Source organism: Rhizobium ruizarguesonis, from assembly GCF_017357285.1.
Taxonomy (GTDB): Bacteria; Pseudomonadota; Alphaproteobacteria; order Rhizobiales; family Rhizobiaceae; genus Rhizobium; species Rhizobium ruizarguesonis.
The window spans coordinates 1-225,398 of record NZ_CP071680.1; the positions used below are offsets into that span (position 1 = coordinate 1).

The following is a 225,398-nucleotide window of genomic DNA, read 5'->3' on the forward strand; positions in this document are numbered from 1 at the left end:
TTGGGTGTTTTGGACAACATTAGCGTATCGACGACAGATGTACGGATCGAGCGGCATGCGAACCAGCTTTCGCGGCAACTGAAGCTCCTCCGCGACAAGCTGTTTCCGCCGCTCTCGCAAAAGACGCTACGAACATTCTCCTCCGGCGAGGCGGCCCAGATGATCGGCGTCTCGGACGGCTATCTTCGCCAGCTTTCGCTGGATGGCAAGGGACCGCAGCCGGATCTCGCCCAGAATGGCCGGCGTTCCTATACGCTCGGCCAGATCAATGAATTGCGCCAGTATATGGCCAAGCTCAAGCCGAAGGATGCGCTTTCCTATCAGCCGTGGCGTCGCCCTGGCGAAAAGCTGCAGACGGTTGCCGTCACCAATTTCAAGGGTGGCTCGGCCAAAACCACGACGACGCTCTATCTGGCGCAGTATCTGGCGCTGGCGGGTTACCGGGTGCTTGCCATCGATCTCGATCCGCAGGCTTCGCTCTCCTCCATGCTGGGCGTCCAGCCCGAATTCGATCTTTCCGAAGGCGATACGCTCTATGGCGCAATTCGCTATGATGAGGGCCGCAAGCCGCTGAAGGAGATCGTCCGCAAGACCTATTTCGACGGGCTGGATCTGGTGCCGGGCAATCTCGAACTGATGGAGTTCGAGCATGAGACGCCACGGGCACTGAACGACCGGCAGCGGCCCGCCGAGCTGTTCTTCCGTCGCGTTGGCGTTGCCATTGCCGAGGTCGAGGCCGACTACGACATCGTGGTGATCGACTGCCCGCCGCAGCTCGGTTACCTCACGCTTGGCGCCGTTTGTGCCGCCACATCGCTGCTCATCACCATCCATCCGCAGATGGTCGATGTCGCCTCCATGTCGCAGTTCCTGCTGATGACGTCGGATCTGCTTTCCGTCGTGCGCAAGGCCGGCGGCGACCTGCAGCACGATTTCATCAAATATGTCGTCACGCGTCACGAACCTTTCGATGCGCCGCAGTCGCAGATCGTCGCGCTGTTGCGCAGCCTCTTCAGTGACGACGTGTTGACGGCGACCATTCTCAAGTCGACGGCGATCGCCGATGTCGGCCTGACCAAGCAGACGCTCTACGAGATCGAGAAGGGGCAGGTGCGCCGCTCGACCTATGACCGGGCGCTGGAATCGGTCAATGCCGCCAACAGCGAGGTTCTCGCCGGTATTCACAAAGCCTGGGGTCGAGCATGAGCAGACGCGATCGCCTGAAAGGTCTTTTCGACGATACGGCGCAGGAGTTGGCCGCGGCCAACTACGAGGAACCATCTTCGCGCGGATCGGCCGGGCCGGTTCGCACGATGGCGCTGACCCTTGGCCGCATGGAGGAAGAGAGCAGGGCGATGCAGGAGGCTTTGCTCTCCGGTGAACGCATCGTCGAGCTCGATCCTGATCTGATCGATTCCTCCTTCGTCCGCGACCGCCTTGTCGACCAGCCGCTCGATATTGAGGACGAGTTGGTGCAGTCGATTGCCGAGAACGGCCAGGAAGTGCCGATCCTCGTTCGCCGCCATCCCAATGATGAGGATCGCTACCAGATCGCCTACGGCCATCGCCGTCTGCAGGCCGTCAAGCTGCTCGGTCTCAAGGTGCAGGCGATCGTCCGTAAGCTCGACGATACCGATGTCGTCATCGCGCAGGGCATCGAGAATTCGGCGCGTCGGAACCTTTCCTACATCGAGCGCGCGGTCTTTGCCCTCAATCTCGAGCTCAAGGGTTTTGAGCGCCCGGTGATCATGAAAGCGCTGTCGACGGACAAGACGGAGCTATCGAAGCTGATATCCGTTGCAAAAGCTATTCCCGCCGAGATCGTCAGGTCGGTCGGCGCCGCACCCGGCATCGGGCGACGCCGGTGGATGGCGCTAGCCCAGGATTGGAATGGGATGACGGCCGCCCGGCTTGCGAAGCTCATTGCCTCGGGAGGTTTCATGGCGGAAGAGAGCGACCGCCGTTTCGAGCTTTTGGTTGCCGAGCTCGCCAAGAAAGAGGCGAAGCCCGAAACCACGGAATTTGACTGGAAGCCGAAGAGCGGCGGCAAGATTGCCGGCCGAATCAAGAGCGCCGGCAATTCCTTCACGATCGCGTTGAAGACCGGCGATGCGCCGGATTTCGGCGCTTACATTTCACGCCGTCTCGATGAGCTTTATGAAGCCTATCGAGCCGGCAAGTTGCAAGCAGGAGAATAGGCCGCAAAAGAAAAAAGCCTCCGAACGTTGCCGCCGCGGAAGCCTTTCTCATATCTGGACAATCTGAGAATCGCACTTCCTCGAATCACTGTCAAGCGTCTTCGGCATCCTTTTGGGTGGTAGGTTTCTTTTGCCTTGAAAAAAGGTGAGGGACATGGAGCCTCAATATGTATCGACGCCCTTTGGGCGGCGATCGATGACGCTTGGCATGCTGGCAAGCCAGGAAAGCGCCAGCAAGGTCGATCCGGACGCATCGGTCGACAAGTGGAAGATCTTTCGTGCGCTGTGCGAAGCAAAGGACATGATCGGCGTATCCGACCGTGCCCTGGCAGTTCTCAACGCGCTGTTGACCTTCTACCCGAAGAACGAGATTGCCGAGGCCAACGGTTTCGTCGTCTTCCCATCGAATGAGCAGCTGTCGCTGCGCACGCATGGCATGGCCGGCACGACGCTGCGGCGAAACCTGGCGATGCTGGTGGAAGCCGGCCTGATCATCCGGCGGGATAGCCCGAACGGGAAACGTTTTGCCCGCCGCAATGGCGAGGGCGGGCTTGGTGAGGCCTTTGGCTTCAGCCTGGCGCCGCTCCTGGTGCGCGCTCGCGAGATCGAGGCGCAAGCGGCTCAGGCAATGGCCGCCAAACTCGAATGGAAGCGCCTGAGAGAGCGCCTGACACTTTGCCGGCGTGACATCACCAAGCTCATCGAGATCGCGCTGGAGGAGAAAATTGCCGGCGAATGGATCGAGATGCAGAAGCATTTCAATCTGCTTTCCGCAAGCCTGCCGCGCCGCCCGTCGACCGCCGAGATGGAAAGCCTGCTGGCGGATCTCGAAGCTTTCCGGGAATTGATCGTCAAGACGCTGCAATCGAAGTCGAAAACAGAAAAAACGGACGCCAATGATAACCAAAACGGTCGGCACATACATAATTCAAACCCACACCCAATATCTGAACTTGAACCAAGCTTCGAAACGAAGCAGGGCGCAAAGCCGGAGGAAGAACGGCAGCCGTGGCGGGAGCCGCCGAAATCCTTCCCCCTTGCCATGGTTCTGCAGTCCTGCCCGGAGATTGTCGCTTATGGCCCGGGCGGCGGCATTGGCAGCTGGCGGGATCTGATGGCCGCGGCCGTCATCGTCCGTTCCACGCTTGGCGTCAGCCCGAGCGCCTATCAGCTGGCCTGCGATGTCATGGGGCCGGAAAATGCCGCCACGGTGATCGCCTGCATTCTGGAAAGGGGCGGACATATCAACTCTGCCGGCGGCTACCTGCGTGACCTGACGCGGCGGGCCGAGCGTGGCGAATTCTCGCTCGGACCGATGCTGATGGCGCTGATGCGGGCAAATGGTCCGACGACGAGGAAAACCGGATGAACGGCTATGAAAAAGCTTCGCGCCAGCTGCGACGGTTAGAAGCATATGCGGCCGGGCGATCAGGCGTCTTGACGGCTTCCTTTCCCGCAGTTTTGTTGAAAAACACTGTTAACCATGTCATACATGGCGGAAGGAAACATTCGTTTTGCTTCCATTTGTGAAAAACTGTAAAGCTTAACAATGCGCTACGATATTGACGGTGCGATGCTTCAAACCTTACTTCCAGCCATTGCCGCGGCGGAGGATGCGGTGGCGCGGCTGGACGAACGTGTGTTGCGCTCGCCGGTCGGCGAGGGATTTGCCGAACGCAGCCATTTCTTCGACGCCGCCGGCGCGCTCTGGGTGGCCGGCGAACTCGTGCATGTCGAGGACCTCGTTTTGCATGATGCGCATATGGATAGCCGCGCTCCCACCCACGAACTGACGATCGCCCATTCCGTGCTGCGGGCACGTCGGCGCATCTGGACCGGCGAACCCTCCTGGGCACTCGGTGTCGCGGGTCTTGCGACGCTGACTGCGACCGGCGGGGAAGGGGAGGGGAAAGTGCCGGACGCGAAGAGCCTGGCAGTTCCGGTCGAGACCGACGAGGAGGGCGAGCATGAAGACGGGCCGCTCGTTGCGGAGATGGCCGAGATCGATGCGCTTCTTGCCCGCTCGCAGAAGCTGCTCGATATCCACACAGGGAAAACGCCGGCAAGCGAGACGACCGCCATTGTCCCGGCAAGGCGCAACGAAGATCCCCTCGGCTTGCTCGGTGACGACGAGTGGGACGAGGAACAGCGGCTTGCGGAGTGGCGGAGCGTCCAGCCGTTGGCCGACAGCTTGCCGCCGGTTCTCGGCGCCGTCATCCTCTTCGAAGCCTGGGAAAGGATCGAGCCATTGCGGCGTCAGCACTGGCTCGGCGGACTTCTGGTCGCAAGCCATCTACGCGCCCGCGGCAAGGTCGCCTCGCATCTCTTTTCTTTTTACGGCGGGCTGAAGCTGGTGCGCCATGAGCGCCGTCGGGCGCGCGATCGCGCCACGCGGCTGCAAGCCTTTCTGGAGGCGGTGCATCTGGGTGCTGTGGCCGGCCTCAAGGAAATCGATCGTTTGTCCTTGGCACGCACGCAGATGGAGCTGCGCTTTCGCGGCCGCCGTTCAAACAGCAGCCTGCCGGAACTTGCCGATTTCATTCTGTCGCGGCCAATGGTCTCGGCGGCGATGATCGCCCGTCATCTGCGCATCACACCGCGCGGAGCGCTGAACCTCGTCAATGAGATCGGCATTCGTGAAATCACCGGCCGAGGCCGCTATCGCGCCTGGGGCATCATCTAATGCATGTTGCCCAAAAGTGTGCAGCGGTTTTGGGACAACGACAGGCATAAAACAAAGGCTTAAAGCGCGTCGCATGATTCCGATTTGACGCGATGCGCTTTAAAAACGAAAACGGCCGGGCGTTGACCCGGCCGTCTCGTTTAGTTGAATACCCGATCTGCAATCCTGTCACAGATTGCAGACCGGGCGCTCTGCGCTTCCTTTGCCCCCAGAAGCGCGGTGCTATTCCCGCTCGCCCGTGAAGTTGAGCAGAAGCTGGAAGATGTTGACGAAGTTCAGGTAGAGCGAGAGCGCACCGAAGACGGCAAGCTTCTGGTTCGATTCCTGATCAAAGTTTTCCGAATACTGTTCCTTGATGTTCTGCGTGTCGTAAGCGGTCAGACCGACGAAGACGACGATGCCGATCACTGAGATCGCAAACTGCAGCGCGCTCGAGCCCAGGAAGATATTGACGACCGAGGCGATGATGACGCCGAAGAGGCCCATCATCAGGAACGAGCCCATGCGCGAGAGATCACGCTTCGTCGCATAGCCGTAGAGGCTGGTGGCGCCGAACATCGTCGCGGTGATGAAGAAGGTCCGCGCGATGCTCATCCCGGTGAAGACCAGGAAGACGGAAGCGAGCGACAGGCCCATCACGGCGCAGAAGGCCCAGAAGGTGATCTGAGCGGTGCTGGCCGACATCGTCTGGATCTTGAACGAGAAGAAGAAGACGAAGGCGAGCGGGGCAAGCATCACCACCCACTTCAGCGGCGAGCCGAAGATCGGGACGTAGAGTGCTGGAGTCGAGCCGACGACAAAGGCGACGAGGCCCGTTATGACGAGGCCGAGAGCCATATAGTTGTAGACGCGCAGCATATGCTGGCGCAGGCCTTCGTCGAAGAGGGCCTGGGGGCCGGCGACGGCGCCGTAGCGGGGATTGATCGGGTTCATGCTGATCTCCTCGGTTTGAATTAATAGAGCGAGCGGGCGAGCCGTTCGGCCGCCTGGTCGAGATTGAGACCGCTATCCTCTGCGATCAGCGCATAAGCGACCTCGCCGATCTGCCAATAGGCGGCTTCTGCTTTTTCCAGCGTGAGATGACTGACCGGCTTGACCTCGAAGGCGCCCGGACGGACGGCAAAAAGCGACAGTTGCTTTCCATCTGCTTGTTCGATCGCCATCTCGACGCTGGGGCCGAACTCGGACGGGAAGATCTGCACGTCGGCGACCTTCCAATCCCTGGGCAGTTCGGGCATCACGATCGCGGTGGCGGCGCGAATATCGTCGGCGCTATAGGTGGCCGGCGTTTGCGGAGGCATCGATTGGCGCAGAGCCGCCGTCTGATAGGCGCGGACGGCATCCTCGACATAGGCGGGTGCCGGAACGGATGCCGCCACCTCAGTCGCCGAAAAGGCGCCGAAGGAATTGTGCGCCACCCAACCTGCGGCGATCAGAATGCCGACGGCGGCAACGCGCTGCATGGAATGGAAGATGCGGCCATAGGAAAGGCCGCGTTCCAACCGGCGGGCGGCATCGCGGGTCTCGGGGCGGCCAAAGGCACTTTCGCCGGCCAGTGCCAGACGCAGTTCGCCCCTCACGCTGAGGTCGGCCATGACCTTGGCGGCAATCGCCGGATTCTCGGAAAGATAGGATTCCACCTGGATGCGACGGGCGACATCGAGCTCGCCATCCACATAGGCGTTAAGATCGGCATCGAGGATCGGATCAATTGCCTTCATTGCCGTTCCCTCCGATGATTCTCAGATGCGAAACCCGCGGCGTCTTCTCCTCGAATTCGCGCAGTTGCGCGCGCGCGCGGGAAATGCGCGACATCAGCGTCCCCACAGGAATGCCGAGCGCCTGGGCGGCTTCCTGGTAGGAAAGGTCTTCGATTGCGACGAGATGCAGCGCCTCGCGCTGTTCCTCCGGCAGGGCGAAGAAGGCGTCACGCACCTGCTGCAGGCGCACGGCATGTTCCTGGCCGGCCGGCAGCGATTGCTCGGATTCGACAGCCGCTTCATCGTGGCGGCGCGTCAGCGACCGGTTGCGGCGAAGACGATCGATATGGGCATTGTGCAGGATGGAGAGCAGCCAGGTGCGCAGGTTGCCGCCGTTGCGAAAGCTCTTTCGCTTCTCGAAGGCGCGCACCAACGCATCGTGCACCAGATCCTCCGCCTCGTCCGAATTACGCACCAGCGAGCGAGCGTAGCGCCTCAGCGCTGCAAGCTGTCCGATGACGTCGAAGGGGCGTTCTTTGCGTTCCATGATTGAGTATACGCGCGTGCGGCGGGTTTTATTCCCGACGGAACTAAAAAAAGTCAGGGCGGGAAGCCCGTCGCTGGATAGACGTCAAATCCTTCCCCGGCGGAGGAAAGCCTCAAATCCGCGATTGTTTATGACAATTACATGACAGATCATGACGCCGCTGATTTGGAGGGGAATAGAAAGAATGAAAGAAAAGAAGCGGGTCTACGAAGCGCTCGTAGACGGCGCCATGGAAGGGCTGACGGATGACGCGCTCTTTGATTTTGTCAGGGCGCGCTGTCCGAAGGCCACCAGCAAGAAGATCGTCCGGGCCTCGCTTCTCGCCCTGGGCGATCCTCATCTGAAGGACCGCAATATTCTCGACGTGATCTATGCGCTGGCGATCAAGCATCGGCTGGATGATGCCGTGCTCGACGACGGCGAAGACGAGGAGCCCGACGAGCGGGCTCAACCCTCGCAGGCAGCCAACCAGAACATGCCGCAGCTTTCCTGATGCAGGTCGCCTGAAGTGGTCAGCCGCCGTCCGAAAGCTCTTCGAGGATCGGACAGTCCGGCCTGTCGTTGCCGTGGCAGGCATGCACCAGGTGCTCCAGCGTCCGGCGCAGTTCCGTCAGTTCGCGGATCTTTCGGTCGATCTCGGCAAGCTTGGTCTGAGCGATATCCTTGACATCGATGCTCGCCCGGTCCTTGTCCTCATAGAGCGCCAGCAATTGCCGGCATTCCTCGACGGAAAAGCCGAGACCGCGCGAACGCTGCAGGAAGCGCAGCTTGTGGACGTCGGTTGCGGCATAGTCGCGATAGCCGTTTCCGCCCCTTTCGGGGCGGATGAGGCCGATATCCTCGTAGTAGCGGATGGTCTTCGAAGGCAGGCCGGTTCGTTCCGATGCTTCGCCGATATTCATCGCCATCTCCTATAGTTTTGCAAACCGCAGTCTCAGCGCATTTGATATCACCGAGACGGACGAGAGGCTCATCGCCGCCGCCGCGATCATCGGCGAAAGCAGCAGCCCGAAGATCGGGTAGAGTAGGCCGGCCGCGATCGGCACGCCGAGCGCATTGTAGCCGAAGGCGAAACCGAGATTCTGCCGGATATTTTGCATCGTCGCCTCCGCCAACCGTCGTGCCCTGACGATGCCGTTCAGGTCGCCCTTCACCAATGTGATGCCGGCGCTTTCCATGGCGACGTCGGCGCCGGTACCCATGGCGATGCCGACATCGGCGGCGGCGAGCGCCGGCGCGTCGTTGACGCCATCGCCGGCCATGGCAATGATCGCGCCCTTGGCCCGCAAATCGTCGATCAGCGCCTTCTTGCCTTCCGGGAGCACATCGGCGCGAACCTCGTCAATGCCGAGACTTTTTGCCACCGCCCGCGCCGTGTGCTCGTTGTCGCCGGTCGCCATGATGATCTTCAGACCGCTCTCGTGCAGTGCCTTGATGGCGGCTGCCGTTGTCGGCTTGATGCGGTCGGCAACGGCGACGAGACCGGCAAGTGCGCCGTCGAACACCACGAACATCACCGTCTTGCCGTCGCCGCGCAGGGCTTCGGTCTTCTCGGCAAGGACCGCTGGATCGATGCCGAGATCGGTAAGCATCGCCGCATTGCCGAGCGCCACCGTCGTGCCGCCGGCACGGCCCTGAACGCCCTTGCCGGTCTTTGCCTCGAAACCGGTGACCTCGACGAAGGGGACACCGCGCTCCTCGGCGCCGGAAACGATCGCTTCGGCCAGCGGATGTTCGGAGCCGCGCTCCAGGCTTGCCGCCAGCGACAGCAGCCGATTTTCCCCGACCCCGCCGAAGCTGACGATGTCGGTAAGCTTCGGCTTTCCCTCCGTCAGCGTACCGGTCTTGTCGACGATCAGCGTGTCGACTTTGGAAAAGCGCTCCAGGGCTTCGGCGTCCTTGATCAGCACACCTTCCTGCGCCCCGCGCCCCGTCGCGATCATGATCGACATCGGCGTCGCAAGGCCGAGCGCACAAGGGCAGGCGATGATCAGAACGGCAACGGCGGCAAGCAGACCATTCGCCATGCGCGGCTCCGGACCGATCGCGGCCCAGACGAGGAAGGCGAGGATGGCGGCGGCGACCACCGCCGGCACGAAGATGGCCGACACCCGGTCGACCGCGCCCTGGATCGGCGCCCGCGAGCGTTGCGCCTTGGCGACCATGTCGACGATACGCGACAGCACCGTGTCTGCGCCGACCTTCTCTGCGGTCATGACGAAGGTGCCGTTCTTGTTGATCGTGCCGCCGGTGAGCGGGTCGCCCTTCGACTTCTCCAGCGGCAGGGGCTCACCTGATATCATCGATTCATCGACCGTCGACTGGCCTTCGAGCACGGAGCCGTCCACCGGCACCCGCTCGCCGGGGCGAACGCGCAGCCGGTCACCAGGCTGGATATCGTCCACCGGCACGTCGCTCTCGCGATCACCGGCATCAATGCGCCTTGCCGTCTTCGGCGCAAGGTCGAGCAAGGCGCGGATTGCCGAGCCGGTGCGTTCGCGCGCTTTCAATTCCAGCACCTGACCGACGAAGACGAGCGCAACGATGACGGCCGCCGCCTCGAAATAGACAGGCACGGCCGCGCCATGGCCATGGAAGCTCATCGGGAAGATGCCTGGTAAAAGCGTGGCGACGACGCTGTAGACATAGGCGGTGCCGACGCCGAGACCGATCAGCGTCCACATATTCGGGCTGCGGTTGACGACAGACGCCCATGCGCGGCGGAAGAACGGCAGGGCCGCCCAGAGCACCACCGGCGTTGCCAGCAGCAGTTCGATGTAGGTCGCCTGCGGCTCGCCGATCGCTTCCCGGAGCGGCAGGCCGAGCATCGGCCCCATGCTGAGCGCCAGCAACGGTATGGCGAGAATGGCGCTGACCCAGAGCCGCCTGACGAAATCGACGAGTTCCGGGTTCGGGCCTTCGTCATCAGGCGGAATGCCCATCGGCTCCAGCGCCATGCCGCATTTCGGGCAGTCGCCCGGACGATCGCTGACGACCTCAGGGTGCATCGGGCAGGTATAGAGCGTGCCCTTTGGCGCCGGCTTTGCCGGCGGGCGGCTGCCGTCGCGATAGGCTGAGGGGTCGGCTTCGAACTTCGCTTGGCAAACGGCCGAGCAGAAGTAGAATTTTTCGCCCTCGTATTTCAGAAAGTGTTTCGCCGTCGAGCGATCGACGGTCATGCCGCAGACGGGGTCCTTCGCACTCAGGTAATCCTCAGGTGCCGCCGTAAACTTCGTCCGGCAGCCCTCGGAGCAGAAATGATAAATGCAGCCGTCATGATCGAGCGAGGGCTTGCCGGCCTGTGGATCGACAGTCATACCGCAGACAGGATCACGGATCATGGCGCTGACAGCCTTCTCCTGTTCATGGCCGCAATGGCAATGATCGTCGCCGTCGGGGTGGCCGTGATGGTGATCGTGTTCGTGCTTGATATCCATGACTATCTCCTGGTCCCGGGGGCCGTTGGATAGGCTTATCCACCTTCCAGCGACTGGAAGGTCAAGCATTATTTTCATGGATACGATCTTTGCGTCGGCTGATTTTCAGATCGGGGTGATCAGCCCGACCGGCTGGCTCCCGAGCAGGGTGGCGACCGAAATGCTGCCCCCGGGCTCCACCGTCTTTCCGGTCAGCAGATCGGCCTTCAGACCGTGGAGCGGGGAGGGGACGGCAATTGCCGTATCCTCCCAGAATTCCGGGCCGGCAAAGAGCACGCCGGGGTCAAGCCAGCCGAACATCAGCCGGGGCGCCGCGATGATTGCGAAGTCATCCTTATGCACCCGGGCAAAAGCAAGCACATGGTCGCGTCGGGCGCCCGTCACCTTCAGCGGCAGATAGTCGCCTCTGGCAAAGAGTTCCGCCTGCCGCTGACGCAGCTGCAGGCCGATCCCGACGAGGCGCTGCTTCAGCGCCGCCGCCTGCAGCTTGGCGATCGGCCCGGCTTCATCGAGCCAGGCCGTCAGCCGCTCATGATCGACCGGCCGGCGGTTGTCGGGATCGACGAGGCTGAAATCGAAACCCTCCGCACCTTGGTAGATATCGGGAATGCCGGGGGCCGTCAGCTTGAGCAGCGTCTGCGACAGGCTGTTGAGGTAACCCGCCGCGATGAAAGGCTGCAGCACCCTTTCGAAATCCTCGAGAAAGACGTCATTGTCAGGCGAGACCAGCGCCGCGGCATAGGTGGTGACCGCTTCCTCGTAGGCGGCATCCTGCTCTGTCCAATCGCTGCGCAGTTTCGCCTCTCGCACCGCCTTGAGCGCGTAATCGGTGAAGCGTTCGCGCAGTTCTTCCGTCTGTCCTCTGTCGAAATCCTCCGGCCAGATCCCGGCCAGCGCCTGATAGAGCATCCATTCGACATTTGGTTCCGGCGCGGCACCCTCCGGCAGATCCTTCACCCACGGCCGGTTCATCTCGCGCCAACGCTCGACCGCCTGTGCAAAAACATCCGCGCCCTCGCTCAGCGCATAAAGCCTTGCCCGCGCATCCTCGCCGCGTTTGGTGTCGTGGGTGGCGCTTGCCGAAAGCCCATGCGGCTGCAGCCGCGCCCGCTCGGCCATGCGGCGGTGGAATTCCTCCGGGCCGCCAGGCGCCTTGCCCGGTTCGCCGCCGACTTCGTTTGCGGCAAGCAGCCTGTTATAGCGATAAAACAGCGTATCCTCTGTCGCTTTCGCCATCACCGGCCCGCTCAATTGCTGGAAGCGGATACGGAACTCGTGGGCCGCGTCACCTTCGACCTTGCCTTCGAGAAGCTTCAGCACATGGTCGCAGGCACGCCGATCGTCGAGCCGCGCCATGGCTTGCGATGCCGTGACGGCAAGCACTGCTGAATCCTGCCAGGAAAGCAGGCCGCCGTCGCCATAGGTGCGGTAGACGGGAAAGGTGATCAGCAGTTCACCGAGGGCGGTGGCGATCTCGTCTCTTTTTAGCTCGGGAAAGATGCCTGCCGCGATCGACACCAGCCTGTCGGTCTCGCCGGCGAAATTGCGTTCGACCATCAGTCGCTTGGCAATTCGCCGGCCCTCCTCGAGATCACCCGTGTCGGCGGCGATGCTGCGATAGGCATCGTCCAATATGCGCAGGCCGCCGCCGTCGATGAACAGCTCGCTCAGGGCGGCGATGAATTCATATCCCGTGGTGCCGGCGATCGGCCAGCTCTCCGGCAGGACCTCACCGGCTCCCAGGATCTTTTCGACGACGATATAGGTGTCCGGTCCGGCCGCCTCCCGCAGCCTGTCGAGATAGGCCTTGGGTTCGGCGAGCCCGTCGACATGGTCGATGCGCAGGCCCTGGACCTTGCCATGGCGCACCAGCTCGATCACCAGCCGATGCATGTCCTCGAACACGGCGGGATCTTCGACGCGTGTGCCGACCAGTCCGGTCACCTCGAAAAAACGGCGATAGCTCAGATGTCGTGCCGCCGCCTTCCAGTGCGTCAGCCGCCAATGCTGTGCCTCATGCAGGCTTCTCATGAAATCGCGATCTGCCGAGACGTCATCGAGTTTTTGCTCAAGGACTGCCCGATCGCCGCCTTCGAAGAGGATGTCTCGCATCGCACGGTTGAAGTTGTCGCCGGAGGTCACGGCCGCCGCCTCCGCCATCCTCATTGCCACCGGATCGTCGAGCCGGTTGGCAATCGCTCCGTGACTCCCGGGTTTCAGCGGCAGCAGCGTCTCGAAATAACGGAACACGAAGTTGCCAAGCGTTTCGTCGAGTGCGATGCGCAGCTCGCCGTCGGCCAGCGCGCGATCGAAATCCTGGCCGAGCTGCGGCAGGGTCAGCGGCTCGCTCCAGTCGATGTCGAAGTGGCGGAAATAGGCGCTCTGCCGGCCGAATGTCAGCACGTCACGCCACCAGCCGTTTTCCGGCGAGGCTGCCATGTGGTTCGGCACGATGTCGAGGATCAGCCCCATGCCCGCCGAGGCAAGACTTTCCGTCAGCCGGTCGAATCCGGCCCGGCCGCCGAGCACCGGGTCGATTTCGTTGGCGTCGGTGACGTCATAGCCGTGGGTCGAGCCGCTGACGGCGGTGAAGATCGGCGAGGCATAGAGGTGGCTGATGCCGAGTGTCTTGAGATAGGGGACGAGCCCGCGGGCGCGATCAAAGGTCATGCCGTTGCGGAATTGTATCCGGTAGGTCGCTGTCGGAAGTGTCATGGGGCCTTCTGACGTTGGAAGGAGATTGTCCCCAACGGTTGCAGCGCGGCTTTTGTTCCCTTACTGCGCCCGCGTGTCTTTTCAGACGCGCAAAGAACGATGCTTCAGTCGATGAAAACGCCGACGCTTGCGGCGCGTCCGGCCGAGTCGATAACGGTCAGTTTCGAGTAGCCGCCGCCATCAGGCAGCCATTGCTGGATGCGCCGGCGGGAGAGGTCGGGCAGCGGCTTGCCGTTGGCAAGCCAGCGGAAGGGCGCGCGACCGCCCTGGAGCTTCAGCATCAGCGGTGACAGGTTGCCTTGCCCAGCGCCGAGATCGACATGCGCGCCCTCGGGCGGATAGATGATCTGCGGCGCGGCCTCGCGGCCGGAGGTGAGCAGGCCGCTGGCATTGAGGGCGAAACGCCGCTGGCTGATCGGCAGCTCGGACTGGGCGATGCGTACGGCGCCTGCAGGCGGGCGGGGCAGCGGCGTCGTCGCGATGCCTGACTTGGCGAACCCTTCAAAGAGGATGGGCGCGGCGGTACCATAGCCCGTCAATCCCGGCACGGCGCTATTGTCAGGTCGTCCGACCCAGACGCCGAGCACATAGCGCCCGTCATAGCCGACCGACCAGGCGTCGCGATAGCCATAGCTCGTGCCCGTCTTGTAGGCGATGCCGCGTTGCGGCGCGCCGGCGGGGGGAATGACGCCGGAGAGAATATCGGCGACGTTCCAGACCGCGACCGGCTCCAGCAGCGGTTCGCCGTCGAGCTTGCCCGGTGCGCCGGTGACGCCGTCGCCGAGCCTTGCCGGGTGGCCGCGATTGGCGAGCGCCGTATAGAGCTGCACCAGATCCTTCAGGGTGATGCCGACGCCGCCAAGCCCGATCGCAAGCCCCGGCGTCTCATTCGGCGGCAGGACCGGGCGTACCTCGGCGCGGCGGAAGCGCGCCATCAGCCGTGACGGCCCGACGGCATCGAGCAGCTTGACGGCCGGCACATTCAGCGAAAGCTGCAGCGCCTCGCGCACGGTGACGTCGCCCTGATAGCTCATGTCGAAATTGCGCGGCCGGTAGCCGAAGAAATCGGCGGGCCGGTCTTCGATGATCGTCTCCTGCGATACCAGGCCCTGCTCGAAGGCCAGCCCATAGATGAAGGGCTTCAGCGTCGAGCCCGGCGAGCGGTTGACGCGCGTCATGTCGATCCAGCCGGAGCGGCTGGCGTCGAAATAATCGGCCGAGCCGACCTCGCCGACGATCGCGCCCGTCTGCGCATCCGCCATCACCATGGCAAGCGAGAGCTTCGGCCCGAGCTTGAATGCCGCTGCCCGCGCAACCGCCTCCAGCCCCTGCTGCACCTGCTTCTTCAGTGTCGTCTGGTGCTTGAGGACCGTCGGCTCCTTGCGCAGTGCTGCTTCGGCGACATGGGCGGCAAGGGCCGGCAATTGCATGCGCTGGGGCGGGACCGCGACGCCTTCGGCCCGTTCCGCTTCGCCGTCACCAACGGCTCTGGCGACCGCCACCCGGTCGAGCACACGCTTGCGTGCGGCCTCGGCTGCCTTGAGATTGCGATCCGGCCGGCGCCGTTCCGGCAATTGCGGCAGGGCGACGAGCAGCGCTGCCTCGGCGACCGTCAGGCGCCGCGGTTCCTTGCCGAAATAGGCAAGGCTTGCGGCGCGCACGCCTTCCAGATTGCCGCCATAGGGCGCGTGCGTCAGATAGAGGTCGAGGATCTCTTCCTTCGACAGCCGGCGTTCGATCTGCACGGCGCGCACCAGTTGCAGCAGTTTTGCCGAAAGCGAGCGTCCTTCGCGCGGCTCGATCAGCCGCGCCACCTGCATCGAAAGCGTCGAGGCGCCGGAGACGATACGGCCGTTGCTGACCAGTTGCACGGCAGCGCGCCCGAGCGCCCAGAGGTCGACGCCGCCGTGTTCGTAGAAACGCTGGTCCTCATAGGCGATCAGCATGCGCAGGAATTGCGGATCGACGTCGGAGACCGCCGTCGTCAGCCGCCAGCGGCCTTCCGACGTCGCAAACGCGCGCAACAATTGTCCGTCGGCATCGAGCACCTCGGCGGAGACGGCATTCGCCCTGTCGAGCGGCGGCGGAAAGGCCCTGTCGGCGGCATCGAGCGCAAAGAGAGCCGCGCCGGCAAGAACGATGCCGGCTGCGGACCCGATCGCAAACTTGTGCCACCGCCTCATTATTGCGCCGTCACGACCTCCATCTTGCCAGTTGCCGTGCGGGCCGAAAGCTCCGGCCGGTACATGTCCTCGACGTTTGCGGCCGGATGGTCGTAGGTGCCGGGGGTAACCGCACGCACGACATAGGCGACGTTGAATTCGCGCTCGTCGCCTTCTGCGCGGTTGAAGGCGGCAACGAAGCGGTCGTAGCGGAATTCGGTATGGGCAGCGGAGATCTCTCCGATCCAGTCGAAATTCGTCATCTGCGCGCTGTCGACGAGGTTCGGATTGTCGATCTCGAAGCCGGCCGGCAGAAGATCGGTGATGACGATGCGCGAAGGCCAGGCGTTGGTTTCGCGCACATGAATGACGACGACGTAGCGCTCGTTCTGCTTCGCCTCGCTGACATTCGCCTCTTCGCCGTCGAGTGTGTAATAGGTGCGCTCGATGGTGAAGCCGTCGCCGCCGGCCGGCAACGGCACGGTGGGCGCGGCAACCGTGGTGACGACGGCCGAAACCGCGTCACCCGTCTGGTTGGTCAGCGTCAGCGGATGGTCGCTCAGCGCATCGCCGGATATCTTCGCCATATAGGCACCGGTATGCGGCGCGCCGTTGACATCGACCTTGAGGCCGTCGTCACCGCCCTGGATGGCGCGGGCGGCAAGCAGCATCCAGGCCTCTTCCTGGGTGCTCTTATATTTGCTGCGACCCCATTCCTTGGTGACGGCCTTGGCAAGCTCCGGGATGACAGGCGGCACCGGCCGGCTTTCGGCGGCGAGCGCCAGGATCGCCGCGCCGTCGCGCAGGATCGTGCCGTAGTCGGTGCGCGACAGGTTCACGCGTGACACCATCGACTGCTCCGACATCTGCAGCGCATCGAGGAAGATGGTCTTTGAACGCTGCGCATCGCCGTAGAGCGCCAGTGCGGCGGCGATATGCGCCTTGGCGAGCGGCGTCGGGAAGTCGTTGATCATCGTATCGGCATAGTAGCGCAGATCGCTGATTGCAGCCTTCTTGTTGCGGGCGAGCACGTAGACGGCATAGGCGATCTGGTCGCCCTGGCCCTTGATGTCGGTGGTGTAGGACAACGTGTTCTGCAGGTTTTCGAGCGCCTGCACGAAAGCCCTTTCCGGCACGTCGTATTTCATTTCGCGGGCCCGCGTCAGGAAATCGGTGACGTAGGAATCGAGCCAGACATCGCCCGAATCCGGTCCCCAGAGACCGAAGCTTCCGGCCGAGGCCTGATAGGAGAGTACGCGGTAGATCGCATCCTGGACGCGCTTCTTCACATCGTCGTCGTTTTCCATGCCCGCCTGCTTCGCCACTTCGGCGAGGTAGAGCAGCGGCAGCGCCCGGCTGGTGGTCTGCTCGGCGCAGCCGAAGGGATAGCGGTCGAGCGTCATCAGCAGGGCTGGGATATCGAAGGCAGCCGAACGGGTGACGTTGACGCTGATTGCGGCGCCGGGCAGCACGCTGTCGGCGAGCAGGTTCTTGTCGACGGTGAGCTTTGCCCCCGGCTTCAGCGCCAGCACCCTGCGTTCGGTAATCGGCAAGGAGGCCGGGCGCACCGGCACGTCGACCGTCTGGTCGAGCGAAAGACCGGAAGCGTCGGAGAGGTTGATCGAGACGCTGCCGGCGCCCGGCTGTTTGCCGATGAGCGAAAGCGTCAGCTCGGATTTCGCACCGGCCTCGAGACGGATCGTCTGCGAGGCGGAGGCTTCATCGATGCCGACCGCATCATTGCCGGTCAGCTGCAGTTTGTAATCGCCGGCCGGCGCATCGGTATTGGCGATGTCGAGGCGCAGATTGGCCTTGTCGCCGGGGGCGAGGAACTTCGGCAGGCTTGCGGTCACCACGACAGGATCGCGGATGATGACATCCTTGACGCCATGGCCGACGCCTGATTTCGACCAGGCGACCGCCATGACGCGCGCCGTGCCGTTGAACTGGGGAATGTCGAAGGAGACATTGGCCTTGCCTTCGGCGTCGAGCTTCACCGGCCCGGAGAAGAAGGCGACGAGCTTCTGCGTCGGCGGGCTTGCCTGCAGTGCCACGGCACCGCCATCGCCGCCGGTCCGGAGCTTGCCGGTGGCGCCGAGCGACCCGTCGATCAGGCGGCCATAGAGGTCGCGGATTTCAAGCCCGAGCTGGCGCTGGCCGAAATACCAGTCCTCCGGATTCGGCGGTTCGTAGCGCGTCAGGTTGAGAATGCCGACATCGACGGCAGCAACCGTTACATAGGCATCCTCGTTGGCGCCGGCGCCCGCCACCTGCAGGCCGATATTCAACGGTCCCCGCGACAGCATCTTTTCGGGTGTTGCGAGCGTCACCTGCAGCGCCCGCTGTTCAGGATCGACTTTCAGCCATTTGATTCCGATCGAGCGCATCGGCATGTGGCTGTCCTGCGCGTCGCCGGGGCGGAAGAGCGTGGCGGTCACGTAGGCACCGGCACCCCAGTCTGATGTAACGGGGATGTCGACCTCGCCGCCGGTCTCGCCGATCGTGGCGTTCTGTACGGCGACCAGCTTTTCGGTTCCGGCCGTCACCATCAGCTCGCCGCCATAGCGCGAGGTGACTTTGAGCTTGGCGGTTTCGCCGATCTTGTAGCTGTCCTTGTCGAGGGCGATTTCCAGCCCGTCGGGCGTTTCGGTCGAGGTCGAGGTGACGAACCAGCCGGCGTCGAATTCGACGCTGGAGGTCGGGCCGTCGGCATCGGCGCTTTCCACTTCGAGACGATAGCGGCCCCAGGTCACCGGCACGGAGATCTTGCCGCCGTCCATCGTCGCGTCGACACTGCCGTTGGAGACCTGCTCGGCGGTGTAAACAGGCTCGTATTTCCAGGCCGTTCCCTCGCGATACCACTGATATTCGCGGTTGAGGCTGTAGAATTTCCAGCGCAGGCCCTTCGTCTCCTGCTTCTGTCCATCGGCCTTGACGCTGATCACCGTGAAGTTGGCGATCGCGTTCTCCGGCAGATCGTCGGAAAATTCCGGCTTGATGCCGATCGAAGCGCCCTGGTTCTTCACCGGAATGGTCAAGGAGCGCTCGATGGCGCGGCCACCCGCCTCCTGCATGCGCATATAGACGGTGGCGTTGAGCAACTGTGTCGTTGCCGGCAGGTCGCTGATGGTCAGGTCGGTCGAGGCTTCGCCGTTCTCGTCGAGTTCCGGCAGGCCGTCGATCGGCAGGCGCGAATCCTCGCTCGCTTCTTCGTCGGCGAGGCCGAAGAGGAAGCCCTTGTAGGCCGCACTCTCGCGCGTCGGCTTGACGACGACGTCGCCTTCGAGCGTCAGGCCGGCGGCCGGGGCGCCGTAGAGATATTTGCCCGAAACCGTAATCGTCGCTGGCGTGTCCGGACCGACTTCCTTGGCCTCGGTCTTGATCTCCATGTCGGTGCGATCGGGGACGAAATCATCGACGAGGAAACTCTTGGTGGCGATCGCGCTGCCTTTGGGATCGGTATAGATGTTCATCGTCCAGGTGCCGCGCATGGCGTTTTCCTGGGTCGGGAAATCGATGGTATAGCCGCCGAGATTGCTGGTCTGGCTGACGATCCGACGGTCTTCGACACCATCTGGACGGCTGAAGATGAAGGTGAGCGGCAGGTTGTCGATGGCGTTGCCGTCGGTGTCGCGGGCAAGTGCCTGGGCATGCACCGTCTCGCCGGCGCGGTAGATGCCGCGTTCGGTAAACGTCAGCACGTCGATCGCGCCGGGTGCGGCACGGCCCGTCACGCCTCGGTCGGAGAGGTCGAAGCCGGCGCGCGTCATGTCGAGGAAGACATAGTCCGACGTGCCGTTTTTGGCGGTGATGACGGCCGGCGTCAGCGCCGCCGTGCCGCGGATCAGGCCGGCGGTGAAGGTGGCGCGGCCGTCAGCGTCGGTCGTCGCAGTGCCGAGCACCTCATTGTTCTTGGCGAGCAGCTGCAGTTCGACGCCTGATATCGGCTTTGCCGAGGCGAGCGAGCGAGTGAAGACGTTGAGCCCGTCCGTGCCGGCATAGGTGGTGACACCGATATCGGAGACCAGGAACCATTGCGTCGCCTGCGAATCCCAGTCCTGCGCGGGGCCGTTTGCCGCCGTTGCGGTCATCACGTAAATGCCGGGCTTGCGCTCGGGCAGCGCCTCATCGACCGGAAAACTGGTGACGATGTCCTTGTTGAGCTCGTTGGCGATCTCGATCGAGCCCTGCCAGACGAGTTCGCCGCTCTGGTCCTCAATGTTCTGGGCGCTGTAGCCGTCGAGCTGGGTCAGGAACTGCGAATTGGTCAGCAGCGGCGCGATGGCGCGATCGCCGATGCGGTAGAGTTTGAGGTTCGCCGACGTCATGTTGACGGAAACGATCGGGATGCCGCGGCGCGCCGTCGAGGGCAGCACGAAGCTGTCACCGGTGAACCGCACCATCTGGCTGCGGTCCTTGATGTAGACGTCGACGCTGACAGGCGCTTCCAGAACTTCATCGACGGCGGATGGCAGGCCGGTCCGGAAGGCGATCTTGTAGGTCTCGCCATGCGTCAGCCCCTCGACGCAGATCTGCTTGTCCTTGGTTTCGAGCGCCTTTGGTGCTTCGCCGTTCAGCGTCACGAAGGGCGTGTAGTCGGTGGTTTTGACCAGCGCCTCGGAGAAGGTGACGCAGGCACGCGGCGTGGCGCTGTCGGCATCGACAGTGTGTTCGGTGACGCGGAAGCCCTGCGTCGATTTCAGCTGCAGGTAGGCCGCCTGCACATCCTTGGCGCCGACAAGCGCCAGGCTCGCCTTATAGGCGTCGAGCGCCGGGCGGTAGTTGGCATTCCGCTCCAGCGCAGTGGCGAGCACGGCCAAGGCCTCGGCGCGTTTGGCGGTGGTGCGCGTCAGCTCGTAGCCGTTCAGCGCGTCGAGCACGGCCTGGCCGGTCGTGTTGCTTTCGGCGCTGCCAAGCGACGCTGCGGCGCGGGCGGTTTCGAGCCAGAGATCGGCATCGTCGGGCGTGATCGACAGCGCACCGTGGAAGGACTTCAGCGCGTCGGCCAGGTTGTTGGCAGTGAGGTCGATGCGGGCATTGGCCGTCAGGCTGTCGACGCCCTGGCCCTGCTGGTCGTCAGCGAGTTCGAGATTGTCCTTGAAATCATGGGCCTGCTGGATGAGGTCGCTGCTCAGGAAGGTGAGGCGCGGCGCAGCCCCGATATCCGGCTCCTGCTGGCCGGCCGTTTCGACGATCTTGCCGGCGATGGCGCCGGGGAAGGCGTTCATCGTCTTGAAATCGGATTTCAGGAAGCACCATTTCACCTTGGGATTGTAAGTGAAGGCCTTGCAGCTCTTGTCGCCGATGCAGGAGGTTTTGCACTGATCGAGCGAGACGTTCTGTTCGGTGCGAAGATCGAAGCCGAAGAAATCGGCGTCCTTGATCGTCTGGATGTCGCGCTTGGTGTCCGCAGCAACGGCGGGAAAGCTGATGGCGATCGTGGAAAATGCGATTGTCGCGAAAGCGAAGAACGAGCGCACGGACATAGGTTCCCCCCGGAAATGCTGGCTCTGACCGGCGGCACTCTCCTCACTCCTCGCGAGATTGTCAACTCAAGTTGAGCGCTGTTTCATGTTCGCACAGGCGCTTTCGTCTGGCTGTCACATCGGCGTGAGTGACCACCTTGTGATTTGCGACTTTTGTAAGGATGAGCAAGGATTTGGACCATCGCAGGAGGTAGCGCCATGTCCACGTCTTCCCACCGCAGGAGCCTTGCCGCGCTCCTTGCCGCCACCATTTTCTCGCTCGGCGTGTGTGCCGCAGGCGCGGCCGAGGATGCCGTCGTCATCCCGCCGCCGGCCGTTGACGAGGCCGCCGGGCCAGGCACCGAGACGGCCATTTTCGCCGGCGGCTGTTTCTGGGGCGTCCAGGGCGTCTTCCAGCACGTGAAGGGTGTCGAGAGTGCCGTCTCCGGTTATGCCGGCGGCGACGCCAAAACGGCGCAGTACGAAACCGTCAGCGCCGGCTCGACAGGTCACGCCGAATCCGTGCAGGTGAAGTTCGATCCGAAACAGGTGAGCTACGGCAAATTGCTGCAGATCTTCTTCTCGGTGGCACACAATCCGACCCAGCTGAATTTCCAGGGTCCGGACCGGGGAACGCAGTACCGTTCGGCGCTGTTCGTCTCGGATCCGCAACAGCGCAAGGTCGCCGAGAGCTATATCAGCCAGCTCGACAAGGCGCATGTCTTCTCGCAGCCAATCGTCACCAAGGTCTCTGATGCCACCGGCTTCTACCCTGCCGAGGCCTATCATCAGGACTTCCTGACGCTCAATCCGACCTATCCCTATATCGTCTACAACGACTTGCCGAAAATCGAGAACCTGAAGTCGCTGTTTCCGGTCGACTACCGCGGCAAACCGGTCCTCGTGCTGAAGGCCAAGGGCTGATTAATCCTCCCCGTCGTGCGTTATCAAGGCGGCCATGGTGCCGCCTTTTTGCTTCAGCTTTCGGCATTTTAAGAATTTATCAACGTTAACAATATCTTAAATACAAAAAATGGCGTTCCACCGCGGAACATATCGTTGAGTTGCCCGTTACCATCCTGAGTTTCGCGTGGGATAGGCTGCCGGAGCGGATCCCTCTTTAGAAGTATGGGCGTAACCAAGGGGACGTATCATGGCCACCAATGTCGTGCGGCGCTGGCAACGAGATGATCTCATGAAACAGAGAGTATTGATCGTCGAAGATGAATTCCTGATCGCGCTCGATCTCGAGGCGACGGTGGAAGGCATGGGCATGCAGGTCGCGGGCCTTGCGAATGATCGCGAACAGGCGCTGCGGCTGGCGCCGCTTGCCGATATCGCTTTCGTCGACGTCAATCTCGCCGACGGCCCGACCGGGCCTGAGATCGGCCGACAGCTGGCGGAAGAGCATGGCATTGCCGTCGTCTTCATGACCGGCAATCCCGAGGTGGTCGCCGATGGCGTCAAGGGCGCGGTCGGCGTGGTCCAGAAGCCGGTCATGCCTTCGGTTGTCGAGCAGCTGGTGAAATATCTGGCCGCGCGCCGCGTCGGCATGTTCGCGGTCGTGCCCGCACAGATGACGATCTTTGCCTGATCGGCCGGCCTGATCTGCCGGCTTTATCTGCCGGCTTTATCTGCCGGCTTTATCTGAAAGACCTGATCAGCCTGATATGGCTGCGAGCTGCGGCGGATGGCCGGCCTTTTCGGCCTCCGGACTGCCATAGGCCTTGAGGAAGGTACGCACGGCGTTGCGCGCCGCCTTTTCCAGTTCTTCATCGGTGGGTGTTGCGCCAAGAAGGATCATCATTTGCAGGTCGGCATTGCCAAGCGCCACGAATTGCCGGGCGGCGACGTCGAAATCGTCGATGACGAGCGCTTGCTTGTGGGCAAGCCGCGCAAAAAGTGCGGAAAGTGCCGTGGTCAGCTTGCCGGGCCCCTGCTGGCGCCAGCTTTCGAAGAGGTGCGGATATCGCTCGCCCTCGGTCTGCACCAGCTTGCGCAGGAATTTTCCGTCGTGGTTGCAGATGCAGTTCTTGTTGAGGCGCACGGCAAAGGCCGTCAGCTCGTCTTCCAGATCGTCGGCACGATCAGGAAAGGTCGACAGCACGGAGAACAGCATGGCGTTGGCGCGGTTCATGACGTCTTCGACGACGGCGACGAACAGCGTTTCCTTCTCCCGGTAGTGATTGTAGATCGTCTGGCGGGATACGCAGGCGACGGCGGCGATCTCGTCGATGCTGGCGCCGGCAAAACCCTGGCGGCAGAATACGTCGGCCGCCGCATCGAGGATCGACATGCGCTTGGCGCATTGTCCGCGCTGCGTATGCCCCGTCATCCGCGCTGCCGGTGTCATGCGATCTTTCATGAGAGCGAAGATAAGACGTCTTGACGTTTTAGACAATGGCGTCTAGTTTTACATCTGTGTCCAAATTTGTTGACACTCCTGGTTCCCGCTGAAGATATGAGCTCCCAACTTCGTCTTCGCGCGAACGATCATCATTGAACCCGCGCATCGGGCCGAAAATCGGAACCGATTTTCGGAAAGCACGATGCGAGATTGAAAGTGTTAGAGCGTCCTTTGTGCGTCCGAGAGGACGCACGGCGCTCTCAGAGCAATGCGGCGGAGCGACAATCCGGTGCCTCCGCTGCGCTTTTATGAAAGATCACCATTATGACGGCTCCCTTCTTTCGCATTGCCCTCATTCTCGGCCTTCTGTCGGCCATCGGGCCTTTCGCCATCGACATGTATCTGCCCGCGCTGCCGTCCATCGGCCAGGACATGCATGCCGATAACAACGTCACCCAGCTTACCCTTCTTGCTTTCTTCATCTCCTTTGCGCTCGCCCAGCTCGTCTACGGTCCGCTGTCGGATATGTGGGGCCGCAAGCTGCCGCTCTATCTCGGCATCGGCCTCTTCGCCGTGGCCTCGATCGGCTGTGCGCTGGCGACCGACATCGAAACGCTGATCGCCTTCCGTTTCGTTCAGGGTATCGGCGGTGCTGCCGGCATGGTCATTCCGCGCGCCATCGTTCGCGACATGCACACTGGCGTACAGGCCGCGCGCCTGATGTCGCTGCTGATGCTGGTCTTCTCGATCTCGCCGATCCTGGCGCCGCTGACAGGCAGCGCCGTCATCGAGTTCTACGGCTGGCGCGGCGTATTCTGGGCCGTGACGATCGCCGCCTTCATCGGCCTCGTCCTGCTCGCCACCCAGCTTGACGAAACCCGTTCGGCGAACGAACGCAGCGGCAGCGGTCTGAGCAGCGCCATGGCGGCTTACCGCCTTCTGCTGACCGACCGCAATTTCCTGACGCTGACTTTCATCGGCGGCCTCGGCATTTCGAGCTTCCTCGTCTATCTCGCCAACTCGCCCTTCGTGCTGATCCAGCATTACGGGCTGACGCCGACGCAATACAGCTTCGCCTTCTCGATCAACGCCGTGTCCTTCTTCGCGGTATCGCAGGCGACGGGCTGGCTCGGCGAGCGTTTCGGGCTGGTGCGCGTCATGCGGATTGCGGTCAGCGCTTACGCGCTTGCGATGGTCGTGATGGCGGTGGTGATGGCGTCCGGCTTCAACCAGCTGCCTGTCCTGGCGACCTTCCTGTTCATCGGCTACGGCTTCCTCGGCCTCGTCATCCCGACAAGCGCAGTGCTTGCGCTCGAGGATCACGGCGAGATCGCCGGTACCGCCTCGTCGCTGATGGGCACGCTGCATTTCGTGATCGCCGCCGTCGCCATGGTCATATCGAGCGTCTTCTTCGACGGCACAGCCGTTCCGATGGCCGCCGGCATTGCGCTCTGCGCCTTCTCAGCCTTCGCGCTGACGCAGCTAACGATCGGCCGCCGCGCCGCCGTCGCCGCTGCCGAATGATCTGAAGACTGGTCGCACCCGGTGTCCGGGTGCGACCTGATGATCCGTTCGCGGCCCCCGAGAAAATGCAACGCGCAATTGATTATCGGCAGGCCGCGCTATCTACGCCATGACGAAGCATGGTCATACCGGAGGATACTTATGGTCGACGAGAAGCGGCTGATCTCGAAAATCACCTGGAAGCTGATGCCGTTTCTCGGCATCCTTTATCTCATCGCCTATATCGACCGGCAGAACGTCAGCTTCGCCAAGCTGCAGATGGTCGATGCCCTCGCAATGAGCGAATATGCCTACGGCCTCGGCGCCTCGCTGTTCTTCATCGGCTATTTTCTCTTCGAGGTGCCAAGCAACCTCTTCCTCGACAGGCTCGGCGCCCGTGTCTGGTTCGCCCGCATTCTGGTCTCCTGGGGCATCGTCACCATCGCGCTCGCCTTCACGCAGAACGCGACGATGTTCTATATCCTGCGCTTCCTGCTCGGTGTCTGCGAAGCCGGCTTCTTTCCTGGCGTCCTCTATCTGCTGACGCTGTGGTTTCCCTCGGCCTATCGCGGCAGGATGGTCGGACTGTTCATGATCTTCAGTGCGATTGCCAATGCCGTCGGTGCGCCGCTCGGCGGCGTACTGCTCGATCTCGATGGTCTCTACGGCTTTGCCGGCTGGGAGTGGGTCTTCCTGGCGACCGGTGTTCCGGCTGTCATTGCCGGCATCGTCACCTTCTTCTATCTTCCCGGCCGGCCTGAAAGTGCAAGCTTTCTGAGCAGCGAGGAGAAGGACTGGCTCGAACGAAGGCTCGCCTCTGAAAATGCCGGCATGGGCGAGGATGCCGGAAACGGCTTCAAGGCGCTCATCGACCCGCGCGTCCTGCTGATGGCGCTGTGCTATGTCGCCTTTCCGCTTTCGGCCTATGGGCTGAGCTATTGGCTGCCGACGATCGTCAAGGCTTTCGGTGTCAGCAACACGGTGAACGGGTTCCTCAACATCATTCCCTGGGTGCTGGTCGCGATCGCGCTTTATGCCGTTCCCGCCATGGCCGACAAGGCGCAATCGAAGACGCCCTATATCGTCATTCCGGCTGTCATCGGCGCCGCCTGCCTGCTGCTCTCGGCGCTGATCCCGAACCACACTTTGCAATTCGCCTTCCTCTGCGTCGCCGCTGCCGGGATCTTCGCCCCCCAACCGGTGTTCTGGAGCCTGCCCTCCCGTTTCCTCAAGGGCGCGGGGGCTGCGGCGGGCCTTGCCGCCATCAATTCGGTCGGAAATCTCGGCGGCTTCGTCGCCCAGAACGTCGTGCCCTGGATCAAGGATGAGAGCGGCAGCACGATCGCGCCGATGTTCTTTCTCTCGGCCTGCCTTGCGGTCGGCGCCCTGCTGGTCTTCGTCGTCACGCGTCAGCTGTCGCACAGGGAGCATCCGGCGGCTCCAAGCCGGGTTTAGGCCGACAATGTTCCGCGTTGTGCGATCACGCTAGCTAGCCCTCGCCATGCGTGTTTCTTCCTCGCTCACATTGACTCGAAGCCGCCATCTGGAGTTAAAGCGACCGTCATCCGGCATCGTGGGATCGAGAAGATGATAGGTATCCGTTAATGCCGACCTAAGGCGCTGCATGTCTTCTTCATCACCCAGGTCGCACGACGCCATCAGGAACCCAGTTCTGTTGACGACGGCCTTGGTCTTGATCTGAAGGGCGTAGTCAACGAGCTTCTTGGTCTTCACTTTTTCCTTCACCATCCATGTTCCGGCGGCGATCTCGGAGAACCCGCCGCACAGGTCTGGCCGCCTTAGACAGTCGACGATCGTTCTCTCGACATCGCTGACCATGACGTATCCGTGCTCAAACCATTTTCGTCCAATTCCGAAAAACTGCGATATCGGAAGCCCGGTCACCCGAATCTCCGTTCTCTGAGCGAAAATGGTTTCTGGATACCGATCGGCCACGGTGATCGTGACCAGAATCTGCGGTTGCTGGATCATTCCATGTATCGCCATTGCCGTGCCGTGAGACAGGTAGCGTTGTTTGTCCTCGAAGAGCCTGTCGGCCACGACCCAAGGATCGCCCGCGTAGACGCTCTCCGAACCCAGCTCGAACGGCACGAGTATGTATGTGCCGCGCCTAAGTCGGGTTACGACGCCGCGCTGCTGCGCTTTGGACAGCAAGTTAGACACGGTTTTTTTCGTGCCGCCCAAAATCCGGACGGCGTCGTCCAAAGAGAAAATCGTTCTTCTCTCATCATGGAGCGCAGTAAGAAGCGAGGCAGTCGACCGCCCCAGAGTCTTCATACTTTTCATCATCTAATCCTCCTGTTGGGGGGATATGTCTGGCAAAAATCTAATCGCTCTTCATCTGGCCACGCAATGGAGGGTTATAAAATGCCGAGAAAAATCCCCCTAGCAGGAGGATTCTGGCAGGTATTTTATCCCCTGGTCGCGACGACTCGTTACAATGTTCTCGTTGCAATCCTCTTGCTGGGAGGATTTTCCGGCAAGAATTATCACCAAGATCGGCGGTGAGCTGGAGTGAAGGGCGTACCAAACCCATTCACTCCGTCCTCGAAAGCCCGCTCCGGTGGGCTTTTGTGTGTACCGCTCGGAAAGATGCCCAAATCAAATGCCCAAGTTTGGTTTGGAAGGCCTGAAAATCGCGTAATGATTTCGATGAATCAATCTGCAAATGATCGCGTAATCATCTGATAGCTCCAATCCGAACAGCGTTCTCAGCTTCGATGGGCAGTGTCCCCGCGGGTTCTATCCCCCCTGTGTTGCCTTTTTGGCAATTCATATAGCGAATAATTGTTCTTTATTAGAACGCCAAAATTCCCCATCCTCCCCAGGCACTCGGCAAATGAGCTTCGGTACACGACGATAAAGTCGGACCGGGGGAACAAATAGGGGAACTATTATGTCTCATTTCATGATGAACCGCCGTCGCTTCATATCCAAAGTCGCAACGGTGGGCGGCCTGGCCGCAGCACAGACCCTGATCGGCGTGCGTGCAGGCCTTGCCGAAGACGTCGCCCAGGTGAAAATGCAGCTGGGCTGGCTGGCCTCTAACGGCGTGATCGGTGAAGTGGCTGCGCAGAAGAAGGGTTTCTTCAAGGAGCAGGGCGTCGAGCTGGACATCGTTCCCGGCGGCCCGAATGTCGATGGCGTCGCCGGTGTCGCGGCGGGGCAATCGACGCTTGGCCAGATCTCTTCCAGCCCCTCGGTGATGCTGGCGCGCTCCGCCGGCATCCCCGTCAAAGCCTTCCTCGCCGGCTATCAGAAACATCCCTTCACCTATTTTTCGCTGAAGAAAGCGCCGATCCGCGAGCCGAAGGACATGATCGGCAAGACGATCGCCACGCAGCCGACGGCCTTTATCCTGCTTCGCGCCCTACTTGCCAAGAACGGCATCGCCGAGGATCAGGTGACGATGGTCAATATGGGATCGGACATGAACCAGCTTTTGACCGGTCAGGCCGACGCCGTCACCGGCTGGGTCACCAACATCAATGCCCTTTCGGTCCTGGGCGACGACCGCGTCGACATGATGCTCTGGGACGCCGGGCTGCAACTCTATGCCAATGTCTACTACACCACCGACGAACAGCTCGACAAACATGCCGACGTGCTGGTGCGTTTCACCACGGCAGCCGCAAAGGGCTGGGGCTATGTCCGCGACCATCCGGAAGAGGCGGTCGATATGCTGGTCGAGACCTATCCCAACCTCGATAAGGCAAGCGAACTCAAAGCCGTCGGTCCGATTGCGAAATTCTCCTTCGGCGACACCACAAAGCAATTCGGCTGGGGTGCGATGAACAGGGAAAACTGGGCAGCCCAGATCAAGGCCTATGCGGACCTCAAGCAGTTCACCGGGACGGTTCCGACCATCGATGACGTTGCGAGCTTCGCAATTCTCGATGCGACGGCCGATATCCGCAAGCAGGTCGGGTGAACGGCCATGACTGTCGCCGCCACCGTCAAACGGCCAGATCCGCTGCCAGCCGGATCGCCGCTCGCCGTATCCGTCGCCAATCTGGACATCCGTTTTGGCGACAGGGACAACGAGATCACCGCTCTTTCCAACGTGTCGGTGAATATTCCCGAAGGGGCGTTCGTGACGATGCTCGGCCCTTCAGGTTGTGGAAAGTCGACCCTGCTTCGCTGTATCGCCGATCTCGTGCACATCAACGGCGGTTCGGTCTCGGTGCTCGGGCGTTCGCCCCGCGAGGCACGGGAGGGCCGCGATTTCGCCTTCGTGTTCCAGGACGCCACTCTGTTGCCCTGGCGCAGCGTCATCGACAATGTCCGCCTGCCGATCGAGGTCGGCAAGCATGCGGCGGGTTCCTTCGCCGACCCGGCGGAGCTGCTGGCGATGGTCGGGCTCAAGGGGCGTGAAAACGCCTTGCCGCATGAGCTCTCCGGCGGCATGCGCCAGCGGGTCGCCATCGCCCGGGCGCTGGCCACACGCCCGCGCATCCTGCTGATGGACGAGCCCTTCGGTGCACTCGACGAGATCACCCGCGACAAGCTGAACGAGGAATTGCTGCGGCTCTGGCAGGAGACGGGCACGACAATCCTCTTTGTCACTCACTCCATCCCCGAGGCGGCCTTCCTTGGCCAGCATGTGCTGATGCTCCAGGCGCATCCAGGCCGTGTGAAGGAGTTCATGAAGGTCGATCTTCCCTATCCGCGTTCGCTCGCCATGAGAGACACGGTGGAATTCATTCAGGTGACGGCGCATCTGCGCGCTCTGCTGGAGGAATGCCTATGAGCAACGTGGTCTCTTCCGGAGCGCGCGCCGCGCCCGCATCCACGCCGCGCAAGGTCGCGATCCTCGACGCCACCCTTGGCACCCTGTCGAAAAATCTGCCGGCGATCCTGGCTGGAATCGGCCTCGTCGTGCTCTGGCAAGTGGTGATCTGGATCTTCAAGATCCCGACCTTCATGGCGCCGAGCCCCGCCGACGTCGTGCTCGCCTTTCGCGACAATGCCGCAACGCTGTGGCGAAATTTCCTGCCAACGCTGCTCGAGGCCACCCTCGGCTTCCTGTTCGGTAACCTCGTCGCCATCCTGCTGGCGGTCTGGTTCGTGCATAGCACGACGGCGGAAAAGGCATTTTACCCGATCGCCGTCTTCATCAAGGCGATCCCGATCATCGCGCTTGCGCCGATCCTCGTGCTGATCTTCGGCAACGGACTGGCGCCAAAGATCATCATCGCCGGTCTGATCTGCTTCTTTCCGACGCTGGTCAACATGGTCCAGGGGTTGCGGGCGGCAAGTCCCGCCATGCTCGACCTGATGCGGGTTCTGTCCGCCACCAATACGGAGATCCTCTGGAAAGTGCGGTTTCCGAGCTCGCTGCCTTTCCTGTTTGCCGCCCTGAAGATCGCCGCGACCAGCAGCGTCATGGGGGCGATCGTCGCAGAATGGATCGGTTCGAGTTTCGGTCTTGGCGCCCTGATCATCGAGGCCACCTATAATTTCCGCTCGCCGCTTCTCTACGCAACCGTTGTGATTGCAGCCCTTCTGGCGGTGGTCCTCTTCGCCCTGGTCTCGATCGTCGAGGCAAAGGTCGTGCGCTGGAAGCCAGCCGGATCGCATTGAGCACGCGCAACCAGGAGAAAACGACAATGATTGAGACAATCCATCAGCCTGCGCGCGACATCAAAGTGGTCGATCGTTCCGACGTCGTCGTGGTCGGTGGCGGCCCGGCCGGGATCTCGGCGGCAGTGTCGGCGGCCCGCAATGGCGCGAGCGTGACCTTGCTGGAGCGCTATCCTTATGTCGGCGGCCTCGCCGCCGGCGGCATGGTGCTGGTGCTCGACGATATGATCAACGAGCTCGAGATTACCGTGCGCGGCATCTGCATGGAAATGATCGAGCGCATGAAGCTCTGGGGTCTGTGCGTCACGCCGACGGACCGCGACCGTCTGATCGAATTCCGCGATACGCCGGAAGCCTGGCAGCGCTGGGCGCGCTGGGGACTGTTCGACTTTCACACGCAGTCCATGCCGCATCCGATATGCTTTTCCGCAGCCTTCGACCCCGACGCCTTCAAACGTGCCGCTTATGACATTCTGGCTCTTGCTGGCGTCAAGCTCAGAACCCATAGCTGGTTCTCCTCCGCGATCGTTGAAGGCAAGACGATCAGGGGTGTGATCTGCCAGACCAAGGCGGGCATGGAAGCAATCCTCGGTGATGTGGTCATCGATACCACGGGCGATCTTGATGTCGCCGCCAGTGCCGGTGCCTCGCATATCGAATCCAATTTTATCCTGACGACGGTTTCGCGTTGGGGCGGTATCGACACGGATGCGGCCGAGCGGTTCGAGCGTGAGGACCCGGAGGCCTTCAAGCTGGTCGATCATGAGGCCAAGCGCCTGATCGGCGGGTGCTGGTCCTTCTGGTGGCTGAAGACGCCGCTGCCCGGCATTGTCTGGCTCAACTGCCCGCATATGCCGAAACTGAGTGGCCTCAAGGTGGAGGATCTCACCCAGGCGGAGCTGGAAGGCCGCGCCCGCATCGCCCGTCTGCTGGATTTCGCGCGTGAAAAAATGCCGGGCTTTGAAAATGCCTATGTCGTCGATTTCGCCCCGCAGACCGGCGTCCGCCAGACCCGGCTCCTGGAAGGCGACTATGTCGTGACGAAGGACGATGTCATGAGCCGGCGGCACTTCGCCGATACGGTCTGCCGTGGCCGTGATTATTACACGCCGTATCGGGCAATGCTGCCGAAGGAGATCGACCAGTTGATCGTCGCCGGCCGTCATTATTCGGCGACGCCGCAGGCACAGAAGGCCAGCCGCGAAATTCCGCCCTGCATGGCCATGGGTGAGGCCGCAGGCGTTGCCGCTGTCGTCGCACTCAATGCCGGTACGACCGTGCGCAAGGCCGACATCAAGGCAATTCAGAAACAGATGCGGGCGCAGGGGGCCGATCCTGGCGACGTACCATCCGAAAACGCTACCTATCTGGAGGCCGCAGAATGACGACCCTTCCCCTCGACGGCATTCGCGTCATCGATTTCACGCAAGTCATGCTCGGTCCCTCCTGCACCCAGGTGTTGGCCGATTATGGCGCCGAAGTCATCAAGATCGAAAAGGTCCGTATCGGCGATCTCTCCCGTTGGTCGCTCGGCTCCGATCCGGATGGTCTGAACAACCCGGTCTTCTGCTCGTTGAACCGCAACAAGAAGAGCCTGGCACTCGACCTGAAGCAGCCCGAGGCGCGCGAAACCGTGCTCACATTGCTCGAGACGGCCGATGTCGTCGTCAACAACTTCCGTCCCGGTGTCATGGAGCGCATGGGCTTCGGCTTCGAGGACCTGAAGAAGATCAACAAGAAACTGATTTATGCGGTTGGCACCGGCTTCGGCCTGACCGGCCCTTACCAGCACAAGGGTGGACAGGACGTGCTGGCGCAGGCTGTATCGGGCGTCATGCGCCGCAAGTCGGACAGTAGCCACCCGACGTCGATCTATGCCACGCCGCTTGCCGATTATTCCGCCGGCATGCACCTGGTTCAGGGCATCCTCCTGGCGCTCCTGCAGCGCGACAAGACCGGCGAAGGCCAGCAGGTCGCCGTCAGCCTGTACAATTCCATGCTCGCCATGCAGATGCAGGAGGGGACGACGCATCTGATGCGTCAAAGAGACCTCAACTGGGGTGCCTTCCCGCTGACCGGGGTGTTCGAGACCACTGACGGTGCCATCGTCATGGTCGGCGCGTTCAAGCAGAACCCACTTCAGGACATCTGCAACGCACTTGAGATCGAGGATCTGTCGCAGTACCCGCATTACAAGGATTTCGACGCGCAGATGGCGCGGCGGCCGGAGCTGCAAACCATCTTCCGCGACAATTTCGCGAAAAACACCACGGCGCATTGGCTGCAGCGCCTGGAGGATGTCGACATCCTCTGCGCGCCTGTCCGCTCCCTGCCGGAAGCACTGAAGGACGAGCAGACGATCATCAACAAGATGATCCTGGAGGCCGGCGAGACGGCAGCCGGCCCGATCCGCCTCATCGGCTCGCCGATCGACATGTCGGCGGCTGAGGTCGCGGTGCGCATTCCGCCGCCGCAGCTCGGCCAGCACAATGACGAGATCCTCGGCTCTCTCGGCAGGTTGCAGGGAAATGCGGCATGAGTGTCGGGTTTTCCGTCGGAGATCGTGTCGCCCGCGTCACCCTGGATCGTGCTGACCGCATGAATGCGGTGGATGCCGCGACGGAGCAGGAGCTGGAGACGATCTGGCGCGAGATCGAAGCGCGCGACGACATCAGCTGCGTCGTGCTGACCGGAGCCGGGGAAAGAGCCTTTTGCGCCGGCGCCGATCTGAAGGGCGGGAGCGGTAGCTCCGGCCTCGATTATTGGGCGGCGAGCCGGGTGAATGGCTTCGGCGGGCTGGCGTTTCGCCGGTCTCTCGATGTCCCTGTCATCGCCCGCGTCAATGGCTTTGCACTCGGTGGCGGCTTCGAGATGGTGCTCGGTTGCGACATCGTCATTGCCGCGGAAACGGCGCGTTTCGGCCTGCCGGAAGCCCGCGTCGGGCGCATGCCGCTGGATGGCGGCATGGTGCTCTTGCAACGAAAGATCGCCTTCAACCGGGCGATGGCCGTCATGCTGACCGGCCGGCAGTTCAGCGCCGCCGAGATGGCGGGGTTCGGGGTTGTCAACGAGGTGGTTCCGGCGGCCGAGCTGGATGCGGCCGTCGATCGCTGGGTTGCCGATATCGTTGCCTGCGCGCCGCTGTCACTGCGCGCGATCAAGCAGACGGTGAACCGGACCGGTCATCTGAGCCCCGCAGAGGCGCAGGCCTTGCGCACGCCGGCGCTGGTCAAGGCGCTGCAAAGCGAGGATGCGCTGGAGGGTGTCGCCGCCTTCCAGCAGAAACGGGCGCCCGTTTGGCGGGGACGATGAGCATGGTATAGCTTCCGGCATATCGAGGGGCTCTCATGCACGCCAGTATCTTGAAATATTTCGCTGAAGTCGCGCGTTCAGGGTCGATCCGCAAGGCATCGGACGAACTGCATGTGGCGACTTCGGCCGTCAGTCGGCAGATCAAGAAGCTGGAGGACGAGCTTGGGGCACCGCTGTTTGAACGTTTCTCCGACGGCCTGCGACTGACGGCGGCCGGCGAGATCGTGCTGAAGCATGCCAAGGATACGCTGCTGAAATACGAGATCATGAAATCCGATCTCGGTGACCTCCAGGGCAAATGCGCCGGACGGGTCCATATCGCCTCCCTCGATAGTCTCGCCATCCAGTTCCTGCCGGAATTCGTGATGGGCTTTCACAGGTGGCATCCGGCGGTCGACTTTCGCATCCGCTATGACAACTACACCAGCATTTTCCATTTTCTCGCCGACGGCGATGTCGATATCGGCGTCACCTTCGATCTTGCCCGACCGCATGACATCAAGCTGGTCTACGGCGTTCCGATGCCGCTGATGGCGATGGTGTCGCGCAATCATCCGCTGGCGCGGCAGAAATCGGTGACGCTGCAGGAATGCGCACAGTTCAAGCTGCTGCTGCAGCTCGACAACGAGGTCATGAGCTCGATGATCGCCGTCGAGCTCGGTGCGCTCAACCGTGTCGGCCGTACGCTGGTGGCGACCAACAATCAGATGATGCTCAAACCGCTGATCCTGTCAGGCGAGGGTGTCGCCTTCTTCACGCCGCTTGGCCTTCTGGACGAGCTCGATGCCGGAGAGGTCGTTGCTCTGCACATCGCCGGCTCGCAATTGCACAATCTGCAGGTCGGCATCGTCGTGCCGCGTCAACGCCAGCTTACCCATGCAGCCGAGGTGGTGATCGAGTCGATGAGCGTCGAGCTGAAGAAGTTCAGCGACAAGATCCATGCCGTGATCCAGAGGTAGCGAAGATGACCCCATCAGCCCGGTTGCTGCTTCGCCCCGGCCATCAGTCTGCGGAGCGTTTTGATGGCGCCGCACGGTTTCCGGTCGCGCAAAGCGTGTTTGCCGCGCTCGGCCCGGGCGATCTGGTGATGCCGTCGCCCGTCAATGCCCATGACCACGGATATGGTATCCGCACGCTCGATTTCGGCGCCATCGACGATGCCCTCGAGGTCTGGATACCGGGCATGCGCCTGCGGCCGCGAACCGACGCCTATCTGGAAGCGCTGGTGGCGTTCGCGCGTCTGGCACAAACCGGTGTGGGCGCGACGATGCATTGCCACAACTCGCTGAATATCAATCGGCTCGGCCATGAAGCAGCCGCCGTCATCCGCGCCGCGGGCGACGTCGGCATTCGCCTGGGATTGTCCTGCCCGCTGCTCGATTTCGACCCTTGGGCCTATGGCGGCGGGCCGGAGAAGTTGAAGCCATTGCTGAGCGAGGACGACTGGCAGGCTCTGTCGCCGAGCATCCCGGCATATGCGCCGGTCGCCGAACAGATCGCCGCCGTCGACGCGGTGGCGGCGGCAAATTCCAATCCGATGGTCGATGTTCAATACGGGCCGGTCGGTCCACAATGGTGTTCCAACGCCCTGCTGGAGGCAATCGCCGAAGCATCTGCAGTCAACGGCCGGCGCATCCACATGCACCTTCTGGAAAGCCCCCGGCAGCGGCAATGGCTGGATCGCCGCTTTCCGCAAGGCATCGTCCGCTACCTCGATGAAATCGGTTTCCTGTCGTCGCGGCTGGCGGTTGCCCATGGCGTGCAGTTGCAGCCGGCGGAATGCGAGCTTCTGGCGGAAAGGGGTGTGCAGCTCGTCAGCAATCCCTCGGCCAATCTGCGTCTGCGCTCCGGCATTGCGCCGATTTCGCTCGTGGCAGAGAAAGGGCCGGCTCTTGCCATTGGCCTCGACGGGTCAGGCTTCGACGACGATCAGGATCTCTGGCGCGAAATGCGGCTTATCCACCTGCTGCATGGCGGACGCGAGCTCAATCGCCGGTTCACCGCCGCCCAGATTTTCGATGCCGCCATTCACATCGGCGCCAAGGTGCTCAACGCACCGGCCAGCCAGGATTTCGTGGTGATCGATTATGATGCCCTGACGGCTGACAGTCTGTTTGACGATATCGATGAGGCCGAGGTGCTGTTGACCCGCATGACATCAGCCCAGGCCAAGGGGCTATTCGTCGGCGGGCGCGAGATCATGAGGGACGGTCGCATGACCACCGTCGATTTTGATGGAGCGCGGCGCGAACTGCTCGAGCAGGCAAGGGCCGATTTGCCCCGCCTGCGGCGCGAACGGCAGCTTGCCGGGACTCTGTCGGCTGCAATCCGCAGCTACTACTCGCGGTGGTGAGAAGATCGGGTATCTAGCCTGCGCTCGCCAACTCGGCCGCGATCGTGTCCAGCGCGTCCAGGCTTGCCGCTTCAGCGATTTTCAGGTTCGGTGGCAATACATTGCCCCATACCGCATGCCCCGTCCGCTTGCCGACGAGATATTTGACCGCCGGAATGAGCGGGTGAGCGGCGATTGCCTGCCTGAGGTTTCTGACGCTGTCGAGCGTCGCCTGATCGCTCTGGCCCTTCCAAAGCCGTGCCGAGGATTGCGGGTCGATATTGACGGTTGCCGAAATACAGCCTGCGAAACTATCCTTTTCCGCCTCGGCAAGAGCTGCCTCGTTGCTCGGGAAGACGGCAAAGCCGGGAATTCGTGCGAGCTTGCGGGCATAGTCCAGATTGCCTGAGCTATCCTTTGCGCCGCAGATGCGCTCGGGAAACATTTGGATGAGTTTCGCTGCCAGGGCAGGGGAGAATTCGATGCCTGTCAACTGCGGGAAATTGTAGAGATAGAGGCCAATAGGTGTTTTGGCTGTCCCTCGAATGAGCTGATCGAACCAGGCAAAAAGCCCTTCATCCGGGACCGGCTTGTAGTAGTAAGTGGCAGGACGAGCGCGGCGGCATAACCCAGCTCGTAAGCCTGCCGTGTCAAGGCGATCGTCGTTTCAAGATCGGGCGTTCCGGTGCCCACCATCATCCTGCCGCCATCGAGGCCCTTTGCGGCGGCGGCCATGAGCGCGCTTCTTTGCACGGAGGAGAGCGCGTTGGCCTCGCCCGTCGTTCCCAGCACATTGAGAAGATCGCATCCTTCCGCCAGGCACCAGCGGCCGTGCTCAAGGAAAGCATCCACATCGACGGTTCTGTTTTCGGTGAAGGGGGTCGGTACGGCGGCGACGACGCCACCGATCTTTGCTGCTGTCATGTCGACTTCCGTTCTCGATTACGAGGCCTGTCTTGATCAGGCTCTTTCATAGGCGGCGACGAGCGGGTGATCGCGATTGGTCGTATGGTTTTTGTCCCATCCGCCGGGCGAGCCCCAGTTGGTGACGTCGGGGCCGAAAAAGTCCTGATTGACGGCTTTGAACTGAACTCGGCCCTGCGGAATTTCCTCGTCCCATGAAATTGCATCGACCGGACAGACCGACAGGCAGAGACCGCAATTGATGCACTCGCCTGGGTGTATGTAGAACATCCGTCCGCCTTCGTAGATGCAGTCCACGGGACAGGCGACCGTGCAATCGCCATCCTTAACGTCGATACAGGGATCGGTAATGACATAGGCCATCCGGCGGTACCTCACTCTTCGCTTGAGACGAATATGGCAAAGGACGGCGTTGCGAAAAAGCGCTGATTTTCGATGTTTTGATTGCCGAAAAGGCAACGCGCCCTGCGGCCGGTACCACACGCGCAGAAGCCGAAGGTCCCTTCGCAGCAAGCCGCAGCTGGGATGATGGCTAAGTATCTGGCGCAGGTAGCAGGATGCGACCCATCATTGGGATCTGGTAGGTGGCGCCGGTACTGATCATGCTTGACGGTTTTCGGGCGATATCATGCTCTGTTTGTTTGATTGAGCGTGAAAGCGTCGCTTTCGCCTGGAACGAGTTCCAGCGGCCAGATCCTGTTGCGGGCGCCCTGCGGATAATGATCGGCATAGGCCGGCATGGTGGCGAGCAGGGTTTCGCCGAGCTGCGCGCCGAGATCGCGCAGCGACATGCGGAAGGAGGTCAGCGTCGGCTGCAGGAAAAGCGTGCGCGGCTCCTCGCGGAAACCGACGACGGCGAGGTCACGGCCGGGCACGACGCCGGCCTCGGCAAGCCGGCGATAAAGCCCGATCGCCATCAGTTCGTGGATCAGGATGATCGCGGTCGGCCGCTCGTCGATCATCAGCAATTCATGGCCGGCCTGATAACCGCCCTGTTCGCTCGACTTGACACGGATGACGAGGGCCGGGTCGAAGGGGATGCCGTGCCGCTGCAGTGCCTGGCGGTAGGCGTCGAGGAAGAGGTAGCCGAGATTGATGTCGGAGGAGGGGACAGCCACGGCGATCCGCCGGTGGCCTTTGGCGACCAGCCGGTCGACGCCGCGCGTCGCCACGCCCTCGAAATCGAGATCCATCCAGGTGTAGCTGCCGCCCGACGCGCTGCGGCCGAGCGCCACAAAGGGGATGCGGGCCTTTTCCAGAAGCTCGATGCGCCTATCGGTGCGTCGTGTCGCAGAGATGATCAGCGCGTCGACAAGCCGGCGCGCCACCATGCGCTTCAGATATTCGTGCGGGTCCTCGTCATCGGGGCAGGGCAGCATGACGAGATCGAGCTTGTGGCGGGAAAAGACCCTCTGCAACCCGTCAGTGACGCCAAGGAAGAAATCGTCGCTGTTTTCGACCGTCTCGCGGCTCACCTCGAGCATGAGCCCGATGACGTTGGTCATGCCCTGGCGAAGGCTGCGGCCCGACTGGTTGGCGACGTAACCGAGTTCCTCGGCGGCGGCGAGCACACGCCGGCGCGTTTCGTCGTTGACGTCAGGCTTGCCGTTCAGCGCACGGGACACCGTTCCGATCGAAATGTCGAGATGCTCGGCGAGCTGGCGGATTCCCTTCATGTTCGACGATTTTCCTCCCCACCGGATCGCATCTATCCTTTCTGCCACAGGATGGCGCCTGCGGAAAGCCGGGGGAGGGATTAGGGTCTGAAGCTCTGGCGGATGACGAGCTGCGGAATGACGCGTTCGTAACCTGGAGGCGCATCAGGATTTTCAAGCCGCCGTTCCATCAGCGCGACGGCGCGCAGCGCCATGGTCAGCGGATCCTGGCGGAAGGTGGTCAGCCGGTAGCTCAGCCAGGAGGATTCCGGCACGTCGTCGAAGCCGATGACGGCGACATCCTCAGGGATGCGCAGCTGCATTTCCAGGCGCAAGACATCCATCAGCCCGAAGGCGATCTGGTCGTTGGCGCAGAAAACCGCGTCTGGATTTATTGCCTCCGAGAAGAGCGCGCGCCCGGCGGTAACCCCGCCATCATAGTCGGAATCGCTGCCGCGTCCGACGACGACGGATACACCGAGCGACTCGGCCGTCGACAAGAATGCGCTTTCGCGCTCGACGATGCTGGGCGTTCCGGTGTTGGAGCCGATGACCGCCAGCCGCCGTCTGCCGCTTTCGTAAAAGGCCGTCGCCGCCTTCCGGGAGGCCTCGGAGTTGCCCGCGCGCACATGGTCGGCGTCGGGTTCCGAACGGCCGATCACGACGAGCGGCTGGCCATTTCGCTGCGCGAGTTCGAAGAAACTCGCCGGCGGCGAGCCGGACAGGATGATGATCGCCTCGGCACGATGGCCGATCAGCATTTTCTGGGCGGCGAGCAGCTCGTCTTCCGTCTGGCCGGTATTGATGAGGATCGGGATGCTGCCGCGTTTGATCAGGCATTTGGCAAGCGCTGCCGCCAGATGCGCGCGAAAACCCACTTCCGGCCGGGTCGCGACGATACCGACCAGGCGGCTTTGATTGGCAAGCACGCCGCGCGCCAGGTCGTTGACGTGGTAGCCGAGTTCCTGCGCCGCCTGCAGCACCTTTTCGCGCGTTGCAGGCGCCACGCTGGCACCCGGCGTGAAGGTGCGCGACACGGCGGAGCGCGAAACCCCCGCCAATTGCGCCACCTGCTCGGCGCTGACGAAGCGCATGCGTTCTTTCTTTGGCGTCTTGCCGCCGTCTACTGGACCATCATTCATCGGCTTTCAGCTATTCATCGTCTTTGACAGCCGCATGACAGCGATCGCATGGCAATGAGATTTTTGCGATAGGAGGATAACCGCAGAATAAGCTGACATGGCGCTAAACGCCGCCAATGTTCATTGCAGGAAGTGCCGCGGCTGCGGACGAACCTCGGCTGGGGGGCGAATGCGAGCGGCGGCGACATATGATCAAGTCGCGCCGCCCGAGCCTCCTGGTGGCGGGTTTATGAGCCCGTTATTCGCAGACGCGTACAGTTTCGGCATGATAGCCGCCGTCATAGCGGTTGCGGACATCGCGGTCCTCATACCAGCATCTCGGCGCGGGTTGGACATAGCGAGGCTCATCGACGTAGCGAGGGCCGCCGTTATTGGCGATTGCGCCGCCAATTAACCCGCCGACAACACCTGCGGCAACGCCGCCGGCGATGATTCGACCGGTGTTGTCGTGATGATGGTGGTGGTCGCGTGCGGCAGCAGGCTGAATGGCCGATCCAACAAGGGCCGTTGCGATCAACAGGCTGCTAATAACTCTCTTCATAATATTCTCCTCAGTGGCACTTGCCCCAGATAAGAGGGAAATGCGGCAGCAAGTCGTTTGTTCGTTCAAACTTTGCGACAGGCATTAATGCACGCCCGAGATTGGAGCGCCGTGCGTCCTTTTGGACGCACAAAGGACGCTCTAACACTTTCAATCCTCGCATCGTGCTTTGCGAACATCGATTCCGATTTTTGGGTCGATGCGCTGGTGTCAGGACTCTTTCGCAAGGCGAAAGGCCGGCATTGGTGCATCTGCTACCACGAGAATTTCAATTCCGCTCGAAAGTAGTTGCTGTCACGGCCTCCGGCGTTGCGAAGCGCCGAGCCCACCTGGTAATGGACAGCCTCCAGCGACCCCGTGAGATTGGGATTGAAGCGGTAGTCCGCCTTGACCTGCCCATAAGCTCCGGTCCATGCCGGCCCGTTACCCGCCGTGCCAGCGACGGGAACGCTTGGCAGGGTGTAAACGGCGTCCTGTGTCGTCCGTCTCCAGAGCAGGCCGACCCCGGCCATCAGGATCAGGTCTTCTGTCGGCTGAACGGTAATCGACGGTTTGAGGTGGATGAGGTTGGCGTATCCGGTATGACCGCCGAGCGAGAAATAGAAACCGTTTGGAAACAGTGGATTGAAGGTGCCAAGCGTGCCGTCGCCTGCATGACGGTCGCCCGACGCCAGGTCGAACTGCAGACCGATCCGCGGCGACCAGGTGACATGCTCAAAGGTGTAGCCGGTCCTCGCACCCACGGCCCAGGCCAGAATGTCGGCTGAGCCGACCTCACCAACCTGTCCCATCGCTTCCGCATCCCAGTCGAAACCGGCATATTTGCCGGCCGATCGGATATCAAGCACGTGCCTGTCCTCCTCACCCGACGCGGTGAGAAAAGTGGCATCCTTGCGTTGATAAAGTGCGTAATAGGCGGATGCCTCGATCGTAGGCGAGAGCTGCCGCTCGACGCGGACCCCGCTGAACAGCACGTCGCCGCTTGATCGATCGTCGAAAGGGTGGCCATCCCGATACTGAACAGGCTGGCTGGCAAGACCGTAGAAGCGCCATGCATCCGTCTCCCACCCGGCCCAGACCGCATCGAAAGACTGGCGGACATTCGGCCCATCGCGCACCGATACGAACCGCTCCAGGTCGAACGCGAAGTCTTGGCGACCGACCCTTGCCCTGAACGTTCCCGCGTCAGTCTCCTGCGTGTAGCCGATGAATGCCAGCCGAAGGTCAAATCGGTTTGCGTCGTTGGGGCCGACCACCGTCTTGTCGAAAGCACGCACATCCTCGAACTGCGTGAACAGTTGCCAGTTTTCATTCAGGTGAGCGTCGATGTGGAACTGCGCGCGCTGTAACCAATAGGAATCTCTGGGGTTCGCCGGCACGGTTCCGAAAGCCGGCGCATCACTGACTTCGAAGATTTCGCGTAGATTGAGCCCTAACGAGATGTAGCTGTCGGGATTGGAGGGAAACAACGGAATGTATTTGAGACTATCCAGTGGCTGAGTCCGCAGTTTCGGATCCGCAAGAAGCGACCAGTCCTCCTGCGACCGGTCGGCTTTTATCGAGGGCCTCTCCTGCTCCAAGAGACAATCATCCGCTGCCAGGGCTGACCGGTCGTCCCATTGAGCAAAGGCAAGAGCGGCAAGCGAAAGCAGGAGTGACCGCGCCTTGGATACGGACCGAAGACTGAGCGCTATTGAAAGACGCGAGGTGACGCATCTTTGTCGGTCGATCATCTGCTTGCCATTCAGCCTTCGGCCCATAGCCACATCCTGTGTTATTTTTTTTCATGGGTGATCGCCGCCGTCCGCCACTGGCACGGCGAAGCACGAGGCGTTTGAGACGAGATGACGAGGCTGGAACCAACGTGGCTCTTCGAGATGCCTCGTCCGAGGTCTCATCAACCCTACTTTTAATCAGTGCGCGCTCGTGATCGTCGGCACTCGGGTGTTGAGCAGCTGCTGTTCCCACATATAGGCGATGGTGCTTCCGCCGCAGCAGGGTACGGCCAGGCGGCGAAACCGGAGTCCAACGGGCTTCTGCAACGAAGCTGTCGGGGAAAGCGGGGAGAACCTGTCAGCTTGGTTCATTTTTCCCCATGATAGCTGCCGAAGTATTTTACGGGTGACCAAGCCGGAAGGATCTCGGGCAGTTTTGGCGATAGAGCGCTATAGTCCTGCGCACCAAACACGACCTCTCCGTCCAAGATAGTGAGCACAGAAGAGATGGATTTGATCTGATCTTCCGACACGGTGAAGTAATCCCTGTCGAGCACAACAAAGTCCGCCAGGTATCCGGGGGCGATTACGCCCATTTCGGATTCTGTATTCATGAACCACGCTGCACCATTGGTAAAAAGTTTCAGCGCCTCGGTGCGGGATAGGCGATTGTCCTCGGCAAGAATTTCGGATCCGGCCACTGACTTGCCAGATACCATCCAACTTACAGCCACCCAAGGGTTGAACGTGGCCGCCCGGAAGGCGTCGGTGGTCATGGCCAGCGGCATGCCGCTATCGACGAGCATGCGCAGACGCGGCGTCTCCAACGCCTTCTCGCGGCCATATGTCCTGATGAAACCATCGCCGTGCAGCGCCATTTTGGCGTCCAGGGCAATTCCGCCACCCAGCTTTTTCACCCGAGCGATGTTCTGCGGACTAATGGTCTCAGCGTGCTCGAGACTCCATTTCAGGCCATCGAGCGGGGTCGTCTCGTTCACCTTCTCCAGAGCGTCGAGAAAGGGGGAGATGTTCTCGTTGTAGCTGACGTGCATGCGAAACGGGATATGCCGCTGGACCAGCTTCATCACATCCTGCTCGACGAAGCGCCGCATCTTCTCAGGCTCGATGATGACCGCCGGACGGTCGAAGTTCTCATGATCGTGCACTTCCCCGCTCAGAACCTCCCCGGCCCCTCGATATTCATGGCCATGTGCCAGGGTGGGGTGGAGGTTTTGCCCTGGACTCATCGGCGCCGTTTTCGTGATCGCCTCGATTTCCAGATCCACCATGTTTACCGGCCCGCCATCGCCGAGTTGCAAGTCCACAAACGGCATGCGCACATTGAGGCGGTTGTCTCGTGCAAGCACGTCTACCCTCGCCTGGGCCTTGGGGTAGGGCCACCTGCCGCCGTTATCGACGATCGAGGTCACGCCGAACCGGTTCAGACCGTGAATGCTATAGATCAACGAACTCACTTGTTCGTCGAACGTGGGCTGCGGCACCATGCTCTCGAGGGCGAGAAACAACCAAGTATAGCCGTGGACCACACCGGTGGGATTACCGTGGCTGTCCTTTTCGAATTCGGTGTCCGGCACCTTTGGGAACCGATCGGTACCCACGCCAAGCGCCTCCATCGCCTGCTTGTTCAAGAAGGCTTGGTTATAAGCATATTGCACGATCATGGGGCGATCGGGCACGGCGCTGCGCAATTCATCCAGCGTGGGGAAGCGGTTCTCCTCGAATTGGTAGGGTGACCAGCCTCCAATGACCTTGACCCATTGGCCCTTCGGCGTGCGTGCGGCCTGCTCGCTTAGCATGGCCAATGCGCGACGCAGCGTCGGCACACCATCCCATCGAACATTGTAGTTATAGGCCAAGTCGTTGAGGACATGTATGTGGGCATCGATGATGCCGGGGATGAGCCTGCGGCTGCGCGCATCAATCACCCTGGTCTCTGAATTTGTCAGACTGAGAATGTCCGCATCCAAGCCTACGGAATAAATGCGGCCTTCCTTGATGGCTAAAGCCGAAGCTTCGGGCTGAGCACGGTTGCCGGTAAAGATCTTTGCGTTGAAAACGATCAGATCAGCGCCGGGCTGCTCCTGCGTCGTTTGTGCCTGAACTGCAGAGAAAGAAAAACTTGTCACAAACGCGATGAATATTTTTCTGATCATTTTACCCTCGTTCGACTGATTTTTGCCAATTGCGGTCATGCGCAAGCCGGCGCTTACGGACGCGTGCGATGGACGAAGAAGTGAGTTGAAGCCGTTAGAAAGATTATGGAATAAATCCTATATTGGCGGTTCGTAGGCACGTTGCGAGGAGCCCTCGTGGGAGAGTCAGCCGCAGCGAAGGTGTCATCCTCTTCTTTGCCTTGGTAGTCCTCGGTCGTGTGAAGCCGTGTTGCAAAATAAGGAACGCTTTGTGGAACTTGAGGATCTAAGAATATTTGTCGAAGTTGCTGATGCCGGCGGAGTATCGTCTGCAGCGCTGCGACTGGGCATCTCCAAGTCGATGATCAGCCGGCGGATCACCAGGCTTGAGGCGGAACTCGGCGCACAGCTATTTGCAAGAACGACCCGTGGTATCGCGCTCACGGAAGCAGGTTGTACATTCAGGGATTACGCAGCACGGGTTTCTGCTGACTTGGATGTGGTGCGCGAAACGATCCTGCCCGCCGGCGAGGTTCGAGGCCGCATGCGCGTAGCCGCGCCACTGTCATTTGGCCCGACCTATTTTGCTCCCGTCCTCTCCCAGATGGCTTGCCGACACCCGCAACTACAAATCCTTTCTTCCTATACTGATCGCTTCGTAGATCTCGTCGGAGAGGGTTTTGATTGCGCAATTCGGCTGGGGCATCTGTCGGACTCGAACCTCGTCGCAAGACGTATCGGGCCGATCTTTGGCAAGCTGGTTGCGAGTCCTGCCTACATTGAGGCTCACGGTGCCCCCGAAACACCGGACGAGATTGTGAATCACCAAGTCGTTATGCGGGACGCCGAGAAGTGGCAGTTCATGGATGGCGACGAGATTGTCACGGTGCGTCCCCAGGGACGCTTCATAGCTGATAACGCAATGTCCCTCGTAGCCGCCGCTCTGGATGGAGTCGGGGTCGCCTATCTGCCAGAACCGCTCGTCGCGGACCATATTTGTTCGGGTGCACTGGTGCCAATCATGACGCGTCATCCGATTCCGCCAGCCGGCATCTTCGTCGTGAGGCCGCCCGGCCAGTATCCCTCTCGAAAAGTGCGAACCCTCACTGAGATGCTTATCGAACGATTTGGAACTCGTTAATCACAGCCAGAAGATGGCGGAAGCTGCGATGCAATCTGCTTTAGGCAATGCGTTGAGCACGATCCTTGCGCCCTTGTGGTCGCTCATCTGGCCTTCAGAGAGAAGCATGATGATCGGCCGGCCGTCACCATCGCAGACGGCATGGAGCTGCGAGTTCAGCCCGCACTTGGTTCGCCCGATACGACGGGGAACATGCCTTTTTTTAGAAGGCTTGCCGCGGTGCGTGGGCCTTCAGATGTGTTGGCGTCGATCATGATCCTGTCGAACACGCCGAGTGGGCTCCAGCGAATGAAGCGGTGGTGGAGCGTCGAAGAAAACGGAAATGCTCTATGTCGCCGAGTGGGCAGCCGTCGTCTCTTCCAGCACATCTTCGGGAATGTCGTCGAAGGACGCGTAGTTGAGATTATAGAGCTTCGAATAGAGCTTGCCATTCTTCATCAGCTGGTGGTGGTTGCCGCTTTCGATGATTTCGCCGTTCTGCAGCACGATGATGCGATCCGCCTCGCGGATCGTCGCGAGGCGATGGGCGATGACGAGGCCGGTGCGGTTTTCGAGCAGCTTCACCAGTGCCTTCTGGATCAGCATCTCGGTATAGCTGTCGATATTGGCCGTCGCTTCGTCGAGCACGAGGATCTTCGCATCCGCCACCAGCGCGCGAGCAAAGCTTAAAAGCTGGCGCTGGCCAAGCGAGAGATTGCCGCCGCGCTCGCCGAGAACGCTGTCGTAGCCCTCCGGCAGGCGCATGATGAACTCGTGCGCGCCAACGGCCTTCGCCGCCTCGATCACCTGTTCGCGCGTCGCCTCGTGCATGTGGTAGCGAATATTCTCGAAGACCGTTCCGGTGAAGAGGAAGGGTTCCTGCAGCACCATGGCGATCTGCGCTCCGAGCGAATCCTGCGTCAGATCACGCACATCATGGCCACCGACCAGCACCTGGCCCTGCTGCACATCGTAAAAGCGATGGATCAGCGACATGCAGCTCGATTTGCCGGACCCCGTCGGCCCGACCAGCGCCACCGTCTCGCCGGGATTGACCTTGAAGCTCACATGTTTCAGCACCGGATGTTTCGGATTGTAGCCGAAGACGACGTCCTTGAATTCCACCGAGCCGTCCATGTCGCGCGACAGCGCCGTGGCACCGGGTGCATCCTTGATGTCGACAGGCACGTCAAGCACCTCGGTCAGCCGTTGGCCGGACGCCATGGCGCGCTGCATCACCGAATATTGCAGGGTCAGAGAACGGATCGGGTCGAAGAAACGCTGGATATAAAACAGGAAGGCGACGAGCACGCCGACATCGAGCGCCTGATTGAGAACGCGGGCGCCACCGACGACGATGACGAGCGCCATCGCCACGCCCGTCAGGCTGTCGACGATCGGCACCATCACCTGCGCATAACGCGCCGCCGTCAAATGCGTCTCGAGGTTGGCATGCGCCTTGTCGTCGTAGAGCGTGAAGTTGACGCCCTGCCTGTCCATGCTCTGGACGGCGCGCACGCCGTGGATCGCCTCGGCAAGCGCGCCGGCGGCAACCGAATTGGTCTCGTGCGCGGCCATGAAGGACTTGCGCGCCAACGGCAACCAGAACAGCCGGACAATGAAGAGCACCGGCAACACCGAGAGCGTCAGCAGCCCCAGCTTGAAGTCGAGATAGAGCATCACGAAGACGATGCCGAAGAGCAGCAGGATGTCGCCGACGGAGAGCACCGAGGTTTCGAGGAATTCCTGCATCGAGTTGACGTCGCCCTGCAGGCGCGACATCAACCGTCCCACTTCGGTCTTGTCCATGAAGGAGAGCGAGACGCGCTGCAGATGCGAAAACATCGCCTTGCGGATATCGAAGAGCACGTCTTCCGCCACGCCGCCGACCAGCGTCTCCTGCGCGTAGCTCGCCGCATAGTTGATGAGGATGGCAATGGTGAAGGCGACGATCGACCAGATCAGCGCCGAAGGGTTGCCGCCCGGCGACATGCCGTGATCGATGGCATAGCGGATGATCAGCGGGATGGTGAGCTGCATCATCGTGAAGGTCAAAACGGCGACGACCGACCAGAGGACCTGCCGGCGATAGGGGCTGACGAAGACCCAGATGCGCTTGACGATGTTGCCGTCGAAGGCCTTGCCGAACATCTCCTCTTCGACGCGATGTGAACCGACGACCGCCCGTGGTGGGCGGCGTCCATCCTCGCGAACGTCGGGACGCTCGGTTTCCAGTTCCTCGGCCATGTCATTCCTCCCGCGGCCAACACTTCAGGCGGCCTGCATAGTCACTACCCGTTCCCCTCTCCCCACCCAGGGGAAGAGGGGGAATATGCTGTCTGCTAGGCGCTCAAAGCCTCGTCGCCCGGCCGCACCTGAAGGTCGTAGAGCGCCTTGTAACGCCCGCCGAGCGAAAGCAGCGCCGCATGCGTGCCGCGTTCGACGATCCGGCCGTCTTCGACGAACAGGATCTGGTCGGCATGCATCAGCGAGCTCAGGCGATGGGCGACGATGATCGTTACGCGGTCTGCGGCGTAGCGGCGCATGGCGCTGCGGATGCGCTGTTCGGTGGCGGCATCGATCGCCGCCGTCGAATCGTCGAATACCATCACCGCCGGTCTCAGCATCAGCGCGCGGGCGATCGAAAGTCGCTGCCGCTGGCCGCCGGAAAGCGAAACGCCGCGCTCGCCGACGACGGTGCCGTAACCTGTGGGCAGGCCGAGCACGTAATTGTGCAGCTGGGCGCTTTCGCTGGCGCGCTCGATGCGGCCTTCCTTTGCCCATGGGTCGCCATAGGCGATGTTGTTTTCGATCGTCGTCGTGAACAGGAAGGAATCCTGCTGCACGACGGCAACCGCCCTGCGCAGCGATTGCAGCGTCGCCTTGCGGATGTCCTGGCCGTCGATCGTGATTTTGCCGCCGCTGACGTCGTAGAAGCGGGGAATGAGATGGGCGATCGTCGACTTGCCGCTGCCCGGAGGCCCGACAATGCCGATCGTCTGGCCGCGGCGGGCTTCGAAGGAGACATCCTGGAGCACGGTGCGTTTTTCGGAACCCGGATAGGCGAAGCTGACATTCTCGAAGCGCAACACGCCGCCGGTGAGGCTCAGTTCCTTCGCATCCGGCGCATCCTTGATCGCGATGTCGAGGTCGAGAAGGGCAAAGAGACGCGAGCCGCAAGTGGAGGCGCGGGCAAAGGCGTTGACCATCAGGCCGAGCTGGCGCACCGGCATCTGCAGGATGGTCATGAAGGTCAGGAAGGAAGCCAGCGTGCCGACGGTGATCTCGCCCGACATCACCTTGCCGCCGCCGATCCAGAGCACCAGGCCCATCGCCGCGAAGAAGGAGAAGGTCATGGCGCTGGTATTGGTGACACGGATGCCGACGCGCTGATGTGCAAGCGCCAATGCGCTCTTCGACGCGGCCTCGAATTTCGAAATCTCGTGTTCGTGGGCGGCAAAAGCGCGCACGACGCGGATGCCGCCGAGATTCTCCTCCATGATGCGGGTCAGCACCGAAAGCCGCTCCTGCAGGTCGAGCCAGGTGGCACGTAGCCTGAGCTGCGTCACCGAGGAGCGCCAGCCAACGAAGGGCACGAAGCTCAGCGCCAGAAGGCCGAGCACGACATCGGTCGACAGCAGCATATAGGCGCCGATGCCGATCAGGATCGACAGCAGGATCATCCGGACGAGCGCTGTCGAGAAATACATGCGCACGCCTTCGAGATCGAGCAGGCCGACGGTGATCAGGTCGCCGGAATGCACGGTGTCGTGAAAGCTGAAAGAGAGACGCTGGATTTTCTCGTAGCAGGCCAGCCGCAGCTCGTAGCCGATGTGATGGCCGACGGCTTCGCTGTAATAGTTCTGCACCATGGTGAAGAGGCCGCGCAGCACACTGGCGCCGAGCAGCAGTAGCGCGGTCGTCAAAAGCGCGTCCTGTGCCGCCTGGCCCGCCGCACCGCCGCTCATCGCCATCTGCGTGTGGTCGACGGCCCGGCCGAGAAGGCGCGGGATCATCAGCTGGAAGGTGGAGGCAACAAGCGTGGCGCCGATCGCAAAGCCGGATTGCCAGGGGTGGCGGAAGGCCATCATGGTGATGCGCACCAATGTGAAGAGGCCTCGGCCCCAGCCTGCCGCAGTTGCAAGCGCCATCGAAGCCGAAGGCTTCGTCGCGCGTATTAACGCATCGCTGCTCACGGTATTTTTTCCAATAGATGTGTGGTCGGACGCTGGCCCGAAAAGACGGCAAATCCATGAAGGGATTGATAGCACCTTCACTTTTGCCGATTCCATTTGGGGGTTCAAGTAAAGAATTCACCAGTTGGTTATTTTTACGTGAGGTCTCCTCGCATCCGGGCTGGAACAATCTGTGCGCGACCGGGTTGCAGCAGGCGAATGCCAACCGCCGGAGAGACCCATGCCGCTCAAAGCTCTCGCCCTCAACGCCACGCTGAAGACCAGCGACGCCAAGGATGCGTCCTCGACCGACCGGATGATCGGTCTGATCGACAAGGCGATGTCTGCACATGGCGTTGAGACCGAAGTGCTTCGCCTTGCCGATTTCAACGTCAAGCCGGGCGTCACCTCAGACGAAGGTGCCGGCGATGACTGGCCGGATATTCGCGCCAAGGTGCTGGATGCCGATATCCTGCTGATGGCGACGCCGATCTGGCTCGGCCAGCCATCCAGCGTCTGCAAGCGGGCGCTGGAGCGCATGGACGCCTTCCTCGAGGAGACCGACGAAGAGGGCCGTATGGTCTCCTATGGCAAGGTCGCGGCTGTTGCCGTCGTCGGCAATGAGGACGGCGCCCATCATGTGTCGGCCGAGCTCTTCCAGGCGCTGAACGACGTCGGCTTCACCATTCCGGCGAATGCGGTCGCCTACTGGGTCGGCGAGGCAATGGGTTCCACCAATTTCGTCGATCTCGACAAGGTGCCGAAGGTCGTGACGAAAGCCGTCGACATGCTGGCGCGCAACACGGCGCATCTGGCGAGCCTGCTGAAGGCAAAACACTATCCGGGCGAGGGTAGCTAGGGTCGCTGTCGAACCGACGTTTTCAGCGATCAATTCGCAGTTCGGGTGCAAAACTCGGCCATACTTCCACGGGATACTTCAAAAATATGTTATATTTCAATAGCTTGAATTGATGGGGCAACAAAGCTCTTGCCACCCGCGCCATTTAGCGCTTTCATACACTACTAGTTTGATAGACTATGGACGGGCGTGGTTGCTCCCCTCGTTCTCTTGCGGGGCTGCTGGTTCGGACCCCGATGCCGCGGCAGGTGTTGTGAATGGCCGCATGAACCTCGTCAACGCATGAACCGCTGTTTTATGCGTTGAAACCTCAATCGACCCAGGGTGCGGATGAAGCCGCAAAGGAGTTGCGATGACGGTTCAGGGACTTTTTTCCGCGAGAGCCAATGCGGCGGCGCAGATATCAGCCGTACCACGCATTGCGATCGTCGGGCGCGGCTTTTCCGGCATGATGACGGCCATCGCGCTGATGAAGACGGTGCGCGCGCCCTTCCACCTGCAGCTGTTCGATCCGAATTCGTCGGTCAGCGGTGGGCAGGCGCTGGCCTCAGTCCGCTCCTCGACGATCCTCAACACCCGTGTGCGGGATCTCTCGGTCTCGGTCGGCGACAATGACGATTTCAACGACTGGCTCTGCAGCAACGCCGCCTTCCGCGCCGCCGTGCCGGCCGCCATTCCGGGATTCCGGCAGATCTTCGTGCCAAAGGAGATCTTCAGCGATTATGTCTATCAGCGCTTTTCGGAAGCGCTGGCCGCGCGCAGGGATATCACCGTCCAGGTCTGCAACGATCCGGTCGTGGCGATCCGTAGGAGCCACGGCAACCGCTTCCTGCTCGAAAGCGCCAATCCCGCCAATCCGCTGTTCGATACCGTGATCCTCGCCACCGGCTACGGCCTGACTGTGCCGGATGCGGGCGGTGAGGACGCTTCGCCGATCAGGGCCCAGCGCCTCGTCGCGCGGCCGCATGCAGTACTTCTTGGCAGCGGCATCCGCGTCGTCGACCAGCTGCTGCAGCTGCGCGATTCCGGTTACGCCGGCCAGGTGACGATTATTTCCCGGCGCGGCTTCCTGCCCCAGAGCCATACGCCGAATTCCGCCGATCCGGTCTTCCCGGCAGAGGCTCTGCCGCAGAGCCTGCCGGAGATCGTGCGCTTCATCCGTGAAGCCTGTCGCGAGGCGGAGGAGGCGGGGCGAAGCTGGCAATCGGTGATGAACGGCCTCAGAAAACATGCCCGCTCGCTCTGGCGCTCGCTGCCGGCCCGCGACAAGCATCAGTTCAACCGGCACCTCAGGGCCATCTACGACAGCCATCGCAACCGCCTGCCGGAAGCCATGCACCTGCGGCTGAAACGTGAGCTCGCCGAAGGCCGCACGGTGCTGCGCCGTGGCCGGGCCGGCCGCCGGGGCCTGAGCGGCCTGTTCTTCACGCCGGCCGGTTCCGCGGCCGAGGAGGTCATCCATGCCGAGCGCATCATCGATTGCCGCTGTCAGGCGCCGGATCTTTCAGCGCCGCTGATGCAAAGCCTGCTTTCTGCCGGCCTCGCCATGCAGGACGAGCTCTCGCTCGGCCTGGCGGTCAATGCGCGCGGCGAGCCCTTCCTCGAGGACGGTTCGACGGTCGCAGGGCTCTTTGCCGTCGGTCCCCTCGGCCTCGGCAGCCTGCCCGATATCGATCTTGTGCCGGAGATCGTCTCGCAAGCCTATGCCGCTGCCGAGCGTGTCGGCGAGCGGTTCTACCCGCAGGTCAAGGCCGTTTGAAATTCGGACTGCATCGGAACTATCCACCCCCTGCTGCGTTATAAAGCGCTGGTGACTCCGAGGGGCCGATGGAAGTATTGAATCGACATGACACGTCTCTTGACGAAGAGGGACGCTTTCGCCTTCTGGTCGATGCCATCACCGACTACGCCATCTATATGCTGAGCCCGGAAGGCATCATCACGAGCTGGAATACCGGCGCGCAGCGCTTCAAAGGTTACAGGCCTTCCGAAATTCTCGGCCAGCATTTTTCCCGTTTCTATTTGGAAGAGGACCGCGCCGCAGGAGTTCCGGCGCGTGCGCTCGCCACGGCTGAGAAGCACGGCCGGTTCGAGGGGGAAGGCTGGCGCCAGCGCAAGGATGGAACCTGCTTCTGGGCGCATGTGATCATCGATCCGATCCGCCGTCCTTCCGGCGAACTCATCGGCTATGCCAAGATCACCCGCGACCTGACCGAACGCCGGGCGGCCGAAAAGGCGATCCGCCAGAGCGAGGAACAGTTCCGCCGGCTCGTCCAGGGCGTCTCGGACTATGCGATCTACATGCTCGATCCCGACGGCAATGTCAGCAGTTGGAATTTCGGCGCCGAGCGTATCAAGGGCTATCGACCGCAAGAAATCATTGGTCGGCATTTCTCGACTTTCTATACCCCCGAGGACCGCGAAGCCGGCGTGCCGGAGACCGCGCTCCGGCTTGCCCGCGCCGAGGGTCGGTTCGAGCGGGAAGGCTGGCGCGTCCGCAAGGACGGCAGCCGTTTTTGGGCCAGCGTCGTCATCGACGTCATCCGCGACGACGAAGGCGATGTGCTCGGTTTTGCGAAGATCACCCGCGATATCACCGAGAAGATGGAGACCCAGCGGGCACTGGAACAGGCTCGAGAAGAGCTTTTCCAGTCGCAGAAGATGGAGGCGATCGGTCAATTGACCGGCGGTATTGCCCATGATTTCAACAATCTGCTGATGGCTGTCCTCGGCAGTCTCGAAATCCTGAAGAAACGCATGCCGAGAGATCTCTCTCTGACATCGCTGGTCGACAATGCCATGCAGGGCGCTCAGCGTGGTGCTGCGCTGACGCAGCGCATGCTTGCCTTTTCCCGCCGGCAGGAACTGCACATGGAGCCGATCGACGTCTCCGGCCTGGTGCGCGGCATGATGGATATGCTGAGCCGTTCGCTCGGCCCGCTCACCGTGATCGAGACCTCTTTCCCTGTCAGGCTGCCAACGATCCTGACCGATCCGAACCAGCTGGAGATGGCGATCTTGAACCTGGTCGTCAACGCCCGCGATGCCATGCCGTCCGGCGGCAGGATCGTGCTTCGCGCTTGCGAAGAGTCGCTGTCATCAGGCAATGGCCCGCTGTCGCCTGGCCGCTATGTCCGTATCGCGGTGATCGACGAAGGCGAGGGCATGGATGCAAAGACGCTGGAACAGGCAATCACCCCATTCTTCACCACCAAGGGTGTCGGCAAGGGCACCGGCCTCGGCCTTTCCATGGTGCAGGGCCTTGCGTCCCAGTCCGGCGGCCGCCTCATGATGAAGAGCAGCCTCGGCGAAGGTACGACGGCCGAATTATGGTTCCCGGTCGCAACGGTCGAACAGGGGACCGAGGCCGCTGCCGACCGGCCGCAACAGGAGGAAAATGCATCGCGCCGGCTGCGCATCGTCGCCGTTGATGACGACGGTCTGGTCCTGATGAATACGACGCTGATGCTCGAAGATCTCGGCCATACCGTATTCGAGGCGATGGGGGGTCCCGAGGCGCTCGACATCCTGCGCAAGCAGCAGGTCGACCTGGTGATTTGCGACCATGCCATGCCGCGCATGACGGGCGCGCAGCTCGCCGAGGCGATCCGCAGCGAATGGCCCGACATGCCGATCATCCTCGCAACCGGCTACGCCGAGATCCCTGAAGGAGCCGGCATCGTCGACCTGCCCCGTCTCGGCAAGCCCTTCTCGCAGGCGCAGCTCGCCGAGGCGATCAGCCGGATTGCTTCATAGGGGCGATCCGCTCCCTCTATCGCCGCGAAGAATGAACACCAGCAATACAAGCACCATCACCGCCAGCCCGTACCAGGTGATCGCGTAGACGAGATGGTTGTTGGGGAAGTCGATGATCGTGAGGCCGCCGACAGGCAGGCCGCCCGGATTGGCGGTGGCATCGGCGTCGATGAAATAGGGCGCGATCGCAGCGACGCCGCGCTTTTCAGCGATCGCTGCGACATCGCGCGAATACCAGCGGTCGGCCGGAACGTCATTGGATTGTAGCAGCGATCCCTTCGGCTCCGTCATCCGCATCAGCCCGGTGATCTCGACCGGGCCAGACAGTTCGCCTTCGCGGCGCGAGGCCGGGTCGCGCCTCTCGGTCGGCACGAAGCCGCGATTGATGAGGATTGATGTACCGTCGGCAAGCGTCAGCGGCGCCATTACCCAATAACCCGGACCGAGCGCGGTCGAGGCATAGATCAGCGTTTCCTTGTCGTTCGCCAGCGTCCCCACTGCGCTCACCCGCCGATATTCGTCATCGGTGGCGTTGACCTTGCTCCAGTCGGCGCGTGCCGGAGCCGGCACGGGTGGCGCATGCACACGCTGGTCGACGCGGGCGATGAGATCGCGTTTCCAGACCAGGCGCTCAACCTGCCAGGTGCCGAGGGCTGCGAGTGCTGCGGCAAGCAGTATCAGGCAGGCGGCGAAGATCGCGCGTTTGACCTGATAGTGCCGCCTTTGCGATTGTTCCGAGTAAGCCTTGCTCATGCCTGATTCGCTGTTGGCCTGACCCGCTGTTGGGCTGAACCGATGTGGGCGGCGCTGCCGCCGCCCCTTCGTTCCAATCACGGCATGTTCTTCATCATCTCGGGGCTCATCGGCATCATGTTGGTGTTGAGATGATGCATGACCCAGAGCGACCCGGAGAGCGCGATGGCGACGATGATGAGGGTGAAGATCAGTGCCATGATCGTCCAGCCGCCCTCGCTCCTGGTATTCATATGCAGGAAGAAGACCATGTGGACGACGATCTGGATCGCGCCGAGGCCCATCACCAGCACCGCCGTCACCGCCGGGCTTTCGAAGACGCCTGACATGACCAGCCAGAAGGGAATGGCGGTGAGGATGACGGAGAGCGCAAAGCCCGTCATGTAGCTGCGGAACGTTCCATGGCCGGCCTGATGGCCGTGGCTGTGGCCGTGATGAGCCTCGTGGGCGTCCTCATGTGCAGGTGCTTGCGAACTCATCCGAGAACTCCCAACAGGTAGACGAAGGAAAAGACGCCGATCCAGACGACGTCGAGGAAGTGCCAGAACATCGATAGGCACATCAGGCGGCGGCGGTTGGCCTCGATCAGGCCGTGCATCGACACCTGTACCATCAGCGTGATCAGCCAGACGATGCCGAAGGTGACGTGCAGCCCGTGGGTGCCGACCAGGGTGAAGAAGGAGGAGAGGAAGGCGCTGCGCGTCGGCCCGGCGCCCTCATGGATCAGGTGGACGAACTCGTAGAGTTCCAGCCCGATGAAAGCCGCGCCGAACAGGCCGGTCACAGCAAGCCAGAACAGCGTTTCCGCCTTTGCGTTCCGCTCCATCTGCAGCATCGCGAAGCCGTAGGTGATCGAGGAGAACAGCAGCATCGAGGTGTTGAGGGCAACGATCGGCAGATCGAAGAGATCGGCCGGCGACGGACCGGCGGCATAGTTGCGGCCGAGCACCCCGTGTGTTGCAAACAGCACCGCAAAGATCAGGCAGTCGCTCATCAGGTAGAGCCAGAAGCCGAGATTGGTGCTGTTTTCCGGATGATGGTCTTCCGTCAGGTAGAATTCAGGCTTTTCGGCCGTGTCGATAGTCTGATCGCTCATGGTCATCACACCTGCTCGGCAAGCAGCGCAGTTCGCTTGCCTTCCGTTTCGGTCACCTCTTCGGCGGGGATGTAGAAGTCGCGTCTGTAGTTGAAGGTATGGCCGATCGCCACAGCGAGCATGGCGACGAAGGAGACGACTACCAGCCACCACATGTACCAGATCAGGCCGAAGGCGAGTGCAACGCTGATAGCAGACAGGATCGCGCCGGTGCCGGTGTTCTTCGGCATATGGATCGGCCGGAAGCCTTCCAGCGGACGCGCATAACCGCGGTTCTTCATGTCGTACCAGCCGTCATGATCGTGCACGACAGGCGTCAGGGCGAAGTTGTATTCCGGCGGCGGCGAAGAGGTCGACCATTCCAGCGTGCGGCCGTCCCAGGGATCGCCGCTGTCGTCGCGCAATTCCTCGCGCTTCATGAAGCTGACGACGATCTGGATCAGGAAGGCGGCAATGCCAAGCGCGATCAGGCCGACGCCGAAGGCGGCGATGATGAACCAGATCTGTATCGACGGATCCTCGAACTGGCTCATGCGACGGGTGACGCCCATCAGGCCCAGCACATAGAGCGGCATGAAGGCGAACCAGAAGCCGATCTGCCAGAACCAGAAGCTCATCTTGCCCCAGAAGGGATCGAGCTTGAAGCCGAAGGCCTTCGGGAACCAGTAGTTCACGCCGGCGAACATGCCGAAGAGAACGCCGCCGATGATGACGTTGTGGAAATGGGCGATCAGGAACAGCGAATTGTGCAGCACGAAGTCGGCCGGCGGCACGGCCAGCATGACACCCGTCATGCCGCCGATGACGAAGGTCACCATGAAGCCGACAGTCCACAGCATCGGCACCTCATAGCGGATGCGGCCGCGATACATGGTGAAGAGCCAGTTGAACATCTTCGCCCCCGTCGGGATCGAAATGATCATCGTGGTGATGCCGAAGAAGGAATTGACGCTGGCGCCGGAGCCCATCGTGAAGAAGTGGTGCAGCCAGACGATGTAGGACAGGATCATGATCACGCAGGTCGCGTAGACCATCGAGGCGTAGCCGAAGAGGCGTTTGCCGGAGAAGGTGGCGACGACTTCCGAGAAGATGCCGAAGGCCGGCAGCACGAGGATGTAAACCTCCGGATGACCCCAGATCCAGATGAGGTTGATGTACATCATCGGATTGCCGCCGAGGTCGTTGGTGAAGAAATTCGTGCCGGCGTAGCGGTCGAGCGACAGCAGCGCGAGCGTTGCCGTCAGGATCGGGAAGGAGGCAACGATCAGCACGTTGGTGCAGAGTGCCGTCCAGGTGAAGACCGGCATCTTCATGAAGGTCATGCCCGGAGCACGCATCTTGACGATGGTGGCGATCAGGTTGATGCCCGAAAGCGTCGTTCCCACACCGGCTACCTGCAGGCCCCAGATATAATAATCGACGCCGACGCCCGGACTGTAGGCAGCGCCCGACAGCGGCGGGTAGGCGAGCCAGCCGGTCTGGGCGAATTCGCCGACGAACAGCGACAGCATGATGATGATCGCGCCGGCGGTGGTCATCCAGAACGAGAAGTTGTTGAGGAAGGGGAAGGAGACGTCGCGCGCGCCGATCTGCAGCGGCACCACGAAGTTCATCAAACCGGTAACGAAGGGCATCGCCACGAAGAAGATCATGATGACGCCGTGGGCGGTGAAGACCTGGTCGTAATGGTGCGGCGGCAGATAGCCCTCTGAGCCGTTGAAGGCGATCGCCTGCTGGACGCGCATCAGGATCGCGTCGGAGAAGCCGCGCAACAGCATGATGACGGCGAGGATCACATACATGATGCCGATCTTCTTGTGATCGACGCTGCAGATCCAGTCCCGCCAGAGCGGACCCCAGAACTTGAAATAGGTGATGATGCCGAGCACCGCGAGGGCGCCGATGACGACGCCGATGAAGGTCACGACCAGGATCGGCTCGTGATAGGGGATGGCATCGAGGGTCAACCGGCCGAAGACGAACTTCAGGAGGTCAGGATTGGAAAACATGGAACAACCCGTTCATTATGTCTTGCGACGCAAAGCGCCAGGTTAATTGTTGTTGTTGAGCTGCGCCGGCGCCGGATCGGCGCCATTGCTCATGCCGGGCATGGAATGACCCTCATGCTGCATGTCCATTCCAGGCGTGCTGGGCATGCCGGGCATGTCGTGCTGCATGCTGTTGCCGTCGCTCCGCTCGGCGGGTTCGCTTCGCGCCGGTGCCCCCGTCGCCGGCACGGTGGCGGCGGGCGCCACGATGCCTTCGTCGGCATGACGGTCGTCATATTGCAGCTTCTCGCGGTTCTCCGCACTTTCCTTGCCGCCCCCGCCCATCATGTCGATGTGCATCATCTCGTTCATGCACATCTTGCCTGGCGTGGCGCACATGTTGAGGATGGCGTTGTAAAGGTCGGCATCGGCGCCGGCATAATAACGCACCGGTTCCTTCTCGCTCGGCTTCTCGAGCTTCAGATAGGCGTCGCGGTTGAGCATCGTGCCCTGCTGCTTGACCTGCGCCACCCAGGCGTCAAACCCCTCCTGGGTAAGGCCGTGGAACTTGAAGCGCATGTGGGAGAAGCCTGCGCCGCTGTAATTGGCGGAGAAGCCCTCATATTCGCCTTCCCGGTTGATGACGGCGTGCAGCTTCGTTTCCATGCCCGGCATGGCATAGATCTGGCCGGCAAGGGCAGGGATGTAGAAGGAGTTCATCACCGAGGAGGCGGTGATCTTGAAATTGATCGGCCTGTCCACAGGGGCAGCGAGTTCGTTGACCGTGGCGATGCCGAGCTCGGGATAGAAGAACAACCATTTCCAGTCCAGCGCCACGACCTCGACGTTCAACGGCTTGGTATCGGCCGGAATGGCGCGCTCCGCATCGAGGCGGTCGAGCGGACGGTAGGGATCGAGCTTATGGGTGGAAATCCACGTCACGGCGCCAAGCGCGATGATGATTGCCAGCGGTGCTGCCCAGATCACGATTTCGAGACGGGTCGAGTGGTGCCATTCCGGCGCGTAGGTTGCCGCCGTATTGGAGCGGCGATAGCGCCAGGCGAAGAACAGCGTCAGGAAGATCACCGGTATGATGATCAAAAGCATCAGCACCGTCGAAATGACGATGAGATCGCGCTGTTGCATGGCGATGTCGCCGGAAGGCGCCATGACCACCATGTTGCATCCTGCCAGGAAAAGCAGCGGCAAGACGGATAGAAGGCGGGAAAACTTCGCGAGTTTTGGCACGTCTCTAAGCTCTTGTTGTTTCGTTTGTTCGCGACTAACGCACTGGACCCGATAGCGACATGAGGTGTTTGGTCGCAGTGCAGCAATCATGCCGCACTGCGGCAAGAATCATGTTGCACTACAGCTTTGAAATCCTGATGAAATCAAGAAGGATTCTTCCGCCGGCGCATGTTTCCAATCAATATATCCGCCAGAACCGAGCAGGCCAGCATCCCATCGGAAAATCGCGCTCCGGATCACGCTGTTTTTTCCGCCCACGCCTCATTTTGAGCCGCCATGATGAACTATTTACGTCTTACGGACTTGATAAGCCTGCAGGTTTGATCAAGATCAGGCTGAGGCGCCTTGCCGAAAGCGCTTCAACGAGGGAGGCGTTTCATGGCTACAACATCGCATTACGGACCGTCATCGTCGTCGCTGGAACGCGACGCGCGGCGCATTCACGACGACAAGCCGGTTTCGCCGGGCAGCATCGCCATCGGCGTGGTGATCGGCCGCATGTCGGAATTCTTCGATTTCTTCGTCTACGGCCTCGCCTCGGTCCTGGTCTTTCCACAGCTGATCTTCCCCTTCGCGCCGGACAGGCTGACGGGAACGCTCTATTCCTTCGCGATCTTCTCGCTGGCCTTCCTGGCCCGCCCGGTCGGCTCCGTCGTCTTCATGACGATCGACCGGCTGTATGGCCGCGGCACCAAGCTGACGATTGCGCTCTTCCTGCTCGGTGGCTCCACGGCCTCGATCGCCTTCCTTCCGGGTTACGACGAGATCGGCGTCTGGTCGATCGCGTTGCTGGCGCTCTTCCGTCTCGGCCAGGGCTTTGCGCTCGGCGGCGCCTGGGACGGCCTTGCCTCGCTGCTTGCGCTCAATGCGCCGGCCAAGCACCGCGGCTGGTATGCGATGATCCCGCAGCTCGGCGCGCCGATCGGCTTTGCGCTGGCGAGTACCCTGTTCGGCTATTTCGTCGCCAATCTTTCCAGTGAGGATTTCCTCTCCTGGGGCTGGCGTTATCCCTTCTTCGTCGCCTTCGCGATCAATGTCGTGGCGCTGTTTGCGCGTTTGCGCCTGGTCATGACCAAGGAATTCGGCACGCTGCTGGAACAGCACGAGCTGGAAGCCGCCCCCATCCTAGACGTGCTGCGCGTTCATGGCCGTGACATCCTGATCGGCGCCTTCGTGCCGCTGGCAAGTTTTGCCATGTTCCACCTCGTCACCATTTTCCCGCTCGGCTGGATGAGCCTTTACGGCAACCAGCCGATCGGCGCCTTCATGGTGGTGCAGGTGATCGGCGCCGCGGTCGGCATCCTCACCATCATCGCGTCGGGCTTGATTGCCGACCGTATCGGCCGGCGCGCCCAGCTTGCCATCTGCGCCGTCATCATCGCTGTCTTCAGCTTTATCGGGCCGAGCCTGATCGCATCCGGCAACAGCGGCCATGACGCTTTCGTCATCATCGGCTTCGGCGTGCTCGGCCTTTCCTTCGGCCAGGCGACGGGCTCGATCTCGTCGCGCTTCGGTCGCGGTTACCGCTATACGGGCGCCGCCTTCACTTCGGACCTCGCCTGGCTGATCGGCGCGGGTTTTGCGCCGCTGGTGGCGCTCAGCCTTTCCAGCCGCTTCGGCCTGACCTTCGTCGGCTACTACCTGCTGTCCGGCGCCATCTGCACGCTTGCGGCCCTCGCCTTCAGCAGGGCGCTGGAACAGCGCGAATAGACGGACTTGAACGCATGGGCCTGCATGGGAAACCATGCAGGCTGTCGTTTTCGGGCAGCGCAATTCCAATTATTGAATGCATGGCAATCTATAATTAAATCCTTGTCGGCCTGAACGAGGATATGCCATGACCGCGGAAACCATCGATCATTCGACCCTTTCCCGCCTTGTCGAAGCAGGAGCGGTCGAGGTGGTTCATGTCGTCGGCAGGCCCGGTGGCTGGTCGGTTGTCATCCGCTACGGCAAGGCCGAGCGCCCGCTCGCCGCCCAACGCAGCCGGCAGGTGCGCGTCTTCAAGCGCATGGATACCTTGGTGTCTTATCTCAAGGACGTCGGCATCTCTAAGTTCGATGTCGATGCAGTCGATTATGCTCCGGGGACGGCATCGCGGCCGGATCGGGCCGCAGCTCTGCGTCGTACCCATGAGGCGGCGGAATACGACACGTGGTTCCGCGAACAGGTCGAGGAAGCGATCCGGGAGGCCGATGATCCCAATACCGTCTGGATTCCTCACGAGGTCGTTGAGGAGGAGATGGCGCGTCAACGGGCAGAGCTCCTGGCGCGGCTTAAGGGCGAGGCCAAATAAAGCTCGTCTGGCGTGCGAAAGCTGAATCAGATCGCAAGAAAGCAATTCAGTTTATCACCGACCAGAACGTCGGCGCCGCAATAAGCCAGCTTGATGAGATCGAGCGTCAGACCGATTTGCTCATCGATCAGCCGGAGATCGACCGGCCCGGACGAATTGATGGAACGCGCGAACTGATCATTTCACGCACATCTTTTATCGTGATCTATCGGGTTCGCCAAAAAATCAAACAGGTGGAAATTTTGCGTCTCGTCCGCGGCGCACAGAAATGGCCGCCGAAATCCTGAAGCGAAATCCTACTGCGCCATCTGCGGCTGCTTCGCCGCCCGCGCAGCGGTCAGCTCCGCGGTGGTGTGGTTGAGGCGGTCGGCCAGCACCCGCATGATTTCCACGGCCATTTCAGGGAAATCGCTGAGCAGCTTCAGGAAGTGCTCCTTGCTGATGCGCAGCACCTCAAGCGGCGAGGTGGCGCGTACCGTTGCCGTGCGCGAGACATCGCAGAGGATGGCGATTTCGCCGACGATGGAATTGGGTTCGACGTCGGCGACCTTGATCTCGCCAGCCGGCGAGGAGACGACGATATCGGCGGTACCGGAGAGAATGACGTAGGCGGCATCACCGACATCGCCCTGAAGGAAGAGATTTTGCCCGGCTTTGTAGGTCATGCGATCTGAGGTAAAGGCCAAAAGCTTGAGCTTTGCTGGCGCGATTCTTGAAAAGATCGGCACCCTTCGCAGCATTTCGACTTCGTCTCTCAACAGCATGAGCGTTTCAATCCCCTGACGCAGGGTCCGCAGGACCAGGCATCTTCAAACTCCGAGGTGTTCCCCATCGAGAACACCCACCACCGCCGCCCCTATAGAATATTACGATAACAGTTCCTTGAACATCCCGTTTTTCTCGGAAAGTTCCGGATAGTTTCCGGCTTCCGCCAATCCTCCGCGGTCGAAGAGCAGAATCCGGTCGAACATTTCGGCCAGCCGGGCATTGGAGAGCACCCAGATGATCGCCGGCCGATGGCCCTCTTCATGCAGGCCTTCGATGATGTTGCGGGTGATCTGATCCTGAACGCGTTGGTCGAGCGCCGACAGTGGCCGGTTGAAGATGAAATAGTCCGAGCGCTTCAACAGCGCGCGGGCCAGGTTCAGCTTCTGCCGCTGCACCATGGTCAGTCGCTTGCCGCCGGAGCCGACGTCGAATTCGAGGCCGATCGACAGCACGTCGTCATAAAGGTCGAGCGCATCGAAGAGTTCGCCCATGATGCCGCGGATGCGGTCGGAGGCGTCGGCCTGCTGATAGGCGATACGGCCGAAGAGCACATTGTCCATCAGGCTTGCCGACGGGGTGAAACGCTCGGCGTCGTAGCGCTCGATCAGCTCGGCGAGATCGGCCGGAATATGCTCGTGGAACTGCTTGCGGGCGTTGACGATCTTCTCCATGAGTTCGTTCGTCAGCAAGCCGAAGCGGTGGCGCGGCTCGATATAGGCAAAACTCAGCCGGATGATGGCCGAACGTTCCTCTGGCGTGGCGTCCTCGAAGCGGCGGCTTTGCAGCTTCTGCAGCAGCGCCTGATAGGTCGGGATGTCGTCGGCCGTCATGAAGGTCAGCTGCTGGAAGAAAGGATGGTCCGGCGGCAGGTCGTGGAAGAGTTCCACCGCGTTCTCGGCGATCTCGAGGCCCATGTCGTAGAGATCGGTGCTGAGGCCGGTCTCACGGAAGAGCTGCTGGAAATAGGGATGCGCGGCAAGCCTGCGATTGGTCATCAAAGGCCGCTTCATCGTGCCGAAGAGCAGGTTCTCGCCAACCGTCGCCTGGGCATTATAGGCGTCGAAATCGAAAGGCACGACGATCGTGTCGAGCCCCTCGTCGCGCAGCCGGTCGCGCAGCGAGGCGCGTAGCGCGACGACATGGTCGCCGAGCGCCACATGCACGTCGGTGTTGACGGTCGAGCGCAGCGCCAGATCGAGGATGTCCTGCGAGATCAGGACCGCGTCGAGCACCGGGCGGATCGCTTTCAGAATGTCCTCGGGCCCGCTGGCGCCGGCGGCCTTGTAGTCCACCCAGTCGCTGTTCAAGTCGAGCGTCGGATTGCCGGCCTTCTCCGCCTCGGCGGAATGCCATTTATACTCCAGCGCTTCCCGCTCGTCGTAAACCGGATCGGTCATCGGCGCATGCTTCAGTCCGTAGAGCAGATTGCTGGCGAGCGTGCCGTGGAAGAAGAAGGTGTCGGACGAGGCATAGGAGATCCGCCGGCCGGTGATCGATTCCGGCATGTCGAGGAGATCGCGGCCGTCGATGGTGATGCGGCCGGAGTCCGGCCAGACCATGCGGCCGAGCGCTTCGGCGAAAGCTTCCGCGCCGCTGCCGTTCGGGCCGACGATCGCCACCGTCTCGTTCGGCTTGATCTCGACGGAGACGTGGTCGACGAGGCGGGCGCCGCTGTCGTCGGAGAGCGACAGGTTGGTGACGACGAACGCGCCCGTCAGCGCGCCGACCGGGGCGGTTGCCAGTTCCTGGATGCGGCTGTCGATCAGCGGCTCGACATTGAACTGCTCATAGACCTGCTGGTACTTCACCTGCACGTCCTGGCGCATCTGGTCCCAGTCGATCAGTTCCTTCAGCGGACCGGGCAGATCCTTGTAGGCTGATATGACGGCGACGAGCTGGCCGATGTCGAGCCGGCCCTGCAGCGCCAGGTAGCCGCCGATTGCGTAAAACAGGAACGGCGTGACCTGGGCGAGGAAGTTGTTGATGAACTTCACCAGGAACTTCCACTGGTAAAGGTCGTAGCGGATCGAGAAGATCCGGCCGAGCCGCGAGGCGATGTCGGCGCGTTCGAGGTTCGATGTATCGTTGCCGTGGATCGTGCCGATGCCGTCGACGATTTCGCCGACGCGGCCGGAGAGCTCGCGCGCCGTCAGCTGCCGCTGGCGGCCGAGATCCAGCAGGCGCTTGCGCATGCGGGGAATGACGATTGCCTGCACGCCGACGATGCCGGCGGCGATCATGCCGAGCCAAAAATTCTGCACGATGATGAAGGCGAGCGCCGTGATCGCCTGGCCGCCGAGAAGGGCAGGAGAGACGAAGGCATCACCGGTGAAGCCGCCCATCGGCTCCACCTCGTCCTTGATCATGGTGGCGATTTCGGCCGATTTTACCCGCTTGAAATGGATGGGCGGAAACCGCAGCACCCGGTCGATGAGCTCGAAGCGGATACGGCGCAGCATGCGTTCGCCGAGCCGGCCCTTATAGGTGTTGATATAGAACTTGAAGAGGCCGTTCAGCACCACCAGCGCCAGAAACACCAGGCTGAGGGCCATCAACATCTGGAAGCGGTTGAGCTGCAACCCTTGAAAGAATTCGACATGTCCGATCAGCGGAATGTCGTAGGCAATATGCATGAAGGTCTGCCTTGCGCCCGGACCTTCGAACCCGTCTCCCTGGATCGGTCCGTTGACGATCTGCTTCGGCAGGTCGAAGGACAGGAAATAGGGCACCATAGAGGCGGCGACGACAGCCAGAATCCACAGCTGCTGCAGCCGCGTGTTCTTCCAGATGTAGCGGGCGAGGCTTTTTTCCATGGCTAACCGTCAGCTTGCTGGGAAATTCCGGGGGCGCGAGCCGGGCGCCGGGACGGGGAGGAATTCTGAGATTAGGATCATGCAGCCGGACCGCCGATATCGCAATGAAAACAAGGCGAAGCGACCGGCTGCAAAGGTGCCGATTCTCGCCGGAACATTGCTTATACCACAGGAATTTTGGATTAGGCGAGGGATTCGGCAATCATGGAGCGAATGATGAGGGCGGTTTTCTCCGCCCCGTCGAGGTCGAGCAGGACCGATCCCCTTGGCTGTGCGGCGAGCGCCTTTTCGACGGCCTCTTTCACATGGCCCGACGTCAGTCCGTTTTCCGGCAGAATTTCGGCGAGGCCGAGCGCCTGCAGCCGTTCGGCGCGCACCGTCTGCTCGGTCTCGCCGCCGGCGACGAAGGGGATGAGGATCGCCCGGCACGCGGTGCGCAGGAGATCGCCGACCGTGTTGTAGCCCGCTTGCGAAATCGAAACCTTGGCGCCACGCAGCAGCGAGGGAAAATCCTTGCGGAAACGCACCAGCGTCACATTCGGGCCTGCGTCTTCAGACAGCGCGGCGAAATCTGCCTCCGGCAGGTTCGGGCCGGCGACCAGCAGCCAGCGAAGATCGGCGGGCAGCAGCGCTGCCGCCTCTTTCGCCGCGCCGATCAGCGCAGCGCCGACCGCACCGCCGCCCGCCGATGCGATGATGTCGAATGTCTCGGTCGGTTCCGGCGCCGGCGGGGCTGCGACGAGGCCGGTATAAAGCAGCCTGTCGGCGATCTCTGATGTCAGCGGGAAGGTGTCCTCAAGCCTGACGAAATCGGGATCGCCGTGGACGAGCACGGCATCGAAATGGTCCTTGACCAGCGTGACGGTCTCCGCGTCACGGCCGGACTTGCGGTTTTCCTGCAGGATGTCGCGCACCGAGCTCAGGAGTTTCGGCCGCGGTTCGGCCTTTTCGATCGCCTCGAGCAGGGGCAGGAGTTCGAAGCGCATCTGTCGCCGGCCGAAGGGGAAGGCTTCGATGATGACGACATTGGGCCTTGCGGCATCAAAGGCATCGAGCAGCAGCTGGCGGCGGGCATGGAGGAAATCCTCGCCGGCTGGCTGGCCATCGGCATCGGCGAGGCCGGAGAAACCGGCATTGCTGGCGACGACTGCCGGCAAGGCCACGGTCTTTATGCCTTCGCCCGGAAAGCCCGGCACCGGCAGGCCGCCGGTCACGACAGTCACGTCAAAACCGTCTTTCACCAATGCATTGGCGATGCGGCTGGCGCGGGCTATGTGGCCGATGCCGAGCAGATGCTGGACATAGAAGAAAATACGCGGTGCCGTCATGACGCCTTCTGCCATTCGGCCTCGAACAGGCCGGTGAGCTGTCGGATGCTGGAGTGATAGTCGAAATGTTCGCGCACCTGGTTTTCGGCGGCGTCGCCAAGGCGCTTGCGCAGTGCCGGGTCGCGGATCGCCGCCTCCAATGCCCTGGCCAGCAGCGCCGGGTCCTCCGGCGGGACGACGAGGCCGTTTTCACCGTTCTTCAGGAGCTCCGGCACGCCGGATACTTCGGTCGAGACGCAGACGAGCCGCTGGCTTGAGGCTTCGACGAGCACGTTCGGCAGGCCGTCGCGGTCGCCGTTGGCGGCGATCCGGCAGGCCAGCGCGAAGAGGTCGGCGCGGCGGTAATGATCGAGCACGTCTTCCTGCGCCATGGCACCCTTCCAGACGATGCGGCCGGAGATGCTAAGTTTGCTGGCCAGCGCCTTCAGCTTCGCAAGCTCCTCGCCGCCGCCGATATGGTCCATGCGCCAGTGGAGGTCGGCAGGCAGCAGCGCCAGCGCGCGCAGCAGCACGTCGTAACCCTTCTTCTCGACGGCGCGGCCGACGCTGAGGATGAAGGCCGGATCGCCGGGGTCGCTGCCGGTTCGGTTCGAACGCTCGCCGGCAAAATGGCCGAAGCGGGCGAGATCGAGACCGTGATAACTCAGGTGCACCGCATCCTTTCGGTGGGTCAACGCCCGCATGTGTTCGTAGCCCGTCCTGGTGCAGGTGACCGCCCAGCGGGCGCTGCCGAGTTTTTCCTGCAGCTCCCAGTCGGGTGACGTCCAGATGTCCTTGGCGTGCGCCGAACAGGTCCAGGGCGTGCCGGTCAGGATGCTCGCATATTCCGTCACCGAGGCCGGCGTGTGGATGAAATGGGCATGCAGCCATTCGCCCTCGTCCGGCCATTCGCGCCCCAGCACCAGCGCCTGGCCGAGACGGCGGAAGCGGTTGCGGGAGATGTCGCGCTTGAGGTCGGCGAGGAAGCGTTTCATCAGCGCCTTGAAGCCGGGTCTGGAGAAACCGACGATGAGGCCCTTCAGCACGCGGATCGGCTCCTCGTGCAGATATTCCGGCAGATAGACGACGCGCGCCCGGATCTCGTCATGCACGGGATGGCGCTTCTTGTCGGTCGGCCGGCGCATCGAAATCAGCGTGAGGTCGAAGCCGGCCTTTTCGAGGCCAAGCAGCTCCTGGGCTATGAAGGTTTCCGAAAGGCGGGGATAGCCTTTCAGCACGACGAGGATCTTGCGGCGTGGCGGCAAGGCTTTGCCCTATTCCGCGCCGACGAGGGAAAGGTGGCTGCCGCGGCCGTCGATCCACCGGCCGACGGTCTGCGAGATGTGGTCCAGCCCTTCGAGACGCATGTTGCCGCCGCTCTTTGACGGTGGCTGGCGGGAAGGCAGACGCTTCAGCGCCTCGGCCATGATGGTGGGGTCGACCGACTGTTCCGGCAGCAGCATGTCGACGAGGCCGAGTTCGCTTGCCCGCTTCGCGCGCAGCAGCTGTTCCTCGCGTGGCTTGACACGCGGCACGATGAGCGCCGGTTTGTCGAAGGAGAGGATCTCGCAATAGGTGTTGTAGCCGCCCATGGCGACGACGCCGGTGGCGCTGTCGATCAGCTCTTCCATGTGATTGTCGAACTCGATCACCTCGATATAGGGAATGGCTTCCCCCTTCTGCACCAGCTTGGCGCGCTCGGCGGCCGGCATATAGGGCCCGAGCACCACGAGCGCCTTCTGCGTCAGCGTCGGATCGGCCTCGTAGGCATTCATGACGTCGTGGACGAGATCGGAGCCGTCGCCGCCGCCGCCTGTCGTGACGAGGATGTAATTGTCCTTGCGGGCGTTGATCGAGGTCTTGCCCCTGGAGACGCTGCGCTGCAGGAAGCCGACGAAATCCATCTTCCGGCGCAGGCTGGCCGGCACGTCGAGGCCGATCAGCGGATCGTAGAAATCCGGCGGACCATAGACCCAGACGCTATCGTAATATTGGTCGATCTTCTGCATGATGCTGTTCTTCTTCCACTCGGCCTCGAGCAGATGCGGCGCGTCCATGATCTCGCGAAGCCCCAGCACCAGGACGGTGCCGCGAGCCTTGAGATAGGCGAGCGTATCCTCGACTTCGCCCTTCAGCCCCATCGGTTCCTTGTCGACGATGAAGATATCGGGCTGGAAGGTCTCGGCCGTGTGGCGAATGCTCGATTCGCGCATCTTCAGCGTCTCGTGCAGGTCGATATGGCTGGCAAGCGACGTATATTCGCCGTTGCGCAGCTTGATGACGCTCGGGATCTTCACGAAGTCGACGCGGGCGCGGTAGTCGAAGGCGCCGGCGATCGTGGCACCCGAAATGATCAGAATGTTGAGGCCGCGATAATCCTCGACCAGCGCGTGGGCGATGGCGCGACAGCGGCGCAGATGGCCGAGACCGAAGGTGTCGTGGCTGTACATGAGGATGCGCGCATCTTCGAGACGTCTGGACATGGGCATCCCTTCTGGGGTGAGCAACATACTTAGTACCCCCACCGTCCGGAGGCCAAGGGGTGGGAGCGGTGCCGCAATGGGCCGCCGCGTTTCCTGCTATTTGTAGGGATCTGCCGCATCACGCAAGCCGTCTCCCAGAAAGTTGAACGCCAAAATGACAAGAACAACAGGAATGATCGGATAGAGCAGCCACGGATAGAAGGCGATGACGCTGACGCTTTTTGCCTCGGTCAGCAGAATGCCCCAGCTGGTGATCGGCGGACGAAGGCCGAGGCCGAGGAAGGAGAGCGCGGTCTCTCCAAGGATCATGCCGGGGATTGAAATCGTCGCCGACGCAATGAGATGCGACATGAAGCCCGGCACCAGATGCCGGCCGATGATGCGCGGCGTGCTGGCGCCCATCAGCTGTGCGGCCTGGACATAATCCTCCTCGCGCAGCGCCAGGAGCTTGGAGCGCACGGCACGCGCCAGCCCCGTCCAGTCGATGATGCCGAGGATGACGGTGATGCCGAAATAGATGACGATCGGGCTCCAGGTCACCGGCATGATGGCGGCCAGCGCCATCCACAGCGGCAGGCTCGGCAGCGATTGCAGCACTTCGATCAGGCGCTGGACGATGAGATCGAAAATGCCGCCGCGATATCCGGCAAGGCCGCCGATGACGATGCCGAGCACGAAGCTGATCGAAATGCCGATCAGACCGATCGTCAGCGATATCCGCGCGCCGTAGAGGATGCGCGACAGCACGTCGCGGCCGAGCCGGTCGGTGCCGAGCAGGAACATCTGGCCGCCGATCGCCGGGCAGACGAGGTGATAGTTCGAGGCGACAACGCCCCAGAATTTATAGGCATCGCCGCGGCAGAAGAAACGGATCGGCTGCACGTCGTTCGTCTTGTCGGTATAGACGCGGTGCAGCGTGTCGATATCGAGCGTCATGCTGCGGCCGTAGACGAAGGGACCGACGAAGCTGCCCTTGTCGAAGAAGTGGATGGTTTGCGGCGGCGCGTGGATGAAATCGACATTGCGCGTGTGCAGGCCGTAGGGCGCCAGGAACTCGACGATCAGGATCATCAGGTAGACGGCGGCGAGAAAGATGCCGGAGATCAAGGCCAGCTTGTGCTGCTTGAACTTCCACCACATCAGCTGCTTCTGCGAGGCGAGATGGATGCGCGATTGCGCCGCCGTCATGCTTTCGGTCGCACGCGGATCGAAAGGCGCAGTCGAGACGTAATGTGGAAGCGGCGCGCCGGGTGCGGGAAGGGGCGACATTATTTGGTGCTCCTGCCTTGCAGACGGATGCGGGGATCGAGGAAGCCGAGCGCGATGTCGGAGATCAGCACGCCGATGACGTTGAGGAAGGCCAGGAACATCAGGAAGGAGCCGGCAAGATACATGTCCTGGCTCTGCAGCGCCTTGATGAGCATCGGCCCCGTCGTCTCGAGCGACAGCACGATCGCGACGATCTCGGCGCCCGAGATGATCGACGGCAGGATCGAGCCGATATCGGCGACGAAGAAGTTGAGCGCCATGCGCAGCGGGTATTTGACCAGCGCCTTGAGCGGCGGCAGGCCCTTGGCGCGGGCGGTGACGACATACTGCTTCTGCATCTCGTCGAGCAAATTGGCGCGCAGCCGCCGGATCATGCCGGCCGTGCCTGCCGTGCCGACGATGATGACGGGGATCCAGAGATGGGCGAGGATCGACTGCGCCTTCGCCCAGCTCATCGGCGCCGAGATATATTGCTGGTCCATCAGATGGCCGATCGAGATGCCGAACCAGATATTGGCGAAATACATCAGGATCAGCGCCAGCATGAAGTTCGGAATGGCGATGCCCATCAGGCCGAGGAAGGTCAGCCCGTAATCACCCCAGCTGTACTGGTGCGTGGCCGAATAGATGCCGATCGGAAAAGCGATCAGCCAGGTGAGCAGGATCGTCGTGAAGGAGACGAGCATCGTCAGCCACAGACGATCGCCGACCACGTCGGAGACCGGCAGCTGGTATTCGAAGGAATAGCCGAAATCGCCGTGCAGCATGCCGCCGACCCAGTAGAAATAGCGCACGATCTCCGGCTTGTCGAAGCCGTATTGCTGGCGCATCTCCTCGATTTCCTGGAGGTTGGCGGTCTCGCCGGAGGCGCGCAGCTCGGCGATCTGGCTCTCGAAGAAGTCGCCCGGCGGCAGCTCGATGATGGTGAAGACCAGCGCTGAAATGACGAAGAGCGTCGGCACCATGGCGGCGATGCGCCAGAGAATGTATCTGAACACGCCTCAGGCCTCCTTGTACCAGAATGCATCCGGCATATAGACGCCGAGATAGGAGGTGGGATCGAAGCCGTAGAGGGCTTTCTCCGGCAGGTTTTGCAGCTTGGCGGCGCGAAGGATCGGCTGCAGCGTGCTGTTGATGAGACCGATCGAGAACACCTGCTGCGTATAGAGCGACAGCATCTTGTGCCAGATCACCTGGCGCTCCTCGAATTTGGCCGTCGAGCCCCATTGGCTGAGCAGGTCGACCAGTTCGGCGGCCTCCGGCAGGTCGGGTGCGACGCCCTCCTGGCCGGCGGAGAGATAATGCATGCCCCAGAGCGGCCATTGCAGCTGATCGTCGAGTGTCGGTGCAAGGCCTGCGGGCGACATGTCGGCCGTCGGCACGCCATTGTCGAGGCCGTACCAGATCGACATCATGATCGAACCGCTCATGGCCCGGTTGCGGAAGACGTCGCGCTGCGAGGTGCGGGTATAGAGCGCCAGGCCGATATTGGCCCAGTGGTCGTGCACCAGCTCCAGCACGTCGGTGTCGAGATTGCTCTCGCCGGCGGTCTCGACGGTGATCTCGGCGCGCCGCCCGTCGGGCAGGAGCCGGATGCCGTCGTCGTCGCGTTTGGTCAAGCCGAGCTCGTCGAGCAGGCGGTTGGCCTCGTCGGGATCGAACTTCACGAAGGCGTCGGCATATTCCTGCTTGAAGAGCGGGCTGTCGGGCAGGACCGTATCGGCGCTTGGCGTACCGAGGCCGTAGAAGGCCACCATGTTGACCTCGTGCCGGTCGATCGCCAGCGACAGCGCCCGGCGCAGGCGCACGTCGCGGAAGAGGCCGCGCCACACCTCGTCGGCGCAGTTGAGGTTCGGCAGCAGCGTGATGCGCGAGCCGCGCGCGAGCTTCCAGAGATTGACCTTCACCGGGAAGCGTTTCTCGGCCTCCTTCAGGAAGGTGTAGTCGTTGAAATCGATGCCGGTCGCCTGCAGGTCGGCTTCGCCTGCACCCGCCTTGGCGGCGATGATCGACGAGGAGGAGACGTTGAGGATGAAACGGTCGAGATAGGGAAGCTGCCTGCCGGTCTCGTCGACGCGGTGGAAGAACGGGTTGCGCTCGAAGACGAACTGCTCGGACGGCAGAGGCGTCGTATTGCGCCAGGGATCGAGCGTCGGCAGGTTCGGATTTTCCGGACGATAGGAACGCGCCATCTTGATGTGCAGATCCTGCCATTTCTTGACGCGGTAGGTCTTCATCAGCTCGTCCATCTTCGCCTGGTCCGGCTGGAATTTCTTGTGGAACTGCTTGAGATAATGACCAGGGCCGAAGATGACGAGCGGCTGGGGGCCTGCCAATGTCGGCAGGAACATCGGGTTGGGTTTTTCCCAGGTGTAGCGCACGGTTAGCGCATCGAGCACCTCGAAGCGCGGCAGGCTGCCGTGCGGACGAAGCTCCAGCGCGCCGCCGCCGGGTGTCAGCTTGTCGTTTAAGATGACGTCTTCCCACCAGTAGCGGAAATCGTCGGCCGTGAACGGCTGGCCGTCAGACCATTTATGGCCCTCGCGCAGCGTGAAGGTGAAGACCGTGTCGTCCTCGGACTGGAAACCGGCCAGGATATCCGGCTGGAACTGCAGATGCTTGTTGTAGCCGACCAGGCGGGCATAGCCGTAGATCGTCATGAAGCGGATGTCGCGCTGGCTACCGATGATGGTGCGCACCGTGCCGCCATAGGCGCCGGGTTCCAGCCCCATCTCCTTCAGGTTGACGATGCGCGGGCGCAGCGGAATGCGCTCGGCCATCGGCGGCAGGCTGCCTGATGTCAGCCGTTCCTTCAGGAATTCCGGCTCGGCGGCGAGTTGCGCCCTCACCACCGCGGGCGCGATTGCCGCGCCGACGAGGCCGCCGAGAAACGTGCGACGCGTCACCATCAACGCAACTCCTTGGCATCGGCGCCCTTGCGGGCGCGCACCAGATGGCCGTCGCCGAGGTCGGCATAGGCAAGTTCGGAAGCGTCGTCATGTTCGGCGGTGAAGGTCACGCCCCAGTTCTGCTTGTCGGCAGCGCCGTTTTCCCTGAGCGCCTTGAAATCGAGCGGTCGGTCGAGATCGGGGAAAGGGACGGCGGCGAGCAGCGATTTCGTATAGGGATGCACCGGATCGCGCAGGATGATCTCGCGCGGCGCGATTTCGACGATGCGGCCCTTGCACATCACCGCGATGCGGTCGGCCATGTAATCGACGACGGCGAGATTGTGCGAAATGAAGAGATAGGTAAGCCCCAGCTCCTTCTGCAGGTCCTTCAACAGGTTGAGGATCTGTGCCTGCACGGAGACGTCGAGCGCCGAGACCGGCTCATCGAGGATGACAAGCTTCGGCCCGAGCGCGAGAGCCCGCGCAATACCGATGCGCTGGCGCTGGCCGCCCGAAAAACTGTGCGGGTAACGGCTGAGATAACGCTTGTCGAGGCCGATTGCCGCCATCAATCCCTCGACCTTGCGCCTGCGCTCGTCACTGTCGCCGCGGTCATGGATCTCGAGCGGTTCACTCAGGATGTTGCGCACCGTCATGCGCGGCGAAAGCGAGGAAACCGGATCCTGGAACACCATCTGGATCTTGGTTCGCATATCCTGCAGTTCGGCGCCTTTGACGGAGAGGACGTCGACGACCTCCTTGCCGTCGTTGAACACCACCGCGCCGCTGTCCGGCGTGATGGCGCGCATCAGGATCTTGCTGAGCGTCGTCTTGCCGCAGCCGGATTCCCCGACCAGGCCAAGACATTCGCCGCGGAAAATGTCGAAGCTGACATCGTCGACGGCACGCAGGACGGTGGCTTCGTGCTTGCCGAAGAAACTGCGCTTGCGCGTCTTGTAGGTCTTCGAGAGATTGGCGACGGACAGCAGGATGCCCGGCGTCTCTGCCTGGAGCGGCTTCTTCTTGCCGACGAGGGCTTCGAGATTGACCGTCACATCGCGCAGCGCTTTCAGCCTCTCGCCGGGTTTCATGTCGAAATGCGGAACGGCGGCCATCAGGCCCTTGAGATAGGGATGCTGCGGATTGCGGAAGATCGCCTCGACGGGTCCTGCTTCCATGATCTCGCCGTGATAGATGACGACCACCTCGTCGGCCATATTGGCGACGATGCCGAGATCGTGGGTGATGAGCAGCATCGCCATGCCGAGCTTGGCCTGCAGCTCGCGCAGCAGTTCCAGGATCTGCGCCTGGATCGTCACGTCGAGCGCCGTCGTCGGCTCGTCGGCGATCAACAGCGCCGGCTTGCAGATCAGCGCCATGGCGATCATCGCGCGCTGGCGCATGCCGCCCGACAGTTCGAACGGATACATGTCGTAGGTGCGATGTGGATTGGAAAAGCCGACCAGGCCGAGCATCTCCTCGGTCCTTTCACGGGCTTCCTGCTTGTCGGCCTCGGTATGGATCAGCAGCACTTCGCTGATCTGATTGCCGATCGTATGCAGCGGCGAGAGCGAGGTCATCGGCTCCTGGAAGATCGTCGCCATGCGCCGGCCGCGCAGGTCGCGCATTTCCTCGCTGTCGCGCGGAAAGGACAGGATATCGGTCGTGCTGCCGTCGAGCGGATCGGTAAAGAGAATACGGCCAGACGCCTTGGCCGGATTGGGCAGGATGCCCATGACCGACTGGCTGATCACCGATTTTCCGGAGCCGGATTCACCGACGAGTGCGGTGACCTTGCCCGGAAGGATACGAAGATTGGCTTCTTTTACGACGCGTAACCGGTCACCGAAAACCGAGAAGGAGACGTCGAGATTTTCAATACGCAACAGATCGGCTGCAGACGCCATACCAATGAAATTCCCCAGTCTTCTATGTTCCCGTTAAGGCACACTATCGTACCGCAAACGGGGTGTCTAGCTGATGACAATCATAGAAAAACCGCCGTCTCCCGCCGAAGTTCCCTCGGGCGAGACACGCAGATTATGGCAGGGGTTCTAAGCTGTTACTGGATGAATTTCTCCATGCTGGTGCGCTCCACCTGTTTCTTGGCGTCACGATGCAGGAGAATGACCTGCTCGGCTTCTGAAAGTCCGTTCTGCACGGCTTCGCGGAAGCTTTCGTCGACGTTGATTGCGGGTGCCGGCGCACGCGGCTGCAGCACCGTCACCTTCTGGCGGATGCCGCGCAGCTTTTCCTCGCCGAGCGTCGTCCATTCGCCGCCGCAATAACCGGCGAAGGCCTGGCTGGCCACGACCTCGCGGCCATATTTCTTGGTCAGGATCTGCAAACGTTGGACCTCGTTGACCGCCGAGCCGAAGGCGGAGAAGGTCAGGCGGTCCTTGAGGCCGACATTGCCGAACATCACGTTGCCGACATGCAGGCCGATGCCGTAGCCGACCCTGGTCAGGCCCTTCTGCTCGCGGTCCCTGTTGAGCTCGGCGACCCGCGCCTGCGCCTGATGCACGGCCGAAAGCGCCGCCTCGCAGGCAATTTTCGATGGGTCCTTGTGGCGTCCGCACGGATAGACGGCGAGGAAGCCATCGCCGAGGAAACTCAGGATCTCGCCGCCATTGCGGTTGAAGGGGGCGGCGATCGCGTCGAAGAACTGGTTCAGCGTGTCGATATAGGCCTGCCGGCCTTCCTTTTCGGCATACATGGTGGATTCGCGCATGTCTCCCATGACCAGCGCCGCCCGGATCGTCTCACCGTCGCCACGGCGGATCTGGCCGTTCAGCACCCGCTTGCCGGCGTCGCCACCGAGATAGGTGGTCAGCATGTTGTTGGCGAGCTTGCCGAGCACCGCCATCTTGGCAGCGACCGCCAGATGGTTCTGCATCCTCAGCAGCGCATCGATCATGTCGTCGGAAAAGCCGGTATTATGGTCCGTCGACCAGGAACCCATCATGCCCTGCACCGAGCCGTCGCCGAAGGGCTGCACGAAGGCCAGATAGTCGGTGATGCTGTCCTTGCGCAGGTCCTCGAAAATCGGAAATTCGTTCGGCCCATCCTGTAACAGCCGGCGGCGGATATGCTGCAGATTGTTGTCGAGCAGGTAATAATAAGGGCTCTGCAGGAAGCGGTCCGGCTTTTGCCCGGCAGGCATGCGGAAGCCCTCGATGGTGACGCCGCTGGCGCGCCGCCAGGTGAAGCTCAGCGCATCGTAGAGCGGGTGCAGCATCGAGAAGGAAAGATGCACCCGCGCAAGTGGCAGGCCCGCAGCAGTCAGCCTTTCGCAGAAACCGCGCACGATGTTTTCAAGCTCGTCTCCGGCCAGCGAAGAGTTCGTCAGCCATTCAGCGACCCGGTCCAACAGGATGGAGGACACGCTGGATTCGATCGTGCTCATTCTCGGTATGATCCTCATAAGGCACGCCATCCCCAAGAGCCAAAAGTCCCTCGGCCGGCACATTTTCATGCGCAGGTCACAAGGAAAACAGGATGTACGAGCGGTATTATTGTGTCAACGGATCTGCCGAAAGCCCGGCAGCGGCGCCCCTCAGCTCCCCATGTCGGGGGATCGGACGGGTTGTCCTTTCGCGGTGGTTCATTATCAAAAGTCAAAATAGGGATGCTGCAAATGCGAAACAATGGGAGTTTCAATTTTTTGTGCGCTCAAGTTGCATCAAAGGGCGCGGCCTGAGTCATTTCCGCCACACCCGGTTAAGGGATTTGGACGTCAATGCCACGCGACATCCCGGCCCAGGAGATCGGCGAGAAGGTTAGGCTGAGGGCAGCCATTAGAGCAAACCGGACGGCCGTGCCGCCGGAAAGACGAGGAAGATCGGCGCCCGGGTTTAATTTGGCTGGATCATGCATTAGATCAGCCTTCTCTTCCCCGTTTGAAAGATCCCGCCTTGGCCACCTCCACCTTCGATACGCTTTTGCAGAAGATCGAAACCCGCGCGGCCCGTGCCGGCATCATCGGCCTCGGCTATGTCGGCCTGCCGCTGGCGATGGCGGTGGCGCGCAGCGGCTTTGCGGTCACCGGCTTCGACATCGATCCGGGCAAGATGGTGGCTCTCGATGCCCGCCGCTCCTATATCGACGCGGTGAGCGACGAGGCGCTGTCTGCCGAGATCGATGCGGGCCGCTTCAAGGCGACGACCGATTTCGCCGGTCTCGACGAGTGTGACGTCATCATCATCTGCGTGCCGACGCCGCTCACCAAGCATCGCGATCCCGATCTTTCCTTCGTCGAGGCGACGTCGCGCTCGATCGCCGCGCATTTGCGCCCCGGTCAGCTCGTCGTGCTGGAATCGACCACCTATCCCGGCACGACCGATGACGTGGTGAAGGTCATTCTCGAAGGCACCGGGCTGAAATCCGGCTCGGACTTCTTCGTCGGCTTTTCGCCGGAGCGCGAGGATCCCGGCAACCAGCACTATCATACCGCCACCATCCCGAAGGTCGTCGCCGGCGACGGGTCTGAGGCGCTGGCGCTGATGAAGGCCTTCTATGGTGCGGCGGTATCATCTGTCGTTCCGGTCTCTTCGAATGCGACGGCTGAAGCCGTGAAGCTTACCGAAAACATCTTCCGCTCGGTCAACATCGCCCTCGTCAACGAGCTGAAGACCGTCTATGCGGCGATGGGCATCGACGTCTGGGAAGTGATCGACGCGGCCAAGACCAAGCCCTTCGGCTACATGCCCTTCTATCCCGGCCCCGGCCTCGGCGGCCATTGCATCCCGATCGATCCCTTCTACCTCACCTGGAAATCGCGCGAATACGAGCTGCCGACCCGCTTCATCGAGCTTGCCGGCGAGATCAATTCGGCCATGCCGCGTTATGTCGTCGGCAAGCTCGCCGAAGCGCTCGATATCCGCGCCGGCAAGGCGCTGAGCCGCAGCAGGGTGCTTGTGCTCGGGCTCGCCTACAAGAAGAACGTCGCCGATATTCGCGAAAGCCCGTCGCTGCGGCTGATCGAGATCATCGAGGAGCGTGGCGGACACGCAGATTACCATGATCCCTTCGTCGCCGAGATCCCGCCGACGCGCGAATACCAGGCGCTGAAGGGCCGCAAATCGGTGCCGCTGACGCCTGATACCATTGCCGGCTACGATGCGGTGCTGGTGGCGACCGATCACGACAGGGTGGATTATGCGGCGCTGTCGAAAAGTGCGGCGCTGATTATCGACACGCGCAACGTCTTCAACCGGCTCGGGCTTGCGGCCGAACACGTCATCAAGGCGTGACAGAAACGTCACTGCATAAGTCTGCTATTCGGCAGCGCCTCGCTGTTCCGGCCTGAGGGGTTTATCCACCCCACTAAGCTCGCAATCGATTCCCATCCAATTGGCCTGCTCGCAGCTGTCAAAATGGATGGGAACAACCAGCCATATATATGCAATTACAGGGCTACATACTCAACGACGGCATTGTTCCATCAGATTCTGGATGGTGTCTTCATGGAACTCAGCAATTGGAAAGGTGCTCCCAAAGCGGAGCGAAAAATACTGGAAGGGTCTTACGCGCGGCTAGAGCCGCTGAGCGCGGATCGGCATGCACAGACTTTGTTCGAGGCGGCGGCTGCACCCGGCGCGCAAGATCGATTCAAGTATCTTTTTGACGATGCCCCTTCCGATTTCAGCGGTCTGCGGGTCTGGGCCGAGAGGGCGGAAGCCAGCGCGGACCCTCTATTCTTTGCGGTCATCGACAAGGCGACCGGCCGTGCTGAAGGCCGCCAGGCTTTAATGCGCGTGGATACGGTCCACGGCGTAATCGAGGTCGGCAATATCCTGTGGGGACCGGCGATCACACGGACGCGGACCGCAACGGAAGCACTGTTTCTTTTCGCTGACTATGTGTTCTGCCTTGGATACCGCCGCTTCGAGTGGAAGTTAGACAACGGCAACGTTCCTTCCAAGCGAGCAGCCGAGCGCTTCGGATTCTGCTTCGAGGGCATTTTCCGACAGCACATGGTCGTCAAGGGCCTCAATCGCGATACCGCATGGTATTCCATCACCGACAGGGAATGGCCGCGTCTTCGCGCCGGTTATGAGCGCTGGTTGCAATCTGACAACTTCGACAGCTCTGGACAGCAATTGAACAAGCTGGCGTTCGATCTGTGAGTGTCACGGAGTTCGCCGCATCAGCGTGGGCGGCTCAATGGCGCGCCGCATGTGGCGGGCTGATGCGGGCCGCTGAAGACGTGCAGAAATTCGGCACATTCACCTATGCGGCCGACGCGCCTACCGGCACCACGAGTTTGCTCGGAGCGTGCGAGACACACATTGGAAGGACTGACCCGCGAAGCACCATAATGCGGCGACCTATGTCGACCGCGTAGACGACCATGCTCCCGGCAAACAACCTCCTGCACCCAAAAGGCGCTTGCAAATCTCGCTATTAGACGACGGTGCTAGCTTGTCGCATTTCCTGGGGCGAAAGAATGTCCCATGTGTACCGCCTCCGAAGCAATGCCCGCCAGTTCACGGATGAAGAAGTCAAGGATGGTCGACGGTTTCTCGGTAGACCGCGTCGCGATGACGAAGGTGGAATGAATACGGGTTTCCTCCGGCATAAGCTGCCTGAAACGCCCTTTTTGCACCCAGCCGCGGGCATAGTGGTCCGGCAAGTATCCAAGATAGTGTCCAGACATCACGAACATTGCTTGCGCCTCCATGTTGGAGGCAATGGCCCGCGCACGTGCTTTTGGGAAAAACTGCAATTCACGCATGTTGGCGTATGGCCGCACAACGAAATCGAAAGTCTCGACGTGTTCGATCGTCAATTCGGCTTCCGCCTGCCGGAAGAGGGGGTGCCCTTGGGCACAGTAAAGCGAATGGATTTCTTCCCGGAACCGCGAGAGCTTCAGACCCTGATAGGGTTGCGTTTCCGGTAGCAATGCTATGTCCAGACCGCCATTGGCAATTTCCGAAAGAAGCGCGTCCGGAGTGTCTATTGCCAGTTCAACGCGCGCTTCGGGCGCCCGTTCGCTGATACGGGCGATCACCCGGTGGATAGGTAGGTCGCTGTCGGTAATGGTATTATCAACGAGGCCGAGCCTTAGAGTGCCGGTAATGCGGTTTTTGAGTGCACCGATGTCGCTCTCGAAGGCATTGAGTGCCAGAAAAAGCCCTTTTGAACGCTCATGCACGATAGCACCACGGTCCGTCAGTTCAAAACCCGAGCGGCCACGCTGGCAAAGCTTGAAACCCAGACGATCTTCCAGCGCCTTGATGTGGAAACTGACCGCCGACTGACTAAGGCCCAGCGCGATCTGTGCACCGAGAAAACTCTTATGGTCAACGACCGCCCGAAACACGGTCAATGACCTGAGGTCGGATTGGGCGAGCAGCATCCGCGCATCCTTACATTAATAATCTTGATGTAAACTCCACATATTTCCTATTTTTCTGTAGCATTGTCCATGCTTCCTTGTCTTCGGAGACCACGAAACGGTCCCAGAAAAACAGGGGAACAGGACTATGAAAGTCATTCGGAATTCGAAAAGCCTTCTGATCGGCGCCGCATTTGCCATCGCGTTGGCCGCACCCGTCGCTTCGGCCGCCGAGCTACTCGAAAAAATCAAAACGGATAAGGTCTTCACTGTCGCTACCGAAGCGCGCTTCGCGCCGTTCGAATTTGTCGAGGACAGCAAGATTGTCGGCTATTCCGCAGATATCATGGCAGAGATCATGAAGGCTCTGCCCGGTGTCGAACTGAAGCGGCTCGACCTGCCTTGGCAGGGCATCCTCCCGGGTCTAGCCGCCAGTCGGTTCGATTATGTCGTGACCTCCGTCACGGTCACGCCGGAACGCATGAAGGCTTATCATCTGTCCGCACCGATCGCCGATGCCACAATGGCTGTGCTGAAGCGCAAGGGTGATACCGACATTGCCAAGCCGGAAGACATTGCCGGCAAACCGGTCGGTTCACAGGCAGGTTCGGCCCAGCTTGCCGCGCTTGAAAAATTCGCGGGCGAACTGAAGGCAGGTGGCAAAGGCGACGCCACGATTTCCACCTACACCGACTTTTCCGAAGCCTATGCGGACCTTGGGACCGGTCGCATCAAAGCTGTCATCAACTCGCTGCCAAACCTGCTCGAAGCAGCACGTCAGCGTCCCGATGTATTCGAGGTGGTGCTGCCGACCTTTGGTGCAAAAACCTATTTCTCATGGGCTGGCCGTAACGATGCCCAAAGCGCCTCGCTGAATGCGCTGATGGACGCCGAACTGGTCAAGCTGAACACATCCGGCAAACTGGGCGAGCTACAGAAGAAGTGGTTCGGCGCGACGATGGAACTGCCGGAAAAGCTGGCAGTTAGCGAGTAAGATCCAGTCATGGACAGAGGACTCGCAGGTGTCTGGCCAGCTCTTTTCGATGGCTTCGCCACCACAGTCATAGTCAGCTTTTCAGCGCTGCTTCTCGGTGCGCCGCTGGCCATTCTCCTTGCCGCAGCTTCACGCGGCGGCAGGGTTACAACCCGTCTGGCGGGACTTTATCTCTCCTTTTGGCGGGGGACGCCCATCCTCGTCCAATTGTTGATCGTCTTCTATCTGCTGCCATTTTTCGGGCTGGAGTTGCAACCAACGCTAGCCGCAACACTGGCGCTCGCATTGAACACCGCAGCCTTCCAGTCCGAGATCTACCGCGCCGGACTGCTGGCAGTCCCGAAGGGTGAGATCGAGGCTGCCAGCATGCTCGGTCTGTCCGCAAGCCAGACGTTTTTCAGGATCGAAGCGCCCCAAGCGATACGTCTGATGCTGCCGGCCCTGATCGGGGAAATGCAGGCTCTGGTGAAAAACTCCTCGCTGGTATCGGTGATCGCCGTCACCGACATCACCCGTCGGGCGCAGCAGGTCGCCGCATCGACATTTCGTCCACTGGAAGCCTATACCTCGGCTTTGTTACTTTACGTGATCATCGGCGCAGTTCTTGCGTGTATTGGCCTTTTGTTGGAGCGCCACCTATCACGGGAGGCGAAACAATAATGTCGGATTTTGTCAACGATATTCCATTATACGCGGCGGGTCTTGCCACTACGATTGGTGTTTCGCTGCTGGGCATCTTCATTTCCGTAGTCGGCGGCATTTTTCTTGCACTTGCATTGCGCAGTCGCCTTCGGCTCATTGCGATTCCGGCCCGCGGTTACATCGAATTTTCGCGTGGCGCACCTCTCGCGCTGGTGTTGTTCCTCCTCTATTACGGAGGCCCGCAGTTCGGTTTGCTGCTGAGCCCCCATGTCGCCGGCATCGTCGGTCTCGGGCTTTATGGAGCCGGACCGTTTGCGGAAATCTTTCGTGCCGGCTTCAGTGCGATACCGAAGGGTGAACGGGAGGCCGCCGAAATGCTTGGCCTGACACCGGGCCAGCGCTTTCTCAATATCGAACTGCCCCAGGCATTGCGGGTCACGCTTCCCGCCAGCGTCGGGCAGACAATCAATCTGGTCAAGGAATCTGCCGTGCTTTCAGTCATCACGCTTGGTGAACTGACAAAGGTCGCAGGTACGATCAGCTCCATCACCTTCGCTGTCGTCACCCCTTATCTTACCATCGCCCTCCTCTACTGGGCGCTCGTCGAAACTATCGCGCGTCTCGGTTTCTATGCAGAGCGACGCTTTACGGTGAAAGGCTCCTGATATGACCGCAAGTAAAGCTGCAATCTCGGTGCGCGGACTTCAGAAGCATTTCGGCGACAAGAAGGTGCTGACGGGCATCGACCTCGATATTCATGCTGGCGATGTTACCTGCATCATCGGCCCATCTGGTTCTGGCAAGAGCACGCTGTTGCGCTCTATTGCTTTTCTCGATCCTTACGACGGCGGCGATGTGCAGGTTTTTGGAAAGCTGATCGGCTGGCGGGAAACGCCACTCGGACGGGAACGGGCCGGTGTGAGGGAACTGGCGGAAACACGCAGGCCCCTTGGCATGGTGTTCCAGCACTTCCACCTCTGGCCGCACATGAGCGTGCTCAACAATGTGACCCTGGCACTTTGGCTGGTGCATGGTGTGCCTCGAAAGCAGGCAGAGGAAACAGGGCGGGCGATGCTGGAGAAGGTCGGGCTTTCCACCTTCGCGGATCGCCGTCCCGAAAGCCTTTCCGGGGGGCAAAAGCAGCGCGTGGCCATTGCCCGGGCGCTGGCAGTCCGGCCGAAGGCGATGCTTTTCGACGAACCCACCTCGGCGCTCGACCCGGAACTGGTGGGCGAAGTGCTTTCTGTCATGAAGACACTCGCGACAGAGGGAATGACCATGGTCATCGTCACCCACGAGATGGGTTTTGCCGCCCATGCGGCCAGCCGCGTCGTCTTCATGGATAGCGGCCGCATTGTCGAGGAGGGCCCGCCGCAAATGCTTTTCGCCACCCCGAAAAGCGAACGTCTTTCTCAATTTCTCCAGACCTGGCGCGAACGCGCATTTTGATAGCTTGAAAGGAACGATCATGGCTGCTCACGGATACGATAAAGGCCGGCTTAACCTGCCCTTCGTCGGCATTTCCACCTTTGCCAAGAGCCCTTATGTCGAGAACTGGGACCAGATCGACGCCGATGTCGCGATCCTCGGCGCACCGTTCGATTTCGGTACGCAGTGGCGATCCGGCGCCCGTTTCGGGCCAAGGAGCATACGCGAGGCGTCTACGCTGTTTGCCTTCGGCCACGCCGGTGCCTACGATCACGAGGACGACGTGACGTATCTAGAAGGTGTAAGGATCGTCGATATCGGCGATGCCGATATCATTCACACCGACACCGCATCGAGCCATGCCAATATTGAAATCGGCGTTCGCAAGATCCTTTCGGCAGGTGCGCTTCCAGTCGTGCTCGGCGGCGATCATTCCATCAACATCCCCTGCATCAACGCTTTCGGCGATCAGGAACCTGTCCATCTCGTGCAGTTCGATGCGCATCTCGATTTCGTCGATGAGCGCCACGGCGTACGCTTCGGCCATGGCAGCCCGATGCGTCGTGCTTCGGAAAAGCCTTGGGTGACCGGCATGACGCAGCTCGGCATCCGCAATGTGTCATCCACCGCCAAGGAAGGTTACGACCACGCCCGCGCCCAGCGGTCGGACATCCTGTCCGTGCGCCAGATCCGCAAACTTGGCGTAGATGCGGTTCTCGAGCGTATTCCAGCAGGCAAACGCTATTACCTCTCCATCGACATCGACGGCTTCGATCCATCGATTGCACCTGGCACCGGCACACCCAGCCATGGAGGCTTCATCTATTATGAGGTCCTGGAACTGATTGCCGGTCTTGCAAAGCGAGGCACCATTGTCGGTGTCGATCTTGTCGAGGTCGCGCCCGATTACGACCACACCGGAACAACAGCTATTCTGGCTGCACAGCTTCTGCTCAATACGATAGGTCGGATATTCGCGGTAAATGTCTCAGCAAATGGAAGGAATTCTCGCGTTGAATGATGCTTTCGCAGATAGCCTGGCTTTTCACTTGAAATATCGCGAGTTGGAATCGCGCTCAAATTCGTGTCGTAAGAGTCCGCCTGAAGCGTGTGATTCTTACGACAACGTTTTGCCCACGTCACTTTTGGGTACACCCAAAAATTACATTCAAATGTGACGCTCGCAGAGCGTTTCCGCGATCGTAGCCAGGAGAACCTATCGATCCGGGCATCGGCCCTCAACCTGGTCGTCACCGCCATCATTCACTGGAATACGATTTATACCGGCCGCGTCGTCGATGCCGTGCGAAACGCTGGAGAAGCCGTCCCCGAGCATCTGCTTTCCAGTCTGTCCCCGCTCACATGGGAGCACGTGAGCCTGACCGGCGACTACCTTTGGGAAGACAAACCCGCTGTCGATGAAAAGGGCTTCCGCGCAATCTCGTTCGGTCTTTGATCCGGCTACCGTATATCTGTGCCCCTTTAATGTTCAGGGGCCCTGTTGCGCAGTGCAGGTGATTGCGACGTCCGAAGATTGTCCGGTCATAGTGTTAAATCGTGCTCGGTGCTGTTGAAAGCGACTTGCCGGTGATCTGGCTGGCGGCCACCGCATAACCGCCGGCGGCGCCATCGATGAAATGGATGTGATCGCGCGCGATCGGCGTCGGCACGAAGCAGGTCATCAGCGCTGAGGATTGTCGATGCAGGCCGTAGCGAGCCACACCCTTGGCCTGTGCCTGTTGCAGCAGGGTCTCGATGCGCTTCAGGTGTTCGGCGTCGACGTCGATCGTCATCTTCAGCCCGTCATCGAACTTGCGGAAATCGGAATTGTCGGCGACGTCGCGCTTGTAGCGGCGTGCATCGAAGCGGCCGAGCGGAATGCCGAGCCTGTAGCACGCAACCGTGATGCCGAGCTGCAGGAAGATGAAGAGCTTCTGCCAAAACCGCCGGCTGGGTGGCGCGGTGGCTTTGGCCTCGCGATTGATGCCATGCAGCGAGAAGGCAAGGTCCGGACCATCGGCCGGTACCGGATGGCTGTCCCTGTTCTGCTCGGTGGTGATGGCGACGATGCCGCCGACGAGCTCTTGAAATTCCCGGCCTGGCCGACCTTCGCCGGGCACGGCGATAATCGAGACGATCTCGCCGTTTCTCGCATCGATCGGGCTCCAGCGGCAGGAGAGACCGGTCAGATCCGGGCGGGTTCCAGCCGGCGCGCGGGCAATGCCGTAACGGCCGAGCTTCATCTGTCTTTCGGCCCAGCTGGTGCCGCCGCCCCAGAACATCGCATAGGTGACGTTGGGGCTTGCGGAGTAACGCGCGACACGGACGTCGAGGCCCTCGGCGCGGGTGTCGGCGACCGGCACGATGGCGACGCGCAGCACCAGGTTCAGATCTTCCTCGACCCAGACCTGCGCGGCGGCAAGGGCGTCGCGTGCCGCCGCCTCCAGCGAACCCGGAAGCGCGATCAGCGCGCCGTCGCCGCCGAAGACGAAGGGATAGTCGCCCTTGCCGACGGCATTCAGCACCGCTGAGATGACGCTGGCGCCCGCCATGTTGACGTCCTTGTAACGGCCGGCGCCGATCGCCTGCGTCGAGCCGACGATGTCGGCGAGCGCCAGCACCCATCCGTCCGGCAACGGCCGGTAGTTGGCCGCGTCGGTCACGCCCTCGAATTCGCTGAAGAGCGGCACTTCGGCAAAGAAATCTTCGTCGGTCACGGTTTTCATGTCATCGAGCTTAGCACAGACCCATGTTGCCACTGCAACGCCAATTCCCATTTACGGCAATCGACTTGGCAAGGTTTCATGTGTTAGAGCCTTTCCTGGTTTCCGGGACGCACGGAAACGCCCTATCTTTTTGTTTTTATGCAATTCCGAACGCAAAACCGCTGCCGCACTTTTTGCTGGAATTGCTCCAGGACCGCTAACGATTTCATGACGGATACGGATTAGATGAGCCGCCTCGACAGCTTCATTCGCCGGTTGACGGCTCAACGCGACATTCTGAACTCGATCATCGATCTGGTGGGAGAAATTGAAGGCCCGGTGCTGGAGTTCGGCCTCGGTAACGGCCGCACCTATGATCACCTGCGCGAGAATTTTCCAGGCCGGCGCATCGTCGCCTTCGATTGGGAAGTGCGCTCCTATTCGGCCTCGACACCGGAGGCAGAAGACATGGTGACCGGCAATATCCGCGACTCCGGTCAGGCCTTCGTCGGCATTGGCGCGGCCCTTGCCCATGCCGATATCGGCACCGGCCACGACGAGATCGATGCGGTGACGCTGACCTGGCTGCCGCAGCTGGTGGCCGGCGTGCTCGCCCATAACGGCATCGCCGTCAGCGGGCTGCCGCTGGAGCATCCCGAGCTGGTGGCGCTGCCGCTGCCGGACGGCATCAAGGAAGGCCGTTATTTCCTCTACCGGCGCACGTAGAGGATAGCATCGGCCCTACTGCATAAAATTATGCAGCCATTCAAAGTGCTACAGCGCCGCGGCTCTCGAAAAGAGGCGCGGCGCTGTCGTGTTTCGCTTCACGCCACCAGACCCTTGGTCAGTTCCAGCGCCTGCCGTTCGAACAGCCGGCGATAGATACCGTTGTTGAGCCGGATCAGCGCCTGGTGGTCGCCTTCTTCAACGATATTTCCCTTGTCGAAGACCAGCAGCCGGTCCAGCGCTCGCACCGTGGACAGCCGGTGGGCGATCACCAGCGTCGTGCGGCCGTTCATCAGACGTTCCATGGCCTGCTGGATCTGCACTTCGCTCTCGCTGTCGAGGCTCGATGTCGCTTCGTCCAGGATCAGCACCGGCGCGTCCGCCAGGAAGGCACGGGCTATGGCGACACGCTGCCGCTCGCCGCCCGACAGCTTGACGCCGCGTTCCCCCACCATCGTCTCATAGCCCTTGGGAAGGTCCATGATGAAGTCGTGGGCACTCGCCTGTTTTGCCGCCTGCTCGATCTCGCGGCGCGAGGCGTTCGGCCTGGAATAGGCGATGTTTTCGGCCAGCGTGCGGTGGAACAGAATGGGCTCCTGCTGCACGATGGCGATCTGGCCGCGCAGGCTTGATTGCTTGACCCCTGCGATATCCTGCCCGTCGATGCGGATTTCGCCCGAGTTGACGTCATAGAGGCGCTGGATGAGCTTGACGAAGGTCGTCTTGCCAGAGCCCGAATGTCCCACCAGGCCGACGCGCTCACCCGGCTTGATGGTGACCGAAAAGTCGTCATAAAGCGGGGTGGGATGCGCGCCATACTGGAAGGTGATGCGATCGAAGACGATCTCACCCTCGCCGATCTTGATCGGCTTGGCGTTGGGCTTGTCCTCGATGTCGAGCGGCATCTTGTCGAGCAGCACCAGCTCTTCCATGTCGTTGACGGCACGCTGCAGATTACGAATGTCTTGGCCGACATTGCGCAGATAGCCTTGCAGAACGAAGAACATGGCCAGCACGAAGGTGATGTCGCCAGGCGTCGCCAGCCCCTGCCGCCACATCACCAGGCCCGTTCCCAGAATACCGGCCTGCATCGAAACCATCAGGAAGCCCTGGATCGTGCCGCTCAACGTGCCGCGCTTCCATGTCCGGCGCGTGCGGCTGTCCCATTTGGCCATCACCTGGCCCAGGCGCGTCTCTTCGCGGCTTTCAGCGCCGAAGGCCTTGACCACCGAATTGCAGCTGATGGCATCCGCCAGGGCGCCACCCAGCTTGGTGTCCCAGGCATTGGCAAGCCGTGCCGCCGGCGACACGAAGCCCATGGAAAGCGCCACGGTCACGCCGATATAGATCAGCGACCCCGCAGCCACGATCAGGCCCATGATCGGCCAGTAGCTGCCGAGCACGATGCTGGCGCCGACCAGCATGACGATGGACGGCAAAAGCGCGACCAGCAGCAGGTCGTTGAGCTGGTCGAGTGCCCACATGCCGCGGGCGATCTTGCGCACCGTCGAACCGGCAAAGCTGTTGGCGTGCCAGTCGGTCGAAAACCGCTGCACCTTGTGGAAGCCGTTATTCGTCACATCCGCCATGGTGCGCAGCGTCAGCCGGATGATGCCGTTGAAGATGAACCAGCGCAGTGCCACGCTGGTCAGGCCCAGAGCCACGACGATGACGAAGGCGCGCAGCGCCCGGTCAGCCGCATTGCTGCCGGCAATAGCATCGACGATCTGGCCGGAAAACACCGGTACCATGACTTCGGCCAGCGTGCTGGCAATGACCAGCACAATAATTATGCCCACCAATACAGGCCGATGGCGCCAATGATGGAAAACAAAGCCGAGCACATGGCGATAGGCATCGGCGCGGAAATCGAGCTTCTTGCGAGTCATTTTAATCGCTCGGCGCCATGTCGGCTGCCGGTCCTCAAAATCGAGAGTTGGATGGCACAGCCCAAGCGGGAGACGAAATGATCCCGTCAGATCAATCGGGCTATGAATTAAGGGAAAACCGCATGTCGGGCGCGCTTGAGGCGGGCCGCGAATGGAAATGACCTAGTGTCGGGACATTCCGCACGGGAAGGTTTCGATGATTGCTGGCATGCAACGCCTCCCTTATGTTTGAACTAAAGCGGTGAGCGTTTTGTACCGAAGCAATTCGCCATTGCCAAGCGGATATTTGCAACCTTACAGAAAGTGATGCGGAAACGACACACCTTGTGCGCTTGCGAGGTGACGGTTCGGCCGGCGTGCTCGCCCGTAACGGCATCGCCGTCTGTGGTCTGCTGCTGGAGCACGCCGAGCTTGTGCCTCCGCCTGCCGACGTCAAGGAGGGCCGTTATTTCCACTACCGCAGGACGTAATCCCCGCTCATGAGGCGCAGGAATAGGGTGTGGCCGGGCGAGCGGTCAGTTTCGCCTCGAAGTCGGCGGCGATTTTGTCCAGCGTCACGCTGTCCAACCGTCGCAGCAGCAGGGCCTGGGCTTCCTCCATCGCGTCGCCGAGGGCGACATTCACCGCCTGTTCCACAAGACACTGCGGCTGATCGTCGGCTGGGCCGATGGCGAAGAGATGCGGCTCGCCGATGGCGCGGTAGACGTCGAGCAGGGTGATCTCGGCCAGCGGACGCACCAGTGTCCAGCCGCCGCCATGGCCCTTTTCGGAGCGGACGTAGCCCTGTTCGCGAAGGCCGGCCATGGTGCGGCGGACGACGACCGGATTGGTGTTCAGCATTTTCGCAATCATGTCGGAGGTCGCCGAGTGCTGGTGCTTATCCATGTGGATCAGCACGTGCAGCATGCGTGAAAGGCGGCTGTCATTGCGCATGGGTCTCTTCCTGTCGATCGGACGGGTCATTATCGCAAGCGGATCGTAACAAGACAAGTGACATGATGCTTGACGGCGTCATATCATGTAACTTATGTTGAGCCATGAGTTCGATACCCAAGGAGAGTTCCATGTCGTTCGAAGCCATCATCATCGGCGGAAACTTCGCCGGCCTTTCGGCCGCCATGCAGCTGGCCAGGGCGCGGCGGCGCGTGCTGCTCGTTGACGCCGGCGCGCCGCGCAATCGCTTTTCTGAAGCGTCGCATGGGTTCCTGGGCCAGGACGGCCAGACACCGGCGGCGATCATGCGGGAGGGAAAACGGCAGCTTTCGCTTTATCCGACGATCACCATCCGCCAGGGGAAAGTCGTCCGGGCGCAGAGCGATGGTGACGCGTTCGTCGTCGGCACCGAAGACGGCGGCGAAGATCGAGCCGCGCGCATCGTGCTTGCAACCGGCGTCAGCGACACGCTGCCCGAAATCGCGGGCCTCAAGGAGCGATGGGGCCGCTCCGCGCTGCACTGCCCCTATTGCCACGGTTTTGAGGTCAGCGGCGGCAAGCTCGGCGTTCTCGCAAACCATCCGCATTCGGCCCATTCGGCCATGATGATCCCGGACTGGGGCGCAACGACCTTTTTCACCCAGGCGCTGTTCGAGCCCGAGGAAGAGCAATTGGTGAAGCTGACAGCCCGTGGCGTCCGCATCGAACGCAGCCCTATCGTCGAATTGTTGGGCGACGATCCGAAGCTTGAGGCCGTTCGCCTCGCTGATGGCCGCGTCGTGCCGCTCGATGCCGTCTTCGTCGCGCCGAAAACTTCGATGGCAAGCCCGGTTGCCGAACAGCTCGGCTGCGCCTTCGACGACGGCCCGTTCGGGCCGGTCATCCGGACCGGTGAGAATAAGGAAACCACTATCAAGGGTGTCTTTGCCGCCGGCGATGCGGCAAGCGCGATGCATAATGCCACGATCGCCTCCGCCTCAGGCGTGCTCGCCGGCGTGCATTGCCATCAATCGCTTGTCATGCAGTCGGTCGCATAAGGCGGAAACAGCACGTCAAACGGGTGAAAGTTCCCCCAGCAGGTCAGGTCCACATCGCTTCGTCGAACTGAAAATCTCAGCGCTTTAAGCATTGCTCTTAAAATAATCAGCCGATGCAAGGGACTTTTTGAAATTTCTACGTTTGAATTGTAGTCGTTTTTCATCCGAGATGACTATCAGGTCGATGGTGAGGCCGTGGATCCGTCGGGAAACGTGTGGCGCGGAACCGCCTGATTACCGCTCACAGAAATCCGCGGCAATATGGAGCAATTGCCGCAAGCCACCGGTTAAGTGACCGCCAGTACCGCCCCGGTGTCGTACTGACGTACGAAATCCACCCGAATGCCGTTCCAGTGATAGCAGTAATGACGCCCTTGGACAGGAATGGTTATGGCGTCCGGCCAGAAAATGCCGATACAACGTTGACCGGGCATTCGAACGCTGTTCCACAAGAGACCATCGCTTCCCGCTGCACGAAGTTCGCGTCCCTCAATCTGGGAAGCGGTGTAATCGTCCGGATGCAGGGCGCCAGGCACCGCGTTCACGTCGTCCAGTTCTCGGTCCACGCTGCCCACTAGGACGCGAAAGTCCGATGTCCACCCCGGACGCTGGGGCGTTGAGCTCATGAACTTCTGATGATGATGTATTGTTTCGGCGACAGCGACTTCTTCGCTGTCGCCTGCATAGTAGAGACCATAGCTTCCGTCCGTGAAGCGTCCCGGCCGCCCCGTTGAGCAATGGACGAATGGGGCCATTACATAACTAGCGCCGGTCCCCGAAACGCGGCGGTTCGCGGGCACCTTTCCAAGATCGCCCACCTCATATCGAATGCGCGGATTCGTTTTCGCCTCGACGGCGACAAGGGCCTCCCAGTCGCGGGGGTCGGCGATGTCCTCGAACAAATCGATTGGCGGATAGATCGATCTAATGATGCGGTAGGTTTTAGGCCACTGTACGTGGGAGCGGACAGCAAGCCCACTTACCATGCGCTCCGCTCCGCATCGAGCCATTCACGCATCACGGCAAGATCAGAAAGCTCGCCCTCAAGCATCACGTCCAGCGCCGACTTGCCGCCAAAGGCCGCATTAGGTGCTTTGATCCACTCATATCCCCTTGATGGGTCCTTAAACAGATGTCGCACCCCCTTGTGGATACCCATCAGGTGAGCCATCCGCATTTTCAGGTCCCGATCGACACGTCCCACGTTGCCTTCTTTCCACCGTGCCCATGTGCGGGCCGACAAACCTCCAAGCAAGGTGCAAGCCTGGGCCTCCGTGAGCTTCCAGGCGTTGAAGAGGTTTACCGTCGTGCGGGCGAGCGCCCCTGCTTCAACATCGGTGATTTCAGCCGATGTTCTGTCAAAGGGAGTCGAAGCAATAGGTCGAAGCTGCATGGCATGCTCTCTTTCTGGCAGAAAGATAGCATATTATTGCCAATTGGCAAATCCATTTCTCCTACAACGACCGCATCACAGGGACAGCAAGAAGGGTGGCCGAACGCTCAACCGTTCGCTTCATCTCATGGCCTCAAGAGGTTGGTTGTGAATGCGGCGCGTGTGAAAATCTCAACGTGTTAATCATCGCTTTTAAAATAATGAGCCGATGCAACCGACTTATTGCAATTTCTACGTTTGAATTGTAGCTGTTTTTCATCCCGAAATGACTGTCGAGCAAGACGATGGTCAGACCGTGGATCACCGTGCTTGAATCAGCATAAATGGGGGCATTGAAATGGGGTTTACTGAAGCTGTTCGGACAGTTTTAACGCAGAAGTACGCAACCTTCTCCGGCAGGGCTTCCCGCTCGGAATATTGGTGGTTCGTACTGTTCTATACCTTGGTAGGGCTCGCGCTTGTAATTTTGGCTTTGGCGGTAGGCGCCTTTTCCGACCAACAGGGTGGAGTTTCGTCAGCGGTGGTCGCCCTCATGGTGATCGGCGGATTGTTTGGGCTTGCAATCTTTTTACCAATATTATCCCTTCAGGTTCGCCGTTTCCACGATCGCGACATTTCCGGTTGGTGGTATCTCGCGCTGATCGTCTTGGGCATGGTTCCCTATATCGGTACCATTACCGGTCTCGCGATCACGGTTATTTCCGTAATGAGGGGCACGGATGGTCCGAACAGGTTCGGGCCGGATCCGCTGCGTCCCGAAGCGAGGGCAGAGGTCTTTGCCTAGAGAATGACCATCCGCAATCTCGGCCTGCTGGTGGCTCTGTTGCTTGCCACGTCGGCTCAGTTTTCGCCTGCTTGGGCGCAGGACAGCGACAGTCAGCAGGTTGGGGGCGGCGATCATCAAAAGAGCGCCGTTGGAGCCGAATATGCCGCGCAGTGCCAGCAGAACGGATTGCGCTGCACGCTCGTCTATGGCGACGCCTCTGCAAAGGTCGAACCGGCATCGAATACGACAAAATCGTCGCCACAACGCAAGCCGTTGATGAGCCCGCGGGAGCCGGTCGTCAACGGTCCTCTGGCGGTTGCCATCGTGCTTGTCGGTCTCATCGTGGTCATCGGCTTGTGGATACGCTTCGGCAACGGTGGCGTCTTGCTTTCATCGGCCCCACGCGACATCAAGCGGCAGGGGGAGGCGCCGGAAAGCTGGCGCACGTCAGCAGCCGAGGCCGAGGAAAAGCCGAGCGACTTTCTGCAGCGCATTGCCGCCATGGCGGATCGCAGGCAGGCGCTTGTCCTCCTGCTCAGACATTGCCTACTTCATGCCGCAGATATGACGGGAACACGGCTTTTCCGCTCGGATACGGAACGGGCCGTTTTCGCCCGTCTACCGAGCAATATGCCCGAACGCGATAGGCTTGAAAATTTTCTGACGGCAGTGGAGCTCGTTCATTACGGCGGCCGCACGCTTGCGGAAAGCCATTTCGGCGTCCTTCTGACGACGGCGCGCGGCTTGCTGTCATCAGGCAGAGTGGCCAATGCGTAACTCGGGGCCTCTTCTGTTGCTGGGGCTGCTGCTTGCGCTGGCGGCTCTGGCAGTCTTTGCGCTTTCGCGCGGCAGCGACTTCGACCGCTCGCCGCTTGGCAACAAGGGGTTGGAAACGTGGCTGCAAGCCAAGGGTATCCCTGTCGTACGATCCGACCCTCATGTCGCTCGGGCGCGTTCGGAAATCTCGCTGCGCATCATTCCCCTGTCGATACGCCAAGCCGAGGCTGTCGCACCTCAGGCAAACGAGGAAGCGGATGACGCAGGCCCGGAAAGCCCGATCCGGGAGTCAAACCGCTATGCGCTGCCGACACTGATCGTTTTGCCGAAATGGCGCGGTAGCGTCTCAACGGATGGTGTTGCCGGCAAATCCGGACTGGCCGATCTCGCCGATATCGGCGGCGAACTCGACAAGATCGGTTATTCAGATTTTGGCTTCGCCCGCAGCAGCACCGATTTTGAAGTGGCGCAACCACAGCTGAAACCGGGCCAGCCAATCAATATCGCCCTCTATCAGGCACAAACCTTCGAACGGTCGAGCCTCCCGAGCGGCTGGGAGGAACTCGCGGGCACGCCGTCGGGCGCGCTGCTCCTGCATGGCGAGGACGACCCCAACGTCTATCTGCTATCGGATCCGGACCTGTTGAACAATCACGGACTGGCTCTGGCCGATAACGCCTCCTTTGCCGTGTCGCTCGTCACGCTGTTACGCGGAGCGGGCGAGAAGCGGCCGGTCTATCTGGATACGGCCGGCCTGCCCCTGGATAGCAAGAAACCGGCGGATGAGGGCCGGACCTACGAGCGCTCTGCCTCCGATTTCAAGCGGTTTTTCGCTTATCCGCTGTCCGTCATCTGGGGAGTGCTGTTTGTCGTCGCCGCGATTTGTTTCTGGCGCGGCGCCTATCGCTTCGGGCCTTCCTTAAACGAGACATCCGGAAACATCGAGCTGTCGAAGACCGCCGCGATCGACGCGACGGCGCGTCTGCTGCGACTTTCGGGCAATGATGGCCGGATGACCGGACAGTTCGTGCTCCATCTGCTTGCGGACAAGGCGCAACTGGTCTTCGGCCCCGGAGCCGGAAACGAGGCGGGCATAGAGCGGCTGTTTCAACGCCTGGCGCGCCGCGATCAGGCGGCGGCGAAGGCATTGCATTCGTCAGCGCAGGCGCTGATCGATCGTGGACATCGGATGACGCGGGCGGATCTGCACCGCAATCTCGAAATATTTAGAAAGTCGCTGGGGAGCACTGACCTTGGATCTAGGTGAATTTCGCAATCTTATCGCTGCGGTTCGTGGCGAAATCGGCAAAGCGGTGCAGGGGCAGGATGCGATCATCGATCTCGTCCTGATCTCGATCTTTGCCGGCGGGCATTGCCTGGTCGAAGGTCCGCCCGGCACGGCCAAAACCCTGCTTGCCCGGTCGGTCTCCGCCGCCATGGCGCTGCAATATCGTCGCATCCAGTTCACGCCAGACCTGATGCCCGGCGATGTTCTGGGCGTCAATCTCTTCAATTTCCAGACCAATCAGTTCCACCTGACCAAGGGCCCGGTCTTTACCGACATTCTGCTGGCCGATGAGATCAATCGCGCCCCCCCGAAGACGCAATCGGCTTTGCTGCAGGCGATGAACGAGCGAATGGTCACGCTTGATGGAACCGATTATTCCCTGGGGCCGGACTTCTTCGTGCTTGCCACGCAAAACCCGATCGAGCAGCAGGGCACCTATCCTTTGCCCGAAGCACAGCTCGATCGCTTCCTGTTCAAGCTTGTCGTCGATTTTCCCAGCCGCGATACGGAAATTGCCATCCTCTCCAAACACGCGACGCAGGCACTGAAATCAGACCTGCGCAATGCCGGCATCCGTCCGCTTGTCACAAGTGCCGCACTTGCCGAGGGGCGGGCGCTGATCGATGCGATCCGTCTGGATAACACGATCCTGACCTACATCGTCGACCTGGTGCGCGCCACGCGCTCCGATCCCGACATTCTCTATGGCGCATCCACCCGCGCGGCCGACGCCGTAGCATCGGCAGTGCGCGTGCGCGCGGCTTTCGAGGGAAGGGATTACGGCTTGCCGGACGATGTCCAGGCGTTGCTGGTGCCTGCCTTGTGCCATCGCATCGTGCTTTCTCCCTCCGCGGAAATTGATGGGCGCACGCCGGATGAGGTGCTGCGCAATATCATGAACCGCGTGGATGCGCCCCGTTAAATGCGGCCATCCTCCACTCTAATCGCGCTCGTTCTGATATCAGCCGCGGTGACGGTCTTCACCAGCGTGTGGTGGCGCGACATGAGCTACTTCTTGCTCCTCATGTGGCTTGCGCTTGCAGCCCTGACCATCGCCGATCTGGTCATCTCCAACCTGGCAGGCAGGATGACGGTCGATTTCGATCTGCCGCCGCAGGGCTTTGTCGGCCACACCGCCGCGTTGACGGTCGGTATCCGGCCGCAGAAGGGCGCGCTGTCCCGGAAAATCGAAATCCGGCTCGATCTCGCTCCCGAGCTTATCGTCGACGAAATTAGATGGCTCAACCCTGCATCGGGTGCCGGAGAAGGAGAGGTCAAGGCCTCTCTGGACCTTCACCTGACCCGGCGGGGACGATACGCGGTCAACGCGCTATGGCTGAAGTGGCCATCGCGATTGAAGCTGCTCGAGATCATCGCGAAGATGCCCGTTGGGAAAGAGATCGCTGTCCAGCCCGACATATCGCCGGTGCTATCGGGAGCGATCAAGACCCAGATCCTGCCGCTGGAGGCCGGCCAGAAGGATTTGCGGTTGCGCGGCGAGGGATCGGAATTCCACCAGCTGCGTGAATTTGTAAGCGGCATGGATCCGCGCAGCATCGATTGGAAGCGCTCGGCGCGCATGCGCAGTCTCGTCGTGCGCGAGATGAGGGCCGAACGAAACCACCAGATCATCCTCTGCGTCGATTCCGGACGGCTGATGGCCGAGCAGCTTGCCGGCTTCACGAAGCTCGATCGCGCCATCAATGCGGCGCTCGCCATGTGCTGGGGCGCAGGCCTTGCCGGCGATCTCGTCGGTTTTTACAGCTTCGACAGCCGCCCGCGTCTGTTCGTGCCGGCCTTGCCCGGACGAGCGGCCTTTCCGCGGCTGCAGACGGTGTGCGCCGGGCTGCGCTACGAAACCCAGGAGACCAACCATACTTTGGGACTGACCCACCTGTCGGGACGCCTGAAGCGACGGTCGCTGATTGTGATATTCTCCGATTTCGTCGACACCATCACGGCGGAGCTGATGATCGAGAACATGCAGGTGCTCGCCCGGCATCACTTCGTCGTCTATGTCGCCTTGCGCGATCCGATGCTGGCCAAGCTCATCGAGCCTGAGGAAACGACGCTCGATGCCGTCGCCCGCTCGGTTGCGGCGCGCCAGATCCTTCACGAAAGGCGCGCCGTCATGGAAAAGCTGGCGCGTCTCGGGGTGCTTTGCCTCGACAGCACGCCGGAGGCACTGACTTCGGATCTCATTGCGCGCTACATCGAAATCAAATCCCGTGAGATGATATGATGGATATCGGTATCGACGGCAGGATGGATAGGGGTGCGACAGTCAATGTCGGCGCCGTCCAGAACGATACGCTTCGTTCGGCCCGCTTCCGGCTGGAGCGCGAGGCACACTGGCGTCAACTGGACGAACTCGTGACGCGTGCCGAGAAAGGGGGCGCAGCCACACTCGGCTATGATGAAGTCCGCAATCTCGCCACCGGATACAGGCAGGCGATGAACTCGTTGAGCGTGGCGCGCGATATTTCTCTCGATCGCGCCCTGATCGCCTATCTGGAGAGCCTCTGCGCCCGGGCCTATCTCGTCGTCTACGCTCCGCAGGAAAGCCTGGGTGGCCTGATGTCGCGCCTGCTGTTGCACGGCATTCCCCAGGCCGTGCGGCGCTCGGCCCTGCCTTTGTTCATCGGCTTCCTGGCGCTCATTTTGGGCGCGCTAGCCGGATACAGGCTCTGCACCAACGACCCGAGCTGGTTCTATACCTTGGTGCCGCCCGAGATGGCCGATCAGCGCACGCCTGATGCCTCGACCGATTACCTGCGCTCGACCATCTATGGCGATGAAGGGCATGACAGCGACCGGCTGGCCGCATTTTCCGCCTTTCTCTTTTCCCACAACACCACCATCGTCATCCTGATCTTCACCCTTGGTGTGTTCGTGTCGGTGCCGAGCTTCATCCTGACCTTTTACAATGGTCTGATCCTCGGCGCGTTCTTCGCGATGTTTTATCGCAGAGGGCTCGGCTACGACGTCTTCGCCTGGCTCTCGATCCACGGCGTGACCGAGCTTGCGGCCATCGCCATTGCCTGCGCGGGTGGGGCAAGGCTCGGACTTGCCGTTCTCCTTCCCGGTACCAGAACCCGAAAGGAAGCCTTGCGCCACCAGGCGCATGATGCCGTCAAGCTCGCCATCCTGGCGGCGCTGATGCTCATCGTGGCAGCCTTCATCGAAGGGTTCCTGCGTCAGCTGATTCAGGATCCGTTCTGGCGCATCGCTATCGGCTGGGGGATAGGCCTCTTCTGGGTAGGCTGGCTGCTGCTTGGAGGTCGCGAAAGCAAGGTTTCGCGTGAGGCCATGCGATGAGCCAGGCAGTCACGGACGGCAAGCGCATCGAGCAGTTCATCCCGCCGGAAGGCGTCCCGATCACCTTCGCCATTGCCTCGATTGGAACCCGTTTCGGCGCGCAATTCCTCGACATCGTCTTCACCTCGATCATCATGTTCGTCTGCGCTGTGGCCATCCTCTTCACAGGCGTGCTGCCCATGACCGCCGAGGCGATGCTCATGGTGCTGCTCGGTTTTCTGGTGCAGATCCCCTATTACATCCTCTCGGAGCTCATCTGGAACGGACGCACGCTCGGGAAAAGAATCACGGGCATCCGCGTCATCAACATGGACGGACGGCGGCTCACGCCGCACCAGGTGACCGCACGCAACCTGATGAAACAGGTGGAGATTTTCGCTCCCATGGGCCTTTTGGCTTCGGTCGGCACGCAGTCGGCCTGGGAAAACGGTCTGACGAGCCTCTGGCTTTTAGCGGTGGTCATCGTCCCCTTCACCAACCGACGCCGGCAAAGGCTTGGCGACATCATCGCCGGCACCCTGGTGGTCGACACTCCGCGCTCCGTGCTGCTCTCCGATCTCGTGCTTTCTGCTCCTGCCGCCGCATCGACGCAGGCGGAGTACGAATTCCTGCCGGAACATCTCGATGTCTACGGCAAATATGAGCTGCAGACGCTGGAGGACGTGCTTCGCGACTCCACAAAGAGGTCCAACTATAAGGAGATCGAACAGATCGTTCGAACCATTACCCGAAGGATCCGGTTTGAAGACACTGTGAAGCCCGGCCGGGAGCTGCACTTCCTCAACGAGTTCTATCGGGCCCAGCGCGAGCATCTGGAAAGCTTGAAGCTTTTCGGCACGCTTCGTGAAAATAAGTATCATGAGCATGCGCAGACAAGTGCGAAGAAATTTGTTTGAGGTGGAAGAGTGCGTTGGGCTGGAAGGTGGTAAATCACCGCCATTAATGATGATCGGGAGCTGGCACCAAAAACAGCTTGCGCGAGACGCGATTTCACCCGCAGCGAAACGTTTAACTGCGTCACCCCGCAACCATGACGCACATGCCGCGCCTGGCATTTCTCGCATTCGCCATGGTTGGCTGGTGTATGACCCTGAGCGACAAGGTCTATTCCATACAGACCCCGCAGACAGATCCGTCTAAGCACATATGCTGGCATCTCGAAGGATCCCTTGCGCTATCTCCATGGAGGAGCCCTCCACCCAATTTGGTTGGAGACGATCATTGCTGCAGCCAAGCGACTGGCTAGTCTAGCTCATACGGTGATCTTGGCCTGCGGCGCCTTTTGGCGGCCGGCCCCCCATTTCTGGATCGGCCGTTCGAAGAATTCCCAGCTTAGGGCGGAAAAGGCGATTGTCGGGATCGCAACAACGACCAGTTGGATGATCCCCCGCTTCAGCGGGTAATCGAAGAGCCGCCACATAAGATGCATCATCAGCCAAAGCATCGGAAAGTGGTAGAGATAACATCCGTAGCTGATGCGGCCGAGATAGGCCAAGGGCCGGGCTCCAAGTACGCGATTGATAATCGGGCTTGTCCCCGATGCCGTTATGGCAATCAGGATTGCCATCGGCAGAAGCGGAAGAATTTGTAGAAGGAAATCGACGACCAACAGCAACCGTGGACGGCCATCCGTCTCAACGAGTTGCAGGGCACCCCACAGCGCTGCCGGCAGGATTGCCGCAAGGAGGCGTGTTCGGACCGGACGTGCCAGCATGCCCGAATGGAAGAAGACCAAAGCTCCCACGCCGAATGCATCAAGCGAGAAGGGGGACCACAAGACCATGTTGTCGGGGTAATAGCCGGTGACATAACATCCGAGCCAGAATGCCAGCGCAATGGCGATGGCGCCCGCGGCGACCAGCGCCACCGATCTGTTTGCGCAGCTGAGGACAACTAGCGGCCAAATGAGATAGAACTGCCATTCGACGGACAGGGTCCAGATATGGGCAAGCACCCATGGGTGCCAATTCATGTTCATCGCGAACCAGACGTTTGACAGAAAGGCGAGATGATAAAAAAGCCCATCCCGGATCGTGACGAGGCCGATCGCGGCGAGGGCCAGGACCATGGCGTAATATGTCGGCAGGAGCCTGAGCGCCCTTCGCGTGTAGAAAGATCGCAACGCCGCAAAACTGAACCCTTCGGCGTCGCGCAACGCGACCAGTTTGGCGGTAATCAGGAAGGCACTCAAAATGAAGAACGTTCGTACCGCCAGGTCGCCGAGCAAGGAATCTCCGTCGACGAAATGCGTATAGAACACACCAAGGATGGCAATAGCCCTGATGCCATCAAGGCCCCTTATCCGATCCGCCTCCATTCCCCACCCGTTCCTTCACCCTGGTGGTCATATTCCGCCATGCCCCGACCGGGCGCAAGGGGACGAAGCCGTACTTCGAGGTCGTCCTCAACCGCACGACCTAAAGCGCGGCAAGCGAATCTGAAAGATCGCGACCCAGTTTAGGGCAGGAACAGCACGTTGTACTGATCGAACTCGCCCGGCAGGTCGCGGACCTTCATTTCCTCTTCGCGGTCCTCGAACAGCACGAGGCAATCCTCGTAGAAGCCTGAGAGCATGGATATGAAGGCTTTCGTTCCCTCACGCCCGTAGAAGAGTGGCGTGAACTCCATGTAGAGCGGCACGCGGCGGGCAAGCAGCGGCTGCATTGAGCGGCAGGCGACCGGCTCGTAGCCCTCGATATCCATCCAGACGAGGCCGATTGCGGCCGGGTCGATTGAAAGTCCGGCAAGAATCTCGGAGACCGGCTTCACCGGCACGCTGATCTTCTGGTCTGTCGAGCTTTGACGGATGGCGCTGCTCTTGCCGTGATTGTTGAGGTTGAGAAAAAAGTCGATCTCGCCTTCGCTCTCGCCGGCGGCGCAATTGATCAGCCGGACCTTCTCCTCCAGCCGGTTCTGGCGAATGTTGAGCTGAAGCAGCGGGAAATTGCGCGGGTCGGGCTCAACACTGACGATATGGGCGTAGGTGTCGCTCAGCGCGAAATAGACGGTCTGGGTGCCGATATTGCCGCCGATCTCGAGCAGCGTTGCGTCCCTCCTGAGCAGGCCCCGCTCGCGCAGGATGACGACCAGCCGGTCGACGGCCTCGCGCTCGAAATGGCCCTTCCGGAAGACCTTGCGGCCGATATAGTCGGCGGGCGAGAAGGTCATCAGGTGATCACCGGCGTCGACCGTCATCGAAACCACACGCGGGCCGATATTCTCGATCAGCAGGCGGCGGCCGAAGCGGGTGTCGAAGAAGCGCGAAGCGGCGGCATTGCGCGCCTTGCGCAGCCGGCGGCTCCAGTATTTGGCGGTCAGCCAGGGCTTGCCGGGCATCAGGTTATTCCTTCGAGCGGTTCTGCCGCTTTTTCTCTCGGAATGACGTAGACTTTCAAGGGCAACGCCCGGCCGCGCACACTGATTTCACGGCTTTCGATGCCGGCGAGATCGGCACCCGAAAGGCTCGCCACCGGCTCGGAGATGACGATCGCCGCCTCGAACTCCTTGGCAGCGCTTTCCAACCGGCTCGCGACATTCACGGTATCGCCGATCGCCGTCATGCTGCGCACCCGGCCGTATCCCATCGTGCCGACGACGGCGGGGCCGGTGTGAATGCCGATCGCGATGCGCAGCGGCAGCGCCAGTTCGTCGGCGAGTTCTGCGGCGAGTTTCTCGATCTCGGCGACGATTGCTGCTGCTGCATTGAGCGCCTGGCGGCAGGCTTCCTCCGGCGTGGTATTGAGTCCGAAGAGCGCCATGGCGCCGTCACCGATGAACTTGTCGAGCCGTCCGCCCGCCTGCTCCACCGCCTTGCCGATGATGGCGAAATAGCGGTTCAGCAGGAAGACGACATCGAAGGGCAGCCGGGTTTCCGTCAGCGTGGTGAAATGGCGGATATCGACGAAGAGCACGGCGATCTCGCGCTCACGGCCGGGGCTCGTCTCCTGGCTGTTGGCAGGAAGGGCTGCCTCGATCGCCGGGACGAGAAGCGGCGCGACCGCAACGTCGCGGTTCGGGCGAAGCTGGCAGGCGAGCCGGACATCCGGGCCGGCATTGATGCGCCTCAGCGTCGTCTCTTCCATCTTGTCGGGGGCAGGCAGGCTGTCGTAATCGCCAAGGATCTGCACGCGGCAGGTGGAGCACTGGCCCTTGCCGCCGCAGACGGAATAATGCGGCAGGCCGCCGAGCCGGCTTGCTTCCAGCACTGAGAAACCGCGCGGCACGCGGATCACCTCGCCGCCCGGATAATTCACGGCGACCTGGTCGAGCCGCTCCTTCAGCTTGCGCCGGGCGCGGGCAGCGACGACGATGAGCAGCGAGGCCGAGAAGGCGCCGTAGAGCCCGGCGCGGATCATGGCGACCTGGCGGTGAACCTCCGGGTTCGACGCGTAACGGGTGTTGATGCCCTCCTTGTAGGCGCTGACCGTCATTGACTGCTGGTAGGAAGGGTCGGCGAGCGTCCGGCCCATTTCGACGAAGCCGAGCAGCGAGAGCACCGGTACGAGGATCGCAAGCGCCAGCAGCAGCGGCGCGAAGTCCGGATACCAGGAGCGGTAGCGCAGCCAGAAATGGATGCCGATGCAGCCGTGGATCCAGACGGCGACGACACCGAGCGCCTGCCGCGCACCGTTCGCCGGATTCCGGATCCAGAGCATGCCGACGACCGTCTCGTAGTCGTCGATGTAGCCGTAGAACTCGTGGGCGATGCGCGTGCCGATGACATGATCGAGGAGCAGCAGCGGGATCATCAAGCCGAGCACGATCTGCGCCATTTCCCCCTTCGGCATGACGAGGCTGCGACGCATGTAGATGGCGCGCAGCACCAGCGCGATATGGATGAGGACCGATGAATAGAAGATGGCGGTCCCCAGAGGATTGCGCCAGATCGCCAGGAAGAGATGGGCGGCTTTATCGGCGGCTGCGACGGAAATCAGGCCAATCGCATGGTTCGACAAATGCAAGAGGACGAAGATGAAAATGACGAGGCCGGAACCGAGCCTCGCCCTTCTGATCGTACGCTCCGAAAAAATCCCTGTGGCCGAGACCGTCGTCATTCATTCCCGTTCTTGTCGATGTAACCGCAGGCCCATAGAGATTGAGAAAGAGGCGGAATTGCTTCGATCGCGATCACATTCCATATGCTTATGCGCAAGTTTTAATGAAGGGAACAATAGCGGAATTTTCGTCATAGGCACGAGTGCCCATTGTAAACAGTATGTCTTACCTGAGGTGTCCCAATGCGGGTGGCTTTCTACGCGCCGATGAAATCGCCGAACCATCCGGTGCCGTCGGGCGACCGGCTGATGGCGCGGCTATTGATCCGGGCGCTGGAACTTGGCGGGCATCAGGTCGACATCGCGTCCGAATTCCGCACCCATGCCTCGACACCGGAGGCGGCAGCGGCGCTCGAACCCGCCATCCGTGCCGAGCTGGAGCGGCTGCGGCTGACATGGAAATCCGCGCCGCGGCCGGAACTCTGGTTCTGCTATCACCCCTATTATAAATCGACCGATCCCTTCGGGCCGGCGATATCAGCCGAATTTGCCATTCCCTATGTCACCGCCGAAGCCTCCTATGCGGCTAAACGCGACCGGACCGGCTGGGCAGCGTCACAGAAGCGCGTGGGCGAGGCGATCATGCAGGCGGCGGTCAATGTCAGCTTCACCGAGCGCGACCAGGCCGGGCTTGCAGCCGCCTTTCCGCAGGCGCGGCTTGCCGGGCTGAAACCCTTCATCGACACGGCGCTGTTCGAGAGGGTGTCGTCGGCGCCCGATCCGCGCCGGCTGATGACGGTCGCGATGATGCGGGCCGGCGACAAGGTGGACAGTTATGTCATGCTCGCAAAAGCATTGCGGCTGATCGAAGACCGGCCCTGGACGCTTGCCGTCATCGGCGATGGTCCGATGCGCCAGGAGGTGCAGGGTCTGTTTGCCGGCCTTGCCGGCCGCATCGAATGGCTGGGCGAGCGGAATGCCGTCGAAATCGCCGAACTGCTTGGGCATGGCGGCATCTATGTCTGGCCCGGCTGCGGCGAGGCCTATGGCCTTGCCTATCTGGAAGCCCAGGCCGCCGGCCTGCCCGTCGTCGCGCAGGAAACGGCAGGCGTGCCAGCGGTGGTCGAGGCTGGCGTGACCGGCCTGCTGACGCCGGATGGCGATGTCACCGCCTATGCCGAGGCCATAGCTGGCCTGCTTGACGACAGGCAAAGGCGCGACGCCATGGGGCAGGCGGCGCGGCGCTTCGTGCTCGGAGAGCGTTCGCTTTTGATGGCGGCGCAGCTATTGAACGGAATTTTGCGGGACAGCGCAGCAACAGGAGTGACGTGATGACCGACGGGATAGCCTGGGACCCTCTGCGCCGCGAACTTGACCGCTGGCAGGCTGCCGGCCGCGTGGCGCGGTTCTGGCTGCGGGATGACGATGCTGTCGAGCCGACCCTGGCGCTGGAGATGCTGATGGCGCTGGCTGGCGAAAACGAGGTTCCGCTGATGCTTGCGGTCATTCCCGGCCTGACCGGCGAGGCGTTGGCCGTGCGGCTGGGGGAGGAAGCAGACGTCGCTGTCGCCGTGCATGGTTGGTCGCATAAGAACCATGCGGGGCTTAAGGCGAAGAAACAGGAACTCGGCGGCGAGCGGCCGACGGAGGTCGTGCTCGGCGAGTTGGGTGAGGGGTTCCGGCTGCTGGAACGGCTGCATCCGGCCCGCTTCCTGCCGGTGCTGGTGCCGCCGTGGAACCGGATCGACGCTGCCCTCATTCCGGCGCTGCCGGCGCTTGGATTTGCAGCCCTTTCGGTCTACGGCCGGGCAAAGCATGGCAGCCCGGTGCCGCTTCTCAACACCCATGTGGATATCATCGACTGGCATGGCACGCGCGGCGGACGGGGCGAGGCGGAATTGGTGGCCGAACTGGTGGCCGAGCTTCGCGACCGGTTTGCCGGCAGCGACGAGCCTATCGGTGTCCTCACCCACCATCTGGTGCATGACGCGGCCGCATGGGACTTCCTGTCGGCCTTGTTTGCAGTGACGGGCGGGCATCCGGCCGTCCGCTGGTCATCGGCGTCGGAACTGCTAGAGCATGTCGCGTAAAAGTGCGCCGCGGTTTTGCGATAACGACATGCGCAAAAGCAAGACCTAAAGCGCGAGGAGCGAATCTGAAAGATCGCGACGCGCTTTAGGACCTTAGACATTGCCGATCAGGCGGCGTGAACGCGTCCGAGGAAGTCTCGCATGAGTGCGACGACGTCATCGAGATGCGTCTCGAGCAGCCAGTGGCCGCCGCCGAGCAGATGCAGTTCGGCATCGGGCAGATCGCGCAGATAGGCCTGAGCCGATTTTTCCGGCATGTAGTGGTCGTTCGGCCCCCAGACGATCAAGGTCGGAGGCTGGTATTCCCGAAGGTATTTGCGGTGTTCCGAGAACCACGCCCGGTTCTCCTTCAGTCCTGCGATCAGGTCTATGGCGATTTCCTTGCGCCGCGGCGTGATCAGCGACCAATGCAGCTTCCAGAGATCCGGCGGGATGGTGTCGGCCAGAGAGGGCGGCAGATCGTTGAGGAATTCCTCTTTGAAGGCCTCCTCGCTGACCGCCTTCGCCAGCACCATTCTCATCTCCGATTTCGGAAGCGTCCACGTCGCCTCGATATCCGCATATTTCGGCCCGAGGGCATCTTCATAGGGGATATCGCCATTCTGGATGATCAGCGCCACGATCCGCCGGGGGTCTCTGATCGCCAACCGCGCACCGATAGGCGATCCGAAGTCGTGGAGGTAGAGGACAAACCGGTCGACATTCATCGCGCTGACGAAGGCCTCCAGCCAGGCAGCGTATCCATCGAAGCTGTAGTCGAAATCATCAGGCGTGCCGCTGTAGCCCGCACCGGGGAAATCCGGCGCAATCAGGCGCCAATGCTCGGCAAGGCGCGGCATGAGATTGCGAAATTCATAGGATGAGCAGGGATATCCGTGCGGCAGCAACAAGACCGGAGCATCTTCTCGGCCGGCCTCGCGGTAGAAAGTCTCGACGCCTGCAACCGTCATCCAGCGATGTCGGACGAGAGTGGACCTCGAGCCTGCGGCGCTGCCGCTCACTTTCGGTCCTCCTCATGCTGCTCGGCGCCCTCCACCGGCCGCAGCCACGGTTCGCGGCGTTTGATCCAGAGTTCGTAGCGCGGCACAAGCGGCGTTGGGGCCTCGGATAGGATGCCAAGCTTGATTTCCGCCTCTTCGTCATCGGCGGAAAACAGCCGCGAACCACAGCCGGTGCAGAAATGCCGACCCTGGAACTCGCCGGTTTGCCCTGAATGTTCGAATTGGCCGGCGGGCCAGATCCCGTAGAAGGTAAAGGCCGAACCGCTTTCTTGCCTGCAGTCGGTGCAATGACAGATTCCAACGCGTAAGGGTTCGCCCCGGACAGAAATGTGCACCTGCCCGCAGAGACACTTTCCGGAAAGCACGGTCATAACGGATGCCTGTTCGTTGATTTGCGCTGCCGGGAAAACGGTCAGGCCCGGCATCTGTTCCGCTGTGACGTCGCAAGTATGCTCGGTTCGACGTCGTCGAAGAGCTTCGGACTGGACAAGATAACGGGAGGCCCCTAGCGGACCTACTCAATCACCACGATCTGATTGTCGCGGGCGGCAAAGGACTCGGGGAAGGCTGCCTGCGCTTGCATTTCCATCTGGGCCAGCTGTTCGTCCGTGCGGGAGGGGGCATGGTGGAAGAGCGCAAAGCGCTTGGTGCCCGCCATCTTCGCAAGCTCGGTGCCGTGCTGCCAAGTCGAATGGCCGAAGCCCTTGAAACGCTGCATTTCGTCTTCGTTGTAGGTGCAGTCGTAAACGACGAGATCGGCATCCCGCATCATCTCCAGCGAAACCGGATCGTAGCTGCCTGGAATATGCTCGATGTCATAGACGAGAGCGACCGAACGGCCCTGCCATTCGATGCGGTAGCCGATGGCGCCGCCCGGATGGTTCAGCATGAAGGTCTTGATCTCGATGCCCGCATGGGGCGTCAGCACCTGGCCGGCGTGGAAATCGCGGAAGTTCATCGTCGCCTGGCAGATGTCGGTCTTGACGGGAAACCAAGGCGGGCTGATGAACTGCTCGACCATTTCCCGCGTGCTCATCTTGCCATCGAGATGGCCGGACCAGATGTTGACGTTGATCGAGGGGTAATAGATCGCCTTGAAGAAGGGCAGGCCGATGATGTGGTCGTAATGGCAGTGGCTGAAGAACAGGTCGACGTCGCTGACACTGTCGGCGAGCAGCGAGAGCCCAGCCTCACGCAGGCCGGAGCCTGCGTCGAAGATCATCCGATGTTCTCCGCAGCGAATTTCGATGCAGGAAGTGTTACCGCCGTAGCGATCGAACTCGGGGCCCGACACGGGAATACTGCCGCGGACGCCCCAAAATTTTACCTGAAACAAATCTGTCGTCATCGTTCTTCAAACCGGCCTTCCCACGTCGCCATCGTAGTCATTGTTCATCCCGATGCGAAGCAGTAGAATTCCACGGGTTTGCCTGTGCCCCCTTTCATTCTCCTAACCGCTAGCGGAAGAAGAAGTAGATTTTCCTAAGCAATCGGCTTTCGCTTCGGAAAGCAACCCAGTATGCTTCGTTTTCGGTAAACGGGCTGCTGAGGGCGGGGATATTTTCCCGTATGTCATGCCTATTAGATGGTTGCGCGCGATTGAAAAAACAATTGCTGCCCTGTTGAGCCGAAAAATCCAGTTTTTTGAGCAGTACGCAAGCCGGGCCAAAGGGCTTGGTCCAACAGGCATGGGGCACCTGTATTGTGGTCAGGCCCTGCTCGACCCGGTCGGCTCCACGTTCTCCGGAAAAACCAGCATCATATGAGAAAATTCTAATTCCCATTCTGCGAATGCTTCCTTGATTGAGAAGGCCAGAAAGAGATATATCCGACGAAACAGAAAATATAAGAGACTCGCCCATGTTGCAGCCGGTTATAAACGAGACCATTGCCGAGAGCAGCTACAGGCGCATTCGGGCCGACATCATTTTTGGTCGGCTGGCGCCAGGACAAAAGTTGAAGTTGGAAAGCTTGAAGGAGTCCTACGAGACCAGCATCAGTACGCTTCGAGAAGTGCTGAATCGGCTGTCCTCCGAGGGGCTTGTCGTTGCCGAGGGACAAAAAGGTTTCGAAGTGTCTCCGGTGTCCGTTTCAGACCTCAAGGAGACAGCGGCACTCAGGCTTCTCCTGGAAACACATGCGCTGGAACAGTCGTTCGTGCATGGCGACGTGGAGTGGGAGGCTCCCCTGGTCTCGGCGCATTACAAATTGGCACGGATGGAACAGGTGATGGCATCGGGCGACACCAGCAGGGCGGAGGACTGGAAGCGTTACGACTGGGAGTTTCACCAAGCGCTGATATCCGCCTGCGGGTCGAAACTGCTGATGGAGACGCACTCGGTGATCTTCGACAGATATCTCAGATATCAGATGGTCGCCTTATCCTATCGAGGCGATGTCGCGGCCAATGAACATCAGCAGCTTTTGGATGCGGCATTGCGACGTGACGCGGAGACGGCCAAGCGCGTGCTTGTGCTGCATATCCAGGGCGGGGTCGAACATGCGCTGGCAAGAGGGACGCTGAAATAGAGATGATCCGGAGGTTTCTCTTCGCGCTTTAGGTCCACCAACACAGATGACATTTCGGCAAAACCAGGAAAAGCCATGCTCAAGCAAGTCCACGACCCGGCTGAAACAGTAAGCGATGTCGTCTTCCGGCAGATCCGCGAGGATATCATATCCGGGAGATTGCCGCCGGGGGCCAAAATCAAGCTGGAGCAGGCAAAGGAGCGTTACTCCATCGGCATTTCCTCGCTGCGTGAGATTCTAAGCCGCCTGACCACGGAAAACCTCGTTGTCGCCGAGGGGCAGCGTGGTTTTGAAGTCAGCCCTGCGTCGCGCCGAGAACTTCTCGAGCTCGCCGACCTCAGGATCGTTCTTGAAACGCATGCGATCGGCCTTGCCTTCGCCGCGGGAAATCTTGAATGGGAGGGGCGCATCGTCGCCGCCCATCACCGACTGGCTGCCGCCGAACGCAAGCTGCTTGCCGGCGACGTTTCGCGGACAGTCGACTGGGTCCGATACGACTGGGAGTTCCATCAGGCGATCGTCTCGGCCTGCAATTCAGCGACGCTGATGGCGACATTGTCGTCGGTCTTCGATCGCTTTCTTCGTTACCATATGCTGGCCGAGAGTTTTCGCGGCAAGCCAGTCGTCGATGACCACCGGCTTTTGTTTGAACTTTCCATTCAGCGCGACGTCGCGGGTGCGACCGACGTCGTCAAACGGCACGTTCAAAGCGGCGTGGAGCATGTGCTCAAGAGCGGCCGGATTCGCTAGAGCATTTCCAGGAAAGTGCGAAGTGGTTTTCCGTCCGGAATGCGTAAAAACAAAAGCTTAGAGTGGCTCTGCGCTCCATGAAAAGCTGAACCGCTCTAAACCAGGGCCTCAGGAGGCGTCTGTCGGAATTCCTTCCGGACGCATCTGTTTCTTCAATGCGGCGATCCGGAAAATAGCGTTCGGCGCGCCGTAGCCGCGATAGCCGCGGCGCTCGACGATCTCGAAAAAGAAACCCTCTCCATATGTTCCGCTATAGAGCTGGAAATATTCGCCATGCTCGTCCCGGTCATAGAGGATGTTTTCCGCCTTCAGCCGCTCGGTCAGTGCAGGATCGAGGCCGAACCGTGCTTCGACGTCATCGTAGTAGTTCGGCGAAATGTGCAGCGATCTGAAACCGCACACACGAAGGCTCTCGGCGGTCGCAAAGATGTCGTCGGTCAAGAACGCCAGGTGCTGGATGCCGGCCCCGAATTTCTCGGCCATGAAATGTCCCGCCAGCGTACGGCGGTTCTCGGCGCCGTTCATGGTAATGCGCAGCGCCCCGGTGTCGTTCTCGACGACTTGGCTGCGGACCACCCCGGCCGGATCGATGATATCGACCATCGGGGTCTTCCGCGTCTCGAAAATGGATGTGTAGAACAAAAGCCAGGTGAGCATTTCATCGTAGCCGACCGTCTGGGCGACGTGATCAATGCGCAAAAGGCCTGCCGACGGCGCGTCGCTGTCGTCCGTGACCGGCTGAAAGTCGATTTCGGAGAAACGACCCAATGCGCTCTTGTCGTCGATGAGATAGATGATCCCGCCCCCAACACTCCGAATGGCAGGCAGCTCGAGCTCACCGTCTGCGACAGGCTGGGTGAAAGGCTCTGCATCCAAGGCGAGCGCCCGCTCATAGGCCTTGACGGCATCGTCGACGATCAGGGCCATGGCATATGCAAAAGTACCGTGAACGGCGTAGGCGGCATTGGCAAATCCTGCCTGATCGACATTGACGAGGATCCGGATCTCGCCCTGCTCGAAGAGGGAGACCTTTTTCGAGCGGTGGACCGCCGTCTTTTTGAATCCCAGGGTGCGCAGCAAGGCAACCAGCTCGACTTCGTCTTCCTCGTCGGTGGCAAACTCGACGAAGCCGACGCCCTTGACGGAAGGCCTTTCCGGCATCGCCGCCCCGGTCATGCTGCCGATGCCGAGATGGCGGCGCACCTGATCGCCAAGATAGATCAGCGAGCGGTGGCCGTCGGCGGCAATCGCCCGCGACAAACCACCTCGAAACTGGTCGTTGAAGATCTCCAGGGAGAAATACCCGTCATAACCTGTCGCAGCGACGGCTTCGGTGAAGGCCGTGACGGGTAGGTCGCCTTCACCCGGCATATTTCGGAAGTGGCGGCTCCAATAGAGCAGGTCCATGTCGATCAGCGGAGCATCGGCAAGCTGGACGATGAAGATCTTCTCTTTGGGAATCGAGCGGATGGAATTGACGTCGATCTTGCGCGACAAGGTGTGGAAGCTGTCGAGGATAAGGCCGACATTTGGATGATCGGCGCGACGGACGATCTCCCAGGCGTCGCGGTGGTCGCTGATATGGCGACCCCAGGCAAGCGCCTCGTAGCCCACCCTCAGTCCACGCCTGGCGGCACGCTCGCCGAGTTCATGAAAGTCCTCTGCTGCCCGGTCGATGCCGCCGATGGCGGCCGGCGAGACGTTCGAGCAGACGAGCACCAGATCCGTTCCAAGCTGCTGCATGACGTCGAACTTCCGTTCCGCGCGGTCAAATGTGCGGCTCCGCAGCGGCTCCGGCATGCCTTCGAAATCACGAAATGGCTGAAACAGGGTGATCTCCAGGCCATGGTCGCGGACGAGTTTTCCGACATCGGCCGGGCTGCCGTCGAAGGCGAGGAAGTCATTTTCGAAGATCTCGACGCCGTCGAAGCCCGCCCGGGCGATCGCCTCGAGCTTCTCCGGCAGTTCGCCGCTGATCGTGACAGTCGCAATCGAGGTCCTCATGTCAAAGCCCTTCCGATATCCGTGCGGGATTAAACGAGCGCCGAACACGACAATGCGTTCCAGAAAATCGCTCGCTACTATTATGGCAAATGTCGTGAGGAATTCAAATAGCGTGTCTTATGATAAATTCTCATATGATTTTGAAAAACTCTGTTGATTTGAGAGTCCTTCTCTGGCAATCATTCCTCACACAGTCAAAAGGTGAGGTGGCTGTCCGGTCGAGTGACCGCCAAAGGAGGAGGAGTTACATGTTTAAGTCTTTGCTAACGCGCCGAAACGCGATGCTCGGAGCCGCGGCCCTGGTGGCTGCCGTCACCCTGGCGCAACCGGCCGCCGCCATCACGCCTGATGAAATCAAGGCTCGCGGCAAGATCATCGTCGGGATTCAGGGTGACAATCCGCCCTGGGGCTTTGTGACCAGCGGCGGCAAGCAGGACGGCCTCGATGCCGATATCGCGACGCTGTTTGCCAAGGAACTGGGTGTTTCCGTCGAGTTCGTGCCGCTTGAAGTCAACAATCGCATTCCCGCACTGACGGCCGGCCGTGTCGACGTTCTGTTTGCCACGATGGCGATGCTGCCGGATCGCGCAAAGGCCGTGCAGTTCAGCAAGCCCTATGTTGCCAACGCCATCGTTCTGATTGGTCCGAAATCTGCAGAGATCAAGACCAATGCCGACATGGCCAAGTTCACAGTCGGCGTCGCCAAGGGTGCAGCCCAGGACACGCAGGTCACCAAGAACGCACCGCCGAGCACGACCATCCGGCGCTATGACGGAGACGCCGCGAGCGTCCAGGCCCTGGTGTCCGGCCAGGTCGAGACCCTCGGGGGCAACATCTTCTACATGGACCGGGTGGAGAAGGCTCGTCCGGGCGAATTCGAAAACAAGCTTGAATTCCAGAAGCTCTATAACGGTGCTTGCACGCGCCTCGGCGAAAAGGAAATCAATGCGGCGATCAACACCTTTATCGACAAGATCAAGGCCAACGGCGAACTCAAGACCGTCTACGACAAGTGGATGAAGGTTCCAGTTCCGGAATTCCCGGAAAAGCTGGAAGGCATTCCGTTCGCGGCGAACTGAAAGCTCATAAATCGAGCATTGAGTCGAGGAGGTGGGCATCCCTGGTGATGCCCGCCAACGCTACCACCATGTTTCGAGACCGGCTTCGGCCCGCGTCCGGGAGCGCGATCATGAACAAGCCAATCTTTGTGCTCAATGGACCGAACCTCAATCTTCTCGGTCAGCGCGAGCCGGCGATCTATGGGACCACGACGCTTGCGGATATCAGGAAACGGTGCGTGACCAAGGCAAAGGCCCTGGGTTTCGACGTCGAGTTTCGCCAGACCAATTTCGAGGGCGAACTGGTCGAGAGCGTGCATCAGGCCCGGACCGACGCCTGTGGCATCATCATCAATCCTGCCGGTTATACGTTCACATCGATCGCTCTTCTCGATGCGTTGAAAATGTTCGACCCGCCGAAGATCGAGCTGCACATTTCGAATGTTCATGCGCGCGAGAGCATCTACCACAATTCGCTGATCTCGCGCGTTGCCACCGCCATCATGATCGGCTTTGGAGCCGACGGCTACGAGCTCGCTATCCAGGCGATGGCAGGAATGGTCAAGCGGGACTGAACTTTCAGGAAGACGGGCCGGAAGGATCGCCATGAACTATAAGTTGGATTTCACCCCGGTCATAGATGGCCTGCCGAGCCTTCTGCTCGGCTGCCTCGGGACATTCTTGCTTGCCATTTGTGGGATGCTGCTGGCGATCATCATTGGAATTGGCGGCGTTGCGCTGCGCGACTCTGCGCTCAAGCCGGCGCGGTGGCTGGTCATCGCCTTCGTCGAACTGATCCGCAACACGCCGTTTCTGGTCCAGATCTTCTTCATCTATTTTGCGCTTCCGCTGACAGGCATCAGGCTGGATCCGACGCCGACGGCGATTATCGCGCTCGGCATCAACGGTGGTGCCTACGCCATCGAGATCATTCGCGGCGGCGTTCAGTCGATCCCGAAGGGACAGATGGAAGCGGGGCTCGCCCTTGGTCTGCACAAGGCTCAGGTCTTCCGGCTGATCATTCTCAAGCCGGCATTGCGGGCGATTTATCCGTCGCTGACGAGCCAGTTCGTCCTCCTGACGCTCACCACCAGCATTGCATCGGCGATTTCGGCCTACGAGCTGACCTCCGTATCGCAGCGCATCGAGTCGGAGAGCTTCCGCAGCTTCGAGGTCTACTTCACGGTCACGGTTTTCTATTTCGTGATCTCCTGGCTGATGATGCGCATCTTCGCGCTGTTTTCGGCGCGCTACTTCAAATATCCGGTCAAGTAGGAGGAATTCCATGGGTCACGACGAATTCGTCTTCCTCCTGATCGGCCTGAAGTGGACCGTGGTCCTGTCCGCCGTCGGCTTCGTCTGCGGCGGCATTGCAGGGCTCGGCGTCGCCCTTGCGCGCGCCTCGGGCATACCGCTGCTGGAACGCGTGACGGCCGCTTATATCGCCGTCTTCCAGGGCACACCGCTGCTGATGCAGCTTTTCGTCGTCTATTACGGTCTGGCGCTGTTGGGGCTGATGCTCGATGCTTGGGTGGCCGTTGCCATCGGCCTGACCCTGCATGCGAGCGCCTATCTCGGCGAGATCTGGCGCGGATCGATCGAAGCGGTTCCGCGCGGCCAGACGGAAGCGGCAAAGGCTCTCAGCCTCAGATACGTCTCGCGCATGAGGGATGTCATCCTGCCGCAGGCGCTGCGCATCTCGCTGCCAGCCACGGTCGGTTTCCTCGTGCAGCTGATCAAGGGCACCTCGCTGGCATCGATCGTCGGCTTCACCGAGCTGACGCGGGCCGGCAACATCATCTCCAACCAGATCTTCCAACCGCTGACGGTCTTCGGCATCGTCGGCGCTCTCTATTTCCTGATGTGCTGCCCACTGACAATTCTTGGCGCGCGCCTCGAACGAAGGTTTGCCGCCTCTGCGCGCTGATCCGCATCCCTCGTCTTCGATGCGATCCAGCCGCCAACGTGGAGTTCTACTGATGACCAGTCCCAGTCCTGCTCAAGGCGCAGAAACGATGATCACCATGGAGCGGGTGGAGAAGTGGTATGGCGCTTTTCAAGCCCTACACGACATCAACATATCGGTTCGTAGTGGCGAGAGGATCGTCTTGTGCGGGCCTTCCGGTAGTGGGAAGTCGACGCTCATCCGTTGCATCAACCATCTCGAGACCTACGAGAAAGGTGAAATTCGCGTTGGCGGGATTCTTCTCAGCAACCAGGCCAAGACCATCGATGCGATCCGTCGTGAGGTCGGCATGGTCTTCCAGCAGTTCAATCTGTTTCCGCATCTGACCGTGCTGCAGAACTGCATGCTGGCGCCGATGAAGGCTATCGGCGTCGGCAAGGCGGAGGCCGAGGAACGGGCACGCGGGCTGCTCGAGCGGGTCAAGATCCTGGAGCAGGCCGACAAATATCCGGTGCAGCTTTCGGGTGGCCAGCAGCAGCGCGTGGCCATTGCCCGCGCGCTTTGCATGCGGCCGAAAGTGATGCTGTTCGACGAGCCGACGTCGGCGCTTGATCCGGAGATGGTCAAGGAGGTGCTGGATACGATGATAGCGCTCGCCGACGAGGGCATGACGATGATCTGCGTCACCCACGAGATGGGTTTTGCCCGTCAGGTCGCAGACCGCGTGATCTTCATGGCCAGCGGCGCGATTGTCGAGGAGGCCCCGCCGGCCGAGTTCTTCACCAACCCACAGCATGAGCGAACCAGGAAATTCCTCGGAGAAATCCTGCGAAAGTAAGGCGTCTCAAGGTCGATGCCTCTGGCAAATTATGGGAGCCGGCAATGAAGCCGATAGAGATTGCAGTCATGGGAGCCGGCCTCATCGGCAGGCGCCACGTCGAGCGCATCATCTCCGAGCCCGGAACCGTTCTCTCGGCGGTGATCGATCCTTCTGCCGCCGGTCGCGACTTTGCCGAGAATGTCGGGGCCCGATGGTACCGGAGCTTCTCAGACATCCGCGTCGAGGACAGGCCTGACGGCATCATCGTGGCAACGCCGAGCCAGCTCCACGTTGAGAACGGAATGGAGATCGTCGCTGCCGGCATTCCTGTCCTGATCGAGAAACCGATCGCCGACGATGTCGATGCTGCAGCGGCCCTGGTTGCCGCCGGTGAGAAGGCTGGCATACCGCTGCTCGTCGGCCATCACAGGCGCCACAATCCGATGATCCAGGTGGTCAAACAGATCGTCGACGGCGGAACGCTTGGCCGGATCCTCACGGTGCACGGCACGTTCTGGGTCGCCAAGCCCGACGACTATTTCGACATCCCCTGGCGGCGCGAGGCGGGCGCCGGCCCGGTTTTCGTCAACCTGATCCACGATGTCGATCTCTTCCGATATTTCTTCGGCGAGGTCGAAGCAGTCCATGCGATGGAATCCCACGCCGTGCGGAACCATGCCGTCGAGGATACGGCTGTCGTGACGCTGCGTTTCGAAAGCGGGGTGCTTGCCACTCTCAACGGCAGTGATGCCGTGGCCGCGCCCTGGAGCTGGGAGACGACCACCGGCGAAAACCCTGCTTTTCCCCGTTACGATCAATTCTGCTACCAGATCGGCGGCACCAAGGGTTCGCTCGGAATTCCTGATCTGACGCTTTGGACGAGCCCTTCGAAGCCCGATTGGCTGGAGCCGCTTGCCGAGCAGCGCGTGACTTACCAAGCCGCCGATCCCCTTTGCGTTCAGCTCAGACATTTTTGCGATGTCATTCGTGGCGATGCCACGCCTCTGGTGAGTGGCCGGGAGGGCCTTGCCACGCTCAGGGTCGTCGAAGCGATCAAGAGATCGGCGCGCTGGGGACAGATGATCCACCTCTCTAAAGCCAGCGCCTCTTTTGATCCCCAGAAAGTCTGACCACATGATCACCGGGACGACCAAACTCATCGCTCACCTCGGCTATCCGACGGAGTCCTTCAAGGCCCCGCTGATCTACAATCCTTACTTCGAGAAGAACGGAATTGATGCCGTCGTCGTGCCGATGGGCTGCAGGCCGGAGGACTATTCGGCATTTCTGAAGCTTCTGTTCCGGTTGTCCAATATCCACGGTGCTCTGATCACGATGCCGCACAAGATTTCGACGATGGCGCTGCTCGACGAAACGTCGACCAACGCGAAAGTCGCCGGCTCGTGCAATGCAGTGCGTCTCGGTTCGGACGGCAGGCTGATCGGTGACATGTTCGATGGCGAGGGCTTCGTTCGCGGCGTGTTGCGCAAGGGTAAAAAGGTTGAAGGAGCCCATGCGCTCATTGCGGGTGCCGGCGGCGTCGGCTCGGCGATCGCGGCGTCGTTGGCACAGGCGGGCGTGGACCATCTGGCCATCTTCGACGCCAACGAGACGACCGCGACCGCGCTGCAGGACAGGCTGAGGAAATATTATCCGCAGCTTGAAGTAACGGTCGGCTCCGCCGATCCGGCAGGCTTCGACATCGTCGTCAATGCGACGCCTCTCGGAATGCGACGGGGTGACCCGCTGCCGATCGATATCGACCGCATCTCGCCTTCGACCTTCGTCGGCGAAGTCGTGATGACGAAGGAGATAACCCCTTTCCTCGAGGCCGTGCGGGCGCGCGGCTGTGCATTTCAGGTGGGGACGGACATGTTGTTCGAACAGATCCCGGCCTATCTCGAATTCTTCGAATTCCCGACGACGACTGCCGACAATCTGCGTGCCATCGCCAAGCTCGGATGATGCGAATTTAAAGCGAGGCGGTGATGCCGCCATCGACGGTCAGCATGTGGCCGTTGACGAAGGAGGAGGCATCCGAGGCCAGGAAGACGGCGGCGCCGACAAGCTCCTTGACCTCGCCCCAGCGGCCGGCCGGCGTGCGGTTTTCAAGCCAGCCGGAAAACTTCGGATCATCGACCAGCGCCTGGTTGAGCGGCGTGCGGAAATACCCGGGCGCGATCGCATTGATCTGCAGGCCGTATTTCGCCCAGTCGGTTGCCATGCCGCGCGTGAGGTTCTTTACAGCACCCTTGGTGGCGGTATAGGGCGCGATGCCGGGACGGGCGAGTTCGGCCTGGACGGAGGCGATGTTGATGATCTTGCCGCGGCCGCGCGCAATCATCGCCTGGGCGACCGGCTGGCTGACATAGAACAGGCTGGAGACATTGGTCTTGAAGATTTCGTCCCATTTGTCGACCGGAAAGTTCTCCAGCGGTGTGCGAAACTGCATGCCGGCATTGTTGATGAGGATGTCGATCGGGCCGATCTCGGCCTCGATATAGGCGATGGCAGTGCGGCTGGCCTCCGCATCGGTGACGTCGAAGGCGGCACTGACGGCATGGCGATGGCTGCGACGAATATCCTCGGCGGCGGCCTCCGCCTTCTGCGCGTTGCGGCCGTTGATGATGATCGAAGCGCCATGCTCGGCAAGCCCGACCGCCAATGCGCGGCCGATGCCCTGACTGGAGCCGGTGACTAGCGCGCGGCGGCCGGAGAGATCGAAGAGGGGAAAGGTCACGGGGCTGCTCCTGATTTCATTGCACTCTGCATAGCCGGTTTCCGGCATGAGATGCAAAGGCGCTGAATCAGGTGGTTCCAAGCCTCCTGATATTCCCCGTCAGCTCCTTCGCCAGTCGCAGGCTGGCGGCGGTTGCTATCGTCATTTGCGGCAGCAGCAGCCATTCGAGCGTCCAGGCAGCACCCGAGCGTTCCTGTTCGTGCACGAGGGACTGGTGGACGCCCGATAAAAGAGTGGCGTTGAAGCGCGCGAGCGAGATGAGGACTTCGGCAGAAACGGGGTTCTCCTTGTGCGCCATCGCCGACGAGGTGCCGCCGCCCGAGATTTCGATTTCATCGCCGTCCTGGGCAAGCAGCGCGATATCCTGCCCCATCTTGCCGAGACTGCCCGATATTGACGCGAACAGGCCGGCAATATCGGCGATTGGCAGGCGCCCGCTTTGCCATTGCGGCGCATCGGTGAGGCCGAGTTCCTGGGCGAGGGAGGCGCGGATTGCCGCGGCCTGCGACCCGAGCTTGTCCAGCGTGCCTGCCGCACCCCCGAACTGAACGGGAAAACTCTGCTCGGTCAGGCGGTCGCGATAGGTCGTCAACGGTGCGCGCCACGCATTGAGGCGATCGGCGACGGTGATCGGGATCGCCGCCTGCATGCGGGTATGACCCATCAGCTGGTTCCGGCCGAACTGGCCGTCCAGCGCATCGAGCCCCGCGGCGATGGTGGAAAGCCGGCCGGCAAATAGGAAGACGACGGCCTTCAGGCGGATCATCAGGCTGGTATCGATGACATCCTGGCTGGTAGCACCGAGATGCAGGCTTTTTGCCGCTTCCTCGCCAACATCGGTACGCAGCTGCTTGATGAGGTCGGGAACGACGACGCCGTCCCTTGCCGTTGCCGATCGAAGACTGGAGACCTCGGGTGAGAAGGCGGCGCAGGTGTCAGCGATGCGCCTTGCGGCTTCGGCAGGGATCAGGCCATGAGCGGCTTCAGCCTTGGCGAGCGCGGCCTCGAAGGAGAGCATGGCCCGGATATCCGCCTCGGCAGAGATATAGGGCGCGATTTCATCGTCGCCGAGCAGGCCGGAAAGGAAAGGATGGTCGAAGGGCGATGCGGTCATGATCGTCTCGGTTCGTGGTGGTGGCCCCTTATCCGGCTGCCGCCACTTCTCCCGGTTGGGGAAAAGGGACTCGAGGCGGCGTCCGCGCTTCATGGGCAGGTGATCTCGCGTGGGCACGTCCCCTCTCCCCTAGGGGAGAGGGCAGGGTGAGGGTGAGGGGGACGCTACCTGCAGATAACCGCCCCAGCAAGCCGATCGCGACGGCCGGCCCTTAAATATCGAGAAACACCGTTTCCTTTGGGCCTTGCAGATGGATGTCGAAATGACAGGTCGCGCCGTCGCGGGTGGCGATCATAGTCGCGACGCGCTCGCGATGTTCGATGCGCGAAAGCAGCGGGTCGGCGGTGTTGGCCTCCGTCTCTTCCGGAAAATACATGCGCGTGTGCAGGCCGATATTGATGCCGCGGGCGACGATCCAGAAGGTGATGTGCGGGGCTTGTCTGCGTCCGTCCTTGAAGGGGACGCGGCCGGGCTTGACGGTCTCGAAGCTGTAGACGCCGTCCTCAGCACGGGTCGGGCAGCGGCCCCAGCCGGTGAAATTGGGATCGGCGGCGCCGCGCATTTCCGACGGGCTGTTGTAGAGGCCGGCGCTGTCGGCCTGCCAGATCTCGATGACGGCATCGCGCACCAGCGCCCCGGCGCCGTCGAAGATCCGGCCGGTGACGGTGATACGCTCGCCGAGCGTCTTGTCGTTGACCATCGCGATGCCGAGATCGGTGTCGTAGACGCCCGCTATGTCGCAGAAATTCGGCGTCAGGCCGATATGGACATAGGGGCCTGCCGTCTGCGACGGGGTTTCCTTGAGGTAGCCGAGCTGCTGCATGGTCAGTTGCCCTCCAATTTGTTTTCGAACATGGTCGAGCGGCGGCCGCGCAGCACAATGTCGAATTTATAGGCGCGTGAATCCATCGGGATGGTGTTGCCCCAGTCGAGCGGGGCGATCAGTTGCTCGATCGCCGCCTTGTCGGGGATCGTGCCGACGATCGGACATTTCCAGATCATCGGATCGCCTTCGAAATACATCTGGGTGATCAGGCGTTGGGCAAAGCCGTGTCCGAAGATCGAAAAATGGATATGGGCGGGACGCCAGTCGTTGATACCGTTCGGCCAGGGATAGGCGCCGGGACGGATGGTGCGGAAATGGTAGTGGCCGTCCTCGTCGGTGATGGCGCGGCCGCAGCCCCCGAAATTCGGGTCGATCGCCGCCAGATAGGTTTCCTTCTTGTGGCGATAGCGGCCGCCGGCATTGGCCTGCCAGAACTCGACCAAGGCGCCGGCAACCGGCTTGGCGCGCTCGTCGAGCACGCGGCCATGGACGATGATGCGTTCGCCGATGGCACTTTCGCCGGGCTGCGCGTAGTTCAGGATCAGGTCGTTGTCGAGTTCGCCGATCATCGAGTGGCCAAAGACCGGACCGGTGGTCTCGGAAATCGTGCCGTCGAGCGACAGCAGCGCGCGCTGTGGCGCGCGCAGCACGGAGGTCTTGTAGCCGGGGGTCAGCGCCGGCGCATGCCAGGCACGGTCGCGGGCGAAGAAGCCGCCGGTCTCGGGCTTGCGGTTCGGTCGTTCGGACATTTTCCTCCCTCAGGCCGCCTTTTCGGCGTCCATCTGTTCAAAAGCCTGTTTTGCGATCTTGATCGCGTGATTGGCGGCAGGAACCCCGGCATAGATCGCCACATGCAACAGCGCCTCGCAAATATCCTCGCGGGTTGCGCCCGTATTGGCAGTGGCGCGCACATGCATGGCGACCTCGTCGTCCTGGCCAAGCGCGGCGAGCAGAGCGATCGTGACGATCGAGCGCTCGCGCTTCGTCAGCGCCGGGCGCGACCAGACATGGCCCCAGGCGGCTTCGGTGATCAACTCCTGAAAGGGGCGGTCGAACTCCGTCGATGCGGCGGCGGCGCGGTCGACATGGGCGTCGCCTAGCACGGCGCGGCGGGTCGCCATGCCCTGGCGATAGCGCTCGGAGGAGGACGCGGTCTCATTCATGGGCTGACTTCTCCAGACGGAATGGATGTGAGGAAGGCGCGGATGATCGCCGTCAGCGCCTCTGGCTGCTCGACGCAGGGAATGTGCGCGCAATCAGGGATGACCTCGTAGCGGGCGCCGGATATCAGCTTTGCAGTCGAAAGCACGAGATCGGGCGGCGTTGAGCCGTCCTGGTCGCCGACAATGCAGATCGTTGGCACAGTGATCGTCTTGGCGATTTCGGTAAAATCGGCATCGCGGATCGCGGCGCAGGCGGCGAGATAGCCCTCGACGGGCTGGCGCGTCAGCATGTTGCAATAGCCGGCATAGGCGGTGCTCTCGGGCCGGCGGAAGGCGGGCGTGAACCAGCGTTCCATGATGGCGTCGACAATGCTGCCGATCCCATTTCTCTCGACGGCGGCGATGCGGGCGTTCCAGCTCTCCGCCGTGCCGATCTTAGGGGCGGTGTCGCAGAGGATCAGCGCGCGGACCAGATCCGGCCGGCGGTGATAGAGCGACTGGGCGATGAGGCCGCCGACCGAGAGACCGCAGATGACGGCATCCTTGACCGACAGCAGATCGAGAAGGCCGGCGAGATCCGTCGCATGGTCCTCGATCGATGAGGGGAGCTGGCCGACATCGGAAAGGCCGTGGCCGCGCTTGTCGTAAAGCACGATGGCGAATTCACCGGCAAGCCGCACCACGACGTCACGCCAGATGCGGAAATCCGTTCCGAGCGAATTGGTAAAGACGATCACTGGCCTGTCGGCGGGGGCGCCGATGATCTGATAATGGATCGTCACGTCGTTTATGCGGGCGAATTGCACGTCACTCTCCTCCTGTTTGGTGAAATTGACTGGTTGATCCGGTTAAGTAAAATGATATTTACTGGCGTTTCGATAACCCTGGAGTTATGCGAGCGATGATCGACAGCCGGGTGAAGTTCCGCCATCTGCAAACCTTTGTCGAGGTAGCGCGGCAGAAGAGCGTCATGAAGGCCGCCGAATTGCTGCATGTCAGCCAGCCGGCGGTCACCAAGACGATCCGCGAACTGGAGCAGGTGCTGGGTGTCGATGTTTTCGAGCGCGACGGCCGCGGCATCAAGATCACCCGCTACGGCGAGGTCTTCCTGCGGCACGCTGGTGCTGCGCTGACCGCATTGCGCCAGGGCCTCGATTCCGTCTCGCAGGAGCAGTTTTCCGAGGCGCCGCCGATCCGCATCGGCGCGCTGCCGACGGTGTCGTCGCGCATCATGCCGCGGGCGATGGAACTCTTCCTCAAGGAAAAGACCTGGAGCCGGGTGAAGATCGTCACCGGCGAGAACGCGGTGCTCCTGGAGCAGCTTCGTGTCGGAGATCTCGATATCGTCGTTGGACGTCTGGCAGGCGCCGAGAACATGGCGGGCTTTTCCTTCGAACATCTTTATTCCGAGAAGGTGGTGTTTGCCGTGCGCGCCGGCCATCCGCTTCTCGACGGCCGGCAATCGCTGTTTGCCGGCTTCGCCAACTATACGGTGCTGATGCCGACGCGGGGCTCGATCATCCGGCCGGTGGTCGAAAACTTCTTGATCGCCAACGGCGTCTCCAGCCTGCCGAACCAGATCGAGACGGTGTCGGATTCCTTCGGCCGCGCTTTCCTCAGGGCAAGCGATGCGATCTGGATCATTTCCAACGGCGTGGTGGCGGGCGATGTCGCCGACGGGCGGCTGGCGCTTCTGCCGGTCGATACCGGCGAGACCAAGGGGCCGGTCGGGTTGACGATGCGTGCCGATGCCGTGCCGTCGCTGCCGCAATCGATCCTGATGCAGACGATCCGCGAGGCGGCAGACGAGGCGACCCTTTAAATTCGCTTGATGAATGCCCAGATTTGGACTATGTCTAATTCAAGACAGGAGGCTTTCATGCAACATGCGCGACGTGAGCAACGGGAAGACCAAGGGCCACAGCGGCTGGACATGGAGCGGTTTGCTCCGGCCAACCGCAAGAGGCTGAGCGCCCCGGCCCTGCGAACCTTTCTGGCGATCACCGATCTCTGGGGATTGACGGAAGAGCAGCGTCTGCTCGTGCTCGGCTATCCCTCCCGGTCGACCTATCACAACTGGGCCAAACAGGCGCGCGAGCATGGCGCTTTCACGCTCGATGTCGATACGCTGACTCGCATCTCGGCCCTGCTTGGTATCCATCAGGCTCTCGGCGTGCTGTTTTCCGATGAACGCGCCGGCGTCGCCTGGCTGCGCACACCGCATCAGGCGCTCGTTTTCAGCGGGCATCCGCCGCTTGATATCGTGACGAACGGGACCCAGGACGGGTTGATGACCGTCCGACGGTTTCTCGACGGCGCCCGAGGTGGTCTCTATATGCAGCCGAATGCGCTCGACGAAGCATTCACGCCGTACGAAGATGCGGACATCGTCTTCCGGTGAGGGATCGTTTTGCTGAGGCGCCGCGTCCGTCGTACCGGCTGATCCCTTCGCAATTTCCGCCAATCGGGCTTTTTGAGACGGTGACGAGGGCGGCCGATCTCGAAGCCGTGATGGAGCTCGTCGGCTGGACCAACGACCGGCTCGTCGCCGACCGCATCCAACGGCTTCCCGAGGACCAATGGGTTTACGGCATTGGTAATGCCAGTATTGTCATGGCGGCATTCCTGCATGTCGCACCTGGCGGAATGCGCTTCAATGGCCCGGATCTCGGCGCCTGGTATGCCGCCGACGATCTCAAGACGGCCGCCGCCGAAGTTGGCCATCATCTCAGGCGCGAAGCTTACGCACGTGGCGTCGCGACGATGGCGCGCACCTATCGAACCTATTCGGCCACTCTGTTTGGCGATTACCTCGACATTCGCGGCGAGCAGATGCGGCGGCCCGATGTCTATGACGGCACCAGCTATGCGGCGTCGCAAGTGCTGGGGGAAGAGGTGCGCTCGAGCGGCGGCGCCGGTATCCTTTACGACAGTGTCCGGCTGAAAGGCGGAGTGGCCATCGTCGCCCACCGGCCGCGCAATATTCAGGGCGTGGTGCAGGCTGACCACTTCGAAATCACCGTTTCCGCCACCGACCGACGCATCGATGTCAGGAAGCTTGCAGCCTGACGGCAGCCACCGCAGGCCAGCGCCGGGGATATGGGTAATACTCAAACCGGCAATCGTTCGGCCCACGCCTTTACCGCTTTCGCCATCGTGGCGAGGTGATCGGCACTGGAAAAACCGGAGATCGTCTTGCGCGGCTTGAGGTCGTGGTCGCCATCCTCGAGCCAGAGGATCTCGATCTTGTCGGACAGATCGTAGCCCGGCACCTCTTCGCGCGTGCCGAATTCGTCGCGCGTTCCCTGGCAGATCAGCGCGGGCGTCGTCAGCCCCGCGAGATGGCCGGTGCGCAGCTTCCCGGGCTGGCCGGGCGGATGGAAGGGATAGCCGAGGCAGAGCAGGCCGGCGATCTTCCCCCGACGATAGAGATCGTCGGCGATCATGCTGGCGACCCGGCCGCCCATCGACTTGCCGCCGATGATAAGCGGGCCGCTGGCGCCGAGCTCGGCGATGGCCGTTTCGTATTCGGGAATGAGCGTTTCGGCCCGCGGCGGCGGCTTGCGGCCAACCGAGGTGCGGCGGGCGGCCATATAGGCGAATTCGAAACGGGCCACACGGAAGCCGGCGTCAGCGAGTGCATTTGCCGCTGCTGTCATCGATGCGGAATCCATTGGTGCGCCGGCGCCATGCGCCAGTTGGATGGTGAAGCGCGCATCCTGAGGCCCCTGCAGCAGAAACCTGTCAAGCATTGGTAATCCTCCATCCATCGTCGGAACCATGTCGACGGCCGTGACTTCTTCCTGGAAAGGAGACTGACAATGTCGACGAATGATCAAAACGTAAAGCCCGAGCAGCGGCGCCCCAAGGATGTCGGCGCCGTTCCTGAAAAGCCGGAGCCCGCCGACGCGGAATCGATGGCGCCGCCGGTGGTGCAGCCGGCTGGGGTCAGGGACAAGAGCGAACGGCCCGTGGTCAATCCGATCACTGGGGTCGCCTCCTGATCGACTGCGGACAATTGTCGTGCAGAACCGATGAACCGCCTCTTGAAACCCCGGCGGAAAGGGTCCATATACCGGTCCTGCCTGAAAAATGGATGCGCGCGGTATCGACGTCGTCGAACTGTTCGTTGTCCGACAGGATAAGGGCGCTCCCCGCAAGGGTCGAGCGCCCTTTTTGCTTTCGAGCCATCCCTGATTTCCGCAGTCAGCCCGAGCGGACATCGGAGACTCGATCACAGAAAGAAGGCTTCGCCCTCTTTCCGATAGTGGGCCCGGAGGGAGCGCCCACCATCGCTCAAAACCCTTAGAAAGCGGGCTTTCAGGGAAGGCTTGGGGGACACGATGTCCCCCTTTTGTGTATACCCATCTGACACATAGGCAGTCCTCACACAACTACATACTTTTTCGTAGCGCTTAGCTCGGAGGTTTCTACTTGCGTAGCGGCATCCAAAGCTGTGATTGTCGCGTCCCAATAACACAACGATGGAGGATGTGGTGGGAGCGCGAGATAGATGGACGATTGCGATCAAGTGTCCAGCGTGCGGTAACTCTGGTGAGGTCGAGGTATCGCAAGAGGATGGATGGTCTTTTATGCGGGATCAGTCGACTACCATCGATCATCTGCCGAAAGGGTTCTCAATTAGAACGAGCGGGGACGCAGCTTCTATGACATTCATTTGCGATGCTGATGGCTCGGTTGCAGTTAAAGGCTGATGGTTGGCGCTGCTGAAATTTGAATAGGCGCATTTTTGCCTCACATCACCACAATTGCCTGCCTGAGTTGTGTTTGCAGCCTCGCAAACATTGTCCTTAGAACTTGGACAAAGCATCATATCGACAGTCACTGATTCGAATTGCAGAGAACCATGAGCATAGAGAACTTTCACAGCACGCAGATTGGTACAAGCGAGCTTATATGCGGTGATGTTGTAGATAGTTTGGAGAGCTTGGAGGGGCGGTCTTATCAGCTAATCGTTTCATCTCCTCCCTATAATATCGGAAAAGTGTACGAGCGGGATAGTAAGCGAACACTTGATGAGTATTCTGAGTGGCAGTTCAATGTTGTAAAGGGCCTAAAGGGTCTTCTTGCTGACAATGGCAGTATTTGTTGGCAGGTTGGAAGTTTCGTTCGCAATAATGAATACGTACCGCTGGATATAATATTTTATCGAATTTTCGCTGAACTTGGCTTTAAACTCAGAAACAGGATAATTTGGCGGTTTAATTTTGGCCTTAATTACGACAAGCGGTTCTCGGGACGATACGAGACCATGCTTTGGTTCACGAAGTCTGATGACTATGTGTTCAATCTCGATCCGGTTAGGATCCCGCAGCTTTATCCTGGGAAAAGGCACGTCCAGACAAAAGGTGCCGAGAAGGCCGGAAAACCAAGTGGTAATCCGCTCGGTAAGAACCCGTCCGACTACTGGGAGTTTTCCGCAGAGCGAGACTTCATGGCCAACCCGGTTTGGGATTTGCCTAATGTCAAAGCCAGTCACCCCGAAAAGACGAGCCACCCCTGTCAGTTCCCCATTGAACTTGCTGAGCGATGCGTGCTTGCCTTCACGAATCCCGGCGACGCGGTTCTCGATCCTTTTGTGGGCACCGGCGCCAGCCTTATAGCCGCTAAGAAACACGGTCGGGTTGCGACCGGGATAGACCGGGATGCGCCTTTTCTAGCAATTGCCGGAGAGCGCTTGGAGGCTTTTGAGAGTGGCGTGCTCCCGATGAGGCCTAGTGGGAAGGCAGTCCAGCGGCCGAACCCTAAAGACAAGGTGGCACGGGTGCCTGTCGAATGGGAAGCGAAGGTCGGTTGATATGGTGAAGAAGGGAGGGGGAAAAGGCGGCAAGAAACCTGCGTCAAAAAAGACTGCGCCAAAGAAGCTGAAGCTAACGCCTGCTCAGCGGAAAGCAAATCTGAGGACTAAACAGCATATCCGTTCGATTAAGGATGTGTTCACAGCTTTTGGTTTCAAGCACATTTCGGGGATGTCGAGAAAGAAATTCCAGTTCAAAGGGCGGGAATGTGATTTTGATGATGTGTTTTTGCTCGATAACGTTCTTGTCTTAGTTGAGCACACTGCACATGGCGAGGATCATGTGTCAGGCCATCTTGTTAATAAGAAGATAGTTTTCGACTACATTAATCAAAGTCCTGCTGAATTCATTGAATACGTCCGAGGAAATTTCTATGACTTCAGTTCTGTTGCGGATCCGCTTTATCAAGATCATCATTTTCAGGTGAAAATTGTTTACGCGTCTTTGAACAACCTCAAATCGTCCATCAAGGCGCATGTACAAGACGTATATTTCCTCGACTATCCCTATCTTCGTTACTTCAAGAATCTTGCCGCAACTATCAAAGCATCTGCCAAGTGGGAGATGCTTGGCTATCTAGGCGTCAATGCGGGTGAGTTTTCGAAGAGTATCCTGTCCGAAAGTTCCTCCAGCAACAAGTTCAATGGCTCGGTTCTCCCTGAATCGCAGTCCCACTTTCCTGCTGGATACAAGGTCGTATCATTCTACGTCAGCGCGGGTGAGCTTATACAGCGTGCGTACGTCTTGCGACGGGACAGTTGGCGCGAGAACAACAACATCTACCAGAGGCTACTCGGGCGGAAAAAAATAGAAAGCTTGCGCAAGCACCTTCTCGATAAGAGAGGGGTTGCTATCAACAACATCATCGTGACGCTGCCGGAAAGTACGAAGGTCTTGGACCTGTCTAACAAGCAGGTGGAAACTGATAAAATTAAGTCCGTTCAGCTATCCAAGGTCGAACTGCCAGTGGATTTTAATTCCATAGGCATAATCGACGGACAGCATCGTGTCTTTTCTTACTACGAGGGCGGCTCGAACGAGTCTCAGATGGCTGTCTTACGGGCACAACAGAACCTTCTCGTCACTGGAATTATATTCCCTGAGAATACTGGCGAATTGGGGCGAGATCGGTTCTCGGCGGGGCTGTTCCTTCAAATCAACACCAACCAGAGCAAGGTGAAGCCGGAACTCATCCAGGAGATAGGGGTGATCTTGCGACCCTTTGCTGTGCAGTCAATTGCCCGGCGGGTTCTACGAGAGCTAAACAACAGGGGGCCATTCTCCGATCATTTCGCGACGGCGTTTTCGGAGGGGCCTAAAGTGAAGACGGCGACTGTTGTCTCGTATGGTATAACACCGCTGGTTCGGCCTAACGCGATAGATGGCCTATTCAATGTCTGGCAGTCCGCGAATAGGGATCTGCTGGATAAAGGCGGTGTGGATCCCAGCATTGATGAGGCCGTCGTTGTTCAGTTCGCAGAGTTCTGTGTGAAAGAAATCAACACATTCACCGGGGCGGTGCGATCCTATGTTTCCTCACGTTGGACTGCGGACAAGAGTGTGGGCGACCGGATGTTGACCACGGTGATAGTGAATGGCCTGTTCCACTGCCTGCGACGAATATGTGGTAGCGGAGCGCTAATGTCCTTTGATGAATACCGTGACAAGCTTTCCGGTATAGAAAACTTTGATTTTAGCGGTTTTGGATCGAACCGTTATAATCAGCTGGGACAGCAGCTTGCGCTAGAATTCTTCGGTATTCCTAAGGGCTCAGCGGAAGAATAACGGCTAGGATCCATCTAGCTCTCTCCCAACGTTATTTAAGCCTAGTGTGGTGCGATTTCGGCAGCAGCAATGAAATGCCGCTATCATTGGCATCGCACATCTGCTGGGAGGCTGAGCAACTAGCTATCAGTCATCTCTAGCAGCAAAGGCGGTCGGGTCGTAGACCTCCTCTAATGCTCTACGTGCGATGCCGGTAGGTAGATATTTCAGCATGTGAAACTCTGTTAGGAGCGCATCAAAATCATTTGCTTGTGGCATGAGTCCGTTAAACCCGGCTAGAGCCAGCTCGTGCGACGTCAACTGGCTACGAAGCAGGTTGCTGTACTGGATCTTTTCGGGCTCAGACAGAACCTTGTCGTCTTTTATGCGACGTAGGATGGTGTAGACAATACGGAACTAGGGGCCGAAGGTGCTTTCGAACCGGGCGTGAATGCCGAGCCGGTACAACTTCTCCAGTTGAGCTTGGGTCCTTCGGGTGGCCGTCGTTCTGGTTCTAACCAAGTAACGTAGCTCGTACATTGCCGTTCGAAATGCTGCTGCTTCAGTCTGCACCTTTGATCGTTCCGACGATGTGGCAATCTTGTTTGCCTTCCGGTATGGCAGGCTGTAGCGGAAGCGCACTTCGCGGCGAGTCTCGCGGAGTAGTGCCAGTAGTTCGAAGTATGAGCTTTCAAATCGGTAAGCGACAAGCTGACCCCATCTGGCGTCGGTAGCGTTGGCCGCTGTATTTCGGACAGACGATTCACAAACTGTGAGCTTCTATGTCTGCGCCTAGCTCTGGAACTAGAAACTTCCATATGATCGAGGCTGTTCCGGAACGACTTGAGGGCGCCCCACGGCAATTTCGGCGCCGCTGGTCCGATGATTTTAAAGCGCGGGCTGTGGCTGAGGCAATGGAGCCCGGCGCAAGCGTCTCGGCCATTGCGCATCGCATCGGCATACATCCCTCGCAGCTATTTGGCTGGCGTCGTGATGCTCGTGACGGACAACGATCCTCCTCGCAAGATCGGGCTGGTCAGGCAGGGACCAGGACGATTGGCACACGTGCGATGATCGAGCTTGTCATCGGCGACGTCGTTATCCGGGCCGACGCAGATATCGGCGAAGCACAGCTGCAGCGGGTGATCCGAGCGGTGCGATCGGCATGATCCCGTCCGGCGTGAAGGTCTTTCTTGCGAGCCATCCCATCGACTTCCGAAAGGGGCCGGACAGCTTGCTTTCGCTGGTACGGGATGCTGGCAGTGATCCGTTCAACGGTGCACTTTATGTCTTTCGGGCCAAGAGAGCAGACCGAGTCAAGATCGTGTGGTGGGATGGCTCCGGCGTTTGCCTCTATGCGAAGCGGCTGGAAAAGGCCCAGTTCTGCTGGCCCCGGATCGGCCATCATCGCGTCCAGCTCAATCATGCCCAGCTTCTGGCTTTAGTCGACGGAATGGACTGGAAGCGGGTTCGATCCACGCCGGTGAAGCCTCCCGAGATTGTTGGGTAAAACCGCTGCGGCGAAGTGAATCAGGTCCCTGAAACCATGGGCGGAGCGCGGCAAAATATGCTCTGATCATACCCATGACGCGGCCCGAGATTGAGCTCCCGGATGATGTAGAGGCTCTCAAAGCCATGGTCCTTGCCATGGCCGCAAAAGCAGCCCGCATCGAGGCTTTGGAGAAACAGGTTGACGATCTAGAGGCCCGCAACGCGGACGCCGATGAGCGCATCGAGCGGCTGACGCAGATCCTGAAGGCTTTCGATCGCGCCCGATTTGGCCGACGCTCGGAAAAGCTCGGCTCATCCACCGTCGATGACGAGCAGCATGCCTTTGTCTTCGAAGAGATCGAGACCGGCATTGCGACGATCAAGGCTCAGGTCACCAAAGGCCGCGGTAGCGCGGACAGCAAACGCACTCCGAGGCCACGCAAGGGCTTTGCGCCTCATCTTGAGCGCGTCGAGGTCGTGATCGAACCGGAAGAGCTTCCAGAACATGCAGGTAAGACCAAAATCCTGATTGGAGAAGACGTCTCCGAGCGGCTGGATGTCGTGGCAGCGAAGTTCCGTGTCATCGTCACCCGCCGGCCGAAGTATGCCTTTAGGAACGAGGATGGTGTCGTCCAGGCGGCGGCTCCGGCACACATCATCGAAGGTGGCATTCCGACGGAAGCACTTCTGGCCCAGATCGCCGTTTCCAAATATGCCGACGGGCTGCCACTCTATCGCCAGGAAGCCATCTACGCACGCGACAAGGTCGAACTCGACCGCAAGCTGATGGCTCAATGGATGGGCAAGCTGGGGTTCGAGCTCAATATCCTCGCCGACTACATCCTCGATGAGATCAAGAAGGCCGAACGGATCTTTGCCGACGAAACGACCTTGCCCACACTTGCTCCTGGTTCCGGATCAGCGAAGACGGCATGGCTATGGGCGTACGCCAGGGATGACCGGACTTTTGGGGGCAGCGGTCCACCGATGGTAGCCTATCGCTTCGAGGACAGTCGAGCCACCGAGTGTGTCGCACGACACCTGAGCGGCTATCGTGGAATCCTGCAGGTCGATGGATATGCCGCTTATAACAAGCTCGTCCGGAAAGATGGAGGCAATGACAGCGCCATCCTGGCCGGCTGTTGGTCACACAGCCGGAGAAAGTTCTACGAGTTGCATGTCGCAAAGAGCTCGAAAGTCGCTACAGACACCATCGAGCGTATGGCTGGGTTATGGGAGACCGAGGAGCGTGTGCGCGGCCAAAGCCCTGAAGCTCGTGTCGCTGCACGCCAGGAGATCTCCGCAGCGATCGTCCGTGACCTCTTCACTCTCTGGCAGGCGACCCTGCCGCGGGTCTCTGGAAAATCCAAACTCGCCGAGGCTCTGCGGTATGCCATCTCACGTCGAGACATCTTCGAGCGCTTCCTGACCGACGGCCGCATCGAACTCGACTCCAACATAGTCGAGCGAGCAATCAGACCCCAAGCGATCACGAGAAAAAATAGTCTATTCGCTGGAAGCGACGGTGGCGGCCGGACTTGGGCGACCATCGCGACGCTCCTGCAAACGGCAAAGATGAATGCCGTCGATCCGCAAGCTTGGTTGACCCAGACGCTTGAGCGCCTTGCGAATGGATGGCCCAGCAGTGAAATCGACGCGCTCATGCCATGGAACTACACCGCCTGAACGGCCCCGGCTTGTCGCTTACTCAAATCGTTGGCGGTGGTAATCTTTATTCTGCTTGTCCGCAGCGTGTCCTTGCATAAAAAGCGCGGCCAAAGCGCCTGTAAACGCTAGTCCGGCGAATAGTGCATTGAGCGCTCCAAATCCGTCGCCCCACTGGCCTGCCTTCTCCATCACGTTGTCGCCCGTAGGAAGACTTTCTATAGGAGGTGCAAGGGGCAACGGCAGCTTGAGAAAGCCCTCAGTAATGAACAGCTCGGAAATGCGCGGGCCTGACATGCCCCAGTACAGCCATGCTAGTACCACAGCAAACATCACCGCTATAACCATGAATCCGCGGAATAAAATTGACGCCATCTATCTGACTCTCGTGAGGTATATGAGGCTTGGTGCCAGTGCATTGATTAATGCAATCTGTACGGGATTTGTAGTGCGTCTGCCTGTGCAGTATCCGGGAAACTAGAAAATTTTACGTGGGGGTATTTAAGTCCCTTCGTGTTGGCGTTTCCCCCCATGGTGCATCCCTTCCTTGATATGACTGAAATGCACGTCCGCAAGAGTGTGCGACCATTCTGCGCAAGCTTCATTCTCGACAGAAGCGCATAAGGCGGGGATAGGGGGATGTCCATAAGGGTATACCCCTGCGGACGGCCGCACCATTGGTCTAATCACGTCCGTAAGGATTGTTCCGTGCATCCGGATGCCCAAGTCTCCGAACATTACCCTATCGGACAGTCCGGGGCCTCATGCCCGTCATTCTTTATGCACGCGTTTCAACCGCGGAACAGAAGATCGGCCACCGGACTGCCAATCTCGGCGCCGGTTTCGTCATCGATGGAATCGCTGCCGATCATGGCGTATTGGGTATCAGCACAGGCCTCGCTGAAAGTCCCCCGCGTCCTCATGCTCCGCTCAGTTAGGGTCTTTAAACCTAACGCCCACTCCTCCACCGTTCTTGGTAATGAACTGAATCCCGGCATCTTCCAGTGTCATTCGGATTAATTTTGAATTTGCAGCTGTGATCGATGGCGGACCGTCCTCCGCTTCTGCACGCCGTATCGTCGACAATCCTACGCTGGCCGACTCTGCAAGATCTTCAGCTGTCCATCGGAGTAGAGCCCTCGCCGCCCGAATCTGAGCCCCGGTTATTTTGCTCATTATTTTCGATTTCTCATTGAAACTTTTTAGTTCATGTGCAATATTTCGGTTCAAATCAGCCGTATTCGGTGTTTGAGCCACCGAATACGGCCTGACCACAACCTAAGCTGTCAGGAGCTCGGATCATGGCTGATTCCGACAATAGCAGAACTTTGTCTGCCGTCACGCTGAGTGAACTCCATTACGCGGTTGTGGCATAGGGCAGGGGTCATCATGGAACTACGCCAGCTTTCCTACTTCGTCGCGGTGGCCGAGGAACTGCATTTCGGCCGGGCGGCAGCCAAGGTGCGCATCGCCCAGCCGGCGTTGTCCAATCATGTGCAGGCGCTGGAGCGTGAACTCGGCTGTGCGTTGTTCATCCGCTCGACCAGGCGGGTGGAACTGACCAGGGCAGGGGAGATCTTCCACGAACGCTGCGTCGGGATCCTCAGCGAGGTCGATCTGAGTGCCGAGATCACCCGGGCGGTGGCCGGCAAGACGATCCGGCAGATCAGGATCGGCACCGTCTATCCGGCGACCACCGGCGTGCTGCCGGCGTTTCTTTCAAAGATCGCCCGCAAGTACCCGGATATCCGCATCCATATATCAAGCGGCAACACCGGCGACATCATCCGTGGTCTGGAGAACGGCCAGATCAATCTCGGCTTCATCAGACCGGTGGAAAACATCGGCTCCTTGCGCTTCGCCTCGATCGCCCATGAGCGGTATCTGCTGGCGGTGGCCAAGAGCAACCGGCTGGCGGAGCAGGCAGAGATTGCCATCGACGACCTGCGCTCGGAAAGGATCATCGCCTTCAATCGCAAGAACCTCTCCTATACAGAGCGGTACTTCAACGAGAAGTTCGAGGAATATGATCTGACCCGCAACATCGCTTATAGTTGCGACGACACCTATTCGCTGGTGTCGCTGGTCTCGGCCGGCCTTGGCATCGGCTTTGCGCCGGAATGGACCGAGGGCCTGCCGAACCGAGCCTTCGAGCTAAAGGCAGTCAGAGGCATCGACTTCCGGATCGGGCTTGGTGTCGCCTGGAACAAGGAGGACCCAACCGCCTCGCGCGACGACATCGTCGACATCGCCCGCTCATTGGCACGGCCGGCCAGGTGAGGTGAGGGAGCGCCACGGGTGGTGAACCCAAGTGGAATGGCTTGCCGAGGCAGGGGGATCAGGCGAGTAATGGGACGTCAGGCGGTCCTGCCCAACTGCCTCGCTGATCATGCCCTGCGTCATCCGCTGCGAGATTGATCGGCTTCTCGATCTTACCCTTCGATCGCAGTGAAACCCTTCAATCGCCGCGCAACACCAAGGCTGCCGAAACCAATCGACTTATCATAGCGCGCCCGGTCGCTTCGAAGGGAATGGTTGCGGACGAGGCAACCGGAACATTCCAAGAATGCTTGATTAGCAGGGCGCAAGGGGGCGGGGGCGGGCAGAACAAAGCGGAACATTTCACAACGGTTTCGTCATTCACGCGCCATTTACGCGCCAGCTATTTGCAGGGCCACGCCTCGCCAAAAGCCAAGCGTATAAGGTATCCGCCGTCTTGGTGACGTTCGCTGGGGTTCTTCTCAAGATATGGCAGAACACGTCGCGAGCTTGGCGGAGTATCATCCCTTTCGGATAGCAAATATTGCCGCCCATTCTGAATTTGGCAAAGCCCACATCCTTGTTCTGGGCAGTTTGGATCAGAGTGAGGTCTAGCAAATCGTCGTCGATTGTCTGCTTGTCCACCCAGCCGGCAACGTAACCAAACACCTCGGCCTGATTGTTCTGGCACATCGTGTAAATGTCATTGCCGTGGTGGAAGCCAGCTTGGGCATCGAATGCGAATATGCAGGTTCATCCTGTCCCCCGGATTTGGCGTGAACCTCAGGGTAGGTGAAATCTGCGGCCGGCGAATCCCCCTTAACCGGACTCTTTTTGGCACAATTCGAGGTAGCGCAGAATCTGGCTCGACGTTAAATAAGGCCACCCCGGTCTCTGCCAGGCTGCACCCGTAAGGTTGCGGGCGGGCGGGGCTTTCAGAAAGAAAGCCGGGTGCTATTAATTCATAATCAGACGCGAGTAATTGTTGAGAATGCTATAGCAAGTGTCGTCAACGAGATGGATTTGCAGGTTGTGACGGGCATCAAGACGCAAGGCACGCCGTAGTTCGGAATCGATGTGCAGGCGGTTTGACTCGGATATGCCTTTCGCCGATCCGACCACCGTTTTGTTTTCGCGGTCTCCGTCTGTCTGGAGCATTTTTATGTTCATGTCGCCATAGGAGAAGCCAAGAAACACGATGCTTGGCGCTTCCTCTAAGCGGCTCCGGATTTTCTCGACTGTATTTTCTTCGGTCATCTGTTCGGTGAAGGTGCGGATTTGCCTTGAGACCGCTAGTAGTTCGTCGCCATAGGCGTCCATGCCGAATTCGATGACGGACTTGCTACGATCCAACAGATTTCCGACTTGCCCGTATGGATGAATTATCTCAAGGCTTGTGCATAGCTCCTGAGCCTCATTGAGCGGCATTCCGAAGAACCGCGCGACAGCGTGAGAAATGTAGTGTTCGATGCAGCGGTCATAGTTGAACGTGATGATGCAGATGTTGTCGAAGAGGGCCTCAAGGTTTGTCCTCTTTACGTTTTCCGTCAACATTTTGAAGAAAGTGTTGTGCCAGCTGGCGAGCCGGCCATTAAGGCGGTAGCGTGCATGGAGGTAGGTAAAATCGAAGGGGCCGTGACTATCCGAGTAAAGGTCACAGGTTCTTTCCGCCTCAAGAATGCATCGTGCTATGGCGATCTTTCCGACGTCGACCTTATTCTGATCTTCGGAGTGGGTATGGAGAAAGTTGTCTATCGAAAGCGATATGGGCATAGCTTGGGCGATCGACTGAGCGGCTATGTGATAGTGACCTGCGCGCTGCTCGTGACGTGAGCGCGCCAAGCCATTGATTGCGTCATCAATGCGCTCGTCGGCGGGTCTGATAGACCGCTCCTCGGACGACTTGAGCCGGTCTGAGATCATGACTGCGAGTGTGTCGCCAACCGGTAGGCCAACCTCGAAGCTCCCACCCGCTCCGACCACGAAAACCGTCTTCTTTTTGAACATTTCAATACCCGCGCGCCAATCACTTTTACTACGTGTAATTGAGTCGCTGGAAAGAAAAAGCCCCATAAATGGGGCTCAGACTGCTGACAAACCCCTGGCACCGTCCAGGGGTTTGTGATTCATTGGGACATGTTGAAGAAACCTCGGGTGTTTTCTTATCGGCCATGAATGTCCCCCATCGGCCAGCTTGGGTCCGTAACTGACCGTGTGGCGATCGATAACGTGTATCAGAAGTAGTTACGAAGATTCGAGGGGTGGGTCATCGTTATCCCGTGAGTAATTCCGTAGGCCGCCCAACAAGCTTCCAACCTGAGTATGTGGATCAGGTGGAGCGGCTCTGCCGAACCGGTGCCATCGACACCGACATCGCCGAATTCTTCAACGTTGCAGTTTCCACGGTCTACGAGTGGAAGACCGCTTATCCGGAATTTTCGGAGGCCATCAAACGCGGGAAGGCAAAAGTCGACCGCGAAGTGGCTGATAAGCTGATCGATCGGGCCATGGGCGCAAAGTTCGTGGTTCAGAAGGAGGTCAAGCTCAAGTCGGTATCGTACCTGAATGGGAAGAAGGACAGCGAAGAGGAGCGGGTCGAGGTAGTCGATCTGCACATGGAAGCGCCACCTGACACCCAAGCGCTCATTTTCTTCCTGAAGAACCGCCGCCCAAACCTCTATCGCGAAAGGCAAGAGGTGGAGTGATCAGTCCCGCGTATCCAGCAGCGGCTCGTCGTCGTCAAAGTTTCCATTGCTGGCGGCATCGTACGGGTTGAGGCTCCGGCCGCCGCCACGCTGCCATATGCCGTCAACTGAACCATGACCTCTTTCGCACGCTCAATGGCCTCGTCTTCGCTTGCAGCGTGACCGTCCGCGACCTTGATCGACACCGCTTCCCCGTCGTCGCCCACAAAGTCTACCCGCCATCCGGTTTTCTCGTGAACAATCTTCGTTTCCAGCAAGTGCATCTGACTACCCTGACTTCCTACCTTTGAGATCTGCCTCGACGCTCTTCCGGAGCGCGTCCATGATGCTGACCACATTGGACTTCGGAGCGACTTCGGCCGCCTTCCCCTTCGCCGCCTTTTTCGGCTTCAGCGCCTTCTTCTTCTCCGCGATGATCTTGAGCAGGCTCTCCTGGATTGGATCACTCACCATATCCGGAGACCAATGCGCGGTCTTCTTCTTGATAAGCTGCTGCACAAGGGGAATGAGATCCGGATCTGCTTTCTCGTCGATTTCCTCGAAGTAATTCTCCTCCGGTCGAACCTCGTCGCCGAAACGCAGCGTCCAGAGCACGATGCCTTCGCCGCGCGGTTCCAGGACGACCGCCCGCTCTCGGCGGCCCATCACGAGCTTCGAAACGCCGAAAACCTTGTCGGCTTTCATGGCATCCCTGATCACCGCAAAGGCCTCGTTGCCGACGGCGTCGTCCGGCATCAGGTAATGCGGCTTCTCAAGGTAGATCCACTCGATGCTGTCGGCCGGGACGAACTTGTCGATGTCGATCGTCTTCACCGTGTCGAGCGCAACGGCATCCAGATCGTCCTCGGTGAGGATAACGTAGTCGTTCTCGCCGCGAGCGTAGCCCTTGGCTTCGTTCTCGTCCTTGACGGGCTTGCCCGTGACGGAATCGATGTACCGGGAGACGACACGGTTGCCCGTCTCCTTGTTGAGTGTATGGAAGCGAACCTTCTCGCTTTCGCTGGTGGCCGGGGTCATGGCCACGGGGCAGGTGACGAGGGAAAGTTTGAGATAGCCTTTCCAGTAATATTTCGGAGCCATGACCTATCCCCCTAGCTGGCTTTGCGCTGCGGGGCAGCCTTTGAAGCGGCGGACTTCACTGCCGCCCCGCGCGCGGCGCGCTGCCTCCCAGTGCCAGTGTTAGCGTTGGCGGCAGTGCGTTTCGGTTTGTCCGCAGCGGCCTTCATCATGCCTGCGCTCTCGCGGAGCGCGGCCAGAAGATCGTTGGGCTTCGAGACCTGCACCTTCTTCGGCTTCGGAAGCGACTTGCCTTCCAGCTTCGCCTTCACCAGATCCGCTAGGGCGGCTTCGTAGCGGTCGTCGAAGGTCGCCGGATCGAACTCGCCCTTCTTGGTGGAGATGATGTGCTTGGCCAGATCGAGCATCTCGCCCTGGATCTTGAGCTTGGGCATCTCCTCAAAAGCCTTTTCGGACGAACGAACCTCGTAGTCGTAGTTGAGCGTGCTGGCGATCAGGCCCTTGCCGTGCGGCCGTATCAGCACCGTACGCATTCGACGGAATAGGACGGTGCGGGCGATGGCCGCGACCATCGACTTCTTCATCGCATCGCGGAGAGCCGCGAACGCGTCTCCGCCCATCTTGTCGGGCGTGAGGTAGTACGGCTTGTCGAAGTAGACGTCGTCGACGTCGGAGCAGGGGATGAACGCCTCGATCTCGAGCGTTTTGTTGCTCTCAGGGATCGCGGCGGAAATTTCCTCGGGATCGATGACGATGTACTGGCCGTTCTCGATCTCGAAACCCTTGGTCTGGGCTTCCTTCGGCACCGGATCCTCGGTCTCGCTGTCTATGAAGATGCGGTTGACGCGGTTGCCCGTGGCCTTGTTGATCGTGTTGAAGGTGATGCGCTCGCTAGTCGAGGCTGCCGTATAGAGAGCGACGCCGCAGCTTACCTCCCCGAACTTCAGAAAGCCTTTCCACTGCGCGCGTTGTCCTGACGGCATGACAAATACTCCGAATCATTAATACGCGACTCAAAGACGTGTCGGGGTGATTCGTTCCGACTCAAAACGAATCATTTTTCAATGCTTTACGGAATTTCTCTCCCAAATTGATTCCGCCGTCTCCGCTGGTCGAATTGCGCCCGGCAGTAGTGGAAAGCCGCGGAGATTGTTTAGTTCGAGAGCCACAGCAACCTGCTTCCTCCAGCACCATGCCGGGCACCTCGCTCAGGGAATTCAGCAGCCGCTTCAAGCGCGGCATCATCATCCATTATCTCCCGGGAACCACCGGAATCGTTATGAGTTTCTACTGCGGACGTTTATTCGAAGGAGAAGCCCGATGGCACAGACACCGACATCCCGAGGCCGTGCACAGGATCGAGCCCGCGTGGCCGGCGGCCAGGATCACGAGGTCAACTACGAAGCAAAGAAAGAGGGCGTCTCGAAAGATGCTGTCAAGAAGGCCGTGAAGAGCGCTGGAAACTCACGGAAGAAGGTCGAGGCCGAGATTGACCGCCGTTAGGCGGCCGAACGACGTTGCTCTGTCCAGGACGAGGCAGGTCCCGTGGGTGTCCTGGCCTTCCTGATCTGGGATCATGCCGACGCCGCCGTCTCGTAATGAAGCAGTCATAGCCACGCAAGCCTGCCGCCTCCATGTCTGGGGTAACGCATGTCCAAGTGCATACAGAACGATCACCTGCTGATGTCGAAGGCGGTCCGTGAGTGGTATCGGTACTATGAGGTGGAGTGGGACGATCAAGCGTCCTCGTTTTTGTGTGATGCCGCCATCGAACTCTACAACGAGGGCTGTCGCTCGGTAGAGGAGATGGCGACCGTTCTGATCGGCACTTACGTCGGGCTGCCCGCCACGCGCGTAAACGCGCCATCTTCGAGCTCAGTACATTGACAGACCTAATTAGATCGGGCTGAACTCCATGTGATTCGACCGCGTCTTCTTCCAGCCATACAGCTTGTAACCTACTACTGAGCGTTCAACGAAATCCTTGTGCCGCGAGGTATGGTTTTTCGTGGGCCTTCAGTCCGAGCCCGTGCTCTTGAGCCTGCTTCCTGTAGTCGACCATGCCGGGTCCCGCCCCTTCAGACTCTATCGCGCCAACTGCCGCGCCCGCATTCATATACCCGTACCATGTACAAAATTCTGGCCACAAACTATCATTATGACCAATTAAATGAACAAAACTTGACTTCACCCCAAGCGCCCTGGCATGATGTCCAAAATTCTGGACGGGAGAAACTCTCATGTCCAATCCAATGAACAAATAGGTCATAACGGTGCCCCGTCAGAGAAGCTACTCCAGAGTCACGCACCAGGCGCTCGCCATGCTCGGCAAACTGATCCGCGTCGGGCGCGCTGAGCGCGGCCTGACCGCGCAGGAACTGGCCGACCGTGCTGGTATCAGCCGGACGACATTGTCCAGCATCGAAAAAGGTGCGCCCGGTCCTGAGATCGGCATCGTCTTTGAAGTCGCGTCCCTCGTGGGCATGCGCCTGTTCGACTATGACGAGCGCACTCTCCAGATGCACAATACCCGTCTCGATGAAAAACTGACCCTGCTGCCCAAGAGTGTCCGCCACACGGTGAAGGAGGTCGATGATGACTTCTAAGGCGGACGCCACGGAAGCCTTTGTCTGGATGTGGCTGCCGGGGGCGACGGAACCGGTGGTGGCGGGCCGTCTCGACCAGAATGGCGAGCGCCTGTTCTTCACCTATGGCGCCAGTTACCGCCGCCGCAAGAACGCCATTTCCGTCTATGAGCCGGAGTTACCGCTTCAGGAAGGCATTATCGCGCCCATCAACGGCCTGTCGATGGCGAGCTGCATTCGCGACGGCTCGCCCGATGCCTGGGGCCGCCGGGTCATCATCAACAGGCTGACGGGCAAGAAGCCCGACGCTGCCGGCGTGCCGGAGATCAGCGAACTTACCTATCTGCTCCAGTCCGGCTCCGACCGGATTGGCGCTCTCGATTTTCAGGCCTCGGCAACAGAGTATGTCCCCCGCCATGCCGCGCAGGCATCGCTCGACGAACTCATGGAAGCGGCCGCCCTCATCGAAAAAGGCGTCCCCCTGACACCGGCGCTCGAACTGGCCCTCAACCATGGCACCTCGATCGGCGGCGCGCGCCCCAAGGCACTGATTAATGACGGGACGAAGAAATTCATCGCTAAATTCTCGGCAACCAACGACACCTACAGCGTGGTGAAGGCCGAATTCATCGCGATGAAGCTGGCAGCCGCCTGCGGGCTTAACGCGGCGTCCGTGGCGATGACCCACGCCGCGCAAAAGGACGTGCTGCTGATCGAGCGCTTTGACCGCACGCACACAAAGGATGGCTGGAGGAGGCACGCCATGGTCTCGGCCCTGACCATGCTGGGCCTTGATGAGATGATGGCGCGCTATGCCTCTTACGAAGACCTGGCCGAGCTGATCCGTCGCCACTTCACGGCACCCAAGGATACGCTCAAGGAACTCTACGGGCGGATTTGCTTCAACGTGCTGTGCGGCAACACCGACGACCATGCCCGCAATCATGCCGCCTTCTGGGACGGCCGGATGCTCACTCTAACGCCGGCCTATGATATTTGCCCGCAGGGACGCACGGGTAACGAAGCCACGCAGGCCATGCTGATCAAGGGCGATGGCCGCGCCAGCACGCTCGCCACCTTGCTAGCTGGCGCGCCGGATTATCACCTGAAAGAGGCGGAAGCCGCCACGCTGATTGAAAACCAGGTCACGATGATTGCTGCAAGCTGGCCAGCGGTCTGCGCGGAAGCCGAACTGAGCACCGTCGACCGCAAGCTGTTCGCCGGACGTCAGTTTCTCAATAGCTATGCCTTTGAGGGGCTCGAAAGTCAAAAGGCGCTGCATGATGCCTTTCGTGCCGCACGGGATGCGCTGATCGCGAGCGGAGGCGCTTGACGATGACAGCGCGACAGCAGCTCAAGAGACGCGATTGGCCGTCGGCCTTTCTCCGCTCTCTTGGCCATGCGTCATGGGCTGCGGAGCAGACTGAGGCGGAAGCGTGTGCCGAGGGGCCGCCGCCGCGGTCGCTTCAATTGCCGTTCTCGTTTCGCTCACACGGCCTCCAATGTTAATCGCGTTCCGGTGTGACATTCCCGCTTTTTAAGTCAGTGTTAGCAGGCTCGGCCACAAACAATCAGTTGCCCCAGCCAATTTGGAACCGATCAAATCGAACCTCGGTCAACGGCTGGTTGGAGGCGCCTAGCCTTACCGAACGAAGAACGAGACGAAGCTCGGGGGAATAGTATTGTTCAAAAGTAATCGGAGGCAATCCCGTCAGTTCGAGACGGCTGTTGACGGCCCAAACCTTGTAGGAACAAGATGCAATAGTTTCCTCTCCCCAGCCGTCGAACCTAATAATAGTAGCGCCCGAAACGGATTTTTTGCCATTGATGAAAAGCGTCGTCTCGGATTGCCAGTTCTTCTTCTGTGGTAGATCGTCTAACGCAATCGCATTCGCGTATTTCAGCTCATGCGTCCCGCTGGCACTAACTCTCTTTTCGACGAGCAAGGGGTGCAAATATACAGCCGACACCGGCTGCAGTGAACGGTTACGCTCCACTAGCTTTTGTTCGGTGAGACCCGGACCGTCCGGCTTGTAGAACACGGAATAGAAAGGCACTTCCCTGGTAAGCAGCACGCCCTGTTTGGTTTCTTTAGCGCTCAAGCAATTGCCAGAGGCAGGCGCCGCCAATGTTATTCCAAGCAACAGCGACAAACTTCTCAGCAAGATCGACATTCAAGATATCTCTCATCCAAATCTGCTACCGTGACGCTTGGGCGAAAATCCACTATCTTGCGCATGCCGTCCCATCCTCATCGCCGACTTCATCAAGATTGCGGCAGGTAGGTGTTTTCCTCCATCCACTCGCGAACGATGAACCTGATCGTGTCATTGCGCGTTAGCCCGAGTTCGATGGTAGCATGGCCAGCGGCTATCCCGTTGCAATCGACCAGTTCAAGGAACTATGCCCGACGAGGATGCGCTAAGGTCTTGATTCACGGGGGTCCGGCGTCGCTGTTAACCAGGCGTGCTTTTTCGTCTAGTCAATTCTTACAGCTCTGAGTATGGACGACCTCGAAAGAGGGCACCATGCAAAAACTTTTCTTGATACTGTTTGGCGTAGTGGCCATGAGCGGAACTGCGCATGCTCAGGCAAGGGTCACTGCAACCCATCGGAACGGCCTAGTCGAAAGCTACCGAGCCTATATCGGTGAGGCTGACCTGTTTAACTCAAGCGGCACAAGGCTGACGCAGGCGTGGCAGATCATTCGGCAAGACCGAGCAAATTTCCATCAGTACGGTGTACGCGACCGCGATGACGAGACGGACTCGTTCTTTGCAGATCCGGTCAACCGCCAAGCGCTGAACAGATGCTTCGCAACGGCACAATGACGAGGGACGCCGCCAACATGATCGTTCGCGGGAACGTCTGGATTGACGTGGACATTTACGGCAGCCAGGGCGCTGGCCGCTGGATCGACGTTTCGGTATCCGATTGATCTTTACCGGCAGGGGACCCCCACTCGATGAAACATCTTTTCGCAGCGGCTCTTTCCGCCCTTGTGATTTCCACGGTATCGACAGCCTTTGCTCAGTCGATGTCCGGCGTATCAGTTGGTGGCGATCGACAGCAACTTGATAGCATAGGCAGACAAGATCATAGGACCGAACATCGACCGTCTCTCCCGAGGACTGGGGAAGAGCGCTAGTAAACAGCTTGACCTGTGTCACCGCATCGACAGGATCTGGCTTCGGCGGTTCCCGTCCAGGCGGAAGCCAATGTCCTTGAAGTGCCAATAGCCGTGGATCAGGAGGTCGCGATAGCCGATGTTTCGCCCGCGAACTCTGTCGTCGCCTCGTCCTTCTTATGATCCTTGTTCTCGTCGCTTGCGTTCCGGTATGCAGCGTTTCCCTAGATGTCGTCTGCCCATACCGCCGCTCTGACAAATGTGTTGCGGTCGACATCCTTGGGCTGATGGTCCGGACTGTCCGGGATAGCCGCGACCCATTGCGGATAGCCCAGATTCAATCGGACGAGCCTGTTGGCTTCAGCGCGAGCCGCGGGCGCGAGCTGTTCGTAGGCGAGGGCCGTGCCGCACACCACAACATGGCGGCCGAAAAACAAGCGATACGCAAGGTCATTTGCAGATCTCCTCAATGATTGTCAGCAGCCGTTTTCCACGTGGAGCCGTCTCCTGAAGGCTCGGCGACGCCCCACGGCCGCTCCACTCTGGTCTAAGGCCAAGCTCTCTCCCAATCTCGCGAACTAGGCCCTCGAAGTTTTCGCCCTTAGGAGTCGCCGCTTATTATCGAATCTGATCCATATATTCGATCCAAAAAATGGTTCGATCAGTCCATTCCGGTTCTCTCTTGATCGTCTACCGGGGCAATGACCGGTCTCCCTTGCCCAAATTGTCCGCAGGTGGCCGCATCGCCTTTTGTTCTTATCGCAATGAGAATCAACAGATCTTGCGGAATTCCAGAAACTGCCAACTAGGCTGCCCGCGCTACCAATCCGCACCAATATCGACTATACTTTCGTCCACTGAATATCTTGGCTTGTTCGTCGGTCGCTCCATCAGGAGAAGGAGGCGGGTCGAAAGGTGAGTTTGCAGAAATTGGCCTGATCTCATCGGCCCACCCGCTAGATGCCGTGGGTCAGCGAGGGGGTTCGGATGAAACCGAAACGACGTCCCTTCCTCAAACTTGCAGTCGCGCTGGCGATGAGCTTTCCTGCCATCGCGCCCGCGCAGCAGACGTCGGTCAAGACGCCACGTATCGGCCTTCTCGCCTGGTGGCCTTGCGGTATGCCGTATGCGAGCGAAACCAGTGAGTTCGGAATGTTCATGCAAGGGCTTCACGACCTGGGCTACACGCTGCAGGAACTCAGCTTCGAGTGCCGGAGCGCGAGTAAGCAAGACAGTCGCCTTGCTGCCGCGGCGAGGGACCTGGTGCAACTCCCCGTGGATGTGATCGTGACGTCGTCTCAGCCGGCGGCGCATGCTGCCAAAGGAGCGACCAATGCGATTCCCATCGTGACCATCATCAGCGGTGACCCAGTTGCGGCAGGCTTGGCAAGCAGCCTCGCAAAACCCGGGGGCAATCTCACGGGCGTCACTTATTACGCCACCGAACTAGCCGCCAAACGGCTGCAGCTTTTGATGGAGGCCATACCGGGGCTTGCCACTGTCGGCGTGCTGGCAAACCCGGGGGTTTCATATCTCCCCTTCGAAAGGGACACCAAGCAAGCTGCCCGCCACCTCGGAGTGGCTTTGAGCCTCCAGCAAGTCAGCGAGCCGGGCGAACTCGATGCTGCGTTCTCGCGCATGACGGCCGATGGCGCTCAAGCTGCTTTGGTGCTTCCCGACCTCATGCTGGCCGACCAGTCTAAGCGAATCGCCGCCTTGGCGATCGAGCATCACCTGCCGATCATGGCTTGGGGCTCGTGGTACGTCGCAGACGGCTGCCTGATGGCCTATTCGGCGGACTATGGTGTAATGCAACATCGGCTCGCCTATTATGTCGATCGCATTTTAAAAGGCACCAAGCCAGGGGAGTTGCCGATCGAGCAGCCGACGAAGTTCGACTTGTCGGTCAATCTGAAGACGGCCAACGCACTCGGGATCGAGCTGCCGCAGACCGTTTTGCTGATGGCTGATGAAGTCATCGAGTGAGGATGGTGTGCGGCGTTCGGTCCAGCCTAAAGCCGCCCCGATGCGCCGATCGCTGTTCCGGAAGTACTTCCTCGCCTTCTTCGCTGCGGTCATTGTTCCGCTGGCTGTTAGCGGCATAGGCGACGCCTGGTTCGGCTATCGCGACCAGCGTGCGATGCTCAGCGCTCTATTGCGGGTGGAGGCCACATCGGCGGCCGGCAAAATTCAGAGCTTTCTCGACGGCATCCAGGATCAACTGGGTTGGACGGTCCAGCAAGCCTGGACCGCTGATGCCGAGGGACACCATCGGCTCGATGCACTGCGGGTGATGCGCCAAGCCCCGGCGATCGTCAGCATCACCCTTATTGACGATGTCGGCGTCGAACGGCTGCATATCTCCCGTATCGACCTGAACAGGACGGAAGGCGGATCGGATCACTCTGGCGACCCTGCTGTCGTGGGAGTTCGTTCGAATGGCACATGGTTCGGCCCAGTCACTTTTCGCGACGGCTCCGAACCGTTCATGACCATGGCCATGGGCGGAAACCGTAGGGCAGGTGGCATCGTCGTCGCCGAAATCAACCTGAAGCTTGTCTGGACGGTTGTTTCGGAAATTCGCGTCGGTAGTCGTGGCCGGGCGTTTGTTCTCGATCAGACCGGCCGGCTCATCGCCCACCCCGACATCAGCAAGGTGTTGCAGGGCACGGACGAGAAGACAGCGGCGGCCCTTACCAGATTGCGGGACGAGATCGCCGCCGCAGGGGGCGAGGCGACCACGGCCCGCAACGCCGAGAACGAACCGGTTGTGACCACCATGGCGGCGATCCCCAGTCTCGGTTGGACCGTGTTCGTGGAGCAGGCGCAGGCCGAGGCTTTCGCACCGCTTTATGCGTCACTGTGGCGGACGGGTGGCCTGCTGCTCGCCGCCGCCGTCTTCGCATCGGCGCTTGCCTACTGGCTTGCCAGGCGGATGACCGGACCAATCCACCTGTTGGGGGAAGGCACCGAAAAAATCGGTGCTGGACAGTTCGAGCACCGGATCGACATCGCCACAGGAGACGAATTCGAACGGCTGGCGGACCGGTTCAATGAAATGGCGCAAGAACTCGCCGTATCACGGGATCGTTCAGAGCGAATTGCACGGCTGAAGCGTTTTCTGGCGCCCCAGGTGGCGGAACTCGTCGAAAAGTCCGGCGACGAGAGCGTGCTCGCCGGACAGCGCGCAGAAGTCGTCGCTGTGTTCTGCGATTTACGTGGCTTCACCGCTTTTTCGGCCCACACAGAACCCGAGGAGATCATGCAGGTCTTGCGCGAGTACTATGAGGCGCTCGGCGCGATCATTACACGCTACGAGGCCACGCTGACCAACTTCGCGGCAGACGGTTTGATGGTGCTCGTCAACGCCCCGGTACCGTGCGCAGACCCGGCGCTTCGTGCTGTTGAGATGGCGATCGACATGCAGGATGCCATCCAGCGCCTGATCGCCGAATGGCGTCTGCGCGGTCATGCGATTGGCTTCGGCATAGGACTGGCGATGGGATGGGCTACAGTCGGCCGAATTGGTTACGAAGCCCGTGTTGACTACACCGCGATCGGCCATGTCGTGAACCTGGCATCGCGACTCTGTTCGTCCGCCGCCGATCAGCAAATCCTCGTCGATCACGCTGTAGCGCAATCCGTGTGTGGAGAAATTTTATTGGTTGCTCTCGGCCCGCGGCAGCTCAAAGGTCTCGACGAGCAAATACCTGCTTGGAAGGTCGGAACTAGAAGCGGAAGATCAAAATGGCGTGCACGAACCGATTGAGGGGCTGAACGGGTAGGGGGCTCCTTAGGGTGCGTTTGACTAGGTGAAATCGAACAACACCCATTCCAAACGACTTTCCTCATAGACGCTTTGCGTCGGCGCGACCGAGGAGGGGTCGGCGAAGCAAAGGCGACGGCTACGAGCTCTTTCCTGAATTCCGGCATCCAGAAAACCGTAGACCCGCATTCCACGCAGAACCTGAATTCGATTGATTTCCCGCTGTCGCCCGACCTGGTCGACACACCGGACGTCTCCATTTGATCGCCGTGGAAGAAGACGGCTACGCTGAACGCGCTGCCGGTGCGACGTTGGCAGGCCCGGCAATGGCAGGCAGAGACTTTGATAGCCTCTCCGTCGGCAGTGATCGAAAGCTGGCCGCATGAACAACTGGCTGCTCGTTTCATTCCATGCTCCTGCTAAAATGATCTCTGCGGAAGCAACCGCACGCACCCGATAGCTGTTGTGGAGATGCCGCCGTGAGGCCGTCGGACACATCGAAGAGCGTCCATTAGGTCTCAGGTGTACGCTCGCAGCACACCACTTGGTAGATGATCGCCCGTCTCCGCCCGTCGTTTGTGTAGTACTTAAGGTTACTCCGATTCCCTTTCGACTGCACGCCGCGCCCGGATAGCCGCGGCGATGAAGACGCGCGAAAGACCATGATAAAGTGGCTCGCGCGAAAGAATGCGCGAAGTAAGGTAACCGATCATAGACACTGCCATGATCGGGATGACGGCCTGATGATCGCCGGTCATTTCGAGGATGATGACGAAGGCGGTCATCGGCGCCTGCACGACGCCCGCGAAATAACCGGCCATACCAAGGATAGCTGCGAGCGCGATGCTGGTGCCGAGCAGTGAGCCGACGGTGCTGCCGAAACCGGCGCCGACGGCGAGCGACGGCGCGAAGATCCCGCCCGGAATACCTGACAGCATCGACAGGAAGCTAGCGGCGAACTTCTCGACGAAGAAGAGCAGAGGCAGGGCATTGCCTTCGACCGCACCTCTTGCCTGCTCATAGCCGGTGCCGAAGGTCGTGCCACCTGACGCCACGCCGATGACTGCGATCGTCAGTCCGCAGATGCCTGCAAGAGCCAGCATGCGCTTCAGCGGCTGTGGTTGCGCCCAGCGGCGAATCTTCTGGCCGAGGTGCAGAGCGAAGCCGCTGAAGGTCGCGCCGAGCACGCCACCGCCGATACCGCAGATCAGAACCAGCCCCCAGTCGCGAAGCTCCGTGGGGGCAGCCGATGCCATGCCGAAATAGTTGTAGCTTCCAGAAATCCCGAGCGCCGCAAGGCCGGAGAGGATGACTGCCGTGAGCACCAGCCCGTTGGCGCGAGATTCGTAGGTGCGGCTCATTTCCTCGATCGCGAAGACGATACCGGCAAGCGGCGTATTGAATGCGGCGGCAATTCCCGCCGCCGAACCGGCAAGGATCAACCCGCGCGCCTGCGCCATGCCACTGAAGCGGGCGACGGCGAGCATGATCGATGCGCCGACCTGCACGGTCGGGCCCTCGCGCCCGATCGAGGCGCCGGAGATGAGACCAAGCACCGTCAGTACGATCTTACCGCAGGCGATCTTCAACGACAGCAGCCGCGTTCGGTCTTCGACGTCCCTCAGATGCCTGGCGGCGATCGCCTGGGGGATGCCGCTACCGCCAGAATTTGGGAACAGCGTCGCCGCCATATAGGCCGAGAGCATGAAGCCGAGCGGGCTCAGCGCCAGTGGCAGCAGGAAGGCCCATTCACCGGATGAGGTGAGAGATCCGAAGCCCTTCTGCGCCAGATCCGCAAGCTTCGCAAAGGCGACGCTGATCACCCCGATTGCCAAGGCCCCGCACCAGAACACTAGCCTCGGCCGCCAAAGCGAGAAAGAGCCCCATAAGACGCGGGAGCGGCGGAAGAGCTTGGAATATCGATAGGATTGCGGCATGTCGGAGCTCGGCGATGCGGGGCGAGGTTGTCCTTTACTAGCGTCATCGCGAACGAAAATCACCCCATTGCAACAGGTCGAACGCGGCAGGACCGCGGGCGTGCCGAAGCACGGAGGGCTCACGTTCAACACATTCGGTCTGGGCTTGCCGTCCCTCGAGCCGGACGTCGTCGCTATTGCGAGTGGGATGACCGGCATGCAGCCAGTTCTACATTTCCTTCAGCGTGTTGCTTCCACGCAGAACTGAGCCGGTTAGGCGCATAATTTCCATTGAGAATTGAGCCATGTGAACCTTCCCCCCCAACGCGGTGAGCGACGGGGGCAACGGAGTGATCCACAAGACGATATGCAGATTCGCGGTAAATGTCGCGCTGACAGATCGGCACCATTCTCCGGTAAGCGCACGGGATTGTTCCGCAACTAAGAGATGGGCGACATTTTCCGTTCATGATAAAGAATGTGCCAGAGGACGGGGGCACGGTACGACAATGGACGAGGTTGTCTTAAACACTAATACAGAAATCGAACGGGGTATTAAAGCGCTGTTGAGGGTCTTGCCGAAACTCGACTCTGCTCCTGCGCAATCTCCTCTCAAATCTCAACGGAAGCAGGAGGCTCTAGACAAGTTAGAGCGCGCGATACGGGAGACTACGATCTACATCAAACATGGCGACGGCAGCGATATGTCACGCGAATGGGAGATCTCCAGGCTATGGAGCGAAGCGAGCAACGCCATTGCCGACTTCGATCCACATCTTGCCCGGCGGTGCTTCATCAAAGGACAAGGATGGCTGGACTCGTCCGTCTGGCTCCAACATGAGTTTGAGCGGCTTAAAATCAGTGATATGCGGGGGGGTTACATAGGCTTTCAGCAGACGCCCGTAATCGACGTGCCCCCCTGGTTCCAAGTGGCTGGCGCAGGGTTTGCCTTTCTAACTTTTTGCTCGCTGTTTTACTTGCTCATTGGCCCCGATTTAACGGCCAACAAACGGATTATATTCGATGCCTGGATGGCATTTTGCGTTGCCAGTAGTGCCGCGTTTCTGGGCGGAACCGCGGTTGCGAAAGGCGCATTGAAGATTCCGTTCTTGAAGGACGCACCGGTGAAATTCTCCGCAATTGGCGGCATCGCCGTCTTTGTCGTGGTCTTCCTGATAATGGCAGCCGCATATCACTGAATCGCAATTATCAGACTTCACAGCTGTTTTGAGGGGGAACAATGCTGTCAGACACCATCCTTCGAATCTAAGCTTGGGGCGACGCGAAGCTGTGGATTTCTTCTAGCAACGAATTCAAAACGAGGCTGGCACCCTACGATCCTGGACGCAGAATTCTTGCGGAGGAGAGGGAGAACAAAGAAACATTGAAGACCCAATCGCTAGCGGCCAAAGAAAAGTTTGGCCGTCAAGCCAACAGGCGGCAGTGACGGATTAGGCCCGCGTTGAATCTTATCATCGCCTACACTGATCGGCAGAGGCACCGTAAGCTCAAAATAGGGAATAGCGGTTTCTAAGCTCATCCATCTACTTGTCGTAGGCGTCGATTTCATTTCGACAGGCATGGGAGACCGCAAGAGACAATTGGGCCATTTCCTCCGGTTTCTTGCCGGTAGCCTGCCACGTCTGTAACGACCTGCCGAATCTGACCATCGCGGTCTCGACATCCTGGCCTTCAAAGCGAGCAAGTTCGCCCCAATACAACTTCCAAAACGTGTCGACTGCCTCTTTCGCGTCGACAGCATTTAGGTCTGAGGAGGTTGCAATTGCCGACGCTGTTTTGGTCGCCTGCGCAAACGCTTCATTGCGGCTTTGATTGCGAGCCACCATTTCCTTTACCGTCTCGCCAAGGCGCTCGATCAGCTCGGCGCGGCCCTGGAACGGGACATGCCCGCTGCTGTTCGGAATGAACTGGCAGGCGGCAGCGCGGCCTTGCTCGCCCATAGGCCGGATGGCGGGCCGGCTGTTCAGGCCCGCCCGCCGGCTGCGGTTAGCGCCCAGGCTCTGCCCGAGCCGCTCCGCCGTTAGATTTTGCGATTCCCGGCGTAATAAAGTTTCAAATTTCACAAAATAGCTCGTTTATTATCGTTTTTCATAGGAAGTTACCGTTTTTCACGGCATACTCTTCTCAGGATGTAATTTCAGACGGTAGATTGAATTTTCATGGGAAATGAGCCTCAGTATCGTTTTTCAGGGCCGGTTACTGGTTTTCACGATTTAAGACTGCCAGAGCAGGCGACTCCGGCCGGTTATGCCGCTCTTATCGATGCGTTCCGCCTGCAGGTCCCTTTGCCCCGTCAGCTTTCCGCCATTGGACCGCGGCATAGAAGCTACAGCCAGGACGGCTGGAGCATCACCACGCCGCGCCACGCGCCTGCGGCCGATCTGGAAGGCCATTTAACCTTTGCCCTTAAATACGAGGGCCTCGATCTGGCCGTTCTGAAGGCGTTGTTTCAGGCTGTTGGCCCTGCTCCCATTGAGGGGATTGTCAGGGCGCAGCCGACAGGCCGGTATGCCCGGCGGCTGTGGTTTCTTTATGAATGGCTCCTCGGCACGGCGCTCGACCTGCCCGACGCCGGGAACGGGGTTTATGTTCCGGTCGTCGATCCCGAACTGCAATGGGCGACGGAGGGCACGACCTCGACCCGGCACCGTGTCCGGAACAACCTGCCTGGAACGCCGCTCTTCTGCCCGATGATATTCCGGACGGAAGCCCTGCGCGCCTTCGCGGAGCGCAATCTCGCGGAACGCGCCCGCATGGCCGTGGCCGATGTGCCCGCCGACCTGCTCGCCCGCACGGCGGCATTCCTGCTGCTCAAGGATTCAAGGTCGAGTTTCGAGATCGAGGGGGAGCGCCCGCCCCATGACCGCATTCAGCGCTGGGGCCGGGCCATCGGGGAGGCCGGGCGGCGTCCGATCGATCTTGAGGAATTGCTGCGCCTCCAGCGCCTGGTCATTGGCGATGCCCGATTCGTGCGTCTAGGACTGAGGCATGAGGGCGGCTTTGTCGGCGAGCATGACCGCGACATAGGCATGCCCTTGCCCGATCATATCAGCGCAAGGGATGAAGACCTACCTTCTCTGATGAAGGGCCTGATTGCATTTGATCGCAACGCAGCCCCGCATCTTGATCCGGTGCTGGCCGCGACAGCGCTCGCTTTCGGGTTCGTCTATATTCACCCGTTCGAGGACGGCAACGGACGCCTGCATCGTTATCTGATCCACCATGTCCTCGCCGAACGCGGCTTCAATCCCCCCGGCATGGTGTTTCCGGTATCGGCGGCGATACTTGATCGGATCGACGACTATCGCCGCACGCTGGAAAGCTATTCGGCGCGTTTGCTGCCGTTGATACGGTGGGAGCAAACGGTCAAGGGCAATGTGCGCGTCCTCAACGACACGGCGGACTATTACCGCTTTTTCGACGCGACGCCGCATGCCGAGTTTCTCTATGAGTGCGTTCAGCGCACCATCGATGTCGACCTGCCCGCGGAGAGCGCGTTTTTGCAAGGCTACGACGCATTCCGGCATCAGATAGCGGAAATTGTCGATATGCCCGACCGTACCGCCGACCTGCTGTTCCGGTTCCTTCGCCAGAATGAAGGCATACTGTCCAAGCGAGCCCGCGCGGCCGAATTTGCCGATCTCAGCGAGGCAGAAGCCCGGCAGATTGAAACCATTTATGCCGAGACGTTCCGGCGTGCGTCGAACCGGGCTCCCTAAAGGGGATCAGAGCTATCGGCGGCGCATTCGTAGGGATAGATCGACCACTCGCCTGTTTTGGTCAGCGTGACTTCGTCGCCGCGCTCGTCCACAACGGCCAGATAGACAGTCGCGGCTTTGATGCGATACGCGTGGTAGGGTTGCAGGCGGCGCATCAGCTCGAACAGGCCTTGTCTGAGATCAGACATGGCCATCGGGGCATTGTCCTTGCCCCGCATGCGTATCTTCAACCCCTCGGCCCGGAAAATTTTGCGTTTCACATCTCTATTGTCCAGTATTTGGAGTGGTCGCCGCAAGTGCATACCGGCGTGTGCCTTCGATCCACAACAGGCGTCATAGCTTCGCTGATCTCTGCGGCCAGCATCGCAGCGTGATGGCCGGTTGATCAGCTGTCGATAGAAAGGCAAAGCGGCCGCCATTGTGGCGGGCAGGTATGCCGTTGCCCTGTCGCAATGAAGCTGCGCGTTTGCGTTATCGGCTGCTGTCAGCAGGCCGGCAAATCCAAGCTGCATGGTCACGCCGCACTGCCTGCCAGCAGTAGTATCTTTTCAGCGGCGCTCGTAGCTTCGCTAAGTGCTGCAGCTTCCCTCTCGAACAGGCCGGTGGTCCCCTCGATGCCCGCGTGCAGATTGTCGGATGCTCGAATGAGATCCTTGAGTGCTTGCCAGACATCGGTGGGCGTTGCGTCCTCAATATGAAATTCCGCACCCGCCTCATCGGTGAGCATGAAATGGTCGGGCTCTCCGCCATCGACAAAATCATAAAAATTCAGCCCCTCCTGATAAAAGCGCTCAAGGATTTTCGCTTTCGCATCCTCAGGACTGTCAGCTTTTACATCACCGTGGGCTGCAAAACGCTCGTCACGGAAGGCGGTATATTGATAGGTCGGCATGGGACGCGTTCCGTGATGCGGAAAGCTATTACGCCACCCTGGCGCATGAGCTGACCCACTGGACCCGGCACCCCTCACGGCTCGACCGCGATTTCGGGCGGAAGCGGTTCGGCGATGAAGGCTATGCCATGGAGGAACTGGTTGCGGAGCTGGGCGCGGCGTTCCTGTCCGCCGATCTCGACCTGACCCCGGAACCGCGTCCGGACCATGCCGCCTATATCGCCAACTGGCTGACGGTTTTGAAGAACGACAAGCGGGCCATTTTCAGCGCGGCGTCCCATGCCCAACGCGCCGCAGATTTTCTATCGGGCCATTCCACCACGCAACAGGAGGCGGCTGCGTAAGCAGCCTTTTCCCAACAACAAGAGGAGAAACGCGACTTTCAGAAGGCGGGATCGCCGCGTCAGACGCTTGTGCAGCGTCCCAATTGATGACGATCTGCTGGCTTGGATGAAAGCCAGGGGCTGCGATGCCGCCCGCGAGATCAACGGGCTTCTGCGCTTCTACATGGACACCAGCGTCTCGATGGAACTTGAAGCCCAATCCGCCGCGTGGACGCCTGCCGACATGGACATCCCACCTCCTGACGGACCCGCAACCAACACTCGGATATTAAGCCGAGAGAGATAGGCGGCCCGATGTTCAATCGATCACCGAGCGTTGCTCCGCTGGCGGGCTCTATGCGACTGTTTCAATTAGACCGAATGCCTCCCGTGTAATTTTTTGCCGGTGCGCCGGTCCGCACCCACTCTCCATCGAAACTCAAAGGGAGAAGCAACATGGAAATTACAAATAGATCTGGAACACCGTCGCCTTCATTCAGTATGTCTGCGCAAAGCAATGCGGTTCCTATTTTTTAGGCCAGCGCGGCAATAGCTTTCGCGCTTGTTGCGCGAGCGCTTTCGTACTAAGTGAGTTCTCCGGGCGAGGTGCAATCTGACCATGTACCGAGGTCACAACAACGTTGCAAACGAGGGTTTCCCTGCAAGAAGGACAGGTGAATAGGTGCGTGCCATCAGCAGCAGTATGCCTCGATGCTCCGCAATAATACGTTGCACATTCCTTGTGAAAGACCCGGCTCTTCGTGTTGCGGCACCACGGACACACGAAACCGCTGTTGTCGAATTCTTTCGCGTCGAAAGAAGCTATGCTTGCTGCCGAAGCCGACTTTAGAGCAGGAAGATTGGTTGTTGCAGCGGCAGCCGCGTTCGAATGCTTCTCAATCCTCGCGATTTTAAAGAGCTGGCGCGGATCGGTCCGTTCAAAGATGACATCAAACCCTAGCCCGTGGCTCGAACATACGACCGCGATCAGCCGCTTCTCCGGCTTGTTCGTTCTTAGCCGAAGTTGCGATATAACTTCGTCGAGCTCTTGCTGGCGACCAGCGCCGCCATCTGTTCTACGGGGCAATTTGGTCACTTCCATCCCCTTCTCGCTTTGATTAGATCGCGCGCCAATGTCAGCCGACGCAGGATATCATTTGGCCCGGCTATGTCCGGATGCACCTGCTTGATAAGTGAGCGGTAGCGACTCGCCAAGTCCTGTACAGTGTATTCACGCGACAATCCCAGTAGAATCTCAGCGTCTCTAAAATTATCGAGCGAAGCTGCAAACGATTTCCGGATAGGTTCGGAATGGTCAATATGTTTGTTGTCTTTCAGCCATATACAATATTCATAAAATTGGGTGAAGGAAAGAAATTCATCGGCATAGTCCGAACGGTATATTTCTTTAAGTCGTCGTCTCTCTTCCGCCTCATCGCGACAAGATTGAATCTTATTGGCCACCGGTTGAAAAACGGGCAAAAGTGGGGCGCCCAGAAACCCTAATATGAGGCCGGTTCTTTTCCTCGTAGCCGGGCCAGTCTCCGGATTCCACAACGCAAAAACATAACCGACGGGCAATGCCCATGCGAGAAAGCCGATCAGCATATAGGCGATCAAAAAAAGAACTCTAGTCGGAACGTCGGGCCATGCCGCTGCCCAAACAGCGTTAAGAGTGGCACCCTGACCGACGAGGTTACAAACCCAGATCGGCATCTCGTACGACAGAAATGCGGCGATAATCAAAAAAATCCAACCGATCCCTTCCATTCGGTGAACCTTCGAATTTCTGAAAGCAGGCAGTATGGGCCAAAAAAACTGGAAGACAATCCTGAAGTTGCAATACTTATTACGTGGGTGATATACTTATTTTGATTGAATATTTCATGCACGATACGCTTTGGAACCTTGAACGACGTAGATCAGGTATCGGATCTGTTCAAGGAGTACTATCATTGGGATAATGATATTTATCGAGAGTGGGCAATGTTTTGTCTTAAGCAGACAGGGAGCTCTTTGTTTGTCGCGGAGCAAGACGGCCACGTTGTTGGGTTTGCAAGGTTAGATATAGCTGAAGCAAAGGTAGCACAGTTACGGGATCTGTATGTTGTGCCCTCTCATTGTAAGAATGGTATTGGCGCGGCTCTGATTAGGGCAGGTGAGGAATGGGCAAGAGGCCGTCACCTAGTCACGTTAACTCTGAACGTCGATGGAAATAATTGCGGCGCGATAAACTTATATACAAAGAACGGCTTTGCTATCGCTTTTGGTAAAGCTGCAGGAAATCGACCCATCCCACCTTACCATTTCAGAATGACTAAAACTCTCTTGGGGCCTTCCATCTGAGCAAGGTATCCGCCGCCGAACGAGAAGTAGCTTCGCCAACTGCGCAAGAATCCCTAGCCTAGCATACTCCGAATTGATAATTGTGCCGACGCGTCTATTGGTTGATGATGGGATGATAATGGCATTTTGAACCGTTCAAGGCGGCATTGCCTTTGGTGCTCGTGGAACCCGCTGTCGCCGACATTCTCCCGCGCCACGTGGAGTGACTGCTATGCGATCCGATCGGGTGCTCAAACTCAATTCCGGTTCCAATCTAAACACGTGGAGCGGTCATCCTGATATTGAAGCGGTGAACGGCCGATTGAGTTCCGAGGATGAGAAATTCTTCCACCATGTCGGCCGCTTACTTGCACGCGCAGGGCAGGCAAACCGTTTTGCGGTAACGCTGCTTCACTCTCATTTCAGTCTCACTGGCGGCGAAGTGTTGGTCGACAGGTTTGATCGAAAGAGAAATCTGATCATCACGTCCGTCGAACCAGCTAATGGGATTCAAGACAGAGAGGAAATGGTTGCCAAATCCTGGTCATTTCCAAGCGACGGTACTGATGACCAAATTGTTGAAATAGATGTACTTACATGGATAAACAGTAACGACCTTCCAAATCGCCCACTGGATAATAGGGACGCTGTTCTGATTCGCGCGATTGCAGCAATATTCAGAGGCCATGGCGTTGAGAAGCGATTTGGGATGACGCTTGTCGGCCAACGGGCGGAAGCAGGTTCGATGTGGGTTGAGGGCGACGTGCCGTCAGAGAGGTATCTTGTCCAGGAACAGATTGACTTAATAGATGTGGAGGAGCGCAATTCAATAAAGACAATGTGGGCATTCGACGACTCAGGAAAACATGTCATCGTGCTGGGGTGTTGCCGCCGAACGCAAAGCGGCAATGGCCATACGGGTTCCAAGCATGGCCCAGGTTGGTAGGCACCCACCAGGTGCGCTGCCGCTGGTCCAGAGGCCAGCATGAAGCAAGTGAGCTCTCCTTCTTCTTACTAACTCGGGCCCCGACGACAAGCCCATCGACTACAGCCGGCTATCCGGTGAACACGTCGATCATCGAAGCGCTCATATCCCTACGCTTCGCCGCGGCGACAAGCACTTCGGTCAGCGCTCCCGCCTGCGGTCATCATGTCCGCCCGCGGGAAATCCCTGTTCATGGCGTCCCTTGTCCTCAGAAATCCTCCGTTGCTTCACACCCTCTTCCTTCTGATGCGCCGCGCCCGGTGACCTGCTCCTGCCGTGCCGGACACAGGCGTCGGTTTTGTTTGGATCGGACACGCATACGCAATAGAGAGCGTCGGACAGCAGAAACTCCGGAGTGTCGTCGAACAGCCACGTCGTCGGCCGCGCCTCCGGCTCGTCGGTCTGACCTTGCCCCGTTGAAATAATCCATTTTGAAGTAAGCTCTGGCCCATTGAGAGGACCAGAGGATGAAGCGCAATCGTTTCACAGACGAACAGATCATCGGCATATTGAAGGAGCACGAGGCAGGCACGCCGGTCTCGGAGCTTTGCCGCAAGCATGGCGTCAGCGATGCCAGCATCTATAAATGGAAGGCCAAGTTCGGCGGCATGGAGGTGTCCGAGGCCAAGCGGCTGAAGACGCTTGAGGACGAGAACACGAAGCTGAAGCGGCTTCTGGCGGATGCGATGCTCGACAATGCTGCCTTGAAAGACCTTTTGGGAAAGAAGTGGTGACGCCCGCGGCCAAGCGGAAAGCTGTCGCGCATCTGATGAGCCATCATGAGATGAGCGAACGGCGGGCGTGTAAAGCCATTGGTTTTTGCCGAATGACGGTCCGTTACGAGACCAGGCGCGACGATGATCATGAGCTTCGCGAGCGAATGAAGGCGTTGGCGCATGAACGTCGCCGCTTCGGATATCGACGCATTCATGTGCTGCTCCGGCGGGAGGGTCACCTCGTGAACCACAAGAGGCTCTTCCGGCTCTATCGGGAGGAGAAACTGACGGTGCGCAAGCGCGGCGGTCGCAAGCGAGCGATAGGCACGCGAGCGCCGATGCTGGTGCCGATGGTGGCCAATGATCGTTGGTCGCTAGACTTCGTGTCGGATCAGTTCACCGATGGGCGCAGGTTGCGGATTCTGACCGTCGTCGATGATTGCACGAGGGAGTGCCTGGCGCTCGTCGCCGATACATCGCTTTCCGGTCTTCGCGTCGCACGGGAGCTTGACCGGATTATCGAGGAGCGCGGCAAGCCGAGGATGATCGTCAGCGACAACGGCAGCGAGTTCACCAGCAACGCGATCCTGCAATGGGCGGACCGGACCAAAGTTGACTGGCATTACATTGCGCCTGGCAAGCCTATCCAGAACGCTTTTATCGAAAGCTTCAACGGGCGGCTGCGAGACGAGTTCTTGAATGAAACTCTGTTCTCGTCGCTTGCTCACGCCCGGTCCGCGCTTTCAAACTGGCGTAGTGATTACAACGATCAACGCCCGCATTCAGGCCTTGGCTGGCTGACACCGGCCGAATTCGCTCAGACACTCAACCCGCGACGTGATGCGGTGCTGCGCAGCCGAAATGGCTCCGCACCGCAACCCGCCGCTACCGAACCAACAACAGCAACCAAAAACCGCTGGAGCGAACTCAAAACTGGATAGAACTTGGGGGCAAGGTCAGAAGCTCTTTCGGATAGTCCGGTCGTCCTCATCGTAGGACCACGCCGAGCCGGCAAGACTACACTTGTCCGAAAGATGGGAGAAGCCGGCCGAACCTATCTCACCCTCGACGATCAGACGGTTCTCGAAGCCGCCCAATCCGATCCTGCCGGCTTCATTCGCGGCCTGGATCGAGCCATCATCGACGAGATTCAGCGTGCGCCGACCTGCTGCTGGCAAGAAGACAGTCGATGAGGACTATCGTCCGGGCAGGTTTCTGCTTACCGGGTCGGCAAACGTGCTGACTTTACCGCGGATTGCGGACAGCCTGGCGGGGCGAATGGAGACCATCCGAATGCTGCCGCTGGCAAGGGCCGAGATCGAAGGCCGGACGCCGTCCTTTCTGGAGCACCTTTTCGATGGGAGTCTAAAGAGCCCGTGGAGCTCTATCATCGGAGACGACGTCGTCCAACTCGTTCTGCTCGGGGGATTCCCCGAAGCGATCAGCCGCAACAGCGAACGACGACGGCAAGATTGGGCACGGTCCTATCTGACTTCTATCCTGACGCGAGATCTCCGGGACATTGCCGATGTGGAGAAGCTGACCGAGTTGCCGAAGTTCGTGCGGCTATTGGCCGAACATACAAGCCAATTGGTCAACTATTCGCAGTTTGGCGGCAGCATCAACGTCAGTCACAAGACTGGGCAGCGTTATGTCGGACTGCTCGAACAGGTGTTCCTGGTCGCAACGGTACAGCCTTGGTTCACCAATACGCTGAAGCCTATCGTCAAGACGCCCAAGCTGCATTTCCTCGATTCAGGGTCTGTTGGCCAGTGTGCGCGGGCTCACCTTCGACCGAGTGAAGGCGGATCGCGGAACATTCGGCGCGCTGCTGGAGAGCTTCGTGTTTTCCGAAGTTCTGAAGCTAATGACGGCGTGACCTGCGTTGACACCATATCATTTCCGGGATCGGGACATGCGCAAGGTCGACATCGTACTGGAACGCGACGACGGGATGATCGCTGGCATCAAGGTTAAGGCCAGCGCCACGGTCAAGGCCGGCGATTTCGGAGGGCTCCGCGCACTTGCAGAGGCCTGCGGAGATCGTTTCGCCTTCGGCGTCGTCCTCTACGACAATACAGATGTTGTGCCGTTCGGCGACAAGCTGGCCGCGGTGCCACTGTCCAGCATGTGGGGTTGAGAATGGTCGCAGAAGCCAACGGGAGGACCACCCAGTACATCGTCGGCCAACGTATCAGCAGCCGAGAAAAGAAGAAAAGCGAAAAACTCGGGAAGTCCCTTTCCGGGTATGCCGCTGTAGCGCGATTAATTGGACGAGCGCACCTCAAGGCCGCTCGCGGAAAGGAGATTGGTCAGCAGCTTGGACTATCTCATCGAACTATCGAGCACCGTGTGGAGCGGCTGAAGCAAGGGTTTGGCGCACGCTCGACGTCGCAGCTCGTGGCCTTGGCGATTGCAGACGGATTGGAGAGTGCGGATTGATCCGATACCCGGATTGCAGGGCACCCCGGTTGTCAGGGGCTGCGCTGAATGCTACCGCAAGTGTGCAAGCGTTTGTGACGGGGTGTATTCATGAACCGAATGATCATTTTCTTGGTTATTGCCCTTGCGACCGGCACCGCGCATGCAAACGGGCTTCCGTTTTTCCCCAACACGAACGTCCCCGACTACACCGCGAAGCTGGTTGTGCACGACACATTAGATGGGAAGGACAACTGGCGGGTCGTGCAGCATCACAACGGCTGGACGCACGTTGAGGAGACACAAGGTGACGAGAAACAAATCTGGTATGGGCACTTCTTTCAGAACATTCTTTTGTCAACAGTCAAGAAAGATGGAGAGGAGATCAAGCGCTTCAGTATCAGGCAAGTCGAGCCATCGTATGACTACCTCGGCATCAAGCAGGTCAAGGAAACGAACGATGTGGAGACAGTGGGCGGCGAGGAGTGTCGCTGGCTTCAAATAGTTCGACACGATCCGCCAAGCCCTATTTGGATGACCTGCTTGACCAGCGACGGAATAGAGGTCGCAACCAAGGTTCTCTTTTCCAGGGGTAAATTGATGTCCGAGGCGCGTCTGACCGAGATCAAGCGAGGTCCGGTTCCGGAGGCCGAAGTGTTGCCGCCAAGACAGCTTTTTGACGCAAGCACGTGGCTCAAGCCGCTGCGTCCCTACCTGGATCACCCTCCAAGTGCTGTCGACTTCGAGGCGAAATTGGTTACGAGGGCGTCTGACAATTCGTCGATAGACAAGTCTTCTGAGGTGAGGCTGTTGCGACATTATCCATGGTGGTTTCGTCGGCGTGAGGGCAAGGACGGGTCAATCCGGATCGAGGTTTGGAACGAGCTTGAGAACCAGGGTATTGTCTATTCGTCCTCGAAGAGGGAACGCAGAATTGTCGGTGGTCGCTCTTCGCTGGACCCGAAGCGTCCCTTCTCTCGATTCAGCAGCCAAACAGGAATGGATAATCTGGGTGAGCAGGGCCAGTTTCTTGGCGAAAATTGCACATGGTATAACCTAACGCCGAATATGGCCGGTTCAAGTCACAAGCAGTGCATCACGTCCGACGGTATTCCGTTGAAGGACGAGCAGTGGTACGGGAGGAGCGCAGTGGAGAGCTTCGACACGGTGGCGTTTACGCGTCGACCCGTCGACATTGGCGAAATGCAGCCGCCTCGCGAATACCTCGATCCCTCAGCTTGGGGGCTTGCACTGCAATAGTGCGGGCAGCAAAAGCCATGCCAACAGGGACGGCTATATAGCCAGGAGTGACTGCGTGCGATGGCCACGAGGTGCTGGTGAAGTTTCGCCCGAAACCGCAGCGCCGGAAATGCCGCGCCACGAGTGGGTCAATCCATCGACGAAGGTCGGCTGAACGGCGCAACCGCTCAATCAAAGCTATTTGATTTGCGAGATGCTTTCGCCCTCCTCGCCTTTAAGCGGTCACTGACGTGATCGTGACATGACAAAGCCGCCACGCTCAAAGAAGACCGTCGGCTATAGCATCAGGTCCTATCGCTTAGCCGGCCTCGTGATCGGCGGGATGATTGCCGATGGCAGCGATGGCGCGGTGGCGGCGCTTCGGCATTGGTTGAAGATCATTTGAAGTATTCCTGGGCCAAAAAAGGCCCCGCGTTTTGAAGCGGGGCTTAGTTCTGGGTTGAGTGGGGCCGCACATCGAAGTGTTGGCTGCGTTTAACAAATCTCCGCACGGCCCGAATGTTTACTATCAACGGACCCTTTTGTTCCCGCGCCGACGGATTTTTTTGATCTTTCATACGCGAGCATCATTGCCTATGCGAGCGATGGGGCCGTTGCCGCCTTGCGGCATTGGCTTAAGATCAACCTGATGCTCGCGCTTTGCTGTATCAAAAATTAGCCCCGCCGAAACGGGGCAACTGGGGAAGGACGGATCGCACAGGAAGAGGGAAGCGGACAACCCCAGTATGGGGCGCCCTGTGCGATCCTTGCGGCCTAACTGTAGATAGCCGGAAAAGTTCCTGTGCGGTTCCGGACGACTGAGGGTCCAACCGGCAGGAGAGGGCGGATCGCGAGGATCGCAAGGCCGGTACCCAGCGCCTTCGCGTCGACGCAGGAGCCCGAGCCGGTTGGCGATTTTCAGGCTCAATGTCCTTGGGATGCCTTGCCTCGATGAAGAACGCAAACCCGCGTGATCAAGGCGGCAAGTTGATCGCCCCAAATGATGACATAACGACGGGCGCCTGTGCGGATGAGGATCTCGATCGCTGGAAGCTCGTCGACGTGCTCCGCCGCGTATTCGATGGCTGCCTGCAAAGAGATGAACTCTTTGTTCGCAGTGTCGGGGAACCAGCTGTGGACTGTGATCGGATTGGTGGAACACATCAACATCATTTCGGGCAACTTCGTCTCCACCAGTTTAGCGAGAGTAATGCATATCATGACGCAACCTGTTGTGCGATGTTGGAAAGCCAAATTTGGTTACCGGTCGGTTCATGCCAGCAGTGACGGGGGATGATTGTTAGCAATTCTCAAGGCGCTGCGAAGTTGTTCTTTGAGCAGCTTATCTTTGATTTGCAACGAATATATTGAGGAGCAACGTCTCCGACGTACGTGCTGTAGAATAGGCACTCACTAAATGTATGTTTCCGGCAGTATTTGTGACTACACACTGGGATTGTCTTTGTTATGGTGCGATTGGCCGCTCGGCGATGTTGCCAACCCCATGCAATTCAATCTCCTGTGCGCTGAGCGGCCGTCCAATCGCTCAATTATTGTTCATTTAATTTCTCGGAGAGATGGTGCCGCAAAGCGTCTGAGCGCCGCCATCGTCGAACGTCGAACATCGAACGACGGTGGACGACATCAACTCAGATGCTGCCTGATCAGATTGATCAAGGCGTCAGCCGGATAGGGCTTTTGCAACCAACCGATCGGCGAGGCTGCCGCAGCTCTTTTGCGCGTTTCGGGATCGGCGTGGGCGGAGGCGAAGATCGAGCGGACGCCGAGGGTGGCGTTTAACTCTATCGCCGCTTGGATACCATCCGCGTGGCCGGCCAGTCGAATATCCATGATCGCGAGAGCGGGTCGGCCTGAGGCTGCAATGGACAATGCTTCGCCGGCCGTGGCCGACGCCGGGAAGGGAAGGAGAAGGTCGAATTATCCGACGCCGGAACTCGAGGCCGTCCTCGGCAAGACGCTGGGCGTGCCGGTATTTCAGGAATCTGCGATGAGGGTCGCCATGGTCTGCGCCGGCTTATGTCCTTAAGGAGAAGAACGTGACCGAGTTCCAGGACATCAGAATAACCGAACTGGCGTCCGGCCAGGCTGAAAGCGGGCCGCTGATGAACATGGTTCTCAACTTGTCTGCCGACGCGCCAGTCAACTGCCCCGACGCGTTCAGGGAAGGGTGGAATCAACCCGCACCCGCGATGAGGCGGCAGGCTGTCGTCGAAGGCAGTAGGCTCACCTCGACTTGCATGGCATACGAACTTCAGGGGCAGATCGACCAATTGAACGAGGTGATATCGGCGACCAACGACGCCTGTCGCCTCGGCTCCGAGCAAGCCGAGCTTAGACAGGACGGCGAACTCAGAGACTTGAAGGCCAGCCTGCGGTATGACTGAGCACTTACGCATACGATGTGCGCCTCCATCCATGTCGAGCGCATAGGTTTTCCTTTGAAGATAGGGGTGGGCGGTGAGCAGCGCGGAACTTTCGAAGACCACCAAGGCGCCGACCGGCGAACCCTATCGACTTGCAGAGGGGGAGCTTCGCAGCAAGCTGTCGGGCAGCACAATATTGATCCTCATTGGAGTGGCCGTCATCCTCCGGCTGGGCCAGGAGATCTTCGTTCCCCTCGCGCTGTCGCTTCTCCTTTCGTTCACGCTGGCCCCGATCGTCTCTTTCCTTCGCAAGCGCTCTGTTCCAAAGATCGCCGCTGTTCTTCTCGCCGTCGTGTCGGCGTTTTGCGCGATCGCCGTATTCAGCATCGTCGTGGCGACGCAGGTGACGAACCTTGCAGAGAACATCCCCACCTATCAAAGAAACCTGGTCGACAAGGTTCATTCCCTCGCCCAAGCGGGCGCCGGAAACGGCGTCCTCGACCATCTGAGCAGAGCGGTCGAACGTGTCGGCGCCGAGATCCAGACGCGGGCCATCGAAAGCAAGAGCCCGACCGCCCAGACGCCCACGATTCGCGAACCGATGCCAGTCGAGATCGTTACACGTTCCGATCCGATCCAGACGCTAGGCAACCTTCTTCTGCCGCTCATCAGCCCCTTCGCGACCGCTGGTCTCGTGGTCGTGCTGGTGATCTTCATGCTCCTCGAGCGAGAAGACCTGCGCGACCGTTTCATCCGGCTGGTTGGTTTGGGAGACCTTCACCGGACGACCGCGGCTCTCCAGGACGCAGGCAAGCGGGTCGGGCGATACCTGCTGATGCAGTTGGTGGTGAACACGCTCTACGCCGTGCCGATCTCCATGGGCCTGTGGGCGCTCGGCATTCCGAACGCCATCCTCTGGGGGCTGCTCACACTTGTTCTGCGGTTCGTGCCATATATCGGCGCGATTATCGGCATCATCCTTCCGTTGTTTCTGGCCCTCGCGATCGCGCCTGGCTGGTCGCTCGTGGTCTGGGTCGGCGCGCTCTATCTGACGACAGAACTGATCAGCAACAACGTGCTCGAGCCGTGGCTCTACGGGGCCAACACCGGTCTTTCGCCTCTGGCGATCATTATTTCGGCGATCTTCTGGTCGTGGCTATGGGGGCCGCTGGGACTGATGCTCTCGACGCCTTTGACTGTCTGTCTGGTCGTGCTCGGAAGACATGTCCCCCAGTTCGGCGTCCTCGATGTCCTGCTTGGCAACGAGCCGGTTCTGGAGCCTCACGAGAAGCTCTACCAGCGTCTGCTCGCGGGCGATCCGAACGAAGCCTCCGACAACGCCGAGGAGTTCCTGCAAGAGGAATATCTCGTCGACTATTACGACAATGTAGGCCTTCCTGCGCTCCTGCTTGGCGAGACCGACCGTCAGCGCGGCGTATTGTCGGAAAACCAGATCATTCTGGTGGCGTCCAGCTCGCTGTCTTTGGTGGAGAACCTGTCGGACATTGCAGAGGAGGAGGAGAACGAGGACGAGACCGCATCGGACGCCGGTCTCGAAACGGGTTCCGAACTGGAACTTCCCGATGGCCAGGGCCGCTCCTTATTGTGCATCGGAGGCCGCGGCGGTCTGGACGATGCGGCCGCCGCGATGCTTTCGCAGGTGCTGGAGGTCCAGGGAGCAACGTCCACGACGTCATCATATTCCGACCATGCCGCGCGAGGATCTCTCGCTTTTCCCATCGACGGGGTCGACACGGCGATCGTCATATATCTAAACGGCAATTCGAAGTCTCGCGCTCGTCAGATCGTTCGACGACTGAAGCGACTTAAGCCTGACCTGCGCGTAGGGCTTCTCATGCCGACGGCGAATGGTCTGGACTATGCGCCGATCGACCCGTCCGAGATCGATGCCGACTTCATCGAGACGTCGATAGCGCAGGCGGCTCGATCCGGCCTAGTCATGTCGACGCCCGTGAGTCTCAAAACCGTAGTTCGGAAGATTGCGCGACGCGGACTGCCTTCCGGCAGGCCATCCGCTGCATCGAATTGAAAATCGGTTCTCCGTCGCCGCTCGTATTCCTTGACGGTGCTGGTACTTTCATTTCCGCCGCCGGAAGTCTTTCCGCCTGACAGCACCAACTTTTCGACCGTCTTGGAGCTCGCTATGAGCCGGTCGAGGCGTAACCTCCGCCGGCTGCTGCAATGCCGCAGCCATCAGGCTTGGATTATTCCTTCGCCGGCCCGCCCCGCCGCTCCAGCGCCGTCTTGCGGATGGCCTCCGCGATCTCCGGACTACTGCTCGACAACATCTGGAAATCCACGGCGTAGAGCGACAGCAGCGATACCTCGGTTGCTGCGCTGACTGTCGCTGAGCGAGGTTCGCCACTGATCAGCGCCATCTCGCCAAAGAAGTTTCCGGCACCGAGTTCCACTGGATGGTCGGGTGTCGCCACGGTGACCCGCCCCTCGACAATGAAGAACATCTGATCGCCAACATCGCCCTTGCGGCAGATCACGGCACCTGCGGGGACAATGCGCGTTCGCAGCGCCCGAACGATCTCGATCAGCGCAGCGGAACCAAGCTTCTGGAACAGGGGTACGGCAGCGACCAATTGCCAGTTGCGAACGAAATCTTGGCGGCGAACCTCTTCGTAGAAGCCGGTGGCGAGGATGCCGGCCCAAAGTGCAAAAATACCGATCCCGCTCATCATCACCAATCCGGCCAGAACTCGACCTGCAAGGCTCTGCGGGATCTCGTCACCGTAGCCGGTCGTCGACAGCGTCACGACCGCCCACCACATCGCCTGCGGAATGCTGCCGAACCTATCGGGCTGGACGTCTCGCTCGATGATATAACCGGCCAACGCGGCGCCAAAAAGAACGATGCCGAACACCGATGTCACGCCAAGCAGATTGCGCGATTCATTCGCGATCACCTTTGCCAGCAGCCTGAAGAAGGTCGAGTCGCGCAACGGCTTGAGAAGCCAAATGGCGCAATAGAGGTTTCGATCACGGGACCCAACGAACAAGAATGCAGCAGCCGGAACCAGAACCGCGAGCAAATCGATCACGAGGGCCGGGATCCCGCCCGACAAGCGGTGTCGCCGTGAAAGCAATGTGCCGCTCAATTGGAGGACATAGGCCAGCCAAATTGCCGCAAGTAGCAGCTCAAAGAGAAGCCTCTCCTGTCCAGTAAGGCCCTGCGTCGTCAGTGCGGCGACGACCAAGAGACCGATTGTAGCGAACAGCGCGTTGAGCGGCGTCGAAATCTTTGAGAAAGGCACTGCCGACATTACATACTCCCAACCGCCCGGCATTCGTCGACAATAGATACCTTCGGGCCACACGCAAGGGAACGGGGGACTGATGGAGGTGCCGCCTGAGGATCCCGTGACTCACTAGGACGTCATCGAAAACCGAAGGATGTTGGTTTCCACGCAGAACTGAGCCGGTCAGGCGCATAATTTCCATTGAGAATTGAGCCATGTGAACCTTCCCCCAACGCGGTGAGCGGCGGGGGCAACGGAGTGATCCACATGGGACTTTTAAACATCATCCGCCGGATGGCGCTGCGCGAGAAGCAATCGATCCGAGAGATCAGCCGGCGCACTGGGCTGTCACGCAACACGATCGCGAAGTATTTGAGTGCCGGTACGATCGAGCCGACGTTCACGGTACCGGAACGACCGAGCAAGCTTGATCCTTTTGCCGACAAACTTGCTGGCTGGCTGAAGACCGAGGCCGGGAGGTCACGCAAGCAGCGCCGAACGCTGAAGCAGCTTCATGCTGATCTGATGGCTCTCGGCTTTACCGGCTCCTATGGTCGGGTCGCCGCGTTCGCCCGTGACTGGCGGACTGAGCAGCAGACGGCAGGCCGCGGCATATTCGTTCCTCTGTCTTTCCGCCCAGGCGAAGCATTCCAATTCGATTGGAGTGAAGATTATGCCCTGATAGGCGGCGAGCGCACGAAGCTGCAGGTTGCCCACATCAAACTATCACACAGCCGGGCGTTTCTGATCAGGGCCTACCTGCTGCTTCAGGGCCAGCTCGGCCGCAGCAGCACAGAAGAGAGGAGAAAAGGCCAATCCCTTGACCAAACCCTGATCAGAAAACCATACTGAGAGGTGGCTCACTTCTCGGTGGAAAAACCGGCTCAGTTCCGCGCGGAAACCAACAGCGAGGGTCTTATCCTCCGAAGTTGCAAGAGTGGTTGGTACGCTGATGTTGTTCTTTCTCCTTTTTGTTTTGCCGTACATCGTAGGTTTCGTCGGGCTTGCGTTCTGGCGACAGGGGTGGACGCTTATGGCGGCAACCGTCGCAATGATTGTTGTCTATTTCTTTTCCATAGGATCAGGGGATGGCCCAGGCGCGTTCGCGGCGGATGCCCTTCCAGCTGTCCTCGCGGCTGGGATTGCAGCCGGGCTAGTAACCAGCGTCATTGCCATGACGTCGAACTATCGACCTGGCTACATTGTAGCGGCAATGTTCCCACTCGGATATATCGCTGGTTATACGGTGATTAGGCACTTCTGAAGCCCTCAGGGATATCGCGCCCGTCCGGAAACTACGTGGGAGCGGAATCGGACTCTTTGGTCCAGCCGACCTGGCACCTGCGCTCAGTGGCGATCTGCAATATCGCCAGTAAAGCCGTCGGCGGGCCTTCGACGAGGGGGTATCGGACGAACGTACATCATTTGTTACTTCGCACCTGCGGTAATTGTCATACGATTCAAAACGCTAATTAATAACAAAAATCAGTTGCTTACTCGAAGTTTCTCGACTACGTTTTTTACAGAATAGTTCCGAAATAACCGGCCCTCGCCGGCGATACTCAGCGGTCGTTTGACCTCGCTTGAGGAGGATGATGACGTTGTTTGTCCGACTTCGTTTCTTCGCAATGGTGCAGCGAGTGCGTGATCTCGTCTCGATCCGATACCGACCTACGACGGCAATCTGACGCGTCGTAAACCCTTTGTTCCACTTTTCTAAGATGGTGCTCCCGTGTGGCGCGCCCGAGGTTTGTTATGCAAAAGCAAGCTGTCGTATTCAACGGTCAGGAAGTCGGGATCGCGGTCCCTGTCGAAAACCGCCTCAAATTCATCGCTGTCCGCTTCAATGTCATCGACCTGGACAACAGGCTCTTCGACACGGTTACCGAAATCCGGCGCGCCATTACAGAGCATCTCGCGTCCAGCGGTCGTGCGATCACCTCGCACTGAATGGCAGGAGATATTCTTCTAGTCATGCGGCGTCCGTCATCCGAGGCCGACATGAACGCAATCCCCATCTGTTTCACAACGCTGCCCGATTACGAGAACTCAAAGGTGAAGAATGGTGGACGAAAGAGCATCAGCCGAGGCGGGTGAATGCCCCACGTCTCAACCATGAAACTCCCGAACACCGTCATCGAACTGAATTCTCTCGTGGCTCCGAGGTCGGTTGTCGTGTTGATGTCCGATTGAGGCTCCTTGGGCCCAGCAAGCTGATCGGCCAGTGATCAGGGCTCCTGCTTCCTACTCACGAACTTCAAGCTTGTCGCCATAATTCAAGGCGAGCCGACGGCAGTCCTCGCAATTCAAAGTAATGCCCTCCGCAAAGACACTCGCGGCGGCGGTCGTGCAAACCGAAACATCCAGTCTCGCGACATGCAGAATTGCGTTACCCAGTAGCATATCGCAGGGCGCAGTCTCGACTTCGGCCCCGCCCACGCTATGCGCAACGACGCCGCGCACGGTCGCCAGCATTCCGCGCTTTCTTAATATGGTTATGTCGGCATCCCTTGCCATGACGATCTCTTCTGCCGCCCGAGGCGCAGGATGTCCGCCCGATACGCCGCATCTGCAACTAAACGGCCGCGAGACACCGAAGTTCCCATCGCCTATCCAGCGGACATTCCAGGAAGAAGCTACGCAGATTTTCGTTCTTCACATCCTGTTCGACGCATCAGCGGACGAAATCTCGGGGGCTGCGTGGCTGCTGTTGTCGATCGGAACGCCGAGATTTTAAACCGCAGCCTGATTAGCGTACATGCTACAAGAGTTCCCAACGCGGCGAGAAACCACTCCGGACACTTCACTTGTCTGCCGTACGAGTTTCGGGCAGCCTAGCAGCCGGCGGTATCGTTCGTCACTGCACGGGAAGCGGCCGAGCTTCGTAGCGGGTATGGAACGTTTCCTGAAAAACACCGGTTTACTCTCTGAGAAGAGAGGAGGCCAGATTGACTTATAAAAGTTAACACCGGCGGCGGCCGGGGTGCGGAGCATTTTTTGAAAATAATTCGTGGTCAGGCCGGAAAGGGCTTGCATCCAGGGATCGTGTTCGCTATTTGTTCTCGCTGTCCGGGAAGGCGTCGAAGATTTCTGCGTTCAATGATCCGCTCCCAACGAGGTAAGTGAGGATCGAAGCGACGAGTCTCGACGTTGAACCCCCCATGCTCGCTGGCGAGATCACGGCATAACTGCCGTCGTTCAGATATCGGTAACCGTCTAGCTTCGTCTCGCGTCATCGGAGGACGAAATGACAACGCCGCAGATTGAACGTACGACCTCAGCCGTCGTGGTTTACACGGCTCTATCGCGTCGGCAAAAAGACCGTGACGCCCTCCCCATGAGCCCGACATAGTGGCAGCAACGTTCTCAAGAGATGCGGATGCGGCGTGTCACCTGGCCATTGCTTTCCCAGTATGTGTGCTTTTTGGCGATCAAGGGGTCGTCCATTGCCGGTTGAATCTGCCCAGTGGTACTGATCGCGCGTGAGGTCACGGTGTGTTCTCCAGGAGAGGGATTTTCCCAATCCGAGGACCAAATTTTCCAAGCGTGATCGGCTTCCTCACTGTGATCAAGGATCGCTGGTTTCCATGGCGTTTGATCGATTTGCACTTCGACCCGGTCGATCGGTGCCCCCCAGGCCGCGCCGATAATGCGGTAACCTGAGCCTGTCCGGGTGACTTTAGCAGGTGCGGACTTTATCAGGGCTCGGCCGACGGAAGTCTCAGCCCAAACTGTCTCCCCGTCGTGCTCTTCCTCCCGGATGGTGACATAGTCGCGGGCCATCAGCAGGCTCATAAAACGGGAGTCGCGAACCTCGATTTCCTTCAGCCACTTGACGTTGGCTATGCCGTACCAACCCGGAGCGATCAGCCGCAGCGGGAAACCATTGGGCGTCGGCAGGGTCGCGCCGTTCATTTCATAGCAGAGTAGATTGTCGGGGCTCATTGCATCGGCGAGCGACATGCTACGAGCGAAGTTCTGTTGCATCTTGATGTCGCGTATTTCGACGTCGCCTCTGTCGGTACCGAAGAAGACAACCTCGATGCCATTATCAAGGACGCCGGCTTCCTGGAGGATCGGCGCAAGCGGCGTGCCTGCCCAGCGGGCATTGCCGATGCCGCCCGTGAAAAATGGGAACCCGTGGTTACCCGAGCATTCCACTGTAAAAACGACCTCCTGTCGCGGTCGCGCCTTGATGTCAGCAAGCGTCAATTTTAACGGCTTCTTGACCAGGCCGCCGATATCGAGGGACCATGATTTCTCGTCAATCGTCGGTCGATTGAAATGCGCGATGCTGAAGAACTTGTCATTTGGAGTTATGAAGCTATCCAAGTCTTCCCAGACGAGCTGCGTCTGGATAACGGCCGGATTAGGATTTTCCGTCGGCTGATCTAGCCACGGAATAACTTTCTCGCCCGTCTGCGTCGGAAAAGCGTTGACCCCCGAAGCGTACAGACCCGCGATCGCGGCGAGAACCGCACTTCCTTGAACGATAAATTCTCTGCGTTGAAGATCAGGCATGTTCTTCCCTCCCGGATGTCATCCGGAACGGGCTGCAATGCGCTTTCGACCGTAGTCTCAAGGACGGATATGCGCACGATGGTTACCCCACCCGGAGATGCCTCCGGACGATGTCAAGCGTCAGCTTCGCATATCAATTATGCAGCACCGGACGACTTCTACGTTGGCTCGTATATGCGCGATTGCGAAAATAGTCCAGAGTTGTGGACAGAGAATCCTGACGGGAGGACCGACAATTTCGCTTTGGCATCGTCACGTCGCTCAGTCGAGGCTGGCCGGCGAGGAGAACGGCCGATTGGCGTCCACCACGAAGATGGCCAGCTCGTCGAGATCGGTTGTGCCGGCGTTGAACACCTCCATCGGCGTGTCGGCCCCGTGTCCGGTCATGGTCATGCCGGCTTCAGTATAGGTCACGCCGTGGGGCGTTTTCTGACCGACCTTGCCGGCGAGAACATAGAATACCTCGGATCCCGGATGCGTATGGATTGCCGTCTTGGTGCCGGGCGCTCCACCGGCGTGATTGACACGCAGCAGATACTCGCTCGCCTTGACCGGCGGAAGGGGTCCGATCTCGGCGACCTTGATTCCGCCTGGTGTCGATCCACCCTTGGGTCCGAGCGTGAACAGCCAGATCTTGTCCGCAACTTCCGCCACAAGCGAGGTCGGACCCGCCGCATCCTGGGCCTGCTTCAGCGTCGGGAAATTCTCCAGCCGCCAGTACAATGGCCCAGACGGCAGCTCCGTGATCTTCTTCTCAACCATCGGCTTGATGAAGAACTTGTTTTCTTCGGACAATGTGGCTGAAGTCATCAGCCCGAAAGCAGATAGGGAAATCATAAGCGCGCCGATATGGCGTACGCCGAGGGATCGCAGCTTCATGGTTGGTCCTCCTGGTAATGCTTCGTTGGCGGGCCGCTCGACGGTGAGTGCGATTTCCTTACAAACAGGCGACCGCAGGCGATGTGCCGCCCCGCAGTCTCGCACTGTCAAGACGTGGCGATGGCCACAAGAAGCGCAAATATGGTTGCTCGAATGTCGTGGAGCAGTTACGGGCGGCAAAGGCGCGGTTGATGGCGAACGCCAGCACGCCCGCATATCAATGCGGCCTCCCCCTTCGCTTGCATTTCCGATTTCTTATTCTACCACAATTTGCGGCCGTGGGCCACGTCCGATTTCGGCAGATTTGAGTGGTGATCGGATGGCGGGAAGCGTCTGATCGAAACCATGCGCATTTCCGAAATGCGCCAAATCCGGAAGCTCGTGGTCTTCCAGGAAGCACCAATAGATTTGGACCTGGCCGATTTCACACGCCTGATCGCGTAGCCGTCGGAAATGCGCCGGCAACTGGAGGAAGCAGGTCTACAAGGGCGATTGGCCAAAGGAGCTGTTATCACCCACTGGGGAAGTTATATGGGTGAGTTTGGGCCAGGTTGGATAGGAGCGCGACCGCCGATCTTCAAAGAGTTCGCACGTGATCTTCATTTTGACGCCGTCGCACTGCGTGCATCGGAACTTGAGCGTCCACGGGCTTTTGAACTCGGTTCCGACGAAATTGGCCCTTGGAGTAACTTTGAGTGGGGAATGATTAACGGCAAGCTGTCAGCTATTAGGTGGATGCTAGAGACGAATGGGACATGTTGCATACCTAGCGCGGCTCTCCGGCTTTACCGCCCATGCAATGCCCTCAGCTTGGCATAATACTCCTCGACCCTCCGACATGCCTCCCGCGACGTTGCCTCCCATCCGCTATGAGGCACTATGTGGTCTCGTACCCACGGAATGTGAGCGTTCCACTGTGAGTCAGAGCCGAAGACTGACCCCTCGTGACGTGACTCTAAGGCTTTGATCTACAGACAGAAAATGCAATGGGGTCGGGTCACGATCGACGCCGATGATGACCCCACCCATGCTATGGATTTGCCAGCAAACTCATGTACTTAATGGCAGCCGGTGCTGGGGTCAGCGGTCGATGCTGATTCCCATCAGGGTGTTAAGGTCGGAATCGGGTGGACAGCAGAAGTTCAAAGCGAAACCGCTGAAAAGCCGCTTTGCGCGCCCATAGCGGCCATATTTCAATGGTTGTACGCTGTCAGGAACCTGGAGCACTCGTCAAAGAACTTTTCGAAGGCAGCCGTGTCCTCCATGAGCACATGATTGTTTCCAGGAAGCTCAACGAAGGTCGCGTTAGGAATAAGCGTAGCCATGAGACGCCCTTCCTCTATCGGCGCGACGCGATCGCCGATGCAATGCAGGACCAACGTCGGAACATTGACCTGCTTTGCCAACTCCGTCACATCGACCGTGCTGTTCATTTTCCAGATCCGCATCGCCGCTTCCGGACTCGTAGCAATGCGCTGAAGTTCGTCGAAATTCGCAGCCATCTCGGGCTGAGCGTCGGGCATGAAGGTTGTTGTAAAAAAGTGCCTGAAGACTGGATTGGTCGAGCCCCAGCCGTCGCGGATCATCATCGTCCCGACTTTATAAAGGTGCTTTTGGTCCGGTTGCGTCCGCTTGAGCCGACCCCGAAGAAATCCGCCCAAGAGGACGAGGCAGGTCACCTGCTCGGGATTCTCCACGGCGTAGCGGACACCGAATGAGCATCCTTGCGAAATGCCGAGAAGCGCGAACCGGCTCAGTCCAGCAGCGGCTGCGACGGTCGACATGTCGCCAGTCATTGCCCCCGCGGATACAGCTTCGACGCCCCAGTCCGATAGGCCATTTCCCCGCTGGTCGAATCGTACCAGCCGGCACAGCCCCGCCAACCTAACCAGCCATGGGTGCCAGATTGGACTGCGCCATTCATACTCCAGATGGTTCAGCCAATTCGGTGCCTTCAGCACCGGCATCCCTTGGCCAATACTGGCCCACGCGATCTGCACTCCGTCTGGGGCAGTGGCGAACTGTACCTGTTGTTGCTGCGCAGCTTTGGGAAGCTCCGGGCTAGGCAGCGAAGCGTCGGGTGTCCACTGCCAAACCCGGATGGGGCGGGAGATATTCTTCACACGCTGGTTGCCCATGTCGCGAAAAGGCACTTTGATCTTATCCGCGACCGCTTGATGTACAATGTCGGAGATGCAGACGCCGCCTGGCTTCGCCAGCCCCTCAAGTCGGGAAGCCACGTTGACGCCATCGCCGAAGATATCTCCATCCTCGAAGAGGACATCCCCGAGATTGATCCCGAGGCGGTAGAGAATGCGGCGTTCTTCCGGTGACGCTCCCTCACGGTCCGCCATAGCCACTTGGATGTTGATGGCACAGCGGACGGCATCCTGTGCTGAAGCGAATTCGACCAACATCCCGTCGCCCGTGGTCTTGACGATGCGGCCTCCACGAGTTGCGATCTGCGGATCGAACAACTCCGTGCGGTGCACCTTCTGACGCGTAAGGATATCTTCCTCATTTTGCTCCATGAGGCGGCTATAGCCTGCCATGTCGACGGCCAGAATCGCGGTCAAGCGGCGTTCCACAGAGCGTGTCCCCAGAGTTTCAGCCAGATATCACACTACCACATGTCGGCGATCAGATTAAGATTGAGCGCAAGTGCCGAGCCTTTGAGAAAATGCACATCGGAATGCGACGACCGGCTGAACGGCCGCATCGGGGTCGGAACTCTCCAGTCTTTACGCGGGAAGGTCTTAAAGGGTCGAAACGAGCCAGCGCCGACCGGGCTGCAGACGACAGCTCTTGGGCTTAAAGCGGAAGAATTTGCCCCCAACAAATTGGGTGAAGCTGCCCACGACGCACAGGCCGAGCAACGAGTGAAACTGATCTTCACGACGGCGTCGACGACCAGATGGAGGGTGAGTGTGATGCTGAGCGAAGCGCTCCAAGTTCCCGGCGTGGCGCGGGCGCGGTGGCTGTTGGAATTGATGACGGTGAGGCGGGAGCTATGCCGAGGGGCCGCCGCAGCGGTCGCTTCAATTGCCGTTCTCGTTCCGCTCACGCGGCCTCCAATGTTAATCGCGTTCCGGTGTGACAATCCGCTTTTTAAGTCAGTTAGCAAGCTCGGCCACGATCAATCAGTTGCCCCAGCCAATTTGGAACCGATCAAATCGAACCTCGCTCAACGGCTGGTTGGAGGGGCCCAGTCTTACCGAACGAAGAACGAGACGAAGCTCGGGGGAATAGTACTGTTCAAAAATAATCGGAGGCAATCCCGTCAGTTCGAGACGGCTGTTAATGGCCCAAACCCTGTAGGAACAAGAAGCAATCGTTTCCTCTCCCCAGCCGTCGAACCTAATAATAGTAGCGCCCGAAACGGATTTTTTGCCATTGATGAAAAGTGTCGTCTCGGATTGCCAGTTCTTCTTCTGTGGTAGATCGTCTAACGCAATCGCGTTCGCGTATTTCAGCTCATGCGTCCCGCTGGCACTAACTCTCTTTTCGACGAGCAAGGGGTGCAAATATACAGCCGACACCGGCTGCAGTGAACGGTTACGCTCCACCAGCTTTTGTTCGGTGAGACCCGGACCGTCCGGCCTGTAGAACACGGAATAGAAAGGCACTTCTCTGGTAAGCAGCACACCCTGTTTGGTTTCTCTAGCGCTCAAGCAATTGCCGGAGGCAGGCGCCGCCAATATTATTCCAACCAACAGCGACAAACTTCTCAGCAAGATCGACATTCCAGAGATCCCTCATCCAAATCCGCGACCGTGGCGCTTGGGCGAAATTCCACTCTCTTGCGCATGCTATCCGCTACATCGCCATCGTCGTCGAGATCATGTAGCCTCATGCCTAAAGCTTGAGGTGACACATGACGAAAAGCGGTTATGCCCGGGTCAGCGCCATTGATCAGGATTTCGAAGTACAGCAGCAACGGCTCTACGCCCAATGATGCGTGATCGTTCGGTAAAGTCTGGCGCAAGCCTTGAGGGCCGAACGGAGCTCGCAACCACATTGAGTTTCTTAGATTTGCGCCGTGGCGGGAAAATGGCGCAACTGTCACGCAATTCTTCTGGCAATTCCTTTTCGTTCCAAGCGGTTAAGATGCAGTAGAATCTAAATTCAAGGCTAGGCCCGTAGGTTGGAATGGGCGAGATACCCCTTTTTGATAAATGTTTGCCGTACGCGAACGCGGTTACGATATTTCGCGCGAAATGGCGGAGATTGGGGGCATGCGTCCGGGTTATCGCAATCAGCAGAAGAAATCGGTACTGTTCAAGGCGCCGGGTTTGCTCATTGGTGCGCTCGCGTTTGGTGCAGCCGGCGGCAGGACCGCGAGCGACTTGCTTGCCTCATGGAGCGCTTCAGGCGGCTCGGGACAATCGTGCAAAATCAAGGGCAATGTCAGCATCGCCACCGGCGAGCGCATCTTCCATGTGCCGGGGCAGCGACGCTACGCAGAGACGAAGATCAGCCCCAAGTATGGAGAGCGGTGGTTCTGCTCGGAATTTGAAGCTTGGGCGGCGGGCTGGCGGAAATCGAAATCGTGATGCTTTGGCGTGGGACGACCTAAGGTCAACAGGCAATGGCTACGCGTGGAGAGCAGGAACAGGCCTACGAGGAGCATCCGGCAGCCAACATCGCAGGCAAGGTAACAGGCGCGCTATGGGGTGCCAGCCGCCTCGCCAAGGCTGGACTTTCTCCAACTGCCAACGCCATCAAGAGCGAGGCAGGGCTGGGAGAGTAACAGCAGCCTCGACAAAGGAAGGTGCGATCCTCGGCACCATCTCAGGTTTCGGAAATGGCCAGGACGGCTTTGTTAACCGGCTTGCAAAGTCCGGGGTTGGCCTCGCTTTGGGAGCAGGCATAGGTGCCATCGCGCCTGCTGCAATTGGATTTGTAGCTATGGGCTTCACGCCGCAGCAGATCGACCAGTTCTTTACTGCCGCGGCTTCTCTCTAACGGTCAGGGCAAAAGATAGCCGGAATGTATGCCGTAGCGAATTGCAATCAAAAAGGCGCCGCCAATCAAGACGGCGAGCATAAGCGCTTTACGTGTTTCACTCTGTAGCAATTTTACTCTCCACAAAAACGGGGAAGTAGGCATTCCTCGGATTTTGGCAACGAAATCCTGCTGAAAATTCACAACCCGGAGCCCACTCCATGCTCGTCCATAACTGGCGCGAGGTGCTGAAACGCGCCCGGAGCGTCCGCCTCACGATGTTTGCTCTGCTCTACATCATCTATCTCCCAGTCAACATAACGTTCGTCCTGCTCGCCTACGCCCTATCGCCATTCCTGGCGGCCTGGTCCATGAAGCACGGGCCGGTTCTCCCTGGCCGCTGGCGGTGGTTCTCGACGCTGAACGCTGATCTGGACGGCTATACCCCGCAGCGCGTCGCGGGCTTCGACCCAGCCGCCAAGGGCTTCAAACTCTGGTGGCAGAGGACTCGCTGGACATGGCGAAACCCATACAATGGCTGGCATCCGAAGCGCTAGGCGTTGATGACATCGCCTCCGCCTTCACCGTCAAGCGCGATGTGCCGCTGCCGTTCGGCTTTCATCTCAAGGTCTGGCTTGGCTGGAACCCGAAGAAGCGGGGCGGCAACTACGGCATTGGCTGAAGATCAATTGAGGTATGCCAATGCCAAAAAAGACCCCGCTTCGGAGCGGGGCTAAGGTTGAGGTGGGTCGCATAGCGCGAAGTGTAACGAATCTCCGCACGGCCCGAAGGTTTTACGATCAACGAAGCATATTGTTCCCGTGCCGACAGATTTTCTTTAATCAGTCGCACCATTAGTTCCGCCTCTTCGGGCTCCACGTCCTGGCGCACGTTGCCAACTAACTTGATCAGGTGATATTGCCTAACCTCTTGCTGCCATCTGTATTTGGATACACTGAGCGATGCCGGAAGTGATCACAACCTGTCGGCTCACGCGAGATACTGTTGGGCTGCTTGAAAACATTGCGGAAGAGGTTTTCGACCAGGAACTTAACGCCCAGCGGCTTGCGACCTATTTGAAGTCGTCAGGGCACCTGATGATCATTGCGGTTTGCGAAAAGCAGGTTATCGGCCAGATCGCGGCCTACGTTCACAGCCACCCCGATCGAGCGTCGGATGTCTACATCGACAATCTTGGCGTGGCTCCGCCTTTCCAGCGGCGTGGTGTTGCGCGACGCCTCCTCGACGAGGTCTTGGCGTGGGGCAAAACGCTGGATTGTGACCAAGCGTGGATCGTTACAGACACCGGGAACAATGCCGCTCGCGCCCTCTACGAAGGTCGGGGCGCCGCAGCCGAGCCGATTGTGATGTTCTCCTATAAACTCTGACAGGACCCGTCTCTTCCCTATTTGATCATGTGATCAAGCCCTCGAAGGAGGGTCACACGATCATCATCGAAGACACCCGAAGACGGTGGGGGGGACGCCAGCTCGTCAAGCACGAGCACAGTTTCGATAAGCATTTAGAGGTATTTGAGCGCCACCACCTGTGCAAATGATGACGACAAGGCGAAGCGTGGGGCGCCACGGGCGGAACTGTCGACGCACAACCGGCTAAACGCCGAGAACATAATCCGGCGGCGCAAACCAAGCGGAGACGGCCGTACCTCGTTACGTCGGGAAAGGGTTTCGCCACGCATCGAGTTGTTCAAGCCGTTCGTACCACCCCTGTATATGCCGAAACTCGGCAAGTGGAATCTCAGCGGAACTCGCATAAGGAAGGGCAGCGGCCAACGCGAAATCTGCGACAGTCAGGGTCTTCCCGACCGCGACGCTGTTTGTGGCCAAATGGTCGTCGAGCACGCGAGCATGTAGTCGAAAGCTCGTCTTCGCATCTTCGATCACCGCGACGTCAGGCTCCCCGCCGAACAACGGTTTGATCAAGTATTCAAACCACAACGTTGCCGCGTGCCGCGTAAAATGACTGGCGTCCCAGCTCAGCCACCGGAGGACGTCGATCTGCCTGTGGTCGTGCGGCCATAAATCCGAGGCAACACTGTCAGATAGCCGGCACATGATGGCATTCGCTTCCCACAAGGTTCCGGCGTCATCCTGTAGCACAGGGACCTTCCCGTTCGGGTTAAGAGCCAGGAATTCCGGCGTACGCTGCTCTCCGCTTGCCAGGTCAATCCTTATGAACTCGACGTCGGCTTTAAGAAAGCGGGCAGCGGCGCAGGCCTTGCGAGGATTGAGCGTCTCGCAATAGTAAAGCTTCATCGCCGCCTTACTCATGATCCGGCCCTTCGGATTCAACTCCCAGAAAAACGCCCAGTCGCTCGAAGCTTTGCGACCAACCACCTTCATGACCCTGAAGTGATGATGCGCTTTCAAATCCACTTTGCCGAAACGTCATTTCCGTTCCTCCGTCGCTTTCCTTTAACGTGATGGTGACGACGGTTTCCGGGCTCGTTTCGCCGGTTCCGATCTCCCAGGCATGTGTGAAGACAAGCCTGTGCGGAGGCTCGACCTCAAGGTATTTTCCGCCAACCCAGTGCTCCTCTCCATCTGGCGCTATCAGGCAGGCGCGGTGTCTACCGCCGGGCCAAACTTCAAGCTGGTCGCCCACCGCCTTGAAACCGTGAGGACCGCTCCATTGGGCCAGCGCTTTCGGGTCGGTCCATGCCCTGAAAACGAGATCGCATGGGGCATTGAACCTTCGTACAAAAACCAGGTCGCGGGCACTGTCAGTATCAGTCTTCGGATTTGTCATCTTCGTATCCTTGTACCTTGGACAAATAGCCATCGAGACGATCGAAGCTCTGATCCCAGAAGCGTCTGTAATCGCCAATCCAATCAGAGATTTTCTTCAACGCGTCCGGCTGAAGTTCACGGGGACGCGAAGTCGCTTCACGGCCGGAGCGGATCAATCCGGCCTGTTCCAGGACCTTGAGATGCTTTGAAATGGCAGGCTGGGACAACTCGAAGGGATCTGCGAGTTCGGCCACGGTCGCCTTGCCGTTAGCAAGCCGCTGAAGGATTGCTCTCCTTGTTGGGTCCGAGAGTGCGGAGAAAATCGCATCGAGGCTGCTGTCCATATATCACCATTTAGCTATATAGCCGTATAGATATATTTATCGTCGCGAGATGTCAAAGGCAATCTTTACGAATCCCCTTCGATGAAAGTGCTGCCGATGTCTTGTGCGAACGGGCGATGTTGCTCTACGCAGAGGCCAGCGTTACAGACACGATCACCTCATCCGGACATTTTCAGGTCTGATGGCATCGCGGGTCAACGCTCCGTCGTTGGCTCTAAGCCACTGAGTAATTCGTTCTCTGAGTGCCACGCGGCCTGGCCAGGTGAGGGGCGGTGTAAAGCGATGACGTACATCTCTTCCTCAAGGATACCCTCATGGTGATCGGATGAATGGCTCTCAATTGCGTTTCCTTGATTACGGCGAATGGTGGGGCGGACTCTTCTGGACGCGCAACGGCGTGCGGCGATATGACCGCGGTATTGGACAAGAGGCTCGGCCGAAAACAGGCTCGGGTGCTAAGGCGACCTGAACATGTACGATATCATGCTTCTTTTCCTTGCCGGCTTGTTAGCAGGCAGCATGAATGCGTTGGCGGGCGGCGGGTCGTTCGTATCGCTGCCTGCGCTGATATCGGTCGGAGTGCCGTCGGTAGCCGCAAACGCGACAAGCACCTTAGCCTTGTTTCCCGGCGGCATGGCGAGCTCGTGGGTCTATCGTGACGGGGTCAAGAGTGTGTGCGGCGTCAATGTCATGCCCATTGCCATCGTGACGGTGATCGGTGGTGTGGCCGGAAGCATTCTATTGCTGCTAACCCCATCGAGGATTTTCGATGGTATCCTGCCATGGCTTTTGCTGGTGGCGACATTGATGCTCGCTGCAGGTCCGAGGCTCAGCGCCCAGTTGCAGACGCAGGCACGTCCGAGTGTTTTGGCGTTCGCAACGGTTCAGTTCTTTCTCGGTCTTTATGGCGGCTACTTTGGCGGCGCAGTGGGTCTCATGATGCTTGCGGCATGGAGCGCGCTCGGGGGCGGGGACATCAAGAGCCTGAATCCGACAAGAATGGTGATGGTCACTGCGGCTAACGCGGTCGCCGTCGTCGTCTTCGTACTTGCCGGGGCAATCGTATGGCAGGAGTGCATTCCCATGACGATTGGAGCCGTTATCGGCGGGTGGATCGGAGCACATATCGGACGAAGGCTGCCATCATCGGTCGTTCGGGTGCTAACCCTCGCGGTCGCCTTTTTAACGACCGCGGTGTTCTTTTCGCAAGCTTACCTTTGAGCGAAGGTCCCGTACCCCTCAGGCTCTCAGTCAATAACTTGCAATTGAAGGAGCCGAAGTCCTCCAAGATGCTCAAGGGGCTCGACGAATTGGATCGCGGGAAAGCGTCGATCCAGCGGATGTGATTGAGAACGCACGAACGATCGTCATTGCCGCCGAATATTGGCGGCACGCGGATGAGTTGGTGCCCAGTGTTCGCCTTTCCAAATGCGCGGATTTGCTGGTTCATGGGCGAGAGGCGCGATCCCGGGCTGCTGGATAACTCAACTAGCGCCCGCAATGCGGCGGGCGCGCTCTCGAAGGCATAGGGATTGAGGAACTGGCGTCGCCAGAACAGTTTCTTGTCTATCGGTGAAAGCCGGGCTTCCGTTCGAAGGCGATCAGCGCCCATGTCCAGAAGGAACTGAAAGGGAGTCCTTGGGATTTCAACCCGCAATACCGCAAGAAATAGATACACGTTGTCTATGCGTTTGTGGTGTATTGGCCTTGAAGGAAAAGGCCATGACCAGCAAAAACGCCACCGATACCCATACCCGCGCCGTTAATTTGAGGGTTCGTGAGGACGTTCGCGTCCTGATCGACCGTGCCGCCAAGGCCCTCGGGAAAACCCGTTCGAATTTTATGATCGACGCTTCGCGCCGTGCCGCCGAAGATGCGCTTCTCGATCAGACATTGGTGCGGGTCGATCCTGACAGCCACAAACACTATCTCGCCGTGCTCGACCAGCCGCCAACTGGCGAAGGCTTCGAACGGTTGATGAACGCTCCCAAACCCTGGCAGCCGTAATGTTGTCGGCACCGACGCTTCTTGGCGAAGCGCACGATCTGCACCTATTCGACAGCGGGCACGACAGCCTTGATGAATGGCTGCGCCGCCGGGCGCGGGCCAATCAGGTCCGCGGCGCATCGCGAACATATGGGGTTTGCGAGGGCGAGCGCGTTGTCGGTTATTACTGCCTCTCATCGGGAGCGCTCCGATAACCACACCCAGACGAAAGTTCGTTGTTCTCAGCCTTAGAAGTCATCATTCACCTGGGTAGAGGAGGGGCGAACGGACTTCGGAAGAAGAGCAAGCATCGCGTCGTTTGCCGATATCGCCCTTGAAAGCGTTGCATGATCGGCGTTGAACAGGCGCACGCCCACAATGGCGGCCACCTCGAAGAAGGCTCCGATGGCGCAGGCAGGGTCGCCCTTTTCGATCCGCTGCACCAGGCCGCGCGAGATACCGGCGCGGTCTGCAAGCTCCTGTGTGGTGAGTTTGCGCTCGATCCGAGCGCGCCTGATCAACTGGCTGAAAACTAGCAGGGCGTCCCGGCTGTAATGTGAGTAAGCGCGTGATATGGGCTTGGGCATGATCACCTTTTGATCCATTAATAAACCACGAAAGTCCTTTACGGCCTATTTATAGATCATTATTTTCGAAGAGTTTCCCGCGATATTGCGCGCCGCCGCCGCTACGTGCCAACAACTCACCGGTCAGAGGCAGCTGTCAAGCGTTGATTGTTACCGTTAGGGTCCCGTCCCGAGGGGATGAAGCCGTTGTTGTCATCCTGGTTCGGCGGACGGATAGCGAGCCGGACTAGGATGGCGACCGATCGGAATTGGACGAAGCGACTGTCGAGCGATATCGATCGAGCTGCCAGGCCGACAAGCGACCGATTCTGGACGAGTTGGTCGCTGGCCGAGGTGATCGATCTTATGCCTGCAATCATCAAGCGGATCTGCCCAAGGACGGGGAGCTCACTCCCATCAGAAAGAACGTCGCATGATCTTAGTCAGCAGCATGCACCTGAACGCCGCGGCAGAGCAGTCCCCAAGTCGGGCTTCGTTGGGCCTCCTGTGCGTGAGCTTGCGTCATCGGATCGTCGCCGTCGTCTGGCTCGGGGCCGTCCGGCGGGGGAGTCTCCCCAGGATCTCGCTCAGGTTCGGGATTGCCGATCGGCGGCGCTGGCGGCGGAACGATAGGCTCGTTGGGTACGGACATGATTTCCTCCTCGCTAGCCGGGAAAACTCGCGTGTCCTTCCGTTTATTCAAGAGGTGGCGCCGTGAACGAGATGGTTTTCTCGAGCAGCGAACTGCTCGCCGCCGACCCTACCAACAGGTACCCCTGCTGACGCCGGCGATGCTGAGGCGACTGAAGCGCCTTTAAGAAATGTTCTCCTTTCCATGTTGCGGCCTGCAAAACGAGCTTCGGCATGCGGCGAAGATCGCGGAACAGTTCTTGCACGGTTACTAATATATTTACCGTGGGAGACCTAAAGTCATGAAATGGCACACATCCGCAGAGTTTACCCCTCTGATGCTGGTTATAAGCGGGTCGGAAAAATACAAGCTTGTCGCGACCCTTTTCCAGGCTGCCGAAATGCTGACGGTTAGCTGGCCGATCGACGATGGAGAAGAATATCTCATCGCGATTAGGGCGTGCCGGAATGCAATTCATGGGGAAATTCCGGCTCAGGACGCGCGAGCAGCGCTTATTCGTGCCGCCGATGAAGCTGGCATTCCGGTGATCACCGTTCACTGAGTTCGCAGCCGACGGTGAATTGAGTCCACGGGCGCCTTCATGACACAGCCCTCTCGTTCCGCTGCATGCGCAGGTCCATGCCGCTGAACATCACTTTCAGGCCGCGCTCGGCCAACAGTTCTTTTGGCCTCTCTTTGGCGACAAGTGCCAGCTTCCGTTCCTTCATCCACTTCGCGTGCGTCTGCGGCGTGTCGATGCCAGCGACGAAGGAAGCACCTTCCCCAGCTACCGCATGTTCTGCCCGTCGCATTTTACCGTGTCGCCGTCGCCGACGGTCAAAGATGCGCCGATGATCCGCCCAGCAATGATTGAACAATATCTCGACGGTCGGCCGCCTCTAGCTTCCGCCTGAGTGCCTGTTCCTGCTCGTATGACTTGTGTGGGAAATGCTCGAAGCACCACCAGCGGGTCGCCACAGCCGGGGAGGGGCTGTTGCCCCAGCCGCCCCACTCCTCACATCCCTTTTCTTCGCAATAGTGGACATGCATTTGCGGCGCTTCCGTCAGCGGCCGTCTGTCGGTGTCGCTCATCTTTCCTCCTGGAGTTGCCAGCCCGCTTTCGGGACCGGCCACCCCTTCTGGGCCGCGCGGAAATCAGCCTCAGCTTCGGCTTTCTGACGGGCTTCCGCGATGCCTGTTGCCCAAACTGTGATGCGCATCCGTCCGACTTTGAATACGAAGCGCCGTTCAAGGGTGTGTTTGCCTGCCGAGTATCCGCCGCGAAAACATGCGCGGGCAACCGACAGGCTGGTGCTCTCGCGGAAAGACTGCGGTTGCGACGACCACCAGTCCCTCAGAGCAGTTTCGAACGACACGGATTTTGGTTGGGAACGGTCAAGCATAGGCTGCGGACCTGGTCTCTAGTTCAACGTCGCTGACCGGCCATCGCAGCCGCTTTCGCTCATGATTCATCTTGGGCATATCAGTCTCGATGGTAGCTCGGTCGCCAGCCGCGGGCCATGCCTCGGCTCATGGCGCCTTCGGTCAATGCCAACTGCCGGCGAAGGTGACGGATATCTTCCAGCAGGGTGTCTATAGATGCGTGCGCATCGCCTCTGTGGTAGGCAATCACCTTTGCACGCTCATCGTCTTCCACGGCTTCGCCGATCGGCTGCTCTCGCATATCCCTGCTCCGTATTTCGATTTTCAGAATGGCGGCCGCGGCGCCGATGTTCCTATTATGTTCTCATCTGGATGCGAGTCAATAATCAATCTGGGTCAATTGCTTTTTTAGGCGCTGGTGATGTCATCGCGCGATGACAAAGCCGCCTCGCAAGCCTTCCAAGCCGTTGCTCGGTGAGGCCGACGCGCCGCTCCGCAGCCGGCCGCGCCGTCGCCGAGATCCTGCGCAGCCCAATCTCCCCTTGGACCCTATGCCCGCGCGTATCGAGCCGTGCCTTGCGCTGCCAAAGGGCAGGCCGCCGAAGGGCGACGATTGGGTTTTCGAGATCAAATGGGATGGCTATCGCCTGGCGGTTCATATCGAGTCTACAGGCGTGCGAATCCTGACGCGGGGAGGCCACGATTGGACGTCCCGGTTTCCTGCGATCGAAAGGGCGGCGAAAGAGCTCCCCGTCGCCACGGCGATCCTTGATGGCGAGGCCGTGGTTCTCGACGATCAGGGCCGGCCGGATTTCGGCCTGCTGCAACAATCGCTGGGCGGTCGCGGCGGCAAGGAGAGGTCAAGCACGGCGCTCTTCATGACCTTCGATCTGCTCTATTTCGATGGTCATGATCTGAGGAATTCGGAACTCGGCATGCGCCGGCATCTGCTCGAGGATCTGGTGCCGGCCGAAGGGCAGGGCGATATCCGGCTTTCCGAGGAGATCGAGGCAGACGGTGATCAGTTGCTGGCGAGCGCCTGCCAGCATGGGCTTGAGGGCATCATCGCCAAGCGGCGTGACTCGCCCTATCGTTCCGGCCGGCTCGGCGACTGGCTGAAAATCAAATGCGTGCAGAGCGACAGCTTTGTGATCGTCGGTTTTGAACGATCCACGGTCGCGCGTGCCGGGATCGGTCGGCTTCTGCTTGCCGCGCGCAAGGGCAAGGAGCTGGTCTACGTCGGCGGGGTTGGGACTGGCTTCAACCAGCGTAACGCTTATGAGCTTCGTGAGAAGCTCGATGGCCTCATCACATCTACGCCGGCTGCCTCCGTCGATCGCAAAAGAGCAATTTTCGTCAAGCCAAAGCTCATCGCCGAGATCGAATACCGGGCTTGGACGGATGACGGGAAGCTGCGGCATGCGGCCTTTAAGGGGCTGCGGGAGGAGCAGGACAACGCGGAGGGTTATGGCCTGGAATAAAGTTCAAGAGCTGCGGTCTGCAACCGACGCAAGGCTAAATAATTCCCGTCAAACCTAAAACTATGAAAATCAACATAAGAGAGGTCGCTACAACGAAAAGAGGCCCGGCGATCAGGAACTTCTCTTTCGGCTTCATCAACACGCAATCATCATCACCTCCACGCTCGCTCCAGTACATTTCAGGCCCGAAATCTTCGCTAAAATCGAAGCCGTTTCTACTGTAGAAGACGATCGACCTGATGAACCAATACCAGTGGTGAGCGCAATAGGCGCCCACCAGGCAGAACAAGATCCACAATACAATTCGATCTCCAGCAACCACTACAATACCCCCAACATCCGAAGCCTAGCAGCGGTGGAGCAGCTGGATCAAGCCGTGCCATCCACGTCGCCGTCTTCGTCGAGATTGTGCACCGGCAGATAGGTGTTCTTCTCCATCCACTCCCGCACGATGAACCTGATCGTGTCGTTACGCGTCATGCCAAACTCGCTGGCCAGGTCGCGCAGGGCCTCCTCAACATCATCCTCCATCGACACGGCGCCGGAATTACGCAGCCGCAGCGCTGCCCGGCGAAGCATGATCTGCAGATCGGCGCGTGAGATATCTGCGATCCGATCGGCGGCGTCTTCGAGGAGGGTGGCGGTATCGGGGGATGTCATGGGTTCACCTGCGCGCGGTCATTAGGCATGGCGCAGCGAAATCGATGCCCCACCACGATTTGCCGGTCGAACGGACGGTCCATCCAAGCTGGCGGCCGTCCAATGGCGCAGCCGCCGAGGAGAAAAGCTGCCGGAATCTTGCAAATGAAGCGGGTCATCAGGTGCTACTCGTCAATCTCATTCCCATCATCGTCGTACTCCGCCCCGCGGTCGGAGTCTTCGACATAAGTCCGGCATCCCTCTTCAAAAGATGATGAATTGCCCGAACAATCGTCCTCGCTTTGAATGCCGTTCTCCTCCGCCCATTGATAGCCGGCCCTGTGACCCTCGCAGTTATCGACGCAGGAATTCCCGCTGAAGCTCTGCGCGAAGCCGGGGCCCGCGAGGGTTGACACCAGCAGAGCGCTCGCAAACAGTATTGCCATCACTCTCCCCACTACCAACCTCCCGGACGAGACATTGCGCTTCTGCCGCCGCACCTATTGCCCGCGGCGTCATATTGCCAATCGTACTGGCAGTTGCCCGGATAGCGTCTCGTTGGAGTATATGCACCGCCGCCGCAGTTGCCGTTAGCGCATACTGCCGCCGCCGTCCCGACCAATGCAAGCCCCACGAGAACCGCGGCGGCCTGCCGTTGCTGGGCGACCATCTGCTCACATTCCAACATGCTCATCCCGCGTCGGTTCACTTCCGCCACGAGCTGGAATTGAAACGCTGGATCTTGCGTTTCCAGTGCCGTCTTGCAAAGCGCGGCCTTGCTCACGGCCGACGGCTTGTTGTTGAATTCAACCGGCGTCGTTGTGCAGCTCGCCAAGACGAGCGACATCGCCACGACGCCGAAACGTCGAGCTAACAGATACATTTTCACGGATAACCCCTCAGTTGCCCGCTGCTAACATCGCAGAATTAGGTTCCACGTCAAATTGCATGTTAATCTATCGTTAACGCAGCTTTAGGATGTAGGGAGAACGCTGCCATTGGCGTACTGCCCAGCCTGTCTTACTGTTTGCGCAAGCGCAGCGCCGCCCGACGAAGCAAATCTGGCGATCCGCTCGTGGGACATGTACGATCGGGTCGGCGGCGTCCTCTCGGAAGGGCGCGATGCTGATCATGAGCTGGTTCGATGGTCCGCATTTCGGAACGCTCGATCGTGATCTGCTGTGCTTTGGCGAGCCCGGGCACCGAGCCGGCCAAAGCGCGGGGCAAAATTTTCCGTCGGCTCTGTCGATTTTCGCATCAGCCGATCGTCCTTGTAATGATGTGCTGGCACCGCGGTCGTGGCTTCAGCACGTCCTCAGGCAACAGAAGGAGCTATTGTCATGGATAATCAGCATCTGGTCCCTGCCGCCGTCCTTGCGGCCAAGAACGGCGTCCGGTTTCCCAATGAGAGCGAGGCGTATCGCAGCGCCCGCGACGCGCTGCTGGCCGAAGAGATCGAATTGCGCCGCCACATCGAGCGCGTGGCAAGACAGCGCCGGGCGCTGCCGCCGGGCGGCGAGGTTGCGAAAGACTACCGCTTCGAAGGCAGCGACGGGCCGATCTCCTTTGCCGAGCTCTTCGCCGACAAGGACACGCTGATCGTCTACAGCTACATGTTCGGCCCGCAACGCGAGCGCCCGTGCCCGATGTGCACCTCGCTGCTTTCGGCCTGGGACGGCGAGGTGCCTGACATTCAGCAGCGCGCAGCCCTTGCGGTCGTCGCCCGCTCGCCGATTGAAAGGCTGCTCGCCTTCAAGAAGGAGCGTGGCTGGCATCACCTGCCGCTTTATTCCGACATGACGAACGATTACAGCCGCGACTATCACGCCATCGGCGGAGATGGCGGCGATGACGCCGCCTTCAACGTGTTCACGCGGCGCGACGGCACCATCCGCCATTTCTGGAGCCAGGAGATGGGCGGGGTGACGGCCGATCCCGGTGAGGATCCGCGCGGCGCGCCCGACCTGATGCCGCTCTGGACCGTCATCGATTCGACGCCCGAAGGCCGGCCGGCGGACTGGTACCCGAAACTGTCTTATTAAGGTCAGCCGCGTCGTCCGCCGTCCGCCGTCAGCCGGTGGAGCGGTTCCTTGAGGCCTCGACCCATTCGATGCTGGTGACCGCGGCATCCGGCAGCGGCGGCGGATCGATGTCGTAGACATAGCCGCTGATCATGTCGGCGGCGCGTTCCGTCGCCTTGATCTTCGCCTCGGTTTCCGCGACCGCCTTGGAGATCGCTTCGATGCGGGCGCGGAACATGTGGGCAAGCACATCGCGGCCGGACTGTTTTTCGAGCCGTTCCAGATGCAGGCCGATTCGTGAGGCGTGGCGCTCCAGCTCGCTCTTGCTGAAACGCGCCTTGCGCACTTCTTCGGAAAGACTGTCCTGCATGACGGCGACGGGATCGAAACTTCCGGGTGCGCGCTCGTCGAGCACTGCGTCGGTGACGAGCTTCTCGATCATCACCAGCGCCTGCAATTCGGCCGCATCGGCAAATTCGACGTCATAGCCGGTATCGTCGTAGACCTTGCGCCGGACCGGATCGAGAAGCAGCCCATAGGCTTTCTGCAGATGGGCAAAGGCGTCCGAATCACCACCCGAATCGGGATGGGCAACCTTCGCCAGGCGCCGATAGGCGGCCTTCAGCTGCGCCTCGTCCGCATCGCGTTCAACACCGAGAATATCGTATGGATCCGTCACGCCTGCTCCCTTGCTCCCCGGCACGTTGCGGGCAGTCTAGGTCTTCTTCTGCATCAGAAGGGCGAAGTTTAGACCGAAACGAGGAATGACGTCCATGGCCCGAGATGGCGATGGTTTATGCACATACTTGGCCAAATCCTCGATTGTTTAATATTTTCAATTCGTTGTTCGAAGATCAGCCTGTGGTGATCGAAGCGAGATAACATCTGGCTTCGCCATCGATTTTAAGCACGGTTGCCGCCTCCTCCTCGATCAGCAGCGCATCGCCGGCCGCAAGCGCGCCGGTCTCGCCGTTTCGCCGGAATGACAATGCGCCGCGATGGCAAAGCAACAGGCATGTCGAGGGCGGCAGCGGCACGGCCTTGCTGCCATCGACGTCGATGCGGATCAGCGTATGGGTAAGCCCCTTGCGGCGCGTCATGACGTTGAGATCGGTGATTGCTCCGTCCTCGAGCCTGGCGGCGACGGGAACATCCGCCGGGAAGGCCAAGGGATCGCTTGCCGTTGTCAGCAGCATCGGCGTGCCTTCTACATCGAGCACCATGCCGTTGCCATCGAGGATCGCCAGCGTGCGGTCGATGTCGGGAAAGATCGAAAACGGGCCATCCTCTGCGACCGTTGCCATGCTGATGCGCCAGTCGAAGTCGTTGATCGACGCGCCGGGTGGAAAGACGGCGATCTCCACTGTCTCTCCCTTGCCGTTTTTCCAGGGCATGCGTTTGTAATCGCCGGCGCGCAGGATCCTCATCGGGTTCAGTTCCCGAGAATGCCGGGCAGGCGCAAGCCCTTTTCCTTGGCGCACTCGATGGCGATCTCGTAGCCGGCATCGGCGTGGCGCATGACGCCGGTCGCCGGGTCGTTCCAGAGCACGCGCTCGAGGCGTCTTGCGGCATCGTCCGTGCCATCGGCACAGATGACCATGCCGGAATGCTGCGAGAAGCCCATGCCGACGCCGCCGCCGTGATGGAGCGACACCCAGGTGGCGCCCGATGCCGTGTTGAGCAGGGCATTGAGCAGTGGCCAATCGGAGACGGCGTCTGAACCGTCCTTCATCGCTTCGGTCTCGCGGTTCGGCGAGGCGACGGAGCCGGAGTCCAGATGGTCGCGGCCGATGACGATCGGGGCGGAGAGTTCGCCTGTTCTCACCATCTCGTTGAAGGCAAGACCGAGCTTGTGACGGTCGCCCAAGCCCACCCAGCAGATGCGGGCCGGCAGGCCCTGGAAGGCGATGCGCTCCCTGGCCATATCGAGCCAGTTGTGCAGGTGCTTGTTGTCAGGCAGCAGCTCCTTCACCTTGGCGTCGGTCTTGTAGATATCCTCCGGATCGCCCGAAAGGGCCGCCCAGCGGAAGGGGCCGATGCCGCGGCAAAACAGCGGGCGGATATAGGCCGGCACGAAGCCCGGGAAGGCGAAGGCGTTTTCGAGACCTTCGTCCTTGGCGACCTGGCGGATATTGTTGCCATAATCGAGTGTCGGCACGCCGGCGTTCCAGAAGGCGATCATCGCTTCGACATGCTCGCGCATCGAGGCGCGCGCCGCTTTTTCCACAGCCTTCGGATCGCTTTCGCGCTTTGCCTTCCACTCGCCCATCGTCCAGCCCTTCGGCAGGTAGCCGTTGATCGGGTCGTGGGCCGAGGTCTGGTCGGTGACGATATCGGGGCGGATGCCGCGGCGGACCATCTCCGGCAGGATTTCGGCAGCATTGCCGAGCAGGCCGACGGACTTTGCCTCGCCGGCCTTGGTCCAGCGGTCGATCATCTCAAGCGCTTCGTCGAGCGTCTCGGCTTTGGCGTCGACATAGCGGGTGCGCAGGCGGAAATCGATCGAATCGGGATTGCATTCGACGGCGAGGCAGCAGGCACCGGCCATGACGGCGGCGAGCGGCTGGGCGCCGCCCATGCCGCCGAGCCCGCCGGTCAGGATCCATTTGCCCTTGAGATTGCCGCCGTAATGCTGGCGGCCGGCCTCGACGAAGGTCTCGTAGGTGCCCTGCACGATGCCCTGCGTGCCGATATAGATCCACGAGCCGGCCGTCATCTGGCCGTACATCGCAAGGCCCTTCTTATCCAGCTCGTTGAAATGATCCCAGGTCGCCCAATGCGGCACCAGGTTGGAATTGGCGATCAATACCCGCGGCGCATCCTTGTGGGTGCGGAACACGCCGACCGGCTTGCCGGATTGCACGACCAGCGTTTCTTCTTCCGTCAGCGTCTTCAGCGTCGCGACGATGCGGTCGAAATCCTCCCAGGTGCGGGCGGCGCGGCCGATGCCGCCATAAACGACGAGCTCGTTCGGATTTTCGGCGACGTCAGGGTCGAGATTGTTCATCAGCATGCGCAGCGGCGCTTCGGTCATCCAGCTCTTGGCATTAAGATCGTTGCCGCGGGGCGCGCGGATTTCGCGGATATTGTGGCGTGGATTGTTCATGGCGGTTCCCCTGTTCTCAGGTTTTCAATCGTCAGGTTTCGGGCGTCAGCGTTTCAGGCCTGGCGCAATCTGTTCGATGCGCACCAGAATGTTTTTGAGATGGACGCGAAGTCTGTCTGCCTTGGCGGCATCGTAGGCGAAGGGCGGCGCCTCGGTCTGGAGATGCGTCGATTGCGCAAGCTCCATCTGGATCGCGTGCACACCGGTATCGGGCCGACCATAGTGGCGTGTCGTCCATCCGCCCTTGAAGCGGCCGTTGAGCACACTGTCGTAACCCTCGGCGGCTTCGACGACCGTGAGCGTCGCCTGCTCGATCGCGCTGTCGCACGTCTTGCCCTGGTCTGTGCCGATATTGAAATCCGGCAACTTGCCTTCGAAGAGGAAGGGAATGTGGGAGCGGATCGAGTGGCAGTCGTAGAGAATTGCGACGCCATGGATTGCTCTGACGCGCTCGATCTCGGCGGCAAGTGCGGCATGGTAGGGAGCATGGAAGTCCCGCAGCCGCGCCGCGACGTCGGCTTCGTCAGGCGCCTGCCCATCCTTCCAGATCGCCTTGCCGTCGAAATCCGTCTGAGGAACGAGGCCGGTGGTATTCTGGCCGGGATAGAGGCTGACGCCCGCCGGATCGCGGTTGGCATCGATCACATAGCGGTGGAAGGTGGCGCGGACGACCGTGACATTGTCGAGCAGGCCGTCATAGAGCTCATGGATGTGCCAGTCGGTGTCGGCCAGCATCCTGCCGTTGTCGTTGAGGCGGTCGGCAATCTCAGCCGGCACCTCGGTGCCAGTATGGGGGAAACCGAGGATGACGGGGGAGGTGCCTTGGCGAATTTCGCATGGGGAGGAGACTTTTTCAGTCGCCATCATCTCAACCCTCCAAAACCGGCAATATGCCAGATGAAACCGAAGCGTTCAGCGCGCCCGTTGCCACCAGTTCGGCGGCAGCGGCGAGATCATTTGCCATGTAGCGGTCGACGTCGAGGCTCGGAACCTTGGTGCGGATGGCAGTGATCGCCTTGCCCAGTTCCGGGCTGGTCGATAGCGGCGCGCGCAGTTCGACGCCTTGGGCGGCGGTCAGCGCCTCGATGCCGATGATGCCGAACAGGTTCTCGGTCATGGCGAGCAGGCGGCGGGCACCATGGCAGGCCATCGAGACATGGTCTTCCTGGTTGGCCGATGTCGGCGTCGAATCGACAGAGGCCGGGTGCGACATCTGCTTGTTTTCGGACATCAGCGCCGCAGACGTCACCTCGGCGATCATCAGGCCGGAGTTCAAGCCCGGCTTCTTGGCGAGAAAGGCCGGCAGGCCGTAAGAAAGGGTCGGATCGACCAGCAGCGCGATGCGGCGCTGCGAAATCGCGCCGATCTCGCAGACGGCGAGCGCGATCTGGTCGGCGGCGAAGGCGACGGGTTCGGCGTGGAAATTGCCGCCGGAGACGACGGAATTGTCCGAGAGCACCAGCGGATTGTCGGTGACCGCATTGGCCTCGATTTCAAGCGTGCGGGCAACCGAGCGCAGCAGATCGAGGCAAGCGCCGTCGACCTGCGGCTGGCAGCGGATGCAATAGGGATCCTGCACGCGCTCGTCGCCCTCGATATGGCTCTGGCGAATGATCGAGTTTTCGAGGAGCGCGCGCAGCGCGGCTGCCGTGTCGATCTGGCCCTTGTGGCCACGCAATGTGTGAATATCCGGATGGAAGGGGGCCGAAGAGCCCATGGCGGCATCGGTGGACATGGCGCCGGTGATGAGAGCTGCCTGTGCGGCACGATGGGCGCGGAAGAGGCCGGCAAGCGCCAGCGCCGTCGAGGTCTGGGTGCCGTTGATCAGCGCCAGGCCCTCCTTGGCGGCGAGCACGACCGGTTTGAGGCCGGCTCTTTCGAGGGCTTCAGCGCCCGGGAGCCGTTCGCCGGCGAAGAAGGCTTCGGCCTCGCCCATCATCACCGCCGCCATATGGGCAAGGGGTGCAAGATCGCCGGAGGCGCCGACCGAGCCTTTTTCCGGGATCAGCGGAATGACACCCTTATCCAGCATGCCTTCGATCAGCCGCACCAGTTCCAGCCGCACGCCGGAAGCGCCGCGCCCGAGCGAGACCAGCTTCAGCGCCATGATCAGCCGCACGATATTCTCAGGCAGCGGCGCGCCGACGCCGCAGCAATGCGACAGGATGAGATTGCGCTGCAAGGTGGTCACATCGGCACTGTCGATCTTGATCGAGGCGAGTTTGCCGAAGCCGGTATTGATGCCGTAGACCGGCGCATTGCCGGCGGCGATCTCGGCGATACGGGCAGCGGCCTTGGCGATCCCGGTATCGAAGGAGGGATCAAGCCTTGCCGGTGCGCCCGTCCAGTAGATGGTTTCCAGGTCCTTGAGCGAGACGGAGCCCGGGTGGAGTGTGATGGTCATCGACCGTTCCTTTCGCCCTTGAAGACGCGTGCGTGAAGCGGATTGAAGCCGATGCGATAGACGAGCTCGGCGAGGCTTTCGATATTCCAGATGGCGAGGTCGGCGGATTTGCCGGCTTCGAGCGTTCCTGTCTTGTCGAGCAGACCGAGGGCGCGGGCGCCTTCGCGGGTGGCGCCGGCGATGCATTCCTCGACGGTGAGGCCGAAAAGCGTCGCCGACATGTTCATGGTGAGCAGCATCGAGGTCAGCGGCGAGGTGCCGGGATTGCAATCGGTGGCGATCGCGATCGGCACGCCAGCCCGCCGCAACGCCTCTACCGGCGGCTTCTGCTTTTCATGGATGGCGTAGAAGGCGCCGGGCAGCAGCACGGCGACGGTGCCGGCTGCGGCCATCGCCGCAACGCCATCTTCGTCGAGATATTCGAGATGATCGGCCGAAAGCGCGCCGTATGACGCGGCGAGCTTGGCGCCGCCAAGATTGGAGAGCTGCTCGGCATGCAGCTTGACCGGCAGGCCGAGCGCCTTTGCCTTGTCGAAGACGCGGGCGATCTCGGTCGTGGAAAAGGCGATGCCCTCGCAAAAGCCGTCGACGGCATCGGCAAGACCGAGATTATGCATGTCGTCGAGACCTGGCAGGACGACATCATCGAGATAATCGCCGTTACGACCCTTATATTCGAGAGGCGTCGCATGGGCGCCGAGATAGCTGGTGGCAACGCGGACCGGTCTGACATGGCCAAGCAGGCGGGCGCTCTGCAGCATCTTCACTTCACCGGTTCGGTTCAGCCCGTATCCGGACTTGACCTCGATCGTCGTGACGCCTTCGGCAAGCAGCGTGTCGAGCCGCGGCAGAGCCCCGGCGACGAGCTCTTCGACCGACAGCGCATTGGTCGCCTTCACCGAGGAGACGATGCCGCCACCGGCGCGCGCGACCTCCTCATAGGTGGCGCCTGCAAGGCGCATTTCGAACTCGCGGGCGCGATTGCCGCCGTGGACGATATGGGTGTGGCAGTCGACGAGGCCGGGCGTTACCCAGCGGCCTTCGAGATCGACGATTTCGGAGTGTTCGATGGCCGATGCCGGCAGGTCGCTTTCGGCGCCGGCAAAGGCGATGCGGCCGTTTTCGACCAGCACGGCGCCCTTTTCGACGATGCCGAGCCCTTCTTTACCAGGCGCCAGCGTGGCCAGCCGCGCATTGCGCCAAAGCACTGGGTGGGCTTCGGCTGAGGAGGCTTCCTCTGAAAAATTGTTCCCGGTCATCAGCTTTGCGCCTTTCCTTATGCCAATAACATGTATATACATAATCGGCGGGTGACAAGAGAAATTTTGCGCGCTTTTCTGGAAAAGAAAGATCGGCGACGCGGCAAAAGGAGAGGGAAGGCCATGACCACACTTCACGCAGGCACGGCGCTGACGCCGCAAGGCTGGCAGAAGGACGTGCGGCTGACGCTTGAAGCCGGGCGCATCGCACGGGTCGAAATCGGCACGTCTCCCAGGCCCGGCGACGAACGCCATGCTCTCCTCGTTCCCGCCATGGCGAACCTGCACAGCCATGCCTTCCAGCGGGCGATGGCCGGCCTTGCCGAAGTGCGCGGCCCGGCCAATGACAGCTTCTGGAGCTGGCGCACGGTCATGTACAAGTTTGCCCTGGCAATGACGCCTGATCATGTCGAGGCGGTCGCGGCCAAGCTTTATGCCGAGATGCTGGAGGCCGGTTTTTCCCGCGTCGGCGAGTTCCACTATCTCCACCACGACAGGGATGGCGGCGCTTACGCCAATATCGCCGAGCTTGCCGAACGCATCGGCGCGGCAAGCCAAGAGACCGGTATCGGCCTGACGCTGCTGCCGGTCTTCTATGCCCATTCCGGCTTCGGCGGAGCTGCCCCCATCGATGGTCAGCGGCGTTTCATCAATTCGCTCAAAAGCTTCGAAAGGCTGATGGAGGGATGCCGGGCAGTCACCGGCCGGCTCGACGGCGCCGAGCTCGGGCTGGCGCCTCACAGCTTGCGCGCCGCGACCCCGGACGAGCTCGCAAGGCTCGTGCCGATGGCGGGCGACGGTCCCATCCATATCCATGTCGCCGAGCAGGTGAAGGAAGTTGAGGACTGCATCGCCTGGTCCGGCGCGCGGCCCGTCGAATGGCTGCTCGATCATGCGCCTGTGGATGAGCGCTGGTGCCTGATCCACGCGACGCACATGACCGAGGACGAAACGCGGCGGATGGCGAAAAGCGGCGCGATTGCCGGCCTCTGCCCGATCACCGAAGCCAATCTCGGCGACGGCGCCTTTGCCGCGCCGCTCTTCCTCGAAGAGGGCGGTCGTTATGGCATCGGCTCGGATTCCAACGTGCTGATCTCCGTGCCGGAGGAACTGCGCCAGCTCGAATATTCGCAGCGCCTGGCGCTTCGCGCCCGCAACGTCGTGGCCGCACCCGGCGGTTCGACGGCGCTTTCGCTGTTCACACATGCACTTGCCGGCGGCGGTGCCGCGCTGAAGGCGCCGGCAGGCCTCGTTGAGGGCCATTCCGCCGATATCGTCTCACTCGACACCAAAGCTGTTCCCTATCTCACAGGCGACCAGATCCTCGACCATTGGCTGTTTGCCGGCGGTGTCGCCGTCGATTGCGTTTGGGCGCATGGCCGCAAGCAAGTGGAGGGCGGACGCCATCTCAGGCGCGATGCCATCGACCGGCGTTTCCTGGCTGTCATGGGCGAACTGCTGGCCGCCTGAAAAAGGGCTTTTCCTGTACAGGCATTCGAATTAGAGCAGTTCCAGCAAAAATGCGTAGTGGTTTTTCGTCTGGATTTTAGTAAAAACAAAGAGATAGCGGGAGACCAGTCGGAACGTGGCGATGAACCAAAGCAGGGATCCCACCTTGCATCAGCGCATCCTCAGCGAAATCGAGGGCCGTATCGTCTCGGGCGATTGGCCGCCGGGGCACCGCATTCCCTTCGAGGTCGATCTCGCCACGCAGTATGACTGCTCGCGCATGACGGTCAACAAGGTGCTGACCCAGCTCGCCAAGGCCGGCCTGATCGAGCGCCGCAAGAAGTCCGGCAGCTTCGTCACCCAGCCGCAGGCGCAATCGGCTGTTCTCGAAATCCACGATATCAAGGCCGAGGTGCAGTCCCTGAACCTGCCCTATTCCTATGCGGTATCGAAGAAGACGAGCCGCAAGGCCAAGGCGGAAGACAGTCGGAGACTTGAACTGCCTGTGGCGTCCTCGGTCGTCGAGGTCGTCTGCATCCACAATGCCGGCATGCGGCCCTTTTGCCTGGAGGAGCGGCTGATCAGCCTTGCGACGGTGCCGGAGGCCGCCAGTGCCGATTTCCTGACGATGGCGCCGGGTCCCTGGCTGCTCAACCAGGTGCCGTGGAGCACGGCCGAACACCGGATCCATGCCGTCTCCGCCAGTGCCGAGGTGGCCGCCGTCCTCGACATTGCGCGCAATACTGCCTGCCTCGTGGTCGAACGCCGCACCTGGAGCGGTGCCGGCCCGGTGACGCATGTGCGCTTCACCTATCCGGGCGATCGCCATGCATTGGTGGCGCGTTTCACGCCGGCGTCGCAATAACGAGCCCGATCCAACCGGCTGGTGCCGCGGTGACGAACCTGCTGGATCTGTCGAAATCCCGCCCCTGAGTACGGTAGGCCTGGTCGAGATTGGCGGCGTCGCTTTGCCAAAGGGCGGTCACTTGGCAGCATGCTCCGCGTCGAGAGCAGCGGGCAGTTCGATGCCGTCCCGTTTTGCGGCATCGCCCAGCAGGGCCACCGCCTTGCCGTGATCCCTGATCATGTCCCGGGCGAACTGTTTGGCGTCATCGCCGATACTCAGAGGGAGTAATGGCTGAACACCAAGTCCTTCGAACGGTCCAGCTTCGTATGGCACGCGAAGCAGGACTTCATAAGCGGCTCAATCTGGTTGGCGACGCCGTTCTCGAACTGGCCATATCCCCAGCCGCCACTGTCGGCATACTTCTTGGAGTCCTTCACGCTGATCTGGACGTTCGTTGGGTCGCCCGCCACGAAGGACTGCGGCGCCGGGAATACCGCATCGTTTTCTGGAGACGACTTGTAGACGTACGCCAGGCGGGCGAGCACCGTTCCATCCGGAAAGGGCCGCGTACCCTCCCGAAATGCCTTCATGGCGATGTCGTTTCCAAGAATACCGCGGATGTCGTTGTTCTTCCCAGCCTCGTGGGCGACCGTGATCATCTGCCAGTTTCGATATCCCTGTGGCAGGCTGACGCCGTAGATCGGTGAAGGGTTGTCCGACACGCCGCTGGCCGCTCCGACCGACACGCCGATCGCGGCGATACCTGATGCAAGCAAGAAGAACGCTGTGGTTTTTCGCATTTCAACCTCCATCTGGATAGATCGTCGATGCAGTCAGTGCGGCAAGGCTTCCTCCAATGATCTGGACGACCACGAAGAGCGACACGGCGACCACGGACGCGCTCGCGGGCGTGGCGAACAGACTGATAGCCACCGCGGGGTTCGCGATCGACCCCGTCGGCGTCGAGAGGATCGCAGCCAGCAGCCACAGGCCGACGGCGAAAGGTCCCGCGAGTTTGTTCGTGCTGCGCGAGCAGCAGAAGACGACTGTCATCAAGCCGAACGATGCTACACCTTCGCTGGCCAGTGACGATACGGTTGGAGAGTCGAAACCCGGTCGACCAGGCGGGACACCGAAGACGAAGGCGGAAACGAGCGCCCCTGACAGCGCTCCCGCGATCTGGGACGCAATGTACCATACGGCGCAGTCCAGCGTTCGTTGTCCGGAGAGCCACTGCATCAACGTGATCGTCGGATTGAAGTGTCCGCCGGATACCGCGCCGAACGCCAACATCAAGCCAATCAGACTTCCTGAGATCGCCATCGCGGACGAAAGCTCCGAGCTGCCGACATGGAGGCCGGACCCGACGACTGCGATCATCAGCATCGCGGTGCCTACGCCTTCCGCCAGCGACCGCCGGAACAGCGAAACGGTCACATCGTCCTCGACGAAGCATTTGCGCGATGATGTGCCAACCGCTCCTAGGCGTGCGACGCCCATCTCGCCTCCACCGCGTCCATCTTCACCGCCAGTTCCTCGGGCGTGAGCAGACCTTTCTGGAAGGCGATGTTCGCGAAGGCGGCGATCCATCTCTCATAGTATGAAAGCTTGCCGACCAGGTCGGACCCCAAGGATTCGACGCCGCGTCGCTTCTCCTCGGTGTTGATGATCTTGTGGAAGTCGAGGACGTCCGCGAGTGCGTGACAGCGTTTCTCCCAGGGAAGGAGCTCATGCTCGACCCTTTCGATCTTCGGCGCTTCCAATCCCCCGATGTCGTTAGGGAGACGCTTCACGAACTGTTCGCTGCCGGTCATGCCGCAACTCCTTGAGCTGGCGATTGTATCTGGATGACGCCGATCATCGCGTCTCGGGTAACGAGCGCGGCGAGCTGCTCCTCGTCGAGGCCGTCGGTTCCGGCCGGGCGCATCGGTAGAACCAGATATCGCTGGATGGCGGTTGAGTCGCTCACGCGGATCTCGACGTCGTCGGGAATGTGAGTACCGAACTCCTCGAGCACCTTCCGGGGTTCGTAGACCGCCCGTGCCCGATAAGGCTTCAGCTTGTACCAGTCGGGCGGAAGCCCAAGGACCGGCCTCGGATAGCAGGAGCAGAGCGTACAGACGATCAGGTTGTGGACCTTCGGCGTGTTCTCAAGCACGATCAGTTGGGTTTCGTCGTAGAAAGTTATGCCGAGTTCTTCGCACCCAGTCCTTCCGTTCTCCAGCAGGCGGCCCCTGAACTCCGGATCCGTCCAGGCCCTTGCGACAACCTTCGCACCCAATGCCGGGTTGCGAGAATCGAGCACCTCGATCTGCCGCCGGATTTCGCCGGCAGTGAAGTAGCCCTTCTCGATCATGAGTTCCTGAAACGCCGTCTCCATGACGTCGTAATAGCCGGGCGCTTCCGTCGCGACGATCGGAGCGTGATCGTGGTCGTGTCCATGTTCTTCGTGCTCGGCCATTATCAGGCTCCTTCCAGCCATGTTTCGAACACTTCGATCCGGAGGCCGTCGTCGGGCGAACCCGCGTAGTCGCTCCAGATCGACGTCATCGGCACCGCAATTCGATAATAGTGACGAACGGCGCCTGCGTTGCGGCCGAACGCCTCTTCCTCGTTGTTGACGGCCTTCGGTTCCATGATCGCCTCGACGACCGCCGTCTTGCCACGCAGGTAGGTCGGCACCCGGTAGTGCCCGACCGGCGCGCGATCCGAGACCTTGACCGACTGTCCAACCGCGAAGATGGGCAGCTCGCCGAAGGCGGGCACGACGCCTTCGATCTTCCTCGTTGGTATATGGGCGGGCTTCATCCAATCCTCCGATCATTCTCGCCGAACATTACGAGGACGACGCGGGGCGATATTTCGGATTCGTGCGATGGCGCGGTGAACGGATGCAATGCGCGGAATCGGACGGTTTCGATAAACGGCGGGCCACCGATCTGATTTGGTGACACAACATCCATGCCTAGCCAAGGAACCTTCCGATGACCCACATCGTCGTCCACCCCGCACCAGGCGCGGTGCCAATCTCCCCGCAGGAACTGCTGCCGTGGACGGTCTTCGTCGGCCTCCTCCTGCTGATGGCCCTCTACTTCGTTGGCGCGGAGCAGGGCGCGACCTCGCTCATACAGGGCGACGCCGTGCACGAGTTTGTCCACGACGGCCGGCATCTGCTCGGCTTTCCGTGCCATTGAGGCGACAGTCATGGTTCAGAGACTTTTGCTGGCAGGAATGCTGTCCGGACTGGTCGTTGCGCTGTTCGCCTTTTCATTTGCACGCGTCTACGCCGAACCCACCATCGAACGAGCGATCGCCTTGGAAGAGATCGGCGCTCACCACCACGCCGGCGTCGAGGAGGGCACGGTCTCTCGGAGCACCCAACGCAACGCGGGCCTACTCACGGGCCTCGCCGCCTACTGCACGGCACTCGGCGGTTTCCTTGCGATCGGACTGGCCTTTCTTCATGGTCGACTGAGCGTCAGGCCGCGGTCAGCGGTCTGGACGCTCGCCATTGCCGGCTACGTCTCGCTCGTGCTCGTTCCACAACTCAAGTATCCCGCGAACCCTCCCGGCGTCGGGAGTGCGGAGACCATCGGGGTCAGGACCGAACTGTACTTCGTCATGATCATGCTATCGACCGCGTGCATGGCGGCGTCGGCATGGATCGCCCACCTGATGAGACCGCGTGTTGGCTCGGCGATATCGGTCCCGATCGGTACTGGGATGTTCGTCGCACTTGCCTTCCTGTTCATGACGATGCTGCCTGCGATATCGGAGACGCCCCACGATTACCCTAGAGGCCTGCTTTTGGAATTTCGGGTACACGCTGCGCTGCTGCAAATGATCGTATGGGGCGGGCTGGGCCTGCTCTTCGGGCAGATGGCCGAACACGTCGTCAGTCGAGATCGACGCGCGGAAGGGGTTGCACGCCGTGGAATACCGAATGCCTGATTGCGTTGGGAACTGGCTTTCGTCGGTCCTCAGGACTAGCATCCCAGGCATGTGATCGCGGAGCAGTGGCACCGATGAGCGACGTCTCGCATGCGGAAACCCCAGGAACGTCGCATATCGAGTGCGCCGAACACGATATCGAGCAGTTCCTGCACTTGGCGCTGCACACGGTTCGAGCGGACAGGGCGTTCATCGTGGCCTCCGTTGACGAACGCCTCACGGTCGCCGCCACGGCGGCTGGCGAAGACGTGTCATCTGCCTTCCTCCCGGCGAACCTTCACGAACTGGACGAGATCGTCGTTCGCGATGTGATCAGCTCTGGGAAACTACGAGAGATCTCGAGTACAACCCGGTCGGCGGTGTGCGTTCCGATCAGCCTTCCCGACCATCCCAGGGCGGCGGTCTACCTGGAGATCGATGGAGCGCTAACCACCCACAGGGGGTTGGAAAAGCTCGAATGGCTGGCGTCGACGTTTGCCGCATCGCTCGCCAAGCGAGCGACCGACGAGGAGTTGCGCTCTTTTAGGGAGGACGCAGCCAGCGTGGTGCGGGAGCTTCGACTCAACCTCGACATGATCCCCGCACTTACGTGGATCGGTGGCCCCGGCGGCGAACTCGAAGATGCGAGCAAGCAATGGTACGAGTACACGGGCATAAAGCGCGAAGACGCTCTCGGCATGGGGTTCCTGGCGTCGTTCCATCCCGACGATGTTCAGAAAGTCATAACCGCCTGGACCGAACTCCTTGTCGCCGGAAAGCCCGGCGGCGTCGAGGCGCGCATCCTGCGTCACGACGGGGAAGCGAGATACTTCATGCTCCGGGCCGTCCCATTTGTCGGCGACGATGGCAAGGTTCGCAAGTGGTACGGGATCAACACTGACATCGACGACCTGAAACGTGCCGAGTTCGAACTGGCCAAAAGCCAGGCCGTCATGGCCGAGGCGCAACGGATCATCGAGACCGGCAGTTGGTCTTGGGACATGATATCGGACATTTTCACCTGTTCTGCCGAGTGCACCAACATCGTCGGCCTCCCGAGTAACGAGATTACCTTCGAGACCTTGATGGAAAGGGTGCATCCAGAAGACCGCGAATTGGTCGCAGAGGCGCATGGGAGGGCGCTACAAGGCGAAGAACTGAACGTCCAGCATCGCTTCGTCCTGCCAAATGGAACGGTCAAGTTCATTCATGCGCGCGGCCGTCTGATCTATGAGAGAAGCCATCCTCGCGCCTACATCGGCACCATCGTCGACGTCACGGAGGCAAGGCACTCAGAAGAGCGCATACGAAGTTCGCTCGCCGAGGCGCAGCGGGCGCAGGCCTCCCTTGCCGAAGCGCAGAAGCTCACTCACGTCGGCAGTTTCCAGATCAGACCCTCCAGCGGCGAGATCATCTGGTCGGCTGAGACCTATAACATCTACGGTCTCGATCCGGCGCAGCCACTGACGGGCGAGGCTATAATAGCGCGCATTCATCCCGACGATCGCGAGCGGATCAACGAAATCCATGCGACTGGCATGCGGGACCGCAAAGCCTGGGAGGCGGAGCACAGGCTTCTGATGCCCGACGGCTCCATCAGGCACGTACACTGCGTCACCCGCGTCGAGCCACATCCAGACGAAGAGCTGGAGGTGTTCGGTGCCATCATCGATCTAACGGATCGGATCAGCGGCGAAGAGGCACTCAGGAAGGCCCAGGCCGATGTCGTTCGAATGAACCGCCTGGCTGCGATGGGCGCCGTCACCGTCAGCATCGCCCACGAAATGAACCAGCCGCTCATGGCCATCGTCACGAACGCTGCCACATGTCTAAGCTGGCTGGATCGCCCGGAACCTGATCTGGAGGAAGCGAAGATCGCGGCGGAACGCATCGTCAAGGATGGCCAGCGGGCAGGAGACGTCCTGTTGAACGTCAGAAACATGGCGCGGAATTCGCGTCCATCCATCGCGATGGTGGATATCAACGAAATCGTCGCCGACGTTCTGACGATGATGCGAAGCGAACTCCGCAGCAGGCAGATCAACGCATCCGTGTCGTTGTCGCAAGACATAAAGTCAGTCCGGGGTGACAAGGTTCAGCTCCAGCAGGTTCTATTGAACCTGATACTCAATGCTGCCGAAGCGATGACGGGAAGGGACCATGGCCGGACCATCGGCGTGGTCTGCGAGGATCGAGGCGCGCACTCGGTGGTCGTACGGGTGGAGGACAATGGCCATGGCCTCGACCCCATTGCGTCAGAACGCATTTTCGAAGCATTCTTCTCCACCAAGCCGGAGGGGACCGGCATGGGACTGGCGATCTGCAGGTCCATCATCGAGGGGCATAGCGGGACGCTGTCCGCGAGACCTCGGGCGTCGGGAGGATCGGTGTTCGAGTTCGCGATACCATATGCAAGGGGGGGAAATGAACCAGAAGCAACGTGAGGAAGCCACTCCGCAGGTCGTTGTCATCGAAGACGACGTCGGCGTGCGCGAGTCTCTAGTCGGTCTGCTGCGGTCCATGAAATTCAACGTCGCCGCATTTTCTTCGGCGACCGAATTCTCGTCGAAAGGCCAGTTGGGGTCCGTCGGCTGCATGATTCTGGACGTCCGGCTTCCCGGCCAGAGCGGCATCGAGTTCTACGAAGAGGTGCGGACCCGCGGCTTCCACCGGCCGGTGATTTTCATGAGTGGCCATGCCGACGTTCCGATCGCGGTGCGGGCGATGAAGGCGGGCGCTGCGGAATTCCTGACGAAACCAGTGCGCGAGCAGGACCTCCTGGACGCCGTTCACGCCGCGATGAAGAGGGACAGCCGCTTCACGATCAAGGAAGAAGCGGCGGCGAGCGCCCGCGCCGATTTCGACACACTGACGAAACGTGAGCAGGAAGTGCTGATCCGGGTGGTGGAAGGGCAACGTAACAAGCAGATATCGACTGCCTTGGGGATCACCGAGGCGACGGTGAAATTGCACCGAGGGAACGTCATGCAAAAGATGCACGTTCAGACCCTTCCGGAGCTTGTGCGCCACTTCGATCTGCTCGAGTTGGGAGAGCAGTCAGCCACCTCGACTAAAGGCTAGTTCTAATAGAATTTTTCCAGACGTTGGTCGCATTGCGAGCGTTCAACACCGGCCATAGGATTATAGCGATTGGATCGATTGATGGTTGATGCGTCGAAGACCTCCCTGGTGGTTTGCGTCGAGGATGACGAGCCCGTCCGTGACGCGCTCAGGGGGCTGCTACGCGCCAACGGCATCAGGGTTGCCGCCTTCGCTTCGGCTGAAGAATTCCTAGCTTCCGCGGAGCTTCAGACTGCAGCCTGCCTCGTCACCGACATCCAGCTCGGCGGTATTTCTGGACTGGACCTGCTCGACAGGCTGTCCGGAATGGCCAGAAGGATTCCTTCAATTCTGATCACCGCCCACTCCGACGTCGCGGTCGGCGCCCGTGCCAGGAATTCAGGGGCGTCGCGTATCTTCCTGAAGCCTGTCAGTCCAGCGGACTTGCTCGAGGCGATCAGGACGGCTCTGGCAAGCGGTCCGGCTTCCACGCGGTAAGGGCAGCGTAGCGTCACGGGTCGCACCAGAACCAACGGCGCCTCACGAGATCTAACTCGACTTCATCTTCGCGTCAGAGGAAATTTAGAAGCCGATGGCGACGGTGTGAGACCGCGCCGGGTCACGCTGTCGAAGCAATCGAGCTAGGAGGGCCGCCATGACGACGCCTGCCACGAGCGTTCCCGCTCAGACTGCCAGAGACATCATCGGACCTTCCCCCCTGATCGCCATCGAAGACGAGCCGACACCGAAGCTCATCGTGGATCCGCCGCTTCCGGAACCTTTGTCCCGTGGCCTCGTCTTCATCCAGTATCGAGGGGAAAACATCCGCATCGTCCCGCTTTTCGGAGAAGCCGCGTTACAGGTATCGCCGCGCATCGGGCACGTCCATGTGACCGTCGACGATCTTCCTTGGCACTTCGTCGATGCGAGCGGCGAGACGCTTATCGTCGTCGGCCTTCCGGCTGGCGAGCACAAGGTTCTCGTGGAACTCGCCGATCCGAGACATCACGTGATCACGGCGGAGACGGTCAGCTTTTTCGTGCCCGAGAAGAAATAGGTTTGAAGGACTCGAGCTCCCAAGGCGATCGCACGCGGAACGCGCCATGTCCGCAAAAGGCCTGCCCCTCTCAGGCCGCGATCTCCGGAGAACATCCCCTCGGACCCCGTCGCGAGGGGATGTTCTTTTGCGTTATTATGCAGCAAATGCCACCAACTCGGTGGTAGGCAATTAAGTCGCTGGTTGATGACTCCTATCGGCCCGCAGTGATGATGACCGCTTCTGGCGGCGCAAAGCGGAAGAGGTGTCGCCTGCTGTCGGCCCATTGCAGGCGTGCACCCCGCTGCTGTGGAAAGCGCAAAAATGCGGACCATGGAGCATGTGCCACAAACCGTCGCGAGCGATTTAGCTCGGCGCGTTACACGCTGGCTGTCAGGGTCCTAGACTGGCTGGAACTTGGTCTTTCTCTTGATCAAGAGCGCTCGGCACTTTGAACTCATTCGGTCTGGTTTGTCGGATCAGGGTGCATCCGGCCCGACAACGGCACCGGCACCCGTGGCACTGACAGTCAAGCTGGCAAACGCGATCTCACCATCGGTAATGTAATGGTTGACCTTTCCGGTGTTCAAACGTGAGCCAGATTGGTGCCGCGCGACCTCCCCGATTACTTGCTTTGCCCTCAGTTCATTGACTATGTAGTCGCGCTCGGCGTTCGTATCGGAATCGGTCTTATGTGTGACTTGGAATGTCAGCCAGGTCAGAGAAAGCCCGGTATCTCTGGTGCCCGCCCCAACCCATAGGACCCGCTCCTCGGGCGATGGCCTGTCGGTAGCCAACCAGAAGCTCGCCGCGCTCATGTCGTCCTCGGAATGGGCGAGACTAAGGGCCCAGAAACGGATGTGATGGCGCTTGCGGGGGCTATCGTCGATGGGCTCCTGGAATCCTATGTCCTGCCGTCGTCCAAAGAGATAGAAGGTGCTGAAAGGTGCGGTGGGATAGGCAGAGTTCATCAGGAAAGCGCGTATCATTCGCAACGAGCTTGCGATCCCCAAATGGTCGGCCGTGGACCAGCCCGCCGTTGCAAAGGCCTCGCGGAGTTGTTGAAGATTGCCGATGAGGGCGAAATTTATAGGATCGCCGGGCAGGCCATCGGCCGTGATCGTGTATCTGGGGATCAGCCCCCGATGAAGAACCTTCAGGGACAGTCGGACCACGTTCGGAAGAATGACGTAAGCAGCCAGGCCATATGTGAGGCACACCGCAACGAGCCATGGAAACCTGTGGTCCGAAGTATCGAAAACGACGAAGACGATGAGCCAAACGCTGAGTACGCCGAGACAGAAAACCAGAAACCTCCGGAAAAGGCGCGTCAGCAATCTCAAGACACAGTCTCCTCGTCTGGCGTCTGATGGGCTGGCATTCGCCCTCGCTGTTCGTCGCCGGGATTTTAGCACCCGAGAATATGCAATGGTAGCGCCGCCGTCGCTCATTGTGGGCCATATCGTTATTCTCAGAGGAACGGATCCGCCTCAGGCGGCTTCGCGATCAACCTTCGGGAAGTCGACGTCGGTTTTGAAGACTTCGTTCATGTAGTTCGTGAACGTGTTCGCCGCGACGTGCGCGACAATCTCCAGAAGCTCACCGTCATCGAAGCCGGCCGCCTTCAGTGCTTCCACTTCCTGTTCGGAAACGCCGCCCCTCGCTTCGGCAACCCTGACCGCAAACTTGACGGCGGCGTCGGCCCTTGCCTCGGAGGATCCGCCGCGGCGCGCAGCCGCGATTTCCTCGAGACTGAGCTTGGTCACGTGGGTGCCGGTATAGGTGTGGGCGGCGAGGCAATATTCGCAGCCGTTCTTCTGGGCGATCGCCAAGGCGATGCGCTCGCGGATCTTCTTGTCGAGCCTGCCTTTGCCGAGCGCCCCGTTGAGAGCTGCGTAGGCCTCAAGCACGGCCGGGCTGGCCGACATCATGCGGAAGACGTTGGGCAGCGCGCCGATCTGCTTCTTGATCGCCTCCAGCGTCGGCTTGGAAGCTTCAGGCGCCGCATCGAGCGTCGCGGGAATTGGAATTCGGGCCATGCTTCAATCTCCTTTGTTGCTTCAGCTCCTGGTTCTTCTGCGTTTGGCCGGGTTTCAATGCAGATCGTGCGGAACGAACCCTTCCGGGTTTGCCGGCAGGTGTTCGATGACGGCTGCGGCGTGGAACACATTCTTGAGGCTGCTCGCCACTGCGGCGGACCGGCGGGAATCCCGCCATTTTCGCGGCGTGACCGCAGTGATCTTCTTGAAGACCGTCGTGAAATGTGGCTGGTTCTGGAAGCCCGTCTGCAAGGCGATTTCTACGAGGGCCAGATCGGTGCAGATAAGCAGTCTGGCCGCAGCCTGAATTCGCATCCGTAGGAGGAATTCATGGGCGCTCATCGAGGTGGCTGCCTTGAACGTTGCCGCGAAATGCGCCCGCGAAAATCCCGCGACATCGGCCAGTTCCTCCAGCGACATCCGTTGATCGAGACGGGATTCCGCATAGCGTCTAACGCGACTGAGACGCCATGCAGAGAGGGGATGAACGCGAGGTAGCGATCGATAGTGCTCGAACGCCAACTGCGAGAAATCCCTGGTGAGTTCACTTCTTCGCGCGGGCGAGCTTTCGGAAATTTCGCCAATCAGTTCCGCAAGCCGGATGTCACGGATGTTGAACCGTCCTCCAACGACGGAGCAGGGGCCTCGATAAGGCGCCCGCAGGAAGGTGAGCACATAGAGGCAGGCATCGGACTGCAGCTCGACGGCGATAGGATCCGGGCCCTCCACGAACGTTACGCTGTCCTCGATCATCAGGCCATGAAAAAGCACGCGTCCCTTCTGTTCCAGGCGCAGTTCGGAATCGCGAGCCGCGACGACGAACGTCCCGACGCCGGAACCCAGGGAGGTGGTGATCGCACGGTTCCCGTTCTCCCGCGTCAGCTTCGCCAGGGAGATGTTCGGGTCGGCGACGCTGAAGTGCTCGACGTGCAGGCAGTCGGCGATGGTCTCGAAGACGTCGCGAATCCTGCCCAAGCTCACCTTGATGGCGATATCGGTCTGCATCGGCTGCTCCTCATGAAAGGGCGCGAATTGAGTTGATGGCTGTGACGTTATTTGTCGGCGGCGGCCCGCTCGATCATCGCGGACACCAGATCGGGATGGGAGATCATCACGACATGCGATGCTCCCTTCACGCCGACGGTTTCCTTGGCACCCGCTCGCTTCGCCATGAACTCGTGAAGCTCCATTGGGATGTTCTTGTCGGCGGTTCCGTAGATGAAATGGGAAGGCAGTTTCTTCCAGGATGGGTCGCCTGAAGGATCGTTCAGGGCCTCTGCCGTGACCGGACGCTGCTCCGCGCCCATGAGAGCTGCTTGCTGCTCGGGGACGTCCGCGGCGAACTGCTTCCAAAACTTGCTCTGCAGGATGTAGAGATCGTGCTTACCGTCAGGTTGGATGACGGGTGGCGCTAATGCGTCGCCGAGCGTGCCCGTCGGGAACTTCTTGCCAAGGCTGCCGGCGCTTTCTCCGTTGTCCGGTGCGAGTCCTGCGACGAAGACGAGGGACTTCACGTTCGTTCCTTCGACGGCGACGTCGGTGATCACCGAGCCACCGTAAGAATGTCCGACCAGGACGACCGGCCCGTCGATGGACTTCAGGACTGCCGAGACGTAGTCGGAGTCGTATTTTACTCCTCGCAGCGGGTTCGCCACTGCGACAACGGGATATCCATCCTTTACCAGCTTGGCGGCGACGCCGTCCCAGCTAGCCGACTCCGCGAACGCGCCATGGACGAGGACAATCGTGGGCTTCGACGCCGCCATCGCGTTCTGGTTTAGGAGGAGAGCCGCGATCATTGCCGCACCAGACAACCACTTGTTCATGTGAAGAACCTCACGCTCGGCGCATTGCTGTAGCGAGCATGCGCGCTCGGTTTATGTTCCCACGAGGCTACTACGCGGTGCCGCCCAATAGTGTGAGTTGTCGAGATGGCGTGTGAGATCCAGTTGGCCGCGGGCGCTGCGTTCGACGTCGAACCGGAGATGCCGAGAAGATCGAAATCGATGCCACAATGGACGAAGGCGGCCGTCGCGGCCGCCTTCGACTTAAACGTCAATGCTGGGTAATGCCTATACGGTCAGGCGTTTATCGCCATGTCCACCGCCGACAATAGATCCTGATGCCGCACCGGCTTCGTCAGGAATTCGACCGCTCCCGCCTTCATGGCACGCACCGACATCTGAATGTCCGCATGACCGCTGATGAAGATGATCGGGTATCGTATTCCTGTCTTCAGGAGATCGGCCTGAAAGTCCAAGCCGCTTCTGCCGGGCAGACAGACGTCGAGAATGAGGCAATCGGGCTGCGGCGAATGCGCACTTTCCTGGTATTTCTTGACGGATTCAAAGGATGCGACGCCGAGGCCGACCGATCGCAGCAGTGTTGAAATCGAGCGCCGAACGCTTTCATCGTCCTCGATAAGAACGATGTAGGGCGCCGTGGCTCTTATCGCCACGGGCGTGTCGATCTCAGAAACGGTCGTCGACCTCGTCGCATCGAACCGCAGCCCGTCCTCGGGCAGCACGTCGTCCCTGATCAGCATGTAGCCTCTTCGGACGATCGTCTTGATCATGTTGCCCTGGCTGCCCAAGGCCCGCCTTAAAGACTTCACCTGGAAGCGGAGATTGCATTCCTCGACCACCATCGAAGGCCACACCTCGTTCAGGATCTCGTCCTTGCTGACGATCCTGCCGTTGGACCTGAGCAGCACCATGAGAAGGTCGAACGCCCGGCCGCCTATCTCCTGTGGGCTTCCGTCCAGCAGGAGCTGACGGGAGTGCGGGATCGCGCAGAACCTTCCGAAGCGGATCGCGTCGTCATTGGCTTCGCGCTTAACCTCTCTATAGGCTTGAGGCAGATATGCGCCTGCTGGATTCGTTTGTTCGAGCGTATCGGCGAATTGGACTTGCATGGCTGACTTCCCCCGTCGGCTGCAATGATTGATCGCGCTGCTGAAGATCGAACTGTTACAAATCTGGCCTCGTTCTTGCGAGGCGTTCTCCAACTGCGAGCGAGCAAGCAGAGCCTAGCTCCCGTCATGCACGCAAACAATCCGACCAATGGCCAGTCTGACCCCGACAAGGTCATGAAGAACTAGACCAAGGTCTAGGAATTCGAACGACTTGGCGAAGTCGGCTGAGATGACCTCTCACGCAAACTCACAACGCCTTACGACAACTAGCTCGTCGTTTTCGCTCGCCGGGCGTAGCAATCAACGGGAAATCAGCGACGAAACGAGCGGTCTCGTCCGCGCCCTCATTCGAAAACCGGAGGCTGAAATGAACAGATCCATCATGAGTAGAACGGCATTGGCCATCGCGATCGCATTGTCTGCATCGATGGTCCTGCCGGCCACGTCCTACGCGGCGAAGAAGGTCGTCGCCGCTCATAAGCTTGTCGTGCCGCAGGTCACCTACCACACTGTGGACATCGATGGGACGAGCATCTTCTACCGCGAGGCCGGCCCCGCCAACGCTCCGGTCGTGCTCCTGCTTCACGGGTTCCCGACGTCTTCGCACATGTTTCGGAACCTGATCCCGATCCTCGCCGACAAGTATCGTGTGATCGCGCCGGACTATCCAGGCTTCGGCCAGAGCGCCGCGCCCGACCACACGAAGTTCGCCTACACCTTTCAGCACTACGCGGACATAGTCGATGGTCTCCTCGGCAAGCTCGATGTCAAGGAATACGCGATGTACGTGATGGACTACGGCGCTCCGGTCGGATACCGGCTCGCGCTCAAGCATCCCGATCGCGTGTCGGCGCTGATCGTCCAGAACGGCAATGCTTACGAAGAGGGGCTCAAGGAGTTCTGGGATCCGATCAAGGCATACTGGAAGAACGACACTCCCGAAAACCGTCAGGCATTGATGGTGCTGTTCAAGCCGGAGACGACCAAGTTCCAGTACACCGATGGAATGAGCGACCTCGCGAACATCGATCCCGATAACTGGGGTCACGACCAGCCCTTGCTCGATCGTCCAGGAAACAATGACATCCAGCTCGACCTCTTTCACGACTACGGCACGAACGTCCCGCTATATCCGGAATTCCAGAAGTTCTTCCGGGACAAGAAGCCACCGACCCTGATCGTCTGGGGGAAGAACGACAAGATCTTCCCGGCCGACGGCGCGTCGCCCTATCTTCGCGACCTGCCGCATGCGGAGATGCATCTGCTCGACACGGGCCACTTCGCACTCGAAGACAAGCTGCCGGAGATGGCCCCGCTAATTCACGACTTCCTCGATCGAAAACTTAGCCGCGACTAGATCGAGGCCTGGCCACCACGCACCCCTCCCTGCGTGGTGGCATGCTTTCACCGCAACTGGCGCGACGTGATGGAGCCGGAAATGAACAAGCACGATTACGCACTTTCGAGACGTGGTTTCTGCCTCTGCTGCCTTGGTGGCGCGACATTCGCGGCCACGGGCGGATGGCTCACGCCGGCCGAAGTATTCGCGGCCGCCAAGAGCCTCGTCGTCCAGATCCGCGAGGCCGCGGCTGCGGCGGACATCACCACGACCAAGCTGCGGGGCGGCATAAGTGCGCTGTCCGGCTCCGGCGGGAACATGGGCGTGCTTGTCGGAGAGGATGGAAAGCTCCTCGTCGACGCCGGGATCACTGCGACCCGCCCGCGCATCGAGAAGGCACTTGCCGATCTCGGGCCACAGCCGATCAAGCATCTCGTCAACTCGCACTGGCACTTCGACCACACGGACGGCAACGAGTGGCTCAATTCGGAAGGCGCCATGATCATGGCACACCCCAATTCGCTGAAGCATCTGACGGTCGCTACCCGCGTCGAGGATTGGGACTTCGACTTCCCGGCGTCGCCGAAGGGCGCGCTGCCGACGATGCTCATGAAGGGCGACGAGGAGACGTTGAAGCACAACGGCCAGACGGTCGCGCTGAAGTACTACGGCCCGGCCCATACCGACAGCGACATATCGGTCTTCTTCCAGGAGGCGAACGTCGCCCACGTCGCCGACACGTTCTGGAACGGCGTCTATCCCTTCATCGACTATTCGACCGGTGGTAGCATCGACGGGCAGATCCAGGCCGCCGAGGCCAACGTCAAGATGGTCGACGACCAGACGATCGTCATTCCGGGCCACGGCGAGATCGGCAACAAAAAGGATCTCATCGCCTGGCGGGATATGCTCGTTGGCATCCGCGAGAACGTCGCCAAGCTGAAGAAGGATGGTCGAAGCGTCGAAGAAACGATCGCCGCGAAGCCCACGGCGAAATGGGATCCGGTCTTCGGCAACTGGGCGATATCGCCGGCGCTGTTCACCCGCCTTGCCTATGAGGGCGTCTGAGCTGAAACTCTCCGCGGCGGCGTCGGGCCGCCGATTCAAAAACGAGGGCATGCGGGCCGTGGAGACTGAGAAGCATATATCGAGTGACGTCGCCTTTTCGCCGTCGGTAAAGGAGATTCAGGCAAGGAAGGGTTCGCGCCGATCCTATGCACGCGTGGAAGAACGCGGCGGATGGGCGACCGAGATCACACCCGACCTAAAGGACTTCATCGAGAAGCAGATCAGCATCTTCATGGCCACCGCCAACAAGGAATGCCAGCCGTATATCCAGCACCGGGGCGGGCCGCCTGGGTTCCTCCGCGTGATCGACGAGACCACGCTGGGATTCGCGGACTACATCGGCAACCGGCAGTACATCTCCCAGGGAAACCTCGTCGACAACGACAAGGCGCAGCTATTCCTCATCGACTACGGCAGCCGGTCCCGAGTGAAGATTTGGGGGACGGCCCGCGTCGTCGAAGACGACCCGGCGCTCCTGGAGCAGTTGATGCCAAAGGGCTACCAGGCCAGGCCGGAGCAGGTGATCCTGTTCCATGTCGACGCTTGGGACGCGAACTGCCCGCAGCATATTCCGCTCAGGTTCGAGGCTGACGAAGTTCTAAAGGCGATCGAGAGCAGGGACGCGCGGATCAAAGAACTCGAGGCCGAGATCGCCACGTTCAAATCCGCGAAATCTTCCGGCCAATAGCCTCATTCGAAGGATTCACACATGAGCCGCCCGCCGTTACCTCCCTTTACCCTGCAGTCGGCGATCGAGAAGGTGCGGCTGGCTGAGGACGGCTGGAACACCCGCGACCCCTCGAAGGTCGCCTTGGCGTACAGCGTCGACAGCCATTGGCGGAACCGTGCGGAGTTCGTCGTCGGGCGCACGGCCATCGAAGCATTCCTTGCACGCAAGTGGGCGAAGGAACTCGACTATCGCTTGATCAAGGAACTGTGGGCGTTTTCCGGGAACCGGATCGCCGTGCGCTTCGCCTACGAGCATCGCGACGACAGCGGCACCTGGTTTCGGGCGTATGGCAACGAGAATTGGGAATTCGACGCCGATGGGCTTATGAAATACCGGCACGCGTCGATCAACGAGCACCCCATCAAGCCTGAAGAACGTGCCTTCGATTGGCCGCTCGGAAGAAGGCCCGACGGTCACTGGGGCCTAAGCCACTTCGGATTCTGAGCATTGGTCGCATCATACGCGATCTCACAAGCTCTCATCCGAACTTGCTCGTGTCCGCCGCTAACGCTCGGCTTCATCTCTCCTACACGAGCTTAGAGCCACGCCCCGCTATTCTTCAGGAGTTGCGGATCACTCATGCGAGGATTACGGAGGCGGTAGGGTGAAGCTGAACGTGCTTCCCGTGCCCTTCTCGGTCGTGACCCAGATGTGGCCGCCGTGCGCCTCAATGATGGATCGGCAGATCGAAAGTCCCATGCCTATGCCGGTCGCCTTGGTGGTGAAGAATGCCTCGAATGCCCGATCCGCTGTATCCGGATCGAGCCCGACGCCGTTGTCCGTAACGCTGACCTCGATCGATCCGTTGCTTCGGCTCGTGACGACGTGCAGCACCTTTCGCTCGCTCTCGATCGTCCCCATCGCGTCCGCGCCGTTCATCAGCAGATTGATTAGCACCTGCTGGAGCTGGATTCGATCCCCGTTGACGGCATCGGCCGTAGCATCATAGGTGGTTTCGACGAGGACGCCTTTCTGTCGAAGTTCGCTCTTGGTCAACAGCAGCACTTCCTCGATCACGCTGTGGATGCTGAGTGGCTCGACCTTCGGCCGCGAATTCCGTGCCAATGCCAGGACGCCGCCCAGCACCTCGCCCGCTCGATGGCCGTCGCGCAGAACCCAGTCGATCGCCTGCATGGCCTCTTCGATGTTCGGGGAACCGGCTTTCAACCAGCTTATGGACGCAGCGGCGTTCGTGACAATGGCCATGAGAGGCTGGTTCATTTCGTGCGCGATGGACACCGCCAACTCGCCGATGGCGGTCAGGCGGCTCATGCGGGCGAGGTCCTCCTTCGACTTTCGCAGGGCGTCCGATGTCTCGTTCCTCTGGGTCATGTCCCTGAACACGAGTACCGCACCTTTCATCTCGCCGCTGGAATCGATGATTGGCGCGCCCGATACGTCGATGACGACTTCCGGGCCGCTCTTAGACCGGAGGGTGTACTGGTTGCCTATCGTAAGATCGGCCTCACGACCTAGGATTTCGGCGACCGGATCGACGACGAGTTGGTGAGTTTCGTCGATCAGCTTGAAGACGTCTTCGACAGGTCTGTCGGCGGCCTCCTGCTGCGTCCACCCCGTCAGCTTCTCGCCGACCGGGTTGATAAACGTCAGCCGCCCCTGATCGTCCGTCGATATGACCGCATCCCCGATACTCGACAGCGTTGCCGCATATCGCTGCTCGCTCTCCTGAATTCGGCTTTGCGCAATCTTCAGGTCTTCGACGTCTGTGTTCAGCCCGTACCATTTGATGACCTTGCCGCTCTCGTCACGGATCGGGACCGCCCTTAGGAGGAACGTGCGCGACGCGCCGTCGCGACGCACCATGCGGGCCTCGACACCTCCCGCCACTTCGTTCGTCAGTAGCCCCGTCCATAACTCCCGGACCCGTTCCCGGTCTTCGGGATGGAAAACTCGCATGTATCCGAAATCCATCGACTCTTCTTTCGTGAGGCCGAAGTAGCTCAACCACTGTCGATTAACGTCCTCTAGCCTCCCGTCCGGGCTCGTATGCCAGGCATGGGCCGGAAGCGTGTCCCATGAAAGACGCAGCTCCCATTCGGCAAGGCGAGCTCTTTCCTGCGACTGCCGAAGCTCGGAATCGACGGTCGCCTTCTCGATTCGCAAGGCGGCATAGGAGGCCAGATGTTCGAATGCATTGGTCAGGTCCGTTTCGAACGCCGAGACGGTGGAGCATTCGATCTTCAAGACTCCGAGGAGATTTTCTCCGATGAGGAGCGGCACCAGCAGCCCTTGGGCCGGACGAGAACCATCACCGCCCGCTATGGCGACCGGCATTCTGGTTTCCAGTAGCGAGGACATCACCGAGGAAGGAAATGGTGTGGAACCGTCTTCCGGGAGGAAGACCACCTGCACCCTTTCGACGTCGTCGAACTCAAGACAGGCCGCCGCGAGCGCATCGGCAATCCCATCGCGATCCGCGTCGACGGGCAGCGCTCGGAGCATTCGCAGGCCTGCCGTTGTGTCCATGACGAGGTCCGCTGGAGGTGGTACCAGGTAGGCAGAGTAGCAGGCCGCGAGATATGGGCAAGCGCCGCCCGTTTTCGTTAAAGTACGATAGCGGACGCCGGGCAGCGGATGCCCCTCGACAGGCGAATGGAACGCGTGCCTTATGCGGGAGAGGCGATGAAAGGGAGCGGGCATGGATCAGAAATATCCGCCGCTGTCACCGGTCAAGACAGGCGTTCGCGGACTGTGCCCCCGATGCGGGCGCGGCCACCTATTCGACGGCTTCCTTACTTTGCGCAAGGAGTGCGAGGTCTGCGGTTTGGACTACTCGTTCGCCGATCCTGCCGATGGGCCGGCTTTCTTCGTGATCTGCTTCGCCTGCGTTCCGACGGTGCTCCTCTCGGTCTGGCTTGCGGTCGCGCATCAGGCGTCTATCTGGACCCAGATCTTCGTGACCGGGCCGTTTATGATCCTGACGTGCATTCCGCCCTTGCGTCCGCTGAAGGGGTGGCTTGTCGCCAGCCAGTATTTCTACAAGGCCGAGGAGGGGAAACTGTCCCGTGGGGACGACGCCGGCCAGGAATAGAGGAGCTGCATGTGCGTTCAAAAGCCATCGAGCATCGTACCACGCATGCGTTCCAGGAGGCGCTGGAAACAGTCGCGAGCGCGATCGGGAAGGCCGGGATGACAGTATTCGCCGAGATCGATCACGCGAAGGCGGCACGAGACAATGGGCTGTCGATGCCGGAGACGCGCGTGATCGTCTACGGCAATCCGAAGGCGGGAACGCCGGTCATGCTGGACACGCCGCTGACCGCCCTCGATCTGCCATTGCGTATTCTCGTCCGGGAGTTGCCTGGACACAATTCCGCGGTCGCGTTCCACCCGGTGGCGGAAATGTTCGAAGAACTTGGGGTGAAGCGCGAAGTGGCGGCCCGATTTGATGCGGTTCAACAGGTGATCGTCGACGAGGTATGCGGCGGCTGTCCGACCGCTACTCGCGATCATAAGGACGGCGGCCATTTGGCATAGCCGGCCGCCCGATTGAAACGGACGTTTTCGAAAGACCGGCTGCCATCAGGACGCAACAATCGTTCCGTTCCAAGAGGCGGCCGGTGCGCGTCGATAGTCTTGCTGTAGCCGCGAACCACGAACTGGAGGTTCTCCCGATGACACCGTCGTCAGACATTTCCATTACGAGACGAGACGCTCTCCTCGCAGGATCCGCCGCCGCGCTCGCACTTGCAGTCGGTCCGTCGGCTTCAGCCGCCACCAATCCGCAACAAGCAACAATGGAGAAGAAGTTCATGGGTACTGTGAAGGTGAAGGACGGAACCGAGATCTTCTACAAGGACTGGGGGCCGAAGGACGCGCAGCCGATCGTCTTCCATCACGGCTGGCCGCTGAGTGGCGACGACTGGGACAACCAGATGCTCTTCTTCCTTGGGGAAGGATTCCGGGTCATCGCGCACGACCGTCGTGGCCATGGCCGTTCCTCGCAGAGCCGTACCGGTCACGAGATGGACACCTACGCAGCCGACGTCGCCGAAGTCGCGGAAGCGCTCGATCTCAAGAAGGCGGTTCACATCGGTCACTCCACCGGAGGCGGCGAGGTCGTCCATTACGTCGCGCGGGCGAAGCCGGGCAGGGTGGCGAAGGCGGTCATCGCGGGCGCGGTCCCTCCGGTCATGCTGAAGTCGGACAAGAACCCAGGCGGCCTCCCGATCGACGTCTTCGACGGATTGCGCAAGGCGCTCGCGGCGAACCGGGCGCAGTTTTACATCGACGTTCCGACCGGCCCTTTCTATGGGTTCAATCGCCCGGATGCCAAGATCTCTCAGGGTCTGATCGACAACTGGTGGCGGCAGGGCATGATGGGCGCCGCGAACGCGCACTACGAATGCATCAAGGCGTTTTCCGAAACGGATTTCACCGAAGATCTGAAGAAGATCGACGTTCCGGTCTACGTCATTCACGGAACTGACGATCAGATCGTGCCCTACAAGGACGCGGCCGAGCTTTCGATCAAACTCCTGAAGCACGGCACCTTGAAGCTATACGATGGATATCCGCATGGGATGCTGTCGACGCACCCCGAGGTGCTGAACCCAGACATCCTGGCGTTCATCAAAGCCTAACGGAATGATGGGGTCGACGAACGTTGGCCCGTCACAACTGGATCATCGATCACGCTCCATGCGGCATCAGTCTCAACGTGCTCTCGCCGGGCGCCACGTCCACTCCCGGCTTTCACGGTCTGGCGCACTCGCAGGAGATGGAGAAGGAACTGCTGCGGCAGCGCACGCATGGGTGGCCGGCGTGAAATTGCCAATGCCGCTCTGTTCCTCGCCTCCGACAAAGCAGTTTAGTCACAGGCTCCGAACTCTTTGAGGATGGCGGGTCGGCGCAAATCTAAGGGGTGGCTTAGCCATGGACGCCGGAATTTTTTGCATCGCCATCGTCGAATGTTCTAGGATCGCGAGCCGGCTCGAAGCAAGGCCGATCGGAGCATCGTGATGGACGTGTCTCGATACCAGCGTCAGCTTCTCCTGGAGGATGACGGCTTCGTTCTTTACCGCGGTCTCTCCGAGGATGGAAGTGCTTCGGTCCTTATGAAGGCTTGGGTCTCGGTCGACACGCAACACGAAAAAATGCGGCGCCTCGAGCGTGAAATGTCCCTTGCGGATCGGTTGGATTCAGGGTGGGCGGCGAAACCGATCGCTCTCGAACGCCACGACGGACAGACCTACCTCCTGCTAACTGACGGCGGCGGCATGCCGTTGAGCACATCCGAAGAAGCGGCATTCGATACCGGAACCTTCCTCTCCATCGCGGTCAACGCCGTCGCGGCTCTACGCAAGGTCCACGCGCGAGGCATCGTTCACAAGGATCTCAGACCCGCCAACGTGCTCGTCGACGTCTCGGGAAAAGTATGGCTCACTGGGTTTGGCGCGCCGCCCCCCTCGACCGGGCCTGCGGTCGACGCGTCCGGCGGGCCGCAGGGCGGCCAAATGAACTCGCTGCCCTATGTCGCCCCCGAGCAGACAGGCCGGGTAAAGCGGTCGGTCGACGCCCGCAGCGACCTGTATGCGCTCGGCGTGGTGTTCTACGAGATGCTGACGGGCGAGCTGCCGTTCGTAGCCGTCGATGCGGTGGAATGGGTTCATGCGCACGTTGCACGGCGACCAATTCCTCTGCAGCAGCGAAGCGAGACCGTTCCATCCGTCCTGGAGCGCGTCGTACTCAAGCTGCTCGCTAAAAGGCCGGAGGACCGATACCAGACCGCGACGGGTCTCGAACATGATCTCCGGACGTGCCTCGACAGTTGGAACTCGACCGGTCGCGTCGTCGACTTCGAAGTGGCCTCCAGCGACGCTGCTGACCGTCTTCGAGTGCCCGAGGGCTTGTATGGTCGATCACGTCAGACAAGCGCCATCAGGGCGGCTTTCGATCGGGTAAGGTCGCAAGGCGTCACGGAGGTAGTTCTGGTTTCTGGCCCGGCCGGAGTCGGAAAATCGTCTGTGGTGCATGAGTTGCGGAAATCGCTGGGCCAGAGCGGAAGCCTGTTCGCATCCGGCAAGTTCGACCAGTACACTCGTGACATTCCCTATGCGACGATCGCGCAGGCGTTCCGGGGCGTCGTCCGCCAGATCCTAGGTTCCGGGGACGCCGAACTGGAGCGCTGGAAGAAGGAGCTTGTCGAGGTCCTGGGGCCGAATGGCCGGCTCATGATAAATCTCGTACCAGAACTCGCGCTGATCATCGGAGAGCGGCCACCGGCACCCGAACTTCAACCCCACGAAGCCAAAGCCCGGTTCCACCTCGTCTTCGGGCGCTTCCTTGCGGTCTTCGCGCGTCCCGAACGCCCCTTGGTGTTGTTCATCGACGACGTCCAGTGGTTGGATGCAGCCACGATCGAGCTCATCGAAACGATCACTGTCGATAAAGAGATAAGGAACCTGCTTCTGATCTGCGCCTACCGCGACGACGAAGTCCCGTCGGAACATCCGTTGAATGCGACGCGGGACTCGATGCGGCAGAACCTTGAGAAGCTTGAAGAATTGAAGCTAAGCCCGTTGACCGCACAGGACGTCGGAAATCTGCTGTCCGACATGTTGCGCTCGGACGTCCGCTCCGTAGGTTCTCTGGCAACTCTTGTGGTCGACAAGACGGAAGGAAATCCCTTCTTTGTCCTGCAGTTTCTCGCTTCCATGGAGGACGAGGAACTGGTCGTGTTCGATGTCGACAGGCGCGTATGGAGATGGGACGCCGATCGAATACGGAATACACGTGTCACCGATAACGTGGCCGAACTCGTTGCTTCCAAACTTAACCGCCTCCCCCGTTTGACTCTGGAGATTGTCAAATTGCTCGCCTGTCTCGGGAGTGGCGCTTCCCTTGCGACGTTGAGCATCGCCTCCGGCAAGACCAAAAGGCAGATCGGCGCGATCCTATGGGAAGCAGTTCAAGCAAGACTTCTACTGCGTGTCGACGACGCCTTCGTCTTCGCTCACGACAGAGTGCAGGAGGCAGCCTACCTGTTGGTGCCGGCAGCCGATCTGCCGGACGCTCATGTCCGGATCGGCCGCGCGTTGATATCGAGCCTGACACCGTCAGGAATTCACGAGCGCATATTCGAGTTGGTCGATCAATTCGCTCGTGGACTTGGGCAGGTCACATCGGACGGCGAACGCGAACAGGTCGCCGAACTGTTCCTGGAAGCGGGAACCCGTGCAAAGACATCTGTCGCATATCCGTCGTCCTTGAGATATTTCCGCACGGGTTTAAGCCTTCTTAAGCCGTCGCACTGGGACACGCGCTATGACCTAATATTCGCACTCGAACTCCAGCAGGCGGAATGCGAATATCTGACAGGCGATCACTCCGTCGCCGACGATCATCTTCTCACATTGTCGCTGCGTTCCAGGGACCGCGTAGACGGCGCGGCGGTGGTGCGCCTTCGGTCGTCGCTTTTCGTGACGCTCGGAGATCAGGCAAAGGCTGTCGACGTCGCTCTCGCCTATCTCCGCGACTTCGGCATCGACTGGTCTCCCCATCCGACCGAACACGAATTGCGGCTAGAGATAGAGGCTTTGCGCGGATTGCTCGCGGACCGTCCGATCGAAGATCTCGTGAACCTCCCGAGAATGACGGATCCCGACTGGCTCGCCGCAATGGACGTTCTCGCGTACACGATCCTGCCGGCCATCTTGACCGATGGCAATCTTGAAGACGTGATCTACACGCAGATGGTCTCACTAAGCCTGCAGCACGGCAATTGCGACGCATCCTGTTATGCCTACGTGTCGATCATGGTGGCGCTGGGCCTGCGCTTTGGCGACTACCAATCCGGCGGCCGCTTCGGTGACGTAGGCCTCGCACTTGTCGACCAGCACGGGATGGACCGCTTCAAGACGCGAACCTACACCTGCTACGCTTGCTTCGTCGTTCCCTGGACAAGACATCTTCGTATATCGGAGACCTTCAGCCGGAAGGCCATTCAAGCAGGCGTAGCGGCCGGGGACTTGGTGTTCATCGTCACGACTGCGCAGATGCTGGTCTCGCACCTGCTGGTCGCGGGCGCCGATCTGGCGCTGGTGGAGGAGGAGGCCGAAAAGTTCCTGGCATCGGCGCAACGGACCGGCTTCAGTCTTGCTGCAGACTCCGCGATCGGCCAGCTACTTCTTGTTCGCGAGCTGCGCGGTCTTGACGGGCCGGACACGGCGGGTGGATCGGTGCTTCCTGACAAGGCGTTATATCAGCAGCATCTGCAGGACGCCGGCGGACAACTCGTGCTCCCGCTCGCATGGTATTGGATCCAGCAGATGCAGGCGCGGTATGTCGCGGGCGACTTCGTTTCGGCGATAAACGCCGAGCGAGAAGCTCGCGGCGTCGTGCAGGCCACCAGGTCTTTCATCGACATCGGCGAATACCATTTCTACGCCGCCCTTATCCACGCGGCCGTCGTCGAAACCGCGGCAGGCGACGATCGAGCGGCGCATTTCGCGGAGATACTGCGACACCAGAAGCAAATCGAGACGTGGGCGGAGAGTGGCACGGAGAACCATGGCAATCGTCGTGCCCTAGTGGCCGCCGAAGTCGCCCGGCTTGAAAACCGCGACATGGATGCACTCGGGCTTTATGAAGAAGCCGTTCGCTCGGCCAAGCAGTACGGCTTCATTCAGAACGAAGCCATGGCGAACGAACTGGCGTCGCGGTTCTGCGCGGAGCGCGGGCTAAAGACGAGCGCAACGGCTTTTCTGCGCAACGCTCGGTCCTGTTACTTGGCGTGGGGCGCGAACGGAAAGGTCAGGCAACTCGATCGCGAAAGCCCAGGTTTGAACCCGGAAATAAACGGGCAGAGGAAGCTCGGCTCCGAGGTGCAGCATCTGGATATGGCGGCCGTCGTGGCGATGTCTCAGGCCGTGTCCGGCGAGATCTTTCTCGATCGCCTCGTTGAGCGGCTGATGATCACCGTCGTTGAACACTCTGGAGCGGTCAGGGGCCTGCTTCTCCTTCCCAAGCGAGCGGAGATGCACATCGTCGCCGAGGCGCTCACCAATGACGAGGGCGTCTCCGTCAAGTTCGAGGGGTTTGAAAGGAAGCTTCCTGAAACGATCCTTAGCTATGTGACGCGCACGCAGGAGGTCGTCATCCTCGACGAGGCAAGCAGCGCCGAATTCTTCTCATCCGACCCTTACGTCGAGGAGGCCGGCTCGAGTTCGATCCTCTGTCTGCCGCTGGTGAAGCAGAAGCAGCTCGTTGGCGCTCTTTATCTCGAGAACGGGCTCTCCTCCCACCTGTTCACCGAAGACCAAGTGGCGGTCCTTCAGCTTCTCGCCTCCCAGGCCGCAATCTCGCTCGAAAACGCCGTCCTGTTTCGTGAAGCGCAGGAGACGCACGAACGTGCCCGCCGAGCTGCGGAGGAGCTCCGCCTCTCGTACGACATGATCCCGGCGCTGGCGTGGAATAGCCTTCCGGACGGGACGGTGGTGTCGTGCAACAAGCAATGGCACGACTTCACCGGAATACCGCAAGGTCTCATACTCGACAGCGCCTGGTCGCGCTCTATACATCCCGATGACATCGAAAAAGTCGTTGCAAAATGGAAGGCGCTAATCGCGGCTGAAAAAGCCGGTGAGATCGAAGCTCGTATGATCCGTTTCGACGGGGTGGCGCGGTCCTTTCTGATTCGGGCGACGCCGATGCGCGACGCAGACGGCAAACTCATTAAATGGTACGGCACCAATACGGACATAGACGATCTCAAGAGGATCGAGGAGGCCCAGGAGCTGCTGGCCCGCGCCGGACGACTGACGGCGTTGGGCGAGCTCACTGCATCGATCGCACACGAGGTCAACCAGCCCTTGATGGCCATCGTGATGAACGCAGCGACCTGCCTGCGCTGGCTGAGCGACGAGCAGCTCGACGTCGAGGAGGCCCGGCAGGCGGCCGAGCGGATCATCCGGGATGGCCATCGCGCCGGAGACGTCATTACGAGTATCCGGGCGCTTGCCAGGAAGTCGCCGTTGGCCATGGAGGAGGTCGACGTGAACTCGATGATCGAGGGGGTTCTTGTCCTGACCCGCGGCGAACTGCAGCGGCATGGCATAAAGCTCGAAACAGAACTGGGAATGGATGCGGGATCGACCGTGGGGGATCGCACCCAGTTGCAGCAGGTCGTTCTCAACCTGATCCTCAATGCGGTGGAGGCCATCGGGTCATCCAAGAGCAGGCAGCGTCGACTGCAGGTGCGTTCGGGGAAGGCGAGCGACGGGTATCCCCTCGTCGAGGTGGCCGACAGCGGGCCCGGCGTGGACCCGTCGACCATGGAGCAGATCTTCGACGCCTTTTTCACCACTAAGTCGGGCGGTCTCGGCATAGGTTTGTCAATCTGCCGCTCGATCGTGGAAACCCATGGAGGCCGTCTTTGGGTGACTCCCAACGAACCGGAGGGGAGCGTCTTCTCGTTTACTCTGAGGGCCGCGCGGGATGCGTTCTAATCGTGCGG

217 protein-coding genes and 15 pseudogenes are annotated in these 225,398 nt (G+C 60.1%); 117 read left to right on the forward strand and 115 right to left on the reverse strand.

Annotated features, from left to right (window positions below; genetic code table 11):
- Positions 1-9: 9 nt before the first annotated feature.
- From repA to J3P73_RS28005, 4 genes are all read left to right on the forward strand, one after another.
- Positions 10-1,206: a plasmid partitioning protein RepA gene (gene repA, locus J3P73_RS27990; protein ID WP_024321713.1), complete on the forward strand. Its 1,197-nt coding sequence runs from the start codon at positions 10-12 to the stop codon at positions 1,204-1,206.
- Positions 1,203-2,198: a plasmid partitioning protein RepB gene (repB, locus tag J3P73_RS27995; RefSeq protein WP_018071585.1), complete on the forward strand. Its 996-nt coding sequence runs from the start codon at positions 1,203-1,205 to the stop codon at positions 2,196-2,198. The genes repA and repB overlap by 4 nt, the downstream gene beginning before the upstream one ends.
- Before the next feature lie 154 nt (positions 2,199-2,352).
- A complete protein-coding gene (repC, locus tag J3P73_RS28000) occupies positions 2,353-3,567 on the forward strand; it encodes a plasmid replication protein RepC (protein ID WP_130737072.1) in 1,215 nt (404 codons plus the stop codon).
- A gap of 180 nt (positions 3,568-3,747) precedes the next feature.
- A complete protein-coding gene (locus tag J3P73_RS28005; RefSeq protein WP_018071583.1) occupies positions 3,748-4,881 on the forward strand; it encodes an RHE_PE00001 family protein in 1,134 nt (377 codons plus the stop codon).
- A 222-nt stretch (positions 4,882-5,103) separates the two neighbouring features.
- On the opposite strand, the gene J3P73_RS28010 is transcribed toward J3P73_RS28005, so the two are convergent.
- Genes J3P73_RS28010 through J3P73_RS28020 form a run of 3 tightly spaced genes read right to left on the reverse strand, consistent with a single transcriptional unit; the run spans position 5,104 to position 7,128 of the window.
- Positions 5,104-5,814, reverse strand: a complete 711-nt coding sequence (locus tag J3P73_RS28010; RefSeq protein WP_018071582.1) for a Bax inhibitor-1/YccA family protein — start codon at positions 5,812-5,814, stop codon at positions 5,104-5,106.
- 20 nt (positions 5,815-5,834) lie between these two features.
- Complete coding sequence (locus tag J3P73_RS28015) at positions 5,835-6,602, reverse strand: anti-sigma factor family protein (protein WP_027690071.1); 768 nt, start codon at positions 6,600-6,602, stop codon at positions 5,835-5,837.
- Positions 6,589-7,128: a sigma-70 family RNA polymerase sigma factor gene (locus J3P73_RS28020; protein WP_130764142.1), complete on the reverse strand. Its 540-nt coding sequence runs from the start codon at positions 7,126-7,128 to the stop codon at positions 6,589-6,591. Before J3P73_RS28020 ends, J3P73_RS28015 begins: the two co-directional genes overlap by 14 nt.
- A gap of 184 nt (positions 7,129-7,312) precedes the next feature.
- Here J3P73_RS28020 and J3P73_RS28025 point away from each other — a divergent pair, with 184 nt between their 5' ends.
- Positions 7,313-7,621, forward strand: coding sequence for a hypothetical protein (locus tag J3P73_RS28025; protein ID WP_130764141.1), 309 nt, complete (start codon positions 7,313-7,315; stop codon positions 7,619-7,621).
- 19 nt (positions 7,622-7,640) lie between these two features.
- Here the strand turns inward: J3P73_RS28025 and cueR are convergent, their stop codons facing one another.
- The 5 genes from cueR to J3P73_RS28050 form a co-directional block, all read right to left on the reverse strand.
- Positions 7,641-8,030, reverse strand: a complete 390-nt coding sequence (gene cueR / locus J3P73_RS28030) for a Cu(I)-responsive transcriptional regulator (protein WP_018494455.1) — start codon at positions 8,028-8,030, stop codon at positions 7,641-7,643.
- Between the two features lie 9 nt (positions 8,031-8,039).
- Complete coding sequence (locus tag J3P73_RS28035; RefSeq protein WP_207580061.1) at positions 8,040-10,565, reverse strand: heavy metal translocating P-type ATPase; 2,526 nt, start codon at positions 10,563-10,565, stop codon at positions 8,040-8,042.
- Positions 10,566-10,670: 105 nt separating this feature from the next.
- Entirely contained in the window at positions 10,671-13,280 is a 2,610-nt protein-coding gene (gene treY / locus J3P73_RS28040; RefSeq protein WP_185828676.1) for a malto-oligosyltrehalose synthase, read from the reverse strand.
- Between the two features lie 104 nt (positions 13,281-13,384).
- Positions 13,385-15,463, reverse strand: a complete 2,079-nt coding sequence (gene pbpC / locus J3P73_RS28045; RefSeq protein ID WP_185828677.1) for a penicillin-binding protein 1C — start codon at positions 15,461-15,463, stop codon at positions 13,385-13,387.
- Positions 15,463-20,928, reverse strand: a complete 5,466-nt coding sequence (locus J3P73_RS28050) for an alpha-2-macroglobulin family protein (protein WP_185828678.1) — start codon at positions 20,926-20,928, stop codon at positions 15,463-15,465. Before J3P73_RS28050 ends, pbpC begins: the two co-directional genes overlap by 1 nt.
- A gap of 198 nt (positions 20,929-21,126) precedes the next feature.
- On the opposite strand from J3P73_RS28050, the gene msrA reads away from it, so the two are divergent.
- Both msrA and J3P73_RS28060 read left to right on the forward strand, forming a co-directional pair.
- On the forward strand, positions 21,127-21,831 hold the full coding sequence (gene msrA, locus J3P73_RS28055; protein WP_027690065.1) for a peptide-methionine (S)-S-oxide reductase MsrA: 705 nt from the start codon (positions 21,127-21,129) through the stop codon (positions 21,829-21,831).
- Positions 21,832-22,060: 229 nt separating this feature from the next.
- A complete protein-coding gene (locus J3P73_RS28060; RefSeq protein WP_018071572.1) occupies positions 22,061-22,501 on the forward strand; it encodes a response regulator in 441 nt (146 codons plus the stop codon).
- Positions 22,502-22,567: 66 nt separating this feature from the next.
- On the opposite strand, the gene J3P73_RS28065 is transcribed toward J3P73_RS28060, so the two are convergent.
- Positions 22,568-23,308, reverse strand: a complete 741-nt coding sequence (locus J3P73_RS28065; protein ID WP_130703576.1) for a TetR/AcrR family transcriptional regulator — start codon at positions 23,306-23,308, stop codon at positions 22,568-22,570.
- A 270-nt stretch (positions 23,309-23,578) separates the two neighbouring features.
- Between J3P73_RS28065 and J3P73_RS28070 the strand changes: the two genes are divergently transcribed.
- Positions 23,579-24,778: a multidrug effflux MFS transporter gene (locus J3P73_RS28070; RefSeq protein ID WP_185828679.1), complete on the forward strand. Its 1,200-nt coding sequence runs from the start codon at positions 23,579-23,581 to the stop codon at positions 24,776-24,778.
- Between the two features lie 141 nt (positions 24,779-24,919).
- Positions 24,920-26,212, forward strand: a complete 1,293-nt coding sequence (locus J3P73_RS28075; RefSeq protein WP_018071569.1) for an MFS transporter — start codon at positions 24,920-24,922, stop codon at positions 26,210-26,212.
- A 30-nt stretch (positions 26,213-26,242) separates the two neighbouring features.
- On the opposite strand, the gene J3P73_RS28080 is transcribed toward J3P73_RS28075, so the two are convergent.
- Positions 26,243-27,067, reverse strand: coding sequence for a type IV toxin-antitoxin system AbiEi family antitoxin domain-containing protein (locus J3P73_RS28080; RefSeq protein WP_027690062.1), 825 nt, complete (start codon positions 27,065-27,067; stop codon positions 26,243-26,245).
- 607 nt (positions 27,068-27,674) lie between these two features.
- On the opposite strand from J3P73_RS28080, the gene J3P73_RS28085 reads away from it, so the two are divergent.
- The 8 genes from J3P73_RS28085 to J3P73_RS28120 are packed head-to-tail and all read left to right on the forward strand — an operon-like array spanning position 27,675 to position 36,026.
- Positions 27,675-28,709 (forward strand): ABC transporter substrate-binding protein, encoded by a 1,035-nt coding sequence (locus J3P73_RS28085; RefSeq protein ID WP_130698984.1) that lies wholly within the window; start codon positions 27,675-27,677, stop codon positions 28,707-28,709.
- Between the two features lie 6 nt (positions 28,710-28,715).
- Entirely contained in the window at positions 28,716-29,528 is an 813-nt protein-coding gene (locus J3P73_RS28090) for an ABC transporter ATP-binding protein (RefSeq protein WP_130698985.1), read from the forward strand.
- A complete protein-coding gene (locus J3P73_RS28095; RefSeq protein WP_130698986.1) occupies positions 29,525-30,361 on the forward strand; it encodes an ABC transporter permease in 837 nt (278 codons plus the stop codon). The genes J3P73_RS28090 and J3P73_RS28095 overlap by 4 nt, the downstream gene beginning before the upstream one ends.
- A 26-nt stretch (positions 30,362-30,387) precedes the next feature.
- Positions 30,388-31,746, forward strand: a complete 1,359-nt coding sequence (locus J3P73_RS28100; RefSeq protein WP_130665845.1) for an FAD-dependent oxidoreductase — start codon at positions 30,388-30,390, stop codon at positions 31,744-31,746.
- Positions 31,743-32,900, forward strand: a complete 1,158-nt coding sequence (locus J3P73_RS28105) for a CaiB/BaiF CoA transferase family protein (protein WP_130737064.1) — start codon at positions 31,743-31,745, stop codon at positions 32,898-32,900. The genes J3P73_RS28100 and J3P73_RS28105 overlap by 4 nt, the downstream gene beginning before the upstream one ends.
- Positions 32,897-33,673, forward strand: coding sequence for an enoyl-CoA hydratase-related protein (locus tag J3P73_RS28110; protein ID WP_130737063.1), 777 nt, complete (start codon positions 32,897-32,899; stop codon positions 33,671-33,673). The genes J3P73_RS28105 and J3P73_RS28110 overlap by 4 nt, the downstream gene beginning before the upstream one ends.
- 35 nt (positions 33,674-33,708) lie before the next feature.
- Entirely contained in the window at positions 33,709-34,632 is a 924-nt protein-coding gene (locus tag J3P73_RS28115; protein ID WP_018071562.1) for a LysR family transcriptional regulator, read from the forward strand.
- A gap of 5 nt (positions 34,633-34,637) precedes the next feature.
- Entirely contained in the window at positions 34,638-36,026 is a 1,389-nt protein-coding gene (locus J3P73_RS28120; protein ID WP_207580062.1) for an amidohydrolase family protein, read from the forward strand.
- Positions 36,027-36,039: 13 nt separating this feature from the next.
- On the opposite strand, the gene J3P73_RS38190 is transcribed toward J3P73_RS28120, so the two are convergent.
- The 8 genes from J3P73_RS38190 to J3P73_RS28155 all read right to left on the reverse strand — a co-directional run bounded on the left by J3P73_RS38190 (position 36,040) and on the right by J3P73_RS28155 (position 44,156).
- A complete protein-coding gene (locus J3P73_RS38190; RefSeq protein ID WP_318031898.1) occupies positions 36,040-36,552 on the reverse strand; it encodes a dihydrodipicolinate synthase family protein in 513 nt (170 codons plus the stop codon).
- The gene (locus J3P73_RS38195; protein ID WP_318031896.1) at positions 36,495-36,929 is read right to left on the reverse strand and encodes a dihydrodipicolinate synthase family protein; all 435 of its coding nucleotides are present in this window, start codon (positions 36,927-36,929) and stop codon (positions 36,495-36,497) included. The genes J3P73_RS38190 and J3P73_RS38195 overlap by 58 nt, the downstream gene beginning before the upstream one ends.
- Before the next feature lie 36 nt (positions 36,930-36,965).
- Positions 36,966-37,292 carry a ferredoxin gene (gene fdxA / locus J3P73_RS28130; RefSeq protein ID WP_003548346.1) on the reverse strand — a complete coding sequence of 109 codons (327 nt, stop codon included), beginning with the start codon at positions 37,290-37,292 and terminating at the stop codon, positions 36,966-36,968.
- 263 nt (positions 37,293-37,555) lie between these two features.
- Complete coding sequence (locus J3P73_RS28135; protein WP_075224628.1) at positions 37,556-38,605, reverse strand: LacI family DNA-binding transcriptional regulator; 1,050 nt, start codon at positions 38,603-38,605, stop codon at positions 37,556-37,558.
- Positions 38,606-38,685: 80 nt separating this feature from the next.
- Complete coding sequence (locus tag J3P73_RS28140) at positions 38,686-39,726, reverse strand: LacI family DNA-binding transcriptional regulator (RefSeq protein WP_130737060.1); 1,041 nt, start codon at positions 39,724-39,726, stop codon at positions 38,686-38,688.
- Positions 39,727-39,964: 238 nt separating this feature from the next.
- Positions 39,965-40,267 (reverse strand): hypothetical protein, encoded by a 303-nt coding sequence (locus tag J3P73_RS28145; RefSeq protein ID WP_018071557.1) that lies wholly within the window; start codon positions 40,265-40,267, stop codon positions 39,965-39,967.
- A 254-nt stretch (positions 40,268-40,521) separates the two neighbouring features.
- Positions 40,522-42,000 carry an alginate export family protein gene (locus J3P73_RS28150; RefSeq protein WP_207580081.1) on the reverse strand — a complete coding sequence of 493 codons (1,479 nt, stop codon included), beginning with the start codon at positions 41,998-42,000 and terminating at the stop codon, positions 40,522-40,524.
- A 350-nt stretch (positions 42,001-42,350) separates the two neighbouring features.
- Complete coding sequence (locus J3P73_RS28155) at positions 42,351-44,156, reverse strand: amidohydrolase (RefSeq protein ID WP_207580063.1); 1,806 nt, start codon at positions 44,154-44,156, stop codon at positions 42,351-42,353.
- Positions 44,157-44,406: 250 nt separating this feature from the next.
- Between J3P73_RS28155 and J3P73_RS28160 the strand changes: the two genes are divergently transcribed.
- Positions 44,407-45,276 carry a LysR family transcriptional regulator gene (locus tag J3P73_RS28160; protein ID WP_164567777.1) on the forward strand — a complete coding sequence of 290 codons (870 nt, stop codon included), beginning with the start codon at positions 44,407-44,409 and terminating at the stop codon, positions 45,274-45,276.
- A gap of 36 nt (positions 45,277-45,312) precedes the next feature.
- On the opposite strand, the pseudogene J3P73_RS37710 reads toward J3P73_RS28160, so the two are convergent.
- The 3 genes and pseudogenes from J3P73_RS37710 to J3P73_RS28170 all read right to left on the reverse strand — a co-directional run.
- A pseudogene (locus J3P73_RS37710) lies at positions 45,313-45,584 on the reverse strand (transposase family protein); the annotation flags it as partial.
- Positions 45,585-45,603: 19 nt separating this feature from the next.
- Positions 45,604-47,502 (reverse strand): ABC transporter ATP-binding protein, encoded by a 1,899-nt coding sequence (locus J3P73_RS28165; RefSeq protein ID WP_207580064.1) that lies wholly within the window; start codon positions 47,500-47,502, stop codon positions 45,604-45,606.
- A gap of 95 nt (positions 47,503-47,597) precedes the next feature.
- Complete coding sequence (locus J3P73_RS28170; RefSeq protein ID WP_197726933.1) at positions 47,598-49,559, reverse strand: ABC transporter ATP-binding protein; 1,962 nt, start codon at positions 49,557-49,559, stop codon at positions 47,598-47,600.
- Between the two features lie 112 nt (positions 49,560-49,671).
- Here J3P73_RS28170 and J3P73_RS28175 point away from each other — a divergent pair, with 112 nt between their 5' ends.
- The 3 genes from J3P73_RS28175 (at position 49,672) to J3P73_RS28185 (ending at position 54,045) form a co-directional block, all read left to right on the forward strand.
- On the forward strand, positions 49,672-50,289 hold the full coding sequence (locus tag J3P73_RS28175) for a flavodoxin family protein (protein WP_130688925.1): 618 nt from the start codon (positions 49,672-49,674) through the stop codon (positions 50,287-50,289).
- Positions 50,290-50,641: 352 nt separating this feature from the next.
- The gene (locus J3P73_RS28180) at positions 50,642-52,048 is read left to right on the forward strand and encodes an FAD/NAD(P)-binding protein (RefSeq protein WP_024321687.1); all 1,407 of its coding nucleotides are present in this window, start codon (positions 50,642-50,644) and stop codon (positions 52,046-52,048) included.
- Positions 52,049-52,116: 68 nt separating this feature from the next.
- On the forward strand, positions 52,117-54,045 hold the full coding sequence (locus J3P73_RS28185; RefSeq protein ID WP_027690046.1) for a hybrid sensor histidine kinase/response regulator: 1,929 nt from the start codon (positions 52,117-52,119) through the stop codon (positions 54,043-54,045).
- Here the strand turns inward: J3P73_RS28185 and J3P73_RS28190 are convergent.
- The 5 genes from J3P73_RS28190 to cyoA are packed head-to-tail and all read right to left on the reverse strand — an operon-like array spanning position 54,040 to position 59,130.
- Positions 54,040-54,879 carry an SURF1 family protein gene (locus J3P73_RS28190; RefSeq protein WP_425328907.1) on the reverse strand — a complete coding sequence of 280 codons (840 nt, stop codon included), beginning with the start codon at positions 54,877-54,879 and terminating at the stop codon, positions 54,040-54,042. The two genes, J3P73_RS28185 and J3P73_RS28190, sit on opposite strands and share 6 nt — an antisense overlap.
- Entirely contained in the window at positions 54,876-55,277 is a 402-nt protein-coding gene (gene cyoD, locus J3P73_RS28195) for a cytochrome o ubiquinol oxidase subunit IV (protein WP_018482589.1), read from the reverse strand. The genes J3P73_RS28190 and cyoD overlap by 4 nt, the downstream gene beginning before the upstream one ends.
- Complete coding sequence (gene cyoC, locus J3P73_RS28200; protein WP_207580066.1) at positions 55,274-55,894, reverse strand: cytochrome o ubiquinol oxidase subunit III; 621 nt, start codon at positions 55,892-55,894, stop codon at positions 55,274-55,276. The genes cyoD and cyoC overlap by 4 nt, the downstream gene beginning before the upstream one ends.
- A gap of 5 nt (positions 55,895-55,899) precedes the next feature.
- On the reverse strand, positions 55,900-57,903 hold the full coding sequence (cyoB, locus tag J3P73_RS28205; protein ID WP_027690044.1) for a cytochrome o ubiquinol oxidase subunit I: 2,004 nt from the start codon (positions 57,901-57,903) through the stop codon (positions 55,900-55,902).
- A gap of 42 nt (positions 57,904-57,945) precedes the next feature.
- Positions 57,946-59,130: a ubiquinol oxidase subunit II gene (cyoA, locus tag J3P73_RS28210; protein ID WP_027690043.1), complete on the reverse strand. Its 1,185-nt coding sequence runs from the start codon at positions 59,128-59,130 to the stop codon at positions 57,946-57,948.
- A 378-nt stretch (positions 59,131-59,508) separates the two neighbouring features.
- On the opposite strand from cyoA, the gene J3P73_RS28215 reads away from it, so the two are divergent.
- The 3 genes from J3P73_RS28215 to J3P73_RS28225 all read left to right on the forward strand — a co-directional run bounded on the left by J3P73_RS28215 (position 59,509) and on the right by J3P73_RS28225 (position 61,713).
- The gene (locus J3P73_RS28215; protein WP_018071543.1) at positions 59,509-60,840 is read left to right on the forward strand and encodes an MFS transporter; all 1,332 of its coding nucleotides are present in this window, start codon (positions 59,509-59,511) and stop codon (positions 60,838-60,840) included.
- Positions 60,841-60,967: 127 nt separating this feature from the next.
- Positions 60,968-61,426: a hypothetical protein gene (locus J3P73_RS28220; RefSeq protein ID WP_130726113.1), complete on the forward strand. Its 459-nt coding sequence runs from the start codon at positions 60,968-60,970 to the stop codon at positions 61,424-61,426.
- Positions 61,423-61,713, forward strand: coding sequence for a type II toxin-antitoxin system RelE/ParE family toxin (locus J3P73_RS28225; protein ID WP_024321681.1), 291 nt, complete (start codon positions 61,423-61,425; stop codon positions 61,711-61,713). The genes J3P73_RS28220 and J3P73_RS28225 overlap by 4 nt, the downstream gene beginning before the upstream one ends.
- Positions 61,714-61,722: 9 nt before the next feature.
- Here J3P73_RS28225 and J3P73_RS28230 read toward each other — a convergent pair whose 3' ends face one another.
- The 10 genes from J3P73_RS28230 to J3P73_RS28275 all read right to left on the reverse strand — a co-directional run bounded on the left by J3P73_RS28230 (position 61,723) and on the right by J3P73_RS28275 (position 76,363).
- A complete protein-coding gene (locus J3P73_RS28230) occupies positions 61,723-62,190 on the reverse strand; it encodes a cyclic nucleotide-binding domain-containing protein (protein WP_018071540.1) in 468 nt (155 codons plus the stop codon).
- A gap of 102 nt (positions 62,191-62,292) precedes the next feature.
- Positions 62,293-65,007: an ABC transporter transmembrane domain-containing protein gene (locus J3P73_RS28235; RefSeq protein WP_024321679.1), complete on the reverse strand. Its 2,715-nt coding sequence runs from the start codon at positions 65,005-65,007 to the stop codon at positions 62,293-62,295.
- A 182-nt stretch (positions 65,008-65,189) separates the two neighbouring features.
- Positions 65,190-66,335: a glycosyltransferase family protein gene (locus J3P73_RS28240; protein WP_245002750.1), complete on the reverse strand. Its 1,146-nt coding sequence runs from the start codon at positions 66,333-66,335 to the stop codon at positions 65,190-65,192.
- The gene (locus J3P73_RS28245; protein ID WP_130764126.1) at positions 66,332-67,579 is read right to left on the reverse strand and encodes a glycosyltransferase; all 1,248 of its coding nucleotides are present in this window, start codon (positions 67,577-67,579) and stop codon (positions 66,332-66,334) included. Before J3P73_RS28245 ends, J3P73_RS28240 begins: the two co-directional genes overlap by 4 nt.
- A 9-nt stretch (positions 67,580-67,588) precedes the next feature.
- Positions 67,589-68,797, reverse strand: a complete 1,209-nt coding sequence (locus J3P73_RS28250) for a glycosyltransferase family protein (RefSeq protein ID WP_018482599.1) — start codon at positions 68,795-68,797, stop codon at positions 67,589-67,591.
- 96 nt (positions 68,798-68,893) lie between these two features.
- On the reverse strand, positions 68,894-70,066 hold the full coding sequence (locus J3P73_RS28255; protein ID WP_164020716.1) for an ABC transporter permease: 1,173 nt from the start codon (positions 70,064-70,066) through the stop codon (positions 68,894-68,896).
- Positions 70,066-71,064: an ABC transporter permease gene (locus J3P73_RS28260; protein WP_018071534.1), complete on the reverse strand. Its 999-nt coding sequence runs from the start codon at positions 71,062-71,064 to the stop codon at positions 70,066-70,068. Before J3P73_RS28260 ends, J3P73_RS28255 begins: the two co-directional genes overlap by 1 nt.
- 3 nt (positions 71,065-71,067) lie before the next feature.
- The gene (locus J3P73_RS28265) at positions 71,068-72,975 is read right to left on the reverse strand and encodes an ABC transporter substrate-binding protein (protein WP_207580068.1); all 1,908 of its coding nucleotides are present in this window, start codon (positions 72,973-72,975) and stop codon (positions 71,068-71,070) included.
- On the reverse strand, positions 72,975-74,864 hold the full coding sequence (locus tag J3P73_RS28270) for an ABC transporter ATP-binding protein (protein ID WP_207580069.1): 1,890 nt from the start codon (positions 74,862-74,864) through the stop codon (positions 72,975-72,977). The genes J3P73_RS28265 and J3P73_RS28270 overlap by 1 nt, the downstream gene beginning before the upstream one ends.
- A 155-nt stretch (positions 74,865-75,019) precedes the next feature.
- Positions 75,020-76,363 carry an adenylate/guanylate cyclase domain-containing protein gene (locus J3P73_RS28275; protein WP_027690035.1) on the reverse strand — a complete coding sequence of 448 codons (1,344 nt, stop codon included), beginning with the start codon at positions 76,361-76,363 and terminating at the stop codon, positions 75,020-75,022.
- A gap of 508 nt (positions 76,364-76,871) precedes the next feature.
- Between J3P73_RS28275 and J3P73_RS28280 the strand changes: the two genes are divergently transcribed.
- Together J3P73_RS28280 and J3P73_RS28285 are read left to right on the forward strand one after the other, a co-directional pair.
- Positions 76,872-78,209, forward strand: coding sequence for a nucleotide sugar dehydrogenase (locus J3P73_RS28280; protein ID WP_024321671.1), 1,338 nt, complete (start codon positions 76,872-76,874; stop codon positions 78,207-78,209).
- Between the two features lie 213 nt (positions 78,210-78,422).
- A complete protein-coding gene (locus tag J3P73_RS28285) occupies positions 78,423-79,085 on the forward strand; it encodes a GNAT family N-acetyltransferase (protein ID WP_026170864.1) in 663 nt (220 codons plus the stop codon).
- A gap of 290 nt (positions 79,086-79,375) precedes the next feature.
- On the opposite strand, the gene J3P73_RS28290 is transcribed toward J3P73_RS28285, so the two are convergent.
- Positions 79,376-80,317, reverse strand: a complete 942-nt coding sequence (locus J3P73_RS28290; RefSeq protein ID WP_018071528.1) for a LysR family transcriptional regulator — start codon at positions 80,315-80,317, stop codon at positions 79,376-79,378.
- Positions 80,318-80,444: 127 nt separating this feature from the next.
- Between J3P73_RS28290 and J3P73_RS28295 the strand changes: the two genes are divergently transcribed.
- From J3P73_RS28295 to J3P73_RS28320, 6 genes and pseudogenes are all read left to right on the forward strand, one after another.
- Positions 80,445-81,290, forward strand: a complete 846-nt coding sequence (locus tag J3P73_RS28295) for a transporter substrate-binding domain-containing protein (RefSeq protein ID WP_130688936.1) — start codon at positions 80,445-80,447, stop codon at positions 81,288-81,290.
- Positions 81,291-81,299: 9 nt separating this feature from the next.
- Positions 81,300-81,950, forward strand: coding sequence for an amino acid ABC transporter permease (locus J3P73_RS28300; RefSeq protein ID WP_027690032.1), 651 nt, complete (start codon positions 81,300-81,302; stop codon positions 81,948-81,950).
- The gene (locus tag J3P73_RS28305; protein WP_174826353.1) at positions 81,950-82,597 is read left to right on the forward strand and encodes an amino acid ABC transporter permease; all 648 of its coding nucleotides are present in this window, start codon (positions 81,950-81,952) and stop codon (positions 82,595-82,597) included. Before J3P73_RS28300 ends, J3P73_RS28305 begins: the two co-directional genes overlap by 1 nt.
- Position 82,598: 1 nt before the next feature.
- On the forward strand, positions 82,599-83,381 hold the full coding sequence (locus tag J3P73_RS28310) for an amino acid ABC transporter ATP-binding protein (RefSeq protein WP_130737045.1): 783 nt from the start codon (positions 82,599-82,601) through the stop codon (positions 83,379-83,381).
- Positions 83,382-83,400: 19 nt separating this feature from the next.
- Positions 83,401-84,381, forward strand: a complete 981-nt coding sequence (speB, locus tag J3P73_RS28315; RefSeq protein WP_018071525.1) for an agmatinase — start codon at positions 83,401-83,403, stop codon at positions 84,379-84,381.
- Between the two features lie 168 nt (positions 84,382-84,549).
- Positions 84,550-84,816: pseudogene (locus J3P73_RS28320) on the forward strand (Tn3 family transposase); the annotation flags it as partial.
- 94 nt (positions 84,817-84,910) lie between these two features.
- Here the strand turns inward: J3P73_RS28320 and J3P73_RS28325 are convergent.
- A complete protein-coding gene (locus tag J3P73_RS28325; protein WP_024321664.1) occupies positions 84,911-86,086 on the reverse strand; it encodes a DUF3095 domain-containing protein in 1,176 nt (391 codons plus the stop codon).
- Between the two features lie 225 nt (positions 86,087-86,311).
- On the opposite strand from J3P73_RS28325, the gene J3P73_RS28330 reads away from it, so the two are divergent.
- Positions 86,312-86,791: a class I SAM-dependent methyltransferase gene (locus J3P73_RS28330; protein WP_024321663.1), complete on the forward strand. Its 480-nt coding sequence runs from the start codon at positions 86,312-86,314 to the stop codon at positions 86,789-86,791.
- 98 nt (positions 86,792-86,889) lie between these two features.
- Here J3P73_RS28330 and J3P73_RS28335 read toward each other — a convergent pair whose 3' ends face one another.
- A complete protein-coding gene (locus tag J3P73_RS28335; protein ID WP_130774199.1) occupies positions 86,890-88,680 on the reverse strand; it encodes an ABC transporter ATP-binding protein in 1,791 nt (596 codons plus the stop codon).
- Positions 88,681-89,030: 350 nt separating this feature from the next.
- Between J3P73_RS28335 and J3P73_RS37715 the strand changes: the two are divergent.
- Positions 89,031-89,150, forward strand: a pseudogene (locus tag J3P73_RS37715) (class I SAM-dependent methyltransferase); the annotation flags it as partial.
- A gap of 7 nt (positions 89,151-89,157) precedes the next feature.
- Here the strand turns inward: J3P73_RS37715 and J3P73_RS28345 are convergent.
- On the reverse strand, positions 89,158-89,613 hold the full coding sequence (locus J3P73_RS28345; protein WP_130698999.1) for an Rrf2 family transcriptional regulator: 456 nt from the start codon (positions 89,611-89,613) through the stop codon (positions 89,158-89,160).
- A 131-nt stretch (positions 89,614-89,744) separates the two neighbouring features.
- On the opposite strand from J3P73_RS28345, the gene J3P73_RS28350 reads away from it, so the two are divergent.
- A complete protein-coding gene (locus J3P73_RS28350) occupies positions 89,745-90,650 on the forward strand; it encodes an NAD(P)/FAD-dependent oxidoreductase (protein WP_130774200.1) in 906 nt (301 codons plus the stop codon).
- Positions 90,651-90,937: 287 nt separating this feature from the next.
- Here J3P73_RS28350 and J3P73_RS28355 read toward each other — a convergent pair whose 3' ends face one another.
- On the reverse strand, positions 90,938-91,636 hold the full coding sequence (locus tag J3P73_RS28355) for an RES family NAD+ phosphorylase (protein ID WP_128412100.1): 699 nt from the start codon (positions 91,634-91,636) through the stop codon (positions 90,938-90,940).
- A complete protein-coding gene (locus tag J3P73_RS28360; protein ID WP_130699001.1) occupies positions 91,630-92,043 on the reverse strand; it encodes an MbcA/ParS/Xre antitoxin family protein in 414 nt (137 codons plus the stop codon). The genes J3P73_RS28355 and J3P73_RS28360 overlap by 7 nt, the downstream gene beginning before the upstream one ends.
- Positions 92,044-92,380: 337 nt before the next feature.
- Between J3P73_RS28360 and J3P73_RS28365 the strand changes: the two genes are divergently transcribed.
- From J3P73_RS28365 to J3P73_RS28395, 7 genes are read left to right on the forward strand one after another with little or no spacing between them, the layout of a single operon-like run.
- Complete coding sequence (locus J3P73_RS28365) at positions 92,381-92,827, forward strand: DUF805 domain-containing protein (RefSeq protein WP_130699002.1); 447 nt, start codon at positions 92,381-92,383, stop codon at positions 92,825-92,827.
- 3 nt (positions 92,828-92,830) lie between these two features.
- Complete coding sequence (locus J3P73_RS28370; RefSeq protein ID WP_075224651.1) at positions 92,831-93,586, forward strand: hypothetical protein; 756 nt, start codon at positions 92,831-92,833, stop codon at positions 93,584-93,586.
- Entirely contained in the window at positions 93,579-94,853 is a 1,275-nt protein-coding gene (locus tag J3P73_RS28375) for a DUF4350 domain-containing protein (RefSeq protein ID WP_130774201.1), read from the forward strand. Before J3P73_RS28370 ends, J3P73_RS28375 begins: the two co-directional genes overlap by 8 nt.
- The gene (locus tag J3P73_RS28380) at positions 94,840-95,796 is read left to right on the forward strand and encodes an AAA family ATPase (RefSeq protein ID WP_130774202.1); all 957 of its coding nucleotides are present in this window, start codon (positions 94,840-94,842) and stop codon (positions 95,794-95,796) included. The genes J3P73_RS28375 and J3P73_RS28380 overlap by 14 nt, the downstream gene beginning before the upstream one ends.
- Complete coding sequence (locus J3P73_RS28385) at positions 95,797-97,116, forward strand: DUF58 domain-containing protein (protein WP_130699004.1); 1,320 nt, start codon at positions 95,797-95,799, stop codon at positions 97,114-97,116.
- The gene (locus J3P73_RS28390) at positions 97,116-98,192 is read left to right on the forward strand and encodes a stage II sporulation protein M (protein WP_018071510.1); all 1,077 of its coding nucleotides are present in this window, start codon (positions 97,116-97,118) and stop codon (positions 98,190-98,192) included. Before J3P73_RS28385 ends, J3P73_RS28390 begins: the two co-directional genes overlap by 1 nt.
- Positions 98,189-99,088, forward strand: coding sequence for an RDD family protein (locus J3P73_RS28395; protein WP_130774203.1), 900 nt, complete (start codon positions 98,189-98,191; stop codon positions 99,086-99,088). Before J3P73_RS28390 ends, J3P73_RS28395 begins: the two co-directional genes overlap by 4 nt.
- 356 nt (positions 99,089-99,444) lie before the next feature.
- Here J3P73_RS28395 and J3P73_RS28400 read toward each other — a convergent pair whose 3' ends face one another.
- From J3P73_RS28400 to J3P73_RS28410, 3 genes are all read right to left on the reverse strand, one after another.
- Positions 99,445-100,509 carry an acyltransferase family protein gene (locus J3P73_RS28400; RefSeq protein WP_130699006.1) on the reverse strand — a complete coding sequence of 355 codons (1,065 nt, stop codon included), beginning with the start codon at positions 100,507-100,509 and terminating at the stop codon, positions 99,445-99,447.
- A gap of 140 nt (positions 100,510-100,649) precedes the next feature.
- A complete protein-coding gene (locus J3P73_RS28405) occupies positions 100,650-101,528 on the reverse strand; it encodes an FkbM family methyltransferase (protein ID WP_130774204.1) in 879 nt (292 codons plus the stop codon).
- Entirely contained in the window at positions 101,528-103,246 is a 1,719-nt protein-coding gene (locus tag J3P73_RS28410) for an adenylate/guanylate cyclase domain-containing protein (RefSeq protein ID WP_130774205.1), read from the reverse strand. The genes J3P73_RS28405 and J3P73_RS28410 overlap by 1 nt, the downstream gene beginning before the upstream one ends.
- A 183-nt stretch (positions 103,247-103,429) precedes the next feature.
- Here J3P73_RS28410 and J3P73_RS28415 point away from each other — a divergent pair, with 183 nt between their 5' ends.
- Together J3P73_RS28415 and J3P73_RS28420 are read left to right on the forward strand one after the other, a co-directional pair.
- Positions 103,430-104,518, forward strand: a complete 1,089-nt coding sequence (locus J3P73_RS28415) for a glycosyltransferase family 4 protein (protein ID WP_130774206.1) — start codon at positions 103,430-103,432, stop codon at positions 104,516-104,518.
- Complete coding sequence (locus J3P73_RS28420; protein WP_130774207.1) at positions 104,518-105,276, forward strand: polysaccharide deacetylase family protein; 759 nt, start codon at positions 104,518-104,520, stop codon at positions 105,274-105,276. The genes J3P73_RS28415 and J3P73_RS28420 overlap by 1 nt, the downstream gene beginning before the upstream one ends.
- A 107-nt stretch (positions 105,277-105,383) precedes the next feature.
- On the opposite strand, the gene J3P73_RS28425 is transcribed toward J3P73_RS28420, so the two are convergent.
- The 4 genes from J3P73_RS28425 to J3P73_RS28440 all read right to left on the reverse strand — a co-directional run bounded on the left by J3P73_RS28425 (position 105,384) and on the right by J3P73_RS28440 (position 108,061).
- Positions 105,384-106,226 carry an alpha/beta fold hydrolase gene (locus J3P73_RS28425; protein ID WP_130774240.1) on the reverse strand — a complete coding sequence of 281 codons (843 nt, stop codon included), beginning with the start codon at positions 106,224-106,226 and terminating at the stop codon, positions 105,384-105,386.
- Between the two features lie 47 nt (positions 106,227-106,273).
- Positions 106,274-106,648, reverse strand: a complete 375-nt coding sequence (locus J3P73_RS28430; protein WP_075224694.1) for a GFA family protein — start codon at positions 106,646-106,648, stop codon at positions 106,274-106,276.
- Between the two features lie 143 nt (positions 106,649-106,791).
- Positions 106,792-107,625 (reverse strand): MBL fold metallo-hydrolase, encoded by an 834-nt coding sequence (locus J3P73_RS28435; protein WP_018071502.1) that lies wholly within the window; start codon positions 107,623-107,625, stop codon positions 106,792-106,794.
- 109 nt (positions 107,626-107,734) lie between these two features.
- Positions 107,735-108,061 (reverse strand): hypothetical protein, encoded by a 327-nt coding sequence (locus J3P73_RS28440; protein WP_130774208.1) that lies wholly within the window; start codon positions 108,059-108,061, stop codon positions 107,735-107,737.
- Between the two features lie 76 nt (positions 108,062-108,137).
- Here J3P73_RS28440 and J3P73_RS28445 point away from each other — a divergent pair, with 76 nt between their 5' ends.
- The gene (locus tag J3P73_RS28445) at positions 108,138-108,806 is read left to right on the forward strand and encodes a GntR family transcriptional regulator (RefSeq protein ID WP_018494407.1); all 669 of its coding nucleotides are present in this window, start codon (positions 108,138-108,140) and stop codon (positions 108,804-108,806) included.
- Positions 108,807-108,881: 75 nt separating this feature from the next.
- Positions 108,882-109,556, forward strand: a complete 675-nt coding sequence (locus J3P73_RS28450) for a GntR family transcriptional regulator (protein WP_130706945.1) — start codon at positions 108,882-108,884, stop codon at positions 109,554-109,556.
- A gap of 108 nt (positions 109,557-109,664) precedes the next feature.
- On the opposite strand, the gene J3P73_RS28455 is transcribed toward J3P73_RS28450, so the two are convergent.
- Positions 109,665-111,560 (reverse strand): bifunctional sugar phosphate isomerase/epimerase/4-hydroxyphenylpyruvate dioxygenase family protein, encoded by a 1,896-nt coding sequence (locus J3P73_RS28455; RefSeq protein ID WP_130774209.1) that lies wholly within the window; start codon positions 111,558-111,560, stop codon positions 109,665-109,667.
- Positions 111,561-111,808: 248 nt separating this feature from the next.
- On the opposite strand from J3P73_RS28455, the gene J3P73_RS28460 reads away from it, so the two are divergent.
- The 7 genes from J3P73_RS28460 to J3P73_RS28490 all read left to right on the forward strand — a co-directional run bounded on the left by J3P73_RS28460 (position 111,809) and on the right by J3P73_RS28490 (position 117,309).
- Positions 111,809-112,639 carry a transporter substrate-binding domain-containing protein gene (locus J3P73_RS28460; RefSeq protein ID WP_024321646.1) on the forward strand — a complete coding sequence of 277 codons (831 nt, stop codon included), beginning with the start codon at positions 111,809-111,811 and terminating at the stop codon, positions 112,637-112,639.
- 110 nt (positions 112,640-112,749) lie between these two features.
- A complete protein-coding gene (locus tag J3P73_RS28465; RefSeq protein ID WP_018071496.1) occupies positions 112,750-113,193 on the forward strand; it encodes a type II 3-dehydroquinate dehydratase in 444 nt (147 codons plus the stop codon).
- A 31-nt stretch (positions 113,194-113,224) separates the two neighbouring features.
- The gene (locus J3P73_RS28470; RefSeq protein ID WP_017991876.1) at positions 113,225-113,893 is read left to right on the forward strand and encodes an amino acid ABC transporter permease; all 669 of its coding nucleotides are present in this window, start codon (positions 113,225-113,227) and stop codon (positions 113,891-113,893) included.
- Between the two features lie 10 nt (positions 113,894-113,903).
- Entirely contained in the window at positions 113,904-114,545 is a 642-nt protein-coding gene (locus J3P73_RS28475; RefSeq protein ID WP_130774210.1) for an amino acid ABC transporter permease, read from the forward strand.
- Between the two features lie 52 nt (positions 114,546-114,597).
- Entirely contained in the window at positions 114,598-115,362 is a 765-nt protein-coding gene (locus tag J3P73_RS28480) for an amino acid ABC transporter ATP-binding protein (RefSeq protein WP_128402471.1), read from the forward strand.
- A 44-nt stretch (positions 115,363-115,406) separates the two neighbouring features.
- Positions 115,407-116,474, forward strand: coding sequence for a Gfo/Idh/MocA family protein (locus tag J3P73_RS28485; protein ID WP_130774211.1), 1,068 nt, complete (start codon positions 115,407-115,409; stop codon positions 116,472-116,474).
- Positions 116,475-116,478: 4 nt separating this feature from the next.
- Positions 116,479-117,309, forward strand: coding sequence for a shikimate dehydrogenase family protein (locus J3P73_RS28490; protein ID WP_130673839.1), 831 nt, complete (start codon positions 116,479-116,481; stop codon positions 117,307-117,309).
- 7 nt (positions 117,310-117,316) lie between these two features.
- Here J3P73_RS28490 and J3P73_RS28495 read toward each other — a convergent pair whose 3' ends face one another.
- The 6 genes from J3P73_RS28495 to pcaD all read right to left on the reverse strand — a co-directional run bounded on the left by J3P73_RS28495 (position 117,317) and on the right by pcaD (position 121,993).
- Entirely contained in the window at positions 117,317-118,084 is a 768-nt protein-coding gene (locus J3P73_RS28495; protein ID WP_130774212.1) for an SDR family oxidoreductase, read from the reverse strand.
- A gap of 67 nt (positions 118,085-118,151) precedes the next feature.
- On the reverse strand, positions 118,152-119,198 hold the full coding sequence (locus tag J3P73_RS28500; RefSeq protein ID WP_130774213.1) for a 3-carboxy-cis,cis-muconate cycloisomerase: 1,047 nt from the start codon (positions 119,196-119,198) through the stop codon (positions 118,152-118,154).
- A 211-nt stretch (positions 119,199-119,409) separates the two neighbouring features.
- The gene (pcaG, locus tag J3P73_RS28505) at positions 119,410-120,021 is read right to left on the reverse strand and encodes a protocatechuate 3,4-dioxygenase subunit alpha (protein WP_130774214.1); all 612 of its coding nucleotides are present in this window, start codon (positions 120,019-120,021) and stop codon (positions 119,410-119,412) included.
- Positions 120,022-120,023: 2 nt separating this feature from the next.
- The gene (gene pcaH / locus J3P73_RS28510) at positions 120,024-120,773 is read right to left on the reverse strand and encodes a protocatechuate 3,4-dioxygenase subunit beta (protein ID WP_027690006.1); all 750 of its coding nucleotides are present in this window, start codon (positions 120,771-120,773) and stop codon (positions 120,024-120,026) included.
- Positions 120,774-120,782: 9 nt separating this feature from the next.
- Positions 120,783-121,187 carry a 4-carboxymuconolactone decarboxylase gene (pcaC, locus tag J3P73_RS28515; protein ID WP_130774215.1) on the reverse strand — a complete coding sequence of 135 codons (405 nt, stop codon included), beginning with the start codon at positions 121,185-121,187 and terminating at the stop codon, positions 120,783-120,785.
- Positions 121,184-121,993: a 3-oxoadipate enol-lactonase gene (gene pcaD, locus J3P73_RS28520; protein ID WP_024321635.1), complete on the reverse strand. Its 810-nt coding sequence runs from the start codon at positions 121,991-121,993 to the stop codon at positions 121,184-121,186. The genes pcaC and pcaD overlap by 4 nt, the downstream gene beginning before the upstream one ends.
- A 95-nt stretch (positions 121,994-122,088) precedes the next feature.
- Here pcaD and pcaQ point away from each other — a divergent pair, with 95 nt between their 5' ends.
- From pcaQ to J3P73_RS28535, 3 genes are read left to right on the forward strand one after another with little or no spacing between them, the layout of a single operon-like run.
- On the forward strand, positions 122,089-123,009 hold the full coding sequence (gene pcaQ, locus J3P73_RS28525) for a pca operon transcription factor PcaQ (protein WP_130774216.1): 921 nt from the start codon (positions 122,089-122,091) through the stop codon (positions 123,007-123,009).
- Positions 123,010-123,066: 57 nt separating this feature from the next.
- Positions 123,067-123,588, forward strand: coding sequence for an MbcA/ParS/Xre antitoxin family protein (locus tag J3P73_RS28530; protein WP_130722427.1), 522 nt, complete (start codon positions 123,067-123,069; stop codon positions 123,586-123,588).
- Positions 123,585-124,256 carry an RES family NAD+ phosphorylase gene (locus J3P73_RS28535; protein WP_130774217.1) on the forward strand — a complete coding sequence of 224 codons (672 nt, stop codon included), beginning with the start codon at positions 123,585-123,587 and terminating at the stop codon, positions 124,254-124,256. Before J3P73_RS28530 ends, J3P73_RS28535 begins: the two co-directional genes overlap by 4 nt.
- Before the next feature lie 41 nt (positions 124,257-124,297).
- Here J3P73_RS28535 and J3P73_RS28540 read toward each other — a convergent pair whose 3' ends face one another.
- Positions 124,298-124,939 (reverse strand): alpha/beta hydrolase family protein, encoded by a 642-nt coding sequence (locus tag J3P73_RS28540; RefSeq protein ID WP_130774218.1) that lies wholly within the window; start codon positions 124,937-124,939, stop codon positions 124,298-124,300.
- 69 nt (positions 124,940-125,008) lie between these two features.
- On the opposite strand from J3P73_RS28540, the gene J3P73_RS28545 reads away from it, so the two are divergent.
- From J3P73_RS28545 to J3P73_RS28555, 3 genes are all read left to right on the forward strand, one after another.
- Positions 125,009-125,191: a hypothetical protein gene (locus J3P73_RS28545; protein WP_003548476.1), complete on the forward strand. Its 183-nt coding sequence runs from the start codon at positions 125,009-125,011 to the stop codon at positions 125,189-125,191.
- An 863-nt stretch (positions 125,192-126,054) separates the two neighbouring features.
- Positions 126,055-127,005, forward strand: coding sequence for a DNA-methyltransferase (locus J3P73_RS28550; RefSeq protein WP_130774219.1), 951 nt, complete (start codon positions 126,055-126,057; stop codon positions 127,003-127,005).
- A gap of 1 nt (position 127,006) precedes the next feature.
- On the forward strand, positions 127,007-128,791 hold the full coding sequence (locus J3P73_RS28555; RefSeq protein WP_130774220.1) for a DGQHR domain-containing protein: 1,785 nt from the start codon (positions 127,007-127,009) through the stop codon (positions 128,789-128,791).
- A 126-nt stretch (positions 128,792-128,917) separates the two neighbouring features.
- Here J3P73_RS28555 and J3P73_RS38310 read toward each other — a convergent pair whose 3' ends face one another.
- Positions 128,918-129,181 carry a putative phage abortive infection protein gene (locus tag J3P73_RS38310; protein ID WP_130774242.1) on the reverse strand — a complete coding sequence of 88 codons (264 nt, stop codon included), beginning with the start codon at positions 129,179-129,181 and terminating at the stop codon, positions 128,918-128,920.
- A 407-nt stretch (positions 129,182-129,588) separates the two neighbouring features.
- On the opposite strand from J3P73_RS38310, the gene J3P73_RS28565 reads away from it, so the two are divergent.
- The 3 genes from J3P73_RS28565 to tnpC all read left to right on the forward strand — a co-directional run bounded on the left by J3P73_RS28565 (position 129,589) and on the right by tnpC (position 131,947).
- A complete protein-coding gene (locus J3P73_RS28565) occupies positions 129,589-129,939 on the forward strand; it encodes a transposase (protein ID WP_130658285.1) in 351 nt (116 codons plus the stop codon).
- A complete protein-coding gene (gene tnpB, locus J3P73_RS28570; protein WP_003592504.1) occupies positions 129,936-130,280 on the forward strand; it encodes an IS66 family insertion sequence element accessory protein TnpB in 345 nt (114 codons plus the stop codon). Before J3P73_RS28565 ends, tnpB begins: the two co-directional genes overlap by 4 nt.
- Positions 130,281-130,354: 74 nt before the next feature.
- Positions 130,355-131,947 (forward strand): IS66 family transposase, encoded by a 1,593-nt coding sequence (tnpC, locus tag J3P73_RS28575; protein ID WP_207580070.1) that lies wholly within the window; start codon positions 130,355-130,357, stop codon positions 131,945-131,947.
- An 18-nt stretch (positions 131,948-131,965) separates the two neighbouring features.
- Here the strand turns inward: tnpC and J3P73_RS28580 are convergent, their stop codons facing one another.
- Positions 131,966-132,301, reverse strand: coding sequence for a hypothetical protein (locus J3P73_RS28580; RefSeq protein WP_207580071.1), 336 nt, complete (start codon positions 132,299-132,301; stop codon positions 131,966-131,968).
- 555 nt (positions 132,302-132,856) lie between these two features.
- Positions 132,857-133,102: a helix-turn-helix transcriptional regulator gene (locus J3P73_RS37720; protein WP_130690266.1), complete on the reverse strand. Its 246-nt coding sequence runs from the start codon at positions 133,100-133,102 to the stop codon at positions 132,857-132,859.
- Between the two features lie 213 nt (positions 133,103-133,315).
- Between J3P73_RS37720 and J3P73_RS28585 the strand changes: the two genes are divergently transcribed.
- Entirely contained in the window at positions 133,316-134,206 is an 891-nt protein-coding gene (locus tag J3P73_RS28585; protein ID WP_130774222.1) for a LysR family transcriptional regulator, read from the forward strand.
- 360 nt (positions 134,207-134,566) lie between these two features.
- Here J3P73_RS28585 and J3P73_RS28590 read toward each other — a convergent pair whose 3' ends face one another.
- Both J3P73_RS28590 and J3P73_RS28595 read right to left on the reverse strand, forming a co-directional pair.
- Positions 134,567-134,932: a Rap1a/Tai family immunity protein gene (locus J3P73_RS28590; RefSeq protein ID WP_397497905.1), complete on the reverse strand. Its 366-nt coding sequence runs from the start codon at positions 134,930-134,932 to the stop codon at positions 134,567-134,569.
- A gap of 210 nt (positions 134,933-135,142) precedes the next feature.
- Positions 135,143-136,258, reverse strand: coding sequence for an SIR2 family protein (locus J3P73_RS28595; RefSeq protein ID WP_130690241.1), 1,116 nt, complete (start codon positions 136,256-136,258; stop codon positions 135,143-135,145).
- Positions 136,259-136,509: 251 nt separating this feature from the next.
- Between J3P73_RS28595 and J3P73_RS28600 the strand changes: the two genes are divergently transcribed.
- Positions 136,510-136,890 (forward strand): terminase, encoded by a 381-nt coding sequence (locus J3P73_RS28600; RefSeq protein WP_130774224.1) that lies wholly within the window; start codon positions 136,510-136,512, stop codon positions 136,888-136,890.
- Here J3P73_RS28600 and J3P73_RS28605 read toward each other — a convergent pair.
- From J3P73_RS28605 to J3P73_RS28620, 4 genes and pseudogenes are all read right to left on the reverse strand, one after another.
- A pseudogene (locus tag J3P73_RS28605) lies at positions 136,891-137,153 on the reverse strand (hypothetical protein).
- Between the two features lie 4 nt (positions 137,154-137,157).
- Positions 137,158-137,970: a non-homologous end joining protein Ku gene (gene ku / locus J3P73_RS28610; protein WP_130774225.1), complete on the reverse strand. Its 813-nt coding sequence runs from the start codon at positions 137,968-137,970 to the stop codon at positions 137,158-137,160.
- 11 nt (positions 137,971-137,981) lie between these two features.
- Complete coding sequence (gene ku, locus J3P73_RS28615) at positions 137,982-138,890, reverse strand: non-homologous end joining protein Ku (protein ID WP_207580072.1); 909 nt, start codon at positions 138,888-138,890, stop codon at positions 137,982-137,984.
- Between the two features lie 61 nt (positions 138,891-138,951).
- A complete protein-coding gene (locus J3P73_RS28620; RefSeq protein WP_130774227.1) occupies positions 138,952-139,155 on the reverse strand; it encodes a hypothetical protein in 204 nt (67 codons plus the stop codon).
- Positions 139,156-139,227: 72 nt separating this feature from the next.
- On the opposite strand from J3P73_RS28620, the gene J3P73_RS28625 reads away from it, so the two are divergent.
- Both J3P73_RS28625 and J3P73_RS37725 read left to right on the forward strand, forming a co-directional pair.
- Positions 139,228-139,410: a DUF3606 domain-containing protein gene (locus tag J3P73_RS28625; protein WP_130774228.1), complete on the forward strand. Its 183-nt coding sequence runs from the start codon at positions 139,228-139,230 to the stop codon at positions 139,408-139,410.
- A 147-nt stretch (positions 139,411-139,557) separates the two neighbouring features.
- Positions 139,558-139,794, forward strand: a complete 237-nt coding sequence (locus J3P73_RS37725) for a hypothetical protein (protein ID WP_130774229.1) — start codon at positions 139,558-139,560, stop codon at positions 139,792-139,794.
- A gap of 85 nt (positions 139,795-139,879) precedes the next feature.
- Here the strand turns inward: J3P73_RS37725 and J3P73_RS28630 are convergent, their stop codons facing one another.
- Positions 139,880-140,176 carry a hypothetical protein gene (locus tag J3P73_RS28630; protein ID WP_207580073.1) on the reverse strand — a complete coding sequence of 99 codons (297 nt, stop codon included), beginning with the start codon at positions 140,174-140,176 and terminating at the stop codon, positions 139,880-139,882.
- Between the two features lie 52 nt (positions 140,177-140,228).
- On the opposite strand from J3P73_RS28630, the gene J3P73_RS28635 reads away from it, so the two are divergent.
- The gene (locus tag J3P73_RS28635) at positions 140,229-140,513 is read left to right on the forward strand and encodes a helix-turn-helix transcriptional regulator (RefSeq protein WP_075225148.1); all 285 of its coding nucleotides are present in this window, start codon (positions 140,229-140,231) and stop codon (positions 140,511-140,513) included.
- On the forward strand, positions 140,503-141,825 hold the full coding sequence (locus J3P73_RS28640) for a type II toxin-antitoxin system HipA family toxin (protein ID WP_130774230.1): 1,323 nt from the start codon (positions 140,503-140,505) through the stop codon (positions 141,823-141,825). Before J3P73_RS28635 ends, J3P73_RS28640 begins: the two co-directional genes overlap by 11 nt.
- Positions 141,826-142,063: 238 nt before the next feature.
- On the opposite strand, the gene J3P73_RS28645 is transcribed toward J3P73_RS28640, so the two are convergent.
- Both J3P73_RS28645 and J3P73_RS37730 read right to left on the reverse strand, forming a co-directional pair.
- Positions 142,064-142,666, reverse strand: a complete 603-nt coding sequence (locus J3P73_RS28645; RefSeq protein WP_130774231.1) for a hypothetical protein — start codon at positions 142,664-142,666, stop codon at positions 142,064-142,066.
- A 52-nt stretch (positions 142,667-142,718) separates the two neighbouring features.
- Positions 142,719-142,842 (reverse strand): annotated as a pseudogene (locus J3P73_RS37730) (CopG family transcriptional regulator); the annotation flags it as partial.
- Between the two features lie 178 nt (positions 142,843-143,020).
- On the opposite strand from J3P73_RS37730, the pseudogene J3P73_RS28650 reads away from it, so the two are divergent.
- The 3 genes and pseudogenes from J3P73_RS28650 (at position 143,021) to J3P73_RS28660 (ending at position 147,388) form a co-directional block, all read left to right on the forward strand.
- Positions 143,021-143,430, forward strand: a pseudogene (locus J3P73_RS28650) (hypothetical protein).
- Positions 143,431-144,606: 1,176 nt separating this feature from the next.
- Positions 144,607-145,605 (forward strand): ABC transporter substrate-binding protein, encoded by a 999-nt coding sequence (locus J3P73_RS28655; RefSeq protein WP_130774232.1) that lies wholly within the window; start codon positions 144,607-144,609, stop codon positions 145,603-145,605.
- A complete protein-coding gene (locus J3P73_RS28660; RefSeq protein WP_245002751.1) occupies positions 145,589-147,388 on the forward strand; it encodes an adenylate/guanylate cyclase domain-containing protein in 1,800 nt (599 codons plus the stop codon). Before J3P73_RS28655 ends, J3P73_RS28660 begins: the two co-directional genes overlap by 17 nt.
- Before the next feature lie 39 nt (positions 147,389-147,427).
- Here J3P73_RS28660 and J3P73_RS28665 read toward each other — a convergent pair.
- Positions 147,428-147,792 (reverse strand): annotated as a pseudogene (locus J3P73_RS28665) (GFA family protein).
- Between the two features lie 186 nt (positions 147,793-147,978).
- Positions 147,979-149,322, reverse strand: coding sequence for a chloride channel protein (locus J3P73_RS28670; RefSeq protein ID WP_130774233.1), 1,344 nt, complete (start codon positions 149,320-149,322; stop codon positions 147,979-147,981).
- A gap of 488 nt (positions 149,323-149,810) precedes the next feature.
- Here J3P73_RS28670 and J3P73_RS28675 point away from each other — a divergent pair, with 488 nt between their 5' ends.
- Positions 149,811-150,500, forward strand: coding sequence for a hypothetical protein (locus J3P73_RS28675; RefSeq protein ID WP_207580074.1), 690 nt, complete (start codon positions 149,811-149,813; stop codon positions 150,498-150,500).
- 345 nt (positions 150,501-150,845) lie between these two features.
- Here the strand turns inward: J3P73_RS28675 and J3P73_RS28680 are convergent, their stop codons facing one another.
- A complete protein-coding gene (locus J3P73_RS28680; protein ID WP_130774235.1) occupies positions 150,846-151,385 on the reverse strand; it encodes a hypothetical protein in 540 nt (179 codons plus the stop codon).
- Between the two features lie 96 nt (positions 151,386-151,481).
- On the opposite strand from J3P73_RS28680, the gene J3P73_RS28685 reads away from it, so the two are divergent.
- Positions 151,482-153,041 (forward strand): Fic family protein, encoded by a 1,560-nt coding sequence (locus J3P73_RS28685; protein WP_130774236.1) that lies wholly within the window; start codon positions 151,482-151,484, stop codon positions 153,039-153,041.
- On the opposite strand, the gene J3P73_RS37735 is transcribed toward J3P73_RS28685, so the two are convergent.
- The gene (locus J3P73_RS37735; RefSeq protein WP_245002752.1) at positions 153,038-153,559 is read right to left on the reverse strand and encodes a hypothetical protein; all 522 of its coding nucleotides are present in this window, start codon (positions 153,557-153,559) and stop codon (positions 153,038-153,040) included. The two genes, J3P73_RS28685 and J3P73_RS37735, sit on opposite strands and share 4 nt — an antisense overlap.
- Positions 153,556-153,933, reverse strand: a complete 378-nt coding sequence (locus J3P73_RS28695; RefSeq protein WP_130774237.1) for a hypothetical protein — start codon at positions 153,931-153,933, stop codon at positions 153,556-153,558. Before J3P73_RS28695 ends, J3P73_RS37735 begins: the two co-directional genes overlap by 4 nt.
- Before the next feature lie 5 nt (positions 153,934-153,938).
- Here J3P73_RS28695 and J3P73_RS28700 point away from each other — a divergent pair.
- Positions 153,939-154,277: pseudogene (locus tag J3P73_RS28700) on the forward strand (zincin-like metallopeptidase domain-containing protein); the annotation flags it as partial.
- 505 nt (positions 154,278-154,782) lie between these two features.
- On the opposite strand, the gene J3P73_RS28705 reads toward J3P73_RS28700, so the two are convergent.
- Positions 154,783-155,358: a hypothetical protein gene (locus tag J3P73_RS28705; RefSeq protein WP_130774238.1), complete on the reverse strand. Its 576-nt coding sequence runs from the start codon at positions 155,356-155,358 to the stop codon at positions 154,783-154,785.
- The gene (locus tag J3P73_RS28710) at positions 155,349-156,026 is read right to left on the reverse strand and encodes a J domain-containing protein (RefSeq protein WP_207580075.1); all 678 of its coding nucleotides are present in this window, start codon (positions 156,024-156,026) and stop codon (positions 155,349-155,351) included. Before J3P73_RS28710 ends, J3P73_RS28705 begins: the two co-directional genes overlap by 10 nt.
- 138 nt (positions 156,027-156,164) lie before the next feature.
- Between J3P73_RS28710 and J3P73_RS38315 the strand changes: the two genes are divergently transcribed.
- The 7 genes and pseudogenes from J3P73_RS38315 (at position 156,165) to J3P73_RS28745 (ending at position 162,348) form a co-directional block, all read left to right on the forward strand.
- Positions 156,165-156,602 (forward strand): GNAT family N-acetyltransferase, encoded by a 438-nt coding sequence (locus J3P73_RS38315; RefSeq protein ID WP_165422567.1) that lies wholly within the window; start codon positions 156,165-156,167, stop codon positions 156,600-156,602.
- Positions 156,603-156,813: 211 nt separating this feature from the next.
- Positions 156,814-157,527 (forward strand): hypothetical protein, encoded by a 714-nt coding sequence (locus J3P73_RS28720; protein WP_130774491.1) that lies wholly within the window; start codon positions 156,814-156,816, stop codon positions 157,525-157,527.
- Positions 157,528-158,033: 506 nt separating this feature from the next.
- Positions 158,034-159,223 (forward strand): IS3 family transposase gene (locus J3P73_RS28725; protein ID WP_130693083.1). Its coding sequence is split into 2 segments (ribosomal slippage): positions 158,034-158,283 and positions 158,283-159,223, totalling 1,191 coding nucleotides; the frame shifts between segments, so codons are not numbered across the junction.
- A gap of 3 nt (positions 159,224-159,226) precedes the next feature.
- Positions 159,227-160,422: pseudogene (locus J3P73_RS28730) on the forward strand (ATP-binding protein).
- Positions 160,423-160,424: 2 nt separating this feature from the next.
- Positions 160,425-160,724 carry a helix-turn-helix domain-containing protein gene (locus tag J3P73_RS28735; protein WP_130765838.1) on the forward strand — a complete coding sequence of 100 codons (300 nt, stop codon included), beginning with the start codon at positions 160,425-160,427 and terminating at the stop codon, positions 160,722-160,724.
- Between the two features lie 90 nt (positions 160,725-160,814).
- Positions 160,815-161,963, forward strand: coding sequence for a hypothetical protein (locus J3P73_RS28740; protein ID WP_245002753.1), 1,149 nt, complete (start codon positions 160,815-160,817; stop codon positions 161,961-161,963).
- A gap of 241 nt (positions 161,964-162,204) precedes the next feature.
- Entirely contained in the window at positions 162,205-162,348 is a 144-nt protein-coding gene (locus tag J3P73_RS28745) for a hypothetical protein (protein WP_207580076.1), read from the forward strand.
- Positions 162,349-162,866: 518 nt separating this feature from the next.
- On the opposite strand, the gene J3P73_RS28750 is transcribed toward J3P73_RS28745, so the two are convergent.
- Positions 162,867-163,115: a hypothetical protein gene (locus J3P73_RS28750; RefSeq protein WP_226532312.1), complete on the reverse strand. Its 249-nt coding sequence runs from the start codon at positions 163,113-163,115 to the stop codon at positions 162,867-162,869.
- A 471-nt stretch (positions 163,116-163,586) separates the two neighbouring features.
- Complete coding sequence (locus tag J3P73_RS28755) at positions 163,587-163,793, reverse strand: response regulator (RefSeq protein WP_245002754.1); 207 nt, start codon at positions 163,791-163,793, stop codon at positions 163,587-163,589.
- A gap of 31 nt (positions 163,794-163,824) precedes the next feature.
- On the opposite strand from J3P73_RS28755, the gene J3P73_RS28760 reads away from it, so the two are divergent.
- From J3P73_RS28760 to J3P73_RS28770, 3 genes are all read left to right on the forward strand, one after another.
- Positions 163,825-163,989: a hypothetical protein gene (locus J3P73_RS28760; RefSeq protein ID WP_197726579.1), complete on the forward strand. Its 165-nt coding sequence runs from the start codon at positions 163,825-163,827 to the stop codon at positions 163,987-163,989.
- A 10-nt stretch (positions 163,990-163,999) separates the two neighbouring features.
- Entirely contained in the window at positions 164,000-164,347 is a 348-nt protein-coding gene (locus J3P73_RS28765) for a hypothetical protein (RefSeq protein WP_130774359.1), read from the forward strand.
- Between the two features lie 73 nt (positions 164,348-164,420).
- Positions 164,421-166,376, forward strand: a complete 1,956-nt coding sequence (locus J3P73_RS28770; RefSeq protein WP_130774358.1) for an AI-2E family transporter — start codon at positions 164,421-164,423, stop codon at positions 166,374-166,376.
- Positions 166,377-166,551: 175 nt separating this feature from the next.
- On the opposite strand, the gene J3P73_RS28775 is transcribed toward J3P73_RS28770, so the two are convergent.
- Entirely contained in the window at positions 166,552-167,619 is a 1,068-nt protein-coding gene (locus tag J3P73_RS28775; RefSeq protein ID WP_130774357.1) for a cyclic nucleotide-gated ion channel, read from the reverse strand.
- A 243-nt stretch (positions 167,620-167,862) separates the two neighbouring features.
- Between J3P73_RS28775 and J3P73_RS28780 the strand changes: the two are divergent.
- The 3 genes and pseudogenes from J3P73_RS28780 to J3P73_RS28790 all read left to right on the forward strand — a co-directional run.
- Positions 167,863-168,360, forward strand: a pseudogene (locus tag J3P73_RS28780) (IS21 family transposase); the annotation flags it as partial.
- 172 nt (positions 168,361-168,532) lie between these two features.
- Positions 168,533-168,859: a hypothetical protein gene (locus J3P73_RS28785; RefSeq protein ID WP_165448759.1), complete on the forward strand. Its 327-nt coding sequence runs from the start codon at positions 168,533-168,535 to the stop codon at positions 168,857-168,859.
- Between the two features lie 491 nt (positions 168,860-169,350).
- Complete coding sequence (locus J3P73_RS28790; protein WP_003577126.1) at positions 169,351-169,545, forward strand: hypothetical protein; 195 nt, start codon at positions 169,351-169,353, stop codon at positions 169,543-169,545.
- A gap of 294 nt (positions 169,546-169,839) precedes the next feature.
- Here the strand turns inward: J3P73_RS28790 and J3P73_RS28795 are convergent, their stop codons facing one another.
- From J3P73_RS28795 to J3P73_RS28805, 3 genes are all read right to left on the reverse strand, one after another.
- Positions 169,840-170,112, reverse strand: a complete 273-nt coding sequence (locus tag J3P73_RS28795; RefSeq protein ID WP_130706893.1) for a hypothetical protein — start codon at positions 170,110-170,112, stop codon at positions 169,840-169,842.
- An 849-nt stretch (positions 170,113-170,961) separates the two neighbouring features.
- Positions 170,962-172,116 (reverse strand): sulfite oxidase, encoded by a 1,155-nt coding sequence (locus tag J3P73_RS28800; protein ID WP_130774356.1) that lies wholly within the window; start codon positions 172,114-172,116, stop codon positions 170,962-170,964.
- A gap of 261 nt (positions 172,117-172,377) precedes the next feature.
- Positions 172,378-172,995, reverse strand: coding sequence for a cupin domain-containing protein (locus tag J3P73_RS28805; protein ID WP_130774355.1), 618 nt, complete (start codon positions 172,993-172,995; stop codon positions 172,378-172,380).
- A 654-nt stretch (positions 172,996-173,649) separates the two neighbouring features.
- On the opposite strand from J3P73_RS28805, the pseudogene J3P73_RS38320 reads away from it, so the two are divergent.
- Positions 173,650-173,765, forward strand: a pseudogene (locus J3P73_RS38320) (PIN domain-containing protein); the annotation flags it as partial.
- 423 nt (positions 173,766-174,188) lie between these two features.
- Here J3P73_RS38320 and J3P73_RS28810 read toward each other — a convergent pair.
- Positions 174,189-175,571 carry an alpha/beta fold hydrolase gene (locus J3P73_RS28810; protein ID WP_197728794.1) on the reverse strand — a complete coding sequence of 461 codons (1,383 nt, stop codon included), beginning with the start codon at positions 175,569-175,571 and terminating at the stop codon, positions 174,189-174,191.
- Positions 175,572-175,892: 321 nt separating this feature from the next.
- Here J3P73_RS28810 and J3P73_RS37740 point away from each other — a divergent pair.
- Positions 175,893-176,009 (forward strand): annotated as a pseudogene (locus tag J3P73_RS37740) (damage-inducible mutagenesis protein); the annotation flags it as partial.
- 126 nt (positions 176,010-176,135) lie between these two features.
- Here the strand turns inward: J3P73_RS37740 and J3P73_RS28820 are convergent.
- Positions 176,136-176,738, reverse strand: a complete 603-nt coding sequence (locus tag J3P73_RS28820; RefSeq protein WP_130774352.1) for a hypothetical protein — start codon at positions 176,736-176,738, stop codon at positions 176,136-176,138.
- Positions 176,739-177,170: 432 nt separating this feature from the next.
- Here J3P73_RS28820 and J3P73_RS28825 point away from each other — a divergent pair, with 432 nt between their 5' ends.
- The 6 genes and pseudogenes from J3P73_RS28825 to J3P73_RS28840 all read left to right on the forward strand — a co-directional run bounded on the left by J3P73_RS28825 (position 177,171) and on the right by J3P73_RS28840 (position 179,327).
- Positions 177,171-177,548 carry a sunset domain-containing protein gene (locus tag J3P73_RS28825; protein WP_207580078.1) on the forward strand — a complete coding sequence of 126 codons (378 nt, stop codon included), beginning with the start codon at positions 177,171-177,173 and terminating at the stop codon, positions 177,546-177,548.
- A 35-nt stretch (positions 177,549-177,583) separates the two neighbouring features.
- On the forward strand, positions 177,584-177,745 hold the full coding sequence (locus tag J3P73_RS37745) for a hypothetical protein (RefSeq protein ID WP_226307067.1): 162 nt from the start codon (positions 177,584-177,586) through the stop codon (positions 177,743-177,745).
- A 415-nt stretch (positions 177,746-178,160) separates the two neighbouring features.
- Positions 178,161-178,253, forward strand: a pseudogene (locus J3P73_RS38440) (DUF7940 domain-containing protein); the annotation flags it as partial.
- A 15-nt stretch (positions 178,254-178,268) separates the two neighbouring features.
- Complete coding sequence (locus J3P73_RS37750) at positions 178,269-178,496, forward strand: DUF7338 family protein (protein ID WP_425328908.1); 228 nt, start codon at positions 178,269-178,271, stop codon at positions 178,494-178,496.
- Positions 178,457-178,621 carry a hypothetical protein gene (locus J3P73_RS37755; RefSeq protein ID WP_245002755.1) on the forward strand — a complete coding sequence of 55 codons (165 nt, stop codon included), beginning with the start codon at positions 178,457-178,459 and terminating at the stop codon, positions 178,619-178,621. Before J3P73_RS37750 ends, J3P73_RS37755 begins: the two co-directional genes overlap by 40 nt.
- Positions 178,622-178,901: 280 nt before the next feature.
- Positions 178,902-179,327, forward strand: coding sequence for a GNAT family N-acetyltransferase (locus tag J3P73_RS28840; protein ID WP_130663403.1), 426 nt, complete (start codon positions 178,902-178,904; stop codon positions 179,325-179,327).
- 282 nt (positions 179,328-179,609) lie between these two features.
- On the opposite strand, the gene J3P73_RS28845 is transcribed toward J3P73_RS28840, so the two are convergent.
- Genes J3P73_RS28845 through J3P73_RS28855 form a run of 3 tightly spaced genes read right to left on the reverse strand, consistent with a single transcriptional unit; the run spans position 179,610 to position 181,033 of the window.
- Entirely contained in the window at positions 179,610-180,230 is a 621-nt protein-coding gene (locus J3P73_RS28845; protein WP_197728793.1) for a glutathione S-transferase family protein, read from the reverse strand.
- Positions 180,223-180,708 carry an SRPBCC family protein gene (locus J3P73_RS28850; RefSeq protein ID WP_130774351.1) on the reverse strand — a complete coding sequence of 162 codons (486 nt, stop codon included), beginning with the start codon at positions 180,706-180,708 and terminating at the stop codon, positions 180,223-180,225. The genes J3P73_RS28845 and J3P73_RS28850 overlap by 8 nt, the downstream gene beginning before the upstream one ends.
- Positions 180,689-181,033, reverse strand: coding sequence for an ArsR/SmtB family transcription factor (locus J3P73_RS28855; RefSeq protein ID WP_130774350.1), 345 nt, complete (start codon positions 181,031-181,033; stop codon positions 180,689-180,691). Before J3P73_RS28855 ends, J3P73_RS28850 begins: the two co-directional genes overlap by 20 nt.
- Positions 181,034-181,504: 471 nt before the next feature.
- On the opposite strand from J3P73_RS28855, the gene J3P73_RS28860 reads away from it, so the two are divergent.
- The 3 genes and pseudogenes from J3P73_RS28860 to J3P73_RS37760 form a co-directional block, all read left to right on the forward strand.
- Positions 181,505-182,254: a sulfite exporter TauE/SafE family protein gene (locus J3P73_RS28860; RefSeq protein WP_130774349.1), complete on the forward strand. Its 750-nt coding sequence runs from the start codon at positions 181,505-181,507 to the stop codon at positions 182,252-182,254.
- A 501-nt stretch (positions 182,255-182,755) separates the two neighbouring features.
- Complete coding sequence (locus tag J3P73_RS28865; protein WP_027689978.1) at positions 182,756-183,040, forward strand: type II toxin-antitoxin system TacA family antitoxin; 285 nt, start codon at positions 182,756-182,758, stop codon at positions 183,038-183,040.
- Positions 183,040-183,228, forward strand: a pseudogene (locus J3P73_RS37760) (GNAT family N-acetyltransferase); the annotation flags it as partial. The gene J3P73_RS28865 and the pseudogene J3P73_RS37760, both read left to right, overlap by 1 nt.
- Before the next feature lie 39 nt (positions 183,229-183,267).
- On the opposite strand, the gene J3P73_RS28870 reads toward J3P73_RS37760, so the two are convergent.
- Both J3P73_RS28870 and J3P73_RS28875 read right to left on the reverse strand, forming a co-directional pair.
- On the reverse strand, positions 183,268-183,606 hold the full coding sequence (locus tag J3P73_RS28870) for a helix-turn-helix transcriptional regulator (protein ID WP_130705633.1): 339 nt from the start codon (positions 183,604-183,606) through the stop codon (positions 183,268-183,270).
- Between the two features lie 418 nt (positions 183,607-184,024).
- Entirely contained in the window at positions 184,025-184,237 is a 213-nt protein-coding gene (locus J3P73_RS28875; RefSeq protein ID WP_156925179.1) for a hypothetical protein, read from the reverse strand.
- A 280-nt stretch (positions 184,238-184,517) separates the two neighbouring features.
- Between J3P73_RS28875 and J3P73_RS28880 the strand changes: the two genes are divergently transcribed.
- Positions 184,518-184,778 (forward strand): DUF982 domain-containing protein, encoded by a 261-nt coding sequence (locus J3P73_RS28880; protein ID WP_018069830.1) that lies wholly within the window; start codon positions 184,518-184,520, stop codon positions 184,776-184,778.
- Positions 184,779-184,815: 37 nt separating this feature from the next.
- On the opposite strand, the gene J3P73_RS28885 is transcribed toward J3P73_RS28880, so the two are convergent.
- From J3P73_RS28885 to J3P73_RS28895, 4 genes are all read right to left on the reverse strand, one after another.
- On the reverse strand, positions 184,816-185,028 hold the full coding sequence (locus tag J3P73_RS28885) for a hypothetical protein (RefSeq protein ID WP_245002756.1): 213 nt from the start codon (positions 185,026-185,028) through the stop codon (positions 184,816-184,818).
- Between the two features lie 25 nt (positions 185,029-185,053).
- Positions 185,054-185,308 (reverse strand): hypothetical protein, encoded by a 255-nt coding sequence (locus tag J3P73_RS28890; RefSeq protein WP_130774348.1) that lies wholly within the window; start codon positions 185,306-185,308, stop codon positions 185,054-185,056.
- Complete coding sequence (locus tag J3P73_RS37765; protein WP_130774347.1) at positions 185,305-185,619, reverse strand: hypothetical protein; 315 nt, start codon at positions 185,617-185,619, stop codon at positions 185,305-185,307. The genes J3P73_RS28890 and J3P73_RS37765 overlap by 4 nt, the downstream gene beginning before the upstream one ends.
- An 80-nt stretch (positions 185,620-185,699) precedes the next feature.
- Positions 185,700-185,900, reverse strand: coding sequence for a hypothetical protein (locus J3P73_RS28895; RefSeq protein WP_130693272.1), 201 nt, complete (start codon positions 185,898-185,900; stop codon positions 185,700-185,702).
- A 133-nt stretch (positions 185,901-186,033) separates the two neighbouring features.
- On the opposite strand from J3P73_RS28895, the gene ligD reads away from it, so the two are divergent.
- Entirely contained in the window at positions 186,034-187,080 is a 1,047-nt protein-coding gene (gene ligD / locus J3P73_RS28900) for a non-homologous end-joining DNA ligase (RefSeq protein WP_130774346.1), read from the forward strand.
- A gap of 369 nt (positions 187,081-187,449) precedes the next feature.
- Here ligD and J3P73_RS28905 read toward each other — a convergent pair whose 3' ends face one another.
- From J3P73_RS28905 to J3P73_RS28920, 4 genes are read right to left on the reverse strand one after another with little or no spacing between them, the layout of a single operon-like run.
- The gene (locus tag J3P73_RS28905) at positions 187,450-187,740 is read right to left on the reverse strand and encodes a hypothetical protein (protein WP_027689971.1); all 291 of its coding nucleotides are present in this window, start codon (positions 187,738-187,740) and stop codon (positions 187,450-187,452) included.
- Positions 187,737-187,898, reverse strand: coding sequence for a hypothetical protein (locus tag J3P73_RS28910; RefSeq protein ID WP_207580079.1), 162 nt, complete (start codon positions 187,896-187,898; stop codon positions 187,737-187,739). Before J3P73_RS28910 ends, J3P73_RS28905 begins: the two co-directional genes overlap by 4 nt.
- Positions 187,899-187,904: 6 nt before the next feature.
- Positions 187,905-188,165 carry a hypothetical protein gene (locus J3P73_RS28915; RefSeq protein ID WP_204337350.1) on the reverse strand — a complete coding sequence of 87 codons (261 nt, stop codon included), beginning with the start codon at positions 188,163-188,165 and terminating at the stop codon, positions 187,905-187,907.
- Between the two features lie 11 nt (positions 188,166-188,176).
- The gene (locus tag J3P73_RS28920) at positions 188,177-188,602 is read right to left on the reverse strand and encodes a hypothetical protein (protein WP_130774363.1); all 426 of its coding nucleotides are present in this window, start codon (positions 188,600-188,602) and stop codon (positions 188,177-188,179) included.
- A gap of 457 nt (positions 188,603-189,059) precedes the next feature.
- Here J3P73_RS28920 and J3P73_RS28925 point away from each other — a divergent pair, with 457 nt between their 5' ends.
- Positions 189,060-189,761, forward strand: coding sequence for a DUF899 family protein (locus J3P73_RS28925; protein WP_130683059.1), 702 nt, complete (start codon positions 189,060-189,062; stop codon positions 189,759-189,761).
- 28 nt (positions 189,762-189,789) lie between these two features.
- Here J3P73_RS28925 and J3P73_RS28930 read toward each other — a convergent pair whose 3' ends face one another.
- The 6 genes from J3P73_RS28930 to hutI form a co-directional block, all read right to left on the reverse strand.
- Entirely contained in the window at positions 189,790-190,419 is a 630-nt protein-coding gene (locus J3P73_RS28930) for a J domain-containing protein (RefSeq protein WP_207580080.1), read from the reverse strand.
- A 175-nt stretch (positions 190,420-190,594) separates the two neighbouring features.
- Positions 190,595-191,167, reverse strand: coding sequence for a HutD/Ves family protein (locus J3P73_RS28935; RefSeq protein WP_130774345.1), 573 nt, complete (start codon positions 191,165-191,167; stop codon positions 190,595-190,597).
- Positions 191,168-191,172: 5 nt separating this feature from the next.
- Positions 191,173-192,846: a urocanate hydratase gene (gene hutU / locus J3P73_RS28940; RefSeq protein WP_128409836.1), complete on the reverse strand. Its 1,674-nt coding sequence runs from the start codon at positions 192,844-192,846 to the stop codon at positions 191,173-191,175.
- Positions 192,847-192,891: 45 nt separating this feature from the next.
- Positions 192,892-193,713 carry an N-formylglutamate deformylase gene (hutG, locus tag J3P73_RS28945; RefSeq protein WP_130774344.1) on the reverse strand — a complete coding sequence of 274 codons (822 nt, stop codon included), beginning with the start codon at positions 193,711-193,713 and terminating at the stop codon, positions 192,892-192,894.
- A gap of 1 nt (position 193,714) precedes the next feature.
- On the reverse strand, positions 193,715-195,250 hold the full coding sequence (gene hutH, locus J3P73_RS28950; protein ID WP_130687932.1) for a histidine ammonia-lyase: 1,536 nt from the start codon (positions 195,248-195,250) through the stop codon (positions 193,715-193,717).
- Positions 195,247-196,509, reverse strand: a complete 1,263-nt coding sequence (gene hutI / locus J3P73_RS28955) for an imidazolonepropionase (RefSeq protein WP_018069843.1) — start codon at positions 196,507-196,509, stop codon at positions 195,247-195,249. Before hutI ends, hutH begins: the two co-directional genes overlap by 4 nt.
- A gap of 123 nt (positions 196,510-196,632) precedes the next feature.
- Here hutI and J3P73_RS28960 point away from each other — a divergent pair, with 123 nt between their 5' ends.
- Positions 196,633-197,979 (forward strand): formimidoylglutamate deiminase, encoded by a 1,347-nt coding sequence (locus J3P73_RS28960; RefSeq protein ID WP_130687930.1) that lies wholly within the window; start codon positions 196,633-196,635, stop codon positions 197,977-197,979.
- Positions 197,980-198,100: 121 nt separating this feature from the next.
- Positions 198,101-198,823: a histidine utilization transcriptional repressor HutC gene (gene hutC, locus J3P73_RS28965; protein WP_130774343.1), complete on the forward strand. Its 723-nt coding sequence runs from the start codon at positions 198,101-198,103 to the stop codon at positions 198,821-198,823.
- 73 nt (positions 198,824-198,896) lie between these two features.
- On the opposite strand, the pseudogene J3P73_RS37775 reads toward hutC, so the two are convergent.
- The 6 genes and pseudogenes from J3P73_RS37775 to J3P73_RS28995 all read right to left on the reverse strand — a co-directional run.
- Positions 198,897-199,084 (reverse strand): annotated as a pseudogene (locus J3P73_RS37775) (DUF4142 domain-containing protein); the annotation flags it as partial.
- Positions 199,081-199,605, reverse strand: coding sequence for a cytochrome P460 family protein (locus J3P73_RS28975; RefSeq protein WP_130774342.1), 525 nt, complete (start codon positions 199,603-199,605; stop codon positions 199,081-199,083). The pseudogene J3P73_RS37775 and the gene J3P73_RS28975, both read right to left, overlap by 4 nt.
- Position 199,606: 1 nt before the next feature.
- Complete coding sequence (locus J3P73_RS28980) at positions 199,607-200,305, reverse strand: aquaporin (protein WP_130774341.1); 699 nt, start codon at positions 200,303-200,305, stop codon at positions 199,607-199,609.
- Positions 200,287-200,619 carry an SH3-like domain-containing protein gene (locus J3P73_RS28985; RefSeq protein WP_130687924.1) on the reverse strand — a complete coding sequence of 111 codons (333 nt, stop codon included), beginning with the start codon at positions 200,617-200,619 and terminating at the stop codon, positions 200,287-200,289. Before J3P73_RS28985 ends, J3P73_RS28980 begins: the two co-directional genes overlap by 19 nt.
- Positions 200,616-201,266, reverse strand: coding sequence for a nitrile hydratase subunit alpha (nthA, locus tag J3P73_RS28990; protein ID WP_018496998.1), 651 nt, complete (start codon positions 201,264-201,266; stop codon positions 200,616-200,618). Before nthA ends, J3P73_RS28985 begins: the two co-directional genes overlap by 4 nt.
- A gap of 2 nt (positions 201,267-201,268) precedes the next feature.
- Positions 201,269-201,613 carry an SH3-like domain-containing protein gene (locus tag J3P73_RS28995; protein WP_130687922.1) on the reverse strand — a complete coding sequence of 115 codons (345 nt, stop codon included), beginning with the start codon at positions 201,611-201,613 and terminating at the stop codon, positions 201,269-201,271.
- A gap of 176 nt (positions 201,614-201,789) precedes the next feature.
- On the opposite strand from J3P73_RS28995, the gene J3P73_RS29000 reads away from it, so the two are divergent.
- The 6 genes from J3P73_RS29000 to J3P73_RS29025 all read left to right on the forward strand — a co-directional run bounded on the left by J3P73_RS29000 (position 201,790) and on the right by J3P73_RS29025 (position 206,852).
- The gene (locus tag J3P73_RS29000; RefSeq protein WP_130687920.1) at positions 201,790-201,999 is read left to right on the forward strand and encodes a CbtB domain-containing protein; all 210 of its coding nucleotides are present in this window, start codon (positions 201,790-201,792) and stop codon (positions 201,997-201,999) included.
- A 10-nt stretch (positions 202,000-202,009) separates the two neighbouring features.
- Complete coding sequence (locus J3P73_RS29005; RefSeq protein ID WP_130687918.1) at positions 202,010-202,756, forward strand: CbtA family protein; 747 nt, start codon at positions 202,010-202,012, stop codon at positions 202,754-202,756.
- Positions 202,757-202,830: 74 nt separating this feature from the next.
- Positions 202,831-205,179 carry a PAS domain-containing sensor histidine kinase gene (locus J3P73_RS29010; protein ID WP_130687916.1) on the forward strand — a complete coding sequence of 783 codons (2,349 nt, stop codon included), beginning with the start codon at positions 202,831-202,833 and terminating at the stop codon, positions 205,177-205,179.
- Positions 205,160-205,816, forward strand: a complete 657-nt coding sequence (locus J3P73_RS29015; RefSeq protein WP_018482952.1) for a response regulator transcription factor — start codon at positions 205,160-205,162, stop codon at positions 205,814-205,816. Before J3P73_RS29010 ends, J3P73_RS29015 begins: the two co-directional genes overlap by 20 nt.
- A gap of 81 nt (positions 205,817-205,897) precedes the next feature.
- The gene (locus tag J3P73_RS29020; RefSeq protein WP_130687914.1) at positions 205,898-206,293 is read left to right on the forward strand and encodes a response regulator transcription factor; all 396 of its coding nucleotides are present in this window, start codon (positions 205,898-205,900) and stop codon (positions 206,291-206,293) included.
- 157 nt (positions 206,294-206,450) lie between these two features.
- Positions 206,451-206,852, forward strand: coding sequence for a DUF6130 family protein (locus tag J3P73_RS29025; RefSeq protein ID WP_130774340.1), 402 nt, complete (start codon positions 206,451-206,453; stop codon positions 206,850-206,852).
- Between the two features lie 458 nt (positions 206,853-207,310).
- On the opposite strand, the gene J3P73_RS29030 is transcribed toward J3P73_RS29025, so the two are convergent.
- From J3P73_RS29030 to J3P73_RS29050, 5 genes are all read right to left on the reverse strand, one after another.
- Complete coding sequence (locus tag J3P73_RS29030; protein ID WP_018482955.1) at positions 207,311-208,174, reverse strand: LssY C-terminal domain-containing protein; 864 nt, start codon at positions 208,172-208,174, stop codon at positions 207,311-207,313.
- 147 nt (positions 208,175-208,321) lie between these two features.
- Positions 208,322-208,870 (reverse strand): carboxymuconolactone decarboxylase family protein, encoded by a 549-nt coding sequence (locus tag J3P73_RS29035; RefSeq protein ID WP_130687910.1) that lies wholly within the window; start codon positions 208,868-208,870, stop codon positions 208,322-208,324.
- Between the two features lie 54 nt (positions 208,871-208,924).
- The gene (locus J3P73_RS29040) at positions 208,925-209,875 is read right to left on the reverse strand and encodes a helix-turn-helix domain-containing protein (protein ID WP_130687908.1); all 951 of its coding nucleotides are present in this window, start codon (positions 209,873-209,875) and stop codon (positions 208,925-208,927) included.
- A gap of 47 nt (positions 209,876-209,922) precedes the next feature.
- A complete protein-coding gene (locus J3P73_RS29045) occupies positions 209,923-210,696 on the reverse strand; it encodes an alpha/beta fold hydrolase (RefSeq protein ID WP_130687906.1) in 774 nt (257 codons plus the stop codon).
- A gap of 254 nt (positions 210,697-210,950) precedes the next feature.
- Positions 210,951-211,784: a response regulator gene (locus tag J3P73_RS29050; protein ID WP_130687904.1), complete on the reverse strand. Its 834-nt coding sequence runs from the start codon at positions 211,782-211,784 to the stop codon at positions 210,951-210,953.
- A 382-nt stretch (positions 211,785-212,166) separates the two neighbouring features.
- On the opposite strand from J3P73_RS29050, the gene J3P73_RS29055 reads away from it, so the two are divergent.
- The 4 genes from J3P73_RS29055 (at position 212,167) to J3P73_RS29070 (ending at position 215,365) form a co-directional block, all read left to right on the forward strand.
- Positions 212,167-213,141, forward strand: a complete 975-nt coding sequence (locus J3P73_RS29055) for an alpha/beta fold hydrolase (protein ID WP_392397326.1) — start codon at positions 212,167-212,169, stop codon at positions 213,139-213,141.
- An 81-nt stretch (positions 213,142-213,222) separates the two neighbouring features.
- The gene (locus J3P73_RS29060) at positions 213,223-214,191 is read left to right on the forward strand and encodes an MBL fold metallo-hydrolase (protein ID WP_130774339.1); all 969 of its coding nucleotides are present in this window, start codon (positions 213,223-213,225) and stop codon (positions 214,189-214,191) included.
- A complete protein-coding gene (locus J3P73_RS29065) occupies positions 214,178-214,879 on the forward strand; it encodes a pyridoxamine 5'-phosphate oxidase family protein (RefSeq protein WP_130687900.1) in 702 nt (233 codons plus the stop codon). The genes J3P73_RS29060 and J3P73_RS29065 overlap by 14 nt, the downstream gene beginning before the upstream one ends.
- Before the next feature lie 21 nt (positions 214,880-214,900).
- Positions 214,901-215,365: a nuclear transport factor 2 family protein gene (locus tag J3P73_RS29070; RefSeq protein WP_130687898.1), complete on the forward strand. Its 465-nt coding sequence runs from the start codon at positions 214,901-214,903 to the stop codon at positions 215,363-215,365.
- Between the two features lie 144 nt (positions 215,366-215,509).
- Here J3P73_RS29070 and J3P73_RS29075 read toward each other — a convergent pair whose 3' ends face one another.
- The gene (locus tag J3P73_RS29075; RefSeq protein ID WP_130687896.1) at positions 215,510-217,408 is read right to left on the reverse strand and encodes a PAS domain S-box protein; all 1,899 of its coding nucleotides are present in this window, start codon (positions 217,406-217,408) and stop codon (positions 215,510-215,512) included.
- A gap of 172 nt (positions 217,409-217,580) precedes the next feature.
- Here J3P73_RS29075 and J3P73_RS29080 point away from each other — a divergent pair, with 172 nt between their 5' ends.
- From J3P73_RS29080 to J3P73_RS29095, 4 genes are all read left to right on the forward strand, one after another.
- Positions 217,581-217,973, forward strand: a complete 393-nt coding sequence (locus J3P73_RS29080; protein WP_018482965.1) for a DUF983 domain-containing protein — start codon at positions 217,581-217,583, stop codon at positions 217,971-217,973.
- Positions 217,974-217,984: 11 nt separating this feature from the next.
- Complete coding sequence (locus J3P73_RS29085; RefSeq protein ID WP_130687894.1) at positions 217,985-218,419, forward strand: DUF302 domain-containing protein; 435 nt, start codon at positions 217,985-217,987, stop codon at positions 218,417-218,419.
- A 275-nt stretch (positions 218,420-218,694) separates the two neighbouring features.
- Positions 218,695-219,525 carry an alpha/beta fold hydrolase gene (locus tag J3P73_RS29090; RefSeq protein WP_018497013.1) on the forward strand — a complete coding sequence of 277 codons (831 nt, stop codon included), beginning with the start codon at positions 218,695-218,697 and terminating at the stop codon, positions 219,523-219,525.
- A gap of 378 nt (positions 219,526-219,903) precedes the next feature.
- The gene (locus J3P73_RS29095; protein WP_130774338.1) at positions 219,904-225,390 is read left to right on the forward strand and encodes an AAA family ATPase; all 5,487 of its coding nucleotides are present in this window, start codon (positions 219,904-219,906) and stop codon (positions 225,388-225,390) included.
- Positions 225,391-225,398: the final 8 nt, after the last annotated feature.

Bases quoted from the DNA above. Each gene is read 5' to 3' on its own strand.
- repB (WP_018071585.1), top strand. From the start codon at position 1,203: ATGAGCAGACGCGATCGCCTGAAAGGTCTTTTCGACGATACGGCGCAG.
- repC (WP_130737072.1), top strand. From the start codon at position 2,353: ATGGAGCCTCAATATGTATCGACGCCCTTTGGGCGGCGATCGATGACG.
- J3P73_RS28005 (WP_018071583.1), top strand. From the start codon at position 3,748: ATGCGCTACGATATTGACGGTGCGATGCTTCAAACCTTACTTCCAGCC.
- J3P73_RS28010 (WP_018071582.1), bottom strand. From the start codon at position 5,814: ATGAACCCGATCAATCCCCGCTACGGCGCCGTCGCCGGCCCCCAGGCC.
- J3P73_RS28015 (WP_027690071.1), bottom strand. From the start codon at position 6,602: ATGAAGGCAATTGATCCGATCCTCGATGCCGATCTTAACGCCTATGTG.
- J3P73_RS28020 (WP_130764142.1), bottom strand. From the start codon at position 7,128: ATGGAACGCAAAGAACGCCCCTTCGACGTCATCGGACAGCTTGCAGCG.
- J3P73_RS28025 (WP_130764141.1), top strand. From the start codon at position 7,313: ATGAAAGAAAAGAAGCGGGTCTACGAAGCGCTCGTAGACGGCGCCATG.
- cueR (WP_018494455.1), bottom strand. From the start codon at position 8,030: ATGAATATCGGCGAAGCATCGGAACGAACCGGCCTGCCTTCGAAGACC.
- J3P73_RS28035 (WP_207580061.1), bottom strand. From the start codon at position 10,565: ATGGATATCAAGCACGAACACGATCACCATCACGGCCACCCCGACGGC.
- treY (WP_185828676.1), bottom strand. From the start codon at position 13,280: ATGACACTTCCGACAGCGACCTACCGGATACAATTCCGCAACGGCATG.
- pbpC (WP_185828677.1), bottom strand. From the start codon at position 15,463: ATGAGGCGGTGGCACAAGTTTGCGATCGGGTCCGCAGCCGGCATCGTT.
- J3P73_RS28050 (WP_185828678.1), bottom strand. From the start codon at position 20,928: ATGTCCGTGCGCTCGTTCTTCGCTTTCGCGACAATCGCATTTTCCACG.
- msrA (WP_027690065.1), top strand. From the start codon at position 21,127: ATGTCCACGTCTTCCCACCGCAGGAGCCTTGCCGCGCTCCTTGCCGCC.
- J3P73_RS28060 (WP_018071572.1), top strand. From the start codon at position 22,061: ATGGCCACCAATGTCGTGCGGCGCTGGCAACGAGATGATCTCATGAAA.
- J3P73_RS28070 (WP_185828679.1), top strand. From the start codon at position 23,579: ATGACGGCTCCCTTCTTTCGCATTGCCCTCATTCTCGGCCTTCTGTCG.
- J3P73_RS28075 (WP_018071569.1), top strand. From the start codon at position 24,920: ATGGTCGACGAGAAGCGGCTGATCTCGAAAATCACCTGGAAGCTGATG.
- J3P73_RS28080 (WP_027690062.1), bottom strand. From the start codon at position 27,067: ATGATGAAAAGTATGAAGACTCTGGGGCGGTCGACTGCCTCGCTTCTT.
- J3P73_RS28085 (WP_130698984.1), top strand. From the start codon at position 27,675: ATGTCTCATTTCATGATGAACCGCCGTCGCTTCATATCCAAAGTCGCA.
- J3P73_RS28090 (WP_130698985.1), top strand. From the start codon at position 28,716: ATGACTGTCGCCGCCACCGTCAAACGGCCAGATCCGCTGCCAGCCGGA.
- J3P73_RS28095 (WP_130698986.1), top strand. From the start codon at position 29,525: ATGAGCAACGTGGTCTCTTCCGGAGCGCGCGCCGCGCCCGCATCCACG.
- J3P73_RS28100 (WP_130665845.1), top strand. From the start codon at position 30,388: ATGATTGAGACAATCCATCAGCCTGCGCGCGACATCAAAGTGGTCGAT.
- J3P73_RS28105 (WP_130737064.1), top strand. From the start codon at position 31,743: ATGACGACCCTTCCCCTCGACGGCATTCGCGTCATCGATTTCACGCAA.
- J3P73_RS28110 (WP_130737063.1), top strand. From the start codon at position 32,897: ATGAGTGTCGGGTTTTCCGTCGGAGATCGTGTCGCCCGCGTCACCCTG.
- J3P73_RS28115 (WP_018071562.1), top strand. From the start codon at position 33,709: ATGCACGCCAGTATCTTGAAATATTTCGCTGAAGTCGCGCGTTCAGGG.
- J3P73_RS28120 (WP_207580062.1), top strand. From the start codon at position 34,638: ATGACCCCATCAGCCCGGTTGCTGCTTCGCCCCGGCCATCAGTCTGCG.
- J3P73_RS38195 (WP_318031896.1), bottom strand. From the start codon at position 36,929: ATGACAGCAGCAAAGATCGGTGGCGTCGTCGCCGCCGTACCGACCCCC.
- fdxA (WP_003548346.1), bottom strand. From the start codon at position 37,292: ATGGCCTATGTCATTACCGATCCCTGTATCGACGTTAAGGATGGCGAT.
- J3P73_RS28135 (WP_075224628.1), bottom strand. From the start codon at position 38,605: ATGAAGGGAATCCGCCAGCTCGCCGAGCATCTCGACATTTCGATCGGA.
- J3P73_RS28140 (WP_130737060.1), bottom strand. From the start codon at position 39,726: ATGAATGATGGTCCAGTAGACGGCGGCAAGACGCCAAAGAAAGAACGC.
- J3P73_RS28145 (WP_018071557.1), bottom strand. From the start codon at position 40,267: ATGAAGAGAGTTATTAGCAGCCTGTTGATCGCAACGGCCCTTGTTGGA.
- J3P73_RS28150 (WP_207580081.1), bottom strand. From the start codon at position 42,000: ATGATCGACCGACAAAGATGCGTCACCTCGCGTCTTTCAATAGCGCTC.
- J3P73_RS28155 (WP_207580063.1), bottom strand. From the start codon at position 44,156: ATGATCAGAAAAATATTCATCGCGTTTGTGACAAGTTTTTCTTTCTCT.
- J3P73_RS28165 (WP_207580064.1), bottom strand. From the start codon at position 47,502: ATGGCCGAGGAACTGGAAACCGAGCGTCCCGACGTTCGCGAGGATGGA.
- J3P73_RS28175 (WP_130688925.1), top strand. From the start codon at position 49,672: ATGCCGCTCAAAGCTCTCGCCCTCAACGCCACGCTGAAGACCAGCGAC.
- J3P73_RS28180 (WP_024321687.1), top strand. From the start codon at position 50,642: ATGACGGTTCAGGGACTTTTTTCCGCGAGAGCCAATGCGGCGGCGCAG.
- J3P73_RS28185 (WP_027690046.1), top strand. From the start codon at position 52,117: ATGGAAGTATTGAATCGACATGACACGTCTCTTGACGAAGAGGGACGC.
- cyoD (WP_018482589.1), bottom strand. From the start codon at position 55,277: ATGAGTTCGCAAGCACCTGCACATGAGGACGCCCACGAGGCTCATCAC.
- cyoC (WP_207580066.1), bottom strand. From the start codon at position 55,894: ATGAGCGATCAGACTATCGACACGGCCGAAAAGCCTGAATTCTACCTG.
- cyoB (WP_027690044.1), bottom strand. From the start codon at position 57,903: ATGTTTTCCAATCCTGACCTCCTGAAGTTCGTCTTCGGCCGGTTGACC.
- J3P73_RS28215 (WP_018071543.1), top strand. From the start codon at position 59,509: ATGGCTACAACATCGCATTACGGACCGTCATCGTCGTCGCTGGAACGC.
- J3P73_RS28220 (WP_130726113.1), top strand. From the start codon at position 60,968: ATGACCGCGGAAACCATCGATCATTCGACCCTTTCCCGCCTTGTCGAA.
- J3P73_RS28230 (WP_018071540.1), bottom strand. From the start codon at position 62,190: ATGCTGTTGAGAGACGAAGTCGAAATGCTGCGAAGGGTGCCGATCTTT.
- J3P73_RS28235 (WP_024321679.1), bottom strand. From the start codon at position 65,007: ATGGAAAAAAGCCTCGCCCGCTACATCTGGAAGAACACGCGGCTGCAG.
- J3P73_RS28240 (WP_245002750.1), bottom strand. From the start codon at position 66,335: ATGACGGCACCGCGTATTTTCTTCTATGTCCAGCATCTGCTCGGCATC.
- J3P73_RS28250 (WP_018482599.1), bottom strand. From the start codon at position 68,797: ATGTCCAGACGTCTCGAAGATGCGCGCATCCTCATGTACAGCCACGAC.
- J3P73_RS28255 (WP_164020716.1), bottom strand. From the start codon at position 70,066: ATGTCGCCCCTTCCCGCACCCGGCGCGCCGCTTCCACATTACGTCTCG.
- J3P73_RS28265 (WP_207580068.1), bottom strand. From the start codon at position 72,975: ATGGTGACGCGTCGCACGTTTCTCGGCGGCCTCGTCGGCGCGGCAATC.
- J3P73_RS28270 (WP_207580069.1), bottom strand. From the start codon at position 74,864: ATGGCGTCTGCAGCCGATCTGTTGCGTATTGAAAATCTCGACGTCTCC.
- J3P73_RS28275 (WP_027690035.1), bottom strand. From the start codon at position 76,363: ATGAGCACGATCGAATCCAGCGTGTCCTCCATCCTGTTGGACCGGGTC.
- J3P73_RS28285 (WP_026170864.1), top strand. From the start codon at position 78,423: ATGGAACTCAGCAATTGGAAAGGTGCTCCCAAAGCGGAGCGAAAAATA.
- J3P73_RS28290 (WP_018071528.1), bottom strand. From the start codon at position 80,317: ATGCTGCTCGCCCAATCCGACCTCAGGTCATTGACCGTGTTTCGGGCG.
- J3P73_RS28295 (WP_130688936.1), top strand. From the start codon at position 80,445: ATGAAAGTCATTCGGAATTCGAAAAGCCTTCTGATCGGCGCCGCATTT.
- J3P73_RS28300 (WP_027690032.1), top strand. From the start codon at position 81,300: ATGGACAGAGGACTCGCAGGTGTCTGGCCAGCTCTTTTCGATGGCTTC.
- J3P73_RS28305 (WP_174826353.1), top strand. From the start codon at position 81,950: ATGTCGGATTTTGTCAACGATATTCCATTATACGCGGCGGGTCTTGCC.
- J3P73_RS28310 (WP_130737045.1), top strand. From the start codon at position 82,599: ATGACCGCAAGTAAAGCTGCAATCTCGGTGCGCGGACTTCAGAAGCAT.
- speB (WP_018071525.1), top strand. From the start codon at position 83,401: ATGGCTGCTCACGGATACGATAAAGGCCGGCTTAACCTGCCCTTCGTC.
- J3P73_RS28325 (WP_024321664.1), bottom strand. From the start codon at position 86,086: ATGAAAACCGTGACCGACGAAGATTTCTTTGCCGAAGTGCCGCTCTTC.
- J3P73_RS28330 (WP_024321663.1), top strand. From the start codon at position 86,312: ATGAGCCGCCTCGACAGCTTCATTCGCCGGTTGACGGCTCAACGCGAC.
- J3P73_RS28335 (WP_130774199.1), bottom strand. From the start codon at position 88,680: ATGACTCGCAAGAAGCTCGATTTCCGCGCCGATGCCTATCGCCATGTG.
- J3P73_RS28345 (WP_130698999.1), bottom strand. From the start codon at position 89,613: ATGCGCAATGACAGCCGCCTTTCACGCATGCTGCACGTGCTGATCCAC.
- J3P73_RS28350 (WP_130774200.1), top strand. From the start codon at position 89,745: ATGTCGTTCGAAGCCATCATCATCGGCGGAAACTTCGCCGGCCTTTCG.
- J3P73_RS28355 (WP_128412100.1), bottom strand. From the start codon at position 91,636: ATGGTAAGTGGGCTTGCTGTCCGCTCCCACGTACAGTGGCCTAAAACC.
- J3P73_RS28360 (WP_130699001.1), bottom strand. From the start codon at position 92,043: ATGCAGCTTCGACCTATTGCTTCGACTCCCTTTGACAGAACATCGGCT.
- J3P73_RS28365 (WP_130699002.1), top strand. From the start codon at position 92,381: ATGGGGTTTACTGAAGCTGTTCGGACAGTTTTAACGCAGAAGTACGCA.
- J3P73_RS28370 (WP_075224651.1), top strand. From the start codon at position 92,831: ATGACCATCCGCAATCTCGGCCTGCTGGTGGCTCTGTTGCTTGCCACG.
- J3P73_RS28375 (WP_130774201.1), top strand. From the start codon at position 93,579: ATGCGTAACTCGGGGCCTCTTCTGTTGCTGGGGCTGCTGCTTGCGCTG.
- J3P73_RS28385 (WP_130699004.1), top strand. From the start codon at position 95,797: ATGCGGCCATCCTCCACTCTAATCGCGCTCGTTCTGATATCAGCCGCG.
- J3P73_RS28390 (WP_018071510.1), top strand. From the start codon at position 97,116: ATGGATATCGGTATCGACGGCAGGATGGATAGGGGTGCGACAGTCAAT.
- J3P73_RS28395 (WP_130774203.1), top strand. From the start codon at position 98,189: ATGAGCCAGGCAGTCACGGACGGCAAGCGCATCGAGCAGTTCATCCCG.
- J3P73_RS28400 (WP_130699006.1), bottom strand. From the start codon at position 100,509: ATGGAGGCGGATCGGATAAGGGGCCTTGATGGCATCAGGGCTATTGCC.
- J3P73_RS28405 (WP_130774204.1), bottom strand. From the start codon at position 101,528: ATGCCCGGCAAGCCCTGGCTGACCGCCAAATACTGGAGCCGCCGGCTG.
- J3P73_RS28410 (WP_130774205.1), bottom strand. From the start codon at position 103,246: ATGACGACGGTCTCGGCCACAGGGATTTTTTCGGAGCGTACGATCAGA.
- J3P73_RS28415 (WP_130774206.1), top strand. From the start codon at position 103,430: ATGCGGGTGGCTTTCTACGCGCCGATGAAATCGCCGAACCATCCGGTG.
- J3P73_RS28420 (WP_130774207.1), top strand. From the start codon at position 104,518: ATGACCGACGGGATAGCCTGGGACCCTCTGCGCCGCGAACTTGACCGC.
- J3P73_RS28425 (WP_130774240.1), bottom strand. From the start codon at position 106,226: ATGACGGTTGCAGGCGTCGAGACTTTCTACCGCGAGGCCGGCCGAGAA.
- J3P73_RS28430 (WP_075224694.1), bottom strand. From the start codon at position 106,648: ATGACCGTGCTTTCCGGAAAGTGTCTCTGCGGGCAGGTGCACATTTCT.
- J3P73_RS28435 (WP_018071502.1), bottom strand. From the start codon at position 107,625: ATGACGACAGATTTGTTTCAGGTAAAATTTTGGGGCGTCCGCGGCAGT.
- J3P73_RS28440 (WP_130774208.1), bottom strand. From the start codon at position 108,061: ATGGGAATTAGAATTTTCTCATATGATGCTGGTTTTTCCGGAGAACGT.
- J3P73_RS28445 (WP_018494407.1), top strand. From the start codon at position 108,138: ATGTTGCAGCCGGTTATAAACGAGACCATTGCCGAGAGCAGCTACAGG.
- J3P73_RS28450 (WP_130706945.1), top strand. From the start codon at position 108,882: ATGCTCAAGCAAGTCCACGACCCGGCTGAAACAGTAAGCGATGTCGTC.
- J3P73_RS28455 (WP_130774209.1), bottom strand. From the start codon at position 111,560: ATGAGGACCTCGATTGCGACTGTCACGATCAGCGGCGAACTGCCGGAG.
- J3P73_RS28460 (WP_024321646.1), top strand. From the start codon at position 111,809: ATGTTTAAGTCTTTGCTAACGCGCCGAAACGCGATGCTCGGAGCCGCG.
- J3P73_RS28465 (WP_018071496.1), top strand. From the start codon at position 112,750: ATGAACAAGCCAATCTTTGTGCTCAATGGACCGAACCTCAATCTTCTC.
- J3P73_RS28470 (WP_017991876.1), top strand. From the start codon at position 113,225: ATGAACTATAAGTTGGATTTCACCCCGGTCATAGATGGCCTGCCGAGC.
- J3P73_RS28475 (WP_130774210.1), top strand. From the start codon at position 113,904: ATGGGTCACGACGAATTCGTCTTCCTCCTGATCGGCCTGAAGTGGACC.
- J3P73_RS28480 (WP_128402471.1), top strand. From the start codon at position 114,598: ATGACCAGTCCCAGTCCTGCTCAAGGCGCAGAAACGATGATCACCATG.
- J3P73_RS28485 (WP_130774211.1), top strand. From the start codon at position 115,407: ATGAAGCCGATAGAGATTGCAGTCATGGGAGCCGGCCTCATCGGCAGG.
- J3P73_RS28490 (WP_130673839.1), top strand. From the start codon at position 116,479: ATGATCACCGGGACGACCAAACTCATCGCTCACCTCGGCTATCCGACG.
- J3P73_RS28500 (WP_130774213.1), bottom strand. From the start codon at position 119,198: ATGACCGCATCGCCCTTCGACCATCCTTTCCTTTCCGGCCTGCTCGGC.
- pcaG (WP_130774214.1), bottom strand. From the start codon at position 120,021: ATGCAGCAGCTCGGCTACCTCAAGGAAACCCCGTCGCAGACGGCAGGC.
- pcaH (WP_027690006.1), bottom strand. From the start codon at position 120,773: ATGTCCGAACGACCGAACCGCAAGCCCGAGACCGGCGGCTTCTTCGCC.
- pcaC (WP_130774215.1), bottom strand. From the start codon at position 121,187: ATGAATGAGACCGCGTCCTCCTCCGAGCGCTATCGCCAGGGCATGGCG.
- pcaQ (WP_130774216.1), top strand. From the start codon at position 122,089: ATGATCGACAGCCGGGTGAAGTTCCGCCATCTGCAAACCTTTGTCGAG.
- J3P73_RS28530 (WP_130722427.1), top strand. From the start codon at position 123,067: ATGCAACATGCGCGACGTGAGCAACGGGAAGACCAAGGGCCACAGCGG.
- J3P73_RS28540 (WP_130774218.1), bottom strand. From the start codon at position 124,939: ATGCTTGACAGGTTTCTGCTGCAGGGGCCTCAGGATGCGCGCTTCACC.
- J3P73_RS28545 (WP_003548476.1), top strand. From the start codon at position 125,009: ATGTCGACGAATGATCAAAACGTAAAGCCCGAGCAGCGGCGCCCCAAG.
- J3P73_RS28550 (WP_130774219.1), top strand. From the start codon at position 126,055: ATGAGCATAGAGAACTTTCACAGCACGCAGATTGGTACAAGCGAGCTT.
- J3P73_RS28555 (WP_130774220.1), top strand. From the start codon at position 127,007: ATGGTGAAGAAGGGAGGGGGAAAAGGCGGCAAGAAACCTGCGTCAAAA.
- J3P73_RS28565 (WP_130658285.1), top strand. From the start codon at position 129,589: ATGATCGAGGCTGTTCCGGAACGACTTGAGGGCGCCCCACGGCAATTT.
- tnpB (WP_003592504.1), top strand. From the start codon at position 129,936: ATGATCCCGTCCGGCGTGAAGGTCTTTCTTGCGAGCCATCCCATCGAC.
- tnpC (WP_207580070.1), top strand. From the start codon at position 130,355: ATGACGCGGCCCGAGATTGAGCTCCCGGATGATGTAGAGGCTCTCAAA.
- J3P73_RS28580 (WP_207580071.1), bottom strand. From the start codon at position 132,301: ATGGCGTCAATTTTATTCCGCGGATTCATGGTTATAGCGGTGATGTTT.
- J3P73_RS37720 (WP_130690266.1), bottom strand. From the start codon at position 133,102: ATGAGCAAAATAACCGGGGCTCAGATTCGGGCGGCGAGGGCTCTACTC.
- J3P73_RS28585 (WP_130774222.1), top strand. From the start codon at position 133,316: ATGGAACTACGCCAGCTTTCCTACTTCGTCGCGGTGGCCGAGGAACTG.
- J3P73_RS28595 (WP_130690241.1), bottom strand. From the start codon at position 136,258: ATGGGGCTTTTTCTTTCCAGCGACTCAATTACACGTAGTAAAAGTGAT.
- ku (WP_130774225.1), bottom strand. From the start codon at position 137,970: ATGGCTCCGAAATATTACTGGAAAGGCTATCTCAAACTTTCCCTCGTC.
- ku (WP_207580072.1), bottom strand. From the start codon at position 138,890: ATGCCGTCAGGACAACGCGCGCAGTGGAAAGGCTTTCTGAAGTTCGGG.
- J3P73_RS28620 (WP_130774227.1), bottom strand. From the start codon at position 139,155: ATGATGATGCCGCGCTTGAAGCGGCTGCTGAATTCCCTGAGCGAGGTG.
- J3P73_RS28625 (WP_130774228.1), top strand. From the start codon at position 139,228: ATGGCACAGACACCGACATCCCGAGGCCGTGCACAGGATCGAGCCCGC.
- J3P73_RS37725 (WP_130774229.1), top strand. From the start codon at position 139,558: ATGTCCAAGTGCATACAGAACGATCACCTGCTGATGTCGAAGGCGGTC.
- J3P73_RS28630 (WP_207580073.1), bottom strand. From the start codon at position 140,176: ATGACCTATTTGTTCATTGGATTGGACATGAGAGTTTCTCCCGTCCAG.
- J3P73_RS28635 (WP_075225148.1), top strand. From the start codon at position 140,229: ATGCTCGGCAAACTGATCCGCGTCGGGCGCGCTGAGCGCGGCCTGACC.
- J3P73_RS28640 (WP_130774230.1), top strand. From the start codon at position 140,503: ATGACTTCTAAGGCGGACGCCACGGAAGCCTTTGTCTGGATGTGGCTG.
- J3P73_RS28645 (WP_130774231.1), bottom strand. From the start codon at position 142,666: ATGTCGATCTTGCTGAGAAGTTTGTCGCTGTTGCTTGGAATAACATTG.
- J3P73_RS28655 (WP_130774232.1), top strand. From the start codon at position 144,607: ATGAAACCGAAACGACGTCCCTTCCTCAAACTTGCAGTCGCGCTGGCG.
- J3P73_RS28660 (WP_245002751.1), top strand. From the start codon at position 145,589: ATGAAGTCATCGAGTGAGGATGGTGTGCGGCGTTCGGTCCAGCCTAAA.
- J3P73_RS28670 (WP_130774233.1), bottom strand. From the start codon at position 149,322: ATGCCGCAATCCTATCGATATTCCAAGCTCTTCCGCCGCTCCCGCGTC.
- J3P73_RS28675 (WP_207580074.1), top strand. From the start codon at position 149,811: ATGGACGAGGTTGTCTTAAACACTAATACAGAAATCGAACGGGGTATT.
- J3P73_RS28685 (WP_130774236.1), top strand. From the start codon at position 151,482: ATGGGAAATGAGCCTCAGTATCGTTTTTCAGGGCCGGTTACTGGTTTT.
- J3P73_RS28695 (WP_130774237.1), bottom strand. From the start codon at position 153,933: ATGCCGACCTATCAATATACCGCCTTCCGTGACGAGCGTTTTGCAGCC.
- J3P73_RS28705 (WP_130774238.1), bottom strand. From the start codon at position 155,358: ATGGAAGTGACCAAATTGCCCCGTAGAACAGATGGCGGCGCTGGTCGC.
- J3P73_RS28710 (WP_207580075.1), bottom strand. From the start codon at position 156,026: ATGGAAGGGATCGGTTGGATTTTTTTGATTATCGCCGCATTTCTGTCG.
- J3P73_RS28720 (WP_130774491.1), top strand. From the start codon at position 156,814: ATGCGATCCGATCGGGTGCTCAAACTCAATTCCGGTTCCAATCTAAAC.
- J3P73_RS28735 (WP_130765838.1), top strand. From the start codon at position 160,425: ATGGTCGCAGAAGCCAACGGGAGGACCACCCAGTACATCGTCGGCCAA.
- J3P73_RS28740 (WP_245002753.1), top strand. From the start codon at position 160,815: ATGAACCGAATGATCATTTTCTTGGTTATTGCCCTTGCGACCGGCACC.
- J3P73_RS28745 (WP_207580076.1), top strand. From the start codon at position 162,205: ATGACAAAGCCGCCACGCTCAAAGAAGACCGTCGGCTATAGCATCAGG.
- J3P73_RS28750 (WP_226532312.1), bottom strand. From the start codon at position 163,115: ATGATGTTGATGTGTTCCACCAATCCGATCACAGTCCACAGCTGGTTC.
- J3P73_RS28755 (WP_245002754.1), bottom strand. From the start codon at position 163,793: ATGGATATTCGACTGGCCGGCCACGCGGATGGTATCCAAGCGGCGATA.
- J3P73_RS28760 (WP_197726579.1), top strand. From the start codon at position 163,825: ATGGACAATGCTTCGCCGGCCGTGGCCGACGCCGGGAAGGGAAGGAGA.
- J3P73_RS28775 (WP_130774357.1), bottom strand. From the start codon at position 167,619: ATGTCGGCAGTGCCTTTCTCAAAGATTTCGACGCCGCTCAACGCGCTG.
- J3P73_RS28790 (WP_003577126.1), top strand. From the start codon at position 169,351: ATGCAAAAGCAAGCTGTCGTATTCAACGGTCAGGAAGTCGGGATCGCG.
- J3P73_RS28795 (WP_130706893.1), bottom strand. From the start codon at position 170,112: ATGGCAAGGGATGCCGACATAACCATATTAAGAAAGCGCGGAATGCTG.
- J3P73_RS28800 (WP_130774356.1), bottom strand. From the start codon at position 172,116: ATGCCTGATCTTCAACGCAGAGAATTTATCGTTCAAGGAAGTGCGGTT.
- J3P73_RS28805 (WP_130774355.1), bottom strand. From the start codon at position 172,995: ATGAAGCTGCGATCCCTCGGCGTACGCCATATCGGCGCGCTTATGATT.
- J3P73_RS28820 (WP_130774352.1), bottom strand. From the start codon at position 176,738: ATGTCGATCTTGCTGAGAAGTTTGTCGCTGTTGGTTGGAATAATATTG.
- J3P73_RS28825 (WP_207580078.1), top strand. From the start codon at position 177,171: ATGTTTGCCGTACGCGAACGCGGTTACGATATTTCGCGCGAAATGGCG.
- J3P73_RS37745 (WP_226307067.1), top strand. From the start codon at position 177,584: ATGGCTACGCGTGGAGAGCAGGAACAGGCCTACGAGGAGCATCCGGCA.
- J3P73_RS37755 (WP_245002755.1), top strand. From the start codon at position 178,457: ATGGCGAAACCCATACAATGGCTGGCATCCGAAGCGCTAGGCGTTGAT.
- J3P73_RS28840 (WP_130663403.1), top strand. From the start codon at position 178,902: ATGCCGGAAGTGATCACAACCTGTCGGCTCACGCGAGATACTGTTGGG.
- J3P73_RS28845 (WP_197728793.1), bottom strand. From the start codon at position 180,230: ATGAGTAAGGCGGCGATGAAGCTTTACTATTGCGAGACGCTCAATCCT.
- J3P73_RS28850 (WP_130774351.1), bottom strand. From the start codon at position 180,708: ATGACAAATCCGAAGACTGATACTGACAGTGCCCGCGACCTGGTTTTT.
- J3P73_RS28855 (WP_130774350.1), bottom strand. From the start codon at position 181,033: ATGGACAGCAGCCTCGATGCGATTTTCTCCGCACTCTCGGACCCAACA.
- J3P73_RS28860 (WP_130774349.1), top strand. From the start codon at position 181,505: ATGTACGATATCATGCTTCTTTTCCTTGCCGGCTTGTTAGCAGGCAGC.
- J3P73_RS28865 (WP_027689978.1), top strand. From the start codon at position 182,756: ATGACCAGCAAAAACGCCACCGATACCCATACCCGCGCCGTTAATTTG.
- J3P73_RS28870 (WP_130705633.1), bottom strand. From the start codon at position 183,606: ATGCCCAAGCCCATATCACGCGCTTACTCACATTACAGCCGGGACGCC.
- J3P73_RS28875 (WP_156925179.1), bottom strand. From the start codon at position 184,237: ATGTCCGTACCCAACGAGCCTATCGTTCCGCCGCCAGCGCCGCCGATC.
- J3P73_RS28880 (WP_018069830.1), top strand. From the start codon at position 184,518: ATGAAATGGCACACATCCGCAGAGTTTACCCCTCTGATGCTGGTTATA.
- J3P73_RS28885 (WP_245002756.1), bottom strand. From the start codon at position 185,028: ATGCGACGGGCAGAACATGCGGTAGCTGGGGAAGGTGCTTCCTTCGTC.
- J3P73_RS28890 (WP_130774348.1), bottom strand. From the start codon at position 185,308: ATGAGCGACACCGACAGACGGCCGCTGACGGAAGCGCCGCAAATGCAT.
- J3P73_RS37765 (WP_130774347.1), bottom strand. From the start codon at position 185,619: ATGCTTGACCGTTCCCAACCAAAATCCGTGTCGTTCGAAACTGCTCTG.
- J3P73_RS28895 (WP_130693272.1), bottom strand. From the start codon at position 185,900: ATGCGAGAGCAGCCGATCGGCGAAGCCGTGGAAGACGATGAGCGTGCA.
- ligD (WP_130774346.1), top strand. From the start codon at position 186,034: ATGACAAAGCCGCCTCGCAAGCCTTCCAAGCCGTTGCTCGGTGAGGCC.
- J3P73_RS28905 (WP_027689971.1), bottom strand. From the start codon at position 187,740: ATGACATCCCCCGATACCGCCACCCTCCTCGAAGACGCCGCCGATCGG.
- J3P73_RS28910 (WP_207580079.1), bottom strand. From the start codon at position 187,898: ATGACCCGCTTCATTTGCAAGATTCCGGCAGCTTTTCTCCTCGGCGGC.
- J3P73_RS28915 (WP_204337350.1), bottom strand. From the start codon at position 188,165: ATGGCAATACTGTTTGCGAGCGCTCTGCTGGTGTCAACCCTCGCGGGC.
- J3P73_RS28920 (WP_130774363.1), bottom strand. From the start codon at position 188,602: ATGTATCTGTTAGCTCGACGTTTCGGCGTCGTGGCGATGTCGCTCGTC.
- J3P73_RS28925 (WP_130683059.1), top strand. From the start codon at position 189,060: ATGGATAATCAGCATCTGGTCCCTGCCGCCGTCCTTGCGGCCAAGAAC.
- J3P73_RS28935 (WP_130774345.1), bottom strand. From the start codon at position 191,167: ATGAGGATCCTGCGCGCCGGCGATTACAAACGCATGCCCTGGAAAAAC.
- hutU (WP_128409836.1), bottom strand. From the start codon at position 192,846: ATGAACAATCCACGCCACAATATCCGCGAAATCCGCGCGCCCCGCGGC.
- hutG (WP_130774344.1), bottom strand. From the start codon at position 193,713: ATGATGGCGACTGAAAAAGTCTCCTCCCCATGCGAAATTCGCCAAGGC.
- hutH (WP_130687932.1), bottom strand. From the start codon at position 195,250: ATGACCATCACACTCCACCCGGGCTCCGTCTCGCTCAAGGACCTGGAA.
- hutI (WP_018069843.1), bottom strand. From the start codon at position 196,509: ATGACCGGGAACAATTTTTCAGAGGAAGCCTCCTCAGCCGAAGCCCAC.
- J3P73_RS28960 (WP_130687930.1), top strand. From the start codon at position 196,633: ATGACCACACTTCACGCAGGCACGGCGCTGACGCCGCAAGGCTGGCAG.
- hutC (WP_130774343.1), top strand. From the start codon at position 198,101: ATGAACCAAAGCAGGGATCCCACCTTGCATCAGCGCATCCTCAGCGAA.
- J3P73_RS28975 (WP_130774342.1), bottom strand. From the start codon at position 199,605: ATGCGAAAAACCACAGCGTTCTTCTTGCTTGCATCAGGTATCGCCGCG.
- J3P73_RS28980 (WP_130774341.1), bottom strand. From the start codon at position 200,305: ATGGGCGTCGCACGCCTAGGAGCGGTTGGCACATCATCGCGCAAATGC.
- J3P73_RS28985 (WP_130687924.1), bottom strand. From the start codon at position 200,619: ATGACCGGCAGCGAACAGTTCGTGAAGCGTCTCCCTAACGACATCGGG.
- nthA (WP_018496998.1), bottom strand. From the start codon at position 201,266: ATGGCCGAGCACGAAGAACATGGACACGACCACGATCACGCTCCGATC.
- J3P73_RS28995 (WP_130687922.1), bottom strand. From the start codon at position 201,613: ATGAAGCCCGCCCATATACCAACGAGGAAGATCGAAGGCGTCGTGCCC.
- J3P73_RS29000 (WP_130687920.1), top strand. From the start codon at position 201,790: ATGACCCACATCGTCGTCCACCCCGCACCAGGCGCGGTGCCAATCTCC.
- J3P73_RS29005 (WP_130687918.1), top strand. From the start codon at position 202,010: ATGGTTCAGAGACTTTTGCTGGCAGGAATGCTGTCCGGACTGGTCGTT.
- J3P73_RS29010 (WP_130687916.1), top strand. From the start codon at position 202,831: ATGAGCGACGTCTCGCATGCGGAAACCCCAGGAACGTCGCATATCGAG.
- J3P73_RS29015 (WP_018482952.1), top strand. From the start codon at position 205,160: ATGAACCAGAAGCAACGTGAGGAAGCCACTCCGCAGGTCGTTGTCATC.
- J3P73_RS29020 (WP_130687914.1), top strand. From the start codon at position 205,898: ATGGTTGATGCGTCGAAGACCTCCCTGGTGGTTTGCGTCGAGGATGAC.
- J3P73_RS29025 (WP_130774340.1), top strand. From the start codon at position 206,451: ATGACGACGCCTGCCACGAGCGTTCCCGCTCAGACTGCCAGAGACATC.
- J3P73_RS29035 (WP_130687910.1), bottom strand. From the start codon at position 208,870: ATGGCCCGAATTCCAATTCCCGCGACGCTCGATGCGGCGCCTGAAGCT.
- J3P73_RS29040 (WP_130687908.1), bottom strand. From the start codon at position 209,875: ATGCAGACCGATATCGCCATCAAGGTGAGCTTGGGCAGGATTCGCGAC.
- J3P73_RS29045 (WP_130687906.1), bottom strand. From the start codon at position 210,696: ATGAACAAGTGGTTGTCTGGTGCGGCAATGATCGCGGCTCTCCTCCTA.
- J3P73_RS29050 (WP_130687904.1), bottom strand. From the start codon at position 211,784: ATGCAAGTCCAATTCGCCGATACGCTCGAACAAACGAATCCAGCAGGC.
- J3P73_RS29055 (WP_392397326.1), top strand. From the start codon at position 212,167: ATGAGTAGAACGGCATTGGCCATCGCGATCGCATTGTCTGCATCGATG.
- J3P73_RS29060 (WP_130774339.1), top strand. From the start codon at position 213,223: ATGAACAAGCACGATTACGCACTTTCGAGACGTGGTTTCTGCCTCTGC.
- J3P73_RS29065 (WP_130687900.1), top strand. From the start codon at position 214,178: ATGAGGGCGTCTGAGCTGAAACTCTCCGCGGCGGCGTCGGGCCGCCGA.
- J3P73_RS29070 (WP_130687898.1), top strand. From the start codon at position 214,901: ATGAGCCGCCCGCCGTTACCTCCCTTTACCCTGCAGTCGGCGATCGAG.
- J3P73_RS29075 (WP_130687896.1), bottom strand. From the start codon at position 217,408: ATGGACACAACGGCAGGCCTGCGAATGCTCCGAGCGCTGCCCGTCGAC.
- J3P73_RS29080 (WP_018482965.1), top strand. From the start codon at position 217,581: ATGGATCAGAAATATCCGCCGCTGTCACCGGTCAAGACAGGCGTTCGC.
- J3P73_RS29090 (WP_018497013.1), top strand. From the start codon at position 218,695: ATGGGTACTGTGAAGGTGAAGGACGGAACCGAGATCTTCTACAAGGAC.
- J3P73_RS29095 (WP_130774338.1), top strand. From the start codon at position 219,904: ATGGACGTGTCTCGATACCAGCGTCAGCTTCTCCTGGAGGATGACGGC.